Source organism: Paenibacillus sp. 23TSA30-6, from assembly GCF_014858585.1.
In the GTDB taxonomy this organism is placed as follows: domain Bacteria; phylum Bacillota; class Bacilli; order Paenibacillales; family Paenibacillaceae; genus Paenibacillus.
On sequence record NZ_SLTL01000009.1, the window covers coordinates 1 to 219,672 of the forward strand.

Annotated in this window: 206 protein-coding genes, 1 tRNA gene, 5 pseudogenes and 2 riboswitches; of the genes and pseudogenes, 46 read left to right on the forward strand and 166 right to left on the reverse strand. The window is 46.8% G+C overall.

Annotation, left to right across the window (positions count from 1 at the left end; all coding sequences use genetic code 11):
• On the reverse strand, window positions 1-934 hold a 934-nt coding region (locus tag E0698_RS10070; RefSeq protein WP_337916196.1), incomplete at its 3' end, for a transposase.
• 330 nt (window positions 935-1,264) lie between these two features.
• On the opposite strand from E0698_RS10070, the gene E0698_RS10075 reads away from it, so the two are divergent.
• On the forward strand, window positions 1,265-2,137 hold the full coding sequence (locus E0698_RS10075) for an arylamine N-acetyltransferase family protein (protein ID WP_134910531.1): 873 nt from the start codon (window positions 1,265-1,267) through the stop codon (window positions 2,135-2,137).
• A 106-nt stretch (window positions 2,138-2,243) separates the two neighbouring features.
• On the opposite strand, the gene E0698_RS10080 is transcribed toward E0698_RS10075, so the two are convergent.
• The gene (locus tag E0698_RS10080) at window positions 2,244-3,260 is read right to left on the reverse strand and encodes a globin-coupled sensor protein (protein ID WP_192511472.1); all 1,017 of its coding nucleotides are present in this window, start codon (window positions 3,258-3,260) and stop codon (window positions 2,244-2,246) included.
• A 242-nt stretch (window positions 3,261-3,502) separates the two neighbouring features.
• Window positions 3,503-5,398 (reverse strand): PrkA family serine protein kinase, encoded by a 1,896-nt coding sequence (locus E0698_RS10085; protein ID WP_134910533.1) that lies wholly within the window; start codon window positions 5,396-5,398, stop codon window positions 3,503-3,505.
• Between the two features lie 282 nt (window positions 5,399-5,680).
• Here E0698_RS10085 and E0698_RS10090 point away from each other — a divergent pair, with 282 nt between their 5' ends.
• Window positions 5,681-6,511 carry a DUF2161 domain-containing phosphodiesterase gene (locus tag E0698_RS10090; RefSeq protein ID WP_192511473.1) on the forward strand — a complete coding sequence of 277 codons (831 nt, stop codon included), beginning with the start codon at window positions 5,681-5,683 and terminating at the stop codon, window positions 6,509-6,511.
• A 72-nt stretch (window positions 6,512-6,583) separates the two neighbouring features.
• Here the strand turns inward: E0698_RS10090 and E0698_RS10095 are convergent, their stop codons facing one another.
• Window positions 6,584-7,837: an aminotransferase-like domain-containing protein gene (locus E0698_RS10095; RefSeq protein ID WP_134910535.1), complete on the reverse strand. Its 1,254-nt coding sequence runs from the start codon at window positions 7,835-7,837 to the stop codon at window positions 6,584-6,586.
• Between the two features lie 50 nt (window positions 7,838-7,887).
• Window positions 7,888-8,544, reverse strand: a complete 657-nt coding sequence (locus E0698_RS10100; RefSeq protein WP_134910536.1) for a response regulator transcription factor — start codon at window positions 8,542-8,544, stop codon at window positions 7,888-7,890.
• A 284-nt stretch (window positions 8,545-8,828) separates the two neighbouring features.
• On the opposite strand from E0698_RS10100, the gene E0698_RS10105 reads away from it, so the two are divergent.
• Both E0698_RS10105 and E0698_RS10110 read left to right on the forward strand, forming a co-directional pair.
• The gene (locus E0698_RS10105) at window positions 8,829-9,236 is read left to right on the forward strand and encodes a hypothetical protein (protein ID WP_044647467.1); all 408 of its coding nucleotides are present in this window, start codon (window positions 8,829-8,831) and stop codon (window positions 9,234-9,236) included.
• On the forward strand, window positions 9,233-10,300 hold the full coding sequence (locus E0698_RS10110; RefSeq protein WP_192511474.1) for a phosphodiester glycosidase family protein: 1,068 nt from the start codon (window positions 9,233-9,235) through the stop codon (window positions 10,298-10,300). The genes E0698_RS10105 and E0698_RS10110 overlap by 4 nt, the downstream gene beginning before the upstream one ends.
• A gap of 97 nt (window positions 10,301-10,397) precedes the next feature.
• Here E0698_RS10110 and E0698_RS10115 read toward each other — a convergent pair whose 3' ends face one another.
• The 12 genes from E0698_RS10115 to E0698_RS10170 all read right to left on the reverse strand — a co-directional run bounded on the left by E0698_RS10115 (window position 10,398) and on the right by E0698_RS10170 (window position 23,189).
• Window positions 10,398-10,643 carry an AbrB/MazE/SpoVT family DNA-binding domain-containing protein gene (locus tag E0698_RS10115; protein ID WP_014280616.1) on the reverse strand — a complete coding sequence of 82 codons (246 nt, stop codon included), beginning with the start codon at window positions 10,641-10,643 and terminating at the stop codon, window positions 10,398-10,400.
• Window positions 10,644-11,013: 370 nt separating this feature from the next.
• Window positions 11,014-11,478 (reverse strand): tRNA (uridine(34)/cytosine(34)/5-carboxymethylaminomethyluridine(34)-2'-O)-methyltransferase TrmL, encoded by a 465-nt coding sequence (gene trmL / locus E0698_RS10120; RefSeq protein WP_134914376.1) that lies wholly within the window; start codon window positions 11,476-11,478, stop codon window positions 11,014-11,016.
• Between the two features lie 202 nt (window positions 11,479-11,680).
• Window positions 11,681-12,772 (reverse strand): 3-phosphoserine/phosphohydroxythreonine transaminase, encoded by a 1,092-nt coding sequence (serC, locus tag E0698_RS10125; RefSeq protein WP_134910539.1) that lies wholly within the window; start codon window positions 12,770-12,772, stop codon window positions 11,681-11,683.
• Between the two features lie 327 nt (window positions 12,773-13,099).
• On the reverse strand, window positions 13,100-14,524 hold the full coding sequence (gene glnA / locus E0698_RS10130; RefSeq protein ID WP_134910540.1) for a type I glutamate--ammonia ligase: 1,425 nt from the start codon (window positions 14,522-14,524) through the stop codon (window positions 13,100-13,102).
• A 270-nt stretch (window positions 14,525-14,794) separates the two neighbouring features.
• On the reverse strand, window positions 14,795-15,832 hold the full coding sequence (aroF, locus tag E0698_RS10135; RefSeq protein ID WP_025682268.1) for a 3-deoxy-7-phosphoheptulonate synthase: 1,038 nt from the start codon (window positions 15,830-15,832) through the stop codon (window positions 14,795-14,797).
• Window positions 15,833-16,099: 267 nt separating this feature from the next.
• A complete protein-coding gene (locus tag E0698_RS10140; protein ID WP_149095306.1) occupies window positions 16,100-17,056 on the reverse strand; it encodes a 4-hydroxy-3-methylbut-2-enyl diphosphate reductase in 957 nt (318 codons plus the stop codon).
• A 111-nt stretch (window positions 17,057-17,167) separates the two neighbouring features.
• Complete coding sequence (locus E0698_RS10145) at window positions 17,168-18,646, reverse strand: sensor histidine kinase (protein WP_192511475.1); 1,479 nt, start codon at window positions 18,644-18,646, stop codon at window positions 17,168-17,170.
• 2 nt (window positions 18,647-18,648) lie between these two features.
• On the reverse strand, window positions 18,649-19,338 hold the full coding sequence (locus tag E0698_RS10150) for a response regulator transcription factor (protein ID WP_149095304.1): 690 nt from the start codon (window positions 19,336-19,338) through the stop codon (window positions 18,649-18,651).
• 147 nt (window positions 19,339-19,485) lie between these two features.
• On the reverse strand, window positions 19,486-21,081 hold the full coding sequence (locus E0698_RS10155) for a S1C family serine protease (RefSeq protein ID WP_192511476.1): 1,596 nt from the start codon (window positions 21,079-21,081) through the stop codon (window positions 19,486-19,488).
• Between the two features lie 196 nt (window positions 21,082-21,277).
• Window positions 21,278-21,586, reverse strand: a complete 309-nt coding sequence (locus E0698_RS10160) for a hypothetical protein (protein ID WP_192511477.1) — start codon at window positions 21,584-21,586, stop codon at window positions 21,278-21,280.
• Window positions 21,587-21,670: 84 nt separating this feature from the next.
• Window positions 21,671-22,246: a 3D domain-containing protein gene (locus E0698_RS10165; protein ID WP_192511478.1), complete on the reverse strand. Its 576-nt coding sequence runs from the start codon at window positions 22,244-22,246 to the stop codon at window positions 21,671-21,673.
• 61 nt (window positions 22,247-22,307) lie between these two features.
• Window positions 22,308-23,189, reverse strand: coding sequence for a putative sporulation protein YtxC (locus E0698_RS10170; protein ID WP_192511479.1), 882 nt, complete (start codon window positions 23,187-23,189; stop codon window positions 22,308-22,310).
• A gap of 239 nt (window positions 23,190-23,428) precedes the next feature.
• Between E0698_RS10170 and E0698_RS10175 the strand changes: the two genes are divergently transcribed.
• From E0698_RS10175 to E0698_RS10190, 4 genes are all read left to right on the forward strand, one after another.
• Window positions 23,429-23,824: a hypothetical protein gene (locus tag E0698_RS10175; protein WP_134910544.1), complete on the forward strand. Its 396-nt coding sequence runs from the start codon at window positions 23,429-23,431 to the stop codon at window positions 23,822-23,824.
• A 204-nt stretch (window positions 23,825-24,028) separates the two neighbouring features.
• Window positions 24,029-24,523, forward strand: coding sequence for a cation:proton antiporter regulatory subunit (locus tag E0698_RS10180; protein WP_134910545.1), 495 nt, complete (start codon window positions 24,029-24,031; stop codon window positions 24,521-24,523).
• Between the two features lie 4 nt (window positions 24,524-24,527).
• Window positions 24,528-25,754: a cation:proton antiporter gene (locus E0698_RS10185; RefSeq protein WP_192511480.1), complete on the forward strand. Its 1,227-nt coding sequence runs from the start codon at window positions 24,528-24,530 to the stop codon at window positions 25,752-25,754.
• A gap of 88 nt (window positions 25,755-25,842) precedes the next feature.
• Window positions 25,843-26,706 carry a YitT family protein gene (locus tag E0698_RS10190; protein WP_192511583.1) on the forward strand — a complete coding sequence of 288 codons (864 nt, stop codon included), beginning with the start codon at window positions 25,843-25,845 and terminating at the stop codon, window positions 26,704-26,706.
• 206 nt (window positions 26,707-26,912) lie between these two features.
• Here E0698_RS10190 and E0698_RS27635 read toward each other — a convergent pair whose 3' ends face one another.
• From E0698_RS27635 to metA, 6 genes are all read right to left on the reverse strand, one after another.
• Entirely contained in the window at window positions 26,913-27,002 is a 90-nt protein-coding gene (locus E0698_RS27635) for a putative holin-like toxin (RefSeq protein ID WP_007429455.1), read from the reverse strand.
• 164 nt (window positions 27,003-27,166) lie between these two features.
• Complete coding sequence (locus E0698_RS26740; RefSeq protein WP_192511590.1) at window positions 27,167-27,472, reverse strand: hypothetical protein; 306 nt, start codon at window positions 27,470-27,472, stop codon at window positions 27,167-27,169.
• A 182-nt stretch (window positions 27,473-27,654) separates the two neighbouring features.
• Entirely contained in the window at window positions 27,655-28,788 is a 1,134-nt protein-coding gene (gene mqnC / locus E0698_RS10200) for a cyclic dehypoxanthinyl futalosine synthase (RefSeq protein WP_149095298.1), read from the reverse strand.
• Window positions 28,789-29,223: 435 nt separating this feature from the next.
• Complete coding sequence (locus E0698_RS10205; protein ID WP_149095297.1) at window positions 29,224-30,402, reverse strand: trans-sulfuration enzyme family protein; 1,179 nt, start codon at window positions 30,400-30,402, stop codon at window positions 29,224-29,226.
• 2 nt (window positions 30,403-30,404) lie between these two features.
• Window positions 30,405-31,583 (reverse strand): PLP-dependent transferase, encoded by a 1,179-nt coding sequence (locus E0698_RS10210; RefSeq protein WP_192511481.1) that lies wholly within the window; start codon window positions 31,581-31,583, stop codon window positions 30,405-30,407.
• Window positions 31,584-31,707: 124 nt separating this feature from the next.
• Window positions 31,708-32,625: a homoserine O-acetyltransferase MetA gene (gene metA, locus E0698_RS10215; RefSeq protein ID WP_192511482.1), complete on the reverse strand. Its 918-nt coding sequence runs from the start codon at window positions 32,623-32,625 to the stop codon at window positions 31,708-31,710.
• 120 nt (window positions 32,626-32,745) lie between these two features.
• Window positions 32,746-32,871, reverse strand: a riboswitch (SAM riboswitch).
• 555 nt (window positions 32,872-33,426) lie between these two features.
• On the opposite strand from metA, the gene corA reads away from it, so the two are divergent.
• Window positions 33,427-34,362, forward strand: coding sequence for a magnesium/cobalt transporter CorA (corA, locus tag E0698_RS10220; RefSeq protein ID WP_134910551.1), 936 nt, complete (start codon window positions 33,427-33,429; stop codon window positions 34,360-34,362).
• An 85-nt stretch (window positions 34,363-34,447) separates the two neighbouring features.
• Here the strand turns inward: corA and E0698_RS10225 are convergent, their stop codons facing one another.
• The 12 genes from E0698_RS10225 to E0698_RS10280 form a co-directional block, all read right to left on the reverse strand.
• On the reverse strand, window positions 34,448-35,455 hold the full coding sequence (locus E0698_RS10225; RefSeq protein WP_134910552.1) for an HRDC domain-containing protein: 1,008 nt from the start codon (window positions 35,453-35,455) through the stop codon (window positions 34,448-34,450).
• Between the two features lie 164 nt (window positions 35,456-35,619).
• The gene (locus tag E0698_RS10230) at window positions 35,620-36,498 is read right to left on the reverse strand and encodes an ROK family protein (RefSeq protein WP_044647418.1); all 879 of its coding nucleotides are present in this window, start codon (window positions 36,496-36,498) and stop codon (window positions 35,620-35,622) included.
• Between the two features lie 229 nt (window positions 36,499-36,727).
• Complete coding sequence (locus tag E0698_RS10235; RefSeq protein WP_192511483.1) at window positions 36,728-37,624, reverse strand: 5'-3' exonuclease H3TH domain-containing protein; 897 nt, start codon at window positions 37,622-37,624, stop codon at window positions 36,728-36,730.
• Between the two features lie 72 nt (window positions 37,625-37,696).
• Complete coding sequence (locus E0698_RS10240) at window positions 37,697-38,062, reverse strand: arsenate reductase family protein (RefSeq protein WP_025682357.1); 366 nt, start codon at window positions 38,060-38,062, stop codon at window positions 37,697-37,699.
• A 45-nt stretch (window positions 38,063-38,107) separates the two neighbouring features.
• Window positions 38,108-39,064 carry an RluA family pseudouridine synthase gene (locus tag E0698_RS10245; protein WP_192511584.1) on the reverse strand — a complete coding sequence of 319 codons (957 nt, stop codon included), beginning with the start codon at window positions 39,062-39,064 and terminating at the stop codon, window positions 38,108-38,110.
• Between the two features lie 21 nt (window positions 39,065-39,085).
• Window positions 39,086-39,649 carry a cob(I)yrinic acid a,c-diamide adenosyltransferase gene (locus E0698_RS10250; protein ID WP_134910554.1) on the reverse strand — a complete coding sequence of 188 codons (564 nt, stop codon included), beginning with the start codon at window positions 39,647-39,649 and terminating at the stop codon, window positions 39,086-39,088.
• Window positions 39,650-39,667: 18 nt separating this feature from the next.
• Window positions 39,668-40,240 carry a hypothetical protein gene (locus E0698_RS10255; protein WP_192511484.1) on the reverse strand — a complete coding sequence of 191 codons (573 nt, stop codon included), beginning with the start codon at window positions 40,238-40,240 and terminating at the stop codon, window positions 39,668-39,670.
• A 102-nt stretch (window positions 40,241-40,342) separates the two neighbouring features.
• The gene (locus tag E0698_RS10260) at window positions 40,343-40,549 is read right to left on the reverse strand and encodes an aspartyl-phosphate phosphatase Spo0E family protein (protein ID WP_044646649.1); all 207 of its coding nucleotides are present in this window, start codon (window positions 40,547-40,549) and stop codon (window positions 40,343-40,345) included.
• Window positions 40,550-40,663: 114 nt separating this feature from the next.
• Complete coding sequence (locus E0698_RS10265; protein WP_134914380.1) at window positions 40,664-41,875, reverse strand: aminotransferase class I/II-fold pyridoxal phosphate-dependent enzyme; 1,212 nt, start codon at window positions 41,873-41,875, stop codon at window positions 40,664-40,666.
• A 12-nt stretch (window positions 41,876-41,887) separates the two neighbouring features.
• Window positions 41,888-42,388 carry an Lrp/AsnC family transcriptional regulator gene (locus tag E0698_RS10270; RefSeq protein ID WP_134910556.1) on the reverse strand — a complete coding sequence of 167 codons (501 nt, stop codon included), beginning with the start codon at window positions 42,386-42,388 and terminating at the stop codon, window positions 41,888-41,890.
• Between the two features lie 144 nt (window positions 42,389-42,532).
• On the reverse strand, window positions 42,533-42,919 hold the full coding sequence (locus tag E0698_RS10275; RefSeq protein ID WP_134910557.1) for a spore coat protein: 387 nt from the start codon (window positions 42,917-42,919) through the stop codon (window positions 42,533-42,535).
• Window positions 42,920-42,951: 32 nt separating this feature from the next.
• Window positions 42,952-43,188 (reverse strand): hypothetical protein, encoded by a 237-nt coding sequence (locus tag E0698_RS10280; RefSeq protein ID WP_025682365.1) that lies wholly within the window; start codon window positions 43,186-43,188, stop codon window positions 42,952-42,954.
• Window positions 43,189-43,428: 240 nt separating this feature from the next.
• Here E0698_RS10280 and E0698_RS10285 point away from each other — a divergent pair, with 240 nt between their 5' ends.
• Window positions 43,429-44,667, forward strand: coding sequence for an NAD(P)/FAD-dependent oxidoreductase (locus tag E0698_RS10285; protein WP_192511485.1), 1,239 nt, complete (start codon window positions 43,429-43,431; stop codon window positions 44,665-44,667).
• A 77-nt stretch (window positions 44,668-44,744) separates the two neighbouring features.
• Here the strand turns inward: E0698_RS10285 and E0698_RS10290 are convergent, their stop codons facing one another.
• From E0698_RS10290 to E0698_RS10305, 4 genes are all read right to left on the reverse strand, one after another.
• The gene (locus tag E0698_RS10290; RefSeq protein ID WP_192511486.1) at window positions 44,745-45,998 is read right to left on the reverse strand and encodes an MFS transporter; all 1,254 of its coding nucleotides are present in this window, start codon (window positions 45,996-45,998) and stop codon (window positions 44,745-44,747) included.
• A 114-nt stretch (window positions 45,999-46,112) separates the two neighbouring features.
• Entirely contained in the window at window positions 46,113-46,862 is a 750-nt protein-coding gene (locus tag E0698_RS10295) for a hypothetical protein (RefSeq protein WP_192511487.1), read from the reverse strand.
• A 54-nt stretch (window positions 46,863-46,916) separates the two neighbouring features.
• Window positions 46,917-47,330: a DUF350 domain-containing protein gene (locus tag E0698_RS10300; RefSeq protein ID WP_007429540.1), complete on the reverse strand. Its 414-nt coding sequence runs from the start codon at window positions 47,328-47,330 to the stop codon at window positions 46,917-46,919.
• Between the two features lie 61 nt (window positions 47,331-47,391).
• Window positions 47,392-49,761 (reverse strand): endonuclease MutS2, encoded by a 2,370-nt coding sequence (locus E0698_RS10305; protein WP_192511488.1) that lies wholly within the window; start codon window positions 49,759-49,761, stop codon window positions 47,392-47,394.
• 151 nt (window positions 49,762-49,912) lie between these two features.
• Between E0698_RS10305 and E0698_RS10310 the strand changes: the two genes are divergently transcribed.
• A complete protein-coding gene (locus E0698_RS10310) occupies window positions 49,913-50,272 on the forward strand; it encodes a phage holin family protein (protein WP_134910561.1) in 360 nt (119 codons plus the stop codon).
• A 152-nt stretch (window positions 50,273-50,424) separates the two neighbouring features.
• Here E0698_RS10310 and zapA read toward each other — a convergent pair whose 3' ends face one another.
• The 16 genes and pseudogenes from zapA to ilvB all read right to left on the reverse strand — a co-directional run bounded on the left by zapA (window position 50,425) and on the right by ilvB (window position 71,162).
• The gene (gene zapA / locus E0698_RS10315; protein ID WP_192511489.1) at window positions 50,425-52,449 is read right to left on the reverse strand and encodes a cell division protein ZapA; all 2,025 of its coding nucleotides are present in this window, start codon (window positions 52,447-52,449) and stop codon (window positions 50,425-50,427) included.
• Between the two features lie 208 nt (window positions 52,450-52,657).
• Window positions 52,658-55,105, reverse strand: a complete 2,448-nt coding sequence (pheT, locus tag E0698_RS10320; protein WP_192511490.1) for a phenylalanine--tRNA ligase subunit beta — start codon at window positions 55,103-55,105, stop codon at window positions 52,658-52,660.
• A 28-nt stretch (window positions 55,106-55,133) separates the two neighbouring features.
• On the reverse strand, window positions 55,134-56,165 hold the full coding sequence (gene pheS / locus E0698_RS10325) for a phenylalanine--tRNA ligase subunit alpha (protein ID WP_273041806.1): 1,032 nt from the start codon (window positions 56,163-56,165) through the stop codon (window positions 55,134-55,136).
• A 477-nt stretch (window positions 56,166-56,642) separates the two neighbouring features.
• Window positions 56,643-58,481, reverse strand: coding sequence for a ribosomal protection-like ABC-F family protein (gene abc-f, locus E0698_RS10330; protein WP_192511491.1), 1,839 nt, complete (start codon window positions 58,479-58,481; stop codon window positions 56,643-56,645).
• 193 nt (window positions 58,482-58,674) lie between these two features.
• A complete protein-coding gene (locus tag E0698_RS10335; protein WP_192511591.1) occupies window positions 58,675-58,872 on the reverse strand; it encodes a hypothetical protein in 198 nt (65 codons plus the stop codon).
• Window positions 58,862-59,026 (reverse strand): annotated as a pseudogene (locus E0698_RS10340) (pectate lyase family protein); the annotation flags it as partial. The gene E0698_RS10335 and the pseudogene E0698_RS10340, both read right to left, overlap by 11 nt.
• Before the next feature lie 185 nt (window positions 59,027-59,211).
• A tRNA-Gly gene (locus E0698_RS10345) sits at window positions 59,212-59,282 on the reverse strand.
• Between the two features lie 107 nt (window positions 59,283-59,389).
• Window positions 59,390-61,516, reverse strand: a complete 2,127-nt coding sequence (locus tag E0698_RS10350; RefSeq protein ID WP_192511492.1) for a putative bifunctional diguanylate cyclase/phosphodiesterase — start codon at window positions 61,514-61,516, stop codon at window positions 59,390-59,392.
• Between the two features lie 341 nt (window positions 61,517-61,857).
• Window positions 61,858-62,961 (reverse strand): ATP-binding protein, encoded by a 1,104-nt coding sequence (locus E0698_RS10355; protein ID WP_134910565.1) that lies wholly within the window; start codon window positions 62,959-62,961, stop codon window positions 61,858-61,860.
• Window positions 62,962-63,302: 341 nt separating this feature from the next.
• Window positions 63,303-63,719 (reverse strand): hypothetical protein, encoded by a 417-nt coding sequence (locus E0698_RS10360; RefSeq protein ID WP_007429530.1) that lies wholly within the window; start codon window positions 63,717-63,719, stop codon window positions 63,303-63,305.
• A 266-nt stretch (window positions 63,720-63,985) separates the two neighbouring features.
• Window positions 63,986-64,525 (reverse strand): peroxiredoxin, encoded by a 540-nt coding sequence (locus tag E0698_RS10365; RefSeq protein WP_014280569.1) that lies wholly within the window; start codon window positions 64,523-64,525, stop codon window positions 63,986-63,988.
• 301 nt (window positions 64,526-64,826) lie between these two features.
• Window positions 64,827-65,903: a 3-isopropylmalate dehydrogenase gene (gene leuB / locus E0698_RS10370; protein ID WP_044646662.1), complete on the reverse strand. Its 1,077-nt coding sequence runs from the start codon at window positions 65,901-65,903 to the stop codon at window positions 64,827-64,829.
• Window positions 65,904-66,107: 204 nt separating this feature from the next.
• Window positions 66,108-67,649, reverse strand: coding sequence for a 2-isopropylmalate synthase (locus tag E0698_RS10375; RefSeq protein ID WP_192511493.1), 1,542 nt, complete (start codon window positions 67,647-67,649; stop codon window positions 66,108-66,110).
• Window positions 67,650-67,773: 124 nt separating this feature from the next.
• On the reverse strand, window positions 67,774-68,766 hold the full coding sequence (gene ilvC / locus E0698_RS10380) for a ketol-acid reductoisomerase (protein ID WP_014280566.1): 993 nt from the start codon (window positions 68,764-68,766) through the stop codon (window positions 67,774-67,776).
• Window positions 68,767-68,929: 163 nt separating this feature from the next.
• Complete coding sequence (gene ilvN / locus E0698_RS10385; protein ID WP_134910568.1) at window positions 68,930-69,415, reverse strand: acetolactate synthase small subunit; 486 nt, start codon at window positions 69,413-69,415, stop codon at window positions 68,930-68,932.
• 1 nt (window position 69,416) lies between these two features.
• Window positions 69,417-71,162 carry a biosynthetic-type acetolactate synthase large subunit gene (gene ilvB / locus E0698_RS10390; protein WP_134910569.1) on the reverse strand — a complete coding sequence of 582 codons (1,746 nt, stop codon included), beginning with the start codon at window positions 71,160-71,162 and terminating at the stop codon, window positions 69,417-69,419.
• Window positions 71,163-71,780: 618 nt separating this feature from the next.
• Between ilvB and E0698_RS10395 the strand changes: the two genes are divergently transcribed.
• Window positions 71,781-72,221: a GNAT family N-acetyltransferase gene (locus E0698_RS10395; RefSeq protein WP_192511494.1), complete on the forward strand. Its 441-nt coding sequence runs from the start codon at window positions 71,781-71,783 to the stop codon at window positions 72,219-72,221.
• A 34-nt stretch (window positions 72,222-72,255) separates the two neighbouring features.
• Here the strand turns inward: E0698_RS10395 and E0698_RS10400 are convergent, their stop codons facing one another.
• From E0698_RS10400 to E0698_RS10445, 10 genes are all read right to left on the reverse strand, one after another.
• Window positions 72,256-72,606 carry a hypothetical protein gene (locus E0698_RS10400; protein WP_192511495.1) on the reverse strand — a complete coding sequence of 117 codons (351 nt, stop codon included), beginning with the start codon at window positions 72,604-72,606 and terminating at the stop codon, window positions 72,256-72,258.
• Between the two features lie 265 nt (window positions 72,607-72,871).
• Window positions 72,872-73,831 carry an ABC transporter permease gene (locus tag E0698_RS10405; protein ID WP_044646668.1) on the reverse strand — a complete coding sequence of 320 codons (960 nt, stop codon included), beginning with the start codon at window positions 73,829-73,831 and terminating at the stop codon, window positions 72,872-72,874.
• A 1-nt stretch (window position 73,832) separates the two neighbouring features.
• Entirely contained in the window at window positions 73,833-74,912 is a 1,080-nt protein-coding gene (locus tag E0698_RS10410) for an ABC transporter permease (protein ID WP_192511496.1), read from the reverse strand.
• On the reverse strand, window positions 74,905-76,443 hold the full coding sequence (locus E0698_RS10415; protein WP_192511497.1) for an ABC transporter ATP-binding protein: 1,539 nt from the start codon (window positions 76,441-76,443) through the stop codon (window positions 74,905-74,907). Before E0698_RS10415 ends, E0698_RS10410 begins: the two co-directional genes overlap by 8 nt.
• Window positions 76,444-76,584: 141 nt before the next feature.
• Entirely contained in the window at window positions 76,585-77,622 is a 1,038-nt protein-coding gene (locus E0698_RS10420) for a BMP family lipoprotein (protein ID WP_044646671.1), read from the reverse strand.
• Window positions 77,623-77,999: 377 nt separating this feature from the next.
• Complete coding sequence (gene rplT / locus E0698_RS10425) at window positions 78,000-78,359, reverse strand: 50S ribosomal protein L20 (RefSeq protein WP_044646672.1); 360 nt, start codon at window positions 78,357-78,359, stop codon at window positions 78,000-78,002.
• Window positions 78,360-78,411: 52 nt separating this feature from the next.
• Window positions 78,412-78,612, reverse strand: a complete 201-nt coding sequence (rpmI, locus tag E0698_RS10430; RefSeq protein WP_013309379.1) for a 50S ribosomal protein L35 — start codon at window positions 78,610-78,612, stop codon at window positions 78,412-78,414.
• A gap of 20 nt (window positions 78,613-78,632) precedes the next feature.
• Window positions 78,633-79,130, reverse strand: coding sequence for a translation initiation factor IF-3 (gene infC, locus E0698_RS10435; RefSeq protein WP_134910574.1), 498 nt, complete (start codon window positions 79,128-79,130; stop codon window positions 78,633-78,635).
• 319 nt (window positions 79,131-79,449) lie between these two features.
• Entirely contained in the window at window positions 79,450-80,688 is a 1,239-nt protein-coding gene (locus tag E0698_RS10440; protein WP_134910575.1) for a glycosyltransferase family 2 protein, read from the reverse strand.
• A gap of 47 nt (window positions 80,689-80,735) precedes the next feature.
• The gene (locus E0698_RS10445) at window positions 80,736-80,885 is read right to left on the reverse strand and encodes a hypothetical protein (RefSeq protein WP_187644901.1); all 150 of its coding nucleotides are present in this window, start codon (window positions 80,883-80,885) and stop codon (window positions 80,736-80,738) included.
• 404 nt (window positions 80,886-81,289) lie between these two features.
• On the opposite strand from E0698_RS10445, the gene E0698_RS10450 reads away from it, so the two are divergent.
• The gene (locus E0698_RS10450; RefSeq protein WP_044646674.1) at window positions 81,290-81,817 is read left to right on the forward strand and encodes a phosphatase PAP2 family protein; all 528 of its coding nucleotides are present in this window, start codon (window positions 81,290-81,292) and stop codon (window positions 81,815-81,817) included.
• 51 nt (window positions 81,818-81,868) lie between these two features.
• Window positions 81,869-83,002, forward strand: a complete 1,134-nt coding sequence (locus E0698_RS10455) for an MGDG synthase family glycosyltransferase (RefSeq protein WP_443146907.1) — start codon at window positions 81,869-81,871, stop codon at window positions 83,000-83,002.
• 27 nt (window positions 83,003-83,029) lie between these two features.
• Here the strand turns inward: E0698_RS10455 and trmB are convergent, their stop codons facing one another.
• Together trmB and E0698_RS10465 are read right to left on the reverse strand one after the other, a co-directional pair.
• The gene (gene trmB / locus E0698_RS10460; RefSeq protein WP_149095281.1) at window positions 83,030-83,743 is read right to left on the reverse strand and encodes a tRNA (guanosine(46)-N7)-methyltransferase TrmB; all 714 of its coding nucleotides are present in this window, start codon (window positions 83,741-83,743) and stop codon (window positions 83,030-83,032) included.
• Between the two features lie 104 nt (window positions 83,744-83,847).
• Window positions 83,848-84,045, reverse strand: a complete 198-nt coding sequence (locus tag E0698_RS10465) for a hypothetical protein (RefSeq protein ID WP_014280552.1) — start codon at window positions 84,043-84,045, stop codon at window positions 83,848-83,850.
• A 304-nt stretch (window positions 84,046-84,349) separates the two neighbouring features.
• On the opposite strand from E0698_RS10465, the gene E0698_RS10470 reads away from it, so the two are divergent.
• The 4 genes from E0698_RS10470 to E0698_RS10485 all read left to right on the forward strand — a co-directional run bounded on the left by E0698_RS10470 (window position 84,350) and on the right by E0698_RS10485 (window position 88,037).
• Complete coding sequence (locus E0698_RS10470; protein ID WP_149095280.1) at window positions 84,350-85,303, forward strand: TIGR01212 family radical SAM protein; 954 nt, start codon at window positions 84,350-84,352, stop codon at window positions 85,301-85,303.
• Window positions 85,304-85,885, forward strand: coding sequence for a class I SAM-dependent methyltransferase (locus tag E0698_RS10475; RefSeq protein ID WP_192511498.1), 582 nt, complete (start codon window positions 85,304-85,306; stop codon window positions 85,883-85,885).
• A 174-nt stretch (window positions 85,886-86,059) separates the two neighbouring features.
• Window positions 86,060-87,034: a type I phosphomannose isomerase catalytic subunit gene (locus E0698_RS10480; protein ID WP_134910580.1), complete on the forward strand. Its 975-nt coding sequence runs from the start codon at window positions 86,060-86,062 to the stop codon at window positions 87,032-87,034.
• Window positions 87,035-87,059: 25 nt separating this feature from the next.
• The gene (locus E0698_RS10485; RefSeq protein WP_192511499.1) at window positions 87,060-88,037 is read left to right on the forward strand and encodes an alpha/beta fold hydrolase; all 978 of its coding nucleotides are present in this window, start codon (window positions 87,060-87,062) and stop codon (window positions 88,035-88,037) included.
• A gap of 119 nt (window positions 88,038-88,156) precedes the next feature.
• Here E0698_RS10485 and E0698_RS10490 read toward each other — a convergent pair whose 3' ends face one another.
• The 3 genes from E0698_RS10490 to E0698_RS10500 all read right to left on the reverse strand — a co-directional run bounded on the left by E0698_RS10490 (window position 88,157) and on the right by E0698_RS10500 (window position 93,037).
• A complete protein-coding gene (locus E0698_RS10490) occupies window positions 88,157-88,687 on the reverse strand; it encodes a YfiT family bacillithiol transferase (protein WP_192511500.1) in 531 nt (176 codons plus the stop codon).
• A 139-nt stretch (window positions 88,688-88,826) separates the two neighbouring features.
• Window positions 88,827-90,140: a 2-oxoglutarate dehydrogenase complex dihydrolipoyllysine-residue succinyltransferase gene (gene odhB, locus E0698_RS10495; protein WP_134910583.1), complete on the reverse strand. Its 1,314-nt coding sequence runs from the start codon at window positions 90,138-90,140 to the stop codon at window positions 88,827-88,829.
• A 5-nt stretch (window positions 90,141-90,145) separates the two neighbouring features.
• Window positions 90,146-93,037, reverse strand: coding sequence for a 2-oxoglutarate dehydrogenase E1 component (locus tag E0698_RS10500; RefSeq protein WP_192511501.1), 2,892 nt, complete (start codon window positions 93,035-93,037; stop codon window positions 90,146-90,148).
• Between the two features lie 262 nt (window positions 93,038-93,299).
• Between E0698_RS10500 and E0698_RS10505 the strand changes: the two are divergent.
• Both E0698_RS10505 and E0698_RS10510 read left to right on the forward strand, forming a co-directional pair.
• A pseudogene (locus E0698_RS10505) lies at window positions 93,300-93,515 on the forward strand (family 1 glycosylhydrolase); the annotation flags it as partial.
• A 360-nt stretch (window positions 93,516-93,875) separates the two neighbouring features.
• Complete coding sequence (locus tag E0698_RS10510) at window positions 93,876-95,147, forward strand: MFS transporter (RefSeq protein ID WP_192511502.1); 1,272 nt, start codon at window positions 93,876-93,878, stop codon at window positions 95,145-95,147.
• On the opposite strand, the gene E0698_RS10515 is transcribed toward E0698_RS10510, so the two are convergent.
• Window positions 95,122-95,295, reverse strand: coding sequence for a hypothetical protein (locus E0698_RS10515; RefSeq protein ID WP_192511503.1), 174 nt, complete (start codon window positions 95,293-95,295; stop codon window positions 95,122-95,124). The two genes, E0698_RS10510 and E0698_RS10515, sit on opposite strands and share 26 nt — an antisense overlap.
• Window positions 95,296-95,420: 125 nt before the next feature.
• Between E0698_RS10515 and E0698_RS10520 the strand changes: the two genes are divergently transcribed.
• Window positions 95,421-95,726 carry a hypothetical protein gene (locus E0698_RS10520; RefSeq protein ID WP_192511504.1) on the forward strand — a complete coding sequence of 102 codons (306 nt, stop codon included), beginning with the start codon at window positions 95,421-95,423 and terminating at the stop codon, window positions 95,724-95,726.
• A 48-nt stretch (window positions 95,727-95,774) separates the two neighbouring features.
• Here E0698_RS10520 and E0698_RS10525 read toward each other — a convergent pair whose 3' ends face one another.
• A complete protein-coding gene (locus E0698_RS10525; protein WP_192511505.1) occupies window positions 95,775-96,179 on the reverse strand; it encodes a hypothetical protein in 405 nt (134 codons plus the stop codon).
• A gap of 283 nt (window positions 96,180-96,462) precedes the next feature.
• On the opposite strand from E0698_RS10525, the gene E0698_RS10530 reads away from it, so the two are divergent.
• On the forward strand, window positions 96,463-96,675 hold the full coding sequence (locus tag E0698_RS10530) for a helix-turn-helix domain-containing protein (protein WP_016820594.1): 213 nt from the start codon (window positions 96,463-96,465) through the stop codon (window positions 96,673-96,675).
• Between the two features lie 78 nt (window positions 96,676-96,753).
• A complete protein-coding gene (locus E0698_RS10535; RefSeq protein ID WP_337916203.1) occupies window positions 96,754-96,852 on the forward strand; it encodes a hypothetical protein in 99 nt (32 codons plus the stop codon).
• 68 nt (window positions 96,853-96,920) lie between these two features.
• On the opposite strand, the gene E0698_RS10540 is transcribed toward E0698_RS10535, so the two are convergent.
• The 7 genes from E0698_RS10540 to E0698_RS10565 all read right to left on the reverse strand — a co-directional run bounded on the left by E0698_RS10540 (window position 96,921) and on the right by E0698_RS10565 (window position 100,561).
• Window positions 96,921-97,478 (reverse strand): hypothetical protein, encoded by a 558-nt coding sequence (locus E0698_RS10540; RefSeq protein WP_192511506.1) that lies wholly within the window; start codon window positions 97,476-97,478, stop codon window positions 96,921-96,923.
• 457 nt (window positions 97,479-97,935) lie between these two features.
• A complete protein-coding gene (locus E0698_RS10545) occupies window positions 97,936-98,112 on the reverse strand; it encodes a hypothetical protein (protein ID WP_192511507.1) in 177 nt (58 codons plus the stop codon).
• Between the two features lie 143 nt (window positions 98,113-98,255).
• Complete coding sequence (locus E0698_RS26745) at window positions 98,256-98,426, reverse strand: hypothetical protein (RefSeq protein WP_238353941.1); 171 nt, start codon at window positions 98,424-98,426, stop codon at window positions 98,256-98,258.
• The gene (locus tag E0698_RS10550) at window positions 98,423-99,055 is read right to left on the reverse strand and encodes a barstar family protein (RefSeq protein WP_238353942.1); all 633 of its coding nucleotides are present in this window, start codon (window positions 99,053-99,055) and stop codon (window positions 98,423-98,425) included. The genes E0698_RS26745 and E0698_RS10550 overlap by 4 nt, the downstream gene beginning before the upstream one ends.
• A 55-nt stretch (window positions 99,056-99,110) precedes the next feature.
• The gene (locus E0698_RS10555) at window positions 99,111-99,416 is read right to left on the reverse strand and encodes a hypothetical protein (RefSeq protein ID WP_025683572.1); all 306 of its coding nucleotides are present in this window, start codon (window positions 99,414-99,416) and stop codon (window positions 99,111-99,113) included.
• A 102-nt stretch (window positions 99,417-99,518) separates the two neighbouring features.
• On the reverse strand, window positions 99,519-100,166 hold the full coding sequence (locus E0698_RS10560) for a hypothetical protein (RefSeq protein WP_192511508.1): 648 nt from the start codon (window positions 100,164-100,166) through the stop codon (window positions 99,519-99,521).
• A 116-nt stretch (window positions 100,167-100,282) separates the two neighbouring features.
• The gene (locus E0698_RS10565; RefSeq protein WP_192511509.1) at window positions 100,283-100,561 is read right to left on the reverse strand and encodes a hypothetical protein; all 279 of its coding nucleotides are present in this window, start codon (window positions 100,559-100,561) and stop codon (window positions 100,283-100,285) included.
• A 246-nt stretch (window positions 100,562-100,807) separates the two neighbouring features.
• Here E0698_RS10565 and E0698_RS10570 point away from each other — a divergent pair, with 246 nt between their 5' ends.
• Both E0698_RS10570 and E0698_RS10575 read left to right on the forward strand, forming a co-directional pair.
• Window positions 100,808-101,566: a DUF2087 domain-containing protein gene (locus E0698_RS10570; RefSeq protein ID WP_192511510.1), complete on the forward strand. Its 759-nt coding sequence runs from the start codon at window positions 100,808-100,810 to the stop codon at window positions 101,564-101,566.
• A 32-nt stretch (window positions 101,567-101,598) separates the two neighbouring features.
• Entirely contained in the window at window positions 101,599-101,940 is a 342-nt protein-coding gene (locus E0698_RS10575) for a GIY-YIG nuclease family protein (protein WP_134910597.1), read from the forward strand.
• A 2-nt stretch (window positions 101,941-101,942) separates the two neighbouring features.
• Here E0698_RS10575 and E0698_RS10580 read toward each other — a convergent pair whose 3' ends face one another.
• The 14 genes and pseudogenes from E0698_RS10580 to E0698_RS10645 all read right to left on the reverse strand — a co-directional run bounded on the left by E0698_RS10580 (window position 101,943) and on the right by E0698_RS10645 (window position 112,503).
• Complete coding sequence (locus E0698_RS10580) at window positions 101,943-102,503, reverse strand: GNAT family N-acetyltransferase (RefSeq protein WP_149094641.1); 561 nt, start codon at window positions 102,501-102,503, stop codon at window positions 101,943-101,945.
• A 30-nt stretch (window positions 102,504-102,533) separates the two neighbouring features.
• Window positions 102,534-103,091 (reverse strand): hypothetical protein, encoded by a 558-nt coding sequence (locus tag E0698_RS10585; protein WP_192511511.1) that lies wholly within the window; start codon window positions 103,089-103,091, stop codon window positions 102,534-102,536.
• A gap of 638 nt (window positions 103,092-103,729) precedes the next feature.
• Window positions 103,730-103,957: pseudogene (locus E0698_RS10590) on the reverse strand (TetR/AcrR family transcriptional regulator); the annotation flags it as partial.
• A gap of 26 nt (window positions 103,958-103,983) precedes the next feature.
• Window positions 103,984-104,400 carry an HD domain-containing protein gene (locus E0698_RS10595; RefSeq protein ID WP_192511513.1) on the reverse strand — a complete coding sequence of 139 codons (417 nt, stop codon included), beginning with the start codon at window positions 104,398-104,400 and terminating at the stop codon, window positions 103,984-103,986.
• Between the two features lie 62 nt (window positions 104,401-104,462).
• Window positions 104,463-105,407: a class I SAM-dependent methyltransferase gene (locus E0698_RS10600; protein ID WP_192511514.1), complete on the reverse strand. Its 945-nt coding sequence runs from the start codon at window positions 105,405-105,407 to the stop codon at window positions 104,463-104,465.
• A gap of 37 nt (window positions 105,408-105,444) precedes the next feature.
• Complete coding sequence (locus E0698_RS10605; protein WP_192511515.1) at window positions 105,445-106,377, reverse strand: ADP-ribosylglycohydrolase family protein; 933 nt, start codon at window positions 106,375-106,377, stop codon at window positions 105,445-105,447.
• Window positions 106,378-106,500: 123 nt separating this feature from the next.
• Window positions 106,501-107,706 (reverse strand): rhamnogalacturonan acetylesterase, encoded by a 1,206-nt coding sequence (locus E0698_RS10610; RefSeq protein ID WP_192511586.1) that lies wholly within the window; start codon window positions 107,704-107,706, stop codon window positions 106,501-106,503.
• 60 nt (window positions 107,707-107,766) lie between these two features.
• On the reverse strand, window positions 107,767-108,264 hold the full coding sequence (locus E0698_RS10615; RefSeq protein WP_192511516.1) for a ribosomal maturation YjgA family protein: 498 nt from the start codon (window positions 108,262-108,264) through the stop codon (window positions 107,767-107,769).
• Window position 108,265: 1 nt separating this feature from the next.
• Complete coding sequence (locus E0698_RS10620) at window positions 108,266-108,820, reverse strand: hypothetical protein (protein ID WP_192511592.1); 555 nt, start codon at window positions 108,818-108,820, stop codon at window positions 108,266-108,268.
• 36 nt (window positions 108,821-108,856) lie between these two features.
• Window positions 108,857-109,451 (reverse strand): annotated as a pseudogene (locus E0698_RS10625) (GNAT family N-acetyltransferase).
• 165 nt (window positions 109,452-109,616) lie between these two features.
• Window positions 109,617-110,162: an HAD family hydrolase gene (locus E0698_RS10630; protein ID WP_238353943.1), complete on the reverse strand. Its 546-nt coding sequence runs from the start codon at window positions 110,160-110,162 to the stop codon at window positions 109,617-109,619.
• Window positions 110,163-110,186: 24 nt separating this feature from the next.
• On the reverse strand, window positions 110,187-110,444 hold the full coding sequence (locus tag E0698_RS10635; protein ID WP_202894861.1) for a hypothetical protein: 258 nt from the start codon (window positions 110,442-110,444) through the stop codon (window positions 110,187-110,189).
• A 201-nt stretch (window positions 110,445-110,645) separates the two neighbouring features.
• Window positions 110,646-111,731, reverse strand: coding sequence for a saccharopine dehydrogenase family protein (locus E0698_RS10640; protein WP_192511517.1), 1,086 nt, complete (start codon window positions 111,729-111,731; stop codon window positions 110,646-110,648).
• Window positions 111,718-112,503 (reverse strand): class I SAM-dependent methyltransferase, encoded by a 786-nt coding sequence (locus E0698_RS10645; protein WP_189338263.1) that lies wholly within the window; start codon window positions 112,501-112,503, stop codon window positions 111,718-111,720. The genes E0698_RS10640 and E0698_RS10645 overlap by 14 nt, the downstream gene beginning before the upstream one ends.
• Window positions 112,504-112,811: 308 nt before the next feature.
• On the opposite strand from E0698_RS10645, the gene E0698_RS10650 reads away from it, so the two are divergent.
• Window positions 112,812-113,927, forward strand: a complete 1,116-nt coding sequence (locus E0698_RS10650; protein WP_192511518.1) for a LuxR C-terminal-related transcriptional regulator — start codon at window positions 112,812-112,814, stop codon at window positions 113,925-113,927.
• A 102-nt stretch (window positions 113,928-114,029) separates the two neighbouring features.
• Here the strand turns inward: E0698_RS10650 and E0698_RS10655 are convergent, their stop codons facing one another.
• From E0698_RS10655 to E0698_RS10680, 7 genes and pseudogenes are all read right to left on the reverse strand, one after another.
• Entirely contained in the window at window positions 114,030-114,209 is a 180-nt protein-coding gene (locus E0698_RS10655) for a hypothetical protein (protein WP_025682442.1), read from the reverse strand.
• Between the two features lie 78 nt (window positions 114,210-114,287).
• Window positions 114,288-115,340 (reverse strand): sugar kinase, encoded by a 1,053-nt coding sequence (locus E0698_RS10660; RefSeq protein WP_192511519.1) that lies wholly within the window; start codon window positions 115,338-115,340, stop codon window positions 114,288-114,290.
• Window positions 115,337-116,394: pseudogene (locus tag E0698_RS10665) on the reverse strand (SPFH domain-containing protein). Before E0698_RS10665 ends, E0698_RS10660 begins: the two are co-directional and overlap by 4 nt.
• Window positions 116,395-116,564: 170 nt before the next feature.
• Window positions 116,565-117,230 (reverse strand): HD domain-containing protein, encoded by a 666-nt coding sequence (locus E0698_RS10670; protein WP_192511521.1) that lies wholly within the window; start codon window positions 117,228-117,230, stop codon window positions 116,565-116,567.
• 51 nt (window positions 117,231-117,281) lie between these two features.
• A complete protein-coding gene (locus E0698_RS26750) occupies window positions 117,282-117,425 on the reverse strand; it encodes a LacI family transcriptional regulator (protein ID WP_238353944.1) in 144 nt (47 codons plus the stop codon).
• The gene (locus E0698_RS10675; RefSeq protein WP_238353945.1) at window positions 117,386-117,679 is read right to left on the reverse strand and encodes a hypothetical protein; all 294 of its coding nucleotides are present in this window, start codon (window positions 117,677-117,679) and stop codon (window positions 117,386-117,388) included. Before E0698_RS10675 ends, E0698_RS26750 begins: the two co-directional genes overlap by 40 nt.
• 221 nt (window positions 117,680-117,900) lie before the next feature.
• Window positions 117,901-118,935, reverse strand: a complete 1,035-nt coding sequence (locus E0698_RS10680; RefSeq protein ID WP_192511522.1) for an FAD-dependent oxidoreductase — start codon at window positions 118,933-118,935, stop codon at window positions 117,901-117,903.
• A 284-nt stretch (window positions 118,936-119,219) separates the two neighbouring features.
• Here E0698_RS10680 and E0698_RS10685 point away from each other — a divergent pair, with 284 nt between their 5' ends.
• A complete protein-coding gene (locus E0698_RS10685) occupies window positions 119,220-119,606 on the forward strand; it encodes a fascin domain-containing protein (RefSeq protein WP_192511523.1) in 387 nt (128 codons plus the stop codon).
• A gap of 83 nt (window positions 119,607-119,689) precedes the next feature.
• Here E0698_RS10685 and E0698_RS10690 read toward each other — a convergent pair whose 3' ends face one another.
• From E0698_RS10690 to E0698_RS10715, 6 genes are all read right to left on the reverse strand, one after another.
• Window positions 119,690-120,211 carry a GNAT family N-acetyltransferase gene (locus E0698_RS10690; protein ID WP_134910611.1) on the reverse strand — a complete coding sequence of 174 codons (522 nt, stop codon included), beginning with the start codon at window positions 120,209-120,211 and terminating at the stop codon, window positions 119,690-119,692.
• A 39-nt stretch (window positions 120,212-120,250) separates the two neighbouring features.
• Window positions 120,251-121,258, reverse strand: coding sequence for a phosphotransferase family protein (locus tag E0698_RS10695; protein ID WP_192511524.1), 1,008 nt, complete (start codon window positions 121,256-121,258; stop codon window positions 120,251-120,253).
• A gap of 2 nt (window positions 121,259-121,260) precedes the next feature.
• Entirely contained in the window at window positions 121,261-121,752 is a 492-nt protein-coding gene (locus E0698_RS10700; protein WP_192511525.1) for an 8-oxo-dGTP diphosphatase, read from the reverse strand.
• 633 nt (window positions 121,753-122,385) lie between these two features.
• Entirely contained in the window at window positions 122,386-123,345 is a 960-nt protein-coding gene (locus E0698_RS10705; RefSeq protein ID WP_149094604.1) for an aldo/keto reductase, read from the reverse strand.
• A gap of 140 nt (window positions 123,346-123,485) precedes the next feature.
• Window positions 123,486-124,304 (reverse strand): helix-turn-helix transcriptional regulator, encoded by an 819-nt coding sequence (locus tag E0698_RS10710; RefSeq protein WP_149094603.1) that lies wholly within the window; start codon window positions 124,302-124,304, stop codon window positions 123,486-123,488.
• A 180-nt stretch (window positions 124,305-124,484) separates the two neighbouring features.
• A complete protein-coding gene (locus E0698_RS10715; RefSeq protein ID WP_192511526.1) occupies window positions 124,485-124,910 on the reverse strand; it encodes a GNAT family N-acetyltransferase in 426 nt (141 codons plus the stop codon).
• Between the two features lie 619 nt (window positions 124,911-125,529).
• On the opposite strand from E0698_RS10715, the gene E0698_RS10720 reads away from it, so the two are divergent.
• Both E0698_RS10720 and E0698_RS10725 read left to right on the forward strand, forming a co-directional pair.
• Window positions 125,530-126,105, forward strand: a complete 576-nt coding sequence (locus E0698_RS10720; protein ID WP_149094601.1) for a class I SAM-dependent methyltransferase — start codon at window positions 125,530-125,532, stop codon at window positions 126,103-126,105.
• A 15-nt stretch (window positions 126,106-126,120) separates the two neighbouring features.
• Window positions 126,121-126,726 (forward strand): DedA family protein, encoded by a 606-nt coding sequence (locus E0698_RS10725; RefSeq protein WP_192511527.1) that lies wholly within the window; start codon window positions 126,121-126,123, stop codon window positions 126,724-126,726.
• Between the two features lie 777 nt (window positions 126,727-127,503).
• Here the strand turns inward: E0698_RS10725 and E0698_RS26755 are convergent.
• Entirely contained in the window at window positions 127,504-127,779 is a 276-nt protein-coding gene (locus tag E0698_RS26755; RefSeq protein WP_238353946.1) for a hypothetical protein, read from the reverse strand.
• A gap of 142 nt (window positions 127,780-127,921) precedes the next feature.
• Here E0698_RS26755 and E0698_RS10735 point away from each other — a divergent pair, with 142 nt between their 5' ends.
• Entirely contained in the window at window positions 127,922-128,200 is a 279-nt protein-coding gene (locus E0698_RS10735) for a hypothetical protein (RefSeq protein ID WP_192511528.1), read from the forward strand.
• Between the two features lie 255 nt (window positions 128,201-128,455).
• Complete coding sequence (locus tag E0698_RS27640) at window positions 128,456-128,545, forward strand: putative holin-like toxin (protein WP_007429455.1); 90 nt, start codon at window positions 128,456-128,458, stop codon at window positions 128,543-128,545.
• Between the two features lie 238 nt (window positions 128,546-128,783).
• On the opposite strand, the gene E0698_RS10740 is transcribed toward E0698_RS27640, so the two are convergent.
• Both E0698_RS10740 and recQ read right to left on the reverse strand, forming a co-directional pair.
• Entirely contained in the window at window positions 128,784-130,673 is a 1,890-nt protein-coding gene (locus tag E0698_RS10740; RefSeq protein WP_192511529.1) for a B12-binding domain-containing radical SAM protein, read from the reverse strand.
• Between the two features lie 50 nt (window positions 130,674-130,723).
• Complete coding sequence (gene recQ / locus E0698_RS10745; RefSeq protein ID WP_192511530.1) at window positions 130,724-132,622, reverse strand: DNA helicase RecQ; 1,899 nt, start codon at window positions 132,620-132,622, stop codon at window positions 130,724-130,726.
• A 245-nt stretch (window positions 132,623-132,867) separates the two neighbouring features.
• Between recQ and E0698_RS10750 the strand changes: the two genes are divergently transcribed.
• Window positions 132,868-133,914 (forward strand): RluA family pseudouridine synthase, encoded by a 1,047-nt coding sequence (locus E0698_RS10750; protein WP_192511531.1) that lies wholly within the window; start codon window positions 132,868-132,870, stop codon window positions 133,912-133,914.
• Window positions 133,915-134,001: 87 nt separating this feature from the next.
• On the opposite strand, the gene E0698_RS10755 is transcribed toward E0698_RS10750, so the two are convergent.
• Both E0698_RS10755 and E0698_RS27455 read right to left on the reverse strand, forming a co-directional pair.
• Window positions 134,002-134,850, reverse strand: a complete 849-nt coding sequence (locus tag E0698_RS10755; RefSeq protein WP_192511532.1) for a hypothetical protein — start codon at window positions 134,848-134,850, stop codon at window positions 134,002-134,004.
• Window positions 134,851-135,044: 194 nt separating this feature from the next.
• On the reverse strand, window positions 135,045-135,821 hold the full coding sequence (locus E0698_RS27455; RefSeq protein ID WP_149094594.1) for an AraC family transcriptional regulator: 777 nt from the start codon (window positions 135,819-135,821) through the stop codon (window positions 135,045-135,047).
• A 218-nt stretch (window positions 135,822-136,039) separates the two neighbouring features.
• Here E0698_RS27455 and E0698_RS10765 point away from each other — a divergent pair, with 218 nt between their 5' ends.
• From E0698_RS10765 to E0698_RS10775, 3 genes are all read left to right on the forward strand, one after another.
• A complete protein-coding gene (locus tag E0698_RS10765; RefSeq protein WP_192511533.1) occupies window positions 136,040-138,370 on the forward strand; it encodes an FAD-dependent oxidoreductase in 2,331 nt (776 codons plus the stop codon).
• Between the two features lie 70 nt (window positions 138,371-138,440).
• Window positions 138,441-139,247: an adenosylmethionine decarboxylase gene (gene speD, locus E0698_RS10770; protein WP_149094592.1), complete on the forward strand. Its 807-nt coding sequence runs from the start codon at window positions 138,441-138,443 to the stop codon at window positions 139,245-139,247.
• 271 nt (window positions 139,248-139,518) lie between these two features.
• Complete coding sequence (locus tag E0698_RS10775) at window positions 139,519-140,937, forward strand: NAD-dependent malic enzyme (RefSeq protein WP_134910625.1); 1,419 nt, start codon at window positions 139,519-139,521, stop codon at window positions 140,935-140,937.
• A gap of 108 nt (window positions 140,938-141,045) precedes the next feature.
• Here the strand turns inward: E0698_RS10775 and E0698_RS10780 are convergent, their stop codons facing one another.
• Window positions 141,046-141,726, reverse strand: coding sequence for a serine/threonine protein kinase (locus E0698_RS10780; protein WP_134910626.1), 681 nt, complete (start codon window positions 141,724-141,726; stop codon window positions 141,046-141,048).
• Window positions 141,727-141,818: 92 nt separating this feature from the next.
• Window positions 141,819-142,595 (reverse strand): HAD family hydrolase, encoded by a 777-nt coding sequence (locus tag E0698_RS10785; protein WP_149094591.1) that lies wholly within the window; start codon window positions 142,593-142,595, stop codon window positions 141,819-141,821.
• A 416-nt stretch (window positions 142,596-143,011) separates the two neighbouring features.
• Here E0698_RS10785 and E0698_RS10790 point away from each other — a divergent pair, with 416 nt between their 5' ends.
• The 3 genes from E0698_RS10790 (at window position 143,012) to E0698_RS10800 (ending at window position 145,192) form a co-directional block, all read left to right on the forward strand.
• A complete protein-coding gene (locus tag E0698_RS10790) occupies window positions 143,012-143,869 on the forward strand; it encodes a hypothetical protein (protein ID WP_192511534.1) in 858 nt (285 codons plus the stop codon).
• Window positions 143,870-143,981: 112 nt separating this feature from the next.
• Window positions 143,982-144,737, forward strand: coding sequence for a threonine/serine exporter family protein (locus tag E0698_RS10795; RefSeq protein ID WP_134910629.1), 756 nt, complete (start codon window positions 143,982-143,984; stop codon window positions 144,735-144,737).
• Between the two features lie 20 nt (window positions 144,738-144,757).
• Window positions 144,758-145,192, forward strand: a complete 435-nt coding sequence (locus tag E0698_RS10800) for a threonine/serine exporter family protein (RefSeq protein WP_134910630.1) — start codon at window positions 144,758-144,760, stop codon at window positions 145,190-145,192.
• A gap of 134 nt (window positions 145,193-145,326) precedes the next feature.
• On the opposite strand, the gene E0698_RS10805 is transcribed toward E0698_RS10800, so the two are convergent.
• Window positions 145,327-145,848, reverse strand: coding sequence for a GNAT family N-acetyltransferase (locus tag E0698_RS10805; RefSeq protein ID WP_192511535.1), 522 nt, complete (start codon window positions 145,846-145,848; stop codon window positions 145,327-145,329).
• Window positions 145,849-146,060: 212 nt separating this feature from the next.
• Between E0698_RS10805 and E0698_RS10810 the strand changes: the two genes are divergently transcribed.
• Both E0698_RS10810 and E0698_RS10815 read left to right on the forward strand, forming a co-directional pair.
• Window positions 146,061-146,789, forward strand: a complete 729-nt coding sequence (locus E0698_RS10810; RefSeq protein WP_192511536.1) for an MBL fold metallo-hydrolase — start codon at window positions 146,061-146,063, stop codon at window positions 146,787-146,789.
• A 72-nt stretch (window positions 146,790-146,861) separates the two neighbouring features.
• The gene (locus E0698_RS10815) at window positions 146,862-147,950 is read left to right on the forward strand and encodes a M24 family metallopeptidase (RefSeq protein ID WP_192511537.1); all 1,089 of its coding nucleotides are present in this window, start codon (window positions 146,862-146,864) and stop codon (window positions 147,948-147,950) included.
• Window positions 147,951-148,067: 117 nt separating this feature from the next.
• On the opposite strand, the gene E0698_RS10820 is transcribed toward E0698_RS10815, so the two are convergent.
• The 31 genes from E0698_RS10820 to E0698_RS10970 all read right to left on the reverse strand — a co-directional run bounded on the left by E0698_RS10820 (window position 148,068) and on the right by E0698_RS10970 (window position 188,912).
• Window positions 148,068-149,027: a sigma-70 family RNA polymerase sigma factor gene (locus E0698_RS10820; protein WP_337916201.1), complete on the reverse strand. Its 960-nt coding sequence runs from the start codon at window positions 149,025-149,027 to the stop codon at window positions 148,068-148,070.
• 88 nt (window positions 149,028-149,115) lie between these two features.
• Window positions 149,116-149,463 carry a hypothetical protein gene (locus E0698_RS10825; RefSeq protein WP_192511538.1) on the reverse strand — a complete coding sequence of 116 codons (348 nt, stop codon included), beginning with the start codon at window positions 149,461-149,463 and terminating at the stop codon, window positions 149,116-149,118.
• 17 nt (window positions 149,464-149,480) lie between these two features.
• Entirely contained in the window at window positions 149,481-149,798 is a 318-nt protein-coding gene (locus E0698_RS10830; RefSeq protein ID WP_134910635.1) for a hypothetical protein, read from the reverse strand.
• Window positions 149,799-149,830: 32 nt separating this feature from the next.
• Window positions 149,831-150,295 carry a hypothetical protein gene (locus tag E0698_RS10835; RefSeq protein WP_192511539.1) on the reverse strand — a complete coding sequence of 155 codons (465 nt, stop codon included), beginning with the start codon at window positions 150,293-150,295 and terminating at the stop codon, window positions 149,831-149,833.
• Window positions 150,296-150,462: 167 nt separating this feature from the next.
• Entirely contained in the window at window positions 150,463-150,999 is a 537-nt protein-coding gene (locus tag E0698_RS10840; protein ID WP_192511540.1) for a sigma-70 family RNA polymerase sigma factor, read from the reverse strand.
• A 468-nt stretch (window positions 151,000-151,467) separates the two neighbouring features.
• Window positions 151,468-151,608 carry a hypothetical protein gene (locus E0698_RS10845; protein ID WP_192511593.1) on the reverse strand — a complete coding sequence of 47 codons (141 nt, stop codon included), beginning with the start codon at window positions 151,606-151,608 and terminating at the stop codon, window positions 151,468-151,470.
• 232 nt (window positions 151,609-151,840) lie between these two features.
• Window positions 151,841-155,830 (reverse strand): DNRLRE domain-containing protein, encoded by a 3,990-nt coding sequence (locus E0698_RS10850; protein WP_192511541.1) that lies wholly within the window; start codon window positions 155,828-155,830, stop codon window positions 151,841-151,843.
• Window positions 155,831-155,866: 36 nt separating this feature from the next.
• Entirely contained in the window at window positions 155,867-158,650 is a 2,784-nt protein-coding gene (locus E0698_RS10855; RefSeq protein ID WP_192511542.1) for a filamentous hemagglutinin, read from the reverse strand.
• Complete coding sequence (locus tag E0698_RS10860) at window positions 158,635-159,252, reverse strand: hypothetical protein (protein WP_192511543.1); 618 nt, start codon at window positions 159,250-159,252, stop codon at window positions 158,635-158,637. Before E0698_RS10860 ends, E0698_RS10855 begins: the two co-directional genes overlap by 16 nt.
• A 36-nt stretch (window positions 159,253-159,288) precedes the next feature.
• Window positions 159,289-159,783, reverse strand: coding sequence for a hypothetical protein (locus E0698_RS10865; RefSeq protein WP_025682889.1), 495 nt, complete (start codon window positions 159,781-159,783; stop codon window positions 159,289-159,291).
• 270 nt (window positions 159,784-160,053) lie between these two features.
• The gene (locus E0698_RS10870) at window positions 160,054-161,274 is read right to left on the reverse strand and encodes a hypothetical protein (protein WP_192511544.1); all 1,221 of its coding nucleotides are present in this window, start codon (window positions 161,272-161,274) and stop codon (window positions 160,054-160,056) included.
• Between the two features lie 144 nt (window positions 161,275-161,418).
• Window positions 161,419-162,246, reverse strand: a complete 828-nt coding sequence (locus E0698_RS10875) for a hypothetical protein (protein ID WP_192511545.1) — start codon at window positions 162,244-162,246, stop codon at window positions 161,419-161,421.
• 14 nt (window positions 162,247-162,260) lie between these two features.
• Window positions 162,261-163,346, reverse strand: coding sequence for a cell adhesion protein (locus tag E0698_RS10880; protein ID WP_192511588.1), 1,086 nt, complete (start codon window positions 163,344-163,346; stop codon window positions 162,261-162,263).
• 14 nt (window positions 163,347-163,360) lie between these two features.
• Entirely contained in the window at window positions 163,361-166,867 is a 3,507-nt protein-coding gene (locus E0698_RS10885; RefSeq protein ID WP_192511546.1) for a hypothetical protein, read from the reverse strand.
• Between the two features lie 30 nt (window positions 166,868-166,897).
• Complete coding sequence (locus E0698_RS10890; protein WP_192511547.1) at window positions 166,898-168,733, reverse strand: hypothetical protein; 1,836 nt, start codon at window positions 168,731-168,733, stop codon at window positions 166,898-166,900.
• Window positions 168,734-168,770: 37 nt separating this feature from the next.
• Complete coding sequence (locus tag E0698_RS10895; RefSeq protein ID WP_192511548.1) at window positions 168,771-170,195, reverse strand: hypothetical protein; 1,425 nt, start codon at window positions 170,193-170,195, stop codon at window positions 168,771-168,773.
• Between the two features lie 40 nt (window positions 170,196-170,235).
• A complete protein-coding gene (locus E0698_RS10900) occupies window positions 170,236-172,554 on the reverse strand; it encodes a PKD domain-containing protein (protein WP_192511549.1) in 2,319 nt (772 codons plus the stop codon).
• Window positions 172,555-172,571: 17 nt separating this feature from the next.
• The gene (locus tag E0698_RS10905; protein ID WP_025682897.1) at window positions 172,572-172,958 is read right to left on the reverse strand and encodes a hypothetical protein; all 387 of its coding nucleotides are present in this window, start codon (window positions 172,956-172,958) and stop codon (window positions 172,572-172,574) included.
• 3 nt (window positions 172,959-172,961) lie between these two features.
• A complete protein-coding gene (locus E0698_RS10910; RefSeq protein WP_134910649.1) occupies window positions 172,962-173,381 on the reverse strand; it encodes a hypothetical protein in 420 nt (139 codons plus the stop codon).
• A gap of 107 nt (window positions 173,382-173,488) precedes the next feature.
• Complete coding sequence (locus E0698_RS10915; protein WP_238353947.1) at window positions 173,489-176,926, reverse strand: peptidoglycan DD-metalloendopeptidase family protein; 3,438 nt, start codon at window positions 176,924-176,926, stop codon at window positions 173,489-173,491.
• A 25-nt stretch (window positions 176,927-176,951) separates the two neighbouring features.
• On the reverse strand, window positions 176,952-178,001 hold the full coding sequence (locus E0698_RS10920) for an S-layer homology domain-containing protein (protein WP_192511551.1): 1,050 nt from the start codon (window positions 177,999-178,001) through the stop codon (window positions 176,952-176,954).
• 1 nt (window position 178,002) lies between these two features.
• A complete protein-coding gene (locus E0698_RS10925) occupies window positions 178,003-178,620 on the reverse strand; it encodes an S-layer homology domain-containing protein (RefSeq protein WP_192511552.1) in 618 nt (205 codons plus the stop codon).
• Between the two features lie 55 nt (window positions 178,621-178,675).
• Entirely contained in the window at window positions 178,676-179,356 is a 681-nt protein-coding gene (locus E0698_RS10930) for a hypothetical protein (RefSeq protein WP_192511553.1), read from the reverse strand.
• A gap of 65 nt (window positions 179,357-179,421) precedes the next feature.
• Window positions 179,422-179,748: a hypothetical protein gene (locus tag E0698_RS10935; protein ID WP_223264198.1), complete on the reverse strand. Its 327-nt coding sequence runs from the start codon at window positions 179,746-179,748 to the stop codon at window positions 179,422-179,424.
• A gap of 17 nt (window positions 179,749-179,765) precedes the next feature.
• Entirely contained in the window at window positions 179,766-180,200 is a 435-nt protein-coding gene (locus E0698_RS10940) for a DNA polymerase III subunit gamma/tau (RefSeq protein ID WP_192511554.1), read from the reverse strand.
• A gap of 22 nt (window positions 180,201-180,222) precedes the next feature.
• Window positions 180,223-181,275, reverse strand: coding sequence for a hypothetical protein (locus E0698_RS10945; protein ID WP_192511555.1), 1,053 nt, complete (start codon window positions 181,273-181,275; stop codon window positions 180,223-180,225).
• Between the two features lie 612 nt (window positions 181,276-181,887).
• Window positions 181,888-182,586, reverse strand: a complete 699-nt coding sequence (locus tag E0698_RS10950) for a queuosine precursor transporter (RefSeq protein ID WP_192511556.1) — start codon at window positions 182,584-182,586, stop codon at window positions 181,888-181,890.
• 238 nt (window positions 182,587-182,824) lie between these two features.
• Entirely contained in the window at window positions 182,825-184,222 is a 1,398-nt protein-coding gene (locus tag E0698_RS10955) for an L-cystine transporter (protein WP_192511557.1), read from the reverse strand.
• 234 nt (window positions 184,223-184,456) lie between these two features.
• The gene (locus E0698_RS10960) at window positions 184,457-186,355 is read right to left on the reverse strand and encodes a beta-glucoside-specific PTS transporter subunit IIABC (protein ID WP_192511558.1); all 1,899 of its coding nucleotides are present in this window, start codon (window positions 186,353-186,355) and stop codon (window positions 184,457-184,459) included.
• 165 nt (window positions 186,356-186,520) lie between these two features.
• Window positions 186,521-187,354: a BglG family transcription antiterminator LicT gene (gene licT, locus E0698_RS10965; RefSeq protein WP_192511559.1), complete on the reverse strand. Its 834-nt coding sequence runs from the start codon at window positions 187,352-187,354 to the stop codon at window positions 186,521-186,523.
• A gap of 322 nt (window positions 187,355-187,676) precedes the next feature.
• The gene (locus tag E0698_RS10970) at window positions 187,677-188,912 is read right to left on the reverse strand and encodes a PTS transporter subunit EIIC (protein WP_192511560.1); all 1,236 of its coding nucleotides are present in this window, start codon (window positions 188,910-188,912) and stop codon (window positions 187,677-187,679) included.
• A gap of 506 nt (window positions 188,913-189,418) precedes the next feature.
• Between E0698_RS10970 and E0698_RS10975 the strand changes: the two genes are divergently transcribed.
• Window positions 189,419-191,119 (forward strand): methyl-accepting chemotaxis protein, encoded by a 1,701-nt coding sequence (locus tag E0698_RS10975; protein ID WP_192511561.1) that lies wholly within the window; start codon window positions 189,419-189,421, stop codon window positions 191,117-191,119.
• A gap of 99 nt (window positions 191,120-191,218) precedes the next feature.
• On the opposite strand, the gene E0698_RS10980 is transcribed toward E0698_RS10975, so the two are convergent.
• From E0698_RS10980 to cobD, 10 genes are all read right to left on the reverse strand, one after another.
• A complete protein-coding gene (locus E0698_RS10980; RefSeq protein WP_192511562.1) occupies window positions 191,219-192,835 on the reverse strand; it encodes a cobyric acid synthase in 1,617 nt (538 codons plus the stop codon).
• A gap of 39 nt (window positions 192,836-192,874) precedes the next feature.
• Window positions 192,875-193,747, reverse strand: coding sequence for an adenosylcobinamide-GDP ribazoletransferase (cobS, locus tag E0698_RS10985; RefSeq protein ID WP_192511563.1), 873 nt, complete (start codon window positions 193,745-193,747; stop codon window positions 192,875-192,877).
• The gene (locus E0698_RS10990) at window positions 193,744-194,364 is read right to left on the reverse strand and encodes a bifunctional adenosylcobinamide kinase/adenosylcobinamide-phosphate guanylyltransferase (RefSeq protein ID WP_192511564.1); all 621 of its coding nucleotides are present in this window, start codon (window positions 194,362-194,364) and stop codon (window positions 193,744-193,746) included. The genes cobS and E0698_RS10990 overlap by 4 nt, the downstream gene beginning before the upstream one ends.
• Window positions 194,361-195,431 carry a nicotinate-nucleotide--dimethylbenzimidazole phosphoribosyltransferase gene (cobT, locus tag E0698_RS10995; protein ID WP_192511565.1) on the reverse strand — a complete coding sequence of 357 codons (1,071 nt, stop codon included), beginning with the start codon at window positions 195,429-195,431 and terminating at the stop codon, window positions 194,361-194,363. The genes E0698_RS10990 and cobT overlap by 4 nt, the downstream gene beginning before the upstream one ends.
• 75 nt (window positions 195,432-195,506) lie before the next feature.
• The gene (locus E0698_RS11000; RefSeq protein WP_192511566.1) at window positions 195,507-196,373 is read right to left on the reverse strand and encodes an ATP-binding cassette domain-containing protein; all 867 of its coding nucleotides are present in this window, start codon (window positions 196,371-196,373) and stop codon (window positions 195,507-195,509) included.
• A complete protein-coding gene (locus E0698_RS11005; RefSeq protein ID WP_192511567.1) occupies window positions 196,370-197,416 on the reverse strand; it encodes a FecCD family ABC transporter permease in 1,047 nt (348 codons plus the stop codon). Before E0698_RS11005 ends, E0698_RS11000 begins: the two co-directional genes overlap by 4 nt.
• Entirely contained in the window at window positions 197,413-198,417 is a 1,005-nt protein-coding gene (locus E0698_RS11010) for an ABC transporter substrate-binding protein (protein WP_192511568.1), read from the reverse strand. The genes E0698_RS11005 and E0698_RS11010 overlap by 4 nt, the downstream gene beginning before the upstream one ends.
• Before the next feature lie 207 nt (window positions 198,418-198,624).
• A riboswitch (cobalamin riboswitch) is annotated at window positions 198,625-198,818 on the reverse strand.
• 124 nt (window positions 198,819-198,942) lie between these two features.
• Window positions 198,943-199,713, reverse strand: a complete 771-nt coding sequence (locus tag E0698_RS11015) for a histidine phosphatase family protein (protein WP_192511589.1) — start codon at window positions 199,711-199,713, stop codon at window positions 198,943-198,945.
• Window positions 199,714-199,754: 41 nt separating this feature from the next.
• Complete coding sequence (gene cbiB / locus E0698_RS11020) at window positions 199,755-200,726, reverse strand: adenosylcobinamide-phosphate synthase CbiB (RefSeq protein WP_192511569.1); 972 nt, start codon at window positions 200,724-200,726, stop codon at window positions 199,755-199,757.
• On the reverse strand, window positions 200,716-201,819 hold the full coding sequence (cobD, locus tag E0698_RS11025) for a threonine-phosphate decarboxylase CobD (RefSeq protein ID WP_192511570.1): 1,104 nt from the start codon (window positions 201,817-201,819) through the stop codon (window positions 200,716-200,718). The genes cbiB and cobD overlap by 11 nt, the downstream gene beginning before the upstream one ends.
• A 164-nt stretch (window positions 201,820-201,983) precedes the next feature.
• Between cobD and E0698_RS11030 the strand changes: the two genes are divergently transcribed.
• Both E0698_RS11030 and E0698_RS11035 read left to right on the forward strand, forming a co-directional pair.
• Window positions 201,984-202,985, forward strand: coding sequence for a lipoate--protein ligase (locus tag E0698_RS11030; RefSeq protein ID WP_192511571.1), 1,002 nt, complete (start codon window positions 201,984-201,986; stop codon window positions 202,983-202,985).
• A gap of 163 nt (window positions 202,986-203,148) precedes the next feature.
• Entirely contained in the window at window positions 203,149-203,949 is an 801-nt protein-coding gene (locus tag E0698_RS11035; RefSeq protein ID WP_192511572.1) for a Cof-type HAD-IIB family hydrolase, read from the forward strand.
• A 116-nt stretch (window positions 203,950-204,065) separates the two neighbouring features.
• Here the strand turns inward: E0698_RS11035 and E0698_RS11040 are convergent, their stop codons facing one another.
• The gene (locus tag E0698_RS11040) at window positions 204,066-204,977 is read right to left on the reverse strand and encodes a DMT family transporter (protein ID WP_192511573.1); all 912 of its coding nucleotides are present in this window, start codon (window positions 204,975-204,977) and stop codon (window positions 204,066-204,068) included.
• A 133-nt stretch (window positions 204,978-205,110) separates the two neighbouring features.
• Here E0698_RS11040 and E0698_RS11045 point away from each other — a divergent pair, with 133 nt between their 5' ends.
• The gene (locus E0698_RS11045; protein ID WP_192511574.1) at window positions 205,111-206,604 is read left to right on the forward strand and encodes an aminotransferase class I/II-fold pyridoxal phosphate-dependent enzyme; all 1,494 of its coding nucleotides are present in this window, start codon (window positions 205,111-205,113) and stop codon (window positions 206,602-206,604) included.
• A gap of 9 nt (window positions 206,605-206,613) precedes the next feature.
• On the opposite strand, the gene E0698_RS11050 is transcribed toward E0698_RS11045, so the two are convergent.
• Together E0698_RS11050 and E0698_RS11055 are read right to left on the reverse strand one after the other, a co-directional pair.
• Window positions 206,614-207,384, reverse strand: coding sequence for an MBL fold metallo-hydrolase (locus E0698_RS11050; RefSeq protein ID WP_192511575.1), 771 nt, complete (start codon window positions 207,382-207,384; stop codon window positions 206,614-206,616).
• Between the two features lie 153 nt (window positions 207,385-207,537).
• Window positions 207,538-208,599 (reverse strand): sulfate/molybdate ABC transporter ATP-binding protein, encoded by a 1,062-nt coding sequence (locus E0698_RS11055; protein WP_192511576.1) that lies wholly within the window; start codon window positions 208,597-208,599, stop codon window positions 207,538-207,540.
• Between the two features lie 234 nt (window positions 208,600-208,833).
• On the opposite strand from E0698_RS11055, the gene E0698_RS11060 reads away from it, so the two are divergent.
• Window positions 208,834-209,235: a secondary thiamine-phosphate synthase enzyme YjbQ gene (locus E0698_RS11060; protein WP_192511577.1), complete on the forward strand. Its 402-nt coding sequence runs from the start codon at window positions 208,834-208,836 to the stop codon at window positions 209,233-209,235.
• A gap of 168 nt (window positions 209,236-209,403) precedes the next feature.
• Here E0698_RS11060 and E0698_RS11065 read toward each other — a convergent pair whose 3' ends face one another.
• From E0698_RS11065 to E0698_RS11075, 3 genes are all read right to left on the reverse strand, one after another.
• Complete coding sequence (locus E0698_RS11065) at window positions 209,404-209,985, reverse strand: TetR/AcrR family transcriptional regulator (RefSeq protein ID WP_192511578.1); 582 nt, start codon at window positions 209,983-209,985, stop codon at window positions 209,404-209,406.
• A gap of 5 nt (window positions 209,986-209,990) precedes the next feature.
• The gene (locus tag E0698_RS11070; RefSeq protein ID WP_014280426.1) at window positions 209,991-210,623 is read right to left on the reverse strand and encodes a YigZ family protein; all 633 of its coding nucleotides are present in this window, start codon (window positions 210,621-210,623) and stop codon (window positions 209,991-209,993) included.
• Between the two features lie 149 nt (window positions 210,624-210,772).
• Window positions 210,773-212,128 (reverse strand): glucose-6-phosphate isomerase, encoded by a 1,356-nt coding sequence (locus tag E0698_RS11075; protein WP_044644687.1) that lies wholly within the window; start codon window positions 212,126-212,128, stop codon window positions 210,773-210,775.
• A 253-nt stretch (window positions 212,129-212,381) separates the two neighbouring features.
• On the opposite strand from E0698_RS11075, the gene E0698_RS11080 reads away from it, so the two are divergent.
• Entirely contained in the window at window positions 212,382-213,281 is a 900-nt protein-coding gene (locus E0698_RS11080) for an NAD(P)-dependent oxidoreductase (RefSeq protein WP_149094547.1), read from the forward strand.
• A 108-nt stretch (window positions 213,282-213,389) separates the two neighbouring features.
• On the opposite strand, the gene ppnP is transcribed toward E0698_RS11080, so the two are convergent.
• From ppnP to E0698_RS11105, 5 genes are all read right to left on the reverse strand, one after another.
• The gene (gene ppnP, locus E0698_RS11085; RefSeq protein ID WP_134910676.1) at window positions 213,390-213,704 is read right to left on the reverse strand and encodes a pyrimidine/purine nucleoside phosphorylase; all 315 of its coding nucleotides are present in this window, start codon (window positions 213,702-213,704) and stop codon (window positions 213,390-213,392) included.
• A gap of 173 nt (window positions 213,705-213,877) precedes the next feature.
• Window positions 213,878-215,923: a transketolase gene (tkt, locus tag E0698_RS11090; protein ID WP_192511579.1), complete on the reverse strand. Its 2,046-nt coding sequence runs from the start codon at window positions 215,921-215,923 to the stop codon at window positions 213,878-213,880.
• Between the two features lie 359 nt (window positions 215,924-216,282).
• Entirely contained in the window at window positions 216,283-217,398 is a 1,116-nt protein-coding gene (locus E0698_RS11095) for an RNA-guided endonuclease TnpB family protein (protein WP_192511580.1), read from the reverse strand.
• A gap of 11 nt (window positions 217,399-217,409) precedes the next feature.
• Window positions 217,410-217,808, reverse strand: coding sequence for an IS200/IS605 family transposase (tnpA, locus tag E0698_RS11100; protein WP_134910679.1), 399 nt, complete (start codon window positions 217,806-217,808; stop codon window positions 217,410-217,412).
• Window positions 217,809-218,133: 325 nt separating this feature from the next.
• A partial coding sequence (locus tag E0698_RS11105) for an IS1182 family transposase (protein ID WP_192511581.1) occupies window positions 218,134-219,672 on the reverse strand: 1,539 nt, incomplete at its 5' end.

Genomic DNA, 219,672 nt, shown 5'->3' on the forward strand with positions numbered 1-219,672 from the left:
CTGAATAGGCTGCATCTCCAATCACCGTTTCCACTTTCATTCCTACCGCCTTACTTTTTTCAATCAAGGTTTGGAGTTGCTTGCCGTCGTGTTTTTCCCCGGTGGTAATTGTTGCCGCTGTTATGATTCGCTCTTCACTCATAGCGATGTGGGTTTTGTAACCAAAAAACGAGAAGTCCACACTTTTGTGACCCCTTTTGGCATCGGGATCCGCAGACGTTTGCAGATGCTCCACATCGTCGGTGACGGTTTCTTTCAATAAATTCAACGGTTCTGTAACCTTCGGCAGTCCGGTAAATCGCCCATCCTGTTCAATCACAGCGACCAGTTGCTGGCTATACTGGATTTCATCTTCTAGGACATCCGTGGCGGGTTTGGCGGGAAACTTACTTTTCATGGATTCATCCAGCGTGTAGATGGCCTTTCTGAGACGCTTGGAACGTTCCCGTAGCACGGCTTGCGGTGTTTTTTGAGTGTAGCGGGCTTGGGTATGAGTTGCGTCCACAATAATAGATTTACTGTGAATAACGCCTTTTTCGATGGCGATTTCCACCGTTTTGCCGATGAGCAAATCTAACAACTTCATACCTTTGAGTCGTAATTTGCGAAACTTGGTGAGTAGACTGGGATCAATGACAGCTTCTTCTGGAGCCATATGCAGAAAAAACTTGAATGACAAATCCGTTTTTGAGCGCTCAACCAGGTCGATGTCAGACAAGTCAAAGATGGACTTGAGTAGCAAATATTTAAACATCCGAACCGGATCTACAGCTGTACGTCCGTTGTCATGACAATAGTTGTCATGCAGTTCCTCATACACAAAGCTAAAGTCCACCAGTTCGTCCATTCTCCGCAACATATGATCTTTGGGGATGAGTACATCGTAAAGTTCTGTATACGGACTCAACAAAAAGCTCTGCTGTTTCGGGAGCACAGGGATCACCAACCTTGGATAAGATACTTCAATTATACCGAAAAAAAGAGACAGACTCCTCAAAAAAAATGAGGAACTGTCTCTTTTGGTGAGCTGGGGGACTTTTTCAGTGGCCTCCTAGCGAAACGGTCTGTTTTTTTTATGTTCTGACAACTATCTTTGGTAAATCTGCATGCCACTGAACCGAATCCACTGGCTGATTGTACCGGTACAATCAAAAGTTTATAGCATTGTAATCAATACGCCCCCCCTTCTACAATGATGCTATGACTCAAGGATCATTTATTCCGAAAAGAGAAATTGAGAAACTAACAATAGAGGTGACTGTATATGTACATCATGACAAAAGAAGAAATAAAGGCTTATCTAAACAGGATCGGAATTCAAGACATTCAGCCTCCTACCCAATCCTATTTATTTGAGCTGCATAAGGCCCATGTGAAACATCTTTCGTGGCAAACGGTGGACATTTTTGCAAGAAGGCCGGCAGCCATTGGTTTTCAAGAATCAGTTCAACTTATTTTACAGGGTAGAAGCGGTTATTGTTTTCATCTGAATGGTGCCTTCAGCGCACTACTACATTCACTGGGCTACAAGGTCAGCCTGCATCGTGCCGGGGTTCAGCCTTTAGGGGCAGAGCCACGCATCAATTCATTTCATCTTGGGTTAACCGTGAACTTGCTAAATGAGCAGCACGAAGATGAAGTATGGATTGTTGATGTCGGTTTAGGCGATATGCCATATGAGCCTGTTCCACTCCGTATGGGCACTTATGAACAAGCTCCTCTTCAATATAAGGTTACAGAGTCCGGGGTTGTTGCAAAAGGCTGGCGGTTAGAGCATGATTCGCTTGCTTCATTTGTCGGCGTTGATTATGACCCTACGGTTGTTCGGGATTTGGAAGAGTTTATGCCAAAACATCATTTCTATAGCCGCTCAGTGGATTCCCCATGGTTCAACCTGTTTCTGATTCGGCAAAGACAAGCATTAGAGACGAATGAACTAAGAGGCTGCATTTGGAAAAAACACGGGCTGAACGGATTGGAAAAAATAGAGCTGGATCATAAATCGCAGTGGCTGGAAGTGTTGGCAGATGTATTTGGTGAGCCGCTTGTTAACTATAGTCACCAGGAACGGGACGAGTTATGGAAAAGAGTATTTGCGGCTCATACTGAATGGAAGAAATCAATCATTTCCTTATAAGTATTACGCTCTTCCTCGGTTGCGTTGATTGGACCGCCACGGAGGGGGAGCGTTATTTTCCTCAAAAAGCTCTCCCCGGGATACAACTCATTCTATCCTCTCACACCTACATCATTTCGCTGGAATGCTGAAGCGTTTCCAATTCCTTTACCATATTTTCGATCAGCTTTGTAAAGGAAGCCAATTCCTCGGAACTGGAAGCCTGTTGTCGGGCGCTGGCTGTGGTAGCAGCCGTTTCGGATTGCACACTGTTCAGCATATGGGCAATATCCAGTACCTTGCGCTGAATTTGCTCCTGCGCCTGCTTGGAATTGGATGCCAGCTTGCGTACTTCCTGCGCCACAATCTGAAACCCGCGTCCTGCTTCCTGCGCATGTGCTGCTTCAATCGCCGCATTCAGCCCCAGCAAATGCGTCTGATCCGACAGCTCGCGAATCGTGCCGCTCATCTGCTCAATATGCTTGATCTCATCGCCCAACTGCTGTACCAATTCTTCCGTATGTTCCTGCGAAGAGGCCGTTGTACGTGCACTATCTGCAATGTTATCTGTATTTTCACGTAATTCAGCAATCATACCAGTCAAATTTTGAGCAATTCGGGACACAACGGTTAATACTTGTGTCTGCTCATCGGCCAGTTCGTTAATTTGCTCCTTTTCCTTCTTCTGATAGGCTTCCAGCACAAGCTGGGAGTCCAGATTGAACATTTTGGAAAGAGCGTGAACAATCGGATACCAATCGTCGATCCCCGAATGCTTCAAAATATCTACTGCAATGTCCAAGTAAGTTATGTATGTGCCCAAATAATAATCCGAGGACAAGCCAATGCGTGAATGCACCTGCCCTACAAAAAGACGGTGCTCAATAAACGGCTCATCTATTTTTCCATCTGCCAGAGAAAGCCAGTATTCTCGTTGTGTTTGCTTTAATCGTTCAATATTGGACCATTTGGAGATAATCGACATGAGATGCGGGACCTTTTCCACATGATCATAAAATCGATCCACCACCTCATCCACAATAGATTGGAACAAACCCTGATGGAGATGCAATAAAGCCAAATCATCATCCGTGATTCCAATATATTGAATCTGTTTTAATCTACTTTCAGCTACATCGATCATAAGGTTCCTCCAAATAAATAGTTTACATTCATTTAACATTACCATATTTTTCGGCGCATTTTTGGAAAATGTTATAAATTAGTGGATTCATTGTGACTTTTCACATATCAATGATGGACAAGCACCTGAAATAACTCCTTCATGATAAAAAAAGAATCCGATAGCAAGCACTTGAAACTTACTGTGCATGCTACCGGATTACTCCACCCTCTTGCTCTTGCTAACCTTAAGCTTACCGATTTTTACCGATTCAGCAGACTGCCTACATACCGAAGCAGGTCGTTGGCGCTGGCACCTGTATAGCCGTGTTCCTCAATCAACCGCTTAATCACCTCATTCATTCGTTTGAGCTGATTAGCATCGGGTGTTTTGGTCGAGGTCGTAATTTTCACAATATCCTTCAAATCAGCGAACAGCTTCTTCTCAATCGCCTCTCTCAGCCGATCATGATGATGATATTCGAACTTACGCCCCTTGCGTGAGTAAGCGGAAATTCGGATGAGAATTTCTTCGCGGAACGCCTTTTTCGCATTTTCCGATACCCCAATCTGCTCTTCGATCGAACGCATCAGCCGCTCATCCGGGTCGAGTTCCTCATCCGTAAGCGGGTCGCGGATTTTCACCCAATTGCAGAAGGCTTCGATGTTATCCAAATAGTTGTCGAACAGCGTCTTGGCTGATTCCTCGAACGAATACACAAAAGCTTTCTGGACTTCTTTTTTCGCCAGCTCGTCATACTCCTTACGGGCCACGGAAATGAAATTCAGATAGCGCTCCCTTTCTTCCTTCGTAATAGAAGCATGCTGATCCAGACCATCCTTGATAGCTCGTAAAATGTCCAGTGCATTGATGGATTCTACATTTTGCTTAATGAGCGCACTGGAAATGCGGTTGATGACGTACCTTGGATCTACCCCGGACATGCCTTCCTCCAGAAACTCACTTTGCATTTCCTTCAGATCGGCTGTCTTGTAGCCTTCCACCTCTTCGCCATCATACATGCGCATCTTTTTGACCAGATCCATGCCCTGCTTCTTCGTCTCCTTCAAGCGGGTAAGCACGGAGAAAATAGCAGCCGTCCGCAGCGCATGAGGGGCGATGTGAATATGCTTCATGTCGCTTTGTTCAATGAGCTTGGCGTAAATTTTTTCTTCTTCCGAGACTTTAAGGTTGTAAGGAATCGGCATCACGATCATCCGTGATTGCAGAGCCTCGTTCTTTTTGTTTGCGATAAAGCTTTTATACTCCGACTCATTGGTATGGGCAACGATCAATTCATCTGCACTGATTAACGCAAAACGTCCCGCTTTAAAATTACCCTCTTGGGTCAGTGACAGCAAATTCCACAAAAACTTCTCATCGCATTTCAGCATCTCCTGAAACTCCATCAGTCCACGGTTGGCTTTGTTCAGTTCTCCGTCAAAACGATACGCGCGTGGATCGGATTCCGACCCATACTCCGTAATCGTAGAAAAGTCGATGCTGCCCGTCAAATCGGCAATATCCTGTGACTTCGGATCCGAAGGACTGAACGTACCGATGCCGATCCGATTTTCTTCCGATATAAACACCCGCTCCACGCGGACCTTTTCAATATCTCCATCAAATTCTGTGCGTAATCTCATCTGGCAGGCTGGGCACAGATTGCCTTCAATCCGCACCCCCAGCTCTTTCTCAAAATCCGGACGCAGCTCATGAGGAATGAGATGAAGCGGATCTTCGTGCATGGGGCAGCCTTCAATGGCGTATACCGCTCCCTGATCCGTCCTCGAAAATTTCTCCAGACCGCGTTTGAGCAAGGTGACCAGCGTGGATTTACCTCCACTGACGGGTCCCATCAAAAGTAGAATACGTTTGCGCACATCGAGCCGACGGGCTGAGGAATGGAAGTATTCCTCCACCAACTTTTCAAGCGCACGGTCCAATCCAAAAATCTCCTGCTCGAAAAATTTATATCGCTTATGTCCCCCAGCCTCTTCTACACCAAAAGATTCAATCATCTTGTAAACCCGTGCATGAGCGGTCATCGCCGGCGTCGGGTCTTTCTTGAGTATCTCGATATACTCTCTAAAAGTGCCGCTCCAGGCCAGACGGTTGTTTTCCGCCCGGTACTCCGCAACGCGTTCAAAAATATTCATGCTAGGTTCCTCCTATGACTGCGTAATGACTATCCTCCACTCCGGATGGTTAATGGCTACACTCGTCCACGCCTTTCAGGATATGATGCAATCCTCTTAAAAAAAGTGTAATACATACCTATGCAGATTGATTTCAGAATTGACCTTTTTTTTGCGACAGGTTCCCTGCCTTTTCGAAAAACAGAGAGATACACTGTGCTAAAATATACAACAACGACGCGGACCTGCCGCATTATGGTACAATATAAGCTCGGAATAATGGGATAAAGGAGCGGGAGAAGCATGGCGGTTCGGCATGAGACGGAGCTGTACGCTCCGATCAAAGCCTTTTTTGAGAGCTCGGGATACGAAATCAAGGGAGAAGTGCGTAACTGCGATTTGGTGGGAATAAGGCCAGAACAGCAGGAGCCACTGATTGTGGAGATTAAAAAGACGTTCAATCTGGCGCTGGTGCTGCAAGGCATGCAGCGTCTGAAGCTAAGCAGCAATGTTTATGTGGCGGTGGAACGAAACCGTGCGAAAAAAGGGGCTGTCAATCAGCGCTGGAACGAGCTGGTCGGACTGTGCCGCCAGTTGGGGCTGGGCTTGCTCACCATCACCCATTACAAGACCAAGCCGCCGCTCGTAGAGGTACTTTGCAAGCCTGCGGGTACGAACGGTGGTGACCGCAAAGCGGCGGCAGCCCGCCCCGGCTCGCGCAAGGAAAAGCTGCTGCGGGAGTTTCACGCACGCAGCGGCGACCACAACACTGGCGGCAGTACCCGGCGCAAGCTGGTCACGGCCTACCGAGAAAAAGCGCTGCGCGTGGCCGCAGCCTTGCAGGGCCTGGGGGAAGCGGCCCCGGCGCAGCTCGCCCGCACAGCAGCCGTCAGCGGGGCCGCAGCCGTGCTCCAGCGCAACTACTACGGCTGGTTCGAGCGCGTAGCCCGGGGCCGCTACAGGCTAACCCCGTTTGGCGAAGCCGCCCTGAGCGAGTATGCGGCGGTGCTGCAAGAGCAGGGCGCCGAAACGGCCGCTGGCAAGGCCGTAGAGCCCAATGATCGCGGCGGACAACGCCTGATCGCGGAAGCACCAGCCGCGTACTCTGCCGCCGCGAATGCAGACGATCTCTGAAAATCCTGCCGCTTACTTCTGGCGCCACGACTGCCGGAAGTATGCCACAGCAAGTAGATCGTTCGGCCCCTGCTAGCTTCGCGCAGTGAATTCACTGATCGTCTCACCGATCAAGTTCATGCCCATGAGTAGCTGCTCGCGGCCCGGATGACTGAAGTTCAGGCGGATATGGGATGCGCCTTCGCTGCCAACCGCGCACAACTCCCCTGGCATAAAGGCTACACCTTTGGGTAGAGCCGCCTTTAGCAGCAGTGCGCTGTCCAGCCCATCGGGCAACCGAACCCACACATACATGCCGCCGGACGGAATGCGGTACGTCACGTCTTTCCAAAACGGGCGCTTGAGCAGCTCCAGAATTAATTGCAGACGTGTCGAGTACTCTTTGTTCAGCATGGCTAAATGCTCGTGCCATTGAAAACGCGAGCTGGTCAGCAACTGGAACAGGAGCCGCTGGTTCATCGTACTGGACTGCATATCGGCCAACTGCTTCAAAGCGTACATACCTTCGATCAACGGGGCGGGGCCTGCCGCCCATCCGGTTCTCAGCGCAGGCGCAACCGTTTTGTTGAATGAACCGATATATAGCACCTGGCCGCCCTGCCCCGCATGATCCAGCGCAAATAGCGAAGGATAGGCTTCTGCAAATTTCCGGCTTTGCCCATACGGGCTCTTGTCGCCGGATTCATTTTTTTGTTTAAAATGAAGTTCTCCATAAGAATCGTCCTCAACGATCAACACCTGATGACGCCTGCACAGGTCCAAAATCTCCTGACGTCTTGCCGCGCTCCATAAGGAACCGGTCGGGTTCGTAAACGTGGGCGTAGCAAAAAAAAGCTTGGGATGGTGATGAACGATTAAGGCTTCAAGCTGATCGGGAAGCACACCTTCTCCATCAGATTCTACGGGAACGATCTGCGCTCCCTGCATCGACAGCACTTGCAGACATCCGGGCGACGTCGGATTTTCGACCAACACCGGGTCGCGTTCATCCACCATCAGCCTTACAATCAGGTCAATGGCCTGCTGACTGCCTGTTGTCAGGAGGATTTGTCCTGGTGGTACTCTAACTCCTTTGCGCTGTTCCCACTCTCCTGCAAGCCACGCCCGCAAAGGAAAATAGCCCTCCGGTTCACCATACTGGAGGGCGTCAGGGCCGGAGCCAAACACATCATGAGCCGCTTCTTCCAGCAGCTTCACCGGAAAAAGCTCTTGTGCAGGCAATTCTTCAGCCAAAGATATAAAGGAGTGTCTTCTCGCATTTTCCCGGATATGACGCACTGGAGAAGCCAACATTGCAGCCGTTCGTGAAGCAAAGGAATATTGCATGAACATCCTCCTTCTGCTGAAAAATAGGTCAAGGCTTCCGGGCTGGCGCGTCAGGCATATAGCTGCTTGGTCTGACGCGCATACAAGGCATAACGTTCAATCGCCTGTGCTCGGCTGGACACGCCCAATTTCGCATAAATTTTACGTAAATAATTATCAATAGAGCGCCGACTGACTTCGATCTCAGTAGCAATTTTGTCATATGTAATTCCTTGTACAATACGTTCCATAATAAAAACTTCAGTTTTTGTCAATTCGTCAAAAGGCTCAGAAGCCATTAGCGGCATAAAAGGCCAGTTTCCACAACGAATCCAGTCCATCGGTAACGAAGCAAATCCTTCGCGCAAACCGTTGATCAGATGGATCAACTGGCTTGGTGACGCCTGTTTGGATAACATTCCATTCGCTCCCAGCGAAATCAGCTGTTGGAAGAGCGTAATATTATCCTCATCCGTCATAATAACAATATGGCTGTCTGGAGACAAGGCCCGTATTTGTGTTAGAAACGGTTCCGCCGTCCCCTCAGGCAATCTGTAATCCATTAAAATGATTTCCGGCCGAATGGAGCAAGCCAATTCCAGACCTTCCGTTCCGGAGGAGGACATCCCTCTGACAAGCAAATCCTGCTGGTCTTCCAAAATAAGCTTTGTACCCAGCATGCTTGTAGGATGGATGTCTATGATGACCACCTGCCATACTTTTCTCATGTCTAAACCTCCTGATTTCACAAAAAATACATAAAAATACATAGTTAGCGAAAATGAATCTATAATTTGGGGTTGCATATGTAGAAATTGCGCAAATATGAACGTATAAGAAGCGAAAATCGCTTAAGGAAATTGTATCCTAGGACTTCCTTCCGTTGCAATCTCTTTTTCCAAATAATTTTATGCATCTATTTCGCTTTTGCGAAATAAATAGGCCCATGATAGAATTGGAACTGCAAAATAAAGACTGGAAATTTGATTTTACACGGGAGTTGAAAAATCGCATGCAAGCTTCACCTGAACACCCTCCTGCCGAATCCCGGCGGGGCACTTCAAGAAAGGGGATGCCCGTAAAGGCTTTTCTGCTATTTTGGTTCCTGCTTATTATACTAGGTGCTCTCGCAACCTATCTGTACAGCAATCATTTGAAGCAGGAAATGTTGAACGAAATGCAAACCCATACGAACCAGCAGATTCAAGCTCTCAAAACCGACTATGAAAAACAGTTGGCTGCGCTTTCCAAGGAAGTTAACGGATTAGAGGGCAAAGTGCAGTCCTTCAATGAACTGCTGACCTTTACCAAGGATAATGCAAACAATAAAACCGACAACAGCAATAAGCTTTACACCCAATTGAACGAAGTTAAGCAGCAGCTCAATACACTTCAGAAAAAAATGGACCTGCTGAAATGAATATGGATACAAAACAGGTAAATCGTTTCTTCATGTTGGCCCTTGCTCCTTTTATCGGTTTGTTGGGGTGTGTTTTGTTAATTCATCCCACATTTAGTTTTTCGGGGTCTACTGTCCCGGGTCTGCAAAAAGCCGAGGTCGTTCTACAAACGCAATCCGTAGGCAAGCAGCTCGATGAAGCCAAACAAACGGCAACATACACCTTGTCTACTATTCGCCGAACATCGGAACTGTACAAGCAAACAACCCAAACGATGAACCAGCTTGTCCAAACCGCCTCCACTCAATCCAAGCGTCCCGAAAAAATCTATGATCGACGCATCACCGCCAAGCTCGGGGTTCCCTATGAGCGGGTAGACAGCAACCGGATTACTATTGAATTGTTTAAGGTGAACCCGGGGATTTATCATGGCTATGCCATGAAGGTCAAGCTTAAAGATCCTGCCGCTATGAAAATGTCTCTGGGGAGCGACAAACTGGGCGGCTCTGAAACGACCATGCGTGCTGTCCTGAGACACGGAGCTGTCGCTGGCATTAATGCAGGCGGCTTTGCGGATGGAGACGGCAAACGCTATCCATTAAGCACTACCGTCATGAACGGCCATTACCTGACCGGCTTTCAGTCCAGCTTTAAGGATTTGTCCTTCGTTGGAATGAATAACACCGGCAAGCTCATCGGCGGCAAGTTTTACAGTCAAGGCGCTCTGGACAGCCTAAAGCCTGTCTTTGGAGCTACCTTCGTTCCCGTTCTGCTGCAAAGAGGCCAAAAGATGCCTATTCCAGACAAGTGGAAGGTATCGCCTAAACGGGCCCCACGTACAGCCATCGGCAACTATAAAGATGACCAACTACTCATTATTGTCGTAGACGGCTACAATGAAAGCGGGGGTTCAGGCGCAACGTTGGAAGAACTACAAGGGAAAATGTACAATCTCGGCGTTCAGGATGCTTATAATCTGGACGGGGGCGGCTCCTCCTCACTCATCCTGAACGGTAGGGTCGTGAACAAGCCGTCGGATGGAAATCTCCGTCCGGTCCCTACTCATTTTTTGTTCTATAAATAGGTGCTTATCGTTTACAGCATGTAAACTACGCTTGCTTTCTCATACTCTATAAGAAAAAAAGCATCACGAACGAATGTCGTGATGCTTTTGCCCCATTTTAGGAGTACTGTGTCATTTCCGTCAAACATTGAGCACAAATATAACGGTCTTTAAAATTGTTCACTTGCTCAACTGATCCGCAGAATACACATTTCGGACGATAACGCTCCAAAATAATATGGTCGCCCTGAACCAAAATTTCGACAGGGTCTCCCTCATTCATTTGATATCTTTTGCGTAGTGACTTGGGCAAGACTATTCTCCCCAGCTGATCAACTTTACGCACCACACCGGCAGGTTTCATCGTGATCGTACACCTCTCCTATTCATTATACTTGCAATTTCTTCCCTGCGAAAAACTAGGTACAAAGACACTATTCTTTATGTAGTATTCGCTGTCTTTTTGTCGAATCCTGCTGATCACAGGAAATTTTATTACATTTTCTCATAAAATCATGAACCATATCAAAGTATGGTACAGAATGTCTGTAATATTTTTATCGACCGGAAAGTCCAATATCATTAGCTTTCTCTGAGGATTTTACAAATTAATGATTATAAACTTATTTTCAAACGTTACGTCAGGTTCATCTTAACAACAAAGGCGTGAGGCTTGATTAGCAACTAAGGTCCTGGTTCTTTATTCGTAGTTATGCTTGCTCACTTGATATTATTCATGATAAACCCGGAAAATCCATTTGCCGCAACGCTTCATATACGATAATCGCAGCGGAATTCGACAAATTCAGCGATCTTACTTTATCTGACATAGGCATCTTGATGCATGTATCCGGATTAGCCGCCAGAAGCTCAGTAGGCAGCCCTTTCGTTTCTTTGCCAAATACCAGAAAGTCTCCATCCTGAAATGCAATATCACTATAACGCTGATTTGCTTTCGTGGTGGCATAAAAAAAGCGACCTTCCTGGTACTTCTCCTGTACCTCAGCAAAAGATTCATGGTATTCAATGTGGACCGCATACCAGTAATCAAGTCCAGCCCGTTTTAACGTGGCATCGTCGGTACGGAAGCCCAGCGGCTTTACCAGATGCAGATGTGTTCCGGTAGCAGCACACGTTCTGGCAATATTCCCTGTGTTAGCCGGGATTTCCGGCTCAACAAGCACAATATGTAATGGCATCACGTTTCGTTCCCTTCATGTTTGAACTGAAAAAATTTACACATTCTATTATTTTAACAAAATCGGCGGGATATGAACATCAAATGAGAAAAATTATCGCTCCTCACCACTAAAAGCCTTCCCCTATACACATTCAGGGAAGGCTTTACTTTGGTTTTTTCGATTTCCAACATTCGTGTATCGAAATATATGTCCGTTACAATCAGCTATGACGCTGCTTAAAGCTATCCATAAACTCGGCCAACGCTTGACAGTTCTCCAGCGGAACGGCATTGTAGATCGAAGCGCGAAGCCCTCCTACACTGCGATGTCCCTTCAGACCGACGAAACCGGCCTGCTCGGATTCCTTAATAAATTGCTTTTCCAAGTCCTCATTTGCGAGGCGGAAGGTCACATTCATAATGGAACGGTCAGCGACGTCTACACAACCACGGTAGAAGCCTTCGCTGCCGTCAATACGGTCGTAGAGCAAAGCAGCTTTCTGCTGGTTGATGCGTTCAATACCTTCCAGGCCGCCTTCTTCCTGAATCCATTTCAGTACCTCGTTCACCATGTATATAGCAAAGGATGGAGGTGTATTGTAGAGAGAGTTATTTTTTTGATAAGTGCTATAACGCAGCATCGTAGGAACGTTGTCCGGTGAAGATGTTAACAGTTCTTCACGGGCGATCACGACCGTTACGCCGGAAGGACCCAGATTTTTTTGTGCTCCAGCATAGATCAGTCCGAATTGAGTAGCATCAAACGGCTTGCAAAAAATATCACTGGACATGTCCACAATCAATGGCACAGAACCGGTATCCGGGAATTGCTTGAACTGTGTACCTTCAATCGTCTCGTTGGACGTAATATGCACATAAGCAGTATTGTCAGGCAAGTCCAAAGAATCCACATTCGGAAGACGCATATACTTCTCATCAGCGGAAGATGCAGCAATATGAGCCTTGCCCACAAGCTTGGCTTCTTTATAAGCCTTGTCCGACCAGCTACCTGTCATGATATAGCTTCCTGTCTGTCCTTCGTCCAAGAAATTTAAGGGCAGCATAGCAAATTGCGTACTGGCGCCTCCTTGGAGAAATAACACCTTGTAGCCTTCTGGATTGCCTAGCAGAGATAACAGACGTTCCTGCGCTTCATTGTGAACAGATTCATACACAGCTCCACGGTGAGACATTTCCATAATGGACATACCTGTTCCCTGAAAATCTACGAATTCAGCTTGTACACGTTCCAGCACTTTGAGCGGCAATGCCGCTGGTCCTGCATTAAAATTATAGGCTCTCTTACTCAACAAATTCCCATCCCTTCTCTACTCTGGTGCGGATATTATCGCTATGATAGCAGTATTCATATGAGCGTTCAAGACTTGTTAAAAAATGTTTCCGATTTCATTTATGATGTGACAAAGATGTGAATGTAAGTATATTCAACATCTTAATTTTGTGGTATTTAATTTAATATTAAAAGGTCCCCGGCTTAAAAACCGGAGACCTATCTTGAACATTAACCGTTACCATAGGCTAATGGCTAATGGTTAATGTTCAAGGCAGCTATGCTGCTTGTTTTGTTAGCTAATGTTTGTTATTCAAGGTAACCATGCTGCTCATTTTATTAACTGCTATTAGCAGTCAAAATACAGGCTGTATTCGTGCGGATGAACACGGATGTTAACCGATTTAGCTTCAGAACGCTTGAGCTCTACATAGTTATCAATAAAGTCCTTCGTAAATACGTCGCCTTCTGTCAAGAACTCGTAGTCGGCTTCCAGAGCGTCCAGAGCCTCATCTAGCGAAGCAGGAACACTACGGATTTTACCTATTTCAGCATCGGACAGCTCATAGATGTTCGTATCAAGTGGACCATATCCCAATTCGATCGGGTTCAGTTTGCGCTTGATGCCATCCAGACCCGCCATCAGCATTGCAGAGAAGGCCAGGTAAGGGTTAGCTGTGGAGTCCGGTGTACGGAACTCGATCCGACAGCCTTTAGGCGTAACAGCCGCTACTGGAATACGGACAGCCGCAGAACGGTTACCTTTGGAGAATACCAGGTTAACTGGAGCTTCATAGCCTGGAACGAGACGCTTGAACGAGTTCGTACTTGGGTTCGTCAAAGCGATCAGCGCTGGTGCATGGTACAGGATACCGCCAATGTAATGAAGGGCCAGTTCGCTCAGGTTAGCGTAAGCACCTTTTTCGTAGAACAAAGGAGTGTCTCCATCGAAAATGGATTGGTGAACGTGCATACCGCTTCCGTTGTCTCCAAAGAGTGGTTTTGGCATAAATGTGGCCACTTTACCGTATTGACGAGCTGTGTTGTGTACAATGTATTTATAAACAAGCAGATTATCAGCTGTTTTCTTGAGTGTATCAAAACGGAAGTTAATTTCCGCCTGACCTGCCGTAGCAACCTCATGGTGATGGCGCTCAATTCTCAGACCTGCTTCTTCAAGCAAACGGCACATTTCACTACGGATGTCTTGTTGGGTGTCTACTGGCGCTACAGGCACATATCCGCCCTTCACTCCCACTTTAAAGCCCAGATTTCCGCCCTCTTCCTTGCGATTGGTGTTCCAAGCAGCTTCTTCGGAATCCACGAAAAAGGAGGAGCTGTTCATACTGGTCTCATAGCGCACCTCGTCAAAGATGAAAAATTCAGATTCAGGTGCAAAGTTAACTTTCGTACCTACACCAGCAGTTTTCAGGAATTCTTCTGCTTTTCTTGCAATGCCGCGAGGATCGCGGTCGTATTTTTCGCCGTCTGGCGTAGCAATATCACACAGAATATTCAGTGTAGGATGCTGAGTGAAAGGGTCGATGAAAACCGCTTCCGGATCGGGCAGCATAACCATGTCGGATTCCTCGATGCCACGATAGCCGGGAATGGAAGAACCGTCGAAAGCAACACCGTTAACAAATGTTTCTTCATCTACTTCGGAAGCTGGCAACGAAATATGGTGAGCACGGCCGGACAAATCTACAAAGCGAAAATCTACCCACTCAATATTATTTTCCTGAATTGTTTTCAATACATTCTCAACGGACATGTCTTCTTCCTCCCAATTTTCCGAACATTAAGTCTTATACAACCCTGAAATGTTCATGATCGAATGTTTTTTCTGTCGTCATTATAAATCTCAAACATGACACGGGTCAATAGCTATGTAAGGTATTTTTTAAACTAATGTTAGCTATGCTTACGCTCTTGATAACATTTGAATAGCACAAAAAGCCCGAAACACCGGGCTTTTGGGGCAATTTTAATCGAATTACTGCGTTGCGGCAAAACTTTTATGCATTAATGTTAAGTATTGGTTTTAAGAAATGGTACTAGGCGTATGAAATGTTTTTCCTACAGCTGGAGCCAGTAGTTCCAAATCTTTCAGCAAATCTGAAAATTGATCTGGGAACAAGGATTGTACACCATCGCCCGTCATCGAATTGTCGGGATCTGTGTGCATTTCAATAATCAGTCCATCTGCTCCTGCAGCTACCGAAGCCTTCGTCATAGGAACAACCAGCTCACGACGCCCTGTGCCATGACTCGGGTCCGAAATAACCGGCAAATGGCTCAGTTGTTGCAGAACAGGAATAGCTGACAAGTCGAGCGTATTTCTGGTGTAAGTTTCAAATGTACGGATTCCGCGCTCACACAGCATAACATTCGGGTTACCGCCCGCTAAAATATACTCGGCAGCATTTAAGAACTCATCGTAAGTCGAACTGAAACCACGCTTGAGCAGCACTGGCTTGCCGCAGGTTCCCAGCTTGCGCAATAGATCAAAGTTTTGCATGTTACGTGTACCTACTTGTAAAATATCCGCATATTCTGCACAGATATCCACGTATTCGGGTGTCATAACCTCTGTAATGGTCAGGAGGTCATGCTTTTTGCCCGCCTCGGCCATCATGATCAAACCTTCTACACCCGTTCCCTGGAAGCTGTAAGGACCCGTACGCGGCTTAAAAGCACCTCCACGGAGAACTTGCGCGCCCGCAGCTTTAACCAATGCAGCAATTTCGTCGATCTGCGCAGCAGACTCAACAGCACATGGTCCACCCATAATCACAAGCTCGCCTCCGCCGATATTCACACCTTTGATAGAGATAACGGTATTTTCGGGATGAAAATCACGGCTCGCCAATTTGTAGGACTTCGATATTTTGACTACATTCTCTACGCCCTTCATTTGGCGCAGGTGTTCAGCCAGCTTGGGCTCTACACTGCCGATCAGCCCGATAATCGTACGATCCGATCCATGGGAAACGTGAGCCTGCAAACCTTCCTTTTCAATAACTGCAACAATAGCCTGGATATGTTCTTCAGGTGTTTGGACACCAGCAATAACGATCATATTTTTCTTCCTCTCTATAAAACATATTTTATGGATCAATTAAAGATGATATTATGACACTTAAACGCTTGTTCGCTTTTAAGCTTTTATTCGTTAAAGTAAATATACCTGTTTTGCCTGTACTCGTCAAGACTTAATTATCCTGAATATTGGTCTGCATTTTCGCTCCTTATGATGCTGATTTAATCCGGCGGGCTACCTTCCAATCAGTAAAAAAAGCCGCCATTCGGGATTTCCTCCCGAACAGCAGCCATCATCTGTTACATGTTATTTCGTCGTTTTTGACTTTTCACGCACAGGGGGCAGCAGCTTCTTCATATCAACCGTCCGCTGAATCTCCCATGTATCCGGGTTAGCCGGATCATACTGCTCCAGGTACAAAATAACCTCTTTCGTAATCAGCGTAGGCGTGGAAGCTCCTGAAGTCACTGCTACCTTGTGAACGCCCTCCAGCCATTCCCGCTTCAGCTCCGTCACATCGGAAATACGGTAAGCTGTTGTACCCGCAATTTCCTCGGACACCTGAGCCAATCGGTTTGAATTGTTGCTGCGCGGATCACCAACGACAATTACCAGATCTGCATTTCCTGCCTGTTCGGCTACCGCTTCCTGACGCACTTGCGTGGCCAGACAGATTTCATTGTGTATCTCGGCACCCGGGAACTTCTCCAGCAGCTTTTTCATAATGTGCTTGATGTCCCACTGACTCATAGTCGTCTGATTCGTGATCAGAATTTTGTCCGCAGACAACGTAAGGCTGTCGATTTCCTCTTCCTTCTCGATCAGATGGACATGATCAGGAGCAATACCGATGGCTCCCTCCGGCTCAGGATGATTCTTTTTGCCGATATAAATAATCTGATATCCCTCGGCAGACTTCTCCCGAATCAGATCATGGGTCTTCGTCACATCCGGGCAGGTTGCATCAACCGTAGTCAGCCCCTTATCGCGAGCCAGCTTGCGAACCTCAGGGGATACACCATGGGCGGTGAAAATAACGGTACCACTCTCCACCTGGCTTAAAATCTCCATGCGGTTAGGGCCGTCCAGTGTAATAATTCCTTCATCCTCGAAGGAATTTGTGACATGACTATTATGCACAATCATGCCTAGTATATAAATAGGCCGAGGTAAGTCCAAGTTTCTGGCCGCCTGACGAGCCAATACCATGGCATCGACTACGCCGTAGCAATAACCCCGGGGCGAAATTCTGAGCACTTCCAAAAATAGCACCCGCTTTCTTCGACACAGTAGACAGCTCCCAAAAACTGGGTAGCTGCGGCATCCAAGCCTTTACCGGCCAATTCTATGATGTAGTTGCCTTCCTATTATAGCCTATTCCAAAGGCGCGGAAAAGCTGACCGGAAGCCAGATGATAAATGTCGTCCCTTCACCTTGGCGTGTAACCACTTCCACAGACCCGTGATGTTCATCTATTATCCACTTGGCAATGGACAAACCCAAGCCAATTCCCTCTGTCACCCCGCGTGACTCATCCGCCCGATAGAAGCGATCAAAAATAAAGGGAACCTCACTCTTGTCCATCCCGATGCCTGTATCACTAATTCGCAGACCTACCTGTCCCTGATAGACAATAGCATCAAACCGGACCGTACCTTCGGGTGTATATTTGAACGCATTGTCTATGAAAATAAACAGCATTTGCTGCAAATAATCCTTGCTGCCATCCATATAAACGCCATTCAGTATCGAGAAGTCGCCCACATTCCATTCGGAGGTTCGCTCCAAAAATTGAGCACGCCGGGCAACCTCACTTACGAGTGGCTCCAGCGCCACCGGGGCCTTCTCGAATGTTTTCCCTGTATCTGCTCTGGCAAGCGATAGCATATCACCAACCAGACGGCTCATCCGTTTGCCTTCATCCGCCATATCACTTAGGGCCTCCATGGAGAGTTCACGAATCATCGCTTCATCCATATTGGGGCGGTCTCCCGGCTCTGTAGTCCACATTTTAAGCAAAAAATCAACGTTACCCCTGATTGTCGTAAGCGGCGTACGCAATTCATGAGAAGCATCGGCTACAAAGCGACGCTGGGCTCCATAAGCATCCTCCAGCTCCTTATAAAAAACCTCCGTACGCCCCAGCATCTTGTTAACCGTCGCGATCAGTTGCCCAATTTCATCTGGCGGTCCATCATATTCAATGCGGACACTCAAATCATTACTGGACTGAATCTGGTTAGCCCCTTCAATCACCTTCACTAGCGGCTTCATGGATTTACGAGCCAAAAAGAGACCCGAGGTTGCGGCAGCGAGCAATGCAAATAACGAACCGTATACAAGCACACTTTGCAGCCTGTTCATCAGCCGATCCTGAGAGCCTGTAAATTGACCCACCTGTAACAGTCCAACCACTAATCCCAGTTCCTCAGATTTGATCGGTTGCTGATAAATCATAAAAGAATCCCCATCCACACTCACACGTCGAATTCCCTCATTTTGGACCGCTCCAGCCGCTGTGGATGGAACCGGAAAGGTAATATCGAGATTTTTCATATTTTGCGTCGTCTTGGTGACGCCGGATGTATAATTATAAATTTGTACATATAGCTGTGATTCATCAATTCCACGACCCTGAATCAAGCCCAAATCCAGATTGGGGACCTCAAACAGTCCTCCTTTGATGGTAAGCAGTAACTGCTTGTTAATACGTGGCGTCTGGTTCGTAAGCTGACTTTTCACTTCATTATATGTGTAATAATATACCAGTCCGTAAATAGCCAGTCCAAACATAACAAGCACTATAGCCAAGATGCTGGAATACCAAGCTGTCAGTCGCCAACGAATGGACATAATTACACATCACCTCTTAAAATATAACCCGCTCCCCGAATCGTACGAATGAGCCGTTTGCCGCCATCCTGCTCTGTTTTTTGTCGGAGCATGGCAATATACACCTCCAGCACGTTCGACTCTCCGCTGTAGTCATAGCCCCAAATTTTGTCCATAATCAGATCACGCGACAGCACACGCTTCGGGTTTTGCATAAACAGGTGGAGCAGTTCGAATTCTTTTGCCGTCAGCTCTAGTCGCTTGCCCCCACGTATCACTTCACGCGATTCGTTATCCAACTGTAAATCCTCGAAGGTCAGTCGATGTCCGTTATTGTCCTGCTGCTCGGTTTTACGACGCAGAAGCGCCCGCACACGAGCCAGTAGCTCCTCAAGAGCAAACGGCTTGACGAGATAATCGTCGGCACCCAGATCCAATCCCTTGACCCGGTTCTCCACCTCATCCTTGGCTGTAAGCATCAGAACGGGGACCGTACTTCCTCCCTCTCGCATGCGACGGCATACCTCGAAACCATCCAGTTGCGGCATCATCACATCCAGCACGACAACATCAGGCTCTGTTGTAAGCATTTTATTCAATCCCTCTGCGCCGTTGGCAGCCGTCAGCACTTCGTAGCCTTCGAAGGCCAGCCCTCTGCGCAGCATGGACACAATTTTTTCATCGTCATCAATAATCAAAATGGTAGAACGCATACACCATCGAGCTCCTTTATTATCTTCTTTTCACTCTATTGTAGCAGGAGTAGACGCGTGTAGCATCTTGCCGCCGCATACAGCAAGAAACGGAAGGCAACTTCCTTCCGTTTCTTTTCACATTTTCACTTTTACAGAATGATTCGATTACTGTTGGAGAGTCGAGCTAAAGTCGTTTTTGTTACCCACTTTTAACTGAATATCCTTTTTCTGTCCAGCCCGTTCAATGTTAAGCGTCAGTGCTGTACCTACTTTTTGCTTTTGAATGAAATCGATCAGCTCCTGTGATGTGCTGTAAGGAGTACCATTAGCACCGATAATCACATCATAAGGACGCAGATCGGCCTGATAAGCTGGCGATTTGTAGATAATATCCCGCACAACCGAGCCTTCGGTCAGGGTTGTACCCAATTCCTTGGCTACTTCGGGGCTCAGGTTCAACAGACTTGCGCCAATGAAAGGAACGGGTTCTTTTGGAATAGGCTGATTAGTCTTCAGCTTATCCACAACTTCCAAAATCGTATTGGACGGAATCGCAAACCCGATTCCCTGTGCATCAGCGCTGACAGCAACGTTCATGCCGATAACCTGTCCTTGCAGGTTCAGCAAGGGGCCACCAGAGTTCCCCGGGTTAATGGATGCATCGGTCTGAATTAAATGTTTATATTGAGTCGGTTTTCCCGTCGATTCACTGTTAATCGTAATCGTACGTTCCTTTGCGCTCAGCACTCCGGCTGTTACCGAATGCTCAAAGCCTTCAGGGTTACCGATGGCTACCATCCACTCACCGACTTTAGCATTGTCGGAGTTGCCTAGTGTTACCGTCGGGAAGTTATCCTTGCCTTCAATTTTCAGCACAGCCAAATCCAGGTCTGCATTTTTGCCCAGCACTTTGGCTTCATACGGCTTGTTGGTTCCCTCTACCGTAACCTGAACCACATTCGCGCCTTCGACAACGTGATTGTTCGTCAGGATGTAGCCCGTTTTATCGAAAATAAAGCCGGAACCAATACCAAGCGGTGTCAATTGTCCGCTATTGTTGCCTTCATTGTCATTGTTGCTACCGTTGTTTCCGCTATTACCACTGTCTCCATACTGATTACCGAAAAAGTATTGATACAGCGGGTCATTGTAGTAAGGGCTGCTTTGTCTGCCGCTGCTGCTGGATTGCTTGGCCAGCGTTTCAATTTTAACGACTGCCGGACCGGCCTTGGCCACAACAGATTGAACGTCTGCGGTACCGGAAGGCATCACAGCCGGAACTGCGTTAGGAGACTGACCTGTCGTTCCCGAACTAGTCGTTACTCCGCTTTCAGCTGCCGCCGATGTTAACGCCGTCTCGGGTGTAAACATATTGGTGCGGTCGGCTGTATACATCAAAACCGTTATAACCAGCATCCCGGCCAAAAAAGATAGGAAAATCGTCTTTACTTGGGACTTGGGCTTATTCTGTTTAAAATGCCAGTTACCGCTGTTCCGACCCGAGCCGTCTTGTTGTTGCTCAGCCCCGGCACGATGGTATGAAGAAGGAAGTGGCCTTACCGCCTGCGGTGGCGTAATCTCAACATCCTTCTCTACAAGCTTCCCATCCTTGCGTTGTCCATCTGATTGAACTGAAGAAAAGGGACCATACGAATAGTAATATGAGGAACCATTTGAATCATTCTGCCGGGTTGTATTATCGGATCCAACTTGATCGTTGTCATCCCGGCGTCCAGAATTATTATTTTTAAATTCGTCCATTGTATATCTCCTCCCAAACCCTATGCTTCAAGGTGGTGTTGTTTAGCTGACTTTATTTTGCACTTTAAACCTTAATTCCACCTTAAAAACAATTAAAAAGGAGATAAAACCTTAGACCTATTTGTACCTAACCACTTTTACTCAAAACGAAATGCCCCGGATATAATCCGGAGCATTGTCGGTTGTATATTCTTTTTTATTTCGTGTTGAAGTTTTCGTCGAACTTTTCGTTCGGTGTTTGAGCATTGTTTTGAATTTTGTTGCGACTGGAGTTTTGAACTTTTTGCGCTACTGCACCTGTACCGCCTTGATCTGTTGCAAATTCTTCATCATACTTCTCATTTGGTGTCTGGAAGTTGTCTTGAATTTTATTTTGCTCAGACTGCTTTACCTTTTGTGAAACGACACCTACTGTATTGTCTTGTGCAAATTCCGCTTTGAACTGATTTCCTGTGCTTGCCTTGAAGCCTTTGTTCGTGAAAGAACTTCCGCCTTGATTTTCCATAATTCCCAACCTCCCAGTATGTTTTGCGGGATAAGCTTATCCCGCAACATAGTATGTGAAGCCGGGAAGGACAATATACACGAATTATATGGAATCATCCAGCGTAGCGGCCGGAATGGATTTGTTCGTCTCAATCACCTTTTGGAGCGAATTCAGCATCTTCTCCGTACATTTTCCGCTTCCTTTTCTAATAATTTGCACATCCACTTCTTTCTTGCCCCACTCGGAATACACTTGCTGGGTTGTTTTGAAGTACAGGTCAATTTTATTGCCCTTGATGGCTGAACCCGTATCTGCCACAATACCGTAGCCATAACCTGGAATGTACAAAATGCTGCCCAAAGGAAATGTTTTGGGATCGGCCGCAATCGTGGACAGTGTGTTTTTGTCACGACGTACTTTAACACCGGAATACGTGATACCGTAACCGGGATGACTTGGCCGCTTGCCAGTGGATTCATAGCCTGCTGTATATCCTGTTGCCGTGACTGTCATGGTCGTAATCTCCTGCTCCTCACGTGGAGCCAAAACAGGCGTTGATTGCCCTTTCTTATGCTGGACCGGCTCTTTGTGACCGTAAGCCTCATTGCCGGGCAATACCAGACAAGTGGTGGTTAATACGGTTCCCAAAATCCGTTTCCATACCAACATGGATCTCATAAAAAACCTCCCCTTGAGGCAAAGGTTTTCCAGAAATTCGTTGGTTTATACGAGCACTTAATTATTTTTGAACATCCTGCCCGGGATAGAGCCTGCTGAGCTTCATTTTATCTTCAAAAATATGCAGGAGCGTCCGTACAATGGGGGTGTGCTCGTCGTCTGTGTGTAATATAATGGAAGCAGGAGAAATCGAAATAAGTGTGCTTACGATTCTGTCCTCGACCTCCATTTCCAGTTCAATCCCCGGCATCTCCACAATAATGTCATCTCCATCAGGTGTCGGTATCGGCACCATGGAGCTATCGAGGATAGTAAAATCATGCCCACCCTGATGAAGCACATGTACCAGTGGAACTTTACTTTCCTGAAAAAACACAAAGTACTTGAGCAATCCCATAAATTCTTCATACTGCCGATCCGCCCAAAATTCTTCCATGGCATAGTCGACGATTTCCTCAAGCTCTTTTTTGTATGCGTTCAATCTGAATTGTATAAGTCCTTCCAGATTTATCACGCGCAGCTCCATAAAATCCTTTTCCAGTAAAGCAGACAGTTTGCCGTGACGCTTCATACGCCCTCTTGGGCCATCATCCTTTAACAAAGAATGCACCATGCTGCGAATCTGCTCCGTATCCTCTTTCTCCAGCAGCGAGCAGGCGTTGGCGAGGATCAGATCAAGCATTCCCCATTCCTTGACTTCGATAATATAATCCGCTATTGCGGAAGCCATGATGCTGTATACACAGGGGAGAAAGCTTTCAAACGCCGGATTGCTCTCTGTCCCCTTGCAGGTCCATGCCACTTTGTTTTCGAGTTGTCTGAAAGTGAATCGAAATCCGCGCCGTGACATATGTAGTCCTTTGTTTCTGCTCTTGACCACCTGATAAAAACGGTCGCTTTCCTGATTTCCGTCTGTATGGGTCCACACTGTAAACAGTTCCATTGGCTCACTCCTTTCGATCACTGATTACAGTATATGGCGGGCTCGAAAGGGTTATACGAAGTGAACGACTGGAAACAGGATACAGCATAAAATGAGAATAAACGGGTTTCAAAGAGAAGGTTTCGGTGTTATAAAGAATGGCTGCAACTCAGGACAAAACCAGAAGACGTTTGAATATTTAGGGTAGGGTATGTTAAGGTTATAGTAATATGAATTTTTCACAAGAGGGAAGGGATTAGATGTCAACGATGCTGAACATGCTGCGTACACTCATGATTGTCATATTGAGCCTCGTTCAGATTTTGTCCCTTCCTGTGACGTTTCATGCGGAAGATACTACTCAATCCCTCCAGTTTACTGCGGGATCTTCTCTCATGCCGATTGTTGAAACTTCTTCGTTGGAAACGGACTCCCATGGGCTGGAGCATCACTCTAAACCAGCCATCCGTAAATCCTCTCCGGTCCTTCATCTGGTGATTGCTACGGCCAAATCACTTCCCTTTGTCATTTTGGTGGCGTTGGTGCTACTAATGAGTATTCCAAAACTGCGCTTGCCTTTCATTCCTGTCATCTACAAGCTGAAAAAGCAACTCTACTTGTTCCCCATTAAATTCACCTCCAGTTATGTGGCTTAACTCCTTTTACATGTACATCATATTTGCATGTCTTTTTGTAAACTTTTCCTAATAGGTTTAAGAAGTAAGTCTGTTCTCTGTCCGTTTTTTTGACAATTAATGTAATTTTATAATGTGAAGAAAAAGCTCCATGTCACACCTAATGTATGTGATTTATTTCCCATACCAATTTTAAACAAATGTACAATACAGGAGGTATTACAAATGGATATTCGAGAGTCTATTTTGCCAGGAATCGGGATTAAATATCGAATAGATGCGGAAAATGGCGATCGCCTTGTCATTATCATTCATGATGACGGCAGACGTGAGTTGTATCATTTTGATTATGAGGATTTGGAACAAAGTATTTCTATGACGACCCTAAGTGACCAGGAAGCGCGATTGGTAGCCTCCATTATTGGTGGCATGACGTATAAGCCCAAGCAGCTTGAAAGCGTAGAGATGACGTTCGACGATTTTATTATTGAATGGTACAGAGTGGAACCTCACTATGCTAGTGTTGGCAAGTCCATCGGTGAGCTGGATGTACGCCAAAATTCAGGAGCTACGGTCATTGCCATTGTTGAGAAAAAAGGGAACAAGTATGTAAATCCCGGCCCGGAAGTGATTATTAGCGAAGATGCTACTGTGGTCGTGGTCGGGGAACGTGATCAGCAAAAACGCTTTAAACAAATTCTTATGAACGGAAGCGGGTGATTGGATGGATCATCTGGTATTTGAGGTTGGATTAGCTATTGCTCTGATCGCCGCAGCCGGACTTATTTCCACCAAACTGCGCTTATCGGTCATCCCTTTTTATATCCTGATTGGAATGGCCGTCGGACCGCATGCGATGGAGCTGTGGCATTTTGATTTCCGATTTATCGAAAGCGCGCCTTTTATTGATTTTATGGGAAGAATCGGGGTGCTATTTCTTCTCTTCTACCTGGGACTGGAGTTCTCGGTAGGCCGTTTGATTAAGTCAGGCCGTTCCATCGCGGTGGGCGGCACCATATATATCGGCATTAATTTTACGTTGGGACTGGCGCTCGGCTTTCTAACTGGTTTTCCCATTGCAGAGACACTGGTCATTGCCGGGATCACGACGATTTCCTCCAGCGCCATTGCTGCCAAGGTGTTGGTCGATCTGAAGCGAACCGCCAATGCTGAAACTGAAATGATTTTAGGCATTATTATGTTTGAGGATGTCTTCCTCGCCGTCTACATTTCTATCCTCTCCGGATTGGTTCTCAGCGATTCATCCTCGCTCGGGGGTGTGCTGTTATCGGCGCTAATCGCGCTTGGCTTTATGCTCGCAGTTATTATTATCGGTCGGAAGGCCGTCCCTCTGTTAAATCGAATTCTTCGTATTCGCTCCAATGAGGTATTCGGACTTGTTATTTTTGGCTCCCTGTTTCTTGTGGCAGGTTTTTCAGAAACGATTCATGTGGCGGAAGCCATCGGAGCCTTACTAATCGGACTCGTGCTGGCCGAAACAGAACATGCCAAACGGATTGAGCATTTAATTGTTCCTTTCCGCGATTTCTTTGGCGCTTTGTTCTTCTTCAGCTTCGGACTATCTATTGATCCACTGTCTCTGGGCGGAAACGCGATCTGGCTTGCGCTGGCAGCAGTCATTCTTACGTTAATCGGCAACATTTGGGCCGGGATGCTGGCTGGACGCACTGTCTCTCTGTCACCCAAGGCGTCGGCAAATATCGGTTTGACGATTGTGGCCCGCGGTGAGTTCTCGATCATTATGGCTAATTTGGGCAAAGAGGGCGGTTTGCTGGATATTGTTCAGCCCTTTGCAGCTATCTATGTACTTATATTGGCGATTATGGCTCCGTTACTGGCAAAGCAGTCAAAACCTATTTTTAATATGCTGAATAAGGTTTTCAAATTCAAGGACCCTCGCCTTCGAAAGGAAGAAAGAAATTCAGTATAACTGACTGTAAAAGCTGGATACGACAATCCATAGGAGGGAAGGCTATGCCGCACGCTGTAAAACATGCCGAAACTCTATGAGGCGGCTTGTGAAGCCCGCTTCGGGAGATGCGAGCAGGTTCCCTGTCTTTTATACGGTGATTGGTGGAATTACGGCATCCTTCGGTCTGGAATTGTTTTTGCATCCGCACGATATGATCGCTGGTGGCGTCACAGGCATCTCCAGACTCATGTCGCTTTACACACAAGAGCATTTTGGATTACTGCTATTCATTTTGAACTTGCCGCTCATGCTACTGTATTCTCTGTCGACCCACAAGCCCATGCTACTTCGGGCGCTTCCAGGTCTGTTTGCCTTTTCAGGCTCAGCCATTATTCTGTCCCCTTTCCCGGCAGTGAGTGGCCACCCGGTAGTATGCGCTCTCGGCGGGGGGATCTGCATCGGACTTGGCGCAGGGCTGGCAGCCCGGCATGGAGGTTTGCTCGATTCTCTGGGGCTGAACGAATCTGACGATGGCCGACCGTCCAGTCTGTTGCTGACGCATCGGAAGATTCCGTTGATACAAATTGTGATGCTTTGTAATGGTTTGCTGCTAATTACGGCTGGCTTCGTGCTAGGCTGGGAGCCAGCTCTGTATTCAGCCTTATCCTGCCTTGCCGCCTATGAAACGACCCGATTAATGTTTACCGGTCTGAACCGTATGGTATGTGTCGTCAGCAAGGATCAGCAAACCATCGAAGAAGCCTTATACCGCAGGCTCCGTATTCACAGTACGCCTGTGGGAAATCCTGCACAGATAGAGGGCGAAAATAGAGGTGAACTGGCAGAGGAAAAAGATGAACTGGTCATCGTCTACAGCGTTCATCTGTTGGATTTGCAGCGCTTTAAGGCGGTCATCCAAATGGCAGACCCGCAGGCTGAGATTATGTATGTGAAGCGATGGGAAGTGTAACAAGGCCAAGTATATTTACCATAATGCGCTTTTACTCCATTGTCATGCTGGTTGGCAATATGATAAAATATAGCTAAGATGTATACACTAAAAAAGAGTAAGGATGTTGTAGCATCCTTACTCTTTAGCAACAGCCGCTTATAAGGGCGGTGGCTGTTCAAAGATTTGTCGATCGAAATAGACCGTTTACCTTTGGAGAGGGCGGTCTATTTCTTTTTGTTGAAGGAAATAATCAAGATCACTAACGTTGCAAATTGAATCATCAACATCAGCGTATCTTTAACCTCCACAGGCATCACCTCCTTTGCAGGAGACTAGCCGACCGCCCATCTAAGCCATTCTGTTGTTAAGGGATATTATACCATATAGATATTATTTAGAGGAAGAAAAACGCCTGTTCTAAGTCTAAATTTGAGATTAGTACCCTGATACATAGTTTTGTGACTCATCTTCTGCCCTTTCAATAGCTTGTGCCCCCTACCGCCCTCCATTCCCAGTAGTTATGTACATCAATCGTCTCCAGAAAATAAACTGACAAGGCTTCGATTGGATTAACTGCATACAATTTTATAAAATCCTCGTTGGAAAGTTGATCATACTTAAGATAATCTTTCTTCATTTTATAGAGCAAAATGGATATATCTTGAGCATTAACATTTACAATTCGATTTAAGAATGCATTGCGCCGTTCGACATTATTCAGTATGATTTGTAAAGCATTGCGAATATCACGAGTATCTGGGCCAACGTTGAGCATCAGAGACATTAATTCCGATAGTGCTCCATTTGCGGTTTAGGGAATCTGTAATTATATTAATGCGATTTGAGGAAAAAGAATAATCTATAATTATAAACACATAAAAAACGCTTACCTACACTAATCCCTCTACACGGATTAATGATAGATAAGCGTTTTGCAGTGATTACGCTATATTAACGAAAGTATTCCTAATTTTGCATGATAAAATCATGTTCGATACTGCTGGCACCGTCAAAGGTACGAATAATATCATAGCGGGTATTGCGTTGTGCCGGAACATGACCCGTTTCGCGGATCAGCTGTAAAATGGATTCGATGTTGACTTTGTACGTTGCGCCTGCGGCGGAAACGACGTTTTCCTCAATCATTGTACTACCGAAGTCATCGCAACCGTAGTATAGTGATTTTTTGCCGATTTCTGGTCCCATCGTTACCCAGGAAGACTGAATATGCTTGATGTTATCCAGTACAAGGCGGCTGATTGCAACAGTCTTCAAATATTCCTCCGGCGTCTGGCGTTCCTTTTTCAGGTTTGTGTTATCCGGTTGGAAGGTCCATGGAATAAAGGCCAGGAAGCCTTCGGAATCATATTTATTTTCAATGCATTCGTCCTGGGCATCACGAACACGCAGTAAATGCAGCGCACGCTCCTCCATCAACTCGCCAAAGCCGATAACCATCGTGGCCGTCGTGTTCATACCCACCTTGTGAGCGGTCTGCATCACGTCCATCCAGTCCCGCCAAGAGCCTTTGAGACGGCTGATTTTGCGGCGTGTGCGGTCATCCAAAATTTCTCCGCCCCCACCTGGCAGGGAATCCAATCCTGCTTCATGAATGGCTCGAATCGTATCTTCCATGGACAAGCCGGATTTTTCCTTCATCTTATGAATTTCAGCCGGCGAGAAGGAATGCATCGTAATATCGGGAAAACGCTCCTTGATCGCTTTCAGCAAATCCGTATAATAACTGAACGGCAGATTCGGATTTACACCGCCTTGCATCAAAATTTCAGTGCCTCCTACTTCCTGCGTTTCCTTGATCTTCTGGAAAATTACTTCATCGGGCAGGACATAACCTTCATCTGAACCCGGTCTACGGTAAAAAGCGCAAAAACGGCAATATACGTCGCACACGTTCGTATAGTTAATATTTCGTCCGATAACGAAGGTTTTAATCGGATCAGGATGCATACGGTTCATCACTTTATTCGCCGCGTGGCCGATTTTTTCTACCTCGTCTGACTCGAACAAAGCAACGGTGTCCTCTAAATTTAGGCGTTCGCCGCGCAGAGCTTTATCTAAAATATGGTCGATTACACTCATGGTGTATCCTCCTTCGCTTTCACAGGGGGACGAAATGAAAGACAGGACTTATGAACGAGAATGATTTCACAAACCTGCGTTCGAACCCTGTCGTATTATATGTGTTCATGACTGGCTTTGTATTTGTCTGTGCTATATAGCATAGTAAAACCTAATGATAATACTAACATATCTTTAGGTAAGGAACCATACTTATTCCCGTTTCTTTCTGCTCTCTACCCAGGCGATGATGCGACGAACAAGCTATAACTCCCATGATAAACGTAACCAATAATTGAGAATAGGTGATTGTAAAGCGTAACCCATTCGCCTTGCCCTCCAAGTCATACATACGTAAAACAGCAAGTCTCCTATTGAGCTGGAGCTTGCTGTTTTTCTAATACATCTTTGATTCCTGTGTGAAAAACGGGAAATTCTCTCCCCATATGCTAATTCTTAACGAAGAGCCTCATTTAGATCACTGATCAGATCGTCAATATCCTCCAGACCTACGGAGAAACGTAGCAGACCGTCCGTGATCCCCCGCTCCAGACGTACGCTATGTGGCATTGCCGCATGTGACATCATCGCCGGATACGACAAGATACTTTCCACAGCTCCCAGACTTACCGCCACAATCGGAATTTGTATGCGATTAAGAACCTCTTTTGCACGCTCACCGGAGCCTACATCAAACGAGATAACCGCACCGTATCCACTGGATTGGCTTTCATGTACGGCACGCCCCGGATGATTTTCCAGGCCCGGATAGTATACCGCCTCAATGTCACTACGCTCGTTCAGCCAATTGGCCAGCTTCGCTGCACTCTTTTCGCTGTGAGCCATACGTGCTTCCAGTGTCTTCATCCCGCGCATAAGCAACCACGACTCCTGTGGGGCCAATACGGTTCCAAGTCCATTTTGAAGCTGCTTGATTTGTCTGCCCAACGACTCCGTACGTGCTACCGCAAGACCTGCCAATACATCGCTGTGGCCGCCGAGAAATTTGGTTGCACTGTGCAACACGATATCAACACCTTGCTCAATTGGACGTTGATAATAAGGTGTCATGAATGTGTTATCCAGCAGCGTCAGAAGCCCTTTCTCCTGGGCCCAAGCCGTTATCCCTGCCACATCGGTGATTTTGAGGGTTGGGTTGGAAGGCGTCTCCATATATACAGCCTTCGTATTTTCCTGCAACGCTTCTTTCACAAGGTTGATGTCCGTCATATCGACGAAGGTGGTTTCGATATTCATCCGTTTTAAAATAGAAGTCAGCAGGCGGTAGGTCCCTCCATATACATCTTCCGAAACAATGACATGGTCCCCAGCGGACAACAGCATAAACGTACTGGATATAGCCGCCATGCCCGATGCAAAGGCAAAACCTCTCGCTCCACCTTCCAGTAAGGCGATGTAGTCCTCCAAAGCTTGCCGTGTCGGATTGCCAGAACGGCTGTAGTCATGCAGCGGAGGATTGAAAATATCATGATGGTGAAAGGTGGACGCCTGATAAATCGGTACACTCGACGCACCCGTAACACTATCAATTTCAGAGCCAAAATGTAGCAGCTTGGTAGCGAACTTCCGTTCTTTTTCCGTTTCCCGCCCGATTTTCCGCACGTCCTCAATCATTGCTATTCCCCTCCTTCGATTTCTTGACGTGCCGCTTCCAACGCTGAACGCAAATCTTCAATTAAATCATCCGTATGTTCAATACCGACGGAGAGACGCAGCAAACGATCATCCACCCCGACCGCATCCCGAATCTCAGCCGGTATATCGGCATGTGTCTGTACAGCAGGATAAGTCATTAATGATTCCACACCGCCCAAACTTTCGGCAAAAGCAATGAGCTTAATATTTCGAAGCAAGGGCTCCACATAACGGGCATCTTTTACTTTAAACGAGAAAATACCTGTGTTGCCGCTGGATTGTTTGTTTTGAATCTCACGCCCTGGGTGACCCTCAAGCCCTGGATAAAACACCTCAGCCACCGCTGGATGCGTCAGCAGATAATTGGCCAGCACTGTCGCATTATGCTCATGCCGATCCATACGCAGCGCCAATGTTTTCATGCCCTTCATCAACTGATAGCTATCGCTCGGAGAAAGTACAGCCCCAATGGAATTATGCAGGAAGGAAATTTCGGCTGACAGCTCTTTACCCTTGGTTACGATCAAGCCTGCCAGCACATCATTGTGTCCGCCCAGATACTTGGTTGCGCTATGTACCACAATATCGGCACCCAGCTCCAAAGGGCGCTGGAAATACGGTGTTAACAGCGTATTATCTACAATAGTAAACAACTGACGTTGTGACGCCCATTCGGCTACAGCCCGAATATCCGTAATCATCATTAATGGATTCGTAGGCGTTTCAATGAATACCGCTTTGGTATTCGGTCGACATGACTGCTCGATGGCTTCGAGATCATTCGTATCCACATAGCTCGCCGTCACGCCGAATCTGGATAAAATACGTTCCAGCAGACGATACGTGCCTCCATACAGATCCAGCGATACAATCAGATGATCTCCTTGTCCAAACAGGGCAAATACCGTTTGCAGCGCCGCCATACCTGAACTGCATGCAAAGCCTGCATCACCGGATTCCAGTGCAGCGGACGCCTCTTCCAGTACTTTACGTGTCGGATTGATCGTCCGAATGTAATCAAAACCTGTGCTTTGACCCAGACGGGGATGGCGAAACGCTGTAGACTGATAAATCGGAAAATTCACTGCTCCGGTTACCGGCTCTTCGATTGAACCAATCTGTGCTAACCTGCTTTCGATTTTCCACTGTTTCTCACTCATATGAATCCTCCTGTTCACTTCCATAATAGGTGCTGTAACATATGCTGCAAAATTGGATTATCATATCTATACTGCTGCGCTGCTGCAAGGTGGTACTGCGTAGATATAAACGTTAAGCCCCTTTTTAAATCTGGGGCCCGATATCGAAAGGGGTTTCTTGATATACATAATAGTTGAGCCAATTTGAAAATAATAAATTGGCATGCGCACGCCAGGTTGAGGGCGGTGTACGCTCAGGGTCATTGTTGGGAAAATAATTTTTTGGTACTTCAATATCCATCCCTTTGGCGACATCACGATCATATTCCCATTTCAGGGAAAGTGGATCGTATTCGGAATGCCCAGTCACAAAGATTTGTTTGCCATCACGCGTAGCTACCAGATACACTCCGGCTTCCTCGGATTCGGATAAAAGCTCCAGTTCGGCAATATGCTCAATATCTTCGCGCCGAACCTCTGTATGCCGGGAATGAGGTGCATAAAACAATTCATCAAAACCGCGTAGCAATTTCACTTTAGGTTTAATAACGCAATGCGGAAAAACGCCAAAGCATTTGTAATCAAGTCCATATTTGGGAACGCCGAAATGATGAAACAGACCCGCCTGTGAGGCCCAACAGATATGCATGGTCGAAGTTACATTCGTTTTCGTCCATTCAAAAATTTGCCGGATTTCCTCCCAGTAGTTCACATCTTCAAACTCAAGCTGTTCAACGGGGGCTCCCGTAATCACCATGCCGTCAAAACGGCTGTTTCTGATCTCCTCAAACGTTTTATAAAACATGTTCAAATATTCCTGCGATGTATTTTTAGATACATGCGACTTCATGTGTACCAGCGTAACGTCCACTTGAAGCGGGGTATTGCCGACCAGACGCAACAGTTGAGTTTCCGTTGTTTCTTTGGTAGGCATCAAATTCAAAATGGCGATGCGCAACGGACGAATATCCTGATGATAGGCCAGGCTTTCATCCATTACAAAAATATTTTCGCCCTCCAGCACTTCCTTGGCAGGTAGTGTATCCGGAATTTTAATCGGCATGTAAACTCACTCCTTGTTCGGTGAAGTTTTTGCGAAAATCGTCATGTTGAGATGCCGGGCATATAATAAAAAGACCTTCCTCGGTTACGAGAAAGGTCATATTTGTATCCATATGCGCCTCTCTCATCTGTCAGGGCATCGCTCTTTGTAAAAAGCGCGCGTCCTGCAAGAATTAGCACCGTGCGATTAAAATCGCCGGTTGCCGGGTATCATCGGGCTAGTCCCTCCACCTGCTCTTGATAAGATTTCGCTATATTCATTTTGGGTTCATAAAAAGTTCTTGTTGTTCACTTTAATGCATCCGCTGGGCTTCGTCAAGATGAGACTTGTAAGTTTGTGCCCTGCATTCACACTTCGTCTTATATTTCCATATGTTAAATCATACATTACCCTGTCGTCGAAGCTCTTGTCACTACTGTTGATTTAGCCCATGATTTTGCGCTTGAAAGGCTGTAGGCCGAGCGTTATACTATACAAGTGCTATAGGCCGAAAATATAAAGCAGTCGTGCAGATTTAGAGTGCTTTCTGCGATACTGTGGCAACCTAAAAAAGAACATTTGTGAGGTGAATCCGGAATGGAAGGCGACCCGAGTCCGAATAGGCGGCGATCCCTGAACAACAGCATAGGAATGACTTCAGCTTGCCGAAAGACGGGACGCCAGGCTCTGCATGCTCCAAAAGCCTCTGGCTTTTGATGGGGATGCCGCTTACCCGATCCGGCTAACTGGCTAACTGAGTCCATTCCTTATGCTTGAGGTACACGTATTTTCCGTTACGACGGAGCATAAGGAGTGACATATATGAAAATCCGTTTGGTAAACAACGGGGTTTTTACCCCTGTCGAAGAAATTGAAATGGCGCTTACTCCGCCAGCAGAAGGTTTTTATTGGATTGATGCCGATGTTGATGATCTGGCAGTGCTCCAGCCTCTATTCTCCATGCATGATCTCGCAGTAGAGGACTGTTTGAGCGAAGAAGAGCAGCGCCCGAAGATTGAAATTTACGAGAGCCATTATTTTATCGTTGTAAACAGCATTCGTTTTGATGATGAAGAAATATTTTTACGTGCTTTGAACATTTTTCTCGGCCGCCATTTCATCATTACGGTGACTAAGCAGAAAATCAATGAGCTACGCACCCTCAAGCCTATGTTATGGGAGCAGGAGGTCAGCCAGCCTGACCGTTTTATGTATCTGTTGGTCGACTTGATCGTTGACAACTATTTTCTGGTTGGTGACCGGATTGAGGTTCGCATTGAGAAGCTGGAAGAAGACATTCTGATGCATACAAAAAAATCGCATTTGAATGAAATTATCGGCTTACGCAGTGAGATTCTGTGGCTGAAAAAAGTGCTTGGTCCGCAAAAAGAAGTCATCAATACGTTGAACAAACGGGATTTACGGCTGATCGACGATCAATTGCAAAAATATTTTAGCGATATTTATGAAAATGCCGTGAAAATTTCGGAGACTTTCGAAACTTACCGCGATCTAATGGGTAACCTTCGAGAAGCTTATCAATCCAGTATCGCTAACCGTGCGAATGAAATCATGCGCGTGTTTACAGCGATTACAACCGTGTTTATGCCGTTGACGGTGATTACCGGAATTTATGGTATGAACTTTGATAATATGCCTGAGCTTCATACGCGTTATGGTTATTTTATCGTCATTGGTATTATGGTGGCGCTGGGGGTTAGCATGTTCTGTATTTTCCGCAAGAAGGATTGGGTTTGAAAAGAAAAGGTTGAAGCAGTAGCCGTATCCTCACAGGATATAGCTACTGCTTTTTTTTGTGTGATTATTTTATATTTGCGCGATGTTATCCCGCATGTCGATCTGATGCCACCTGATGGCGAAAACGGATACGAATCAGACGCAGCCGCTCATAAACTTGATCCAGCCCCGTTTCCGCAGCCTGTTCCTCACCATATACCCGCAGCATGACGGGCTTGAGCAGCGTATCCCCCAGTTCTTCATACGCAGACCAGATCGCCGTCTGCTCTTCCTCAGATACGTTCACCAGTTCCTGACGGATCAGCTTTTCCATATCGATTCCATCTCGATCCAAATGCTCCACTGCTTCAATCATTTCTCTACGATGTAACCCCGCCTTCAGTCCAATATGCTCCAACGTAAGACCGTCTGAAATACCTTCAATAATGGTTTTTGTCAGACTGAATTTATTCAGTTCCTGCTTATATTGGTTCTCTTTTTGCTTGTACAGCCATGATAAGAAAACTTCCTCATCCAGCGTCTCTGTTACCCAATTTAGCGGAAATGGGGTAGTCCGGTCATTTTGTGTCGTAATAGCCAGCAGCTCTTGACCATATTGAGATATTTTACCTTGCCCCACCCCTGGTAGCTCCAGCAACTCCTCCTCGGTATGGGGAAGATAGACGCTAATCAACCGGAGCAGACGATTGGTAGCGATAAAATAGGGTGCTTTTCGCTCGGCAGCCGCCTTTTGTCGTCTCCACATCGTCAATTGCTCATACACATCATCACGCGGAAACAAATCACTATAACAATACAGCTTTTGTAATGTTTGCCCACGTCCTGCTGCCCCTTCCTGCTCATGAAAAACACCATGGATTAAGGGTCTGTAGCCCTCTGCCATCTTAAGCGCCAGCTCGTGACGGTACACATGCAGCAACTCCTGCCACAAGCTGCCCTCATACCACAGATCATCTGTGCTTTCATCCAAGCTGTGTTGTGTGCTCCACCCTGCACTCCATACCCCATCATGTTGTCCAATCCATACCTGGGCAAATTGCTCATGACCCTGTTCATTCCGTTTGGACAAGCGATTTAAAAATAAAATTTCCATGCTTTTTCCTCCATGCTTATAATTGGGTTACAGTCCGGTACAACGCCAAACGCAAAAAAGCACCTATCTCGCGTATTTGCAAGAAAGGTGCTTCCCTTTTTGAGCCGTACTATGCTGTTGCCTATATGATAACCGTACCTCGGATTGTCGTCAACCCGTAATTCTTATTTGTTCAGCTTTTCCTTTGCCAAGGCAAGAGCGCCGCACAATCCGGCATTGTCTCCCAAGCCTGGGGCCACGATATACTGATCAATTTCTGTAGTCAGACTCGGATGCTGTACGTATCCGTTTAACAGTTTTTGAAGCTCGGCGCGAACGAGTGGGAACAGTTGCTCCTGCTTCATCACTCCGCCGCCCATAATAATTTTTTGCGGTGAAAGAATCAATACATAGCTCATCAAAGCCTGTGCCAAATAATAAGCTTCCATCTCCCATGCCGGGTGATCCACAGAAAGCTCATGGCCTTTGACCTTCCATCTTTTTTCAAGTGCAGGACCCGCAGCCAGCCCTTCCAGACAATCTCCGTGATAAGGACATGTCCCTTCATAGGTATCTTCCGGATGACGACGCACCAGGATATGGCCCATTTCAGGATGGGACAATCCATGAATCAGCTTTCCACCGACCAGAGCACCCGCTCCGATACCTGTACCTATCGTAATATAAAGACAGCTATCCAGTCCCTTAGCCGCCCCCCAGATGGATTCGCCCAATGCTGCACCGTTCACATCCGTGTCAAATCCCATAGGTACGTCAAAATGCTCTTTCAGTTTGCCGATCAGGTTATAATTGCCCCAATGCGGCTTTGGCGTTGTTGTAATATAGCCATATGTATCACTGCCTTCGATAGGATCAATCGGCCCGAACGACCCTACGCCCAGCGCTTCAATGCCCTTCCCTTCAAAAAATGCAACGACATTCGCCATCGTTTCTGCTGGCGTGGCTGTCGGAAAGCTCGCGCGTTCCAGCACCTCTCCCTGTTCGTTGCCAATTCCACATACAAATTTGGTACCGCCTGCCTCAATTGCTCCCAATACTGTCATAGCTGCTGTTGTCCCCTCTCAGTCATGATCCGGTTCTCTCTATCCTATATTCACCTGAAACATGTCCAAGGTCAATCCCCTTATCCCAATTGTATATAATCCTTCACAACAATATATATCTCCCTTGACATAACTGTGTATAAAAAAGGACACTAACGCACCAAGCGCCAGCATCCTCATATGTGTAATACGAGCTCCGAGTTGTACCTGTGAAGCCAAACTGGCTTCGTTATGATCCAGTTGCCACACCCATTAACGTACACAAGCTTTTCATTTCAAGCTCCTCAAACTTATCTACAATTTGCACATGATCCAGCGTCAACAGACAACTGTCCAGTGCGCATGCTACAGGTACACCACAGTGAATTTCTGCCAGCTTACGTGACAAATGCAGCATATCTAGATCACTCTCGATCTTTTTGCGCACTGCTGGCGTCAATTGATCCAGATTCTCCAGAATACCTTCAATGGAGTCATATTCCTGTACCAGCTTGAGTGCCGTCTTTTCACCAATGCCTCGTACTCCCGGGTAATTGTCGCTTGCATCCCCCATCAGGCCCTTGAGGTCCACAACTTGGCGGGGTTTGAGCCCTTTTTCAGACAGTAACGTTTCCGGGGTGTACACCATATAATTGCCGTGACCTTTTTTCATAATAATAACCCGTGTCCGCTCATCCACCAATTGGAGTAAATCATGATCTCCAGAGAGAATCATTACATCCATGTCCTCATTCTGCGTATAGTGGCGTGCCAGCGTACCGATGCAATCATCCGCTTCAAAGCCTGCGGCTCCAATATTAGGAATGCCGAGGCTATCCGTCACATCACGGATCAATGTAAATTGAGGAATCAAATCATCTGGCGCGTCAGCGCGATTCCCCTTGTACGCAGCAAAATGCTCCCCGCGGAACGTCATTCCTCCCATATCCCAGCAGCATACGACATGCGTCGGATTATAGGTTTGTACCGCATCCCAAAAATATCGAATAAAACCATATATGGCGTTCGTTGGCACTCCGGCCTTTGTACGCCTTATATAACCGTTTGCAGCAGTTGCATAATAAGCGCGAAATAACAGAGCCATGCCGTCAACCAGCATTATGGATTGTTCATTACGTTGTGTCACAGATTGTATTGCTCCCATTCATCATATTATTTAACTCCAACAGTATAACACATCGCGGAGCCAAATTGGACGTTATTGAGCGCTCCATGCTTCCTCAAATGTTTCCTCTTTGAAGCCTACCGTTACTTTGTTCCCGTCTGTTACAATCGGGCGCTTGATCAATCTTCCATTCGAGGATAAAAGCGAGATTTGCTCTTCACGGCTCATGTCTGCCAGCTTGTCCTTCAGCTTTAGCTCCTTATATACCTCACCGCTCGTATTGAAAAACTTTTTCAGCTCCAGTCCACTTTTGCTGATTAAATCAGCTAATTCCTCCGGGCCGGGCGGTTGTTCAAAAATAGGAATCAATTCCGTTTCATGTCCCTTGCTTTGCAGCCATTTCACTGCATTGCGACAAGTGCTGCATTTGGAGTACTGGTATACTTTCAACTGGCTCATCTTTATGTTAACCCTCCGTATTTCATTCGCTTTGTATATATTTTATTACGGACGACATTTCGCTCTTAACAGCTCCTGCAACTGGGCCATATCGTCCGGCAATGGGGCGCAAAACGTCAACTGCTCTCTGGTCACAGGATGCACCAAGGACAGCTCTGAGGCATGCAGTGCCTGTCGGGGCATCTGGGCATCCAACTGACCATAACGCCTACGTTGCGCAGCGTCAGCAGGCGTATTTCGGTACATTTTATCTCCGATCAACGGACATCCGATAGAAGTCATGTGTACCCGGATTTGGTGTGTACGTCCGGATTCCAGCTTGATCCCGATGCGGCTCCCCTCATTCCAGGCTTCCTCCAGCTTATAGAGTGTAAGGGCCGGATAACCATCAGGGGTCACCATGCGCAAATGCGGATCATCCGGATTACGGTCAATCGGCCCATCCACCCTTCCTTCCTGTGGATCAGGGCAACCGTGCACCAGGGCCGTGTAGCGCTTATCCACCGTCCCCGAAATCATTTGCTCGGAAATATGCTGGTGTACATATGGATTTTTAGCCACCACAAGGACACCCGTCGTCTCCTGATCGAGACGATGAACGGGACGGAACCTGAACAGCTCACCTTTGGCCTGCCAATAATGCACAACCCCGTTAGCCAGCGTTCCCGTGTAATGACCATGAGTCGGATGGACAATCATACCCGCCGCCTTGTTGACAACCAATAAATGCTCATCTTCAAATAAAATGTCAAAAGGAATCGGTTCAGGCAAAATATCATCGGAACGCTCGCGTTCCATACGAATTTCCACCCGATCCCCGGACTGTACCTTTACGCTGATATACACTCGTGTTCCGTTCAGCATAATGCCTTGTTCCGTCAGCTTGAGTTTGGAAATCAGCTTGCGTGAAACATTCATACGTTTTTGCAAAATGGTCTTCAACAGCATTCCCTCCTCCTCAGGAGGGATCGTATACACGATAGGTTCATAGTACAAGCTCATCACAAATTCCCGGTTGCCTCCTTATTTGCGGAACACTTTTTTGCTGCGCACATATTCGACATCCGGTACCCCTTGACGTACATTCGCGGTGCGGGCCACGACGAAGAAATAATCGGACAGACGGTTCAAATACCGACGTACCGCAGGATTGATTTCCGTATGCTTACCCAGTGTGACAGCACGACGTTCCGCACGGCGGCAAACCGTACGGCAAACATGAAGTGCTGAGGACAACGTACTCCCCCCCGGAATAATAAAACGCTCCACCTTCGGATTTTCCTCCTGACATGCGTCAATCCAGCCTTCAAGTCGCTCTGCCAGCTCATCCTTCACCTTGTATTTACTTTCGTTAATTTTGACAAACGCCAAATCCGAGCCGCAATCGAACAATTCCTGCTGTACTTCCTCCAATTGAGTCCGAATATCCGCAAACTTTTCACCTTCGGCAAAGCTGATCGCTTGTCCTACAAAGCTGTTCAATTCGTCAATCGTGCCGTATGCCTCCACACGGTCATCATCCTTGGACACTCGACCGCCGATCACCGAGGTTTGTCCCTCATCGCCTGTTCTTGTATAAATCCCCATGGTATCTCATCCCCTCTATCATTCCGTCAGTGCTTTTAATACCTTAATGGCTTCTTCCTTATTACTCGTACGCGGTGGCACGGTAGCAAATAATGTTTTGGAGTTATATTTTACATCCTTGAACATCTTCATCTGCTCCACCGGAATCCCGAACAAATGAGTTTCCTTGATCATATCTGTTCCTTTTTCCCCCTGCTCCTTCTCCTTAAATACGCCGCCCTCGAACACACCCCGAGCATACGTTTTCTTGTCAAAAGCATCATCTAAAGGCAAATTCGAACCATTCTGTCCATACAACTTCATATCCTCTTCCGGCAAAATAAACAGGTCGTGTTCCCCGGCTGCATATTCAACGACCAGTTTCTGCTGGTTATACAATGGGCTAACTGCAATCTCGATGGTTGGAGCCTGTTCGCCCAGTTTATCCTTAAGCTTTTGCGCCAGCTCATCACGAATAATTGAAGCATCCCCTTGCTTATCCATGATAAAAATGGTGAAACTGTCCTTGTCTCGCCCCCCGCATCCCGCCAACAGCACGAGTGCCAGCATTCCGATGATCCATGGCGACAGCCTTTTCAGCCCTGCTCTCATATGTACGCCCCCTCTTCCATGCCACTAATATATCATAAGTTGTGAACGCAAAAAAAGAAGGCCCTGCGGCCTTCTCTATACGTACGGCTTGGCTTCACACGGTTATACCTTGCATTCCGTACCGTACAGCTTCATGTATTCGTTAATTTTCAAATCGAGCTTGCAACTGATCTCAATGACAAGATCAGAGGTGAAGGACTTCTCTTCCTGAAACGTCCGCATCATCTCATTGCGCAGGAACAAAATTTCATCTTCCAGGGAAATGTCGTATCCTATTGAACCCGATGAATTATATCCAACATATGACATGAGCATTCCTCCTGCAATTGAAAAATTAAACTTCCTGCTTTCGATTTCAAATTATAGCATATAAATTTAGAAATAAAATACTATTTTCTATGATTTACCCATAAAAAAATAATTTTAACCTTCTTTTTTTACTTTTTCTACAAAATGACCAATACGATCCAATGCTTCCGTCAGTTGAGCCACAGAGGTCGCATACGAGCATCTAAGATATCCCTCGCCCCCCAAACCGAACACGTTCCCCGGCACAGCCGCAACCTTGGCCTCTGCCAAAAGACGTTGCGCAAATTCATCCGAGCTTAGTCCTGTGCTTTGAATACTTGGGAAAACATAAAAAGCCCCTCTCGGCTCGTGGCATTCCAGACCAATGTCCCGAAATCCTTCAACCATCAGACGGCGACGCTGATTGTAAGCTTCCACCATGCGATCCTTCTCGCCCAAACCATTGCGCAGCCCCTCAAGAGCCGCTACCTGACCCATCGAAGGCGCACACATCACGGTATACTGGTGGATTTTAAGCATAGCGGCAATTAAATCAGGATGCCCACATGTATACCCAATACGCCAGCCCGTCATAGCGAAGGCTTTGGAAAAACCACTGACGAGAATGGTACGATCCATCATGCCCGGCACAGCCGCGAAGCTGACATGCTTCTCGCCATAATTCAGTTCTGCATAAATTTCATCAGAAATGACGATCAAATCATGTTTTTCTACAACTTTCGCAATCGGAAGCCAATCCTCATAGGTCATGGTCGCCCCGGTTGGATTGCTCGGATAGCACAAAATCAGCACCTTGGATTTAGGTGTGATTTTAGCCTCCAGCGCCTCTGCTGTCAGCTTGAATTCATCCTTGGCGAAGGTTTCGATTCCTACGGGAATACCGCCGCCAATGGAAGTGATTGGAGAATACGAGATGTAGCATGGCTCTGGAACGAGAATTTCGTCGCCGGGTACAATTAACGCACGCAAAGCCAGGTCAATCGCTTCGCTACCGCCCACCGTCACGATAATTTCACTTTTTGGATCATAGCGGACTGCAAATTGCTCATCCAGATATTCACTAATTGCCTCACGCAGTTCAGGCATACCCGCGTTGGAAGTATAGCTGGTAAACCCCCGTTCCAATGAATAAACACAGGCTTCCCGCATATGCCAAGGGGTTGTAAAATCCGGTTCGCCTACCCCCAGAGTAATAATATCCTTGTTGCCGCCCACCAGATCAAAAAACTTACGGATGCCCGAGGATGGAATCTCGCGCACCAATGGAGACAAATATGAGCTCATGGCTTTGCTACTGTCAGTCAATGCTTCAGGTTTGATATTCATCATGATCTTCCTTTACGGCGAAATCATCAGACGATTATCTTCCTGATGATCTTCGAAGATAATTCCGTCCTGTTTGTATTTTTTGAGCGTAAAATTGGTCTTGGTGGACAGGACCGAATCAATAGGCGACAGCTTTTCCGACACAAAATTCGCTACCTCGCGAAGATTGCGTCCTTCTACTTCCACTAGCAAGTCGTATGCACCGGACATGAGATATACTGATTTAACTTGTGGATACAAATAAATCCGTTCGGCGATGCCTTCAAATCCTCTTCCCCGCTCTGGTGTAATCTGCACCTCAATCAAAGCAGTAACCTTTTCGTCGTCGACTTTATCCCAATTGACCACAGCGGCGTATTTGACGATCACATGTTGGTCTTCAAGCTCTTTAATCGCGGCACGTACATCCTGTTCGCCAACTCCCAGCAAGGTAGCAAGCAGAGTCGGCGTCCTTCTTGCATCTTCTTTTAACAATTCCAGCACTTTTAATTTCAAATCATTCAGTTCTGTCATTCTACATAAGGCCTCCATCAAAAGAGATTACTATACATCATACAATACGTGCTTTAAACCTGCAAAGAAAAACCGCCCGCCCCGGTGAACCCGGCAGACGGACGGCTTGTTGTGAGAAAAGGCTTCAAAAGCGGAGTGTCCCGTTTACATATAGTAAGGGTTGTTTTGGTGAGACGGCTGGCCCTGTTGATGCATCGGTTGACCGTATACTCCCGCTGAGGACGATTTTTGCTGAATGAACTGCTGGCACTCCTGTTGGGTCTTGCGAGCTTCTTGAATCTGTTTGTCCAAATCGATGCGCAGTGCTTTAGATGGAGTGGAGTACATATTGTTCTGACTCATCAGACGATACAAATCACCTTGCAGACGTAACGTGTCGTTCGTAAGGTCAGTGAACATCTGACGCACAGACGGACAATTGGATTCTGTTGTCGCCGTTGTGTACTCGCGCACTGTACGTTTCATATCAGCAAGAATGGTATAGAGCAAATCTTCTTCGGGCATAAATGACATATTGTTCTGTGAATACATCCTGTCATACCTCCTTTATGGTTAATGCATGATTACTGCTGCGGTTGCATAGGAGCAAGCTGTTGGTGCTGTTGGAGAGCATTTGAAAGCAAGTTCAGGTGGTGCTCATGAGTTCTAGCGAGTTGCAAACAGGCTTGTTGAATAGCAGGCTGCTGGACGGATGCCGCTGTCGCCGCACATTGCTTGAGTAGCAATTTTTCATTGGAAATGGAGTCTGCGATGTACTCCAGTTCTTTGCCAGTTAAGGGTTGCATGTTCGTAGATTGCATGGTCTGTGCCTCCTTAAATGTTTTGTTGCAAGCTGGTTAGCTTGTCCGTTTGGCGGGATTATATGTATATGCTAGGAGGAGCGGAGTTTATCGAAATTTGATAATTTTGTGAGGGGCGGTTTCTTTTGCTGAGGACGCTACGCGATCCATTTGATCTTACGATCGCTGTTGCCACGGGACTCAAAATAACTACACACATTAAATATTGCATATTGCATTGCTTATAGGGAGTGTTTTGTTATGGAATTGATTAGTGGAAATACGTATTGGCCTAGTATTCTGGAGCAGAAACTGGATTTTCCTCCTTTAACAGAAGATTTGACTTGTGATGTGCTTATCGTCGGCGGTGGGATGGGTGGAGCGCTCTGTGCCCGGCTGCTAGGGGAGCGAAAGGTAGATACGGTCGTGATTGATAAGCGCAAACTGGCGCATGGAAGTTCTTCGGCCAATACCGGATTGCTGAAATATAGCAACGATAAGACGCTGACCTCTTTTATCAACACCTTTGGTGAGGCTAATGGGGTACTGTTTTATCGGATGTGCAAGGATGCGCTGGATCAGTTGGAAAAGCTGGCTAGCACAGTGGACCTGGATCCGTGCTTTATCCGGCGCAGCAGCCTGTATTATGCGAGTACACCCGAGGATGTGTCGGTGCTCCAAAAAGAGTTCGAACAGCTAACCCGCTTTGGATTCCCGGTGGAATATTGGGATGAGCAACAGGTGGCTGCTCGTTTTCCTTTTCGAAAACCGGCTGCGCTGTATACACATGAGGATGGAGAGGTAAATCCGTTTCTTTTTGCACAGGGACTCCTGCAATCTGCCAGTCGTCTTGGTGTACACTTATATGAGCATACCGAAGCGAAGCATTTTGAATTTGGCGACAATGAGGTTGTTTGTCATACCAGCGGTGGAACCATTCGGGCGAAGAAGGTTATTTTTGCGGCAGGCTATGAGTCCCAGGAAATTAAAAAGGATCGTGGAGCCATACTGGAAAGCTCTTATGCGATTGCCACCAATCCAGTTGGAGATTCAGCCATGTGGCATGAGCAATGTCTGATCTGGGAAACCGCCCGTCCTTATCTGTATATACGCTCCACCACGGAAGGACGCGTGATTATCGGAGGGCTGGATGAACCTGTACTCGACCCGGACCAACGTGAAGTCAGACTGTTGCACCAACAGAAAAAGCTGCTGCAAGCATTACAGGAGCATTTTCCGGATATACCCTTCAAGATTGATTATGCATGGGCAGCCGTCTTTGGCTCCTCCCATGATGGCTTACCGTATATTGGCCCGCACCCGCGGTTTCCGAACTGCTACTTTTTGGAGGGCTATGGGGGAAACGGTACAGTTACCAGCATGATGGCTGCACAGCTATTGACTGATGAACTGACGGGCACACACCGACCTGAGATGGAGCTTTTTTCACTAACACGTACCACCAAGCCTTCACCCGAAATCACGGAGCCGCTGGCTTAATAAATACGAAATACGAAAGAGCCTCCAATTCCCATTTTCGTGGGTTTGGAGGCTCTTTTTTGAATATATATTTCAAGCTACTCGGTTTGCCTGTGCCAGCGTCGTGCCTTGGAATGAGACTTGCTCTGTTTCGTTGTTTGCTCCTTCTTTAGCACATTGCGCATAAATACCCATCCCGCCACGGGCATTAATGCAAGTCCAATCAACAGCCAGATCATGGCTATAGGTGCCTTGCTCATACTCAACACACCCAGAAAGATAAGCATTCCTGTCAATCGACCTACCATCAGACACAACTCGCGTAGTACGACCAGTTCCACCCTCTGATTAGCATCCTTTTCGCTCACTCCCATCAGGTCAAAGCTAGCGGAAATCATCGGGATTAAATATAACGGCAAAAACAAGGCGGTCCCGATGCCCATAATCAGCAGCGTGCTATACTCCATACGCCACAGTAACGGCAAAAGCGCAATCACCAGCAGCACGGCACCCAACAGCATGCCAACCGAGCGATAATGTGGCTTGAGCCATTTGCCAACAGCCCAAAAGCTGAAAAATGAAACTGCGGATGTAATAAGCGAAAACTGCGCCAGCTTCCACTCCTGCTGAGTAGCGACGTACACAAGCAGCGTAATCAGGAAGGCAAAAACCCCTTCACGAATGCCCTGTGTAACAAGCGACAACGACAATGGCCGCCACATACTTCCTTTTTTCGACAAACGCTGCTTGGGCTCCAGCCAATTGTAACTTCCTGTCGTCTTACGCTTGCGAAGAAAGAAACTCAGCACTACCCCCACCACATAAAGTGCCAAAGAGATGCTAAATATCACGCGGTATCCCGCATCATCCTCCATACGGGCGATAATCCAGCCGGACAGCCAAGGACCGACAATGCCCGAAAACGAGCCCAGCAGGCCCACCCATCCGTTAAAATGATCCCGGCTTACCCGATCTGTGACCTCAAAAAAAATCACATTAAAAGCTAGCCAAAACAAACCCAACGCTGCACCCAATAGCATCCCTAACGGCCATATGTAGTTTACAGCCTGCGATCCCGTATATAAAACCACCAGATAAAATAATCCGGACAACGCGGTCCCTACGCGCAGAGCATTCATTTTGTTATGCTCCTTGACCCATTTTCCAGCCAGCCAGACCATGATTCCCAGCGCAATTTGCTGGCTAACATTAAACCAGCCAATCATCGCGTAATCCTGCCTGCTTTTCCACAGATATACGTTAAGAAAAGTACCTGACAAAGCTGCCGCAAACACAAACAATCCATTCAGGCTTAGCAGCAGAATGGATTGTCCGTTCAGGTTTGATTTCAATGAATTTCCCCCTAACCGAAAATCACCATTCAGCTCCTTTTAACTCAGCTTGCTTCGGAGCTTCTTCGGCTTAAGATGCCCGAATTCAACTTGGGCTTATCCGGGGGAATATAATTAATTGTTGGAAATACCACTCAGCTTCTCTAACAAACGCAATCGGTCATCCTCTGACAACGTCTGCTGAACATGGAAGCAGCTTGGACATACATATACATTTAAGACAAACGGCAAATCCAGAACAGGTCTGCCGAGCGCAGGAGACATCGACGGTACAAAGCCTTCTCCGGTCACGGTTTGCGAACCTGCATGCAGCATGTATTCACCGCATTGGGAACATTCAAGAACCTCATCTTGTCTGTCGAGTATTTGTTCAGCGCCTTGTTCATAAGCCATTAGATCCGCACCGCTTTCTTCAAATTTTTGCAGGGTATGCAGCACAGGCAGCTTATGAAGCTCGTTGTCCTGCAACAATGGAGCGTCAGCCGGCTTTTCAACTACGACTTCATCCTCTGCTTCATATAAAATATCCTGCTCATCATCATCCCCAAGCTGAATGCTCAACGTACGATAGCGCTTTAGGTCTTCCTTCCCAGGGGAAGGCGCTGCTTGACCCACAGAAGTCGCATCATCATGGCTGTGTTCGTGGTCATGTGCATGAGTATGCATGTGTTCACTTTCTTCATGTCGGTGCTCATCCGTATGCCCATGAACATGTGCAGAATCAGACTCCGTTTCATCTTCATCATCGGTGATATCCGAATACCCTTTCAGGTCATTATGGCAATAAGGGCACTCTTCTTCAGGTCCCAATTCTTCATCCCAAATAATTTCCATGTTACACCATGGACAAATAGTCATTTCCAAGCTTCATCATCCTTCCGTTCCATGCGTATACCAAGCTCTAGTATACAGGATGTGTCAAGTTACACTGGCACCGATCACATAAGATAACGATATCGAGATAATCATGGAGAACAAGCCGACAGCGCGGTTGTCCTCCTTAATTTCCTGATCGATTGAAAATACCGGTGTCAGAAACTCAAACAGAAAGTACGCCGCAAGCAGCAGTAAAAAGCCGACGAACGACCAAATCATCGTATCGTACACGCTGGATTTGGCTTCCATCGCAAAGCGGAGCACGTTGCAAATACCGAACATTTTCCCGCCCGTAGCCATCGCTACTGAAATATTGCCGCGTTTGATCTCTTCCCAGCATTTATAGCGGGTTACCAGCTCAAAGCAAGACAAAAATACAATCAGCTCCAGCACCGCCACCGAGAAATAGCCCAGCATCATTCCTAACGGATGTGACAGCAATTCATCAATCGCCATCTTCACTTTGTCCCTCCCGTTCTACAAAGCGTTCCCGACCGAATGGCCGGTAACCCGTAGCTCATTCCAATTCAGCAACCGTCACGCCTGTGCCGCCTTCATTGTAATTTCCGATACGGTAGCTTTTCACATGCTTATGCTTGCGAAGGTACTCCTGAATACCGGTCCGAAGAACCCCTGTACCCTTGCCATGAATAATGTGTACCTGCCCCAGATTGGCCAGAAATGCTTCATCCATGAAGCGATCTACCTCCATCAGCGCTTCCTCCACGTTCGCACCGCGCAGATCAAGCTCGTTTCGCACATTATCATCCCGTGTTCGCTTAATGCCAGTTACCGGCTTCTGGACTCTCGGTGCCGTTGTTTGGGCGGGTTGCAGTAGCTCCAGATCGTCCAGACTGACCTTCATTTTCATGATTCCCAGTTGCACCACGGCCTCCTTGCTACCGGACAGTTCCACCACATGGCCTTTTTTATTCAGACTCTGAACGGATACCTCATCGCCAGCTACGATAGAACGAGTACGTGCAGCGGCCGGGCGCTTGACTGCGCTTTTCTTACGCTGTTTCGGTTCCGCTTCATCCAGCTCTCTGCGGGCTGCAATCAGCCTGTGCTCCTTAACAGAGGCTCCTTCTTCCTGAGCCAACTTACGCAGATCGGCAATGATTTTCTCGGCCTCGCTGCGAGCTTTGTCCACGAGACCTCTCGCTTCGTCCGCCGCTTTCTCCAGCATACGGTCCCGCTGTGCTTCCAGCTTATCCAGCTCATTTTGGTGACGGGTGCGCAGTTCTTCCATCTCCCCACGCAATTGTTCCGCCTTTTCCCGCTCTTGCTCGGCTGTCAGACGATTCTGTTCCAGTGACGCAATCATATGTTCTACGCGCTGGTCTTCTTCTGTCACCTCACCACGGGCATAATCCAAAATACGACTCGGCAATCCCAGGCGCTCAGCAATGGCAAAAGCGTTACTTCGACCAGGTACACCCACGAGCAGGCGGTATGTCGGACTTAATGTAGCAACATCGAACTCCATACTCGCATTAATGATTCCTTTGCGCTCATAGGCATAGGCCTTCAATTCACTGTAGTGAGTCGTCGCAACCATACGGCAACCCAAAGCATGCATATGCTCGAGAATGGATACAGCCAAAGCCGAGCCTTCCGCAGGATCGGTTCCTGCACCTACCTCGTCAAGCAGCACAAGGCTTTTAGGCGTCATATTTTTTAGGATGCTGATAATGTTGGTCATATGACTGGAAAAGGTACTCAGGTTTTGCTCAATGCTTTGCTCGTCACCAATATCTGCATAGATCGCATCAAATACGCATAGCTGGCTCTCGTCCTCTACAGGCACAAAAAGTCCCGACATCGCCATCAGACTAAGCAAGCCGATGGTTTTCAGCGTAACGGTTTTTCCCCCTGTATTCGGTCCGGTTACGATAATGGAGGTATACGAATTGCCCAGCTCCACATCAATCGGAACGACCTGCTCCAACGGAATAAGAGGGTGTCTGCCTTTTTTCAGCTTCAAGTAACCCCGATCATTCATCAAAGGCAAGGTTGCCTTCATCTCACGAGCGAGACGAGCTTTGGCGAAAATAAAATCAAGCGTCCCCAAAACATCTACATCATATAGCAGCATATCCGCTTGTTCTGCGACAAGTGCGGTCAGCTTTTGTAAAATCACTTCAATTTCGCGTTCTTCTCTCAACCGTGTTTCCCGCAGCTTGTTGTTCATGGCCACGATGGATTCAGGCTCGATAAACAGCGTTGCACCGGAACCGGATTGATCATGCACAATTCCGCCAAAATAAGAACGATACTCGGCTTTAACCGGGATTACAAAACGGTCTCCACGGATCGTAATCAACTGATCCTGAAGCATTTTGGATACGGTGGAGGAACGAATCATGGAATCGAGCTTTTCCCGAATACGCACTTCACCCGAGCGCAGCTCTCTGCGGATTTGTGAAAGCTCTGTACTGGCAGAATCCAGTACCTCTGCATTTTCGTCGATACAGCCTTTAATCGAGTTTTCCAGACCTCTCTGTTCTGAAAGCTGCTCACTCCAATACAGCAGTGTTTCAACTGGATTTTCCTCATGCAAACTTGCCACGTACACCTGTACACGGCGTGCAGCCTGAACTGTTGTCCGAATGCCAAGCAGCTCCTGTGGACTCAATGTTCCGCCGATACGGGCGCGCTTGACCGCCGGAGTAATATCCACGACTCCGTTAAACGAGGGTACTCCTTTAAGTCGATCGGCAGCATAGGCCTCATCCGTGCCTTTTAGCAATTTCTTGATATGCTCCAAATCATCGCTGGGCTGTAGCCGCTGGGCTGTCTGCTGACCAATCGCGGTTTGAGCATAGTGACTTAGTTTATTTAAAATTTTTTGATATTCTAGGGTTTTGAATATTTTAGAGTCCAACTTCACTACTCCTTTCACTTATATCTATATTATAACGAAAGCCGCGCACTTACGCTATTTGCCAACTCTGTTTTACACATAAGAAAGCCGTTTATGCCACACAATACCTTTGTATAACCCTGTACATTCAAAAAACAAAGGAGGTTATTCCGTGAGCATTCTCGGGCACATTGTGCGTTTCATCGTTGCCGCTTTGGTTCTGATGGTCGTAAGCTGGATCGTTCCCGGCTTTAGTGTAGGCGGCTTTTGGAGCGCGCTGATCCTTGCCATTGTCATTGCCTTGATCGGTTACATCATTGAGGCTATGTTTGGCCGACGCGTTTCACCATTCGGACGCGGTATCGTAGGCTTTCTGGTGAGCGCTCTGGTTATCTGGATGGCTCAATATGTCGTGACCCATGTCAGTGTTTCCGTTCTGGGCGCATTGCTCGCTGCATTGGTTATCGGGATTATCGACCTCTTCATTCCGGTATCGACACCGTTTGAAGCCGGCCGCAAGAGCGAGAAATAATTTGGGTTCACATTTCCGACAAGGTTGTTCCACAGCAGATTTCTTCTGCCGATGGACAGCCTTTTGTCATCTACAGAACCGAACAGAATACAGCATACAAATAATCCCCGGCGATAAGCAGCCGGGGATTGCATTGCATGTATAATCCGTATCTACTGATCCTGTTCGATTAATTCAATCCACTCATTGTACTCGGATTGAAGCTTGGTATACTCTTCTTGCAATTGACGTAATTCCGTCGATATCTTCTCCGTATTTTCCCGATCCACATCCTGCTGAACCTGTAAAAGACGAAGCTGATGAGCCGCCAGCTCATACTTCTGACCGACTTCCTCCAGCTCGGACTGTAAAGCCATCCGTTCCTGATCTACAGATTGCCGTTCAGCCTTCGCCGCCTCGGCAGCTTCAACGGCCAGACGAATTTCCTCTTGAAGCTGTTCCTTTTGTTCAACTGTTACGGCTATTTCCCGTTCCCACGAAGCAAATTCTTTCTTGCGGGCAGCATCTTCGGCTTCCAAACGTTCCGCTTCGGCCTTCAACTGCTCATATTTAAGCTGCCATTCCAGTGATTCCTCTTCAGCACGCTCCAGTTCCTTCCGCCGTTCACTATCTTCACGCTGGAGCTGCTTGATATTCTGTCCCAGTTGCTCTGCCCGGCTCTTCATGCTTCCATACTGCTCCTGAAGCGTTTTGTAAGCCTTTGTTCCCTCTTGCTCACGCAGGATTGCCTTCTCCAGCTCGTCCTGAACGCGAATCAGCTCAGGTGAAAGCTCCTTGATTCTCGCTTCCAACTGCAACAGACGTTGCTGCTGTGCAGCAAACTTATGATTTACAGCTTCAACCTCAGTCACGGCATGCTGTAATTGCTCCTGTACAGTCTCCTTCTGTTCACGTACTTCCAGTATCGAAAGCTCCAGTTCATCTACTGCGAGCTTGCGCTCCTCTGCAAGCTTCTGCCAAGACTTCTCGCTTTCGGCCAGTGTAGCCAGCTCACTTTGCAGTTTGCGGGAGGACACATGCGCCTGCTCCAGCAACTTCTGCATTCGGCGCTGTTCTTCCTCCAGCTTGGCCGCTTGCTGCTGCGTTGCCTTGGCTTCCGCCGCCAATTCATCGTAACGGCTTTGCAGCTCTTCACGCGCAAGTGTATCCGTCTGCTCGCGCTCTGTCGCAGCCTGTCGCTGTGTTTCCAGCATAGACTCCAGTTCGGACTGCTGTTGCTTCAATGCTGCAACCTGCTCTTGCGCCTCTCCCAGACGGGAAGACAGCTCTGTACTGCCTGCTTGAGCCTGCTCCAATTGCTCTTGAAGCTCCTCGACCCGAATCTCCTGCTCCAGTGCAGCTTCCTCGGCTCGTTTCTCCGCTTCCTGATGCTGGAGCTTTTCCTCATTCAGCACCAGTTCCGCCTGTTTGCGCTCCTGCTCCAGCTGCTCATTCAGCCCAGACCACTTGTCCTGCCATTCAGTGACCTTCCGGCTATGCTCCTGCTGCAAAGCAGAACGCAGCTTGTCCAGCTCTGTACGCTGACGCTCCTGTTGAGCCTTCTCCGCAGCCGACAGCTTGGCTTCTGCCTGTTTGGCCGCTTCGGCCAGCTCCTTCTTGGTTTGCTCCTCCATCTGGCGGATACGGGCATTTGCCGCCTCCTGCTGCTCTTTCAGCTTACGGGAAGCTTCCTGACGGGACTCCTCCAATTGACGTTCAGCCTGCTTTTGTCCATTTTCGAGTTCTGCCGCTTTTTTCTCCTGCTGTTCCAGCTTCGCCTTTAATTCGGCAATTTCCCTGGCTGATGCGGATTCGGTCTCCGTCCATTTTTTCATAACCGTTTCCTTCTCTTCCTTCAATTGGGCAAAAGACTGCTGCATATCCGTATTTTTTTGCTGCTGTTCTCCAAGAGCCGTCTGAAGTTGAGCCAGTTCGCCCCGAAGCTCCGCCCGCTCCCCGGCCAACCGGTTCATATGACTCTGAATTTCCTGAATTTGTACAGCTTCTTCTGCCATATGAACCGCAGCCAGCACGGCAATTCGGGGCATATCAAGACGCGAATGAGCCTGAGAAATGCTATGCATGCGTTCATCCACGTAATTGGCAACCTGCTTCATATAATCGGTATTACTGCCGACGAGTTTATAAGAAGTACCGTAGATCTCTACAGTGACGCGAGTACGATCTGGTGTAGTCACAATTATGCCCTCCTTCAATACTACTGTATGTTGATTCTAAGTTGTGTCCGGTACTATGGTAACCCGCCCTTCGTGAAGCGTTCAACCCCATTAGTCCGGTTTCCCCGCAGCGGGTGAATATCAGAGTAGAGAGCTTCAATGATGATAGGCCAAAAAGCCGTATCGAACCTCTGTCACTAAGATTCGATACGGCTCCCCGCATTTCCTGCTACTTTCTCAATTCCGCTCCAAAAGTTTGTTCCAGAGACGTCACGACAGGAATATGCGCCGCATTAATCTCTTCATCCGTCAGCGTATGCTCCCAATGACGGTAGGTCAGGGAGATAGCTACGCTCTTCTTGTCTTCGCCAAGCTTGCTACCTGTAAATACATCAAACACCCGTGCATCCTGTAATAGCTCTCCGCCCGCCGCATGAATCACACGCAGCAGTTCGCCTGCTTCTACGTCCTTATCCACCACGAGGGCAATGTCGCGTTCCACGGACGGGAAGCGAGCCAGCTCTCTGAACTGAATGTGACTGTTGGCGTGTTCGATCACCTGTTGCAACGCAATTTCCGCTACATACGTATCATTCAGCCCATAAGACTGTTGCAGCTCCGGATGGATCTGCCCGATGGTGCCGATTCGTTGGGAGGTCCCATTCACATCCAGCCATACGGAGGCAGAACGTCCCGGATGATAGCTTTGCGGCTGGTCAGCCACATAACGGATGCTTGCACCCAATCCAAAATAGTCAAATACCGTTTCCAGCGCGCCTTTAATATCAAAGAAATCGACCTTCTCAGCACCGATATTCCATTGTTTTTCACGGCGTACGCCAGTCAGCAGCAGACTGAGCACTTGAATTTCCTGAGGCTGGCGAGTCAGCGTTTGTTCCGCGGTATAAAATACAGTTCCTATTTCGAAAATCGCCAGATTTTCCTGCTTCCGGTTCATGTTATACACTGCTGTATCCAGCATTTGCGGAATAATGCTCGTACGCAGCACACTGCGGTCTTCGCTCATAGGCATCGCCAAACGTACAGGATGGCTTCCCTCTGTCAGCGCATTAAACAAACCTGCACTTTCCGGATGCACAAACGAGTAACTAATCGTCTCTTGCCAACCGCCATGGGCCAGCAATTTCCGCAGCGAACGGCGCAGTGATTGCGATGCCGTCAAAGCACCCGGCGTCGTCGGTCCTTCAATCGGCGTCGTCGGAATGTTGTCGTAACCATACAGGCGGGCCACCTCTTCAATCAAATCCACATCTATGGTAATATCCCCGCGACGTGTAGGCACTTCCACTTCCAACACACCTTGCTCCACGTCACCGCATCCGAAATGAAGTTTACCGAAAATCGTTTTCACCTCAAGCAGCGACAACTCTGTTCCCAAATATCGGTTCACTTTATCCAGCGACAGCTTGATAATCCGGTTCTCGGCCTTCGCAGAAGCAGATTCTACGATACCCTGGTGTACAGTGCCTCCTGCATAACGCTGAATCAGCGCTGCCGCACGGTTCACCGCAGGTACAACAGCACCCGGATCAACCTCTTTTTCAAAACGCAGGCTTGCTTCGGAACGAAGTCCAAGCTGACGGGACGTTTTGCGAACCGTACCGCCGTCAAACTTTGCAGATTCCAGCGCAATGCTGACCGTCGCATCTGTAACTTCAGAATTGGCTCCGCCCATCACCCCTGCCAGCGCAATCGGCTTCACGCCGTCTGTAATCAGCAGCATATGTGGCTCCAGCTTGCGCTCCTGATCGTCCAGCGTAACCAATGTTTCGCCTGCACGAGCGAGACGTACTTCGATGTTGCCATTTTCCAGCTTATCCGCATCAAAAGCATGCAACGGCTGACCGTATTCCAGCATGACATAGTTCGTAATATCCACGATGTTGTTGATTGGACGAACACCCGCCGCCATCAGGCGGTTTTGAATCCACAGCGGAGAAGCCCCCACTTTTACACCCGTGATATATCGAGCCGCATAGTGCGTGCACAGTTCAGGTGTATCCACCTTTACCGACAGATGATCTGCCGCCGCATCGCTGATTTCCACCAAATCCTTAGCCGGTTCAGCCAGCGAAATGTCACGCCCCAGAATCGCGCTCACTTCATAAGCCGCACCATGCATACTCAAGCAATCCGAACGGTTTGGTGTCAGATCAAAATCCAGCACCTGATCATCCAGCGCGAGCAGCTTCGTAATCGGCGTACCAATTTCAGCATCCTCAGGCAGTACGAGAATACCTTCTTGCAGCTCTTTGGGCAGCAGCTTGTCATTCATGCCCAGTTCCTTCGCCGAACAGATCATACCCATGGATACAACACCACGCAGCTTGGCCTTTTTAATCTGAAAATCTCCCGGCAGCTTCGCGCCCACGATGGCAACAGGAACCTTTTGCCCTGCATCCACATTTTTGGCGCCGCACACGATTTGCAAATCTTCCTCTTGTCCCGCATCGACGATACACACATTCAGCTTATCCGCATCAGGGTGTTTTTCCTTGCTTTTGACATAACCAACCACGACGCCTGTAATCCCTTTGTTGCGATGTTCGACCTCATCAATTTCAATGCCCGAACGGGTGATTTTCTCAGCCAGATCCTCCGCGCTCACCTGATCCAGCGATACGTACTCGGATAGCCAATCGAATGATACTTTCATATGGGTTCACTTCCCTCGATATAGTTGTTTATTGACGCGCAAACTGCTTCAAGAATGACAGGTCGCTGTTATAAAAATGACGAATATCGTCAATTCCGTATTTCAAAATGGCAATCCGCTCTACACCCATACCGAATGCAAAACCGCTATATACCTCGGGATCAAAACCGCCCATTTCCAGTACTTTCGGATGCACCATGCCACAGCCCAAAATTTCGATCCATACGCGCTCGCCATTTTTCTTTACAAAAGTCACGTCTACCTCAGCACTCGGCTCTGTGAACGGAAAGAAGCTTGGACGCAGACGGATTTCGGTCGATTCCCCGAACATTTCGCGTGCGAATTGCAGCAAGGTTCCTTTCAGATCACTCATGCGAATGTCTTTTCCAATCACAAGCCCTTCAATTTGGTGGAATTGGAAAGAATGCGTAGCATCGTCATCATCACGTCGGAAAACCGTACCCGGACAAATGACCTTAATCGGCGTTTCGCCCTTCATCGCCTCCATTGCGCGAATTTGAACAGGTGACGTATGGGTACGCATCAACAGATCCTCGGTCAGATAAAACGAATCCTGCATATCCCGCGCCGGGTGATTCTTAGGGAGGTTCAACGCTTCAAAGTTATAATAATCTGTCTCTGCCTGTGGACCCTCCGCAACCCGGTAACCCATACCAGTAAAAATGTCCTCAATCTGCTCAATTACTTTATTAAGCGGGTGCAGCCCACCTTGCGGCAATGTGCGTCCAGGCAGCGTAACGTCGATCTTTTCCGCTTGCAGACGCTCATTCGTCTCCGCTTTCGTGAACTCATCCTGCTTACGGTTGACGACTTCTTCAATCGCCTCGCGAACTTCATTAGCTACCTGTCCGACAACTGGACGCTCTTCCGCGCTCAGCTTGCCCATACCGCGCAAAATTTCAGTCAGCGCACCCTTTTTACCCGAATATTTAACCCGCAGATCGGCCAGCTCTTTGGGCGTTGCCACCTTCTCCAATACTTCCAGTGCTTCTTCCTTCAAGGCCAGCAAATGTTCCTTCATTTGGATGGTTTCGCTCATCGCCTGTTCAGTCCCCTTTCTTCATATCCAGCTTTTCAGACAACAAAAAAAGGTCCTCTCTCCCGGTAAAGGGACGAAAAGACCGTGGTACCACCCTCGTTAGACAATCCTGCTCAGCTCATCCCGCGCTTTGTCTTTCGACAATTTCTGCCATTCGACAGTACAGGTTTATGCATGCTTTGCATGATCATCTCGCTCTGCACGTTGTAACGGTCGTGAACCGGTATCCCCTACTTGCCCGCTTGCCATCTACAAATGGCATACGAGGTTCAAGGAACTGCTCCGGAGCGAACTTCAACAGCCTTGTTTTGCAGAAACGCTCTCAATCCTACGGCGCTTCCTCCCTGTTCAATCAGACACTGCCTACTCTTCTCCATCAAGACATTTTCAAATTTCGAACTATTGCTCATTATTATATGCAAACCCTAGCGCTTTGGCAAGCCGGGCATACGGTTTTACCCATTCTGACGCAGCCGTTTAATCCGACTGATCCAGTTTGGCACGAATACGCCTGATTTCCGACAACAGTTCCTCATTTTCATCGTCCAGCCCGACCGTACCCATCAGTTCCGTAAGACGCAACTGCAATTGCAGACGCTCCTCGCGCTGCTCCTGATCCTCTGGTTCCTGTTGAAGGTTCTGCTGATCTTCCTTCTTTTCGTCGGCGGTCCCTTCGTAGATTTCATAAACGCCTCCAGGCTGCATATCAAGCAAACGGGTTGCCGTCCGGCGCACCAGCTCCCGGTCATGCGAGACAAGCACCAGCGCCCCGCCGTAACTGCGCAAGGACTCCTCTACAATCTCACGGGTTTCAATGTCAAAATAATTGGTCGGCTCATCCAGCACCAGCAGGCTGGCTCCGCTAAAATACAAGCGTAGAAAGGCCACCCTGCATCTCTCACCCATACTAAGCGTCCCGATCCTCTTGAACACATCTTCTCTGGCAAAAAGAAAGCATCCCAGCACCGTTCTCGCTTCCGTCTGCGTCATGGTGGGGAGCGCAAGCAAACTATCCAGCAATGTCTGATCCTCTGGAAGCTGCTCCAGTTCCTGTGAAAAATATCCGATTTTCAGCTGTGGATTCGCTGTGATCTTACCCTTATACGGCTCCAGCTGACCCGTCAACAGCCGTAGGAGCGTTGTTTTGCCAATCCCATTCGGCCCCCGAACAGCCAGGCGATCGCCACGTGCAATGTTCAGGTTGAGATCCTGTACAATGGTATGGTCGTCGTAGCTAAAATAGACATGCTCGGCGCGCAGCAGATATTTGGCCTGAAACCCGCTGTCACTTAATTTCATATGCAAAGATGCTACTTCGCGCGGCTGCTCAACCCGGTTGGCCTCCAGCCGTTCCAGCTCCTTCTCCTTCGCATGATAACGGGAAATATTTTTATTAGCCTTGGCCTTATAAAAGCTTTGCGTAACGGCCATTTCCACATTGGAAGCTGCCCGGTGCGCCTGATGGAACCATTCCCGGTAATTTCGGATCGTCTCCTCCAACGCCTGCCGTGCCAGTTCCTGCTTCCGATAGTTGGCTTCCTGCTCCCGCAGCTCCCGTTCCTTATGCGACTTATATTCAGTATAGCCACCCTTATAGCGGCGAATGCCCGTTGACGTCAGCTCACATATACCTGTAGCTACCCGATCCAAAAAGGCTCTGTCATGCGATACAAACAACAGTGTCCCTTGATATGTGGACAGCCACTGCTCCAGCCAAACCAGACTTTCGGCATCCAAATGGTTGGTCGGTTCATCCAGCACCAGCAGCTTCGGCTGTCTGACCATCAGTCCGGCCAACCGCACTCTCGTCTTCTGCCCTCCGCTCAGGTCACCATAGGCAATAGGCCACGTCTTAGCAGGCATGCCCATCCGGGTCAGCGCCTTTTCCACTTCGGACTCCCACGCAAAACCTTGCAGCCGCTCGTACTCATCCATCAGCTCGCCATATTGCTCTAGATGACGCTCTGCTTCCTCACCCTTATGGGCAATTTCGGCCTCCAGTTGCTTCAGCGTCATCCTGACTCGCCAATGCTCAGGACTGGCCTGCTGTGCCGCCTCAAGTGCAGTTCGGGCGAATTGAATGGTGTCCTGCTGCTTCAGCCAGCCCCGCTCCTCCAGCGGTAATTCATGCTCTACCTTACCTGAAGTCGGCGCCTCGTCGCCTAACAGTATCCGCAATAGCGTCGTTTTGCCGGCTCCATTTCTTCCGAACAGGGCGAGTCGTTCCCCCTCCGTCACATCCATCGATACATTCTCAAACAAAGACGTTCCGTTCCAATCCTTTATCACATTGCGGATACGCAAAATGGTTTTCATATGGTAATCATCCTTTCCCTGTCCGGTTCCAATACCGAAAGCAATAAAAAAAGCCGCAGAAGGCTGCGGCTTGCATACAAGGAATATAGAATGACTGCTATGAATCGTTTCAGAACATACGTTTGTGAGAAAGAGAACCGTAAACGGAGAAAAGCATAATCCCGTTACGGAGCAAACGTATACGTCCCAAACCTCATTTCAGACACACTTCTCCCGTTGCAGCATACAGCCGCCTGCCAGTAACTGTGCAGTTTATGGGGAAAATCAGTGTGCTTACTTCATCGGACGTATAGTTACCTTCCTTTTCACGGAATACTTGCTTGCAGCCAGTATAGCAGATCAGAACGTATTTGCAAATCCATTGTGCATCAAAATTATTTGTTTTTAACATGGAAATATCCATATCTCATAAGCCCGGGCCCGCGAACTTGCAAATTTTCAAAATAATTATTGGCGATAGTGATATGAGGTAAGCCATCGTAGCTTTTATTGCCATCATCAGGATAACCCAGAATGAGGCCATACTTATGATTAGCAAATTTGGATGCCCCCGGTTAATAGTGTAAAAATAGTTCGTAAGAACGCAAACAAGCCTGGACACCCGATTTGCATCCCGGCTAATCTATATGTAATCCAATTGCCCCATTTAAAAAGGAGTCTGTCATACGTCGAGCTATGGGCAAAAATAAAAACCCCTGCGCCGCAAGGGTTTCGAGCATTTTTACGGCAAAGCGGGTGATGGGAATCGAACCCACGCTATCAGCTTGGAAGGCTGAAGTTCTACCATTGAACTACACCCGCACTTTAGAAAATCTCAATTCTTATATATGACACAATCAAACTGTTGTCAACCAGCAGAATCAGGATGTTATCTAGTATAACTTACCTGCCTGTAAATTGCAAGCAAACTACATACCATCCTGCACCAGCCAATTCATAGGTTTGCGCAAAAACAAGTTTTCAAAGGATTCCGCCGGAATGGGCCGACTGAAATAATAGCCTTGTCCCTCATGGCAATCCTGAGCCTGTAAAAATTGGAGCTGACCCTCATTTTCCACTCCTTCAGCCGTAACCTTCAGCTTCAAATGGTGGGCCATGGAGGCAATGGTCGACACAATAGCCGCATTTTTGCTGTCGACCAGCACCTCATTGACAAAGGAACGGTCAATTTTAAGACGGTCAATCGGAAGATTTTTCAAATAATGCAACGAGCTATAGCCTGTTCCAAAATCGTCGATGCTGATTGCGACACCAATAGCTTTTATTTTTTTCAGTTGCTCAAAGGCTCGATCCTTATCAAAAGTCATACTCTCTGTAATCTCCAGCTCCAGATAACACGGTTCCAGTTCCGTATAGGTCAAAATGCCACGAATCACATCCACCAGCTTTTTTTGCTGAAATTGGCGCATGGATAGATTCACCGATATCGGAATCGGCTGGTATCCGGCCTTCTGCCAGCGCTTGTTTTGCAGGCACGCTTCCCGTAGCACCCATTCCCCCAAAGGCACGATCAGGCCGCTTTCTTCGGCCACCGGAATAAAATCTCCCGGCATCACCATTCCGCGATGAGGATGATTCCAACGCACCAGTGCCTCCAAGCTCGTCAGTTCACCGCTTTGCAAATGAACACGCGGTTGATACACCAGTGAAAATTCCTCATTTTCGAGCGCGCGCCGCAAATCATTTTCCAATTGGAGCCTTTCCTGCGCCCGCATCTGCATGCCACTGGTATACCGCTGAAAATTCACTCCCTGCTCCTTGGCATTATGAACAGCGGTATCCGCGTGCTGAATGAGCTGCTCACCCTGAGTGGCATCCAGTGGGTACAAAGCTATTCCCATACTCACCATAACATGATAATATTCACCATTAATATCAAAAGGCTGCTCAAATAACTTTACCATATCATCAATACGATTTTTCATGGCATCTATATCCTTGTAGCCCGTGAGAAGAAACGCAAACTCATCTCCGCCCATGCTGAAAACATCCTCGCCTTCACGGCAAAAATGCTCCAAGCGTTCGCCTACAACATAGAGCAAATAATTCCCTGCCGTATGCCCCAGCGAATCGTTAATGGTTTTGAATCGGTCAATATTCAGTATTAAAAGAGTTGCGGTTTCATCGGGTTTTAATGAATTGCGCAGAGATTGCTCGAGACGTTGTGAAAGACGCCGACGATTCGGCAGCCCTGTGATATCGTCATAATAGGCTATGTAATTAAATTCAGATTCTGCCGCCTTCTTTTCCTGGTATGGAACAAGGACCATTAGCCGAACCAATCCGCTCAGCAGATCATAGAATGCAATAGCACTCATCAAAAGTCCCATAAGGTGATTTATATCACTCATTTGCCGGGAGGACAAATAAAACAACTGGCTCACGATACACAGCCCAATCCCGCGAAGCATAAGCAACATACCAAATTCCGCTGGGAGATGTCGGGAATATTTTCGTGCACCTAAAATAAAATTGGATACAAGCAGAAACAGGATAACCCAGTTCAAGATCCTCTCGTGACTTATACGCAGATCCGGTAAGTGCGACTCGTATATCTGAATGGTCCCGAGGATCAGCAAAGTAAAACATATCCCTATCCATAAAGCGGTTTTCTTGTATCCTGATTCGGCTTTTCTAAAAGGGAGGGAGCAAATGACTATAAGCATAATAGAGGTGAAGACACGGTTCACATAAAGAAGCCACAGCGAAATATCCGGAGACAAAACAAAGTCCGTCAGGCTAACAAAACTAAACGAGACGATATGAACAAGGTAAAGCAGACCAGCCACCAGAAATGTGGGCGCGATGAGAAGTCTCTGCCAGGATAACTGCTCCAGCAAAACCGACCAGGATTGATAAAAAATAGAGAAACAGATCGCCGCACAGACGAATCCTGCAATGGGGTATAGCAAGAAAAAAACATTATGGGAGTATAGCTTATTCAAAGTTACATGAAATAACTGAACCAAAACAAACAGAACTAGCGCAGCAATACCGATGCCTATCGTTTTCTTTACTTCCAGCCGTGTACTCATTCAGCCTCTTCAGCCCCCTGCATATCGGAAATTCCGATCATCTAAGACGTTTGACAGCTTTGGAAGCCGTTTTTTAAGTCTTTAGTATCAAAAATAAATACGGATTATGGTACATAATAACATTTAATCTGTGAAAGGTGAATCATTTTTTAGTCTTATATTCATTATTTCATTTTCGTATTTACGCAAATAAATAAGCTTACAGAACCAAAAAAGCGCATCATCTCTTCAGATCATGCGCTCTATCCGGTCTTTTTCAAATGAGTGATACCTATGCCCCAGTTCTGTACAACACAAAAGAATCAGTACCTACTACATCCCTTTGTGAAAGTCCCAGAACACTAAACTACAGGAAGCGTGATTTTAAACTGTGTCCCCTTTCCATGTGTACTGTCTACATGAATAAAGCCCCCGTGATTTTTGATGATCCGATAGCTCACTGCCAGTCCCAAGCCGGTACCACTTTCTTTCGTTGTAAAAAATGGATCAAATAAACGTGATAATGTATTGTGATCCATTCCCAAACCGTTATCTTCAATGCAAATATGAACATACGAACCTTCCAGCACCGTATGGATATCAATGCATCCCTCACGGTCTTCTCCGATACCTTCGATGGCATCCATTGCATTTTTGATCATATTGAGAATGACCTGCTTAATTTGCTTTACATCAATGGAAACCTTCATGAGCGTACTATTTTCATCCAGCGCGATCTGGCAACCCTTCATCAGCGCCTCGCTTTCGGTCAGCATCACAACCTCTTTCAGCAGACCCATCACAGGTACAGCGGTTTTTTGCGGAGCTGAAGGCTTGGACGAATTCAGAAACTCATAAATAATGTCATTCGCGCGATCTATCTCTGTCAAAATAATACGAGCATACTCATCTCTTCCCAGTTCCACCAGATGCGGCCGCAGTAATTGAATAAAGCCCCGGATGGCGGTAAGCGGGTTACGGATTTCATGAGCAATCGAGGCGGAAATGCGTCCTAACATCGCGAGCTTGTCATTTTGATACGCCGTCTGCTCAATTTGCTTATAATCCGACACATCCTTGACACTGAACAAAAAATCGCCATCCATCTGATCCCCGTAGGTCACCGTAATCAACCAATGCCGGCCATACTCATCAATCAATTCATGATAGCGCTTTCTATGAAAGATGGTCTCTTTGTATATTCGCATAATTTTCTTCTTCTTAAATCGGCTTAACTCGGGATGATGCAAAATTTGCATCAAGTTGCGACCTGCCAGCGAACTACGCGGCAGTTCCAGCAGTTTGGCCATTTGCACGTTAATAAAGGTCAGTACCCCGTCACTGTCAAACAGCATGATACCACTATCCAGGTTCTCCAGCACATTTTCATACTTGTTATTGGCGATCTGTGTGGAAGGACAAGCTCCCACGGTATCAAGCAAGGCCTCTTGGAATTCACTGATCATGCCAGGCTTCCCCCTTGTTTCGGAATGATAAACTGGCCGTATCGGACGCTTAACATTATTGAAGAAGAGAAAGACATCATCTATCGACTACCCTTCAACGGTTAGAAAACAGATTCATAAAATTCCGACCATCTCTGTCCAATTGAGAGTCTAATTTTATGATAGACAAGACTTAGGATTCCAGTCAACCGGAAAAAGTGTCGAATTCACATTTTTATCCTGTTTTCTTTCGTCATAATATCTGCGCAACATTACCAAAAACGAAATAATAAGTTAGGAATAAGCGCCCTACACACCAAAAAAGCTCTCCAGGTGTGAGAGCTTCTTTGGTGTGTAGGATGTCAACTGCCGCTCTTATTATGCTGAAGCCGAGAGCGTCTCTGGCTCATAACAGCCAGTCTTCTCTTGAGCTCTCCCTGCCATTTTTCATCGTTCATCTGTTTAGCTACCATCAATAAATCCAGGGACATGTCAATTTGGCGCTTCACAATTTCAAACGCATCTTCACTCTCCCGATTCACACAATTCTCAAATATTGTATCATCATCTTCCATGACGTAGTCCTGAAAATCAATCTCGCTTGCCCCGTCTCCATGTGCATACTCAGCCAAAATTTCATACTCATTCTCGACTTTATAATGGACCTCAATGCGACGACATACCGGGCAAAACAGCAAAGGAACATTATGGACTTGGGTGCGGTAATGCTTCAGCGTTCCCTTGGTTCCTACCATGCTTGCTCCACAGCAATAACTCATCCGGGCTCAGCCTCCTCTGAACAAAACCTGTTCTGCCTTGTTTATCCTCTATGTTACCTTATTCGCTTTCACCAGTTGAAATTCCTCCAAAACACAGTAACATTTCCACAATTATTTCTTATTTCACCCTGCACTGTTCACTTCAAACACACATAATCATAGACTCTTTTCCTGCATAGCATAGGCAAGCAAGCCCCCAATGTCGGTAAAAAAACCGCTTGTTGGGGGCTTGCAAGTTTAATGTTCAACTTCTTCTAAAGCTTATATTACAGGTTTTTGTCGCCTGGTTTCCAGTTCATTGCGCACAAGCCGCCGGATTGCAAAGCTTGTAGTACACGCAATGTTTCTTCTACACTACGACCTACGTCGTTGTGGTTAACCACTTGATATTTCAATTCGCCTTCAGGATCAATGATGAACAAGCCGCGCAATGCAACTCCTTCTTCTTCGATCAGAACGCCATAATCGCTTGCTGTTTTTTTAGTGATATCAGAAGCCAACGGGAAGTTCAGTTTGCCCAATCCGTTGTTTTCTTTAGCTGTGTTGATCCATGCTTTGTGGCTGTGCACGGAGTCTACACTGATACCCAGAATTTCAGTATCCAGCTCTTTAAATTGGTCAGCAGCATCGCTCAATGCTGTGATTTCTGTTGGGCACACAAAAGTGAAATCCAGTGGATAGAAGAAGAATACGAGCCATTTGCCACGGTAATCGGAAAGCTTCACCGAACCAAATTCTTGACCGTCTCCAGTCACTGTTTCCAATGCAAAATCAGGTGCGGGTCTTCCTACCAATCTTTCTGCCATAATATGAAATCCTCCTTTTAAAATATGTAAGAAAAACATCAAATGTGTTTTCCTCAATCATCTGTATTGTATTAAAACAACCTACTTGATAAATGTTATCATTCGCAGAAATCAAAGTCAATATTGTAACCATTACTTTTTTAGAATTACTTTAAACTAGCTTTTAAAAATTCACAATTTATACACATTCATCAGGTTGTACACTTCCGGATATAACAGCAGCCCCTGATGGCTCAGGAGCTGCTGTATCATGCACTTGCTGTATAATCAGCTACCTTATTTCAAGGAAGCTGCTAAGCTTTTATCGAATAGCCGCTGCGATCAAATCACCCATTTGTGTTGTCGAGATGGCCTTGGATTTATCCACCGCGATATCGGCTGTGCGATGTCCGGCATCCAGTACCTCTGCTACCGCCTTCTCAATGGCGTCAGCAGCTTTCTCATATCCGAAAGTCATACGGAACATTAAAGCAACGGAAAGGATCGTAGCAATCGGATTAGCAAGTCCTTGACCCGCAATGTCCGGTGCTGAGCCGTGAACCGGCTCGTACAGACCGAAGCTGCCTTCTCCGAGAGAAGCAGAGGACAGCATACCGATGGAACCAGTCAGCATAGCCGCTTCGTCACTAAGGATATCGCCGAACATATTTTCCGTCACGATGACGTCAAAGCTGGACGGGCGACGCAGCAATTGCATTGCGCAGTTATCAACCAGTACATGCTCCAGCTCAACATCCGGATAGTCCACGGCGACCCGGTTAACCACTTCGCGCCACAAACGGGAAGTTTCCAGCACATTGGCCTTGTCGACTGATGCAAGCTTTTTGCGACGCTTCTGTGCAATTTCGAAAGATTGGCGAACAATACGCTCCACTTCCGTTACATTATATGCGCATGTATCGACAGCTTCCTCACCCTGCGGGCTTTCACGTCTGAACTTCTCACCGAAGTAGATGCCACCTGTCAGCTCGCGCACAACGATCAGATCCGTACCTTCCAGCACTTCAGGTTTCAGTGTCGATGCGTCCTTGAGACAATCGAAGACGACAGCCGGACGAAGATTGGAGAACAGGCCCAGCTCTTTGCGTATACCCAGCAGCCCTGTTTCAGGGCGAAGCTCCTTCGGATTGTTATCCCACTTGGGACCACCTACGGCTCCCAACAGTACGGCATCTGCAGATTGGCAGACAGCCAGCGTTTCTTGCGGCAATGGTGTACCCTTCTCATCAATGGCAATTCCACCGAACAGTGCATGCTCCGTTTCAAATGAATGACCAAACACTTCCTCCGTACGCTTCAAAATTTTCTCTGCCTCAGCGACCACTTCCGGGCCGATTCCGTCCCCAGCTATTACCGCAATCTTTTTCACGTCTGCCATCACGTACACTCCTCTTGTTTTACAGCCTTACGGGCGTATTATTTATACCTTCTTTGTAACATACATGACAGGGCTTTGACCAAGATATAGAATCTATCAATTTAATAGGCTTAGCCTATAAGCTAAAAATCTGTAGTAAGACAAAACAAAACAGGACCGGAAATACCCGATCCTGTAAACTCCAAATTGCTTGATTTGCAATCCTTAGAACTTGTAATCTACACGATTGCTATAGGTTTTACGCTTGTCGATCAAGCCATTCAATGCATCCACATAAGCGCGGGCACTTGCTTCCAGAATGTCAGTGCTTACCCCACGTCCCTGTACAGACAGATCGTTTTGGGTCAACACGACATGCACTTCACCCAGAGCATCCTTACCTTGGGTAACAGACTTGATCGAGTAATCCGAAAGAACGACTGCCTCTCTGCTGGCTTGGTCAATCGCATTGTAAATCGCATCGACCGAACCGTTCCCTTCAGCTTCCGTCTCAATAACCTGACCTTCGTCGGTAACCAGACGTACCTTGGCGGAAGGTGTAGCCTCGTTGCCATAGGTTACGAAAATCGTTTCCAGCTTGAAGACTTCCGGTGAATCGGCCAGTTTTTCTTCCAGCAACGCCAGAATATCATCATCCGATACTTCTTTCTTCCTGTCAGCCAAATCCTTGAACTGTCCGAAAGAGCGGTTCAACTCCTCTTCGCTCAATTCGTAGCCCAGTTCGATCAAACGTTCGCGGAAAGCATGGCGACCGGAATGCTTGCCCAGTACCAGCTTGCTTTCCTTCAGACCAATACTTTCCGGCGTCATGATTTCGTAGGTCGTTTTTTCCTTCAACATGCCATCCTGGTGAATACCCGATTCATGCGCAAAAGCATTCGCTCCAACAATCGCCTTGTTGCCTGGCACGACCATACCCGTCAGACGGCTGACCAACCGGCTCGTACGTGCAATCTCGGACAGTTGCAGAGACGTTTTGGCCTGGAAAAATTCCTGTCTCGTCTCCAGCGCCATTGCAATTTCCTCAATAGCGGTATTTCCGGCACGTTCACCGATACCGTTAATGGTACCCTCAATCTGATCCGCCCCGTTCAGGATCGCAGCCAGTGTATTCGCCGTAGCCATTCCCAGGTCGTTGTGGCAATGTGCGCTCAATTGAATCTTTTCCACACCAACCACATTTTCCTTAATATGCTTGAAAATGTTGCCGTATTCATAAGGGGTCAAGTAACCCACGGTATCTGGAATATTGACGACAGACGCGCCTTCCTGTACAGCCATGGTGACCATTTCCACTACAAAATCAAGCTCTGTACGACCTGCATCCTCCAGGGAAAACTCTACCTTGGGCAAATATTTTAACCCGTAACGAATGGCTGAACGGGCAGTCTCCAATACCTGTGCCTTCTCCATCCGCAGCTTATGCTGACGGTGAATCGGAGAAGTTGCCAAAAAGATATGGATACATGGGTCCTGAGCTCCCTTAAGTGCCTCGCGGACCGCATCAATATCCTGTTCCCTCGCACGCGAAAGACCAATAACCGTCGAATTTTTGACAGCCTTGGCGACTGCATTGACAGCAGCCAGGTCACCCGGAGAAGCAGCCGGAAAGCCAGCTTCCATACGGTCGATACCCAGCTTTTCCAACTGGTAGGCGATCTCTACTTTCTCGCGGGTATTCAAGTTCACACCAGGTGACTGTTCTCCGTCTCTCAACGTTGTGTCAAATATATATATTTTGCGCAACGCAACGCACCTCCCTTAGGATAGAAGCATTAAATTACAATGCGGCTCACGCAATAAGCAGGGCCGCATTGTAAGATTACCTTATAAATGAATCATGTTTTCGAACTCGTTTTACAAAAAGATCTTATTTTTTGATCCAGTGCATCATTTCGCGCAATTGTCCGCCCACCACTTCAATCGGATGGTTAGCTTCATTACGGCGAGTAGCCGTCAGGAATGCACGTCCGGATTGATTTTCAAGGATAAAGTCACGAGCAAATTTACCTTGTTGAATGTCAGTCAATACGTCTTTCATTGCTTTCTTCGTATCTTCTGTTACGATACGTGGTCCAGTTACATAGTCGCCATATTCCGCTGTGTTACTGATGGAATCGCGCATTGTTGCCAATCCGCCTTCATACATCAGGTCAACGATCAGCTTAAGCTCATGCAAACATTCGAAGTAAGCCATTTCAGGAGCATATCCTGCTTCAGTCAACGTTTCAAAACCTGCTTTAACGAGTGCGCTCACGCCGCCACACAATACCGCTTGCTCACCGAACAGATCCGTTTCCGTTTCTTCACGGAAGGAGGTTTCGATCACGCCTGCACGTGTACAGCCAATACCCTTGGCATAAGCAAGACCGATTTCTTTCGCTTGACCTGTTGCATCCTGCTCGATTGCGATCAGACCCGGTACGCCAAAGCCTTCTACATAGGTACGACGTACCATATGTCCTGGGGATTTTGGAGCAACCAGCAATACATCGCTATCTTTAGGAGCAACGATTTGTCCGAAATGAACGTTGAAACCATGGGAGAATAAAAGAGCTGCGCCTTTTTTCAGGTTAGGTTCAATTTCATTTTTGTACACAGAAGCTTGTGTTTCATCCGGCAACAAAATTTGAACCACATCTGCACGGCTCGTTGCATCAGCCACGTTCAGAACTTCAAAACCGTCGTTTCTTGCAACATCTGCTGATTTACCTTCACGCAAACCGATAACAACATTCAGACCACTGTCACGCAAGTTTTGTGCTTGAGCATGTCCTTGGCTACCGTAACCGATAACGGCAACCGTTTTTCCTTTCAATACGCTGAGCTCTGCATCTTTTTCGTAGTACGTTGTAACTGCCATGGTTAATTTCCTCCTTTTAATTGGACCCTTCATAATGAGCGGGTACTCCAAGAGACTCTGCCTCGTTACCAAAACTTGAAAATCTCTTCGAGCCCCCGCTCTTATGAGGGCGGTTCTTTATTGATGTAATGCGCTATAAGCGGTAATTCGTTAAAGCTCCGTATTAAGCATTGCCACGTATCATGGCTGTAACCCCGGTTCGGGTCAGCTCACGAATACCGTAAGGCTTCAATAACTCGATCATGGCATCAATTTTTTCGGTATCACCAATGACCTGAACAATCAAGCTCGTCGTTCCAACATCAACTACGGCTGCTCTGAACGTTTCCACGACGCCCATAATTTCTGGCCGCTGAGGTGGTTCTGCCTTCACCTTAATCATCGCCAACTCCCGCGCAACCATCGGCTTGGAGCTAAGATCAATAACCTTGATTACATCAACCAGCTTGTAAAGCTGCTTCTCGATCTGCTCGAGATTGTTCTTATCTCCTATGGTCACAATGACCATACGGGATAATCCAGCTTCCTCCGATTGACCCACGGTAATGCTCTCAATGTTAAAACCACGGCGACCAAACAGGCCGGACACACGCTGCAAAACGCCGGGATGATCATTTACCAGTACAGCAATGGTATTTTTAATCGTCATTTTACTCGTCCCCCATCAGCATTTGATCAATCGTCGAACCTTGCATCACCATCGGATATACATTCTCTTCCTTGCTGACCACAAACTCGACAACGACCGGTCCGGGTGTATCAAGCGCCTCCTGCCAAGCCCGACGTGCCTCTTCCTTATTCGTAGCACGCAGTCCTTTTACGCCGTATGCTTCAGCCAGTTTCACAAAATCCGGGCTTCCGGCCAGATCAATATGGCTATAGCGATTGTCATAGATCAATTCCTGCCATTGTCGAACCATCCCCAGCACCTGATTGTTGATGATTACGATTTTGACCGGGATGTTATTGATTGCACAAATGGCCAACTCCTGCGAACACATCTGCATACCGCCGTCTCCGTTAATGGAAATAACCAGTCTGTCGGGATTCGCCATCTGAGCGCCGATCGCGGAAGGGAAACCAAATCCCATCGTACCTAGTCCACCGGATGTTACCCATGAGCGCGGCTGATTGAATTTATAATACTGCGCCGCCCACATTTGATGCTGACCCACGTCCGTCGTTACGATTGCGCCGCCTTTGGTCGTTTCATCCAGCAACTCGACAACCCATTGTGGCTTAAGCACTGTATCCGAATCCTTATAAGAATAAGGCTTCTCATTTTTCCATTGTTGAATTTGCGCTCTCCATGCATCCGCTCGATTCGCGCGTTTCACATCCTGATTCAGCAATTCCAGTACCGCTTTCACATCGCCTACAATCGGAATGTCTGTCGGTACGTTTTTACCGATTTCAGCAGGATCGATATCAATATGGACGATTTTGGCGTGAGGAGCAAAGCCGTCCAGCTTGCCTGTCACCCGGTCATCAAAGCGGGCACCGATACAGATTAGCAAATCCGACTGTTGAATCGCCAGATTGGAGGTGTACGTTCCGTGCATCCCCGGCATTCCCGTCCACAGTTCATGACCACTTGGGAAACCGCCCAATCCCAGCAATGTTGTCGTAATCGGAATTTCCGTTTTGCGAACAAACTCGTAAAGTGCCTCATGTCCGCCGGAGTATACAACCCCGCCACCTGCCAGAATAAATGGGCGTTCCGCTTCAGCAATAGCCTGAGTCAGCTTGTCTAGCTGAATTTTGTTTGGTAATACTTTCGGGTTATAACCTCGCATGGTCACAGGTCCCGTTTGCGGAACAAAAAGCGTTTGGGCTGCCGATATATCCTTCGGAATATCAATCAGTACCGGACCCTTGCGGCCCGTGTTGGCAATATGGAACGCCTCATGAATGATTCGCGGCAGATCCTCTACATCTCTTACCAGATAGCTGTGCTTCGTAATCGGCATCGTGATTCCCGTGATATCGGCTTCCTGGAAAGCGTCCGTGCCGATCAGGGAAGATACAACGTTACCCGTGATGACCACTAACGGCACCGAATCCATAAAAGCCGTCGCAATGCCGGTTACCAGGTTGGTTGCTCCAGGTCCGGAAGTCGCGATACAGACGCCGACTTTACCGCTGGCACGTGCGTAACCATCTGCCGCATGAATGGCTCCCTGCTCGTGACGGGTGAGGACATGCTTGAAATCCTCAAAGCCGTACATGGCATCATAAATGTAAAGCACTGCACCACCAGGGTATCCGAAGACACAATCTACTCCCTCCAGCAACAGGCTACGGAGCAAAATTTCCGAACCTGTAATCACTTCAGGTTTCATCCACTTTTCACGTAATTCATCGGTTGACCGAACTTCAGGAATTTGTGCACTCATTGGTCATCCTCCTTCACAAAATTTACATACATCTGACATTTGTAAAAACAAAAAAACCTTCCATCCCTAGAACAGACTTGCTGTTACTGAGGGACGAAAGGCTGTAGCTTCCGTGGTACCACCCGTATTTGCCCGATATTTCGCAATATCGAACCTTGGCAGGTACAGAAATCACAAAGGATCTCCATATCTGGCGTCTGTAACGTAGACCGTACGATTTTCCCTAATAGGTGATTCAGCGCACCGCTAAATATCATCGAGCGGGCCCAAATACTTTTCAGGAAAACAGCTCCAAGGTGAGCTCGTTAAAAAGGGATTTTGGTGAAGCTTGCAGCTAATGCCTCACTCTCTGAACAAAAGAGCCCTAATCACTTCGTCCTTTTCATTGCCGTTGAGTTCATGTCATTCTTTCAAATGTTTAGACACATTATATGTCCCCCATCTGGGATAGTCAATACCCAGATTTCATAAAAATTTATGTTTTTTCTCCGGGGTACCTCTGAGTCGCACGCTTCCATGAGGTATCCGCATATTATAAAAAAGACCACACGGCGAGACTGTGCGCACCTCCAAAGCTGCGTCTTGCCTTGCTAAAAGGGTGGAAAAGGAGGCCCGCTTATGATCCGCAAACGCAGCGCTCAGGATGACCGCATGATCCTTCGACTGATCGAGCAAGAGCTTGTTCCCCTATCGCATTTAAGCGCACAAGAAATGGATCAAATTCGTAAAGAATTACCCCGGCGCTTAAACCGGGGCATCACTTTTGTCGCTTGCAGGCCGGATAATGCGCAGCCTGTCGGCTTCATTCATGTCATGCTGCATGGAGAGCTGCTGTATATTGATTTGATTGCAATCTCTTCGTCTCATCAAGGCCAGCGCTACGGAAAAAAATTGCTGGAGCATGCCGAGCAATACGGATGTCTACGACGCTGCAAGCGGGCAAAAGTCATGGTAGACGAAGACAATATCCGTGGAATCCGCTTTTATCTGCGTAACCATTATCAAATGCTACGATACGTCTCCCTAAGCAGATGCCATGAACTTGAAAAGGCATTGTGAAAGAGTGCCTCCTACAGCTCATCATTCCAATATCCTAGAACAAATTGGGGTAAAACGGATAACCTTCTCCGGGGTATCCTCCATCTGTATATGGGCCGTACTGAGGTCCACCGTATCCCGGCCCCACATAACCTGGTCCGTAGCCGCCATAACCACCACCATAACCACCAACGTAAGGAGCTGTGCCGATGGCAAGCAAATCGAACAGCACCAAGGGAATAATTGCCTTTGTCTTTACTTTTTTCTTGCGATTGGGCTGAAGAATCAGTCGGTTACCCGAAATGCGAATCAGCTTGCCGCTGACCTGGGAACCATCCTTGCGAGTAGCCAGAATGACTTTGCCGACAAGCTTCTCCACCTGCTTTCTGGTTACTGCCTGTTTCATCGTATTTCCTCCTTCTTTCTCAACGGATGGACAGATTGAACGGCTCCTTGATAGCTCACCGCCACCACAAAACGACTGGAGCTGATAGGGGCCGAGCGTTCGTCCAATCTGCATAGCACAGTCTATTCCATCCATGCCAGAAGCGTATGTTTGAATGCCTGCACAACCTAAAAAAATCCGGCACCTGCGAATGCAGATACCGGATTTGCGAACAAATGCAATTTTCAGATTTCAAGACAAACAGCTTTTAACTGTTCCTGTAAAATTAGCGCTTGCTTGGATCATAGAGCTGACCCAAAGCAGCGGGAGCACGCGAGCGCCCTACAGCCACTACCAGCACAATAATCGTCAGGAGATACGGCAGCATAAAAATAATTTCCTGGGGAATACTTTGCGACCATGCGAACAACTGCACATAGTTGCGAATAGCCTGAGAAAAGCCAAAAAACACAGCTGCGCCAAAAGCGCCGAGCGGGTTCCATTTTCCGAAAATCATAGCGGCAATGGCAATATATCCTTGACCAGATACCGTATTATGCGAAAACATATTTGTCGTCGTCAAGGTGATCGTAGCTCCGCCAATACCAGCCAACGCGCCGCTGATCATGACCCCGATATAACGCAGGCGATTTACCTTGATACCAACGGTATCCGCAGCGCCCGGATGCTCTCCCACAGAACGCAAACGCAAGCCGAACGGCGTTTTATACAATGTAAAATATCCAATAATGACTAATAATATGGCCAAATAGGTCGTTGGATAGGCTTGGAAAAAGGCTTTTCCTAAAATCGGAATATCTACTAGATAGGGAATGGATATTTCGCTAAACCCCTGAATTCGCCCAGTATCGCCATCACCCTCAAATAAAAGCTTAACCATGTACAGCGTACTGCCTGCCGCCAAAAAGTTGATAACAATCCCGCTAATGACCTGATCGGCTTTAAACGTAATCGAGGCTACAGCATGAATCAGCGAAACCAGAATGCCGAATACCGCCGCCGACAGCACACCTACCCAAGCGGCAGAGGTTCCCCCCAGCCCTGCTTGTTCCGCATAAAATCCGCCTACACCCGCCGCAAACGCCCCGAACACCATAAGACCTTCCAGCCCGAGGTTCGTCACACCGGATTTTTCCGAAAAAACTCCGCCGAGAGACGCAAATATAATCGCCGTCGCAAAAACGAGCGTTGTATGGATTAATTCACCAAGTGTTAACCAACTCATTTTACAACACCTTCTCTTTCTTCCGCTTGGAGTAGAGCGGCTTCACAACCCAACGTACAATTCCCTGGGCTGCAATAAAGAAAATAATCGAGCCGATGACAATCCGAATAATTTCGGGCGGCACATCCGCGCTAAAGCTCATCCCCGCAGAACCATACGTAAGCGTTCCGAACAAAACAGAGCCAAGCAGCACACCGAACGGATTATTCATCCCAATGAGCGCCACCGCGATACCATCAAAGCCGGTTCCCGGCGATCCTGCCATGACGGATTGATAATGGAATACCCCCAGCACTTCAAAGGCACCCGCCAGTCCGGCAAAAACACCACTAATGAACATCGCTTTTACGATGTTGCGATTCACATTCATACCTGCATAGCGGGATGCGTCCTGATTAAATCCGACAGCACGCAACTCGTAGCCCTGCTTGGTTTTCCACATGAAAATATAGAAAAATACCGCCGCTAGCACAGCAATGACCGTCCCCCAATGAACCCGGGCATTTCCCATCATCTGTGACAGCCATTCAATCGAAATCGAAGCGGAAGGCTGAATATCCACGGAACGATTTTCACCCTGCAGGAGTGCAAAATGGTTAATCACCAGGTTAGCCAAATACAGACCAATCCAGTTCATCATAATACAGGTGATAACCTCATTAACGCCACGCTTGGCCTTCAAATAGCCAGCAATTGCAGCCCATAGACCACCGAATACCGCCCCAGCAATGATCGCCAGCGGCGCATGTATAATAGCAGGCAGTCCATGCAGCTTGATGCCCACAATCGAAGCAGCCGTCATACCCACCAGAAATTGACCTTCACCGCCGATGTTAAACAATCCGGCACGAGCCGCAAAAGCAAATGCCAATCCCGTCAAAATCAGTGGAGTCATTTCACGGATAGCCTCACCAAAGTTGTATGAGTCTCCGTACACACGGCTAAATAGTGCAGAATACGCCACAATGGGATCGTAGCCGCCAATCAGCATCACGACAGCACCCAGAAGAAGACCCAAAATAATAGAGACCAGCGCCAGAACAAAGGAGTCTTTTGTAAATATTTTCAATAGGTTAGCCATTCTCTGCTCCTTTCTTCACTGCACTTCCGGCCATCATCAGTCCCAATTCCTGATCATTCGTTTCTTCCGGCAGCACTTCCCCAACAATCTTGCCTTCATAAATGACAGCAATTCGGTCGGATACATTCATAATTTCATCCAGCTCAAAGGAAATGAGCAATACTGCTTTACCTTGATCCCGCTGGGCAATCAGTTGTTTCTGGACAAACTCAATCGCTCCAACATCCAACCCACGTGTAGGCTGGGCCGCAATGAGCAGGTCTGGGTTTTTATCGATTTCACGCGCAATGATTGCCTTTTGCTGATTACCGCCGGATAACGCTCTTGCCTTGGTATAAATATCCGGTGTTCTCACATCAAATTTCTCAATGAGACTTTTCGCCTGCTTATCAATAGCCTCTTTGTTCAAAAAGCCGTTTTTACTGTAAGGAGCCTGATAGTACGTCTCCAGAACCATGTTTTCGCTCATGGAAAAATCGAGTACCAACCCGTGCTTATGCCGGTCCTCCGGGATATGCGAAACGCCTGCCTCTGAAATTTTACGTGGCGACTGATTCGTCATTTCTTGTCCGAGCAATCGGATGTGCCCGCCATCAACCTTACGTAAACCAGTCAAAGCTTCAATCAGCTCACTCTGTCCATTGCCATCTACTCCGGCGATTCCTAAAATCTCACCTGCCTTGACTTGCAGGTTCAGCTCATTCAGAACACTAATACCATCCTTGTTTTTAGAGACCACATGGCTCATTTCCAGGACGGTTTGTCCCGGCTTCGCAGGCTGCTTGTCCACTTTAAAGGACACACGGCGGCCTACCATTTTCTCCGCCAGATCATTTGGAGTCGTTTCCGATGTCTTGACCGTATCAATGACCTGACCCCGGCGAATAATCGTAACTGTATCTGCAATTTGCATGATTTCTTTAAGTTTATGAGTGATAAGAATAATGGACTTGCCTTCAGCTACCAGACGCTTCATAATGTCCAGCAGCTCAATGATTTCCTGTGGAGTCAACACCGCTGTTGGCTCGTCGAAAATCAGGATATCTGCGCCACGGTAGAGCGTTTTGATAATTTCCACACGCTGCTGCATGCCGACAGATATATCTTCAATTTTAGCATTCGGATTCACCTGAAGGCCGTACTGCTCAGACAACCGCTGTACTTCGGCAGCAGCCTTTTTATAATTGATTTTCAGACCTTTGCGTGGCTCCGAGCCCAGGACAATATTTTCGGTGACAGTAAACGGCTGCACAAGCTTAAAATGCTGATGCACCATGCCAATACCCAGATCAATCGCCCTATTTGGGCTATCAATCTGTACTGGTTTCCCACCGATTTCTATCGATCCTTCATCCGGCTGATACAGTCCGAAAAGAATATTCATAAGCGTAGATTTACCCGCACCATTCTCACCCAAAAGGGCATGAATTTCTCCCTTTTGCAGCTTGATGCTGATGGAGTCGTTGGCAACGATGCCGGGGAATCGTTTTGTAATTTGCTTTAACTCAACGACGGGGGTCGCTGCATCCATGAGATCACCCTTATACACTTTATAGTATGTGCTCCAATGAGCTGATTGACCGTTATGATCTGTATAACTCCAGACGTAAGAACAAGGCTAGTCTTGTGAACCAGCCTTGTCGCCACCTTTATTTATCTTGCAAGCCAAATCTTATTTCGAAGGAACTGTAATTTCGCCCTTAATAATTTTTTGCTTGTATTGTTCTACGAGATCAAGCACGTCTTTAGGAACGTTTTTACTGGATGTATCCGCCAAGCCGATTCCGTTGTCTTTTAGAGCCAGCGTTTCGATACCGCCCTTAAATTTACCGTCGATGACTTCCTGGGATACGCGTTTTACGGCTTCATCCACACGTTTGACCATTGAAGTCAACGTTACGTCGTCACCAAACTCAAGCGATTGGTCTTTGTCTACACCAATAACCCATACTTGCTGACCTTGTTGCTTCCGTGCGAGCGCTTCGTTAAATACGCCTGTACCTGATCCGCCAGCTGCGTGGAAAATAATGTCCGCACCGCTGTTGTAGATCGTTGCAGCCGCCGCTTTACCCAGATCCGGCTTATCAAACGCACCTGTGTAGTTTACTTCCAATTTTGCATTTGGATTTACTGCTTTAATACCCGCTTCGAAGCCTTTTTCAAAACGTTTGATCAGCGGGCTATCTTGTCCACCCACAAAACCGATTTTGTTTGTTTTGGTGAGTTTACCAGCTACAACTCCCACCAGGAAGGAACCTTCATTTTCAGCAAAAACAACCGATTTTACATTAGGCGCATCTACGACACTATCGATGATCGCCAGATTTTTGTCCGGGTTGTCTTTCGCTACTTGTCCAATCGCATTCGCCAGATTAAAACCAATACCCCAAGTCAGGTTAAAACCGCCCTTAACAAATTGGTTCAGGTTAGGAATATAATCTTGATCCGATTTACTTTGCAGGTATTTAGCCTTGGTACCTGTTTCTTTTTCAATGGCTTGCAATGCTTCCCATGCAGATTGGTTAAACGATTTGTCATTTACTCCACCCACATCTGTAACCATGCCGATTTGGACATTCGATGTTTTGGCAGAACCACCTGTATCTCCGCCACTTGCGTTGGACGCGCCTTGATTTTTGTTACCGCAGCCTGCGAGAATGACTGAGATCGCTAGCAGCATAACCAAAGACATACTGAACATTTTCTTCATGCTGATACTGTTCCCCCTTAGTGTTAGATCCCTGGACTGTCTCTTTTCTCTGAAAATGGACACGTCATACATGCCATTTACTGTCGAGACAGATCGTACAGAAGACTTACTTTAGAGATTATACAATTATGATCGACTAAAATCTAGATGATTAATAACCTTGGGTCAATTTTTTTTGAAATCCTATCAATGTAAGCGCTACACCTATTGCAAAATCCATACATTCTGTCATCATACGTCATGTTTATTCGTATTTTGAATAATTTGGACTTTTTTCATTTCGTTAAGTATGTACAAAAAAAGGCATCCCTACACAGCATACTGCTCGGGATACCTTTTCAACCACTTTCGCGGTTTCCACGCCTTCATTTCAATAATTAAGCGTTGATTTTGCCTTTAGCAACAATTGCCAAAGAGTTGAACGCATTGATATCGTTGACTGCAAGATCAGCCAAGATTTTGCGGTTAATGTCCACACCAGCCAATTTCAGGCCGTGCATCAATTTGCTGTAAGACAAACCGTTCAAACGAGCTGCTGCGTTGATACGCACGATCCACAGTCTGCGGAAGTTACGTTTCGTCTGACGACGGTCACGGTATGCGTAAACAAGCGATTTCATTACCTGCTCGTTAGCTGTTTTAAAAATGCGGTGTTTGGAACCAAAATAACCTTTAGCAAGCTTCAATACTTTTTTATGACGACGACGAACGACGAATCCGCCCTTTACTCTTGCCATATCAAAAGACCTCCCAAATAATGTTTATGCTTAATTCATTGCCGTGCTTGTGCTATTTCAGGTTAGCAAGGCCTTGTTTCAGACGCTTAACGTCCCCAGGTGCCATCTCAGGGTTAGTACCCAGAACGCGTTTTGCACGTTTGGATTTGTGGGAAAGCAAGTGGTTTTTGTAAGCTTTGTAACGCATTACTTTACCAGTACCAGTAATCTTGAAGCGGCCTTTAAGGCTGCTATGTGTTTTCATTTTAGGCATTGAACTTCCTCCTTAATTTGTCATTGACTCTTTGGAGCCAATATCATAATCATGCTGCGTCCTTCGAGCTTGGGTTGGCGCTCCACGGTACAAAGATCAGCAACTTCCAATTTCACACGTTCGAGAATTTTTTGACCCACATTAGCATGGGTAATTTCACGACCGCGGAAACGAACGGAGCATTTCACCTTGTCCCCTTCATTCAGGAACTTCACCACATTGCGAAACTTGGTTTGGTAGTCATTCTCCTCGATGTTGGAACGGAACCATACCTCTTTGATGTCAACGATCTTCTGGTTTTTACGGGCTTCCTTTTCTTTCTTCTGTTGCTCATAGCGGAATTTACCGTAATCCATAATCCGACACACGGGCGGCTTCGCTTGAGGCGCCACGTTCACGAGATCCAAGTTTGCGTCAATCGCCATTTGCAAAGCTTCACGCGTCGGTGTAATCCCGATTTGTTCCCCGTTCGCACCAACTAGACGTACTTCTCTCACCCGAATCTCATCATTGATCATATGTTCCTTACTAATAACCCTCCACCTCCAGAACCTGTTATTGTTGTATTGTGTTAAAGCACAAAAAAAGGGATGACGACTATACAGCCGACATCCCTGTCTGATACTCAATTCATCATGAAAGTTCAATTCACAAATCATTGGATCAAGACCAGCCGGCAATACCGGACAGGTGAGAAGTCGGACCTTCTACTTGTTAATCCATACTTTTCATTTAACATACTTGAACATCATATCACGCAACTCTCCAGAGTGTCAACACATTTATTCAAAACGGTCGACACTTGGGGTCTGCGATACACTAAATTCCTAATCCGTATTAGCCCTGCTTGCTTTGAACTTCTTCCAGCCGAACGACACGCGTATGCTGGGTGTGGCTCCATTGCTTGTTGTTTTGCGTAAAGAACGCATAGAACGTAATCGGATACCACGAAATCAGATAGACAGGGAACAGCAGCAAATAAAGATATACTTTTTTGAACGTGACCTTCTCCAGAATCATCGCGATCACAAAGGTTGAAATATTCAACCCAACTGCTATAACACCGGTCCAGGCCGGAAATTGCACATAGATATTTTCGATATTAGGTCCCCCGAAGAACGCAATATCCACCCACATCGCTACTGTCATCAAGAAGGTAAGCAGTACGATATACACATTCAGACCATAGAGAGCCATATCGAATTTAATCAGACTTCTATGCTTGATGCTCTGCCACAGCAGTGGGAAGAAATAACGGCGAGCGACTGTAAAGTGACCCTGCATCCACCGCAGACGTTGTCTGGAGGAAGCTTTAAAAGTCAACGGCTTCTCGTCATATACCTTGGCATCATAATTAAATCTTGGATATACGTTGCGTTGTGTGCAGCGCATGGTGAACTCCAAATCCTCTACCAGACTCGTCGCACCCCAACCCATTTCCTTGAGCAGATTCGTTTCAAAGCACATGCCTGTACCACCAAGGAAGTTAGCCATGTTCAGGTTGTGACGTGACAACTGCCACAAACGGTTGATGTACCAGTAAGATACCCCGTATGCAGCAGTAATCCATGAATCCTCAGGATTCTTCGTATCAATGTATCCCTGAATAACACGGGCACCTGTGCACAAATCGTTGTTCATTTCACTCAAGAAATTCGTATGTGCCAAATTGTCAGCATCAAACATGACAATCGCATCATATTGACGTGGCATAGCCCACAACTCCTTGAGCATCCACTCAATGGCATAGCCTTTACCACGCAAATTCGGATTCGTACGTTCACAAGCATTCATGCCGTGAGCGCGAACGATGTCCGCCGTCTTGTCCGTGCAGTTATCACAAATAACGAATACATCGTACAGTTCCTTTGGATAATCAAGTTGCTTCAAGTTCTCCATCAATGCTCCAACAACCTGTTCCTCGTTGTGGGCAGCGACCAAAATGGCAAATGATTTTTCCGGAGCTGCATGCTCTTTTCTTTTTTTGCGAACCAGACCGAACAAGGAGAATGCGAACTGATAGGCCGCGATCAGCGCCAGTATAATCTGGAACGTCACGAAAATGGCGTCTAACATAATCTCTTGTTACCCCCTTTTTTTATACCCCTTTAAAAATCTTGCGTTTATTTGTTTTCTATCTGTGTAGCGCAAGTTGCGGCGCTTTGCGCGCCTTTTTTGTAGTTTTTGACCCGACCCTTGCTTTTTTCATTAGCTGTGCGCAGCCCCCTTTTGGCTGACACAGGAATGCCATTACGATTTTCGTTGGTTTTCAATCTTTTGTCAAAGCCTTTAAACTGGTCTCAGCAGCAAAAAAACACGACTAACTCCCGTTTAAACCAGGAATGCGACGCTGAGCCTTTCATTCATGACGGTAGGTCTTATTTTCATCTATTTGCTAACTTTTTATTTCTTTAGTCCCTCCTTTTTGTGGGCCATTTAACAGCCACTTCTAAATACTCTATCGTATTAGACGGATGAACGCAAAGAAAGTTATACAATTTAACTTATATTCCATTAACATTTTTGTGTAGAATTGAACCAGACAAGTGGTGATTCTTGAAATGAGCAGCGTTTAAAAATATGATGAGAGCAAGAGAATAATTACTTATCGCCTGATTCTGTCCAAGTGATTCAAAATATTTGCCGACCAACCCGGCCGGCAACCGGAGGAAACCAAATGCAACGTCTAGTCGTAAAGCTTGTAAATCTGGAGAAGCAGTTGTTCAAATGGATCAACGGGCGCTTACACAATCGTTTTTTGAACTTCTGGCTTTATTATCTTACACATCTGGGTGGGGCGACCTTTACAATCACCTCCACACTGCTTGTATGGCTGCTCGCTCCGCTTCCATGGAAGGAATCCGGTATGAAGGGGGCTATCGCGCTCGGAGTCAGCCACATCCCTGTAGCCATCGCCAAGAAGCTGTACCCGCGGATTCGTCCGTACCTGGCACTGCCAGATACGAATACGTTCCGTAATCCCCTGTCGGATCATTCTTTTCCTTCAGGGCATACAACCGCAATTTTTTCAGTGACCGTTCCTTTTATGTTACAGTCGCCCATACTAACACTTCTTTTGCTGCCTGTCGCGCTGATTGTGGGATTTTCAAGAATTTACTTGGGGCTCCACTATCCTACGGACGTACTCGCAGGAGCGGTCATCGGCACATCTGCGGCAATAGGGACGGTTGCATTCTGGCCTTAAAGCCGATATGGTATGATTGAGAACATCCCAGCAGGAACAGGTGAAATGAGAGTGGCTAAAAAACGAGTGTTATTATTATCGGAAGGTTTCGGTGCCGGACATACTCAAGCTGCGTACGCGCTCTCAAGCAGTTTGCGCAAGCTTTCTCCGAATGTGCAGACCAGAGTGCTGGAATTGGGGAGCTTTTTGAATCCGAGAATGGCTCCGCTCATTATTACAGCGTACAAGAAGACTATCATATCGCAGCCTCGCCTGATCGGAATGGTTTACCGTCATCAGTATAAAAAATCATTAAACCGTCTTACAACGCTCGCTTTACATCGTCTGTTCTACACACAGACCCGTAACATTCTCCGGCAGCTTCGTCCTGATTTGGTGGTATGCACTCATCCCATCCCAAGTGCGGTGATTTCACGTTTGAAGCGCTTGGGCGTTCATGTCCCGCTTTGTACCGTCATTACAGATTACGATGCGCATGGAACATGGATCAGTCCCGAGGTTGACCGGTACTTTGTATCTACGCCTGAGGTCATGCGCAAATTGCGCGTACGTGGAGTGCCTATGTCGAAAATTCAAGTCACGGGTATTCCGGTTCATCCAAATTTCTGGGAGCATCCGGGGCACGACGAAATACGGGACCAATTCGGTCTTAAGCCGATACCCACCGTGCTCGTTATGGGCGGCGGCTGGGGTCTGATGAACGATGAAGTCATTCATCGCTCGCTTACCCATTGGAGAGAAAACATTCAATTTATTTTTTGTCTAGGTCATAATGATAAAATTCGTCGTAAAATGCAGCTGGACCCCCGCTTCGATCATTCGAATATTCATATTTTCGGGTTTACGCGGGAAATCGACAAATTAATGGAGGTATCGAATCTGCTTATTACCAAGCCCGGCGGAATGACATGCACCGAGGGGCTGGCAAAAGGGATTCCGATGTTGTTTCACAAACCTCTCCCCGGACAGGAAGAAGAAAATTGCCAATACTTTACGGCTCAAGGCTTCGGAGAACCGATTACTTCGCTGGATGTTGTCGTGAAATGGATGAACCGGCTGTTACACGAATTTCCGGAAATCGTTCGCAAGCGACAGGATCACGTTCATAATGTAGCGCGATATTATCCTCTTCAGAGTGCACAGAGTATTTTGGATATACTGGAACCAAACAGGGTGCTTTCCTAAAAAAAGGAAGCACCCTGTTTTATTTTATTATTTTCCATACTTCTCAAGACGTATTTTCTCATACTGTTCCAAAGCATCTTTGCCGATCAGCACCTCGACACGATGGATGTTCATACCTTTGCCCATAAATTTATTTTCATATTCGGTCATGACATGCTCTTCATTGATACCATCACGATGAAGGTTCAACGATATATTCGTCATTTGCAGACCACTATCAGCAAACGAATTCAGTGAGAACTCAAACAGCGTCTCCGAATCGGTTTTGAAATGAATTTGCCCCTTGCTGTTCAAAAGCTGACGGTACTTGTCCAAAAAGCGCGGATGCGTCAAACGACGACGCGCGTGTTTGGCTTTAGGCCACGGATCGCTAAAATTCAAATAAATGCGTTCAATTTCCCCAGGTTCAAAAACATTTTCAATCTGTTCAATGTTCGCCAGCGCCAATTTGATATTAGGCGGCGTATCCACCTCTGTATCACTCCAGGCCAGACGTGACTTTTCTGCTGCACGACGCACCAGCTCGTCGTACATATCAAAGCCAATATAGTTGATTTCCGGATTCCGATAGCTCATTTGGCTGATAAACCGACCTTTGCCCATGCCGAACTCCACATGAATCGGACGATCATTGCCAAAAAGCTGCTGCCACTTTCCTTTATACTGTCCCGGCTCCAAGATGACCAGATCCTGCTGTTCTTCCAGACTTTCCCGTATTCCTTTTCTTCCGCGTAAACGCATGTTACTCCTCCATATGCTCTGTTATCAAGGAAAAAGGAATTTCACCCCCGCTTGAAGATACGGAAATGAAATTCCTTTTTCAATATATTTGGATTGGGGTCCAACTAATTTAATTGTTCATAGTCTACCCCATCAGCAGGTGAAAAATCAATCGTCTTTTGGCAAGCGGCTCTGATTTTTTGACGTGCGGCCGTTCCAATCTGGCGGTCCTGCCCAAAACGGACACCGGTTAGCGCCAATGCCTCATCAAAGGTTAACTCAACAGTAACTTTATCCATACGCGTTTTATCCTGCGTACTCATAAAAGATCACCTCACGGGTTATTAGTGATGGAACCGACGTGCATTTACCCTAAAGCAGGCGATAGAAGCAGCACAGCTGCCCTGAAAAATAATCATTAGCCGATGGTTAACTTTTATTTTCAGGATCGAAAACATTCCTTTTATAGTATGTCTGGTACCGCTTACAATATAACACATGGTGTAACCTTTTTCAATCCTGAATCCAATAAAATCCGCACTTTCTCCTGCCTTTCGCTATCAAGTGATTCCCAATTCCGACTGATTTTTGTTACAATAGGGTGATCGCAAAAAAAGGAGTACACCCATGAAAACAGATCTGTTGCCTGCTCCTCTCCTATGGGGAGATAAACGGTTCCATACGTGGAATCACGAAATGCGCGAGCAATTTCAAAATAAAGTGTTTAAAGTCATGCTGGATGCGGGTTTTACCTGTCCGAATCGGGATGGTTCAATTGCCAAAGGAGGCTGCACCTTTTGCAGCGCACGGGGATCTGGTGATTTTGCAGGACGCCGCCGGGACGATCTGGTCACCCAATTCAATACGATTCGGGACCGACAGCATCTAAAATGGCCAAATGCCAAATATATCGGCTATTTTCAAGCCTATACGAATACGTATGCCCCGGTTGAGGAGCTGCGCGAATACTTCGAGGTGATTCTGGAGCAGCCCGGCGTTGTCGGCCTGTCCATTGCTACACGTCCCGATTGCCTGCCTGACGATGTAGTGGATTACCTTGCCGAGCTGAACGAGCGCACATACCTGTGGATCGAAATGGGCCTGCAAACTGTCCATGAATCCACCTCGGAGCTGATTAACCGCGCGCATGACACTCAATGCTACCTGGATGCGGTGGAAAAGCTGCGCAAGCGCAATATCCGCGTGTGCGCGCACATTATTTACGGACTGCCGCAGGAAACGCATGAAATGATGCTGGACACAGGTCGCGCAGTGGCGGCTATGGATGTGCAGGGCATCAAAATCCACCTGCTGCATCTCATGCGCAAAACGCCGATGGTCAAGCAGTATGAAGCCGGATTGCTACGTTTTCTGGAAAAAGATGAATACGTCAAGCTGATCGTCGATACACTGGAATTCTTGCCGCCTGAAATGATCGTTCATCGGTTGACCGGGGATGCACCCCGCGATTTGCTAATGGGGCCGATGTGGTCGCTCAAAAAATGGGAAGTGCTTAACGCCATTGACGATGAGCTAAAATCACGTGAAACGTGGCAAGGCAAGTATTGGAGGCAGCCTTAAATGGGCTTCCTGTCTGTTTTGAGTTACGCACATCAATTGGTAGCTGCGCGAGCCCAGCCGGGCGATACCGCTATAGATGCCACAGTTGGCACTGGAGCGGATACGCTTTTCCTGGCTAAGGCTGCCGGAAGACGGGGACGTGTCTACGGCTTCGATATCCAGCAGGAGGCGTTGCAGCTCGCTCGTCGTCGGCTCGACGAAGACGAATCCCCCTCACTGGCGGAGGTATCGCTATTGCTGCAAGGTCATGAGCAGATGCGGGAGGCCATTCCCGACAAGCTGCATGGCAAAGTCGCTGCGGTCATGTTTAACCTCGGCTACTTGCCTTCCGAATGCGCTGACCCGTCTGTTATCACGCATACGGACAGCACACTCACCGCTCTTGATGCAGCAATATATCTGCTACGCCCTCGCGGTATTCTGACCGCCGTACTGTATCCGGGGCACGCCGGGGGTGGCGAGGAAGCGGAAGCTGTCCTTCAATGGGCTTCCGCCCTCCCGGTATCCAGCGGTCAAAGTATTATTTATCGCCAACTACAGCGAGCCGCTTCGCCCTACATAGTAGCGGTTGAAAAAAAATAATATCTGCTTTTTTATTGCATATTCAGGTTATGAGCGGCTTTTTTAGTCGCCTTACATATATCTTTTTTGATCGTCGTACGGGCTATTCATCCCAGTTTTATTGCCCCAACGGCACGTTTCTGTTTCCCTATTCTGTTAGGTCGCACTCATTACTCATTATGGAGGAGAGAAATTATGCTAAAGCCATACCCGCTGCAATTTCAACCTGAGTTCAAAGAGAGAGTTTGGGGAGGACGAGCCTTGGAACAATTCGGTTTGACCCCGCCGGAAGGGCATATTGGTGAAGGATGGATGATTGCCGATCATCCAAATGGAACCACAACGGTCATCAATGGCGAGCTGGCTGGCAAAGGACTGGATGAAATTCGCGAAACCTACGGGCAGGACTGGCTCGGGGCCAAGGGCGTATCGGAAAAAGGCGGACGTTTTCCGCTTCTAATCAAGCTGCTGGATTGCAATGACGATCTGTCCGTTCAAGTGCATCCGACAGATGATTATGCAGGACTTCCAGCCGGAGAGCTGGGAAAAACCGAAATGTGGTACGTGCTTGATGCCAAGCCGGATGCTAAAATTATTTACGGTCTGACCGAGGGCGTGACCCGGGACAGCCTGCGTACCGCTCTTGAAAGCGGAGACATCCTGGGCAGCTTGCGTCAGGTTCCTGTCGAGGCTGGCGACACATTCTTCATCCCTGCCGGAACCGTACATGCGCTGTGTGCAGGCGTTGTTGTTGCTGAAATTCAGCAAAATTCAGATACCACCTATCGGTTATATGACTACAACCGTCCTGGTCTGGATGGTAAGCCCCGTGAGCTGCATATCGAGGACTCCCTCAATGTGACCTCTTACGAGGGGGCTGGTGCAACAACGATGAAGACAGGTGATTTGCAGCCGGGTGAATGGCTTCAACTCGCAGCCTGTGAGTATTTTGTCGTGGAAAAGGGTATCGTAGAGGGAAGCTGGGCGCTTTCTACAACTGATGACAGCTTTACCATTCTCGTGATTTGCGAAGGTAGCGGTACATTAACGTGGGACAATCATTCGGCCTCTCTCTCCTGCAAAGCCGGAGATTGCTTTCTGTTACCCGCCAATCTGGGCGGGTACACGCTGAATGACGGAATGACTGTCCTTAGATCTTATCTTCCTTAAAGCTTAAAGGGTGTGTTGTCTAATCATGCGGGAATATACCTTCACCATCGCTGAAAATGACGGAACGGAGCTTTTTGCCTACCGCTGGCTACCGGATGAGCATACACCCGTGCGGGGAATCGTTCAGATTTCGCACGGGATGTGCGAGACGTCCCACCGCTATATTCGCTTGGCCGAGAAGCTTACAGCTTCCGGCTACGGTGTATATGCCAACGATCATATCGGCCACGGACGTACGGCTGGTGATCCTGATAAGCTCGGTATGCCGGGAGCCAATGCGTTCAATCGAATGGCAAGCGGTATGCTGGAGCTGGGCGAAATTGCGGCCAAGGAGTTCCCTGATCAGCCTCGTTTTTTGCTCGGTCACAGTATGGGGTCCTTTTTAACCCAGAAAATCATGTATGATGACAGGCAACAGTATCACGGGTTTATTTTATCGGGAACGAACGGGCGGCGCGGTCTGCTGAAACTTGGAGAGCAAGTTGCCCTGCTGCAAGCCAAACTGCAAGGAATGGATCACCGCAGCATACTGCTCAACGCTATGGTCTTCGGCGGATTTAATCGGGCCTTTCGTCCGGTGCGGACGGCGTTCGACTGGCTATCCCGCGATCCCGAGGAAGTAGATCAATTCGTGCATGATCCGTTATGCGGAGCCATCTGTACGACAGGCTTTTTTCTAGATTTTTTCCGGCTTTTACAGGAAATCCATGGGCCCTCCTCTCTCGAAAAAATCAATTCCAAACTGCCAGTCTATATTTTTGCCGGGGACCGTGATCCGGTGGGGTTGTTCGGTAAAGGCGTTCTATCGCTGGTGGATATGTATAGAAGTCTGAAGCTTCAGGATGTAGAATATCGTCTCTATCCTGACGGCCGACATGAGATGCTGCATGAAACGAACCGCAACGAGGTCATGAACGATATCGTGGATTGGCTGGATCGTCATGTCAACACAGCAGCGACCTCCGTTTCTGTTTTGTCTGGAGGCTCTGAGACATCCGGTTGATCCGCTTTGTCCAAAAATCATCCTCGCTGGAATAAAAAGGAACCTTCAAAACCACGATTACAGTGGACTTGAAGGTTTCTTTTTTGTGTTTACTTTTTACTTTGAGGTTATGTTCAAAATTACCATGCATTCCGTTCTCTTAAGGAAGTAATATGAGCTATATGATGTTTGCCATGCCAGGCATAGATGCCGATGTTTCGTTCCAGTCGAATCGTCTGACCCGATTCCGGATGGATAAACGTTCGGTGTAATTGATCATCCCCCATCGAACGCAACACAACCACCCACCGTTCATGCAACCCTTCCAGCAATTGCAGAGAAGGCTCCAGCGGAAGCTCCCTTGCATCCGGTATTTCGGCCCAACGTCCCTCATCATATGGCTTAATCGTGGGTGTATCCTCTGTTAGCGCCAGCTTGAAGCGAACATAACTGTTCATATGGCTGTCTGCCAGATGATGAACAACCTGCCGAACCGTCCAGCCGCCTTCGCGATAAGGCGTGTTCAACTGTTGTTCATCCAGCCCTTCCACCGCCTGACGAAGCTGAGAAGGCAGTTCAGCAATATCTTGAGTCCATGCCACAAGCTGTTCTTCTGTAATCGTATCTGGAATGACAAATGGCCCAATCGGGTAGCGCAAATCATGATCCAAAACAGTCCCCCACCCTTCTTTCGCATCTGAGTATCCTGTTACCTGTAATCTTATGTTTTAACTATGCAGGAAAAAAAGCAGACCCGCAAGAGCCTGCTTTTTCATAGACGTAAAAATTAAATACAACTGTTGATGTATTTTATCCTTCCAGCAACAGCGATTCCGGATCTTCCAGCAATTCTTTGACCGTTACCAGGAAGCGAACCGCTTCGCTGCCATCAATAATCCGGTGATCATAGGACAACGCGATATACATCATCGGACGATTTTCCATACGTTCCTCGTCAATGGCAATGGGGCGAAGCTGGATTTTATGCATACCCAAAATACCCACTTGCGGTGTGTTCAGGATTGGCGTAGACAGCAGGGAACCGAAAATACCTCCGTTGGTAATGGTAAAGGTTCCACCTTGCAGATCCGCCAGAGAAAGCGAATTGGAACGTGCTTTGCCAGCCAGCTCTGCAATGCTCTTCTCAATTTCGGCAAAGCCGAGACGATCAGCATCCCGTACAACGGGTACAACCAGCCCTTCCTTCGCAGATACGGCAATCCCGATATCATAGTATTTTTTCAGTACGATATCATCGCCGTTAATTTCCGCATTCACAGTAGGGAACCGCTTGAGCGCGCCGACCACTGCCTTTGTAAAGAAGGACATAAAGCCCAGCCCTACATCGTGCTTCTCCTTGAACTTATCTTTGCGGCGTTTGCGAACATCAAGGATGGCGGTCATATCCACTTCATTAAAGGTCGTGAGCATAGCGGCCGTTTGCTGTGCCTCAACGAGACGCTTGGCAATGGTTGCTCTGCGGCGGGACATGCGCTGACGTTCCACCGGCTTGCTGTACTCTGTCTGAGACGAGGACGCCGCCGCAGGCTTATTCGCAGCAGGAGTCGCAGGTGCAGGTGATGCAGCTCGCGAGACATCAGCGCTATTTGCATGCGTTTTAACGTCCTCTTGGAACACGCGCCCAAGCGGGTCCTTCCCCTGTACCTGCTCCAGATCAATTCCACGCTCACGTGCCAGCTTCCGGGCAGAGGGAGATGCCGTCTGACCGTTCCCGTCACCGTTGGATGCAATAGGCTGTGCGGCCTGCTCAACTGCTGATGTGCCGCCGCCTGCTGTGGAAGCTGGCAAAGTGGCTACAGACGGTGCTTCCGGCGCTTGGGTCGCTGCTGCTTCTCCAGCACCGGATTGTTCTGCGTTACCGCTCCCACTGCCGCTTCCAATCAAGCCAACTGCTTCACCGATAACTACCGTTTCCCCTTCCTGTCGAAGGATTTTCTGGACTACGCCCGCTTCTTCTGCGCTAATTTCCAGGTTGACCTTATCGGTTTCCAGTTCCAGTAGAACATCTCCCTGTCCTACGGAATCCCCTTCCTTCACAAGCCATTTGGAGATTGTTCCTTCCGTGATGGATTCTCCCATTGCTGGCACTAAAATATCGCTCACAGCCGCTACCTCCCCAGTGTAATATTGTTTTTGGAATCCTGCTTCAACGCTGATTGAATAATTCGCTGCTGCTCTAGGCTGTGTACTTGCTGATAACCACTCGCCGGGCTGGAACGATCCGGTCTGCCTGCGTAGCGAATTTCCGCTCCTTGTGGCACTACATTCCGCAGACGAGGCTCGATGTAACTCCAGGCACCCATGTTTTTCGGTTCTTCCTGTGCCCATACGAATTCCTTAACATGTTGAAAGCGGCTGAAAATATTCCGAATTTCCTCTTCCGGGAAAGGATACAACTGCTCGACGCGAATGATGTGCAGACGGTCCTCCGCTTCAGCCTTGTCCTTCTCCAACGCCTCTTCCAGATCAATAGCAATCTTGCCACTGCACAGTACAATCCGCTCGACACGATCCGGGCGCGCACCCAATCCGGGCTGCTCCAGCACGGGACGGAATGTTCCTTCGCTGAACTCGGAAGCAGGCGAAGCGACACGGTTGTTACGAATGAGGCTTTTCGGCGACATCATCACAAGCGGACGAGCTTCCTCACTTTCGCTTAATGCAGCCTGACGGCGCAGCAGATGGAAATACTGCGAGGCACTGCTCAAGTTAGCGACAGTCCAGTTATTTTGTGCAGACAGTTGGAGGAAACGCTCCAGACGTGCGCTTGTATGCTCCGGTCCTTGTCCTTCACTACCATGAGGCAACAGCATCACCAGACTGGATTTCTGTCTCCATTTGGCACGACCAGCGGAAATGAACTGGTCGAAAATAACCTGCGCACAGTTGGCAAAATCACCGAATTGCGCTTCCCAAATCACTAACGTTTCAGGAGAGTACACGTTATAGCCATATTCAAAGCCAAGAACAGACGCCTCGGACAACGGGCTGTTATGAATACTGAACGAAGCACGTGCTTCCGGCAAAGTGTGCAGAGGGCAATGCGTATTGCCCGTTTCAGGCTCATGCAGCACGAGGTTACGGTGAGCAAAGGTTGCCCGCTCTGCATCCTGACCTGTCATACGAATCGGTTTTCCATCGGCCAGAATTGTAGCCAAAGCCAGTGTTTCCGCCAAGCTCCAATCTACCTTTTCGCCATCGTTCAGAGCCGTTTTTCTGCGCTGTAGAATACGATCCAGCTTCGGATATACCTGAAAGTCTTTCGGCCATTTCAGCAGGTTTTCATTGATCTGGCGCAGCTTTTTCAGCTCTATTGCTGTACGAACCACAGAATCCGGACCCCGTTTTGCCTTGGCAGGAGCAATTTTCGGCTCCTCTTCCGGGTTATTCTTCACATGCTCGTGTGCTTCCTTCAGTCGATTTTGTACCTTATCGATAAGCCCAGCATTGTACACTTCATCCACAATTCCTTGCTTAATCAGGATTTGAGCGTACAATTTGCTAACCGTTGGATGGTTTTTCACCTTGCTGTATACCAGCGGCTGCGTTGTTTCCGGATCATCGGATTCATTATGACCGTAACGGCGGTAGCCAATCAGATCAATCAGGAAATCCTTCTTGAAACGGTTGCGGTATTCACCAGCCATTCGAGCTGCTGCAATACACGCCTCGGGATTGTCCGCGTTCACGTGTACGATCGGAATTTCATAGCCTTTGGCCAGATCGCTTGCATAACGGGTCGAACGTGAGTCCACGCTTTCCGTTGTAAAGCCCAAACGATTGTTAACAATAATATGAACCGAGCCGCCATTACGGAAACCGCGCAAATTCGTGAAATTGAGTGATTCGGCCACGATGCCTTCACCTGGAAAAGCCGCATCGCCATGCATGATAATGGTTGCCGCCTTGCTGACATCCAGCTTCGGATAGCCTGCTTCCCTGCGATCCTCCTGCGCTGCGCGGGAAAAGCCCTGCACGACCGGATTCACGTATTCCAGATGACTCGGGTTATTCGCCAATGTCAGACGGGCCTGTACCGCTTCCCCATCCTTTACAAAACGATCGGCACCCAGATGGTATTTTACATCTCCGGTCCAGCCGTAATTAATTCCTGTTGAGCCTTCAGACGGAATCAGATCCTTATTCGGAGAATGATGAAATTCAGAGAAAATCTTGCTGTAAGGCTTGCCCAGCACGTGGGCCAGTACATTCAGACGACCACGATGCGCCATCCCCATCAAGACGTGGCTTGCACCTGCATTCGTCGTAAGACGGATAATCTCGTCGAGTACCGGTACAAGGACATCATTACCCTCGATGGAAAAACGTTTCTGTCCGACAAACGTTTTATGCAAAAACTCTTCGAATTGCTCCACCTCTACCAGTCTGCCTAGCAATGCCTTGCGTTCCTGTGTGGTGAGTGGTTTGGAGGACCAGCCGGATTCAGCATAGCTGTTCAGCCAGCGGCGTTCCTCCTCATTATGAATGTGACTAAATTCATAGGCAATCGGGCCTGTGTATGCCACACGCAGACGTTGAATGGCTTCCCAGCCGTTAAGTGTTCCAGCAGGAGCGTTATCCCATATTAAAGAGGCCGGAAAAGCCTTTAGGTCCTGTTCAGTTAAACCGTAGGATGCTGGATCAAGCAAGCGAGTATCCTGCTCCGCATCCAGTCCCAGCGGGTCTATTTGTGCAGCCAAATGTCCGTATTCACGGATGTTCCACACCATTTTCCCGGCTGTAACCGCTTTCTGTAATGTGTTCGAATCAAGATGTCCCTGAGCGCTTGCCGGGGGGCCTTGCAATTTGTAGTCTATCATGGAAGCAGCCGAGTATTCGGATTGCGGCGGCTCACCCCATTGATCAAACAGCTCGCGGTAAGCCGGATCAACTGTTCCGGGGTCCGCTACATACTTTTCATACTGGTCCTGCACATAACCTAGATTAGGTCCGTAATACGCCTGCCAAGGTACCTGTCTGCTGCTCTCTTCCATTGTCATCTCGTTCCCTCCGTCAAATTTTGAAATTCATAGCTGGACGGAAATCATTTTCATTTCAGTTTTTGCAAAATTCTCATTTTAAGTTGTTCACAATATGCTCACATTATATGAAATCCTTCATCAAAAGTCGAATTTCACAGTTCCTATCCTTCTTCCATTGTATAAAGTTTTCTAGCAATGAGCATTTCCTTTTTCTCAACATATCCATGCGTAAATGAGATGAATCGGGCTATTCTGTAATTCTTACACCCCCATTATAGGCGATTACCGTATTGATTATTTCAGACAACATATCGGACAATTAAAAGAAGCCATTCTAGATGGCGTTGAAGTGATGGGCTACACCAGTTGGGGAGCGATTGATATCATCAGTGCATCCACTTCAGAAATGTCCAAACGCTACGGATTTATTTATGTGGATCAGGATGACGAAGGTCACGGAACCCTTAACCGCAAAAAGAAGAAAAGCTTTGGCTAGTATAAAAAGGTAATTGCTACAAATGGCGCGGATTTAGCTTATTTAGATTGGAGACTGACACTCATTTGTGAGTCAGGAATCAAACACCTGGCAACTTAAATAACCAGCCGTCGGATATCAACCGACGGCTGGTTGTTTAAGTTTAGTTGCTCCTCATACTACGCCAAACGAGTTTAAAAACAACTTCCCAGTCCACCCCACTATGATTATCGTTAACAGCAGAATTTAAAAGGCAGAGGGTCCGATACGATTCAAACTTAAAGTGACATTAAAGTCACTTTTCTGTACAATATTCCTACTTTTCACTATTATTTTAATTAGGCATCTAAAAACCGCTTTGAAAGCGAAAGGGATGGAACTGTGACTGGATTAAAACAAGTACTCAGAAACAAGAATTATGTCAGGTTTTTTCTGGCAACGTTCGCCTCACAAATGGGAGGAATTATTGGGGTTACTGCATTCATGTTTTATTTGTTGAAACGGTTTACGAATCAGCCATACTATGCAACGCTTGCCGAGTTAATGTATTCGCTCCCGATGCTGGTAGTATTTCTCGTGGTTGGAGTGCTGGCAGATCGGATGGACAGACAAAAAATTGCTGTTAATTGTGACTGGATCAGCGCTTTTTTATCCTTATGTTTGCTTATTTTTATTTGGGTCGATTCGATTCCCTTGATATTTGCCCTCCTCTTCATCCGTAGTGCTGCCTCCAAATTTTTCTTCCCAGCCGAAAGTGCCATTATACAGGGGATATTAAGCGAAGATGATTACACCATTGCCGCAGGGCTCAATCAAATGATGGGGAGTCTTTTCATGTTATTTGGAGGAACTCTGGGGGCCGTCGTTTACTGGCACTTTGGAATTACTGGAGCCATCCTAATTGATGCTGTTTCTTTTATTGTGTCTGCACTGCTTATTCGTTCCTGCAAAATTCCAAAGGAAGTACGCCTTCCGAACGGGGCACATCAATTTAAACAATTAAAATTCAAACTTGTCATGCATGACTTTAAACAAGGGTTTCTTTACATATTACGCAACAGACTATTGATTTGGTTGGTTTCAGGCTTTTTTATGTTCGGTATTTTAAATGGTGGTTTTAGCGTTTTACCGATGTTTATTCTTAAATATAAGCTAGCTCCAGACAACTATGAGCAGTATATGGTATGGACAGGTATTATTTTTGGAGCTGGTGTGTTGCTTGGTACCCTAATCGCTTCTCTCATCTCCGCCAAGCTAAAGCTACACCAAATGATTGCAGCGGGAGTTCTGGTAGCCGGAATTGGTATGTGCACACTTGGATTTGTTAACCACCTCTATGCTTTTCTGATTATCAACTTTGTCATTGCACTGATACTTCCGTTCATTAACATTGGCATAGGAGGATGGCTTCCTCGTATTGTAGATCCTCAAATGATGGGACGTGTGCAAGGTTTAATTAATCCGTTAATGATGCTGTCCCAGTCTCTTACATTAGGTTTCATTGCTGTAAGCTTTCCTTCATTTATTTCAATTGAAGTCTTGTTTTTATTAGTTGGGGTCTGTACCGTTATTGTAGGAATATACTACACTATTGTGCTTCCCCGTTATGCTGATTACAGCACTTCTTCTAAGACCCTTCAGGAATCTTTATAGGCAAATTAAAAAAGTCATAAATGGTGGCATTGAAGTGATTGCGATAATACGGTCCGTATTTTTTTATGGTCGCCAGTAGATGAACAATGCCCCGTGTTGTTGGACCCGCAAACCATTCCGCCAGCGATTGCGATTGTTGATTTGCCACTTCTGCCTCCGAATCCAGTGCAGAGGTGGCAAATCATATCTCCCCTCAAATGTTCCACAAGTACATACAATTATGGTAGATACAAAAGTTAAGAGGTCAAAAAACAGAGATCATAGGAGCTAACCATGCAAAGCAAAAAAGTGCTTATACCAGTTGCATTACTTCTTTTAATACAGTTAAGTGTTCCTATCTGCTGTACCTTTGCACAGGATAACCTTGTCATAGATCATAAAACGAAAGAGAGAATCAAAGAACAATATGGCTTGGAAGAACCTCAGTCACCTATATTAGAGCAGCAGCAAAACATTTTATTCGGAGGTGATTGGGGCTTTAGTCCTTCTGCTGGTGCTGTGATGCTGGAATTGACCATATTGATTCGGAATCCGCTCATTTTCATCAGTCAACAACTGATATATTCGGTGAAATCATAAGCTTTTTTTCTATTCGGTAAGTTCCATGATATAGAGCATAAGGATCATTTATTTCGTAGCAAGTTGTCTGCCACTCGGGGTCACTTCATCCTTCTTATTGAAAAGGTTTAATTCAATGGGGCCCCTACCATGTAGCCACAGCAGTTCATCGAATAAAAATGTCAGTCCATCCTTGGCGCGTAAGCGTTCGATGATCTCCGTGACAACTTGCATAACCTCCCCTTGTATTCCCTCTGCCAGTTGCAGACCTCCGCTCTCTCCATCCAGATAAAGATGCGTATGATATGATTGCTCCACCTTCTTCACATGGCGCAGACACAGTATGCCATTTTCGAGGTAAAAGAAGTATTGATGGTCATAAAGAACCCCTTCGCATATCTCATACATATGAGGTGAATCATACGGCCCCTGAACCATGGATACCCGTTCCAATCCCATTACCCATTCTGTCATACATCCTCGCTCCATTCTTTGTTCAAAGTTTCTTATTTGCCAATATACTTTCTTCTACAGGTAGTTTTTCAAACTAGGTGGTTGAACGATAATTAATTGCTAATTGTAAAACGTTTTGGTACGATAAGCATATTACTACGACGTTCACAAATAACATTTCAATAAACCTAATGCACATTACAGTGTTATTTTTGTTGTTTTTAGAATACATACAATAGTGTTTATTGTCAATACTTTGATGTTTCTTTTTAACACTATAGAATGCATTTAGCTGGAGGAAAATATGATAAAGATTCATCTTTCCCGTATTATGGGCGAAAAACGAATAAATATTGCCGAGCTTTCCCGCATGACTGGATTACATAGAAACGGAATCACCAAACTTTACAACGAAGAAACAGACGGTGTGAAATTTGATACGCTAGATAAAATTTGTAAAGCTCTAGACTGCCATGTTCAAGATGTTATCGAGTATGTAGAGGATGATACAAATTAGTAAAATGGTACTTCTCTTGTTATGAGAAACTGTTTCAATTAGGTTTTCTAAAAGCTGCCCTCCAACGCAAACGCCCGGATTGACTTTCCAACCTTGAATACACTTTGTAGAACCCTTGGCGTACTCCCTGGTGCACTGATCGAATACTTGCCAGAAGACGACGAAGAGAGCCGTTAACATGCTTACGGCTCTCTGTTTCTTATAAATTAGATTCGAACATCGTAATCCCTTCCTATAAGGTGACCTTAAATATATTTCTCCCACGTATGATAAATGTCGAATAAAGCATTTGGATTACGCTCACCGTCTAAAACCAGATACATTTTATTCGTTACGATCATGATCACATCCATATCTGTTTCCTTAGTCAAACCAGTGATAACAGGACGATTTACGCTAATATAAGACTTTGGTTTAAAAATAAGACCCCAGTCCAACCCACTATGATTACTTTTTACAACTTCCCCCAGATAAATTCCGATGTCCAGTGTAAATGCTTGGGATTGGGTACTAACCTTTTTGTCATTAATATATTCTTTCATCCATTTAGAAGTTCTTGAATACTCCTCTTCTAATTCTGACGTACTTTTGTTTTGAATCTGTACATTTCTTAGATACCATTCCCAAATATCTATAAGTGAGCGATGACTATAATCCAGATGTATCTGTGAAAATGCGCCAAGTTGCTCTAAACGCGAAGGTATTTGCTGTTTAAACCAATTAAAATGTTCTTTAGCTTCATGCTTGTTCATTTCAGAGTATTCTTTCATTTCAAACGGTGGTTGTATTAATTTATATTCCATTTAGAGTATTTCTTCCTTTCTTTTAGTCCTTATTTCTCCTGCCCAAACTTATTCAGTCGATCCAGTAGTCCAACTCCCCCTAAAACTATAGAAGAGGAAAGAACCACACAGTTCAACTTTGCTTTGTAGTTTGAATACACGCCCTAATCGGTTCCATTTGTCGTAGGTTTGGATTTGTTCATTAAGCTCACCATCACGCTGAGTGACTTGACAAAGATCATCAGTTGTAACTTTCCTATTGAGATCTAAAGAAACCACATGCAAGGGCTTCACATGTGGTTAATATTTAGAACCCTTCAAGCTTTCTTATAACCTCTACTACAACTCCAAATACGATCCGCCACTTAGCAGATTCATCGTTTGCTCGTATAGCCTCACCAGTAAATTTCCTTTCGCTTCCTCATCTGTAATATAGTTCTCAAATATCATATTCACTCTCGTAAAAAAGAAAAATAAATCAAAAGCTAGATTCTTTTGAAATAACTTCTTGATCTTTTGAAAGCTTAGTTAACTGCTCCATACAATCCAACAGCTCATTGAACTCTTTTTGTAAAATAACTCCTTTTGCTTTCATCTGAGGAAGTACAATCACCATCAATTTTTTTATTCGATCTTCTAATTCAATTTGATTCATCGTCAATCCCTACCTATTCAGTGGTTTTAGATGTATTCTCTCCACGTATGATAAATATCGAACAGGGCGTTAGAATTACGTTGTCCCTTTACAACTGAGAACATTTTATTCGTTACAATCATGTAGCTTCATGCTTTGCTATCTTAATTCGAAGCTAAATTCACTGTAACACCACCTGATACCAAGATCGTTAAAAGATCCATAAAATATTGCTGTGGTGAAAATCTATAGCACGTCTCTTTTTGATCCCACTCTTCCTCGTATCTTTCCAAAAAGTAATGCGCGTTTTTCCAATGGATCGTGAACGGTCTCATACTCCAAACCCTCCACAGAGACAGTCTGATATACTGTCCAAACTAAATCCGTAGTACCCTCCGGGTCCATTAATCGCTTCTCCCAGTGCTATAAAAAATGTTGTAAAATCCAATATGTATTCCCCGTCTAAAGTGTAGACTTCTCCTCGTTTATCCAACCTGTGAGAATGATTAGACGCAGAATGTATTCTAGTCACGTTTAGCCACCCGGCCTGTTCTTCTTTAGAGAAGCCTTGCCATATATTATTTTCAAGCGGCTGAGTTCCCTTTAAATACTTCCATAATCTTAATTCCCCAGGGGAAGGCTTAGTTTCAAGTATACCCGTTAACTCCAGATTGAAGTTTCCTTTATTGTAATTTAGTTTATGGATCATGTAGGATTCAGGTAGGTGATAATAATAGCTTCCAATCACTTTTTCTTCATCATTTAAAATAGCAATATACAAGCTGTATACAGATTGTTTTGTCTTTGTTATGCTTCCTATGAAATCCTCATTAAATACAAATTGTTCAAAAATCACCTTTTCGTACGTTTCAACGATGAGTTCACCCGTTAAGCCAACCACATCTCTAGAATAGCCAACTGTGAGTCCACTTTCAGCGTCAATGACAGCAAATCTATATTTCATATCACACCTCTTTTTGTATAAATTCCCTTAAAATAAAGTGGATTATACCTTGGAGTTAATCCATAAACAATTCCCCTAAAACAGCCATTATTCGCATATATAACTGTGGTAATAAATCACCCGGTTCTTCACCTTCTTTTACGTAGACTAGTTCTGTTTCCACAGTGGTATACAAACGAAATAGTTTATATGCGAGACTCTTAGAGATGACCTGCTTGCCTTTTAAAATCTCACTCAACTGATCAAGGCAATTTAATATTTTATTAAATTCATGATGTAATATTATATTTTTCACTTTCAAAGCAGGAATTACTGTCAATATAAGATTAGATACTTTATTTTCCAATTCATCTTCTATCATGAGTAAACCTCACAATCGTAAATTCAAATATAATACACAAAACAACGAAAAGAGCACATAAAAGTGCCTGCGATTCTCTTGTCGTTTCTATAAACATGATAATCAATTAATTTGAAGCCAATAAGGATAAAAGTCCTCTACACTTTTTATTTTTTTTAGATCTTCTGCAGGTATTGCAAAATGAATTTTTCCCTTCTCGGACTTAAATGTTAACGAAGCATCGTACCTTTTTTTAATAATCCACCTTTTTATTTCCAACATCTCTTGAAGATACTGAGTCGTTGAGAAGTCACATTTAATATAAATTGAAGCTTCTGAGGAGAGTTTCTGACTAACCATAGAATAGCTTGGAACCTCGTCATGGTATGTTTTACTATCCTCCCTCATAAGATTAACATTTACGATGACTTCGGCATCTGAACCTGTAACTTCCTTTGTTTTTTGTGTTACAGTTTTTTTCAACTCATCCCTCCACACAGAAGAGGCATAGTTATCCATCATTTGCCCATAATAGTCTTCATCCACCAAAAAAGAAATCCCTGAGCCAGAGATCACATTAGCTATAAATTTATCATTCTTAAAATCATAATCTACTGAGTCAATTTTCCAGTCCATAGTGTACATTTTATGTAGGTAGTCAGTAACGTTACTCCGAAATTGGACTCTTTCTATCGGACTTCCTGTTGTAATTGATATAACTGCATGTGCAATTACAATAATCAGTATTAACCAAAACCCTTTTTTCAGCACTCTATTAACCCCTCCTGTTAAAAATACATTGTTGGCAATCTGAGTAGAAGCAATGATTCTACTCAGATTGCCAATTTATTTAGTAATATATTTCTTACTTATGTTGAGAACACTGTTTAAAGATCAATGGCCCCTGGTAAATCTGTTCTTCCTAACAATATATTAATTCGATACATATTAAATTGAGCAAAGTTTATTTTACTATTTAACCAACCCATGCGTGAGTATGAATCATAGGAATCATGCAATTGTTTATTATAATCACTTATTGTAAAAGCATCGTTATAAAAAGTACTTTTAAATTCTTTGGCAGCATTATTTGGAATTTGGTCTCCAGTTGTCTCATCACTCCAAATACCATCAAAAAATCTGGATGCACTAGTTCCATTGTACACTTACCTAATGAAAGTATTTGTACTGTCATATCAAGACAACTTGAGCCTATAAATGCATAATCTTTGTTCTTACCCCCAGGTAAATGAGCGTCGGCCAAATCCATAGCTTTCTTTGAACTTTCATTAAAAAATATCGATTTGAATGACCAGTATAATTAATCCCTTCACTTCACTCATTGATTTTAAATAAACAAAATGTTATATTGTCTATAAAATAATCAACATTTAATCGAGGTGTTTGTAAAAATGGATCATTCCGAGCTATTTTGGAATGCTGGAATTGAGGAGCTGAAGCGTGGGTATATCCGTCAGGAAGAACAGGTGGTTTGTCTGCTGGACGGACAGCGCTACGAACAGGGAATCGTATATCAGGATCAAGGGGTATTTTATGACGCGGAGCGGTATATGCGTCTTCATATTGAGCGGACGTACGGTTCGGTCTTTGACTATTTGATCGGCCTGGACAAAAAGCTGACCGGACTGACGGATCATCAGAATCGATTGCTCCTATTATTTTATCAAGGCCTGGGCGATGCGGATATTCAAAAGGAAACCGGAATCGGCAGTGCATCCACCATCCGCAATCATCGCTTTGGCCTCAAAGAAAAGGAACGTCAGGCCAAGGTATTTCTCTCCTTGATGGAGCTGTTAAAGGAAAAAGACCGCCACGCTCCCGCTATCGTCGAAGTGCCGGTACGGGCACGGATGGTGGATGAACGCTACAACATTACCGAAGACGAAAAGCAAAAGGTTTTGGCAAAGTATTTTCCAGATGGTACACAGGGTCGCCTGAAAACCTTCAAAATGCAGGAAAAGCATAAGTTGATCGTACTACGTGAAATTGTGGGACGTTTTGAGGAAGGACGGACGTATCATGAGAAGGATATTAATGCCATTTTGCAGGAAGTGTATGACGATTATGTCACGGTACGAAGATATATGATTGAATATAGTCTACTGGATCGCAAACCGGATGGCAGTGAATATTGGTTGAAGGAATCTTGAAGCACGATATTTGTAAATTAGGAGGACTCAAAATGAATCGAAGAAAAGAACTGGTGCAGCAGTATATGGAGATCAAGACAGAAGCCGGAATCTACTGTATTCGCAATACACACAACGGAAAAATTTTTGTCGCTGGCACACCAAATTTAAAATCACTGAACGGTCGTCGGTTTGAGTTGCAAATGGGAGCTTGTAAGAACAAGCAATTGCAACAGGACTGGAATGAGTATGGTGAAGATGCGTTTGAGTTTGAGGTGCTGGAACTTTTGAAGAAAAAAGATTCGGAATTCTTCGATGTCAAAGATGCGCTGGCCAAGCTGGAGCAGATCTGGCTTGATCGGCTCCAGCCTTACGGAGAAAAGGGATATTTGTAAAATTACCGATCCGCACAATATTCTTCTCGAAGGATGGCAAAAATAACAGCGTCGACAAACTGGCCTTTTTCATAAAAATAGTCTCTCAAGTGGCCCTCTTCGGTAAAACCACTTTTGAGCAGCAATCGTCTGGAGCCTTCGTTATCCGGATCAATGAAGGCTTCGATACGGTGAACCTGCGGCAGATGAAATCCATAATGAATCACTGCCTTCATCGCTTCTGCCATCAGGCCCTGTCGCCAGTATTCGGGTGCCAGTTCATAGCCAATTTCAATACGGGAATGCTTCTTGTGCCAGTTATGAAATCCAATAGTACCAACTACACGTTCAGGAGCTTCTCTTAACGTAATCCCCCAACGTAAGCCCTCTTGCTTTTCATATTTGGATCGCATGGAACGAATAAAATGTTCTGCTTGCTTTACCTCCGTAAAGCTTTCCAGATCATAATATTTTGTAACCTCATCTTTGGAGAAATAGGCAAACACATCCTTCGCGTCCCCCAACGTAAGCTGTCTTAAATGCAAGCGGCTGCTTTCCAGCACCGGAAATATTTCCTTTGTCATCATCTATCTCCTTCCTCATATATGAAGATACTAATTCATCAGCCACCAGCCGATCCCCACCAACACCCCATTGATTAAAAATAATAAAATACATGCCTTCCACTTGTTTATACCACTTGTTTGGAAAAATCCAGTCACTGTACTACGGCACATAAACACCGTAAACAGCAAATTCCAAACAATACGCATGCCATACTTTACATAGTATAGGTCAGGACTTAGATGTACGCCCCCCAACATTGGAGGTACATTCGGAATAAACAGGATCGCACACGTATAGCGCATCGTTTCATATGTAAAATAAAATACAGCCAGCCACCAGGCCCATTTCTTGCCAAATAACATCCCGACACCCGCAGTTGCCCCCGACAAACCGAGCAAAGCGATGAACCCTTGAAACATCCCCCTGCAAATCCCCACCAGCGTAGAAGCCTCATTCAACGCATTAAGCGTCAACAACTGTGTCACCAGCAGAAGAGCTCCATTAAAAATCAATAAAATAGCTGCAATACTTACACCTAAAGGACGCTCAAAAACTACATTCGTTACATAGTCTTCTACTTCTTTTTTCGTATACAAATCCGACACTTCTTCTACTCTCCTAACCCAATCATATACATCCATTTTCGGACGGGTACAATAACAGTGTGTTTTCGCCTCATTCAGATATATCGGCTTTTAGGAAAATATGGTTTAGATCGTTAACAGAATCCCAAATAGAGTAATATCTAACCTTATACTACCATTCCAAGATAAGCTCTGACAAATAAAAGGATTAAAGTCCTACCTTCCTCCTTGGTCATTCTCCAAGCGATCATAGCTGAGTTGCCAAACATTTGGGTATGCCCAAATCTAAAATCTGAGCAAGCAGCTAAAGCCGGGACAATGGGAATGGTGGTATACGGATGGTCATTTTACGAATGGATTATTTTTCGTAGCCAGTTTTCATATAGATGTGGACGCACAAGGAGTGAATAAGCCATTGAAATCTTTGTAGACCCTGAATCCAATCATGGCTTTGGGGTACATCTTACATTGGAAAAACGGGTCCCTTCCTATCGTCCGGGAACGGGTTACTAGGAAGCGGATGGGGCATTCTTCGCCTGGTTCTGTGCAGTACCGAGCGGTAAATTCGCAGGTACGATGACGGTGGAAGGTCATACTCAGGAAGTCGAAGGCAGTGGCTACCATGATCATAATTGGGGGAATGTGCTCGTCCTCAGTGATCAAATGATAAAGGCATGGACCCTAAGTGCGTATTTCTCCAAGGGGTCAATCTCTTTGCTCAGTACGTTATTCAGCAATTCGCGTATATTTCCGATTAAGCCCTTATATAGATGAAGCAAAATATCTTCTTTTTTCTTAAAATAATAGTACAGATGGCCTCGTCCAATCTGCGCCGCTTCTGCAATTTGCCGAATGGTGGTGATGCTGTAGCCTTGGGACATGAATAATTCAGTTGCTTTTCTTTAGAATGGGTTCAATCCAAAAGCTCTTGCAGCGCCTGTTTATACTTTGCTATTCGTGCTGTATCCTTCTCCGTGGGATGAGGGATGCGTTCCAGATTCATATTTTCCTGAATATCCGCTATTTTCACCGCTCTGGACAATGGATTGTTTTTGGCTCGCCGTATAAAATCGCTGTATTCCTCTCCCTCGTTCCGAGTGAGCCCTTCCACCGCTTCAATGATGTGGTTGCCAAAGCCCGCTTCTTTCAGTCGATCCGCTGTGACCTCTGTATCCTCCAGCACATCATGCAGCACGGCAACTAGTTTTTCATCCATCCCCTCTACACGGTTCATGACCTGAAGCGGGTGGAAAATATAAGGCTGACCGCCCTTGTCCGTCTGTCCCTGGTGAGCCTGTGCGGCAATTGCAATCGCTGTTTCGATGTTCATTGTGCGCCCCTCCATACTCTGCTTTTACCTTGAATCACCCTTTAGCTATTAAGAATTAGCACTTACGAACGTAATCGTGTTATTTTCGTGGCTTCATAACCTTTAGATGACTGGATATGTTCTACTTGATAACCGGTTCGGATATCCAAAAGCTTTTCCATAAAAGGAAGGCACGGACTGTAAATAAAGCTTCCTCCAGGTCGGATTGCCCTTAGCAATTCCATATATTTGTGGGCGTATTCGTGAATATTGCCGTCCACTTTCAGATGATGATGTATAAAATGATTGGAGAACGCCATATGAGAGATAATCGTTCCCCACGCGTCTTCCTCGAAGGTTGTCTCCAGCCAATCGCCCTGAGTCACACCTGTTGCCTTTTCAGCCAACCGATCTGTCCCATAAGCCTCAATGCCAAGAGAACGCAAATAGCCTACCAGCCCTGCCTCTGATCCGCAGCCCACATCAAGAACAGGCTCCTGCAAGCAGGCAATGTCCAATCCTAGCAGCTTTGCCTGCAATTCAGGCGTATATTCCTCACAAGGTATCCAAAAGGTATACTCACTCTCTGCATACTTGGCAAACATCGTCCGTCCGTTGGTACGAATTAGAAAATCTCTTAAATGCCCGTAGTGCTGCTGTAGCAGTATGCTTAGTATACTCTCATCCATAGTTTGCTTTTGGAACAGCTTTTGAATCCGGGTGAAAAGTCGATCATACAATTGCGTAAGCTCATCAAGATGGTCGGAGTGAAAATGAATATACTGATTGACACTCACAAACTGGTGCAGTGTTTTTGCCGCTACGCCAGTGACAAAAGCGGTATATTCATGCTGCCGTTTCAAGCTTTGGAGCATAAGGAGCAGTTCCGGGCTTCTCTGTGTCAGCCAATACGTCATTTCCGGTGAAGGTCCCATCAGGGCGTTCCCGTCATGCATATAAAACAAACTCCGATGCTGATTATAGAGGATTTGACCATCAATGAGTCTGTTCAACTGGGCAACCGTCATTAGCGTTTCCTCCCGTGGCTCAAGTTAAATGAAGCTCTTATTTTGCCAATGAATGCTCAAACTGTTTGCACAGCCTGACGATATCCTCTACTCTCGCCAAGGAGGTAAGCCAATGCTGCGGAATCTCCCCAAGCCCATAATAAATCCCTGCCAAGCCTCCCGTAACGGCCCCCGTTGTATCTGTATCTTCGCCCAAATGAATAGCACTCAATACGGCATCCGCATATCCGTCTGTCGTCAGCAAGCTCCACAAGCTCGCCTCCAACGTATGAACGACATATCCGTTGGAGTATATTTCACGCTCAGCTAATTGAGGAATCTTCCCTGATAAAATCCGTTCAAAATGCCGTAGCTCAGGATCACCCTGAAATTGTGATTGTACATAAGGGATTGTTTCCCGGTAGCTCTCGTCCAGAGCCTTGCCACGAATCAGAAGCATCGCCATATGCACATAAAATACGCAAGCGATGATAGAAATGGGATGTCTATGTGTAATGGAGGACACTTGAGTCACAGCCTGGATCAGATCCACACGATCATGGGCTGACCCATACCAGGCGAGCGGCAAAATTCTCATCAGCGAACCGTTGCCGTTACTATATTCATCATCGCCACCTGCCAGCTCCGGCTTGACCCCATCCCGGCTGATTCGATCCAGTGCTTTACGGGTCGCGATGCCGATATCAAACACTTTACCATGCGGCGTCCAACATTCTGCATGATACCACTGCACAAATCGACGGGCGATATCCTCTGTGTCGATGCCCCTGCATGCAGTAAGGCTATCCAACAGACACAGCGTGAGCGAGGCATCATCTGACCAGGTACCCGGTGGCTGATGATGTGTGCCGTAGCCCATCATATCCGTCAAGGGTTGCTCCCGCCGCGCCTCTCTGCTGCTGAATTCCACAGGCACGCCAAGCGCGTCCCCGATGCACAGCCCCACAATACCGTCCTTTATGTTACTCATGCCTGTCCTCTCCTTCTTCCGCTCAGAACGTAAAAGCCCTACCCAAGCCGGAACAGAGCCATCTTTGAGTAGGGCCAGCTTATTTTCTAAGTATACCATGCGTATGGAAATAGCGTTTTATGGTCAATGATTCGTCCGTACATAGGAGGATAAAGGGATATTCAGCTCACGGACACCCTGTGCTACCAGACGGGCTATTTGCTCCGCACCATACTCCTGAAAATGCGTATCGTCCTTCACCCCATCAGGGAACGCAGGATACACTCCCGGCTCCAGATGTAAAAATAACGGAAGTGTCCCTTCCGGACCAACTGTATTATAGTACGCCACACTTAACCGGCTTAGATCGACCAGCGCAACACCTGTCTCGGATGCCGTTTCCTTCATGGCCTGCACGTATTCCGGAAAACTGATCCGATAGGAAGCACTTGCGGCATCATAATCCCTGCGGCTAACAGGGGTTATCAGCACAGGTGTAGCCCCGCGCTGTGTCGCTCCTTGAATGTAGGTTTTCAAATAGACTTTATAATCCGCTGGAGAAACATAACGCTCTTGGTTGTTGATTGCCGCATCATTATGACCAAACTGGATGAGCAAATAATCACCCGGTCGGATGGTCCGCAAAATATCGTCCAGTCTTCCTTGTACGAGGAAAGTCTTCGTGCTTCGTCCACCAATAGAACGGTTCACAAAAGTCGTCTCGTCTGTGAAGAACGGCGCAATCATCTGTCCCCAACCAGCCTGAGGCTTCATAGAGGATTTATAGGTTTGGACCGTGGAATCCCCAGCAAGATATACGGAAGGATGCTCACTCTGCGCTCGAGTCTCTTTTGGCGTAATAACCAGCGCGTTAATCTTCGGATCATTTCCCGAGAAATACAATTCCAGCTGACCGTCGATGAGTGCAAGCTCAAATGTGGCCTCGACAAATTGTCCTGCTGCTTTGGCGGTAGGCTCCACCTTGACGATGGACTCGGCCTTTACCGTAATGTCTGTGCTTCCGGCTGTATCCCCGGCGATCAGGGAAAGCGTATAATCCGCAGGCGGCAAATTGACGACAAAGGATGATCCCTGAACACGAACGAAATCCGAACGAATAGCGTCATTTCCACCACGATCCTCTTCTTTCACCTTGGAAAGATCGGTAAATCCATAACCTCGTTCAGGCGTGTATGCATCCTTGGCGGTGACCTGAGTGTAGCCCTCAGCTATGCTTCCCGGGCCAAAGTCAAAACGAAGAGGCCCCGCGAGCTGTTTATCGGCCAATGCCTGCCCCGGAACAATTATGGTCGCAAACAACAAGCTGAACCCTGCGCATAATCCGATCATTTTACCGAACAACCTGTGACGCTTTCCCTTTTGTCTCAAGCGCAACCCTCACTTTTCAGGTTATTTAAATGACTCGTCATCGTCTATACGTGTAGTGCGTGTTGTGATGTCCGCCAGCCTTTGGCAGCCTTCGTCCAACGCCCAGGATACCGCAATACCCACCGTGTACCGGATCAGATCGGCGGTCAAGAACCCTTTTCCCAACACCAGCCCGCCCAATGTCGTCGCCCGGATACTGTTAATCCAGGGAGCCTGATACATCTGACTGAACTCAATGGCGAAACAAAACAGCAAACTGCCCCACAGCGCTACAGACAACCGACGTTCCACCCACAACATCCTCAGCCCAAAGTAAATCATGCACGCCCACAAGGCATCCCCAAAATGATTGGCAACGAATTCAGGCAACCGGGAGGAAAAGGCCCGGCTTCCCAAGCCCAACAGGATAGCGACCAGCACAGCAGCCAGATACATAGCTCGGGCCTTCCAGCGAAATTTCGCACCCGCTTTCCGATTCGTATTCCTGTTGGCGTCGACGTTTTTACGAGTTCTTCCCATGCTAAATCACCTGACCTAACGTTGGAAAATCTTCGCGAAGCTGCTGGAATCTCGTCGAGTAACCCCTTAGGTTAGCGCTTGCAAGGGTGCTGATATTCCTGCTGATGTCATATTGTATGCACACCGGCTTGTCTGTATTTTTCGTGATCCAATTAATCATAACGAGCCTCCGCAATATCGTACAAACGTAGCTTGTAAAGCCATTTAAATCATACTGGTCTGGACCATAATAGCTACATCTGGCGCCAACCAACAGCAATTGATCCTCCCCTAACGGCTGCACAAAATGATAATTAAACTTCTGTCCAGAAAGCAGCAGTTCCTCCATATGATCGCCATCGAGCGTTAACACTTTGTATGTATGCCCATCCGTTGTTCGGGAAGGAACAAACATCCCCTGCTCCCTTTCCGGCGCACGGTCAATCCGTAAAATATACAGGCTGTCGTCAAAGCCAATGGAGGAGGAAACGACTTCAAAATCATCTGTGTATGCACGAATATCGGCATAAAGCTGAAGTTTGTGCTTGATTGTTGTCTGCTTGCTTTTTCGGTTCATATATTTTATCCTCACTCCACTTCTGATGCTAAAATGCTAAAATTCAATACCGCGTACCTTGGCAAAAATCATTTGGCTGGCCAGTGTTCCCTCTTCATCATACTCGACATTCCGCAAAATACCCTCCAGCGTAAAACCTGCCCGTTCTGCTACCTTGGCGCTGCGTGTATTTCTGGAATCACAACGAATCTCGAGTCGATTCGCCTCCAAATGCTGTATGGCAAAATCCGTGATACCGTGTACAGCCTCTGTTATCATGCCTTTCCCTGTGCAAGATGGTTCTAAGCCAGTACCCGATTTCAAACCTGCGTGCAGCCCAGTCGATACGGTGCAAGCCACTGCTGGCTACAAAAGCTCCCGATGCCGTCTCAAATACGTACAACATCATGTCAGACCGGTCCAGAAATTGAAGTCTGGCTTGGCGTGAGCGGATTTCAGATTCCTCCGGCGTAGGAAGATTTCTTGCAAAAGGCAACCAAGGACGCAATTCCTCCACACTCTCCCGCATCGCTTCATTGACCATTGCCCCATCACCCCACTGTGGAGCGCGAATCGTAAACCGTTCTGTCTGGAATTGCTCCAGAAACGATAATAAGATGGGGCTAGTCTGATCCGTCTGTACCTTACTCATGATGCTCCCTCCTCTATATTGCCGGAATAGCTGACATCCTCCAGCCAACCAATGATTTCGCGCAAACTGCCAATCCTGTAATCCGGTACAATACCCGTTTCCTGCCACGGCATAAAGCCCTCCAGCCAGATCGTATGCAAACCCGCGCTTTGGGCACCGCGAATATCATTTGTCGGATGATGCGCCTACATACCAGACGTTGCCTGGGTCTGTTATCCCAAGCTCATTTAACGCCAACTCGAATATGCGAGGATTAGGCTTCTCGACGTGGACGCCTCCCGAGACGATAATGGAATCAAAATAATCCTTCAGCATCACACGGTTGATCTTTGCTTGTTGCGTGCGGAGTGAGCCACTGGTGATAATGCCAAGCTTCAAGCCCCGCGACCGCAGTTCGGACAGCACTTCCTTGGCCCCGTCCATCAGTACCGTAAACTTATGAAATTCACCATACCAAAAGCCCAGCATTTCCTGTACCGTTGTGTCTGGATTTTTCAGTTCCAAATCTGCATGCAGCTCCGTATACAGCTCCCTTTTGTCCCGGTATCCATCCTGATCCGCCAAGCGTATGTGTTCGGTGACAGCTGCCTGGCTCGCCGGGTCTTCCGCCACAATGAATCGTTCCACAAAACGCTCCGTATATACCGCAAACGCCTGTTTGCGATGAATCAGCGTATTATCCAGATCAAAAATAATCGCTTCTATGGACATCACGAGCTCCCTTCTTCCGGTTCGTTATACCGATGAATTCGAAACAAATTGAACAACTCCGATTACCAAAAGCAAGAAAAAAATAGACAAGAAAATGATAAGCATGGTTTTCAGTATTCTTCCGGAAGTCGACCCTCGTTCCAGCTTCGCCTCAATCTGGGTCAATCTATCTTTGATTTCTTCCAAATCCTGTTCCACCTTCACGCCATTTCTCCCCTTCCTTCGTTTTGACTTACTGCTTTCGACCTCAGCAATCTCCTGCGTGGATAGACTCGAGGTCATGTTAGCTCACCTCCATTTACTGGCAGGGCTGTCTGTATCATCGTGTTCCATCTAAAACTACCAACATGACTCAATTCTTTTCAAAAGTATGTACTTCGTACTAGTGTAATCCAATAGGAAAAGAAATCCAAGACCCATCCGCATGAGTTGCCGAATAAGCTTGGATGACATAAGTCCCTCTTGGGTCAGAAAATATGACTTCTATACATGCTGTCCATTCACCTGAATATCTACGGCTACCTGCTGCCCCAGCCATTCCCGCATGCGATTCCACGAAAAACACTGCTCCATGTGAAATACACCATGAGGAAGCTCAGAACGGTATAGCGCCAGCGCTGCAAAGACAGCTGCCTTGGCGGTTAAATCAGACTGATGATGTCCCCTTAGTTGGCATTCGACTTTCGTTTCCTTGCCATGGAGGGTTCCTCGCGCGTCTACCTTGACCGCCACCGCATTCCCTCCCAGATGCAGCTTGCTAAAGCTGCGAACTACTGCATTACGCACGGACGGCCGTCGGAGCAGACCCGATATTCCTGTGGTCCGAAGCCCTGCCAGAAGGCGGGTAGTCAACCGCGAATCGAAACACAGACGAGTGCTGACCGTAGGAATCCCGAGCGTATGTGGAAGTGTCTGCTGATCGGAAAAAGGAAAACGATATGCGCGATGGCGTCCCACACCTGCGCCGAAATCTGCCACTCGCCCGTCGCTAAAGCTTTTTCGAATCACCGGGCGCCCCTGTTCCATAACCTCCAAATCCGTATGAATCTGATCCACTGTCCATTCAATGGCAGCCTGACCGTGCTTGTCTCCCAAGCCCAGCATCAGAGATATGTTCAACTCATCTGTCTGATCCATAAGCTGCGTCGCTTGCAGCGCCAACAGATTCGTCAGTCCGGGGGCCAACCCCACACTTAGCAGGGCAGTAGCCTGATAAGCCCGTGCTTCCTGATGATACCGCTCGACCTGACTCAAGAAGGCTGCATTCGCAGTAATATCCATATAATGCACCCCATGCTGAAGGCAGGCACGTACCAAGCCTGTATTTTCCTGATCCAGACACATGATAACGATCTTGGCCTGCTTTAAAATCGACGGGGCTATCGGCTCATGAATATTAAGCTGTAAAGGCAGCACCTTACCACCCGATTGCTTGCTGAATTCAGTGGCACGTTCCATACTGCGTCCTGCGGCAAACACCTTGCCTGGAAACATTTCACTTAGTTCTGTGCATAAAATTTTTCCGACATGACCGTATCCGCCAATGATGATGATATTATCCTTTGTCATGAGTAGATTCTCCTCCTTTAACCGCAAACCAGGCATTCACTAAAAAAGCACCAAAATACCGGGTGATATGGGTAAAGCCTGCATCCACCAGCATTTCCTGTATTGCCGTATTGGACACCGGGTCGGACTCACGTCCAATGGAAGCAGCGAATCGCTCCCAATCCTCCAGAGGAATGCCCTGATCCAGCATATGGCTTTTCCACGCCTGCATTTGAATGGCAAAAGCAGGCTCCTGTGGATTTCCATTGATGGAGGCCAGGCAAAAAGGCGCGCCCGGTTTGAGACGAGCGGATATCTGCTGTAGCAGTGCCCGTTTGCTCTCCAAGCTGTGAAGAAAATGAAGCACCAGCAGGCAGGTGGCCGCATCATAATTCAGCTCCGCGTGTACTTCCTCGGTCTGTTTTCCAGACTGCTCAATGGGCTGTTCTTGGAGTAGTTCTCCGTTAAGCTCTCCCAACGTACCTGTGACAAAAGATATTTTTGACCTTATACCCGCTTGCGCCACACGCTGACGTGCCAAATCCAGCATGCGTTCGGATGGATCAACTGCCGTAAAAGACCATGCCGAATGTTGTCCTCCGAGCGTGATCAGCTCCTGACCACCGCCAGCCCCGATGATTAGTACATTCGGATCTGCGGCCTGCGTGCGGGCCTGAGCCTCAAGCTGTGCGGTTATCAAGCGGTCAGTCATCTCATACAAATGAGCATATCCTGGTATTTTTAAAGCAATCGTGTCCGGGTACTTGCGTACATTCGGATCGTTCCAGCTCATAGACTGGTTAGGAATCGTATGTTCAGCGCTTGTATGATGACTGTTGCCTGTGTGATGAGCGTCCATAGGATCGTTTGGCTTACTGCTGCTATATTCCATATATCGTTCCTCCAAAATTCGAATAGCTGGAAAAGATGCGACTGGCCTTACATTTAGCCTTGATCTTCCCCTAGCATTCGTATATTGTTGATTTAATTAAGAATTATTCTCAATTATAACAACCACACGTATATCCACCATCCCACAGATGTGGGATTTACTTCGATACACTTTGGCGAAACTCCAGCTTTTTACGATAGGAGCAATCTATGAACGCACAATACACACCATTGGCACAGCTAAAGGATGCTCGACAGCAAATCATTCGACTGGGAGAAAAAGCTCCTTCATCCCAGGCGTACAAACATACGCTCATCGACCGTTTGCGTACTCAGGTTTCATTCGATGCGGCATGCTGTACCTCGGTAGATCCGCATACGCTGCTTTCCACAGGTGCATTTACCGAATCTGGCGTGGGTGATATTCATTACAAGCTATTAGAATACGAATATCTGCACAATGATGTAATGAAATACGACCAGTTAGTACGGGAGGGGCAGTCCATAGCGTCTCTCAACGGAGCCACGGAAGGTGAACCGGGTCGGAGCGCACGGTACAGGGATGTTTTGCAGCCTGCCGGATTCGGGGATGAGCTACGTATTCCTTTAATGTACAAAGGAAGCTGCTGGGGATTCCTTACGTTATTTCGCCATCATACAAAGCCGGTATTTAGTGAAGAGGACCAGCAGCTTCTTGAAGCCTTAGCGCCGTCCATAGCCTACCATTTGCGTCAGGCTAGTGTGGGCTTATCTCCAGACCCCGGTATAATTATGGAAAATGATATGGAGCCAGGGGTTCTGGTGCTTTCCGGCAAGCTGGAGCCGATTTCCACCAATCCAACGGCAGACCAGTGGTTAAATTTGCTTCGGCAGCAGGAAGGTATCGACGAAAGTAGCCTCCCCGCGCCCGTTCGGGCGGTATGCTTTCGGGCACTATCCACAGCCCTTCCGGGAGCTTTCACTACTTCCGCATCACCAGCCAAACTATGTATTCCCGCCGCAGATGCAGGAACACCGTGGGTAACACTCAGAGCCACTCTCCTCCAAGGCGGGCAGGGAAGTAATGGTGAGCATCAACTTGCTGTATGGTTTGAACCTGCTAAAGCCTCTGAAATGCTTCCGCTTATGGCCGAGATGTATGCATGGTCCGAGCGGGAAAGACAAATTGTCCGGCTCATTGTTCAAGGCTTATCGACCCGAGAGCTGGCAAGCGCACTTCATATTTCAGCCTACACGGTGCAAGATCATCTGAAAGCGATTTTCTTGAAAACCGATGTAAGCAGCCGCCGTGAACTGGTATGGAAGGTATATTCCAGATTCAACTAATTTCAATTCTCCTATGCCACAATAAATGCATGCCAAAAAGACAGATGACCCGATTAAGGATCATCTGTCTTTGCATGTCTGCTCTCTTTGTTCGCAAGAGCCTTATTGGTTCGAAGAGGATTTCGTATCATCGTAGGACACAGGTGAAGGCTTCGCAATCCATTCGTCAGCCTCCGGCTCGATATCTACGCCGTTTTCCAGCTTATTTTTCTCCATCAAGGAATCTCCGTCCTCGTTCTTCTTGTTGCGGATTTTCGCTTCGTCTTGAGTGTGGTCGCTCATATTGATTCCTCCTTTTTAACTTCATCTGATTGATGTGTACCTTACTCATAATTCCCCATTGCCGCCCTGTGCAAACCTCTACACGACCAGATGTCCTTTTTTCTCTGCCGGACCAATGGTCGCCTCAATCCCGGCATTAAACTCCAGAAAGTCGCTTTCCACTCCATCGCTGAAAATCACTCCATGTTCCGGCATCTGCGAAGCAATCCGCAGCGGCTTTCCGGCTGCCACCTGGCCAAACACAAGATCCGTAGCGGTCGTCCGGCTCGGGAATGGTTCTCTCACCGTAAAATATAGTGATGGCGAACTCCATGTTGCGCGGTTGTCATGATTATAGTCATTGTCACTGCTATGGTCGCGCCCGTTGCTTCCCCGGCTCCGTTTTCGTCCTTCTGCCGCTGCTTCTGAACGGAAGGCTGCGCCCGACACCAGATGATCTGGAGTCAGCGAAATCGGACGCTGCGTAGCGCTACCGACAATTCCCGCTGCCCCGGCAAGCACGCTGGTCAGCCAGCCTGTCGCGCCCAGCCCCGTCGACACGATGATGCCGCTGGATGACTGCTGCTCTACCTGATCCTCCAGCCTCAGCTCATATCTTGCAGAAACATGAGTTTTGCGTCCGATGAACAAATCGTTCACAGCATACAACGACTGACCATCATTGAGTTGGGCCTTAGCCAGCGTAACCTCCTTGATCGGACGTCTGCGCACGAACACATCTGGCACAACCCAGCGCAAATCCGATACCGTAAACGGCAGCAGTACCCCGTCCCAACGCAATGGATCTGGATTCACACCGATCAACGGCTGCTCGGTCAAGTATTTTAACGTGTTAGCCACCAGCCCGTCCTGACCCAGCACCACCACTGTATCCTGCTCACCAAAAATAAAGTTGGGCACATGCTCCCGCTCCACAATCTGAACCCGCCCCAAGGCTGTCAGCTCCGAAGTTGCCGTTGCTACCGCTCTGCGGTAATTTTCATCCTCCAGCACATAATCACTGAAATCCGCGCCCAGCCGTTCTATAAAAAACCGGGCCTGCTGCACCGTGTTATACCGGACAATCAGTTCCTCCAGACGTGTTTTACGCTTCACCAAAATGATCTTGTGCTCTGTCATCCGACTGCTCATCGCACTCTTCCTCCCGATCCTCTTGTTCCTTCCGCGCCTATTCCCGACCCGACATCAGACCTTGCAACAAATCCGGTGTAATATTTAACTGACCGATTTTCCCTGCATTTTCTGCAAGCTCCTGGAATGCAATGGCAATCAGCTTATCCGGACTCATATCCATGTTCGCCATAGCCTGAAGCACGTTCGGCTCGACATCCTGCAACGATTTCATGACTGCTGTCAGCTCATAGGCTTTGGCATCGGCTTCCGCCTTTTTATTCGTCACGGTCAGCTCAATCAGCTCACGTTTTTTCTCCTCCAAAGCCGTGTCAAAACGCAGTTGCTCCTCCTTCATCTCGCTTTGCTTCTGCTTTACTGAACGTTCGGCATCGAGCTGGGTTTCGCGGATTTGCTTCTTTTTCGTCTCTACTGCAATTTCGGTATTCAGCTCGTTCTCCTTCACACGCCGCTCTTGCTCAATGGAAGCATTCCGACGCTCATACAGGGCGTGATCCGCATTGCGAAGAATTTCCTCCCTCGCCTGTGCCTCCAATGCTCTCATCGTTTCTTTATTCGGCAAAATCGCCAAAATCGACAGGCCCATAACCTCAATGCCGAGCTTTTCGATTTCCGCATGCTGAGCGATATCCTTCGTCATGCTTTGGGCCAAACGTTCACTGGATTGAACAGCCTCTTTGAGCGGGATACGCTCCAGATATTTTTTGGTGAGCACCTTGGCAATGTTAATCACCCGTTGGGCCAGCTTGCCCGGATCATCCGAAATGTAGCGTTTGGTCTTCAAATCATACGTATAATTCAAAATCTGCGTCGTTCTCCGGTAATCCACAATCCGATAGGTTAGTTGCCCCTGCACAGTCACCGCCTGAAAATCATGGGTCATTTCCTCAAATATGAACGGCACATCAATAGAAGATACAGGAGCGACGACGACCGAGGTTGTTGGAGCGTAATAATAAAAGGATAATCCCACCCCTTCCCGAACTACTTTCCCGTTTCTCACCTTCATCACATACTCACTGGGCTGAAATTTTACAAAATTAAATCCGAACATGGCAGATGCCTCGCCTTCGTTATAGTTTTTATTATTTTGTTATTATCAATTTGTTATTAACACTAAAATAGCATACATTTTCAATAATATCAATATGACATTTATAAAAAAAGAAAGGCCGCTTCCCCTCCGATACACTCGGTTAGAGGAAACAGCCTTATTGAAATACCTTATTTATCATCCACATTCCACTCTCTGTAAAACTGCTCCAAATACATCTCCATCCATTGATGCCGGACAGCCGCCAACTCCTTGGCATACGCGGTATTCATTAAATCCTTGAGCTTTAACAGCTTTTCATAAAAATGATATATAGCACTTTTCCCCGTAGCACGATAAGCATGCTGTGAAAAATCCTTTTCCGGGTGATGCATCATACTGCCTTTTGAGCCTGCATACATAAAAGTCCTCGCAATGCCAATCGCTCCAAGTGCATCCAACCGATCTGCATCCTGCACAACCTGACCTTCCAGCGTATTCATAGGCGGATTTTGCCCACCGTTGTAGGACATTGTAGCGATAATGGTCATCACATGCGTAATCACGCCCGAATCGCTTACATGCAGACGCAGCCAGTGCTCCACTTTATCCAGCCCCGCTTGTTTGGAGTCGTTTAATTTTTCATCCGCTACATCATGCAGTAGCGCTGCCAGTTCACAAACAAACGAATCTGCGCCCTCTTTAGCTGCAATTACGAGAGACAGCTTTCTCACCCGGTCAATATGCCACCAATCGTGACCACTATGGTCATGCTCCAACTGCTGCTGTACAAAGGGTTCTGCCTTTTGAATAATATCTGCTAAAATAGCTTCCTGTTGCTCTGTTCGATTCTCCATAAGTCACCTTCCGCTCCCGCCCTTGTATTCCATGACAGGCTATTTTAATTTCTAATCCTTGTTCTTTTGCTTATTCATTTGCTTGCTACGGATCATCGAAAGCGCCTTGCGGGCTGCCAGCTTCCCATTCGGCATTCCGTGCTCCACCACTTCTTTTAATCGATCGGTTGCTGGCTCATACCCGTGATGTCCCAAAAGGGTACATCTCGTTCCTGTACATACATATCCTCATCATCCAAATAGGGAATCAACGAATCCAATTCGCTGACAATTGGTTTAAGCACCTCGAACTGCGCCACCCACTCCATGACCCCGACAAGCTCTTGTCCACTCAAGAGTCGAAACTGAAACTCCCGTATACTCTGCTCCTTGTTATGTACATGCAAAGCTTCCAATGTATCATCAGGCAGACGAATAGCTAACCGTTCAAGTTCCTCTCGTATACTCATTTTTTCACGCTCCTTATTTCTCTATTCAAAATACTATAATAAGGCCGAAATGGACAGGCCATCTTTATTTTATTCTATATCATTGATGGCATCCAACCTCTGGATGAAAAGTCAGTGGGCATGCAAAAAAAGAACTTCCAAAACCACTCTAATAGTAGTCACAGAAGTTCTTTTGCATTTTGCCTACCCTATCCCTATCCTATTAAACTTATTTTCGCATCTTACTCCACGACACCAAGCTCGCGGTTTTTCTCCTTGAAACGGCTGTTGTGGGAAGATACATAGGCCACTTTATCTGCTGCGGGATCAATGTACAGCTTGGCGCTATTCAGTGCAAGAGCAGCATCCGTGAATGTACCTGCAATCAGATACAGCTTGCTTCCGTACTCCACAAAATCGCCTGCGGCAAAAATTCCCGGCAGATTCGTTTCCAGCTTCTCACTCACTCTGGCGTGCCACTCACCCATATCCAGTCCCCAATCCCGAAGCGGGCCGAAGTCGGATTTCAGACCATGATTCACAATGATTGCATCGACGTTCAATATCTGTGTTTCACCCGTCTCTATATGGCTGATCGTCACCTGTTCAATCGTCTCGCCATTGTTACTATGTAGCTGGCTCACCGCGTAAGGTGTCAGGACTTGGACAGAAGACGCTTTCATGCGAACTATATTTTTCTCATGTCCGCCAAAATGCTCTCGACGATGGACTACCGTCACACTCGCGGCAATAGGCTCCAGCTCATTCGCCCAATCCACAGCCGAGTCGCCTCCGCCAGAAATCAGGACATGCTTGCCTCGGAACGGCTCCAATTCTTGCACAGTATAATGCAAGTTCGTAACCTCATAGCGGTCAGCGCCTTCAATCTCCAGCTTGGCCATTTTGAGAATGCCATAGCCTACTGCCAGAACTATCGTACGTGTCCAATGCTGTTCCCCTGTCGCAGAGGTCAGCAGGAACGTTCCATCCTCTTGCCGATCCAAACCTGTGATCTGCTGTCCCAGCACAATCGTAGGCTCGAATGTCCGCGCCTGCTGCTCTAGCTGATCGATCAGCTTTTCACATAATATCGGCGTGACACCTCCAACATCCCAAATCATCTTCTCCGGGTAAATGCGCATCCGTCCGCCCAACTCATGCTTGGCTTCGATCAGCTTGGTCTTCATATCCCTCATTCCACTGTAAAATGCGGTATACATACCGGCAGGACCACCGCCGATTATCGTTACATCATATAATTCCAAGGACTCTGTCACTCTGCAACTCTCCCTATCTTATCGTGATATGTCTGCTTCTATTATAAGTGATAATAATTATCAATATCAATTAAGAATTAAAAACATATCCGCTTCGAAGGCTTTTGCGACCTTGGAACTACATTTTTATACGGTTTATATGGATGTTACTTTTTCTCATTCTCCTGAGGTATTCAGGGATTGCTGCACTATAACACGCAACGCTTTTTCAGCTATCCTCCATCCCTTGCTTATATGTGATCGTCGGATCTATGAGTTTGGCTGCGTTTCTACGCACATGCACCATGATATGGTTGATAATACCACCCATACTGTTCGTTTCCGCCTCACCAACGTGCCATAGCATCCGTTTTAAAACGGATGATCAAAGTAATATTAAAAAGCCGGAAACCTTTACGCTGGAGTATATAGGCAACAAGCTGTACACCTTTAAGTCCGAAAGAACAGGCTCCTACGTATCCGTAGGCGATGATCAGCTACTTACCGCCGGAAGTGCAACAGCAGGAAATGCAGAGAAATTTATCGTTTCCCAAGCGGCTAACGGATTAATTACATTGCAATCGCAAACAAATCATCTTTTTGTGAGCGTTACGAGCGATAACCAACTGCGTGCCAGTGCATCAGCCAGCAATACAGATAACGAACGGTTTATTGTATTGCATCAAAAATAAACCTCTCCATCGTAATCTGCGAAAAGGCGAGTCCACATTGCTATCAAGCAAAACGGGCTCGCCTTTTTTATGCCATAATCTGCTTACAGTTCTATCCAAAATCGGTTCATACGCTTCCCGTCTTCCTCTACGTAATCCCAGTCCGGCATGCCCCCGTTTCGGAGGATTGTCTTTTTGGAGGCAATATTATCGGAGTCGCATACGACCAAAGCTCTGGAAATCCCCAGCTCTTTTGCTTTTTCCAGTGCCAACGCAAGCATAGTAACCGCGTAGCTATTCCCCCGTGCGGAAGGACGGATACCATAGCCGATGTGCCCTCCGGCATTCAACAGCTTTTCATTAAGATTATGCCTGATGTTCACCGCTCCGACGACCTGCTCAGTGGCAGTCACCAGCCAGTATGTTGAGGTTTTGACCCAGCCCTCAGACAGACCAATTCCATTTTCCTGATTACTCAAAAACGTCAGCATACCTTCAAAATCATACGGTTCTGTAGAAATCACCCACGGTACCATAAGCTCCTGACTCTTTTTCCAATCCTCATAAAAAGAAAGATAGGCCTCTTTCCTTACGTTTTCCGGCTTTACCAATCTGACTGTTTGCACGTCAATCACTTCCTCATATTAAAATCTCAATTCTTCTGCTTAGTGTTCATAACCCTCAATATCCGTGAATTTCCGAGCCCAATCTGCAAAAGATAGCTTGTCATCCCAAGTGACCTGCTTCATCGCTTTGGCACAGCCCCAATTTAAAATCTGCTGATACAGCATATGCACCCGGAAGCGCTCTACAAATCCTTTTTTGTCTTCCATCCCTTTCAAGTAAGCTGTAAGAAAACGTCTGGCCAGCTCTTCCTCTCCATTCTCCAGATACATTATGGTTATTTTCGGAAGGTCTGCAACCCCGTCCCCAAAATAGGCTGTTGTAAAATCAAAAAGCCCGCTGACTTTCCAACCACCATCGCCGTTTTTAACAAGGAAATTTTGCGGTTTAAAATCTCCCATTACAAATGTGTTGGTATTCAGTTGATCGAATGCTTGGCGTGAGCCTTCCAATATGCCCTCTACCCATGCTATGTCCTGCACGGAAATGTCTGAGTATTTTCGGGCATCCTCTAGCCAGTAACGGATACGTCCATATAACCACACCCGATAAGAGACATCAAAAGGACGAATGGCTAGGCTGGATGTATCCAGCTCACCACTATCCTCAACCTTCCAGCTATGAAGCTCCAGTAGCACAATAGCCAGCATTTCAGCCATCTGTTGTTGATCAGGCGGTGTCAGTCTCGCTTGAAGCTCGGGCGTATGTATATGCTGACCGTCTAAACAAGGCATAATAGAATAGCTCCAGCCAAAAATATCCTCGGTTTCATCCACAAGATACGGTGCAGGCACAGGAATTTGAGTCCTTGTATGTAGTTGCTCCACTATAAACTGCTCTTCCGCCCATTGCCCTTGAAAAAGCGGGTTGCCCTTCAACACAAATTGTCCAGCCGTTGAAGAAATATAGAGAGTTTGTCCCATGACACCTTCTGCCGTTTTTCCCGAAGATATCAGGCGACCCAAATCAAAACGATCCAGCATCCTCTGCAATTGGTCATCTGCTACCTCCCCCAACCGGTTAGAAGAAAAATAAATGGTCGTCGTCATTTCTACACCCCATAGTTTTTGACCGTTGCTTCCAAAGTTTCATTCGTGTCCTGTATCCACACCTGGCTCACCTCAAAGGTCCCGGGAGTGAAAAACAACGGGAATCTCTGCTTAAACCAATCCTGCATCGGCAGATCGAGCGCTTCCTTCATATCTACCCATAGCAGTTCTCCCTCAGGAGGATTTTCCAGTAATTCTCCTTCAGATGCCGTAGCTAAATAGTTAAAGACCATATATCTTAATCCTTGGCTCGGGTCGCAATATTCGTCAATTCCTTTAAATACAATCTCCGTAACCGTTAGTCCGGTTTCTTCCTTCACTTCACGAATGGCTCCATTGACAATGCTCTCTGGAAACTCTACTTTCCCTCCTGGCGCAATGTAACCCGGAAAGCCTTTTTTATCCGGTCTGTTGATGAGCAATACCTTGGTTCCGTCCTGAATCATGCACATCGTATATATTTTGTGTGTCACTTCTGTGGTCAATCCGATCATACCTTTCTTTATAACTATTCTTTAGTAGTATAACTTCTATCTTTCCAGCCGGTACCGCGTGGTTAAATATGGTATTCTCCAACTTTAACGCGTTATTTTATATCGCGCAATAACTCAAACCATAGACTGGATCAAAGAATTCATGCCTTAAAATGTATTGGACGTTCAAAATAAATTGAAATTCAGCCTACCTATACGGCGGGAATTTCTGGACATGAGCTACGAAGCTTTCTCAGCCACAAGCAACCAATCAAACCAGCGACTTTATCGTCACCGTTTCGAACATTGGCGCCTTGGTTGTTGCTCCCGTGCTTGGCATGATCACCGATGCAACAGGCAGTGCGACAGCAGCCATCATCGTTATCGGAGTTGTGACTTTGGCCAGTATAATAGCTGCTTATTTCTCCAAAATTTAAAAACCGAACCAGAATTTTTGTGTCGGTGCATCATCGAAAAAAAAGACCGTTTTTCCGTAAAGCCGTTGGTACTACCCAGCGACTTCAGAAAGAAACGGTCTCATAAAAAGCTCTACTGTAATGCCAATATCTACTTCATATTGCCAGTGGTGCCATTGCACAGTACCAAAGCAAAGAGTCTTGTAGCACTGCGTTTGTTATAGCCCCATTCAGGTTCTTAGACATGACCACCGGGATAGCGGAAACCTGCGGCAAAGCCTTTTGGCGAGATGCGTTCGATCTCCGCAAATTCGGCTTCCGACAGGGAAACCTGTAGAGCGCCAAGATTTTCCTGCACTCTTTCCAGTCTCTTCGTTCCCGGAATCGGGACGATATGATCCCCCTGTGCCAGTAGCCATGCCAATCCCAACTGAGCGGCAGTGCAGTCTTTTTGGGCTGCGAACTTTTCGATCAGGGTGACGACCTCCAGGTTTTTGGCGAAATTCTCGCCCTGGAATCGCGGAAAGTGACGGCGATAATCATCCTCTGGCAGATCGTCGAACTTCTTGATCTGGCCCGTGAGGAAGCCTCGACCTAGTGGACTATACGGCACAAAGCCGATTCCCAGTTCCTTCAGAAGCGGCAGAACTTCGTCTTCCACTTCTCTGCTCCACAAAGAGTATTCGGTTTCCACCGCGGTAATCGGATGCACCGCATGGGCGCGACGGATCTGCTCGGCAGTCGCTTCCGACAGGCCAATATAACGGATTTTTCCTTCCTTGACCAGATCGGCCATCGTTCCAACGGTCTCTTCGATTGGGGTATTGGGATCGATCCGATGCTGATAATACAGGTCAATATAATCAATCCCGAGATGAAATAGGCTGGCATCTACGGACTTTTTAATATAAGCCGGATCTCCCTTGGGACCCTGAGTGTGCGTTATCCCGAATTTAGTCGCAATCACAACCTCATCCCGTCGACCCTTGAGTGCCCGTCCAACCAGCTTCTCATTACCTCCAAACTGTTGCTGTGCGTACTCCTCACCGTAAATATCTGCTGTATCGAACAATGTCACACCCAGATCCAGCGCTCCCTGAAGCGTACGTACCGACTCCTCGTTGTTCGGCATCATCATCGTGCCCAGACCCAGAGCCGACACCTCCAGCCCTTCGCGTCCCAGTTTTCTTTTCTGCATATTATGGCTCCCTCTTTTCTTTGGGGTAATGGATGAATTGAACAATACTCATTCTAATCCACCTGTAAGGAGGCAACCACAGTATGTTTATGCTAGTAACAAGATTACCAGGCACAAGGTCAGCATCAGGTTATTTTTGTTTATTTGAATGAAGCTTTCCCTTCCAAAATCGGCGTGTAGATACACATATGCATATCCGGATGGTCTGCAATACTCGCCAGAGAATTAATATCATATGAAACTACATCCACAGCACCAGGGATTTGAAAAGAAACGCGATTCACTTTTTTGAGCTGGATATTGTGCAGCTTCCACATCGTGTCAAACTCCGTACTCTCCACACGCAACTGCTCAACCGTTTCCTCAAACCAAGGATCTCCCCGATACTTGTCATAATAGGTTCTATAGACAGCGACCGAATACGACGCAAACTCTTCCCAGTTAATCATACGACGACGTAACCCCGGATCAACGAACAACAATCGGATCATGACGCGTTCAGAAACTGGCATGGAAGAAAAATCGATAATGACCTCATTCGCTGCGCTATTCCAAGCGAGCACCTCCGCCCTGTCATTGCTGATGAAGGAAGGATAGGACAATTGCTCGATAATATTCTGCCATTGCGGGTTCAGCGTTGTTTGGATGGACGAAATGGCAACCGTCTCATTGGGATTCCACAATTGAATCAGATGTGCGCTCTCATCATCGGTTAACTGTAGTGCTTTTCCTATACTCTCGATAATCTCCTTGGAAGCTGTTACTTCTCTCCCTTGTTCCAGCCATGTATAATAAGTTGCACTGACACCAGCCAGCATAGCGACTTCTTCCCGTCGGAGTCCCGGCGTTCTTCGCTGCCCCTGTGAACGTCTAATTCCTGCCTGTTCCGGCTGAAGTCGATTTCTGCGTGATTTCAGAAAAGCACCCATCGTTTTCGATTTACTATTTTCACTAGACATGTGCCACCTCTTCTCGGATCAATCACTATGTATACCATTTTACCTCAGCCGAACCTGTACATAAACATAACTAAAAGCGCGCCTAATAGCCGAACACTTTTTCCTCACCGTCACTACGAATCATTATTTTATGATGTTTTTCGATTTCCTTGATTTGAACGCGCATATATAGAGTCCTCACTAGATATTTTTCTTATAATAATAGTGCTTAAAGCCTCGGGGGGCATCATCAATGACGCCGATCACTTCATACCCATGCTTTTCATAAAAATCGGGGGCTTGAAAAGTAAACGTGTTGAGTTGTATAAAGGTACACTTTTTATCTTTGGCGATTTGTTCGATCTCACCAAGCAACTGTGAACCATAGCCCTTCCCTCTGTAGTTCTGATCTACCCACAAAATATCAACCTCCACCCAGTTCCAGCACAGCACACTTAACAGACCGCCGATCACCTGACCATCGTCGTTTTTGAGGGTAAGATTAATCTCCTCATACCGGGTTCGGATATCCTCAGGTATGTGTTTCGCATTAAATTCAATCAATTTATTTCTGACAAATCGCGCTTCATCCTTACTGCTTCGACTCACTTGATTTTCCAATGTCATGGCATAGTTCCTCCAAATTAAAAATTTATCATTGCTTGAAATAGATATTCACGTTAAAGCTTCACCCTTGTTACTACCCTGCATTAAATTGCAAGGTTATATTAACTTATACCGTCTCCGTGGGTTCATACCGCATTTTATATTCTATTGAAGATCATATCCTTAAGATCTATGTCATCAAAATAGGACCTCGTGGAGATGTGTATAAGTAAATTTCTACCCTTTTATCGTTGTGACTGTTTTATATTGTATAAATATTTCCATGTAAAGTCACCTTTTCATTTCTCAAGGGTTATATTTAGATACAGTAACAAGATAGAAACTGGTTATCTTTTGTAAAATTAAATACAAAAAGGTAGTTGCGGATTTGTTAGACCTGCAACTACCTTTTTATAGATTCAACTACCAACTCTATCGAAACTGAATGCAACCTGAAGATACGCTGAATGATAACTGAATAATTTCCCCACTGCTCCCTGGACTATAGTCGAGGAAAATCCCCGCCGTAGGACGGGGATATGAACCCTACTCCAGACAGGAGCAAGCAAAGGTATAATTTGTTACTCTTAGCAGAGAATAAACGAACGTATTCAGAAAATCGAAAGTAGGGGAACGGTTCATGATCCGTATTAGTCATTTGATTCACGAGAGATTTCTGTTCTTATTTAAATTTTTGCATTCGCCAGCCTATGTGGGTAGTGTAACACCAAGCTCCAGATTTCTAGCTAAAAAAATGATCGAATCCATTCCATGGAGTGAAATTCATAGTGTTGCCGAGCTTGGTGCTGGTACTGGCGCAATTACCCAGTATATCCCGTCTGCTGCAAGGGAACAAACCAAGGTGCTGCTTTTTGAGAAGGATCAGACGATGAGACGAGATTTAAAAAAGAGATTTCCGAATTATCTTTGTTATTCCGACTCCCGTGAGCTTCAACTTGCTATGCAAAATGCCGAAATTGAACAGCTTGACTGCATTATAAGCGGGCTGCCATTTTTTAATTTTCCACAAACGATGCGGGATCAAATTGTAGATCAGATTCACCTGTCGCTCAAGGATCAGGGAATGTTTATTGCCTTTCAATATTCCAAGCAAATGAAGCAGCAGTTAGGGGAATGGTTTGATATTGAGGAAATCAAGTTTGTGCCCATGAACATTCCACCTGCTTTCGTCTATGTATGCCGAAAGAAAGCATGAATAGGGGGAGTCGTTATGGACGTTGAATACTTAATTTCCATCATCGAACAGTATGGCTATGCGGCACTATTTTTTTCCCTATGGCTCGGGATCGTGGGACTACCCATTCCAGACGAAGTGATTGTGATGACTGGCGGGGCTGTAACCAGCATGGGAATACTTCAACCGTTACTCGCCTTTTTCATCGTATATCTAGGGGTTATATCGGGCTTGTCCTTAGGTTATGTATTGGGAAGATTCTTGGGTACAACCGTTCTGGATCGTTTACGACGAAAAAAGAAAATGGACAAGTACATTACACTTTCGGAAAATTTGGTACATAAGTATGGCAATTTCACCATTTGCATCAGTTATTTCCTGCCGATTGTCCGTCACATCATCCCTTATATTGTCGGGATCAATAAAATGAGCTTCAGGCGTTATGCTTTGTTCTCTTACTCAACAGGCTTGATCTGGACGCTAATCTTCTTTTTGCTCGGACATTTCTTCGGCGATCATGTACAAACAGCAGGAGAACTTATACATCGTTATGGCTTACAGATCGCATTGCTTCTCATGGTACTGGCAATACTATTTTTTATAATGAAATACGTTTGGGGGAAGAGAACAACAGAGGAGTAAAGGTGACTCATGTTGGGCATGTTCATTCTGGCGTTACTTACCTACATGAATTAAAAGTTACCTAGTGCGCCACTGCGCAGTCGGATAGTGCTTCCCATAGCCACCGCCCCCGGATTTCTGAAATAAAGTCTTTTATAGGTAGAAATCCGGGGAGGTGATGCTTCTGAAGCGAGCTTTCCTACGGAAAGCTTTGAAAGCGACCGTTTCGCTTGTACAGCACCATTCCGCCTACTTCGTTTCTATGTACATTCTCTAATTCAACTTATATATATCCTTTAGGATAAAAACGACAGATGCCATTGCGACAAAACGAACATGTAGAAACTATCGCGCCCTCTAAATCCGATTCCTAGTTATAAAATATTCTGTATTGATTAACAGTTCTGCAACTTCATCAAGTTTTTCAATGCTAGCTAGTCTAACAACCGATTGCAGGGATGTTTCTAACCCCCCATGAGCACTCACCAAATAAATTGAAGCTCATATCTATGTACAAGGCGTATCAGTGCTCCCCGGTTATCCATAACTTCGTATTTCCATACCCATTTTCTTCAAAATCCAGATTCTGCTCTACATATTCAAAAAATCATACGGCATCCAATTCAATTCTAACCCGGTAAGTAACCAAATTATATTCGTTTGAATATTGTTTATGGATTCAAAAAACAGTCTTAAATCCGTATAAAAGGAGGTTTGAGCCGAGTTTATTAGTATGGAGTTCATGACTGCACTCCCTTAGGCATTATTTAATCTATTACAAAGCAAAGCAATCCTGAATTACTCTTGTTTAGCGGAGTCAGAATTATTATCTTCAACTATTTCATTATCCAGTCTTTCATTTTCCAGCTCTTCATTTTTTTTATCTTCTAACTCTTTAGCTTTTTCCTCTTCAAGCTCTTTAGCTTTTTTATTCTCAAATTCTTCAATATGTTGTTCAATTAAATATTCAATCTGTTTTGCGATTGACCGCTTATCGTGCTCAGCTATAATTTTGATTTTCTCAAAATTTTCTGGATTTAATCGTAGTGTGAACGCTTTTTTATTTGTTGTCATCGTTTAAACTCCTCACCATAGTGATTTCATTATTATAGCACTGTGAAATAACCATTTAACTCTACCTATTGACATCATAGTGATGTCACTTTAAAATGAAATTATGATTTCACTTTGATGTCACCTTAACGGAGGAAGATAAATGAATGCTATACAAGATGGCCTTAACCAGTTCATTTCTATTCGCATGGAGCATGTTGCAAGTTCCATGTTGGCTACATCCCCAGAATACGAAGATTTAATAAAAAACTGTAATCAACTCTTTTCTATTCTACATGATTGCTTGCCAAAGGAATACATACAAGCACTTTACGACTATGAAACCAATACAACCTTACTCCAAGGCATGGCTGAATCTATTATGTATGAACAAGGCTTAAAAGATGGCGTATGCCTAAACCAAATGTTGCTTGGTGAATAATTTTCTCTTTTCTCTTGTTAGAAGGATAAAGTTACCCTTAATAGCTTATCCAAAAACCACACTCTGATTTCACGAAATGATAGGTTAAACTTTTCTGTCCATCCTGCACAATCGTTGGTGAACAAGTTAACCTAGAATCTAGAAACAGGCGTTTTCATTTTTGTCCTTTTTAGCAAGACTATCCATATGATATACTATAAACTAACAACAGAATGGCTTAGATGGGCGGTCGGCTAGTCTCCTGCAAAGGAGGTGATGCCTGTGGAGGTTAAAGATACGCTGATGTTGATGATTCAGTTTGCAACGTTGGTGATCTTGATTATTTCCTTCAACAAAAAGAAGTAGACCGCCCTCAGCAAAGGTAAACGGTCTACTTCAAGCGCCTTTGTTAACACAGCCACCGCCCTTATAAGCGGCTGTTGTCAAAGAGTGAGGATGTTGGAAGCATCCTTACTCTTTTTTAGTATATACCTATTGGCTATAGTTTATCACAGGAAAAACCATATTGCCAATATGGAAAATCTTTTATTCAGGCACCCAAATGTAAGATTTCCCACCTAACATTCTCTATTCATAATTCCACTTAAATCGCTGCAATTTCCTTGCCAATCGGCATGGTGTAGTACAGTGGCTTTTGCTGTTCGTTTTGCTGGTAAACTACGAGTAGCAACGTTCGGCCTTCAGCGGTCAAAGGGCTGCCGCCACTCAGAATATGATCCAGCCGGAACGGCAGAACATCCAGCACAGCGTGCTTTTGCAGTTCCTTTTCACCCAGCTTCAAGGAAGCGAAAGACGGAATCACCTCGCGGTATGGCTGCGGCTGCGGACTGTCCGAAACGGAATGGCCATTTGTAGCATGAGAAGCAGGTGCAGCAGTTTGCGTCGCATCTGCCACAAAGTCTGCAACCACAGGTGACAACAGCGCATCCGGGTGCTGGAGAGCCATTTTCATATAGCTGGACCAATCGTCCTTCTCCAAGGCGTGTTCCCACCAGATTTTACGAGGCTTGTATTTATGGTTCAGGAAATAGTCGAGCTTCATCAGCCCAAGCACCATATCCATTCGCTTCGTTCCGCGTGATTCAAGAAAGGACTGGAGACGCGTGAACAGGTCTTCGAGCTGGTGGCCGATTTTTTGCCAGCCTTGTCCCTCCCAATAGTCTCCGAACTCCTGAAAGAAATCAAAGGCGGACGCAAATTCGCGCTCGATCAGATAGTTCACCGTATGATCCATACGATGGGAGTTCCAGTATTTCTCCAGCACATCTTCCAAACGTTTGAGCCGAACGATATCGGCAAAGGAAAGGACGTCATTGCTCAGCATTTCATAAGGCGCAACATCCATGTACGTATAGTTGTACTTGTCTGCGTCGATGCGCAGCCCCGTGCCACGCAGCATTTTGAGGAAGCCGAGCTGAAGCTCTTCCGGGCCGAGCGCAAAAACGTCATTAAACGTTTTACGGAACGTGTTGTAATCCTCCAAAGGCAGGCCGGCGATTAAATCGAGATGCTGGTCGATCTTGCCGCTTTGCTTGACCTTCGTAACGGTACGGGAAAGCTTGGCAAAGTTCTGGCGACGCTTGACCAGCTCATTGGTCGGATCATTCGTCGACTGGACGCCGATTTCAAAGCGGAATACGCCCGGCGGCGCGTTTTCCGCCAAATAATCCAACACCTCGGGACGCATAATATCTGCCGTAATCTCAAACTGGAAGACACATCCGCGATGGTTTTCAATGAGAAACTTGAACATTTCCAGCGCATAATCGCGTTTAATGTTAAAGGTCCGATCCACGAACTTGATCAGGTTGGCTCCGTTGTCGATCAGATACAGAATATCCGACTTCGTGCGCTCAATATCGTAATAACGTACCCCTACCTCAATACTGGACAGACAGAACTGGCAACTGAACGGGCACCCCCGACTGGTTTCAAAATAAACAACCCGTTTGCCTAATTCCGGTATATCCTCTGCAAAGCGGTACGGTGACGGCAGCTCGTTCAAGTCCGCCTTTGGACGGCCCGGCATCTGAATGACCTCTTCTCCCTTGCGGTAGGCCAGTCCATAGACAAAATGGAACTTGCGGCTCCCTTCCAGCTCCTGAAGCAACTGATGAAAGGTTTCCTCCCCCTCACCGACGACGATAAAATCTACATTCGGCAGGCGTTTCATCCAATGGTCGGTATCGTAAGAGACTTCCGGGCCACCGAGAATGATTTTGACCTCCGGCATAATCTTTTTCAACACATCAATGACTTTAATCGTCTCTTCAATGTTCCAGATATAGCAGGAAAAGCCGATGACATCCGCTCCCCGCTGAAACAGGTCGGATACGATGTTCATCACAGGGTCCTTGATCGTATACTCCGCCAGCTCGATGTCAAAGTCCTTTTCACTGTAGGCTTTGAGACACCGGATCGCCAGCGAGGTATGAATATATTTTGCGTTTAACGTTGATAAAATGACTTTCATAGGTCACAACCTTTTATAGTTTGCATGACGCCTCATATCTTTTAGTATAGCTATTCAAAATCCTCGTACACATCGTCCGCATAAATCTCATCTTCACTCACCGTTCCTCCGGCGTTCCCCTGATTTTGAAAAAAATCAAGGAACAGCTTGCCGTACTTGCGGAACTTCACTTCGCCGACACCCTTGATTCGTAGCATATCCGCCTCAGATTGCGGGTTCGCTACACTCATCTCACGCAGCGTAGCATCATTAAAAATGATATAGGACGGCACATGCTCCTGCGCGGCCAAATCGCGGCGAATCAGGCGCAGTTGCTCGAACACCGTTTCATTGACTGCCGCTGGGTACGCATCGCGTCCCTGTCGTCCACGTGAGCCTGCCCCACCTGCAAAAGCTGTGGCATGTCGTACCACACGCTGCATGACTTCGCGCTGACCTTTCAGCACTTCAGCCGCAGGCTGCTGCAAACGGACAACCGGATATTGTCCCTCAGACAGCAGCAGATAACCTTCCGATACAAGGACGTTAATAATTTCAGAAATTTCTTTTTCCGTCCGATTGCCCATTACACCATAGGTTGGCAGGCTGTCAAAGCCATACTGTAGCACTTTTTTGTTACGCGAGCCTTTCAATACCGAGGCTACCATCGAAACACCAAAACGTTCCCGCATGCGATGGATGCAGGAAAAAATCTTTTGCGCATCAATGGTCATGTCCACCAGTTCCCGTTCATCCGTACATGAGCTGCATGTGCCGCAAGCTTCATGCTCCTCTGCCTCGCCAAAATACTCAAGCTGTGCCGTACGCAAGCAGCGAGTCGTGTAGCAATAATCAACCATCTGCTGGAGCTTACGGTAGTCGTTGCGCTTGCGGTCCTCATCCTGCGGATTTTGCTCGATCAGGAATTTCTGGGTCACAATATCCTGCGGTCCGAACAGCAAAATACATTGACTCGGATCGCCGTCACGTCCTGCGCGTCCCGCCTCTTGCACGTAAGCCTCCATATTTTTAGGCATATTGTAGTGAATGACGTAGCGCACGTTCGATTTGTCGATCCCCATGCCGAAGGCGTTAGTCGCTACAATGACACGAATATCGTCGTACAGGAACCCCTCCTGGCTGTCTGCCCGTTCCTGATCGGTCATCCCGGCATGATAACGCCCAGCCGCCATTCCCGCATCCCGCAGCCGTTGGTACAGATCGTCCACGTCCTTGCGTGTTGCTGCATAAATAATGCCCGATTCGCCGTCATGCTCACGCGCATAATTCAGCAGAAAGCTGCGCTTGTCCTCCCCACGCAGCACACTGAACGCCAAATTTGGCCGTCCCAGGCCCGTGACGAATGTCTCCGGCTCACGCAGGCGAAGCAGCCGCACGATGTCGTCCATGACCTGCGGTGTCGCCGTTGCTGTAAATGCCGCTACAATCGGGCGCTCGTACAGCCCATCCACGAACGGAGCCACCGCCAGATAACTGGTGCGGAAATCATGTCCCCACTGGGATACACAGTGCGCCTCATCGACCGCAACGCAGGAAATCGGCAACTGCGCCATCTCATCGCGAAACCAGTCCAGCTCCAGCCGCTCCGGTGCAACATATAGCAGCTTCAAATCTCCATTCCGTGCAGCACGTATGCGGTCGTTCACTTCTCGGCCACTCAGCGTACTATTAATATAGGCAGCCGCAATCCCCATCGTGGTCAGCGCATCCACCTGATCCTTCATCAGCGAGATCAGCGGTGATACAACAATCGTCAGCCCATCATGCAGTAGCGCAGGAATCTGGTAGCATATGGATTTCCCGCCGCCTGTCGGCATAATGCCCAGCGTATCGTTGCCCTCCAGCATACTGGCGACAATTTTCTTCTGGCCTTCCCGGAAATCGGGATAGCCATAAAATTTTTGCAGTAGATCCTGCGCCCGTTCCAATGTTGGTGCTTGTACACTCATAGTTTCAAAACTCCTCATATTTCTGGCGTCCTCGACGCATATCGGCTTATCTTTCGTTACCTTTAGTTTACCGGGGTTCAGGGCAATGTTCAACCGCTGGAAGTCCATAGGCATAATGTATAACGAAATTCTTATCGAACCCTTCTACCATGGCGTTTGCTGTTTTCTCATGATATAGTGGACACGGTGCCGCAAGTTTGTCCATTACTATGATGAGACACGGTACCAAGAAGGAGAAAGAACCCATGAACAATCGTAAACCCAATCGAAAAAATCATACAAAATCCACGCCAAACACAGGCAACGCCAAGCACAGCCACAAACCCGCCGGAAAATCCGGCTCACATAGACCCGAAGCACGGGGCAAAACGGGGGTTTTTGATAAAAATGCTGCCCGAGAGCACGGTAAACCGGAAAAAAACATTGCAAAAACATATATTGTACAGGAGCCTGCCGAGCTGTTGAATTTTTTGGTAGAGCATGTGTCTGGCATGGGCCGCAATTCCATTAAATCAGCGCTGGCCCGTGGACAGGTGTCCGTGAACGGCATTCCTCGTACCGTGTACAATTTTCCGCTGGAGCAAGGTCAGACCGTGGCCCTCTCCAAGGAAAAGATCACTCCCGTGGTGCCGCTGACCGGGCTGCGTATTTTGCATGAGGATGAGGCCATTATTGTCATTCACAAGGATGCCGGGCTGCTGTCCGTCGCCTCTGCGCAGGAACAGGAAGTAACGGCATACCGTCAGCTTACGGCACATGTGCGACGTGAACATCCATACAATCGTATTTTTGTGCTGCATCGTCTGGATCGTGATACATCTGGAGTCATGATGTTTGCAAAAAGCGAAGCCATACAGCAGGAAATGCAACAAGCGTGGAAGGAAGTTGTGTATGAACGAACGTACATCGCTCTCGTAGAAGGACAGGTTAAAAAAGCTGCGGGCACCATCACCTCATGGCTAAAGGAAAGCAAGACGCTGAAAATGTACTCCAGCCCATATCCGAATGACGGACAGCACGCCGTTACTCATTACAAGCTGCTACAGGCCAATCGGCATTTTTCCTTGCTGGAAGTACGTTTGGAAACCGGACGCAAGAATCAGATTCGCGTTCATATGGAGGATATCGGCCATCCGATTGTCGGAGATAAAAAATACGGCTCTAAAGCCAAATCTATCGGCCGCCTCGGCCTACATGCTCGGGTACTGTCGTTTATTCATCCCGTCACTGGAGTATTGCTGCGGTTTGAATCTGACATTCCTAAAACCTTTTTAAATCCGTTTCGAGAGTAGACTTACGTAAAACAGGCAGGAATAATTGGAGTGGAAGAAATCTACGGGGAATCAGGGGGCTGTAGATACAGCTCCCTTTTTTATTCATTAAGCGGTATGCTTTCGGACACCATTGGCCGTTTTCATCAGCTCGTCCCAAATGGAAATGGGTGCATTGCAAACAGGACAATTCAGCCAACCGTTTAAGTAGGGTAAATGCGCTAAAAGGTTGTTTTCCTCAATTTTTTGGGCATATTGGTATAGCCACTGTAGATTCGAGCCTTTATGGTCCAATGAGCCGGATTGGATCGAATAGGGAACCAGACTGTTTGAATTTACCGGATCTTTATCGTAAGCCACCAGAACATCACTCTGTTCAACAGGCCAAATATAGAGCGGGGTTCCGCAATGCGGACAATCCAGCGTATATTCATCCCCAGTATCAAAGCTTTGAAGCATAAAAGCTACGCAACGATAACCCTGAAAGGCAGCAGCCGCAGCCAAAACATATCGTTTGCCGACATTTCCTTCGTGATCCTTGGCATACAACACCATTTCCTCGGTCAATTCGGTAAGCCGGACAATGGCTTGCTGGTATTGTTCATATATATACTCAGCCAGACCTGCATCCAGTTCTACCTGATCCCTTGCAAATTCCAACGGAACTTTTGAATGTAAGGGATTAACATTTTTCGCTTCGAATATTCCGCAAATGTTATAAATATCTGCTCGAATACTTATATCAGAACTGCTTAACGCAATATCTACGAGGTACGGTACAGCCGCAAAGGTACATGTATATAACGTATTTTGGTGATATAGTTCCTCCCAATACAAGGTGTCAGCTATTTCGCCGTCATATCCGGCTTGGAGCTGCTTCAACATTTCCGGGACGTATTGAGAGGAACCATAGGGGCCTTGGAGCAAAGCCCAGGCCGGATCGGACAAAGCCAGCATCTTGAAACTCCTTTCACCGTTTTACTTTCAGTGTAACATGGCATGGTATTGTGAAATCCTTTTTGCTATCAAATTCATTTTAACTTCATAATTCTCAGCTTCTTACGTTTATTTTATTATACGCTTGGTTTTAGCTGAAGTTTCTTTTTTCATATTACGCAATGCCCAAAGTCACTATCCTTACAAGTCTATAATCATATTCGGTTAAGTTTACGGTATTGTGAAGGTGATATGTGTCTTCTGGCGGAAAAAACCCGACTAAAATAAAATCCGTTCAGGTATCCGCATTTTTCCGCAATATCATCCAGCGTATATTCTGTCTCCAGCAATAAAGTCTGGGCCTTCTCCAGACGCAGTGAGGTCACATACCGGATGGGTGTCAAGCCCACCGCCGCTTGAAAGCGCCTCGTGAATTGCACCGAACTTAACCCCAAACAAGCAGCCGTTTCTTTGATGGACAATGGCTCACATGCATGCTCCTGAAAATAGTGAAGCGCACGTTGGATCAACGGGTCATTCACCCGATTCGTACGTTCCTCCGTGCCCCCTCTGCTGGCTCTGCTCCAAAACAGAAAAAGCAAATCCTCCAGCAGATGATTTTTCCATGTTCGGACATGGCTGCTATCATCCAGCGCGTTCGCACATAAATAACGGCAATTCGATAGAAAGCGATCCTCATCTTCTTTATCCAAAACAGCATGGATTGATGCGCCAATGCTACTGGCTTCAGGGAGTGAAAAACGAAAAAAGTGGAAGCTCAGCGGCGTTAGGATTTTACGGTGGAATACCTCTTCGGGCGGACAAAGAATCAAGGACCCGGCTTTCGCCTCCCCACGGTGTTCCTTGATAGTATAAGCAAACTTTCCTTCTTCAATTACATAGGCAATCCAATACGCGTCAGTATCAAACGCCAACTGAAAAAATTCTTTCCGCTTCCAATATACATGCTGATGAATGTGTACCCCAAACACGGGCGTTCACCACCTTCATTTTCCATGTCCTGCTGACTATGAGCCAAATATCCACAAAGCGTGCTATTCATGATCCGCCTAGTCACATTATAAATCCTGTTACTAAAGATTAGCTGAACATGAAATTAAGTATATGTGCATGATGTTTCCGTGCATGTCAAAACGAAGCTCACTCGGGTAACATGATCTCAATCGATCATAAAGGAGCGTGAGACTGCATGAGACAGGAAACCTTTAGCGCCGATATTACCGTAGCAGGCGGGGGATTGGCCGGTGTCTGTACGGCTGTTGCGGCGGCTCGTCTGGGCCATATGGTGGCGCTGGTACAAAATCGTCCGGTGCTGGGAGGAAACTCCAGCAGCGAGGTGCGGGTATGGGTATGCGGAGCCACGAAGCACGGGGTAAACCGATACGCCCGCGAAAGCGGCATTATGGGCGAGCTATTCACGGAGAATCAGTATCACAACCCTGACGGGAATCCTTATCTGTGGGATGCGGTTGTCCTTGATCTTGTTCTTGCTGAACCGAACATTACCTTGTTCCTCAACACGGATATTTATGATGTAGAATCGGAGGGACTTGTATTCGCAACCAACGAATCTAAGGGAAGCGAGTCTAAGGAAAAAGGACAGCAGCGTATGATTCGGGCAGTGACCGGATGGATGACAGGCTCGGAACGGCGTATCCGCTTTGAGAGCAGCATGTTCCTTGATTGTACGGGAGACGGGCTGGTCGGATTCCTGGCAGGTGCCAAATATCGGCTGGGACGCGAGTCACAGCAAGAATTCGGAGAATCACTCGCCCCTGAAACGGCAGATACGACGTTGCTCGGCAGTACAATTTTATTTTATACACGTGATACCGGGCATTCCGTCAAATACGTACCTCCTTCCTTTGCCAAGGACATCCGCCAAACACCGATTCCCAAAAGCCGAATCCTTCGCAGCGGAGATTCCGGCTGCCACTACTGGTGGATTGAATGGGGCGGTGAACTGGACACGGTACATGATAATGAACGGATACGTGACGAGCTGTGGTCGGTTATCTACGGGATCTGGGATTATATTAAAAATTCAGGGGAGTTCGATGCAGATACAATGACACTGGAATGGGTCGGGACGATTCCGGGCAAAAGGGAATATCGACGGTTTATCGGTGATTACACGGTTCATCAGCGCGATATCGAGGAGCAGACCCTGTTCCCGGACCGGGTTGGCTTTGGTGGCTGGTCCATCGATTTGCATCCCCCGCAGGGCATGTATGATCCGGGAAGCGGGGCAAACCATTTGCAGCCTGACGGCGTGTACCACATCCCGTTTCGCTCCCTGTATTCCGCGAATCTGAGTAATTTATTATTTGCAGGCAGAAATATTAGCGCCACGCATGTCGCCTTCGGTACGCTGCGCGTTATGGCAACCTGCGCGGTGATAGGCGAAGCGGCCGGAACAGGCGCTGCGCTATGCGTAGCACGCGAAATGACTCCCCGCGAGCTTTGCGAGCAGCATTTGTCGCTGCTGCAACAGACATTGCTGCGGCAGGATGCTTCCCTGCTCGGCGTGACGAATCAGGACACGCGGGATATTGCCCGAAGCGCTACGGTAACAGGGTCCAGCAGCCTTAAAGCATTGCGTGTGGACTCGCCCGATGAACGCGTGCCGTTACGACAAGCCGCAGGGCTGCTGTTCCCTGTTCACAGCAGGGTGGAAACTGTGTCCCTGCTGGTGGATGTGAAGCAGGATACGCTCATCCGGTTTGAACTGTGGGACACGGGCAAACCGCAAAACTATGTACCTGCTTCGCTCCAAGCCTCCTGTGAAACTGCGGTTTCCGCAGGTGATCGGCAGTGGGTTGAGGCCCGTCTGCCTTGGGCACCTGACCAGGCAGCGAATGCCTTCTTGATCGTGAGAGCGAATGAACATGTATCGCTATACATGTCCCATCAACCGCTCAGCGGCGTGCTTTCTTTTATACAGGATCAGGCTGTCTGCTCCAGCTCGGGACTGCACGGATATGTGCGAGCCAGCGCGGTGCTGGAATGGACCATGCGATCCGGTGCCACGTCTATGGTGCGCAAATGCTTTTGCTTTCGCATTATAGAGGAAACGAATAGTTACGCTCCCGCTAATATTATAAACGGGCATGTACGACCATATGGTGGACCAAACATGTGGGTATCCGATCCGTTGCTTGCCGGACAGGAAGCATGGATTGAGCTGCGGCTGCCGCAAAAAACGATTGTTCGGGAGATTCATTGTACCTTTAATGATGATGTTAACGAGGATTTGATCAATCTTCACCATCATCGGACCCCTTTTGAAGTCATGCCCGAATTGATACGTCATTATCGAATCGAGGCATTTATAGATGGAAGCTGGGTAACCCTCCACACGGAACGAAATAATCGAAAGCGAAAAAGGATTCATGAAATCAGGAACCCCGTTGCTACAGATCAGCTTCGTCTGGTTGTGGAGGCCACTCACGGTTGCCCACGGGCTGAAATCGTAGAAATTCGTCTATATGAGCAGAACTTGAGTGTACATGAACGTTGATTCATTGTATATGAAAAGACGTGATGGGAACATTATGTATGAATACTGCGACTATAAGGGGAAATAGCCCATGACCATGACACCGGAACAGCGAATTACCCTGCACGGGTTTAACAATCTGACCAAATCGTTAAGTTTCAACATGTACGATATTTGTTATACCAAAACAAGGGAAGAACGCGAGGCCTATATCGAATATATTGACGAACAATACAACGCGGATCGCCTGACTGCCATTTTAAAAAATGTGTCCGACATCATTGAAGCTCATGTGCTCAACGTAGCCCAGCAGGACTATGTTCCTCAAGGAGCCAGTGTGACCATGCTTATATCGGAAGGTCCTATCGTGGAGGTGCCTACAGAGTCTTACGATGAATCACCCGGTCCTCTGCCCGATTCTGTCGTTATGCAGTTGGATAAAAGCCATATCACTGTCCACACCTACCCGGAATATCATCCCGACGAGGGAATCAGTACGTTCCGAGCCGATATTGACGTCTCTACCTGTGGAGAAATCTCTCCACTCAAGGCACTCCGTTATTTGATCCATTCCTTTGACACGGATATTATGACGATTGATTATCGGGTACGCGGCTTTACTCGTGATACGAATGGGCACAAGCTGTTTATTGACCATGACATCGCCTCCATTCAAAATTATATTCCTGACGAAGTGCGCAGCCAGTATGACATGATAGACGTGAACGTATATCAGGAAAACATTTTCCACACCAAATGCAAGCTGAAACAATTCGATCTGGACAATTATCTATTCGGCTATACGAAGGAAAGTCTGGGCGAGAACGAGCAGCAAAACATAACCGCCCGGCTTAAGATAGAAATGGACGAAATCTATTACGGCAAAAATATGACATAGCGGGATGAAGGCAGTAGAATGGACTACAGGTTATCTATAAGAAAAGGACCATAGCTTTGGAGCTGACATGGAGCCGGGCTTTTGTCCTTTTTTTGATGCAAAATGGGAGATTGATTCAGCTTTATCTGTACAAGTGAGAGATTGTTCACTATGATAGGGAAAGAATCCACTAGTTGAAATATTAAATTGCACCTCTTAGGCACGCTTTCGATTGTAAGCGCAATCAATTGATCCCACTTATTTTCTTATGGAACACAAAGGAGGAATTTGCATGCAAGGCGGTATTGGCGGTAAAAACATCATTTTACGACTGGAAATTTCCACCGAGCACATCCAATTTGGTCAATTGATTACGCTGGTCAACGAACATGGTGGGGATGTTATTGCGATTGACGTCATTCGCACCTCTGAAAAGGTCACCGTGCGGGATATTACAGTGACCATTGCCGACCCGGCCGAAATCGACCGAATGATTGCCCGGATTAAAAAAGCTCAAGGCGTGAAGGTGCTGTCCATTTCTGACCGGACCTTTCTGCTGCATCTCGGGGGTAAAATTGAAATGCAGCCCAAGGTTCCGATACAGAATCGCGACGACTTGTCCCGGGTGTACACTCCAGATGTAGCACGCGTGTGCATGGCGATTCATGAAGAGCCGGACAAAGCCTTCCGTTTGACAATCAAACGGAACACCGTTGCTGTCGTCTCGGACGGGAGCGCTGTCCTGGGCTTGGGCAATATCGGCCCCTATGCAGCTATGCCAGTCATGGAAGGTAAAGCCATGCTGTTCAAGCAGCTCGGGTCCGTTGATGCTTTTCCGATTTGTCTGGACACGCAGGACACCGAGGAAATTATCAAGGCGATCAAGCAAATCGCTCCAGCTTTCGGCGGTATTAATCTGGAGGATATTTCATCACCTCGCTGCTTTGAGATTGAGCAACGGCTGCGTCAGGAGCTGGATATTCCTGTTTTTCATGATGATCAGCATGGCACCGCTGTTGTCTTGTACGCAGGGCTGATCAATGCACTCAAGGTCGTCGGCAAAGCGCTGTCTGATGTCAAAATCGTCGTCTGCGGTATCGGAGCTGCGGGTGTAGCCTGCACTAAAATTTTGCTGTCTGCGGGTGCAGTTAACATCATTGGTGTAGATCGCCACGGGGCCATCACAGCCGATGAAACGTACGATCATCCGGTGTGGAACTGGTATGCACAGCATACCAATCCCGAGCGGCTGTCAGGCACGCTGTCCGAGGTTCTGAAAGGCGCTGACGTGTTTATCGGTCTATCGGCTGGCGGGCTGCTTCAACGGGAAGACGTAAAACACATGAACGAGGCTCCGGTGGTGTTCACCATGGCTAACCCGGTTCCCGAAATTGCCCCCGAGGATATCGAAGACATTGCAGGCGTCATTGCCACCGGACGTTCAGACTATCCTAACCAGATCAACAACGTGCTTTGCTTTCCCGGCATATTCCGCGCGGCACTCGACTGTCGCGCCCGTGAAATTAACGAAGAGATGAAGCTGGCGGCAGCAGAAGCCATTGCGAGCACCATCCGTCCCGAAGAATTAAATAAGCTGTATATTATCCCCGGCGTATTTAACGAGAATGCCGTTCAGCGGGTGCGTGAAAAAGTTATTCGGGCTGCGATTGAGAGCGGAACCGCCAGAAGAGTACCTCGCGATTTCAGGTAAAAGAGAATCTGCTTATTCCGTAAGACATGTCTGGTAACGTGCCAAAAAGGATTGCTCCCCTAATACGGGTGCAATCCTTTTTTATAAGAAGATGAAGATTTTCTGCGGCTATGACTTCCATTTGGAAAATAACTGGCTGGCGCGTTGGGCGAACTCCTCCAGATTAAAGCTGGAGTTGTCCAGCTTGTAGTACCATTTTTTAATCGTCTCCAGAATCCATGACGGAACTTTAACCTCCGAGATACTTGAGTAAAACGTATGATACGCCCACACCAGATGCTCCCAGCGCTTGTCATCGCCCTCCTTCACGTACTCGGATACGTCCAATACCTTGGCGCGTCCATCTTGCATCAGTACGTTCTTGAGGTGAATATCACGGGGATTCAGCCCCTTGGAACGGACAAACTCCCTCGCCTCTTCCACGTCCTGGATCACTTGCTCCGGCACCGGAATGCCTTGCAGCAGACAATCCAGCAGCGTAATACCTGATTCATAGCTAATGACGATATACTTATCGCCTTTCCCGTAATAATGAGGAAAAAAATCGGATCCCCGCAAACGCTCGTATACGTCGGCCTCCGCATCCTTCTTCTCGATCGCCATGTCTGAGTATACCTTGAACGCGTAGCCGGGCAACGTATCGAGCGTAAATACGGCCGCATCCGTCCCGATGCCAATACAACGGACGTCTTGGGAGACTGTTTTAATCGTAACCGGATCATTATCCTCGGTACTGTAAACAGTCACTTGACTTATGATTTCGTCTGCCTGCCTCCATTGTTCAACCATGTGCGATCCCTTCCTTCTCTGTTCTGAACCATTTGAATGAAGTTAGACATATGTCGGATAAGTTGTATTACGAGCCTTCTTCAGGAATGGATTCAGGATGGTGTATGACCCACCTGGGCAGATATGGTATGTGCCGTGCTTGATGCGTCTGGCAGCAGTAATTTTTTCAACTCTGAATAGCTTGCCACTGTTTCATAGGCTCCCGCTACCTCAGACTCCGGGGCAGCCTTCCTGTGATTGAACCAAATGACCCGCCAGTTGGCCCCTACAGCTCCCGCCACGTCATTGCGCCAGGAATCCCCGATATAGCAGCAATGCTCTGCCAGAGTCCCTGTCCGTTCGTTCACCACTTCGAAAATACGTGGATCAGGCTTGGCATAGCCAACCGTTCCGGATACAAAAATATGCTCTGCTGCAATATGATTTTCCAGAGCCATGGCCCTGATTTTGCTCATCTGGTGATCTTCGAGGCCATTCGTAATCAAGCCGACCAGATATCCTGCCGAGCTCAATTCATCCATTAACGATGTAGCTCCCTCGAAAGGCTCAATCCGGTACTGACGATCCAGGTACTCTTTTTGGATATCCACTGCCTGCTCACGGGTAATATTCACCCCAAATTCCTGTAAAGCCAGGACAAAACGGCCTTCCCTCATATCCTCCAGCTCATCCGGCCCAGCCTTCCCCTCCAATAGTCCTCCTTTTGCCGACAATACATCACTGTAATAACGAATACGATGATAAGCCTCTTCATAAGGAAAACGTTCACTCAATCCTAATACTGTACGCAATGCATCGCGAGTAGGGTGCAAATGATCGTACATTGTATCATCTACATCAAAAAAAACGGCCTTCTTGTGCAAGTTCATATACCCACTTCTTTCTGTAAAAATCATTGGATGTCGTCCATCTTCACCTTGTCCTGATATTATACCCGCTGACACGATGCGTTGCACATTACATCTTACCCCTTCGCCATCCATAGCTCGTATCTATAGTTGATCTGCTATTTGTATCTGTTGTTATAACCACTCCCGCATTCACACTTCACCGTGACAGTCATAAAATGAAAAGACCATCCTTTTCGCAAACTCACTTTACTTCTGTACTTATCTAAAATAGGTATCTCGTCCTGTTTTGCCCGAAAGCGGCTTGTTTCATAGCACACAGGTAAAAGGTCACATTTTTGAAAAGATTCAGCATACAGGTTTACATTTCGTGTAAAATCACGTACCTTTTAGGGATGAACGCTTTACGGATGTACTTGGATAAGGAGGCATACACGATGAATTCCGGTTCTAACCCTGCCTACGGATCAGCTACACCTTTGATTGAGGCACTTATAGAATTTGAACAGGAGCTTGAAGCGAACCGGCATTCTCTGAGTTTTGATTTGGGATTGATTATGGAGCATGGCCGCGCGCCACGATATATGGCTACACCGCCGGATGTGATTCCCTTTGCCCACGCGGGCGTGGACGGAATACATTACGGATTTTTAACAGATTTTGGACTTGAAAAGGATCTTTCGCAGGCCCCCATTGTGTGCATATCCCCTGTTGACTGGACGGGTGTATGGGTGGTTGCCCGCCACTTGCAGGATTTTTTAAGTGTTGTTTATACAGAGAACAGTTCATTAAAGCGATACTACGCCAGTGGACAGGATTATACAGGACATGCAGGACATCGGCCTCCTCAGGCCGTCGATGAGCGCACTGCGTTAGTGCGGGAGTGCTTTCGGGAACGCTTCGGTGTCCAACCGATTCAGGATATGGCTGCCTACATCGACAATTTGCGAATCGAGCGCAAGCAAAACGAAGCTGCCCCTACACTGAACGGCTTGGGCATTCCGACCTTTCCTTCTTCCGCAAAACAGCGTTCGTCTATTAAGAGTGCTCTTTTAAGCGTGGCAGAGCCCTTTCATTGGGATAAACAAGGTGAAACGGTTCGTGATTTGTTCCGCAACGGTTCGCGTGAAGCGAGATTGGCCTTTATCCGGGATGCTCAAACACGCCATCTGTTCACCCATTCTGCCCTTCGTGTTTTTGTAGCAGGACAGCTTAGATCCATGGGCTTGTCTGAGGCGGCAACACATTTGGAAGAGTCCTACTATACAGTTATTCCCGATACGATAGAATCTTGACGGATTACTCCTTATTTCCCCACACAACCGCCTCTGAAAAGGCGGCTTGTTGTGCTACAATATATACAAATAATACGGCCTAACGGCCCGGTACGAATGAGAGAGAGCGAGCATGAATAATCATTCCCATCCTACTCCTGAGATCATCGAGGTTTGTCTGCTGGCTGGCAAGCTCATGATGCAAAATGGAGCCGAAACCTATCGCGTCGAAGACACGATGTCCCGCATTGCCTCGGCCTACGGCATACCCCAGTCCCATAGCTATGTGACACCGACCGGGATTTTTTTTGCCATTAACGACGCGGAGCCTGCCAAGCTGATCCGGATTGTGGAGCGGACCACGGATCTGCATAAGGTTGTAGAGGTTAACGCGATTTCACGTAAAATAAGTCTGGGTGGCTTGTCACCCCGCGCAGCGGTTACGGAGCTGACCAAGATTGAACGTGGTCCGCACCGCTATTCCAACGGCGTACAACTGGCAGCCGCGGCATTGGCGAGTGGCTGCTTTATGATTATGTTTGGCGGGGTATGGCGGGATTTCCCCGCAGCCGTTCTCTGCGGCGGGGCTGGCTTCGCAGCCGTGCAATATTTTCACAGGCTCGTTAAGGTTAAGTTTTTCTCAGAATTTTCGGCATCTTTTCTAATTGGCTTGCTGGCGGCTTTACTGACAGTTGCAGGCTGGGGCCAGATGATGGACAAAATCATTATTGGCTCCGTTATGCCATTGGTGCCAGGCTTATTAATTACAAATGCCATTCGGGATTTAATGGCCGGACACCTCGTTTCGGGCATATCCAAGGGGGCTGACGCTTGCTTGACGTCATTTGGTATTGGAGCCGGCGTTGCAGTTATCATTTCGTATATGTGATTTGGAGGAGATCCAAGTTTATGGTTGCACAATTATTAACAAGCTTTATTGCTACCGCTGCTTTCGGCATTCTTTTTCACGCTCCCCGACGTTCACTGCTGCAATGCGGCTTCGTCGGGATGCTGGGCTGGCTCGTCTATTATTGGACGACAGACAGCATGGGACCCGTGAGTGCCAGCCTCTTGGCAACGGTTCTGATCGGGATCATCAGCCAGAGCTTGGCCAGACTGTACAAAATGCCCGTTATTATTTTCAGCGTGGCAGGCATGATTCCGCTGGTTCCGGGAGGAATGGCCTACAATGCGATGCGACAGTTTGTACAGCATAATTATCCTCAGGCGCTGGAGCTGGCTATGAGCACACTCATGATCGCAGGTGCCATTGCTGTCGGCTTGGTGCTGTCCGAGGTGCTCAATCAGATTTTTCACAACATACGTTTGAAACCGCAGTGTTAAACGATGGGGATAAGCAACATCATTTTTTCACAACATTAAAGGCTGCTTCCAAAAACACGCACGATTGTAGTGCACAGAAGATTTTGGATGCAGCTTTTTTTTCATGTTCCACTTTATAAACGATGTTTGTTCGTCTATTTATCCTCAACATCCACTCGTTTACCCAGAATAGCCAAATCCCGCTCTATGCTGTCCAACACCGCAACACGCGGATAATAACCCCATTGCTCAAAACCGAACTTGCGCAGCAAGGCGATACTCGGCTCATTGTGACCAAATACAAACCCCAACAGCGTCGTAATTCCAAGCCTAGGGCATTCATTCAGTACGTGCTGCACCAGACGACTTCCTGCTCCAGTTCCACGAGAATCTTCATGGACATAAATACTGATTTCCGCCGTACCGTTATAAGCTGGACGTCCGTAAAAAGACTGGAGACTGGCCCACCCTGCAATCGCCTCTTTATGTCTCAGAACCCACAAAGGTCGATGGTCTTCTTGATGAGCCTCAAACCATGGGATACGGCTCTCCACTGTCACGGGCTCCAGATCTGCCGTTACTATTCGTCCTGCAATGGTGGAATTATAAATGCCCACAATATCCGGAAGATTCTCCCTGCGCGCAAATTCAATGGAAAAAGATTGGTCCCTATTCATCGTTCGTATCCGCCTCCTGTTCAGTTGATTTATTTCATTGTACAAGACAAGCTCCCAAACAGCCATATCGAGTTGTTTTTTGCGGTTCGGATGCAAAGGGTTCTATAATAGAGCTTGAAGAAAATCAAAAGCTTCAAAGCTTGGCCACCCCATTAAACAACATGAGACGAGGAGGTGTGCTTCGGAGTTCACGGGATTCTGAAGCAGCTTATATGAATATTGGAACTCAAATTTTGATTTTGGAAATACCTATGGAATCTTTCTTTGGAAAAACAACGATTTATCCTGTGCTGCTCAAGGATGAGGACGGGCTTACGCTCATTGACACGGGGATGCTAGGCCAGTTGGAAGCGTTGCGCAAGGCTATTGCAGATGTGGGAGAGGATATCAGCCACCTGAAGCGAATTATTTTAACGCATCAGGACATTGATCATATCGGTAATGTTCATGCACTACTGGACTTGCTACCGAATACCGCTCTATTGGCTCATAAGGATGATATTCCTTATATGACAGGGGATCGGCCGTTTGTGAAGCTGACACCGGAACGAATCAATCAGTTGGATAATACACTCAAACAGCAAGCAGAGGATATGATCCGCCGCTTGCCGGACTTGCGCTTTGCCCATGTCCTCGAAGACGGTGAGCATCTTCCTTATGGTGGAGGAATACAGATTATTCATACACCTGGTCACACACCGGGACATATCAGCTTGTATGTGCCCGCACAAAAGCTGCTTTTGGCGGCGGACGAGCTCCGTGTAGTTGAAGGCGAACTGGTCGGCCCTGCTGAGTCGGCTACACCGGATATGCCACTGGCCTTGGAAAGCCTCGATAAACTGACCGTATTGGATGTCGAGAAGGTGCTGTGCTACCATGGGGGTTTTTATGATCAGAATGTACAGGCACGTCTACAGACATTAAGTCAGGAACGAGACTAAAGTAGTCAGATCTATAAACAAATATGTAATAAGCGTTATAATGAATTCATGAATAGAAAGGGATGAATCTGCATGAATGATAAAATAACCCGGCTATATGATGAATTGAAGTCACAGTCATGGGACGGATTGCTCGTCACCGATCCCAAGCATATCTACTACCTGACTGGCTTTGCCAGTGAGCCGCATGAGCGATTCCTCGGCCTGGTGCTGCTACGGGACGAGGAGCCTGAACTGATCGTGCCTGCACTGGATGCGGAGGCGGCCCACGCTGCTTCTTCCGTGACTCGCATCTCTACCCACACAGATACAGATAATCCATATGATCTGCTGCGCCAGCGCACAGGCACTGGAGTGAAGGTGTTCGCCTTGGAAAAAGAACATGTCTCCGTACTCCGCTACGAACAGCTACATACTGCCATTGGTGCGGCTCAATATGTGGATCTCGGTCCCGTGCTTCAGGCTATGCGCGTAAGAAAAACACCTGAGGAAGTACGGCGTCTGAAGCATGCCGCACAGTTGGTGGAGGACGCACTTCGCCACGGCTTGACCCATGTGCGTGAAGGCGTAACAGAAGTCGAGCTGGTAGCCGAAATCGAATACCAGATGAAGAAAATCGGCGCAGATGGCCCGTCCTTTGACACTACGGTGCTATCTGGACCCAAAACAGCGCTGCCTCATGGTGTTCCGGGTACCCGCAAGCTGCAACACGGCGATCTGCTCATGTTTGATATGGGCGTATATTCAGATGGTTACGCCTCAGACATTACGCGCACTTTTGCTTTTGGCAAGCTGTCAGCTGAACTGGAGACGATTTACCAGACGGTACTCCGTTCGAACGAGGCTGGTATTGCCGCCATTCGTCCGGGTGCATCCTGCGCGTCCGTAGACCAGGCAGCACGTGCAGTTGTAGAAGCTGCCGGGTATGGCCCTGCCTTTAACCATCGGGTTGGACACGGCCTTGGCATGAGCGTTCACGAATATCCGTCTGTGCATGGCGGTAATGAAGACCTGCTTCATGAGGGCTTCGTGTTCACCATAGAGCCCGGCATATACGTGCCAGGCCTCGGCGGTGTGCGGATTGAAGATGACGTTCTGGTCACCTCTGACGGCGTAGAAGTACTGACCTCTTTTCCGAAAGAGCTAACGGTACTGGGATAAGTTCGATATTTTTTTTCGCTTTAAAGCTCATGCTGAAAACTGCATGGGCTTTTTTTACCCTCTTGATTCTAATATCGATCGAGAGCAGTTGTGATTTGCGATTAACTTTGCTATACTTTATATAGCTAATTTTGCTTTTTTGCGGATATAGTAAAGAACACGTTTTGAATACTTTGAAATATCATAGCCGGATATTTTAAGTACATCTGTAATGTCTGTAACATTCAAGACTTGTTTATGTTCTTTACTCATCTCTACAATTAAGTTAATTTCTTCTCTGTATTTTGATTGAGCTTCAATTTGGATATTCTCAGTATCCTGTTTGTGTTTGTCTATTTTTTTCCTGATGCGTGCTAACGTCCTGGTGATTGTCATGGGGTATACGTGGAGTATTTCAGATATCTGGGAGTTATTAGCTCCCTTCATAATTAAGTGCATCACGGTTTTTTCATGTTCTGTAAACAGAGAACTACATAACAGTTGTTGAACATAAACCTTATTAATCACATGTTCATCCATGTTATTTTGTGAGTTGTCTATAGCTTCGAAGTTATCTATTGAATCAAAATGTTCCATTGCATCACTGAATTGGGCAACTTCCCTGTAACGTTCTATAGGAACTTGAAGCAACTTTGCCATTCTTTGCTCACTCGGCCTGTAGCCCAGTGTATCTTCTATTTCTACCATTCTTCGGATCATATCAATAGCTCCCCGACTAAGTCTTACCTCTTGAGAGTTGCTATATAATAACTGATTAACCTCCCATAAAATTGGCCTTACTACATACGTAGTAAATTTAATTCCTCGATGAATATCGAAATCCTTGAGTGCCATTAGTAATCCTATACATGCTTGTTGGTATAAGTCATCTTCAGTAACCTTGAATTTCATTTTTAGCTCTTCTATACTTCCCTTATATCGCATAATAATCGAAAACATAAATTTCCGATTCTCTTGAAGAAATTCCCCAAGAAGGTCTTTGTCCTCTTTACACGCACAGATCAGCTTTATATTATGCATATCCTTCACAGCAGGCTTTCTTAATTGTACATACGTATCACTGAGCAATCCGTTCACCCCGTATTTTCTGGAAATACCAGCATAATGAATTTCCTTCTACATTGATCACGCTCACACTCCAGTAGTCGGTCTACCTTTTTAGAATTTATTTATCTGAATAGTTAATGAGATACGTATGGCCGGAATCATCCAAGAATAAAAAATTCTTTGAACGCGTTTGGTTAGTTTGCATCGAATCCAACACATACTCGTGCTGGGTAAGGAACTGCTGCTCCATTTCCTGAACCAAAGACGTATATTCATTCATTTGCAATTCGAGCAATTGATTACGGGCCGCAAGTTGTCTATTTTGGGAAATCAGATGATGATTTTTCCTTTTAAGCTCCTTATTCTCTTTGACAACTCTCTGAATTTTGCTAATAATTTGTATAAATTCTACTGAATCAGAATCTTCCCCATCTTGCTGATACCTGTTGTTGTTCGTATGGTTCATAGCCTTGCCTCCAGAGTTTATTTATAGCGATAGTCTGTAAAATCCTTGAGATGTATTTCAACCCGATTCAGGTTACAGTCAGGTTCTGCTGCCAACGTTTGTTCCAGCTTTTCAAACATAAGCAGTATGCCTTTGCTCACAGGTGGCTTAAATGCGTCTTCGCCTGCGTCGTATCTCGCCCACCACTTCCTCAAGGATTCCATCGTTATGGTCTGATTGATATAATCCCCACAGTGCTTACACCAAAGAACAAGGGATTGATCGCATTCCATCTCTTCAGGAACAAAAGAAGATTCCGCCCCACAATGGGGGCATTTATTCATATAACCGATCATGTTCTATAACCTCCCTCCCTAGGTGCTGTTCCTTAAACCCGGTCAGGTAGAGAAATAGGATCATAGCTTTGGTTCGTTATACCGTTTAGACGAAGGGTAACCTTCGGGTCTGTCAAAAAATAATAGGATACTTCTATTCTTTTGCGGTCAGCACTCTCCGTGTAAAATTCAAAACGAAATTCCCGCCCGCCCATTACAGGATGAGCTACCTGAAAATAGAGACCTTCACTATAATCTTTGCAATATACATGGTTAACAATTACATTTTCATCAACCACTAAGGACCAATAATCAGCAGGGGTAATAACATCCGCCTTTATTGAAATAGCGAAAAACTCCAGATCATTAGATATCTTAAAGGTGTCTGTTACCTTCCTTTTACCTTCTAAAGCTCTTAAACCATCTATATCAACCCTGCGGCTTGCAATGCAGGGCCTTGTTTTGGTAGGATAGAAAGGTGGATCTAATCTTCCACCAACTATATAGCGACTCAACATGTAAACTACCTTCCTTTTTAACAATTTTCATTAAATTTTCAGAATCATTCACTTGCAATGCCTCAGCCAGATATGTATACTAAAAATGTATAGTAAGGGGCAGTGCGTAGTGCCTTTCTATTTCCTTTTGGATTTGATTTTATTCTGATAGTGGTATATCAGAATGTTTATTTGTCAATCTCAGTTTTATAGAGATCTCTTAGTTTTTTCACGGCTCGACAAGCATGGGATTTATGAATATCAAGATAATGGGCGATTTCTGCAGGTTTCATATCCATTCCTTCTTCAGTGAATAACATGAAATTTATGATTCGTTGCTCCTGTTTTGTGAATCTGTTACGGTTGCTTAAGTAGTCTACTTTCACGTCTACTAATTTAAACCCATAATCATTCACTTGAACCGAGTAATAATTGGCCATTGAGCCTTCTTCATCTGTGCCATCGCAAAAGTTAACGGTTGTACTGAACTGTGTAATTTTACGTTTTTTTTTACGATAATAGTCAACCACAGAACGTTTAATGACCGTATGTGAAAAAGTAGATATATCCTTTTTTATATTCCCTTTGTGGATCGCTGTCAGAATTTGAACGATTGAATCCTGTTTCACATCTTCTCGGTCCTCCTCGTTAACACCACGAAGTATAAAGTTAAAAATATGATTTAACGTTTCTGGGTCAAATGAGCTGACATTTGTCGTTATCATTGCGGTTCTCCTATTTTATAATAGTTTATTTTAAATCAATAGCTTCCAGTTCACTCTGTTCCCTCCTTAAAACTTGTATCACAACTCCTTTCCGAATTTCGACATTCGACAATTAGTTTCCACTTTTTTCTTTATCTTACCCTACTCTTTTTTTTAATACGTAATACATTTGAATCAGTTCCATTTACCTAATTGAATATATAATTTTTAGGATTCTACTCTAATAGTCGTCATATCTATCAGAAGAGTTGCAATTTATCTATTACTTTTTTTGAAAAAAATGCGAACTTATGTTCTCATTCTAATAGGTATATATAACCTTGTCAATTCCTAACATTGATTGATGTTATTTTCATCTGGTTATATTGTTCTATTTTTTTGTGTATACATCTTTCAAACAAGCCTTTTGAATCAATTCGAACATGTTCCATAAGACCTATTTCAAGTATCAACCTAAAAATCTATTTCCTATCCACCTTCAAGTCTGGCTACCAATGCCTCTACCTTCGCATTCAAGGATCTGTTTTCTGCGAGCAAACTTAAATTTTCAGCTTGAAGTACAGCTACCTCTTCACTTAAGTGATGGATTTCCTCCTTATGACTTGACAATGCATCCATTAGGGTGACCCGGAAAGCCTGCTCATCTTTTGACAATAGCTCTCGATCCGTAACCTTATTATTACTACGACCGCTGGCGTAGCCGATGACTCCAATAACCGCGGTTATTACATTTATGTCCAGCCCATATCACCTGCCTTTTGTCTATTTTCTTCCCCAACAGGTTCAATATAAGTAAAAATCAGTAAAACTTAACCCCTGCTACGAATAGCAGGGGTTAAGTTTACATGATAAAGCAGTATCCGTATTCTGTAGCCACATCTATACTGGAAACCATATCATCATACACCTGAACCTGTATAGCCCCAGGTAGTAATGATTTCTGCCACACGGAAATATGGCCTTTTAATATAGATCTTTTCCAAATGTCCATGGAACCATGAAGATCATTTTGTCGATACTGTGTGACCACCACTGAGCCAGTGACAATGGATTTCTCCCACACACTCATATCACTTTGTAAGCTTATTTGTGCTGTCCTTCTCACAGTTAGATAGCCTGTGATGTGACTATGTTCCCGAATCTCCAAATCTGATGAAAGCTCTGTTTGCTCTGAATGTCGAACGGTAACGCGACCATATTTATCATACGCTGCGTCCCGCCTAATCCCCACTTCAGCATTCAGATCATGGTGTTCCATAACACGAACCGATAGTTCGGTATCCCAATCCTGCTGATCGGAAAGACGCACCGAGATTCGAGACCATCTATCAGATTCACGGCTTTTCCGTGCACTGATCCTGCCTTTAAGTTCAGATTTCTCCCAGGTTTTTACGTAAAGCTCACTCGAGATAGAGTCCAAATGACTACGTCTGATTCGCAGATGAGAAGACTGATCCGTATAGCTGTCCACTCGAACCTTTATGTTAGAGCCTAGATTGCCGGATCTTACTCCTACTGCAATTTCCAAATCTGAAATGAGCTTAACTCGCACTGTAATTCGTGACTGCATATCCATTCTTTTATGGTACGGAATGGATATGGAGGCCCATAAATTTCCTGAAAGCACGGTAAGGCTTGAAGGCACATCTTTTTTCGGCCAGATCGCTATACTTGATCTCAAAGAAGTATAATGCGGTATTGTGACCGTTGAAGGTAGCCCGAAATGCGCTCTTGTTCTTACAGACAAATCGGATATGAGCAGATTACTAAACACAATTTGAAGCCTGCCGTAAAAATCAGGATTGTGGATATTCATATCTGCAGGCATATCTTGTCTATAAAGTATACGTCCTTCCACCATCAGATCCGCTTCACGAGATCTACGGACTGAAATAGTGCTTTTCTTTACTGCTCCCTGGAAAACGGTTATGCTCCCTAATATATTAGGGATACTCAGTTCCATACCGGAAGAGATATCCTGATGCTCTGTCCTTCTTACACGGATCGACCCAAGCGTTTCCTTACGATTAACAAGAATCGTTGCCGGAAGTTCGGGAAACGGAACTGCCCAGCGGGCAACGCTCAGTTCGGAAGCAAGGTTCTCCCTGTAAAAGACATACATATTCGAAGGTACTATTTTCCTATTCACCCATAGGGTGCTGTCCAATGAATTCTCACGTGCAACAGTAATAACAAGCTGAGCTTCCAAAGAATGATTATCCTTGCGCCGTATGGACACCTTACCGTTTAAGTTAGGTACCGTCACTGTGATATCGGCCAGGATCTCCCTTTGGTTATGGACAAACAGGCTTCCCTTCCAAACTGTTGCTCCATAGGACTGTTTAATGCGTAACGAGCCTTTAAGCTGCGACCCCTTGCTTACACGAGAGGTAAGGCCGCCCTCTATACTGTTCCTGCCCAAACTATAGATACGAGTATCATAGTAGGTAATATCTAATATAGGACGGTACGATTTTTGCTCCTTGGTAAAAAAACGAATACTTCCATTTTCAAATTCATCCAGAGCTTTAAAGATATATCCAAAATTCGACCTTTTTCCTTCATACCATGCACGAATGGAATCAGTCACATCAAAAGAAATGTACCCTGAATCTCCACCTACATCTTGAACGATGTTTATACCGTCATAGGTTGAATCGGGGCTGCTAAAGCCAAACGGAAACGGTTGATTTTGCCATGTAACTCCGTATTCTGTCCATTCCCTGGATGCTTCAATGAGCTGTATCCCCTTCTGGGATACGTTGCGACCATCGAAATACACTTTGAGCTTGGCCGATTTAATCGTTGTATTTTTCTTGGGAATAGAAGCCGTATCCAAATCAAAACCAACATAAGATCTGTATCTCTCCTGAGCCAAGGCAGAATATCCGACATACATCTGCTCCTCAACACCATAGTTTAATCTGGGCTGAGACTCCCGCACAAAAGCATCTTTATTAGAATACATAATCGTCGTGTACGTTGGAGGTTCGATAACATCATATCTGCCTTTCATCCATGTATAGGGTGCAACTCCTATGGATGAAGCCATATCCGAAACTTCCCGAACCGTCATTGCAGACGGAAGATCATCATAACTCCGAGAAGTTATCCGGTATCTGCCGGTAGACTGGGTACAGGATGTAATAGACAAGAATGAAGGTAGATTCTCCGTTTTCTTAATTTCCAGACTAGCATATATATCTATAACATGACTTTTATGAATATGGTAGTGCCCTATTATTCGGGTATGGCTGCCTACCTGAATGCTACCGTGTAGTTCAGATATACTTGGTACCGTTAGAAAGGAGGTTAAGTCTCCGGCCCCAAAAGACTCTATACTATATTTCACGGCTAGGTGAGTATGGGTACGTACAGACAATGATGAATATATTTGATGAGTAGACTTAATTTGCAGGCTGGAGCTGAGATTAGCAGGCTCAATTCCCCGCACCTGATATCTTCCGTTGCTGATTGCCTGAGTGTTTACCTTTAAGCTGCTGACGATATCATTAGGCTTTTTGATCTCTATTGCAGCTTTTAGGTTTTGCTCCTGAGCAGCATGAATATCGTATTTGGCGGCTAAGGTAGTACTTGCTTGAACCGATATACGGGAAGGTAATCCCTGTTGCACAACATTCAGGCTGGAAAGCAAATCATTTGGCATGAGCCGCTTCACATCGTATGCGGCTACTGCTATAGCTGATGAGCTAACACTCAGCACAGCAGTGAGATGATCGGATACCTTAACTGCCAACCTACCTTGGACATCACTATTATCCGCAGGCAGGATACCGTAGCGAGCCTTTACTGCTGCTTTACCTGATGTATTAACACCCAGCACGGCTGCAAGATTATCCGCTACCTTAACTTCAATAGCACTCTGTACATCATCATAATCCGCAGGGTGGGCCGCATAGTGCGCTTTTACAGAAACATGAGTATTAATATGCATATTGCTGACTACATCCATAGGCTTTTTAACCGTTATATGTGAAAACATGTCAGCCATGTCCGTAGGAATAATAGTCTGCTTCCCTTGAACTCCCCCGCTAATTCCTACTTGCAAGGATGCTATGAGATTCTGCCTTTCCGGTACTCTCGCATGAATCTGCATGTCCGAATGACTTATCCCCAAAAGGTAACCAGCCATATAGTTTTCAACGATTTCATCCATCGTTAACGCAACATTGTACATCCGTACAACAGGGATATATCCACGAAACCATTGGCTAGCCTCTGTATTGTGTTTACCAATAAAAAGTCCATCTGGCTGCTTGATATGTTCAGTGACTTCGGCTTGCACATTTCCTTGAGGAGCGCCATTCAGAAAGGTAGATAGGTTGCCTGTAATTTCGTCATATGCGCCAACAATATGATACCATTTGTTTCTGGGTAATTTCCCTAAGTTGGCATATGCTTTTCTCGTACGGGTCGCAACCTGAAGCTCCAATTCCCCTGCAGGGTTAAACATGACCCAAATGCCCTGGGTATCGTTCAACTCTCCCCCAGAAGACAAAACAACGTTACCCCCGATATAATATATCCACACTTCAAAGGTAACACTGGCGACAGGCTTAGAGGTATCCGCACCTGTACATTGGATATAATGGCTCGTCCCATTAAAAAACAGGGCATAGGGATCGGCGAGGGTGTTTCTGCCCCCCCAACCATCATCTTTCGTAAAATGGAAGCCATTCAGTATGCCGTGATTTCCTTTACCACTCAAATCATGCCATTGCGAAGTGGGTTTTGAGTTGGAGCCAACCTCCAAACCTTGATCGGCAAGGGAAGCGTGAAGGGAAAGGATTAATCCTCTCTTACTAAACATGAACATCACGCCCTATTCCATTGTATTGGAACATCATTACATGGGGCTTGCTTTCGCCCTTAGATCAAACGTTCCACCCGTCTTCACTGCAATATCCGACTTGATTCTTACATAGAGCTTTTCCGCGCTGCCCCTGGCCAATGTGCCGTTAAAAGCTAATTCCTGAGCAGGCAAAAATGGAGTATCCGACATACTTAAATCAATTTCCATCCCTTTAGCTACTGTCGCACTATCCACCCATGTTTTGAGTTGATTCACTGGGAAATCAGCATTATTTTGCAACCATACTGGTTTTGGAGAAGAGGTTTGGCTTGCGATTAATGTACCGAACTCCAGGTAACGTAGCCGCTCTCCTGCATTGTCCGTATAGTATTTACCAAATTCATTACGGAAGCCGAGCAACGGCAGATCAAGAGGTAGGAGCTTCCTTAATGCGGGATAACCGTCATTGTATTTAGGGTCCATAATCCATATGTCGTCAAAATTCCAGGCCGTATTGGAGTAGGTTCCTCTGAACTTCATTTCACGGGTGGTCAGGCCTGATCCTCCTGTGCTGGAAACATTCTTATACAACTCCTTATCAAAGTAATTATCTGAAAAGACTCCACTACCTGTATAAATAAATCCACTCCAAACGGATGAAGCAAATGCCTTGCCTAACGCGAGGCACCGTCTTATAGTGAGGGTAGCCGTATTTCCACCAAATCCACCCACCGTTTTTCCATTTAACTCCGCAACCGTGCAGCAATCCTCCACTATAGAAGAACTAATACCGTAACCTAGAAATCCCCCCAAGTAATCTCCTGTACTCTCGCCTTTACCAGAAGCATAACATCGGCGTATGATTCCATTACCAGTCACGTATCCTGCGAACACTCCAGTGTAGTTTACTCCTACAACAGTTACATTTACACTACAGTCCTCTACGATTCCATCCGTAGTTACTTGTCCTACCAAACCGGCTCCATGACTTCCTGTACTTGTAACTTTGCAATATGAAAAGGTATCGACATGGCAATTGCTAATGGTAGATTTGGAAACCTGGCCTGCTAGTGCCACTGTATAACTGTTACCTGTAACATTACAATCAATGATATCCAGATTCTTGATCCACCCGCCCATCATGTAGCCAAACAGACTTACAAATGAATCATTGGGACGATAGATGAATAAGTTAGCAACACAGCGCCCTCCACCATCAACATATCCTTTGAAATACGATTCTTTACCCACAAGATTAAAACCAATGGGGTAAAATCCGTCCTCCGCCTGGAATTCTGTCATTTTGATATCATCTTCGAATTTAAAGTAAGATTCATTGCGGAACCAACGCATTTGAGATAGATCAAACTCTGTCAGGATAATGAAAGGGTCTTCCTTTGTGCCTATCCCACTTTGGTATCGAATAAACTGGCGATGCTCAGGATATCCTCCATTGTAATCCTGGCTCATATACCAATAAATAGCGAAATCCCAATTCACAAATGTGGATGCAGTCTTTAATTCCGATGTGGATTTGCCAACACCCGCTGCACTGGTTTGAACTCCAGAGGTTTCTATATCCCAGTAACAATTTGTGATTGCAGCAGCAATATTGCTGCTGCCTATAAACCCTCCAATATTGCTTCTTTCCCGAGCTAATGTGATATCCTCAACCGTACCCGTAGAGTAACAATATGCTATGGAAAGTCCACCAGATAGGCGGGTTACATCTCCAATGAACCCTCCTGCAATATTGCCAGCTGATCGAACGTTACACTTATAATTATATGAATAATTAATAATTGAGCTGCCTGAGTAACTACCGTTATCTTGATAAAAATATCCTATTAAGCCACCAACATATCCATTCTGACCTTCTACTACACCCGAAATAACATTACAATTATATATTAAAGTATTATATGCACAACCTATTAAAGCTCCTGTATACCCCTTTTTGTTAGTGATGCTAGGATCAATCAATCTTACATTACGTATTGTGGCTAATCTGGTATATCCAAATAAACCAACATAATTTCTGTCCTGATTCATGTACAAGCTTTTTATAGAGTAACCATTTCCATCATACACACCTGTGAACACAAGAGAGGCACTACTATTACCTATCGGTGTAAACCCCTCTCCACTCTGTAAGCTCCCCATGACAATATCCCTATCCTGCATATACCAGGCTCCAGGCTTCTTCCGAACATCATCCAAATCCTGTTCGGTAGAAACAATATAAGGATCTGCCTGCGTTCCGCCACCACCAGAGAAATGATCCACATAAATATAGGTCTGACCCTCTATCTTTTCATAATAGGGTCTTACGCCGTCCGTCTCTTCCTTCGTCTTCACATAGGTCAGCTCAGCAACACCGTCTTCATCCGCATCACTGATTACGTATACATCCGAATAATCATCATAGGGTAAAATAATCGTTCCGCTAAGATTGGAGGCTCCATGCACATAAGCAAATTCACGTCCAAACGGAATCTGTTCGCGGGTTTCCGCATCCAATACATGCTTCACCCGATCTCTGCCTACGATGTCAATTCCCGTCGGATCGACGGTATCTAAAATAATCGTGGATGCTATTTTATTTTCGTAAAAGGAATCAGCCAATTGCTTATATTCCTGATACATCTGCTCTTCATCAGATGTTAATGTATCATTGACATCCAGCTTTTTTTCCTGCAGCTCTTCAAATTCTTCTTTAATACTTTCCCAACCATTTGGAGTGAGAGCTTCTACAGGATATGGGTATATACTGAAAACTGACTTTTTATTGATTTTATCCACTTCAATCGTATAATTACGAATTACTGAACCAGCCAATTCAATTCACCTCCGATATCGGGTTTTAATGGAGCACTGAATTCCTGTGTAACCAGGCCGTTTACCTTGACCTGTAATTTACCATTCAGTTCCGTATTGGATACTAGTCTCAATGCCATATGAACGGGTGCGTTGAATGGAATCTTACAGATCGCTTTGACATGAAATTCAACATGGTCAATCAGAAGTGCCGACTTATATCCAAAATTAAATTGGGTAATCGTACTGCTCATTACGCCTTTTTCTCCAGCCGCAGCAGGGCTATAATTGGGTAATCCAGATGCCTCCGCATCCTTATATGAAATAATGTCTCTGTAGGATTGAAACACATTACCCGTCAGGTTATAGTCTTTGTCCGGCGTTGAATATACCAGCTCCACCATCCTGCCAGCTAATTTGAAAATACCGTCACTTTCAAAGAAAAAGCTTTGACCATGCCCTACCATGCCAAAGCGAATCAATTTATCTCTTTGAATAGCATAAAAGCTGTTTTCTGCCTGAGTGACAAAATCATACTCAGAAAGGTGAGTACCATCCGTATACTCACCTAGCCAAATAAAATCCTGTGACACAGGAGAATATCCATTACATTGTGCAAACATAGATATTCTTCCTCCCATTGTATTGGATATCAGTTGTTAGACGTATTGATAGGCCACACGTGTCAGAAAATTTACATTACCTGCCGTGGCGGTAGCCGGAACGCTTGCTTGTAGTGTCACTTGTGTGTAATTGCCTTTGGAGTTCCCTACGGAGCCATCGTTGATAACGCCCAGAATTTCCTTGTTTCCCGGCGAAAAGGTTCCCTTGGAATTGACCGTATTCCCGCCAGCCTGAATGACTTTCGTCGCTGTCCCGCCAATTGACGTAAAGCTGGATTCTGCCATACTATCCACACGTACCTGAATCCATGTATTCAGGACCAGCTCACCACTATCCCCACCTGAGCTATCCTTGGTCGTAATAGTGCAATTGGTCATCGTAGAGAAGTCAGTGTTTACATTTCCCCGGTTGTTCCAAATAAGTACACCCAGGGATGGAGAAGAAGATCCTGCGTCTATCGTCCCGATCTCCCATTTTGACAATGTTGTTACGTTGTCTGTTTTAAGCCATGATACTGCTGGTGCTGGCATGTTTTTTCCTCCTTCATTTTAGAAAAGATAAAATAAAACTCTTCGCCACGTTCTTCATGGCATACTCAATATAAGCAACTAGAATCGAAAACTAACATTCTGCGGAAATAAAACCTACAAAACTCTTTAGAGGTAGACATAAATACACCCCTTAGCTGCTACGAATGAGCATACACTCATTCAATGCTTCTAAGGGGTACTACTATAACTCAGGCTGATGGATATAAAGAGTTACCTGTTTAAGAAAATAGGATTAAGCCTGCTTATTACTTATTCAGCCTTTTTATACTGAATGAACAAGACATCCGGTACATCTTCGACAACCTTCAACGTATCCGGCGTAAAGTTAAAGCCTGTAATCAATCCGCCGGCATCCTTGATATAAGTAAAGTTAATACCTGGTGTTTGGAGTTGCCCGTTGATGGCCAGACGTACCGTTTTGTCTTTAGCTTTTCCCTTTTTTAGAGTGTATTCCGTCTCGCCCCCAACTGCTTCAAATACCTCTTCTTCATCCGCAGCTTCGATCGTGCCCACTTTCACACGTAATGCTTTGAACGCAGCATCTGCCGCCTTCTCCAAATCAAGAATACGACCTTCCGCATTACCAAAAGCACCTGCTTTGAAGTAACCATTTGAAGAATCTGCATCCCGGTCATTAATTCCATTCATCAAATCCTCAGAAGATTTCAAGCGCTGCGCCAAATGGCTGAGAGCCAACTGTAAAGTCACTCCGCTATAGTTCGGATCTGTCGCAACCCCGATCAGTTGTGCGCCTGTAGCAGACGCCAATTGATCCCGAATCGCCTGATCCGCATCTTGGCGATCTTGTACCTCCTGACTAATCTGATCTTGAATAGAAACTATCAGATTCGAATTACCGTCATTGTCCAGCGTACCCGTTGAACCATATACATCCTTCATCAACTGAATCAGGTTCATATAGGCCTTGGCATCGGTGGCCCCTTCCACGAATCCGCTACCGCCTTGAATGATCGCATCCGAAGGAATGACAGACAAATTCGTGCGAATCACGAAACGATAATCAATCTTGCCCGCATTTGCATCAAATGTATAAGGCTGCTCTTTGCCCCCTTCTACACTATAAAATTTCAGAAAGTAGCTGCCTTTACTTTCTTCAAGACGACCGTATACCACGTCAGAATCGCTGTCTCCGATCGGACTGTCTGTACCGGCGGAGCGAAGCTGCACCTTCTCAGTCAGCACGACACCTTCCATTTTGTCTCCGGTCGAGACGGTTCTTGTACCGATATCGCCCGATACATCCAGTTGTGTGCTGCCGGCAACCGCTTTTTTATTAACCTGTACAAATACATCAATCTTGGTGTCTTCCAAAATTTCACGATGATTATGAAACTTGAGGTCAATGTACTTCTCTGCAATCTTGTTCGCTTCATCAAAATGTTGATTCCGCAACAGTTTGTTATTCAACTGCTCACCACGGAATCTCGCAATACCTCTTGTTTCGGCCATAACTCATCTCTCCTTGTCGGGATTTCACAAAATCCCATTTTATGTTTTGTTACGAATGCAATATAAGTTTGCTTTATGCTTTCTTATCCGATATTGTAGTCATATTTTATTATAAATAATTAATTTTTTACCTTATTTTAAACCTTATATAGTAACGACAATTTCTAGTGTCAAGCCTCTTAAGTCTTCGCCTGCCACATGAGTGTAAATACGAAAATGATCATTCTTGTGAATCATAGGATCGGAAAGAATATAGGGTAAATGACTCGTATTGCTGGATTTTTCACCTGCATGAATGGTCAGGTTACGGGTGAAAATATTAGTCCAGTTCGGCAACGTTTCATAGTCGAACTGTGAGCATTTTTCAATGGAAAACTCACTTTTACTTGTCCCGTACACTCCGCAAGAAGCATATATTTCCCTGATCTTACCTTCAAAGGGGAATCTCATTTCATATTTACAGGGACCCAGCGGAATCCGATCCAACACAAATACCATCGTTTTGACCTCTGCCCGCTCTTGAATATAATCCAGCCTGTCATCCAGACGGTGAAACTGAACATCACGCTCCGTATATTTACGGGCCGAAACAACCTCTTCCTCCAGCCTTTTGAACCTGAGATCATCAATACCGCCCCCTTGACGATACTCAGGCTTCCAGGTACGGATGTATATTTCATCATCAATCACAAGAGGAATGTGCTGTCCTGCCAAGGGATGCTCCAGCGGATAAGTACCCAAATCGAGACGAATCGTGTTTTCGTCCACTTCCTCATATCCACCCTGAACCAGCAAATGCTGCCCATTCAGATATACGTCCAGCATCTTTGTACCCAATATATAAGGATGTGTCAGACGGATGTACAAGTCTTCATGCTTGTCCAGGTAGGCCTGATCCACAATAATCTCCTGCTCGTTCCAATAGATTAGTTCATTCCCATATCTGCGCAACGTCATCTTCGTACCAGCCAAAATCCAACACCTCCTTATATATGAGTAATATCCAAAATAAAATGAAGAGGCTTGATGCCAAAGTGCTCATTTTTGCGCTCTATCTTCATCCAGAATTTCATCTTGCCGTCAGGTGGCAGAGTTCCCATAGGGAGTCGCTGCATATAATCCCCTTGCGGATGATCCGTTCCATCATCATGACTCAAGTCCGCCCATTCATAACCAAATTCCTCAAGATATTTCAGGATACCCATCGAGATCTGCTCGGCCTTCTTATTTTTCGAGGGATTATATAGCTCCATTTGCACCTGAATGGTATTGTCATACATCGTGCCCAGGTAGGTTTCCCCGCTTAAACTAAGCTCTTTATCCTTCCACAGCACACGAAGATCGGTACCATACAGATACAGATCACCACCGTACATATCCATTGCACCAAGGCTCGATAAAAGAACACCATTTTCATCATAGACCCTCAGTATGCCGCTAAAGGGCATTGTCGGAAGCTCCAAATGAACCCCTGTCCACGTGGGCTCTACCTTGGAAGAAGCAATAGCATATCCATCAGGATTGCATAAAAACACGGAATACCCCTCCGGCAAATTTCCCATCGTTATTTTGTTGCTTTTACATAACACGAGCCTGTCTAAGCCAAGCTTTTCATATTCATCACGTTGTGGATTTTTTAAGAGGACACCTATTTTTTCAGCCTCCAGATCAGCCGAGTCAAATAGCTCCCACCCCAATCCGCGATCAGCATAAAAGGTCCATCGGTTGCCCTTTTTCTCTGCCCGCCATCGGCTATACTCCCGGGTCGTCGTATCCTTACTCTCCAGAAATTCCAGCCGATGGTAGCCATCCTGCCAGATGACAATGCCCCCTTCATCACCGTATGCAATAGGAACATAGTCGGCAGTAACTTCTAACAGCAGGGTAGGCTCATCCTTTGATGCATCAAACAAAAGCATGGTTTCCGGTTCTGTGTGGGACATGATTAACTGCTGCAAACCTGTATCCAGGGTACAAGCCGTTGTCGGAGATAATTGGTAGCGGGAATGGATTTCTCCACTTTGGAACGCATCATCAAAAATCAATCCACTCCATTTCTTGTAAATCCCCATGAGATTTCTATCACCTACCTTGTCTTCTTCCAGTTCCAGATGTTCCAAGAAGCGATCTTGCCCATAATCATCCATATTTTACGTTTAGGCATGCCCGGTATCGATTGATTCGTAGCTTCGGATGGAGTCTCAATCACCGTCTTCAGGGTTTTATGCCGCTTGGCTGACTCTGGAGCTTCGATACGAACAGTAGCTGTTTTTTTCAAACGTGTACCCTCTTCTGCATCTGTAATCTGTGTTTTTATTACCTTTTTCTTTCTGCTAGCTTGTTGGTGTTCATCCTCAATATTGGTAGACATGACCTTCTTCTTGCGAGTTCCTTCAGATATAGCATGTAGGTCGGTTTCTTCTATTTTTAAAATAGGCTCTGCATTTGTATGAGCAGGCACCACTGCTTCCAACGTTTGTTCGTTGGCTTGGCCTTGTTCCAGCTCCTGAATATCCACCATTTTGCTGATATCTCCTAGCGTGGCAGTTTCAAGACCGTCTCTGACACTGGTGTAGGTCTGCTTCTCACCGTTGGAACCTTCCTCATGAACCCATATGGCTTCAAGCACATTTTCAACGTTGTTACCTTGTCCATGCACCTGCTCGATCACAGCCTCATTCGTTCTCATGATGCTGTTCTCCTGATCGATCTCATCTGTAATCGTCTCGCGAACCGATTCCATAGAGGCTGCTTGCTCTCCGTCAACGAGGACAGCATCGGAGACCTGATTATATTCCTGACTGTCAGCACAAGTGCCGTTAGTGATAACACTTGCTTGAATATCCGGATAGACAAAAGCGTGCTCCGATGAAGCAACGTCAGCTTCCCTCGTCTGTTCCAAAAGCTCGCCAGCTTTAACCTCATGCCGATCGGCTTCCAAACTCACGATGCTTACACGTTCCGATGGAACAAGCGTGGCTTCCTCCGCTTCCAGGCTCTCTATACTTATCCGCTCCGACGGAACCAGCGTGACTCTCTCCGCTTCCAAGCTCTCAATGCTTGTTCGCTCTGCTGGAACCAGTGCAACTTTTTCCGCTTCCATTTCGCCAATATACTGTGCGCCTTCCAGTAGTCCTGACTCCGTTGCATCAAAGTTTCCAGTGCTCGTGGCTGCCCTCTCCAAATGACTGTATTCACCATCCGTAAACGATTGGAGAACGCCCTGTTCCATGGAATCCGTGACACCTGTAGTGCTGGAGAAGGTTCTGCCTGTTTCCGTGTCCTGTATCATGACATTCGCACAATCCGAGCTAATAAGTGCCTTGCCCAACGCTTGGATATCGGTTTCCGTAGATATGAGTCTTTCAGCATGTTCCATCGCATGATACGTACCCTCCTTGGAAGAATAGGAGTTACCGGATTCGAAATTTGTAAGCTGTCCCTCTTCAGCGGAAGACTTACTTCCTTGTTCAGCGTTTGTTTGTAACGTTCCTTCGGTATGCTCAATATTGGCTTGATCCGAACGAATCTGGATAGCTTCCAGCGAACCACCACCCAATGATGTTTCCAAATGATGAATGACGCTATCTGTAATTAGATTAACCGAAGCCTGAGTTGTCCCTTCCTTCACAGCCTCTGCCACAATATTTTCAATGCCTGCTTCAATCAGCTCCATCGCTTGCTCACCATACATAATCCGGAGCATTCGAGCCATCTTGCTGATTTCAGGAGACTCTGCAATCATTTCTCTCAGAACATCAGCTGCAAGCAACTCTCCATGCTGCCCATCCAACTCCAAGTCATTAAAACGGGCAGAACCAAGATCGTCCAACTCTCCTTCTTGACTGACGAATACCCGCTCTCCACGCTGAGATTCGTCTAACGTCGCGTGATGCTCAAGGATACCCGAACTCAAATGTTCATTGTCGGCATCTGTGGAGGCATGAATATAAGCTGTACTGCTCTGCTCCACTGGCAGAACTTTAGAGTCGTCGTATGGAGAAGCTACTCTATACTGATCTAGACTGGTAGGATAGACTTGTTCATTTTTATAGACGGATACGCTTGTAGGCTCGATCAGGCTGTCACGGCCTGAGGAAGCGAAACCACTTGTAACCGTTTCTGTCTGCACACCTATCGTGCCGCCACCGAATTCCATACTTCCTACCATCGAGTGACCTTGAACTCCCTCCAGCGAATCGCTGTTTGAAGCCTCCTCCATTCGCTGAATTACACTTTCAATCGAGCTTGGTATAGCGGGTACGTCAACTTGCTGCAAACCCTCTGGCAGGTCACTTCCCATTCCCGCTTCGACCAGTTCCATCGCTTGTTCGCCATATATAGAGCGGATTTCTTTTGCCAGTTTGCCTTGAGATTCCGTAGCCTCTTGAAGATATATACTTTTACCTGTGGCGGACTTTTGAATCATCATGAACTTGTCTTGGTTCAACTCCGTTGCGCTCATTCGTTCATGTTCAGTACCAGTGCCAGAACGCATAGAAGCAGCAGTGCTATGCTCATCGGTGGAATCTATAAACTGACGCTGTCTGGCAGGCATCTGCCGATTCATGATAGTATCCTCGCTTTTGTCAGACTTCGCCATACGAGCTTCTACTGGGGCATCATCATCCTTTGCTCTAGCATCTGCCCCCAGTAGATCATCGGGAATAGTCCCGACTACCTGTTCAAGCTTCCCGGCTTTTGTTAAATCGTTGATTTCGTCCGAATCCAAAATCTGTTCCTTCACACTGGACTCTGATGTCTCAATCAGGGCATCCCGAATATCGGTTCGATAGCGCAACGCCTCACTTGCTGGCTGGAAGAGAGTTTCCATCGCAAGGCTTTCTGCCGCGTTTTGCTGTTCTACCACTACTTCTCGATCCTGAAATATCTGGTGAATAACCGTCTGTTGTTCAACGTTGTCTCCCTGCTTCACCGTTTCTCCGTGAATTGCAGATTCTGAAGAAGGCGATCCGTTACCCTGACGCTGCTCAGATCCAGAGCCTGCATCAAAAAGTCCCTCATAAATAGAGAAAGCCTTCCCGGATTCATAAGCATCACTTGAAGCCTCTACCTGCTGCCTCATTTCAGAAACAGCGTCTTCTTCCTGCACCGCATTAAAAGTAGAATCAGCCTGAATGGACTCCTGCCTATATCCCTGCTGTACAGAATCTGCATGTTCCATGGAATGGATCTTGCTACCGATTTTCCAACGCGTATCTGACGCTGTGGAATGTGAAGGCTGCTGCGCTTTCTGTCTGATTTCTCCTCTAAAATGCCTGTGAATATCTGATAGGTAAGATACAATGGTCGAGTGAACAGCTTCCACGGTTTGACCCTCGAATTCACCAGCAATGGCTGCCTCTCTCCAATCTCTCCCGAATAAACTTGTAGCGGAATATGGAGCTTTGGATGCATTCTTTAACGTATCCTGTCTCAGCGTTCGGTACGTACTATTCACAGGAGCAGACAGATGGTAACGCGTATCCCGCTGTGTATCCAAGATCATGTCTGTACCAAATGCCAGTTCATAGCCCTTTTTAGAAAAAAGGGCGGTGATACTGATCAGGTAAGATTTTTTACCGTCCAGCATGTCACCGCCGACCTCCTTTAACCCTGTAGGTTAACTGTTCTTAACAAGCGTTTCCTTCAGAATACCCAAGCCGATCGGAGCGAATGGACTAATAGTAGCCAACGTGAACGGGCTCACAGGTGTATCCGCCAAGGTATAACGGTAAATCTGTTTATACTCATAGGTGGCCAGAACCTCTTCATCCGCTTTCGGTCCTTTACCGTCCAGGAACGTGATTTGCTTGGTTTCCAGATCCAATGTGTAATCCGTGCCGAATTTGGCCTCGACACAATTAACTTTGATCACCAGATTGAATGGTGTACCATCATCTTTTAATGAAGGCTGATGAGATAAATGGAATACCTTATTTTTCCCGTCACCTGTGCCCAGAATTTCATGATCTGTCGTTTCTACGACCTCCAGCTCGTCGAGCTGAGAGATATTTTTCGGATGAACAGCGTAGCACTCATCCAGCTTACCGACAAAACCGTCATTTGGATGAACCACATACATAGGAGAAATATGGTATTTTCCGCTGTATACCGAAGGATTGAATCGGGACTCACCCGCATCCACCTGTTTGTCATGTGTAATGAAGGCAAGATAATGCTGTTGGTAATAAGTTCCGCCAATGGACTGTTGAAGCTGTACCGAGCTGTTACCGTTCGAGGTATTCAGTCCATAATCTACGTATGTGGCACCTAGCTTCATATCCTTTTTCCATTTCACTTCGTCCTTTTCCCGGCATCCGGAGATCAGCACGTGATTTTTCCTTGGCGATTTGCCAAGCGTGGTCATTTTGCCAATGTAAAGTGGTGCAAAGTATGTGTTTTCAGGACCCGAGGTAGGATCGGGACGCAGAAACATAACAATACGGTCTTTGTTGAAGTTCCCCCAATAATAGATGCTGGAATCACGCTGCCAGCCGCGAGTATAATTATCCAGTGAAGTAAAGGACAACGCTGTAGGCAACGAAGGATAAATATAGTATATGCAGGAGTACACAGCGTCCATTAAGCTTGCTCCGGAATCCGGGTCAAAATTCCGGGTAGTTACATCCCCGAAATTAATCATGTCTGTTCCTGTACCCGCCAAAACCCTGATATAAGAAGCGTGAAGCTCACTACCGGCGTCCGGCGCCTTAACCGTGGTTGGGATTTTAATCGTATTGGTATCGTAGTCAACCGTAAAATCGGCAGGAGAAACCTCTACCTGATTAATATATAACCGGACGCTTCCTGCCTTGATGGTCGTGTCAGCAGGTATTTTAAATTCTCGACGAGTTCCATCTCCGTCAGGAAGAAGGGATTCAGGATCGCCTACCCTTACTCCGTTATTTACAGCTTCCACAATTTTTTCCGAGCGTACATCATCGAAGGTAAAGAAAAATAAACGTTTGGGTAGACTTGGAGCATTAGCAGCAGGTGCATAGGATACGGTAAATTGATCGCTTGCTAGTGCAGCTTTATTCAGCTTAAACACGCCACTGTAGGGCTCAAAGGTATATTCTGTCTTCTGAACGAATACGCCATTCTTATATAACATCTCCGAGTCCGCCTCTACAGGCCGTACGACAACCTGCAATTGCGTGTCACTACCTTGTACCCGTTGTGCTTCTCCAAGCATGGAGTTCTGTGAGATGAAGTCCATCTCTCCGGGCTGTTTGACCGTTCCACCGTAACCAAAAGCCATGCCGAAATTACGTATCTGACCGTCACTGCCTGTGGATCTGAACAATCGGACGTCAGCGAATTTGGTCGCTGTATTTCTAGGGTTCCCGGTTACTGCCCGGTATTTAATAAACGTGTTCCAGCCATGAGCATTGAATTGTTTCTCCAATTCCTGCGGAAACAGTTGAAAAGTAGCATCTCCATCAAACCACGACACAATCAATCACCTCTAATATTAGATTAGCCAAGCTACACTACAGGGTAGTTGGTTTTATTTCATTTCCTTCATCATCTACTGTGTTCACATACAAGCCAATGCCCGCAGATCTGAATTGAGTACCTGGTTTTTTGGTCAATGGGGAAATTCCCTCTATCAGGAAGTAACGGTATACATCAAATTCATCTGGACAGTGAGCCCGCTTGACTCTTAATTTGTTGGCATTAAACGAAAAGGCAGCCAAAGAGATCGTATCTTTTAATGTACCGCGCACACCCTCCTCGGGGTGAATAACGTATACTTTGGAAGTATGCACCTTCCCACTGTAACGAGAAGGATTGAAAGTGTATTTATACAAAGGATTTTCAGCATTATTCCAGGCGCGCGGGTAATCTTTCTTGCCGTCAACAGAAGTTCTGGCTGGCGGCATGAGATTGGGTGGTGAATTCCAGGAAAGATAATGGGCTTGATATCTTGCACCCAGCTTGGCCCGATTAACCATGATATTATCCATACCATTAGCCGGAAAGTTAGGATATGATTTTAATAAAGGCATAATATGGGGTTGTCTGGTGGTGGTATCGTCAAAGTCATACGTAGCGACTCCATTCACCGTATCTCTGATCGGAACCGTTCCTGCGAATAAGGCATAGACGTTATCGCCTTCCTCAACCGGGTCCAGCTTGCCAAAGTAGAGCGGAATGATCGGAACCAGATTGTTTTCTGGAGCCGGTACATTATCACACTGAATAGTGAAAAAGAAATTCGTGTCTGAAAGAGTCCCTTTCACGGAAATTTCAGAATCACTCCACCAGTTTGTGTTTTGGACAGGGTAGTTAAAAGAGTTGTTGTAGTAAGACTCCATCAACTTGTAGCGCAGACCTGCTTGCATGATCGGTGACTGCATACGTGCTCCTTCTGCTTTAGTCACCGTAAACATAGGACCGCTAACCGTTGTTTTCCAGGCAGATTCCTCTACTTCGATATCTAGCGCTGCTCGAAGCTGTCCTGCTTCAGAATTATCATTCCAGGCCAGTACAACATCTGCACCGTCCGGTTTCAATCCTTTCAAATCCTCCAGCATGTACACATATAAAGTATGGGACAGCCGGTATTTGCGGAATTCATTCGTTGCCCATTCCCCAAACTGCTTGTAGGAATCTTTATCCGGACGCTTCACATAATCAACTAATCGAGGGTACCATGTTCCGGCGATGGCGATACCAAAGCTTTGATTATCCTTATTGGAATATATAAAATGCTCGGCAACTGTAATCCGGAAATTTTGATAATTCCTCACTGCATCTGAGGGATGGGTAATATTGGCGTCGAAAATGACCCTTTTATAATTGGCTGCGACTTTCCAGCCTGCGGTAGCCAGCAACTCTCCCAAACGGGGCTGTAAGTCCGCTTCCGTTACTTTTGGAGTAAATGCTGCTGCTGTCGTATCAATGAATGACATTTGTTTCTCCCCTTTCTTTGAATTACGATTGTGTTCTTTGCTACTTCACTACGGTAATGTCCGCTGTCGCCGTTCCTGTCTGTCCCAGCTCATTCGTTAAGGTAAAGGTTACGGTATACTTCCCCTCTTTATGAAAAGTAAAGCGTGCGTTATTCACCGTATGGCCTTCTGGATTCGCACCCCCTGAAGCAAACCAGTTGGAGATCAATACCGGAGAATGCTTGTTATAGGAAGACATCAATTCCACTCCCTCCCCAGCATGGACAGAAATATGGGACGTAGTCAGGGATACAACGAGCGGAGGCGGCGAAATAGGTAACCGTTTTTCTGGCCTTCGAAGATTTCCAGCCTTCAGAATACCGATACCCGCTGGTCGATAAGGTGTCGCTGCCCGCTTGGTCAATGGTGATATGCCCTCTGTCAGATAATAAGAATACGTCTGATGCTTAGGACCCTCTCCATCGGTGCAGTGTTCATCAACGGCCTCCAACTCATCCCCGTTCATTATAGTTAGGGGCGACAGTAAAATAACATTTCGTAGTGTTCCGTGCGTACCATCTTCCGGATGTATTAATAAAGCTCTTGAAGAATGTACCTGCTCCGTGTAGCGGGATGGATTGAACTGATAATGATAGGCATTGCTCATATCGCTGTTGTTCCAGGCTCGGACGTGCTTGGCTCCAGTCGTGTCCTCCCGCAAGGGAGGCATACTGTTTGACGGAACAGTCCAGGCAAAATAGTACGATTGATAACGCGCACCATACTTTGTTCTCTTGACCATGACAGAATCAATACCGTTACTCGGATGAACAGGATATTCTTTTAACATCGGCATAAGCGTATCCTGATGACGTTTTGGATCTGCATCATCATAGTCAAACCGGGCCGATTGACTGAGCGCACTCTCTAAACTTACGCCGTCTTTTGCAAATGCAGTTCCTGCGAATAGAGCGGCTGTTGCCCCCGCGTTTTCTGTATAGATTTGAAGATCCACCCAGACTCTTGCGGAAACAGGACTAAAGCCATCAACTCCGGAAGAAGAGAACACTTCCAAGTCAAATGAATTTTTACCATCAACCCCGTAAACAGAGAACTCTCCAAGGTACTCTGCCTGATCTCTGGAATGAACGGGTTCACGGGCTTCCGTGGTTCGTAGCTTTACAAGCTCCTGACCTGCAACACGTAGAGAAATATAGTTTGATTCCGCAGCCACATCTCCCGATAACCACACTTTCATCGTCGATCCGGTATTAACCATAGGACTATCCGAGGAAAAGGTTGCTTTGCGAGATTCCTCACCGCCATTCAGTTCAAAAACGCAACTCACGTTCATTATCGAATTCCCATTGCTCTCCACATCAAAATCGCCCATATAGATCGGGATTGAAGGTACTGCATTATGCTCCCAGGCAGGTGCTGTATCTGCCAGCAAAACCAGCATGACAGTCTTTGCATCCACGTAACCTCTAAGCTGGACCTTGCTGTCCTGCCACCAGTTCGTGAATTTCACATTCATGGAGGCTACCTGTTCATAGCGATCCAATTGCGGAATCCGCGTCCGCGAAGCAACGTAAGGAGATTGGTAGAATTGAGGGAATTGATGCGTGATCATCAATTGAAGCGCTTGGGTCTCATCGTGCAGCCCCCACATAGAGGATTGAATCTCTACATCCAAAGCGAGTCTTTTAAAATCAGCAGGTTGTTCCCAGCCTACAATCATTCTGCTCGTATTCACGAACTTTTCCAATTGATAAAAATACATCGTATGACGCTCAAACAGGTTGCCCTCTTCGATCTTCTGAACAGCCCAAGAGAAAATCCCGTCAGATTGTGGCTCAAGCTGCGTTCCCCAGCCGGCATGGTTCCTGAGAACAGCAAACGGGATTTTTGAACCTGTATTGTGCAGCTTTTCCTTCACACTACCCAGCATGGCCATGCCAAAAAGGTGTCCCGATACATTCCGCAAAATATAGTGCTTGGCTACAACAAATTCAAATTCCTCCGAGCCGTTCAGATCACTGTAATAAACAGCCGCCTCTCCTGAAACCCCCGACGCGAAGCTAATACGTTGTCCGCCATCCTTTTTCTCTTCTGCTGAATAAGAGGAAGATGGCATAAGCTCGCCATCCAAATACACAAAGTAGTCACCCTTATGCGCAAGCTTGGGAATATCTACATAGGAATTGACGAGTGGAAGAGAGAAGCGCTGAATCGTGGGTTTGGACAGTCGGCTCGAATAGACGACCTTATGAAATTCATCCACAATATCCCATCCGTTTTGAGAGCACAGGGTAACGATTTGGCTTAATAGCTGATCTTCGTTAACGAGCATTTCCAGCCAAGGACTATCCTCTGGCATTATGTTTCACCTCCTTTCTATTGGAGCATTTGATAGTTCACCCATATATCCTTGTTCCTGCCGCCTTCATTAAAAAACTCAAAACGAAATTCCGTCCCTGTCGGACAAGGAATAACGGCTGTAAAATACATCCCTTCAGGCAGATCCTTCGTGAAGATACGTTGGCATACCAGCTTATCCCCTACATACAGATTCCAATAATCACTGGACTCATAAAAGGACGCTCCCACAGCTACCGCAAGCAGCTCACAATCATGGCTGACTTGCATTGTGCTTTCTACCTTGCCAATTCCTCTGGATTCTATCCGATTGCCCACAATGTACGGTTGGGTCTTCGTTGGCATAAAAGGCGGGTCCAAACGCCCTCCTACCATATAGCTTGCAAAATTAGCACCACTGGACAACGACTACACCGCCCTTACATAATCAAGAGTCAGATTTTTGAACAAACCATTTTCACGAATAATGCTTCCCCGTATAGCGTTTAACGATGGAATATCAGCCTCTTCTTCCATTTCTGCATTCAGGGTTGTGGAGGCTTCAAATTCAATGAAAAATCCGGTCACCTGCAACAGATCGTCCCGATACAGCGTTAGCCGTTCCAGCAAGCCATTATCATAGGTGTATAGCACTGACGTTACCAATGCAGGATATTGAAGCATTTCACGGGCTACATCGATGGTAATGACATTGGGCTCCTCCTCAGCCTTTTTTTCCAACAAGTCGTCCGTCTGACCCGCATGTATCCTTTCCTTACGTACTTCACGTCGAATCAGATCAATAATCGGAAATACCTCGTTGGAGTTCGTAAAATTCTGGTTCTCCAAAGTTTACACCTCACCTTCCCCTTCAATATAAGAAAAAGGAAACGACAATTAACGCAGGCTGCGTAATGCCATTTCCTTGGATTGTATTATGGATTATAGCGTCAAAATCAGGATGTTGCAGGAAGAGCGGACCAGGTTAGCTCCAAATAGTTAATCATGCCGTATTCATTACCGACCAGCCTGTTGCCCTTGATCAGATAATATCCCGCATTACAGGTATGGTTGTCATACACATAACATCCATCCAAAAGCTCTATGAGCGGGTTGCCGCGAATGACAATGTTTTTGGTACGGGCTTGTCTTTTCATATCAAAAAATACTTTATTCGCTATCTGCTGCTTAAGATCACGCATGGATGCACCATCCTGCTCTTCAATCCACGGTAGCTGTAATCCGGCGGTTCTCATATTCCCTTTGGTGGCGACCATCAGGCTTTTATCCAGAAAATGTTCCGTTAACCCCTCAGAACCAGAAATCATCAGATGGTTGCGAACACGCGAGTAGTCGGTAGAAGACGTCATTTCAAGCAAATGATCATCTGTAAATTCCCACTTGGAACGCGCTATCTGATCCCAATCCGGAGTATCCAGAAAATTCATTCGTTTCAATCTAAACGTTCCGTAACGATCGCATCTGACATCATAGGGCAAATCCTGTATGAGCGATTGTATAGCATCTGATGCCCTTGTTCCCGCCTTGAAGGAAACCGTTGCTACGAAAGGATTTTCCCAGCCTTCTGCTGTTTTCATACGATCTTGATCTTGGGGAATCGTCTGAAGCTCTCCTGACTTGGGATCAAATCTCATGTAGGAGTGATTGCCCTTCTTCACATCACCATACACCGTTTCGTCTATATCCAAATCGGGATATAGGCAATCTTCACTGTGCGCACGCCATGAATCAAGACCGGCTGCAACCACAATATCCTTTACGATACTGGATTTCATCCAGGCAAAGGCGCCGCCGTCCCCAGCATACGCTTCCTCTGGAGGGTAGATCATATGCTTATAAAATATAAATTCTTCCAGCATGTCATAACGGTCTACACAGTGAAACGTAAGCGTTCTTCTTTCGGCATCCTCCTCAATTTCACCCTTGATCATGCCTGTAAATACACGTACCAGCTCATCGCCGTAGCCTGCATAAATACGGATGGGAGTCCCTTCACTAATCAGGTGACGTCGCTCTCCCTCCTCCCAATAGGTAAATTCGTTAGGCGGCTGCTTCCTTCCATCCGGACATGCAGGGTACCTTTCCACGGATGGGGAGTAAATCCCTTTGGCATTATTTAAAGTTACGGTGGCTGAGGTAGAAGACATGTCCATGTGAGAATGAACCTCCCAGTTCATTACATCCCGTTCCAGTGAAGCGGTATCCTCATACTGAAACCCGCCAACGTCATACCATTTCTCCTTATACGTATCTGCGATATGGGTGGCAAACTGCTCAATTGAGTAATCATGAAAAGCATATTTAACCTCTGCAATATACAGACCACCGCTGGATACAGAAAATCGAAGTCTGTTCGTCGTATCATCTTCAGATACGCCGCGTACCCGGGTATTTTCCCATTGTTCGATACCGCCTGGCAGTATGCTTTTTATATATACATCCATATCCGTTTCGTTATGGCAGGTTACAACATAGTCGGTGTACTCGCTCACATGGTTATGGCTATAAGAGCCGACATTCGTAGAAATCCCCTGATCTGTAACCTTGACCACAAAGGCTTTGGAGCCGTTAGACATCATGATTTTCCCTTGTGTTCCCTGATCGGCCTTAATTCGGAACTGCATCGTAAATGGAAATTTGTTTATCTTCCCTGTCCGTTCAATACCAGCCTCTTCCCGTGCTGTGGATATCTTCTGCTGATCCCCCAGATCCGTCACCACTACCTGCTGATCGGGAGTCCAATCATTCGTTGTTCTCATGGAATCTTCGAACGTCCAGACTGTTTTGGCTGAGACGGATTCCACATCAAATTCTCTGGCTTTCAGAAAAGTAAGTCCAAAATTACCTCTCGACGCCTTGGATGGATTTGACATGGAAAATTCGATCTTATGGTGTCCACCAGGCACCGGAATAGAGGGAGGATAAGCGAGTCCGTTTTTGGCATTTACCCCTTCAATGGTCGCAACTACCTGGTCGTCCACCTTCACCTCTACTCTGTCCTCGATATCCATATCCGACACATAGGCCCAGCTTAAACAACCCGGCTTGAACCAGTCATGCACAAACGTGAATTTCTTCACCTGACCTGCCCCGTCTGTTCGTTGAAAACCTAAAACATTACGGACCTGATTAGGCGTTTCATTGGTGAAAAATTGTGTGACACCCACGATATCCACATATTTCAAAGGGTCCAGACTTGTTTTTTGGGCCGTAAAATCCTTGCTGTATGACACCTTCTCCGTGGCACGGTTGATCTGGTAGGATGGAATGGATTGAACTACTTCTGAGTTTGCACTGCGAGTTCTTCCGTCCCCCCACTGCTTGATTTTCACAATGACAGGTTTTCGGCCAAATTCGAGGCATTGCTCCGCATTTTCCATTAAAATCTCAATACGCTTGCCCTTCGTAGAGCCAGCCGTATCATCAGCCACATATTCGCCCCAATTGTTCCCGTCTACCAACAGTTCAACCTTACTTCCCAACGGAATGACAGAGGGATCGACAGCGATAATTTTGTAATCCTTCCACTGCCGTACATCTGTTCCGCCTCTTGTAATGCCTTCAGAGTTTGCAGCATTTACATAATAAGCCCACGCTTCCATACTATATTCCGTGTAGGAGTCGACAGCGCTAGCTTCCAACGATGGAGCGAATGTGCTTTTATTCTGAACAGCGGTATCCAGTGTTCGAATGGGCAATTGTATGGATTTTTCCCCGCGCAGGAAAGCTTCGGGATTCAAATCCTCGCCATCCTTGCGAACCTCAAAATGAAGATGTGCTCCATCCCCATCTCCACTACTATTCTTGTGACCCGAGTTCCATCCTATAGCAATAGGATCTCCAGCCTTCACATGATCTCCAACCTTGACCATCATCGCATTGGGTTTCAAATGAGCATACCGGGTCGTCCAGCCGTTGCCGTGATGGATATATACAGCGTGACCGTAACCCTTTACAGCACCAGCCGCAGTAATTCTCCCATCCCCTACGGCATGAATGGTATCCCCCTTGTCACAATCCAGGTCCACTCCCTTGTGAAGAGGACGCTTGGGATTCACTGAACGGTGACGGCTGGTAATCAGCATGCCCTGAATATGATTCGAATCGGTAACATGCCCACGCATTTTCGAACTAGAAAGAATAGGCATGGACATGGGCAAATTGGAGAGGCGGGCTATCTCGCTAGCCTTTGTTTCTTTCTTTTCACTTGTTAGTTGTGTCACACCATCAATGGACAAAAAATCTTTAACGACCATATCTTTTACATATTGAACGACGTCTTGGTTTGGCCGCAAACTGCGGACATAGGACATTTTGTCCAGCTCTATAATTACGCGTGGCTGATGACCCCGAGCCTGTCCGTGCTTATTCATGGATTCAAAATTCATTTTTCATCACCTATCTGAATTTTTCTAGGGCCCATTCTATGAATCGGTTTAAAAATACGACAGCTTCCGCACGTGTAATACATTTTTCCGGCTCCAGCATATTGTTTTCATAGAGCGGAAATACGTAGCTTCCGTCCAGAAACTGCTCGCTCACCAAGTCCATAACAGCTTGCTCATACCATTGGCCTGAGAAAGAGCTTCGGTCCAGCAGGGTTCTCGGTGGATACGTATTGCTCTCCAATCCACGGTCGGTATATCTGTTATAGATATCCACCCGCATCTGTTGAAGAAGAACAAGAAACTGTGCTCTTTTCATACGAACATTCGGAAAGAAACGGTCATGATAACGAGCGTGCGCAGTGCTTACAACGACCGTCTCCTGTTTAAATTGCACACTCCCTGCTTCACGATAGTTATATCCGACAGTCGCGGGAAATCCGTTATAGTTGAAGGGGAGATACACAATTCCTTGATGAATCACAAATGCATCCTGTCTGAAGCCGAATGCTTTCTTAATCACTTCCTTTGGATCTTCTTCCAATTGGATTTTCACAGGCAACCGCTTGAGCTTGGTTCCCAGAACCGTGACCGTCTCCGGCTGATATTTCGTTTGGCTCTGATCATCAGCCGCCATGGACAAGGTCGCAGAAGGCAGGGTAATCAGACTTTCGTCCGTATCCATATAAGGTTTTTGAACACAGCCATCCCCCTGATAAGCGGGTCTGCCATAAGCGATACATACCACCTCAAGTCCGCCGGATAAAGGATGGGGCATCGTTATTTTTTCGTTTTCCATTCTTTCAGGCTGTACCTGAACTCCAGCGACGAAAATAAAAACTGGATTTTCAATATGCATCTGATAGCCGGGAATGGCAAATTCCTGCTGACCATCAAACGTTACAAAGCGCTTGACAATGCGTTCATGTCCTTGTTCAAAAGTGTTGTAGGGCATCCCCTCGATAAAGCTGTGCTCGTTGCGGCCATCCAGACCTAAACGTGCCATATCTAACATATCTCTATAAAACCAATCCAGTGGATCTACATCAATCCAACGTTTCATCTCAATACCCCCTTAGAATCCGGTCCACATACCTGTAGGACCTCATCAAAAAGGTGATTCCCTCTGCCCGGGTACAGCTCTCGTCCGGTCTGAAATAAGGGCTGACCTCGCCTTCATCCGCTGTGACGGGCACCATACCACGCTGCTCCATTTCCTCAATATAGCTGGATGCCCAATGGCCCTTGAGGTCCATGAATTGACTTTTGCAGCGGTATTCATCACCTTGCTTGCGAATAAGCGACATTTGGACTTGGATGATATATTTAGTCTCTATCTCTGCCGTTTGAATATCTGGTTTACCTGTGACAACCCCCGTATAAATCGTGCCTTTTTCATCATAATATTTGTGCGCTGAGCCTATAAAGGATAGCCAGTCCGCGTATTCCTTTTTACTGTAAAATAGCAGCGTTAGGCTAGCTGTATAATGTGAGGTTCCACGATTGACCAAGCCTGCTGAGTAGGAAAACGTTTCATTAACATAGGATTTCAGATTCGGAGCCGGTGGCTTGTACTCGCTGATTAGCTTGGCTTTAACCTCGACAAAGCGAATTCCATTATCATAAAATAATTGCTTTTTGTAGATCGTATCTTCTGATTTATTGGGACTTTGCTGAGTCAAAATGTATACCTCCTGTCGTTAAAAAGATGTTTGCTCCGGTACGATGGAGTATGGATTAATATGACGTACTGCTACGATAAGCAGTGGTCGGATTCATAAGAAGCTGATCCCGTAAGCTTCCGGCTCTGCCATTTTGAAGACCTCTTCCCAGTCCGTTCCCGATCGCTTCCAGTTGGGTCGGACTTACGTTATTCGTGACCTTAGGCAATGTCATATGGACGATGACGTCACCGGAGTTGATCGTGTACGATGGGCGCATGTTTGCACGTGTCAGATATTCATTTCTGGTTAGCTCCGTTACGCCTTCTGGCATATGAAATGTACGTTGAAAACTGAGTACACTTTGCAAGTCCTGAGCTTGGTGCTTACGCATACCGATATACTCTATAGAGCCTGTTCGCACATCTGCTATTTCAACATTTAGCGTCTTCCTGCTTTGATCCCTATCACTCTGTACCTTGCTCACGTATTCATTCATGGGGAGGGTCAACGGCTTCGTTTTACCATTCATATCATCTTGCATACTCTGACTCGGATCTGTTGGTGGCTGATCTGGTTTTTGCTGGTTTACTTCTGGCCTTATCCTACAATCTAATAAGGTACTTAACGTGCGCTTGTGTTCCTCCAAACGCCCGAAGCGTAAAACTAGCCCCTGCTTCTCTTCATTAGAAGAATGCTTTAGTGTCTGAATAAATGCCTGTAGCTCCACAAGCACATCAGTCTCTATATTGCCCATACATTCACCGCCTTTTATAAAATGAAACTCCCGCTCCTCCATACGGAGCAGAGCAGGAGTGTCTCTCAACCAAGCATATTAGCCAAAAATGCCATATCTTCTTCGTCCGCTATTTTATAGTCGCCCATATAAGAGCCGTCTTCTCTGACTTGTTTACGGCCTGTACGGCGGATATCCGGACGATCCGTTCCACCAGTCCCGCTCCATAATCCACCGGCAGACATAGAAGAAACTTTAATGGTAAATTCGATATGGTCATGACACTGCTCCAGATAGTAGCCCAACTGAGGGAGCGTAAGGTCCCAAACCTGATGCTTATCCAGGTGACAATAATGGGCCAGCTTAAAAAAGAGATTCGCCCAGTCAATAGGAGCTTGCCGGTCATACTCCAACTCCTCATCCTCAGTGGCTACATGGACTTTTTTATTCCATTCAGACCGATCATGGCATCCATAATTTGCTTGGCCGTTTCAAGGTCAACATACTCTTCCAGATACTCAGGAGTCATCCAGCTATAGTAAGGCTTGAAGCCCATCATCAGCACATCCAACAGCTCATGATAACGATCTGTACCTTCCGGATCATCTGGAATCAGATTTGCAATAATAATGCCGGAATCAATAGCATTCAGCTTTGTAATCAGTTTACGCGCATCCTTTAACCCAAGCGGGGGCAAATAATACGTTTTACCGTCACGTAAACGTACCTTTTCATCTTCTTCAAAGAATGCTTTTTCTTTGATCTGCGCTTCCTCTTCTGTCAAAACCTTCTTTGCACTTTCTACCACCGCATCTGACTTGGAAGGCTCATTCTTGGATGGAACGGTGAACTCTCTTTCATTCATTTCGAAAACACATCCTTACATATCAGTTGTTAGCAGATGTTGTTGCAATCTCATAACGCTTGATCGTGCCGAGCTTGTTATCAAAGCGTTCCGGGTCAATGACCGTCAAGGTTACACTATGCGTAGACGCCTGCTGGCGCTGAGCATCAATCGTGAAATTGGATTTCACACGACATTGATACAATTCCGTTTGGTATCCTTGCACAGAACCGTCCTTTTGCTCAAAACGGCCATCATGAACCAGGTGAACCGTCAACGGTAAATCCCTGCTCGAAATATCCAGAACATCCACCACTTCATTGCGTTTATAGTTTACATAAATGGCTACATCCTTTAACGCCGCATTGAAAGTCAGCTTTCCCCCTTCAACAAGGTATTGCTCCTCGGTAGGGGTTCCGGTGAGCGAGCGTTTGAGAAGCTTGTTTCCATTTAGCGTACGCACTGAAATTTCAGGCGTGGTATGCAGCGAGGTACCAAAGACAAGCTCTGCCTCACACTTCCCGTTCACTTCCTGAATAACGTGCTTCTCTTCCAGCTCCCACACAAATCCATCATCATCCTGCTGAATTCCACTCAAAGCGACAGGATAGACAATCACTACTTTTTTCCCAGCCAACGATGCATCGAATACTGCCTTATTACCTGTCACGGTAACTTCCGTGGTTACATCTGTGCCTGTAATCACATCCTCGTAGGCCTTCATAGCAGGGCTTGTCGCTGCGTCTTCTGTGAGCAGCACCCGGTATGGTGATTCCCCCGGAACCATCACAGTTTCCGTTGTCAATCGGTAAGACGCTCCGCTAACACCTTCACGAAGCTTGGAACCGAGAACGAGACGGACCAGATTTAAGTCAAATTTGGCATCTTGAGCTGTAATATCAATCGTTTTTTTACGAAGCAATGCATCCAAGGGCACACTGGAATCTCCACCCTCGATATCCTGCATATCCAGTTGGATGTCCAAAAGCATGTTGTTCAGTGTTCCAATCGTGATGAGTTCATCACTATTCGGAATTTTAGCCATAAACTTGCCCGCACCTTTAATCAACATTTTTTTGTTTTTCGTCATTCCCATCTTCAAAAACCTCCAGTTTATTATTCCATTCTAATGGTATCCCGATTGGAATGGAGTATTTATATGTGTTCTCAAGGCCCGCGTCATGATCTGAACCCGTGACAACTTGACCCTTGAACAAACCACCTTCCTGACGATATCAATATAAGTGAAGCATTGGATGTTTTAACTGTAGCGACGTACTTGATCTCTTCATCGTCCTCGTTTCTTCATACAGGGTCTACACCCCTCAATGGACGACCTCGGAATATGCTGCTGCCGATTAGATTGTTCAACCTCATGAGGATAAACAAGTTTACCGAACTGATCCATTATTTTACCTGTAAGCTCGCCGATACAATGCAGGCATAGCAAGGGTTCTCCTGCCATTTTCTCTGCCATAAAATTTTCTCTAGCCCTTTGTGTCACATAACGAAATTTACACCGGATACATGGGGTAAACTGCATCATTCCTGTAGCCTCCTTCATAGTACAAGGTTTGGGTTTTTCCTTACATAGTCTCCAATCTTACAATTCATCTGACGATCTCTATACTTCAATATAAGTAACTGTAAGCTTCATTGAACGATTTCATTGGTTATACAAAAAAAGGAGGAGCAACCCCAAGCCAAATTACGGCTTGAGCGTCTGCCCCTCCTCTTCTGCAAAGCGGAAGTTGCGTGCGATGTACAATATCGGTGTACCCGCCGCGGTTAGTACAAATTTTAAGATATAGGTGGTGAACAGTAGCTCCAGCCATATTCCCCATTCATAGCCGTAAAAGGCGATGCTGCAAAAAATGAGCGTATCCATAAACGAGCTAATCATCGTACTGCCATTGCCGCGAATCCAGAGCTGGTGACGTTCCGGGAAAAACTTGCGAATCCACGAGTATAGACGAACGTCCAGCAATTGGCTAACCGCATAGGCCATCAGGCTGGCAAGCGCAAGTCTGGGTAATAGTCCGAATAATTGCTGCATCGGCGCCTGGGCAAAATCGGTTGCATTAGGCTGAAACACCAGCGCCATCTGCATCGTTAGCGTCGTCATAATTAAGGTGAAAAAACCGAACCACACAGCTTTACGCGCCTCTTTAGGCCCATATTTCTCATTCAGCAAATCGCTGGCCATGTACATAGAGACATACATTGTATTTCCCAATGTCGTCGTAATACCGAGCAGATCGATGGTTTTGGTTACCTGAATATTGGCAAGCACGGTAGCCACACCAATCCAGGCGTACAACCCTTTTTTACCGAATAAACGATAACATAACAAAAAGAACATAAAATTGACGAGGACAAAAGCTGCCCCCCATAGCAAATTAAACATGAAAGCCTCCTAGTTTTGATAGCGCGGGATGGTTGCGAACCGCGGTTCTTCCGAAGCAAGCCAGAAAAACATTATTTTAATGTATCACAGATTACGATTCGTGAACAGTAATAACTTAAATCAATAAAACAACACAAAGAGCCGACCTTATGGCCGACTCTGAGTATTAATATGCACGCAGATACTTCTCCCTCTAAAACCAGCCCCTAGACTACATGGAGAGTTTCTATCATCCCAATCAGGAGCGTGTCGCCGCATCCAAATCCATGCCGTGGTCGTTGAACATGTCCTGATCATTCTCCTTGAGCACCTTGCCTGAAATGAGTCCTGCTGTAATGGAATCATTGACATTCAGCGCTGTGCGTCCCATATCAATCAGCGGCTCAACCGAAATGAGCAATCCTGCCAAAGCTACGGGCAAGTTCATGGTCGACAGCACGATCAGAGAAGCGAAGGTAGCACCGCCACCTACACCTGCTACGCCGAAGGAGCTGACCGTAACGACCAGAATAAGCGTGAGGATAAAATCCCAGCTCGTCGGATCTATGCCCACGGTTGGCGCAATCATGACCGCCAGCATGGCCGGATAAATGCCTGCACAGCCGTTTTGTCCAATGGTCGCTCCCAAGGTGGCAGACAAATTCGCGATACCGTCCGACACACCAAGCTTTTTCGTTTGCGTTTCAACATTCAACGGAATCGTTGCAGCACTGGAACGGGATGTAAAGGCAAAAACCAGCGTAGGCAATACTTTTTTCACATACGTTACCGGGTTATAGCCGAACAGAGCCAGCAAAATAAGATGAATGACGAACATGACCAACAAAGCCACATAAGAAGCGAGCACAAACTTGATCAGCTTCAAGATTTCATCCGGATTCGTCGTGGCTACAACTTTAGTAATCAGCGCCAAAATGCCGTAAGGCGTCAACCTCAGTACCAGCGTCACAATCCGCATCACTACAGCGTACACAGCATCAATTACCTTACGGAAGGTTTGCGCCTGCTCTGGCTTTTTACGATCCAGTCCAAGCACGGCCACCCCGATAAAAGCCGAGAAAATCACTACTGCCAGCGTCGAAGTACGACGAGCTCCCGTCATATCCTCAAAAGGATTGGATGGAATAAATTCCAGCACCTGCTGTGGAATCGTCATATCCTGAACTGTTCCAAGACGCTCCTCCATCTTCAAGCCCTGTGCTTGTTCTTTTTCCCCACTTTGAATCTCAATCGCTTTAAGATCGAACGACAAGCTGGTCATAATACTAACCGAAGCGGCAATAGCGGTTGTAATCAGCAGTACAGCAATGATGGACACACTTATTTTGCCAAGATTCTGTCGTCCCTTCAAATTCATAATGGCTGAAATAATCGACACCATGATGAGCGGAATAACTACCATTTGCAGCAAACGAACATAACCATTACCTGCCAGGTTGAACCAGTCAACCGATTTCGTAATGACCTCCGAGCCCGAGCCATAGGCGTACTGGAGAATAGCCCCGTAGATTAGACCGAAGCCCAGTCCGGCAAACACCCTTTTCGTAAAAGAAATATGCTTCTTCTGCATCCAGACTAACACGCCGAGCAGCAAAAGCAGCACTACTACGTTCAAAATGATAAAGAAGGTATCCATATATCATTTCCTCCAAACTTGTTATATTTTATAAAGTGACCCTTCAATCCGTTGATTACTATATCACAATGCCAACTATTTTTGTAGGTTTTGTTTTAATAAATGGGTTGAAGCCAGTATAGCTTTGGGGAATTACATTGAAAACGCAAAAAGGCAAGTCTTCCTGTTTCGAAGACTTGCCTTTTGTTAATCCAACGATTGATGTTAGATTATACGTAAATTCTTTTGTTGTCGTTAGACGATTACTGTATAAAAAAGCTCCTGTTCCTTAACCACTTTATGCTCATTTCCAGCAGGCTCCAGCTCACTAAACTGAGCTACGTTCGTAACAATAACAGGTGTAATTGTTTCGTAACCAGCCTTGCGAATTTCCGCCAGATCAAACTCCAGCATGAGATCGCCTACCTTCACTCGATCCCCTGCTTTCACATGAGGAGTAAAATGAAGGCCTTTCAGCTTAACCGTATCCATCCCAACGTGTATGAGCATTTCAAGCCCGGAATCACTCACCAAACCTACGGCATGTCCACTTTTGGCAATGGAGAATACGGTACCTTCAACTGGAGAAACAACGCGACCTTCAGATGGCTCAATAGCCCATCCTCTACCCATGATTTCCTGAGAAAAAGCAGGGTCATTGACTTCACTGAGCGGCTTAACCTCACCCATAATCGGGCTGTATACCGGGATTTTCTCACCTTTTGGCAGTGAGGCCACAGGAGATGGTGCTACTTCCTCAGTAGAGATGTCTCCAGCAGCACCTGTTGATGAAGCTTCTTCTTCCTTCACATCTTCAAAACCGATCAAATAGGTTGCCACTGTAGCAGCCGCAAATGCGATAATGATACCAAGAATTGCGTACAAGAAAGTTGGTCCGATAAACATTGCCAAGCCAGGCAAGCCAGCCAGTCCACCCATAACATAAGCTTTTGTGCCAAACAAGCCCATGAATCCTCCGCCAACGGCACCTCCGATCAACGCTGCGATAAATGGTTTTTTAAACCGCATGTTTACCCCATACATTGCAGGCTCGGTTACACCCATAATAGCTGTCAAGCTTGTGGAGAAAGCCAACGTTTTGATTTTGGCATTTTTGGATTTCAAGAATACACCCATTGTAGCGCCAGCCTGAGCCAAGTTAGCTGCTGCCATAATCGGAATCATGTAGTCATAGCCCAGCGTGGCGATAGAACCAATCATGATAGGAATCAACGCATAGTGCATACCTGTCATGATGATCAGGGAGAAGGTACCACCGAGTACCAGACCTGCAAGCGGACCTGTATTTTCAAACAACCAAGAAATACCACCCGACAGGCCATTACCAATAATGGCGCCCAGCGGACCTACTGCAATCAACGTTGCAGGCACAACAATCAACAAAGTCAGTGTTGGAACGACAATCAGCTTCAATGATGCATGTGTATACTTATCAATGAATTTTTCAACATGGGCCGCCAGCCAGATGGCGATGACGATGGGAATAACAGTCGATGCATAGGTTGCCGCCGTCACCGGAAGACCGATAAAGCTAACCTTCACATTGGATGCCAGCAATGCCGTAATCGTCGGATGCAAAATAGAGGCACCTATCGCAGCCGCGATAAACATGTTACTTCCCAGTTTTCTAGCAGCACTCACAGCCAGAATAATCGGCAGGAAATAGAATGCTCCGTCTCCTATTGCCGCTAAAATCGTATAGGATTGGCTCTTATCGGACATCCAGTTCATTGCCACCAATAGAGCAATGATCCCTTTGATCATACCTGCACCGGTGATCGCCGGCAAAATAGGTGTAAACATACCCGCGATAAAATCAAACAGACTGCTGATCGGGTTTTGTTTTTTCTTGGATGCATTGCTTGCGCCTGTCTCACTTTGCGGCGCCTTGGACATGTTGCTAACCAACGATTTGTACACGTTAGCTACATCATCACCGATAATAACCTGAAACTGGCCGCCACTCTCCATCACTCCCATGACGCCATCCGTTTTTTTCAACTGCTCTTTCTCAGCTTTCTTATTATCATGAAGATTGAAGCGCAAGCGGGTCATGCAGTGAACTACCTGCTCAACGTTTTCTTCACCACCAACCAGTTTAAGTATCTCTTTGGATAATTGATTTCGATCCATGAGGGTTTCCTCTTTTCTTTTAAGATATAAAATGTGTAAATTGACAATAAAAAAACCTGAATACAGAAAGCAGACAGCTTTATAAAAAGCCAATCTTCTTTCAGCATTCAGGTTTTGCCTTCTGGTTTAGAAGTAGCAATCCTAAATCCCTGATCATCCATGAAATCATTGATTTTTAATGATACGCTCGATATGAATGGTGAGATATAGCATCTCATCCTGGGATAAGCTCCGACCATAGATTTTAGTCGTATAATCTCTTATTTTTTCAGCACAGGCGTAGGCATTCTTGTACTGCACCTTAACCATATCATGAAGGGAATTATCTGCATTTTGTACAGGGGTCCCATTCATTACCCGTTGAGCAAAAAATTTGAGATGTGTAATAAAGCGGTAGTAGCTTAACGACTCTTCATCCAGCTCCATTACGAAAAAGCGACTCACAATGTTCATGATATCCTTGACGATGTTAGTCAGGGTTATCGTTTCGCGCATTTCGCTGTTGAGCTGAGCATTCACCAGATGCAGGGCGATGAAGGCTCCTTCATCATCCGGAAGCGTAACTCCCAGCTTGTCCTGAATCATATGCAGTGCTTTGGTCCCAATCGAAAATTCCTTGCGGTACATTCGTTTGATTTCCCAGAAAAGGGCGTTTTTTATATCCATCCCCAAACGATAACGCTCTATGGCAAAATGGATATGATCCGTCAGCGAAATGTAGATGCTGTCATGCAATTCCACACCGAGTATCGTTTTGGCATATTGAATGATCTCATCAGAAATTTCAACATATTCAATAGGGATATCAGACATCAGGGTCATCAGTTTGCGGGAAACCTCGGTGCTTTCAAGCTTAAAGATTTTCTCAATATGCCCTTCATCAATCTCATCGCCTGTGCTTTTTTTAAAAGCAATGCCTCTTCCCATAATGACTAATTCTTTCTGCTGCTCATCAATGACCGTTACGACATTATTATTCAGCACCTTTGCTATCTTCATTCCATCACCTTAGGCCGCTTGGAGTAGTAAAAAAAGGCAATACCAAAACTGACACTTAGTGCCTGCTTATGGTTTTGCCTGATATGATCAGTAACAATCCGAATGTGCAGTTTTGAATAACTGTCATCATAGTATCATATTAGCACTGAGCTGACAAGATTTTTTTGTAAACACTTTCATAAGGTACCTGGGCGAGCGGCAACACCAAATCACTGACGTTAATCAGCATGATGGTGCTGCCGCGTGTCCGATTTTGAAGTTAGAAAACATGTTCGCCCAATGTGTGGAATGACACGTCCTGCGACGGTTTATTCGAAGTCACCTAGCTGTTTGCACTCTTTTCCACAACCAAGTCCGAAGCTGTGCTGATGCCAGATGCAGTTGCTCCTTTGGAGTGTTCCTCTTGTTCATCCGCAAAGCCCATGAAATACGTAATTATACCAGCCGTAACAAACGAAATGACCATCCCAAAAACGGCGTACACAAGCGTGGAGTCACTAAACAGCGGTAAAGTCATTAATCCGAATAAGCTCACGAGAGAAGTAATTGCCGTTTCAAACAGGCATACAAATGCCCCACCTATGGCCCCGCCGATCAGCGCAGCAAGAAACGGTTTTTTGAAACGTAAATTAACACCATACATGGCCGGTTCAATGATTCCCAGCATGGCTAACAAGCCTGTGGTTGCGGCCAGCGCCTTGACTTTGGAATTTTTGGATTTAATACATACGCCGAACGCCGCTCCCGCTTGAGCCATAACCGCCGACACCATGACAGGAGCAATATAATCATAGCCCGTCGCAGCAACGGATTCCAGCATATCGTTCACCAGCATATATTGCATGCCCGAAAAATGAAGCAAAGGTATAGTGCCTCCATACAGCAGACCCGCTAATACTTCCGAATTGAAGAAGAACAATGAAGAAAATTCTTCTGACAATGTATGAGTCAGGGCAGTCCACAGAGGACCAAAAACAAACAGCAATAAAGGCATGATAATGATGAGTGTCAACGTTGGGGCAACCAGTAGCTGAATGGAATAGCGATTTAATTTGCCCAATCCTTGCTCAATCTTCGCTGCAAGCCAAACGGCAATAAGGATCAGTATAAAGGAAGAAATATACTGGGGCTCCGCCACTGGTAAACTGGTCGAGCTGATCTCTTTAGCGGACTTCAGCACTTCCGTAAGGCTGGGAAAAAACGAGCATCCCCCGATGACTGCTGCAATAAATATGTTGCTGCCAAGCTTTTTGGCTGCGCTTACTGCCACCATAAAGGGTAAAAGATAAAATACTATTCCGCTAATGTACACTATAATTGTAAAAATTTTAAAATTAGAATCAATATCCAGATACAACAAGACAGAAGCTATCACCTGAATGATTCCCGCCCCGATCAGTGCCGGCAGGATTGAAGTAAATACGCCCGAAATAAAATCAAACAGTCGACTTATCGGATTTCCCTTTGTGACCGTTTTATCGCTACCGGAAGTGGGCTCCTGTTTGTCTTCTCCTCCAGTCTGCGAACTCATTTCTTTGGAAAGTAAATCCTGATTCATAAAAGCCTTTTCCCCTTTTTTATGTATATTGAAGGCCACATTCGTACTTATATATAACTGCTTACAGGAAGTACATGGAAGGTGACATTCCTTATACTACTTTCATTACTTCTTTTTTACAATAGTTTTAAAAGAAGGGATGAGATATTTATTTTCGTGCTCCATATAATCACTCCACCTAAACACCCAAGACCATAGATATATATTTTTTGTTTGTTTTTGGGCAAATATGACTATTCAACCGCCTGTTAATTATGTAAAATAGGTCTAACCTACTTTTTAGTAATTCATGGATTACTTCCCTTTCTTGTTCTTGCCCCTTGAATACAGCTGAAATATACATAGAATCCGAACATTTTCAGTTTTTTCTTCAAGCAGAAAAGGAAAATAAGTAGATCATGACTTGTCTAATGTCAAATTGGACAAGCGACCTACTTCAAGCAGGGAAATCTGTATATTTTCTTTTTAATACCAACTTGTCATCATCATGTGGGAGGAGATTTTTCATGCAGCGTTTTAACCGTTCCATTGGCGCAAGATTACGGATTATGATTTTATTGATTCTACTCTTCGCGTCCCTTCTGTTCAGTGTCAGTTTTTATGCAGTATCCATGAGTATCATTAATAACAGTGTCATTCCTCAGGTGGATCAAATGCTGGAAACCGGGGCCAAGAGTGTGTATCAGGATCTTAATATTTCTTTGGCAGTTCAGGCACAGCAAGGAAATGGTTCGGATTCCGGGTCTGGTATGCAGATGGAATCTTATCTTCAGGATAAGGTTAACACTCTTAAGCTTGAATCAGCATATATCGCAGTGGTGAAAGATGGTAAGGCCGAGGTTATCGCACGAAATGAAAAATCGTTATATAAGGTCAAGGATGCACTGGTTCCTGTGGAGGATATCAAAAAAGCAAAACAAGGCGAGATGAATGTTAGCGATATTTACAGCGATTCATACGGAGTACACAAAACCGCCTTCTTTGCCATATCGGGCAGTAACCTGGTCCTGGGTGTGAACGAGGACGTTGGCTTTGTGCAGGACAAATTCCAACAAATTTTATGGATTTGCATAGGTATTACAATTGCAACGCTCCTGCTGGGTGGAATTATTTCTACCATTGTCGTGCGCAAGGTTGTAGAGCCCATTGCAGAACTGGTTCGTCATAGTGAAAAAATTGCTCAAGGTGACCTGTCACAAGAACCGAAGGTTATCGGTAACAACGAAATTGCACAACTTGCCCGCAGCTTCCAATCCATGTCCCATAATCTGAAAGAAATGATCGGCCATGTGCTTTCCACATCCGGTGCAGTTGTAAAAGGCTCGGACGAGCTGCTTCGCCGGACTGAAGCGATGGGGGGAAAAGTACAGGACTCTACTGTTGCCGCAGAGGAAGTGGCAAAGGGCAGTACCAGCATAGCTTCTGCTGCTGCTGAAAATGCACAGGCTATGGAGGAAATCGCACAAGGCGTCCAGCATATTGCCTCCTCTGCCAATGATGTATCCGATCAGATCAGTGAAGCAACCGAAGAAACAGTGAATGGTAATACGCTCGCTCAAAATGCCGTAGCCCAAATGTCGCAGGTAGGACAGGCTGCCGATGAGTCGCTTCGATACATCCATAGTATGAATGAGCGCTCCGAGGCCATCGGAAGCATCGTTTCGGCTATTTTTGACATTACAAAACAGATTCAAATGTTGTCCCTGAATGCCTCCATTGAGGCTGCTCGTGCAGGTGAACATGGACGCGGCTTCGCCGTTGTAGCCGGAGAGGTTCGCAAGCTAGCCGAGCAGTCAAAAGAAGCGACACAGCAAATTTCCGATTATCTGGTAACCATTCAGGAAGTATCGCAACAGTCCGTTGACTCTGTGACCCGGGTCAGCCGTGAAATTCATTCGGGAACGGAAATGGTGCAGCAAGCGAGTACAGCCTTTAATCAGCTAAGCCAGCTCATGCAAACGATCAATGCAACGATTCAGACGGTATCCGCAGCAACAGAGCAGGTATCCGCCAGCTCAGAGCAGGTATCGGCATCCGTGGAGGAGACAGCTCTCATCGCTGCCAATGCCCAGCATATGATTCAGGAAATCGGTTTTAATGCCGATGAGCAACTGAATGAAATGGAAGGCCACAGCGAGGTCGTACGGCAATTAAGCAAGCAAGCGACCGAACTGCAAAAAGCCGTACAAAAATTCAAAATCAACTAAGATGAACTACAAGGAAAGAGGTATCTCTCGGCCACGATCACGGCTGTGGAGATACCTCTTTATTTTTAAAAGCGTATTTTATACGATCATCTATAAAGGTTAAGAGTCCATCCCCATAATGCGGTAGATTCGGTCCATGTCCAAATGGGCCCGTACCACCTCTGCAACACGGTCAAACTCACGTTCCTTGGCTTCACGTACGGTAAAGGTGCTGTCCGTCGCTGCCAAACCCTTGGCTTGTCTCAATCCATCCAACCAGGAACGACGAAAACGATCATTATCAAACACCCCATGCAAATAGGTACCCCATACTTTACCATCCGCTGTTCCCCAACCCTCCTCAAAGGTGGTTCCCTCGCCGCGACGAATATGGAATAATGTGTGCATTGGGTTCATTTCCTCGGCACTATCTGTAGGCGCGTGTGGTTCCGTAACACATTCCGTAACGCCCATATGTATCTCATAGCCTTCAATCATCGTCGCGGGAGCAGAATCCGAATCGGGCGCAATTAGCAACAATGGGCAGTGATTAGACAAGGTTCCCTGTACGCGTACCGTTTGCTTTTCCTTTAAAAAGGTCGTGGATAGAGCCAGCCAACCTAACCCTTCTGCCTGCTGCGACAACCCAGATTCGACCGCTTCGGGATCAAACAAGGCTGTGCCGAGCATCTGATAACCTCCACAAATGCCAACTAACTGCGTGCGTCCCGTAGTCATAGCCTCCCGAATGTCCTGCTCCAGACCTCTTGTTCGCAATTCAAGCAGATCGCCAATCGTGTCCTTCGTCCCCGGTAAAATAATAGCGTCAGGTACACCTAGTTCTCCGGCCTCCGTGACATAACGTACACTCACATCCGGCTCTGCGGCCAAAGCATCCGTGTCTGTAAAATTGGAAATACGCGGATAGCGAATGACCGCAATGTCCAGCGCTTTATCCTTTGCAGACAGCTTAGGCTTCTTGTCCAGCACCACAGAATCCTCTGCCTCAATGCGGATATCCGGTAGATAGGGCAGCACGCCGAGTACAGGAATACCGGTTCGTTCCTCCAGCCAGTCCAGTCCCGGCTGAAGCAGGGACAGATCCCCTCTGAACTTGTTAATGACAAATCCACGGATACGCTGCACCTCATGCGGCTCCAGCAGCTCAATCGTTCCTACCAGAGAAGCGAAAACACCGCCCCGGTCGATATCCGAAATAAGCAGCACTGGAGCGTCCGCCCAGCCCGCAAGATTCATATTTACAATATCGCGGTCCTTTAAATTAATCTCTGCCGGGCTGCCTGCCCCTTCCATAAGCACAATGTCATAGGTATCACGCAGCCGATTCAGCGCGTCCATGACCGTCTGCTTGGCTTGCGGCAAAAATTCCTTTCGGTAATCGGAAGCACTCATATATGCATAAGGTACACCGTGAACAACAATTTGTGAATGCATATCCTTGACCGGCTTGATCAAAATTGGGTTCATGTCGGTCGTTGCTTCAATACCGCAGGCTTCTGCCTGCACACCCTGAGCGCGTCCAATTTCTTTGCCGTCCTCGGTGACATAAGAATTTAGCGCCATATTTTGTGACTTGAACGGTGCGGGACGATAGCCATCCTGCGTGAATATACGGCACAGTGCAGTGGTCACCACGCTTTTGCCCACATCCGATGCTGTGCCCTGAAGCATAAGCACTGCTGCGGGATTCCTGCGGGACGGTTCGAAAGTTGACAATTGCCTCTTCCCCTTTTACCAATTCATTTAAAAATCTGCTTACAGTCCGCACAAAATCACAATAAACAGCAATAGAACAGTCTCCAACAATTCGTTCAGGGCTCCGTAAATATCCCCTGTCAGTCCACCCAAACGGCGGTTAATACGGCTTGCTGTGAAGCTTCCAACACCATTGGCCAGCAGCGGCAGCAGCAAAAAGCCTGTCCAAATGGCTAATTCGCCCGGATGGGAAAAGATTGACTGCCCATACGCTGTAAAAGATGTATTGTCCATGTCCATGCCGCCTGTTCCTGTGAACCATCCGGCAATGATACATTGCCCTGCTGCGGCACCCAACGTGATGAGTACAGCCCAAAACACAGCCAATCCGGCACGTCTGCTACTCATATCAGCAAAACGCGCCGCCAGTCCATCATCATTACGAGCTTTCGGCCAGCGCTTCATCGCGCTTACCATAAACCAGCGGCTCCAAACCATCGGAAGCAGCAATAAACCGGACAGATCCCGTTCAGCCAGCACCGTATACAGCAAAGAAGCCTTAAGCATAAGCAACAACACACAAGCAATGACGCCCATCGCTCCTACACGGCTATCCTTCATAATCTCCAGCATCCGTTCACGGGAACGGTAGCTGAACAAAGCATCAGCCGCATCCATCCAGCCGTCCAGGTGCAGCCCGCCCGTGAGCCACACCCAAACGGCAAGAGTAAGAACTGCACATGGCAACGGTGGCAATACCAGAGAGGCAAGCGCTGCAAAGCACCATACGATGAGGCCGATGACCATCCCTACCAACGGATAATAGCTTGCACTACGTTTCAGCAACTCTGGCGAAAAATCCAGCTCTGCCTTAACTGGAAGACGGGACAAAAATTGAAAAGCAGCCGCAATCGCCTGACGTTCGCCGCTCATAGCTTGTATTCCAACTGTTTTAGTTCTACGGGAATGCCAGCCGTCACCAGAAATACCTCATCACAAAGGCGGGCGATCCGCTGATTCATCATCCCGCTTAAATCCCGATACAGCCGTCCAAGCGGATACTCGGGTACAATGCCGTCACCGACCTCATTGGTCACGATGACGAGCGGCCCCGGATACTGCTCCACGGCTGTCGCCAGATCATCCATGGCGGCTCGGGCCGCAGCTTCGCCGTCCTCATCTGCGGCCAACAGCACGTTCGACAGCCAGAGGGTCAGGCAATCGACCAGCACCATGGGTGCAGGCGATGGCTGCGGTACCTGGCTGACATGCAGGTCGGCAGGATTGCTGCCTTGCGCAGCCAGCCGTGGCTCTACGCCGCTGCCCAGGCGTCGCAGCAGCTCCGGCAGCGCCTGCGCTTCCTCCAGCGTCTGCCAGTCATACCCGGCAGACTCGCGCTGGAGCCGATGAAGGGCGATACGCTCCTTCATCTCTACGTCATAGGCTTGCGCCGTTGCAATGTAGCAGGCGCGCGGGGCGCGCGACATGCACAATCGCTCGGCAAAGCCGCTTTTACCGCTGCGTGCACCGCCGGTCACGAGCGCCTTCATCGCTGCGCGGCTCCCTGACCGTCCGATACGCCTGCATCGGCAAAGGTCGCCATTTCGCGCATAATGCGGCACGCCGCATCAATCAGGTGCAGGCTAAGCGCACCACCTGTGCCCTCCCCGAGCCGCATGTCCAGATGAAGCATCGGCTCCAGCTTAAGCTCGCGGAGCACCGCCGCGTGCCCGCGCTCGTCCGAGGCGTGCGAAGCGAGCATGTACGCTGCGCTTGCAGGCGCAAGTGTACGCGCAGCGAGCGCAGCTGCGCCGGAGATAAAGCCGTCCAGCACGACTGGACAGCGATGAGCGGCTGCGCCGAGGATGACGCCTGCTAATGCGGCAATCTCCAGGCCGCCGACCTTGGTCAGTACGTCAAGGGCGTCGTTTCCGTCAGGCTGGTTCACGTCCAATGCGCGGCAGACGACCGCTATTTTACGGGTCAGCCCAGCCGAATCCACACCCGTGCCCCGGCCGACGATCATTTCTGGCTCCAGCCCGGTAAGAGCACATACGACCGCAGCGCTGGCCGTCGTATTTCCAATGCCCAGCTCTCCGGTTACGAATAATCGTGTGCCGTCTTTGACTGCTTCCGCCACTGCTTCAGCTCCAGCCAAAATCGCTTGCTCGGCTTCCGTACGCAGCATCGCCGGCCCCTTCGCCATGTTCGCGGTCCCCATACGCACCTTACGGTTCACCAAATCCGCGTGAGCGACATCTGCATTCACACCCACGTCTACCACCTTGACATCTGCACCTGCATGACGTGCAAGCACATTAATGGCCGCGCCGCCGGACAGCATGTTATACAGCATTTGCTGTGTAACCTCTGCCGGGAAGGCGCTGACCCCCTCTTCACATACACCATGATCCGCTGCCATGACTATAACCGTTTTGCGGTTAAACTCAGGCTTGTCCACCCCCGTAATGCCTGCCAACTGTATAGCCAGACTTTCCAGCTTTCCAAGACTCCCCGGTGGCTTCGTTAATTGGTCCAAATGCTCCGAGGCCGCCAAGGCTGCCGCCCCGTCCGGCTGTGCAATGCTGGCGATCAACTGCTGTAATTTTCCGTTCATGCCCTCCACTCCCTGCTCCCTATATGTGTTTAGCGATCTCATCATAAATTCTGTTTCTTCAATACTTTACTCAAATTACTCCAGTCGTTCGCCCCGACCAGTTGCATCCCGTGCACTTCTTCGCAGTAAAAGCTGCGGCACACCACTATCCGGATGAGGCAACATTACAGGCTCAACACCATATACATGGCGAATCCGCTCCTCTGTTAACAGCTCTGATGAAGCTCCTAACCCCTCAACCATTCCGTCCTTGAGCACAAGCAAGTCATCACAAAACTGGGCAGTCAAATTGAGATCATGCAGGACAGAGATAATCGTCACGCCCGTTTCCCGCCGCCATTCCGCCAGCAGCTCCATAAATTCAAGCTGATAGCGCAGATCCAGATAGGTTGTAGGCTCATCCAGCAGCAAAATCTGTGGCTCCTGCACCATCACCTTCGCCAAAGCCACGCGCTGCCGCTGTCCCCCGCTCAAACGGTCTAACGACCTGTCCGCCAAGTTGGTAAGATCCAGCCTCTCCAGCACACGATCCGTAATGATTCCCGGGTCAATCCCTTTTTCCTTATCCACCTTTTCTCTACCAAACCAGTCCTGATGGGGAAAGCGTCCCATTTCCACGACTTCCCTTACCGTGTAACCCACCGGGGGGAGCCCCTCCTGTTGGAGCACAGCTACAAGACGGGAAAGCTCTTTTCTGCCATAGCTACTGACCTTTTTACCATATACAAGAACGTTTCCCGAAGTCGCGTGATCCACACCGGAAAGCAGATGCAGCAACGTCGACTTTCCACTCCCGTTCGGGCCGATGATGCCCCACCAATCTCCTTCATCCACGCTCCAGCTTATATTTTTTAACGCATGGAATTCCCCAAAATCACGAGTCAGACTGGCAATCTCCAACGCTCGGACTCGCGATGCCTGTGGTCCACTTGGTTCCTTCACAGCAATCCCCCCCTGCGCAGCTTCTTGTTCCGGTACAGGAGATATGCGAAGAACGGTGCACCGACAAAGGCGGTCATAACACCAAGTGGAATTTCGGTCGGAGCCAGTAGCGTACGTGCCGCAGTATCGGCCCAAGCCATGAAAATAGCCCCGCCCAGCGCGGATAACGGAACGATCATCCGATAGTCGGGGCCCGTCACCAAACGGATGATATGCGGTACAACGAGTCCCACAAAGCCAATCACTCCGCATACCGAGACAGCCGCAGCCGTCAGCAGCGTGGATATGATCAGAACGGATAGCTTCGTTGCATCTACATTAACCCCCATATGAGCTGCCTGACGTTCACCCAAAGCCAGAATGTTCAGCACTCGTGCCCGGTTCCACAGAAACACCAGCCCAATGACCACATAAGGCAAAAGGATGCCTGTATACGACCAGCCGCGCAGACTAAGGCTCCCCATTGTCCAGTACAATATTTCGTTGACCGTCTCCTTCGACATGGCTGTCAGAAAAGAAACAACCGCACCCAGAAAAGATTGCATCACCACGCCCGATAAAATAAGGCTTTGCGTCGGAATTTTTCCCCCTTCCCGCGCCAACGTCAGCACCATCCACAACGTCAGCATTCCGGTCGTAAATGCCACCAGCGGCAGTGTCCATACGCCTACAAACGAAAATTGAAGCCCCCAATAAATCAGCACTGCTGCCCCTACCGAAGCACCCGAGGATACCCCCAGCGTGTACGGATCAGCCAGCGGATTGCGCAGCACACCTTGAAATCCGGCTCCCGCCAGCGCAAGCGCTGCGCCTACCAGCATTCCCAGTAAGACACGCGGCAGTCTGATCTTCAAAATAATCTGCTCTGTGGATGGATTCCAATCCGGTGTAAACGTCTCACCTAACCACGGCAGATGGTTGACCAGAATACCCGTGATCTGGCTGACGGGAAGCTTGGCCGAGCCGATGCCGAGACAGAGCAACAGCGTCAGCAGCAATAAGGCAAGACCTGCCCCTCCAAAGCCGATCAGTCTACGACTCATTTGAAAATTTCAGGATACACGCCCTTGGCCACTTCCTTGAGACCTTCCGTTACACGCGGACCCGGACGACTGATCAGATTATCATCCACGGCAAACACCCGGTTTTGACGAACAGCCGATATTTGATCCCATCCACTACGGGCTTTGATAATATCGCCGAGCGTCTGGCCTGTTTTGTCGTCCTTGACATTTTTGCTGTATAATATTACGTCCGGATTCGCCGCTATAATATTTTCCTCACTGATCTGGTACCAGCCCTTTTGGGTTGCAGCGACATTTTCCCCGCCCGCCAAAGAAATCAGCTCATCCATAAACTCTCCCTTGCCAACCGTCCAGCCGGGTGAAAATTCGACGTATACTCTCAGCTTCTGCCCTTTGCCGATATTTTTAACACCGTCTTTCACTTCCGCAACATCTGCTCTCATCTTGTCGGTTACCGCTCTCGCTTCTTTCTGATGATCGGTAATTTTCCCATATAGTTCGATGTTAGCCATGACATCTTCAACCGTTTTCGGCTCCGTTTTAAAAATCATAATTCCCATGTCACGCAGCTTGGTTGTCGCCTGCTCACTGAGTGATATCCCTGCAAAAACGACTTCCGGATTCGCAGCAATGATCGCCTCTTCATTCGGCTTCATAATACCGCCCACTTTGGGCTTCTTTTTAGCCGCTTCCGGGTAATCCGAATAGTCGGATACGCCGACAATTTCCTTATCCAGTCCGATGGCGAACAGCGCCTCGGTTTCAGCCGGGGAGACGGAAACGATTTTGTCCGGCGCTTTTTTGAACGTAAATTCCTGTCCGGTCGCATCCTTAATGGTCAGCGGGTAGACCGTTTTGCCCGGAGGCTCCTGAGCGGTTGCCGTCTGTCCCGGTTGCTGTGAGGCTTGATCCCCTTTATTTTCAGCGTTCTTTCCGTTAGCTCCACATGCACTCAGCACAACCGCCAAGACCAGAGCCAATAAGCCTGTAGTCCAGACCTTTATTCTATTCCCTGCCATGATTTACACCCCTCCATATAAATTCTTTTAAGAGCGTCACTTGAACATCATCCGATATCTGCTAAATCCAGCCTTCTTTTCCTTTCAAAAAACCCCTGCATCCTCAGATAAGGACACAGGGGTCACGTTAGCGCAGATCGTACGCAGGCGGCAGTTTCTTCCGCATGGACAGTCACTGCGAACACGTCATCCTTTCCTCGAAGGACTATGGTGACAGGCGGACGGGCAGGTATCCTGACTTACAGAAACATGCGACAGCCTACTGCTGCTTTATATGCTTTGTGGCACATAAAGCAGAGCGGGCTGGCATTTTTCCATTTACAGTGGCGGGACCGCGCCGGATTCACACCGGCTTCCCTTTTAACAGCGCACCGGAAAGAACCCGAGGGTTTCATCCCGCTGCACCGACCTCGTCTGCTGGATATTTGATGTAGTGTTGGTCAAGCCGTTCTTTTACTTGATGATTATAGGTTAAAAAAGACTGGCTTACAACCCAAACCGCCTGTTCACCTGCCCCTATCTGACCTAAAAAGAAAACACCTCTCCTATCCACTGGTGTCGTTCTCCCAGCCTCAACCGAATCGTAATTGCCGCTCCTGGCTTCGGATTCAGACTCCAAAAATCATGACCCGGTACCAGCATACAAGCCAACTGACGAATCACTCCACCATGCGTGACGACCAGAACAGAAGGTGGGGCATCAGGCATGCCTGTTTTCTGAACATCCATCATTTTACGCCACTCATACAAAGAGTCTAGGAATTCATCGAGGCGGTTCACAAAGTCTGCCCAAGGCTCTCCCCCCGGCGGCGTAATTCGCTGCGGCTCATCAATCCACGCTCGATACAACGCCACATCCTTGAGCATATCATACGTTTTTCCATCCCATTCCCCAAAATGAAGCTCTCTCAGACGTGGTTCCATGATGGCAGACCTAGCGGAACTATTAGATAGGAAACGTTCAGACTCCCATTTGGATGTCAGCTCCAACCGTGATTCCGGTTTCAATTCGAAGGGGGTTCCCTCTCCAAGCTCTGGTCCCAGTTCCGATTTCGGCAAAATGATCTGCAAGGTCTGACGACAACGTATCAAGTCACTGCAATAGATTCGGGCAAAGGAATGCCTCTGTAATTTTTCCCGCAAAGGCTCTAATTCTTGCTCTGCTCCCGGTAGCAATCCCAGATCGGAGTGCCCCAGGTATCGACGTTCCCTGTTCCATAAGGTTGTGCCGTGCCGCACCAGCACAAGTTCCAAGTCCCACTGCTGATGTTCTGTAAAATAATGCTTCAAGGTCATATCGCTTCCTGCTCTATTGGCAGCATTCGGTGTGTCACGCTTCACTGTATCCACCCCAGTGCATAGCATCCGGCGGACACGAACAGACACAATCCCGCAAACATGCTGGACACGGCAAACATCAGCCGGATCGTATGCCGGATATCATCCGGCTCCATCGGTCGCACCAGCTCTCCCATATATGCGCGAAAGGAGCGCACGCTATGATATACATTATAGCCTCCGAGGCGAATCCCCAGTGCACCCGCAACTGCTGATTCCGGAAAGCCGCTGTTTGGACTGGGATGCAGCCGCGCATCTCGCCTTACCATACGCCAGCTACGTCCAGCATCATGCCCATAAACCCACGCTGTTACTACCAGCATACCCGCTGTCAGGCGTGCCGGAATGTAATTAGCGACATCATCCAGACGTGCCGAGGCCCAGCCCAAATGCAGATACTTTTCATTTTTGTAGCCAACCATGGAATCGAGGGTATTCACGGCACGATAAGCCAGCGCTAATGGTGCTCCCCCAATCAGAGCATAAAAAAGCGGGGAAATAATCGCGTCCACGATGTTTTCAGCCACCGTTTCGACGGTACCGCGCACAATCTCAGACTCATCGAGCTGCTGCGTATCCCGCCCGACGATCATTCCCAGCTCCCGGCGTGCCGCAGGCAGATCACCCGCCTTTAATTCGCGATACACTGCCAGTCCGGCGTCCTTTAGTCCTTTGGAAGCAATCGTGGTGGCGATCAGCACTATTTCCGCGCCGACAGACAGCCACGGATGAATCCAGGCAAGCAAGCGCAGTAACGTCCAGCCAAGCGCGAAGGAGCTGCCCACCACAATCAGTGGCAGCAGCAAGCCAGCGCGTTTCAAACCACGGTCACTGTGAACCCGGCGGCGAATCGCCTTTTCCAAGGCAGAAATGGCATGTCCCATGCCGATGACCGGATGTGGCAACCACCTCGGATCGCCGATCAGCCTGTCCAGAAGATATGCAGCCATCATGATCAAGCTAACTGTCACGCCGCCGTTCCTCCTCCAGCACTTCACCCAATACAGACAGTAGCATGCCGTTGGCTTCCGTGTCCTTGACTGCAATTCGAAAATGGCTCGTCGTTAGCCCCGGGTACATGGCACAACTACGTATAAGAATCCCGCGCTGTCCAAGCGCCTGTTGAATGGCCGATGCGCTCCACGTCCCCGGCGCCCGTGCCAGCACGTAATTCGCTTCACCGGGGATGACACCGCAACCCCATTCCGCCAAAGCGGTCAGCAGACGGCTACGCTCCGTAGCAATCAGCTCCTGCGTGCGGCGCTCGTACGCCTCACCGCTCCGCAAACACGCCTCTCCGGCCAGCAACGCCAGTCCGTTCACGCTCCAGGTCACCTGCTTGGCCGTCATTCGCCGGATGTAGTCCGGATGAGCAATCGCATAGCCCAAGCGCAAGCCCGGAATCGCATAAAATTTCGTCATCGACCGGATCAAAATCACATGGGGATACCGATCCAGCACAGGCAATAGTGAAATTTGCCGCTCCTGCGGGATAAAATCAATAAACGCTTCATCCACCACCAGCACGGTGTCCGTTTTCCCCGCCGTCTCTGCCAGCTCGCGCAGCTCCTGATCGCCGTATTGCACACCGTTCGGATTATTCGGCTGACCGAGAAACAGAACATCCACCTGCTCCATGAGCTGGATTATGTCTTTCACGTCCGCCTTCCATTGAAGCGAGGCCTTGCCGTACACCCTGCTTACCTCGGCTCCAAATTTGCCTGCCAGCTCGGCATATTCCGAAAAGCACGGCTCCACCGTGCCCACACGCTTGGGAGCCAGTCCCAGTAACAGCAACGCCATGCTCTCAGCCGCACCGTTTCCGATACTCAGCGACTCTGGTGGAACATGAAGTCGCCGCGCCAGCATATTTTTAAAATTCCGGTGTCCGGGGTCTGGATAGCGAACCACAGTGTCCAACGCGCTTTGCAGCACCTCAAGCACCTCCGGTGGCGGACCCAGCGGATTAATGTTCGCGCTAAAATCCACAAAATCCGCAGCCGCCCCGCCGAATGTCGCCGCAGCCGTCTCCCTGTCCCCGCCGTGACCGTAAACCTCTATCATTGCTTATCATCCTTTCCGGCCGTTCCGAATCATTTAGCTCCATTATGGGGCTGCTTTTCGCGTCCCGTCAATGCAAATGAGCTTTTGTGTACATCGCTCACTTGGGTTACAATAGAAGGAGGTACACATAAAACTACACAGTTTATATATACGGAGGAATGGACATGCTGTTCATCGACAACCAGGGCATACACGATCCAGCCATTAATCTTGCCATTGAGGAGTACGCGCTCAAGCATCTTCCGCTGGACGACAGCTATCTGCTGTTTTACATTAATCAGCCTTCTATTATTATAGGCAAGCATCAAAATACCATTGAAGAAATCAACGCCGAGTTTGTCAGAGATAACAACATTCAAGTCGTTCGTCGCCTGTCTGGCGGCGGGGCTGTATATCATGACCTCGGTAATTTAAATTTCAGCTTCATTACCAAGGATAACGGGGAGTCCTTTCATAATTTCCTCAAATTCACACAGCCTGTCATTGACGCCCTGCGCCAAATGGGTGTGGAAGCCGAAATGACCGGACGCAACGATCTTCAGGTTGGTGAGCGCAAAATTTCAGGGAACGCCCAATTTGCCACGCGCGGACGCATGTTCAGCCACGGTACATTGATGTTTAACCTGAACCTGGACAATGTGGCCGCATCACTGCATGCCAATCCCGAAAAGTTTAAATCCAAAAGTACTAAATCTGTCCGTAGCCGCGTCGCTAACATCAGCGAGCTGATGGACCGTGAGATGACCATTGAGCAATTCCGCGAGGAGCTGCTGCGTTACATATTCGATGCAGAGCTGGATCAGGTACCCCAATATAAGCTAACCGATGCCGACTGGGACAAAATCCATGAAATTTCTGCTGAACGCTACCAATCGTGGGACTGGAACTACGGTCAATCCCCTGAAAGCAATATCAAGCACACACGTAAATTTCCGGTCGGCATTATTGATATCCGCATGGATCTCAAGGAAGGCCACATCCGTGATATTAAAATCTACGGCGATTTCTTCGGTGTGGGTGACGTCGCTGATATTGAAAATATTCTGCGCGGCAAACGCTACGATGAAAATGAGGTTCGTCAAGCCTTGTCCTCTCTTGATTTGAAGCATTATTTCGGAAATATTGAGCTGGACGATTTTGTAGGACTCGTATTTTTGGAAGACTAACAGCCACTTTTCCCCATTGATTCAATCTAATTCTTCAGTGGTTATAAGGGGACAGGCTCTTAAGGGAGTCGTCCCCTTTTCATTGTGATATTGTCATTTTGAATATTATAAGATACAATTTGAACATTGCCCCATGATAGAGATAAAAGGAGAGAATACCGATATGTATAAATTAATTGCCATTGATATTGATGATACACTCATTAACGACCAGAAAGAAGTTACTCCTGCAACGCAACTGGCGCTTGAAGCCGCTGTAGCCAAAGGTGTCGTGGTTACACTTGCAACTGGACGTGCTTATGCATCTGCCAAACAACTCGCCCGCCAAACTGGCTTGAACGTACCGATTATTACGTACCAAGGTGCCTTGATTAAAAACCTGCTGGACGAAAACGTGTTGTATGAGCGTTATGTTCCACTTGTGGCCGCACGTCGCCTGTATGAATTCTGCGCGGAACGCAATCTGCATCTGCAAACGTATATAGATGATAAATTGTACACACGTGAAGATAATCAGAAAATCAAAGATTACACCGCGCTAAACAATACGGAATATTTTGTAGAGCCTGTATTCAGCAAATTGGTAGAACTTCCTACGCCTAAAATGCTGATTATTGACGAGCCGGAAGTGCTGGACAAATTGATTCCAGAACTGCGCGAGCTGCTTGGTGATGAAGTGCATATTACCAAATCCAAGCCTCATTTTCTGGAAATCATGCATCATGAAGGCACCAAGGGTCACGCTCTTACGTTCCTTGCTAACCATTACGGCTGTGATCTGTCCGAAACGATTGCAATCGGCGACTCCTGGAATGATCACGAAATGCTCGAATGCGCGGGTCTCGGCATAGCGATGGAGAATGCCATTCCTGATTTGAAAAAGCTGGCTGATTACATCACTAGCAGCAATAACGAAGACGGCGTTAAGCACGCCATCGACAAATTCGTGCTGAATGCTGAATAATTTGTGCTAATGAAATAGCAACACAACAAAACCTCCAAACGTCGCATGTTCAGTAACACGCGATAGCTTGGAGGTTTTTTCTGTCATATCATATGATGCCTAACAAATTCAAAATATCAGGCAGCAGAACGCACCTTTCGCCTGTTCACCAGACGGATAATTCCATTGTTCATAAGCATTAATCCGGTCACAATGAGCAGCACCCCCGCCAGCATCCACCAGCTTACATGCTCTCCGTACACCAAGGCTCCCAATCCCACCGCAATCGGCGGTGAAATATACAACCACGTCGTCGGGAAAAGAGGATTTGTACGCTCCATGAGCCAGTAAAACAGTGTATGTGCAATCATCGAACCAAACAGAATCAGATACAATAAAGAGCCCATGGCAGGAAGGTACTGCCACCCCTCAGAACTCCACGGCTCCGTGATCGCAGACAGTAACAGCAGCATCCATCCCCCATGGAGCATTTGCGCCGCATTCAGGGCAATCGGGTTCGTTTCCCGAAATACATCCATCACCCGCTTGGAATAAAGAGCGCCCCCGGAATAACACAGCTCCCCCAGCAAAATGACAAGACATCCTGCCAGCCACAGGCCGCTGATCTGAACCGCCAATCCGGGCAGCACCACCAGCACCACGCCAAGAAAGCTGATCATGCAGCCAATGACCGTAATCCGTGACGTTTTTTGCCGCAGCAGCACCGATTGCAAAATAACGATCATCATCGGTCCCGTGGCTGATAAAATGGCTCCGATGCCCGAACTGACATATTGCTCTGCCCAATATAAGGCCGAAAACGTACCGAAGGTCGTTCCAGCTCCAATGAGTACCATTTCCTTCCGCCATAATAACGACCAGCGAACTTTTCCCATCAGCTTCATGGCGATAAACAATATAGCCCCTGCTGCGAAAAAACGTACGCCTGCCGACAAAAACGGCGGAAGTCCTGCTTCTACTCCCACTTTTATAGCCAAAAACGTTGTACCAAAAATAAGACACATTACCGTAAACGCGATACCAATCATGATACGTCCCTCTCCCTTCAGTTGCTTTCAAGCATACAGGGAGATAGACAGAACAGATGTGTAACCACAGAACAGTTGTATACGGTTTTGAAATGTTTTATAGTAAAATACACACAAAAGGAGCGTGGACAGCGTGGGCAAGAACAACAGCGAATTACTCTTTCCAGCCGATCATGCCTTAAAGCTGTATGAGCAGGTCATCCATTATGTGACTGTGCGGATTGATCGCGGGGATTGGCAAGCAGACAAGAAGCTGCCGTCCGTACGAAGCTTGGCTCAGGAGCTGGGTGTACATCGGCTAACCGTTTTCCGGGCATATCAGGAGTTGAAGCAACGGGGAATGGTCTATGTAAAGGACAAATCAGGATATTACGTTCTTGCTTCCCAAGCGACCCAGCATGCGAAATATGCTGGCTACTCGGGGCATTCGTCCATTGATCTCACGTTTCACTCCGAATCCGCCCATGCGGCAGATGATCCGTCTGTTTCAGCCTGGAGGGGAATGGATGGACTTAGCCGCGTTCAATCGGTGAATGCGAATTTCCAGTTTTCCAAAGCGCTGATTGACCCGTCTCTCCTGCCCAACCGGTATTGGAGAGAGCTGATGATGCAGGTATTTGAAAAGCACCCGAAAGTAGCGGCCACCTATTCCTCTGTACAGGGCGATGCCGAGCTTCGGGATGCAATGGCGCAGCATTTTAGCGTCGATAAGCATTTTGCATTGTCACCGGACGAGGTGCTGATTACCTCCGGCGCACAGCAGGCCATCGACCTGATTTCCCGTTCTCTGATCCGGACAGGAGACCGCGTGTTGACCGAACGTCCCGCCTATGGCCCTGCTATGGAAATATTCCGCAGACAAGGCGCGCGTCTGACGATGACCGATATCCGACCGGAAGGCTATGATATGGAACAGATTGAATGGTGCATGAAAACAGAAAAGCCGCGTGTGTTCTATATCAATCCAACGTTTCATAATCCGACCGGCTTCACAGTGCCCGAGGAACAGCGCAAACGTCTGCCCGAGCTGGCCGAGCGCTATGGTTGCCTTATTGTCGAAGACGACAGCACCTATGACATCAGCTTTGGGCAAAAGCCGCCGTCACCTATTTTTGCCTATGATATTTCGGGAAGCGTCGTCTACATTCGCAGCTATAGCAAATATGTCGCGCCAGGTCTGCGAATCGCAGCCGTGACCTGCCGACCCCAGCTCATGAACAGCCTGCTGAACGTCAAAGCGCTGGTAGATAACGGTTCGCCACTGCTGAATCAGAAGCTGTTCCTGCAATACTTTCAGTCTCCACGCATGCAGCAGCATATAAAAAAGCTATGTATCGCGCTCCAAATCCGCAAGGAAACGATGGAAGACAGCCTCCGCGATTCCGGCTGGACCTGGACCAGCCCGGCAGGCGGCCTCAGTCTGTGGCTCCAGTTGCCTTCTACGTTGAAACCTAATGAACTGCTCGCCAAATGTGTGCAGGAGTCGGTCACCTTCGTACCAGGTAATGTATTCGATCCGATTGGCGAGGAAGGCAAAACGCATGTGAGATTATCCTATTCGTATGCCAACGAGCTGCAAATCAAAGAAGGCATCGCGACCCTTCTCCGTATCAGCCGGACAATGTAAGGGGCAGCATTATTCCAATGGCAGGCTCATGCCGGTCTGTGCCAGGCTGATCCCTTCCAGAAGCCCGTAGTTGCGTGTGACATCCACATCATGGGACATATGTGTAAATACCGTGCGGTTGGGTTGGAGTCTCCCTATAAGCTCCTGAGCCTCCAGCATGTCATATACCGAGCGGGTTGCATATTCGGCCTTCTCATGATAAAAGCTCGTTCCCAGCACGAGCAAATCCAGATTGTGCAGGGGCAGGATTTCCGCATCATTTAGCCCAATCGAATCCGAGCAGTAGGCCCACGAGAAGCCGTCTTTTTCCAGTCGATAAGCGTAAGCATAACCGTTCTTCCCGTGATTCACACGCCACCCCCGGATATTCCACCCTCCAAGCAAGGCCCCCTGATCGACAGGGATAAGGTCAATATGCCCCGGAAGCCAGGAAAATTGACGCAGGATCGTGTCGATCACCTCCTGTGGAGCGTACAAACGACCTCTGTTCCCGGTCCAGCGACAGGCATCTGCCCATTCCGGCAGTCCTCCAATATGGTCAAAATGTGCGTGCGTCACGAGGATCGTACCGATGAAGCGAAGCCCGCGTATTTCCATCTGCTTGCGCCAGTCCGGGCCGCAATCAATCATAAAGTCCTCCGTCTCGCTTTCGATCAGCACAGACGACCTCAGCCTCACATTTGCCCCTGTCGTGCGGGCCTCCGTACATACGAGACAATCACAATACACACGCGGAACGCCCATCGCATCCCCCGTGCCAAGAAAAATAAGCCGATTCATGGTTTAACTCCTATCTATCTGGGTGTTTTTACTACTATTATAACGAACACATCAAGTCTGCGTAAATCCTTCCAGCGCCCAACGCCAAAAGGAGCATGCCCAAACCCCTGAACTCAGGCCGGACATCCCCTTAAGTATGATCGCGTTATAACTTTAAATCATAATAGGCATTGGATCTTTCTTGAGGCGGTTTTCCACCATCCAACTGGACTGATCGTTATACAGATAAGCCCGATGCACCAGCACGTGCACCTGCTGACCAGGCTCCAGTGTGGACTTCTCCAGCGAACGGTATGTCATGAGACGATGGTTCCCGACCTGTACTTCAATCATCCATTCACTCCCACGGAAATGCAAATGCTTCACAATGCCTTCCTCGGTCGCCGACAGAAGCGCAAACTCCTCGCTTGGCCCGACATCAATATACTCCGGACGGATCAAGGCACGTGCTCCCGTTCCGGCAGCTTCCTCGAAGCCTTTGAGACTGCCCGCCTGTTCGATCACCGTGGATTCCCCAATAAAGGAAGCTACGAACGGGGTCCCCGGTTTTTTATAAATATCCCAAGGTGTTCCCTTCTGCTCCAGCCGTCCCTGATTAATCACCATAATTTCGTCAGCTACTTCAATCGCCTCATCTTGATCATGGGTGACGAAAATTGAAGTGATCCCCACTCGCTCAATCAACTCCCGCAGCCAGGTACGCAGCTCCTGACGGATCTTGGCGTCAATGGCTGCAAAAGGCTCATCCAGCAGCAGTAATTGAGGCTCCGGTGCCAAGGCGCGCGCAAAAGCAACCCGCTGCCGCTGTCCACCAGACAACTGATGCGGATAACGATGCTCGAAGCCTTTGAGCCCTGTCAGCTCGACCAGCTCTGTGACGCGTTCCTTGATGCGGGCTTTGGAGCTTTTTTTCACTTTTAGACCAAAGGCAATATTGTCGTACACGCTCATGTGCTTGAACAAAGCATAGTTTTGAAATACAAATCCGATTCCGCGTTCCTGCGGGGCCAGCTCGTTTACCCTTTTCCCGTGAAAATGAATTTCGCCCGCATCCGGTTGTTCCAGACCTGCCAAAATCCGAAGAATGGACGTTTTACCGCCACCACTCGGACCGAGTAAACCAATCAGATGACCCGCTTGAATATCAAAGGATACGTCCTTAACCGCATGAAAATTACCGAAATGCTTGTTTAGACCCCTTACTTCCACATGCATAACCGTACACTTCCTTTCCGCTTCTGAACCTGTGCAGGAACAGCAGCAGCCTTGCTTACCGCAAAGCGCGTACCTCATTTGAAATCATTTTATTATTCCAATGTATATACTATGTTTTCCTTATGTGATACTTTATCAAAGGAAAGCTTTCGTCGTCAACTCTATATATTACGTCAGGTGTTCATTGGGTAAAGTAAAATGGGTAAAATAATAAGAAGAAGGGAGAGGGTGATAATGTTGCATACTTTAGAATTATCCACTAGCGGACGAGATGAGATGCGTGATATTACACGTGAGGTCGCTTCATTAATACAACAAAGCGGAGTTCAGGAAGGCACCGCACTGATCTATTGTCCACACACAACAGCCGGAATAGCCATTAATGAAAATGCCGACCCTGACGTCAAACATGATGTGATTTTAAGGCTGGACGAGGTTTATCCGTGGGAGCATCCCCAATATCGCCATATGGAAGGAAATACGGCATCCCACCTTAAATCTATCACCACGGGACCCTCTCAGACTGTCATTATTCATGACGGAAAATTGTTGCTCGGACGGTGGCAGGGAATTTATTTTTGCGAATTCGACGGACCACGCAGACGCCAGTATCATGTGAAAATCATAAAAGGCTGATCTTGCAAAAAAACAGACCATGATGTTCTCCTGCTGGATGCATCATCGTCTGTTACAATCTCAGTCGCTTTCGCAAAGTACCGTAATGATAAGGCACCGTCATGAAGTGAATATACCCGGAAAAGCGCCCTACAGATTCATAGCCGAGGCGTGTGATTGCAGGTACGCTCATAGGTTTTTGCACAGCAGCTTTACATGTGCCAAAGCAGCGGGCCTGATTTCTTCAAATGTTAAACCATCCTGAATGTAAAAGGACACAAAGCCGTGCATAGACAAAAACAGACTTTGCGGTACTCGTGAACAATCTTCCTCTGAATGTCCCTGACCACTTAATTCCTGACGGATCATGGACGCGAATAATTCCACACAACGGTTTTGCTCCGTGCGACAGTAAGCGAACAGTTCTTCATCGTGCATCATGAACATAATTTCGTATTGATAAGGATTTTCCAAGCCAAAACGGATAAACTCCAGCATCAAGTACTCCAGTCTGTTCAGACCATCCTCTGGGGTGCCTGTTGCTCCTTGTAGTAGAATTCCGCGTAACGTATTAAAATCCTCAATTACAATGGCGTAGAACAGTTCAGCCTTCTCTTTAAAATGATAGTATAACGAACCATGACTGTAACCCAGATGCTGGCCAATGCTGCGCATTGAAATAGCACGGTAGCCCTTGGTAATAAACAAGTGCCTGGCCGCTTCCAGAATCCGCCCTCTTGACAACTCCTGTTCTACTGCTCTTCTAGCCATATTTTTTATTCCCCTTCAATAAAGTAAAGCTGCTCTCCCTCCGACACAAGCGATTGCCCCTGTGTCAAGTCTGTTATCCAGTTGCTGAAGGATTCCGCATCACCAGCCAGCGGCAGACAGGTTAAGGTAACTTTATCCGTAAACATGGTTTCTCCAGTACGGATGCTGCGATTTCGCAATTCATTTTCCACTTTGCCCAACCAGGTGTAATCCAATTCCACGAAAATTTCACGATGCAGCACACGCGTAATCGCATCCCCTGCCTCAATTGCTGCAACAGCACCGTCTGAATATGCACGAATCAGACCGCCTGCTCCCAGCAAAATCCCCCCAAAGTAACGGGTAACGACAATCGCCACATTTTTCAGCTTCTGGTTACGAATAACCTCCAAAATGGGCTTGCCCGCCGTACCGCTCGGTTCTCCGTCATCCGATTGCTTCTGGATTTCGTCTCGTTCCCCGATCATGTAAGCAGAACAATTATGGGTTGCGTTCCAATGCTCTTTTTTAATGCGCTCGATAAAAGCCGCCGCTTCTTCCTCGGTCTGAACAGGCTGGATGTGACCGATAAAACGGGATTTCCGGATCACAATTTCCTTGCTGCCGGAGCCGCGTACAGTTCGGTATTGTTCCAACATATCACAAATAACCTTCCTTACTTCATTTTACAAGAAAGCAGTCCCCCGCTTCTGGCAGCCGGTGAACTGCTTTCCTGTACTTTATTTGGTGCTATACACTATAACGCTCCTATCTGAAATCCTGTTTCAGTCAGGAGTTTACAGCTTCCTTATTCGGACAATCTCGCTTCAAGCTCAGCTTTTTGCTCTTCGAAGCCTGGTTTACCCAGCAGAGCAAACATGTTTTTCTTGTAAGCTTCTACGCCCGGTTGATCGAACGGATTCACACCCAACAGGTAGCCGCTGATGCCGCAAGCTTTTTCGAAGAAATAAGCCAGGTACCCGAAGGAGTAAGGGCTTAAGTCAGGAATGTTCACGATCAGATTCGGTACTTGTCCGTCTGTGTGAGCCAGCAATGTACCCTGGAATGCTTTTTTATTTACAAAGTCCACCGTTTTGCCTGCCAGGAAGTTCAGTCCATCCAGATCATCCTCATCTGCTTCGATGGTGATGTGGCTAGGTACATTTTCCACTTGGATAACCGTTTCGAAAATGTTACGGCTACCTTCCTGAATGAATTGTCCCATGGAGTGCAGGTCTGTCGAGAAGTCAACGGAAGCAGGGTAGATACCTTTGTAATCCTTGCCTTCGCTTTCGCCGTACAGTTGTTTCCACCACTCAGAAACGAAATGCAGGGACGGCTCATAGTTCACGAGAATTTCAATAGCTTTACCTTTGCGGTACAACGCGTTACGAACGGCTGCATATTGGTAAGCCTCGTTCTCAGCTACATTCGGATTGCTGTATTCCTTGGAAGCGTCTGCCGCCCCTTGGAGCATTTCCTCAATGTTAATGCCAGCTGTAGCAATCGGCAGCAAGCCTACTGCTGTCAGCACGGAGTAACGGCCACCTACATCATCAGGAATAATGAAGGATTCGTAGCCTTCCTCGTTAGCCAGTTTTTTCAGAGCGCCGCGTTCTTTATCTGTTGTTGCATAAATGCGTTTGCGCGCTTCTTCTTTACCGTATTTTTTCTCCAGAGCCGCACGGAATACGCGGAAAGCGATAGCTGGCTCTGTTGTTGTACCTGATTTGGAAATGACATTCACGGAGAAGTCTTTTCCTTCAATCAGTTCCAACAGATGATTCACATATGTAGAGCTGATGTTGTTGCCTGCAAAATAAACAGCAGGGCCTTTGCGCTTGTCTTTAGGCAGTGCATTATGGAAGGAATGCGACAGCATTTCAATCGCAGCGCGTGCGCCAAGGTAAGAACCGCCGATGCCGATTACGATCAACACTTCGGAATCACTTTGGATTTTAGCAGCAGCTTTTTGGATGCGTGCAAACTCTTCTTTATCATAATTGGTAGGCAAGTCAATCCAACCCAGGAAATCGGAACCCACACCGGTTTGGTTATGAAGCTGTTCATGAGCCAGCTTGATCGGTTCTGCAAAATAATCAATTTCGTGCTGCCCTATAAAGGAGAGCGCTTTGGTGTAATCGAAAATAACTTTTTTAGACATGTTTGGAACCTCCTGTTTTGTATTGCTAAGACCATGAATACGAACATAAGGACTTAGGAATAGGATACTTTAATTTGCAGGGCCTGACAAGCTTGCGTTACCTGTGCGTCCGGTGCCTTGCCAGACCCTAGTGTAGATAGGGTGGGATACCCATGCTACAATAAATAGAGATCAACCTATATTTAAGCAGTCAATTCAAGCCGAACTCGCATCTGCATCGGACGGCAACCTCCAACAAGAAAGGTGATTAGCTATGAAAAACATCGGATTTATCGGACTGGGCACCATGGGCGCCCCGATGGCATCCAATCTGTTGAAGCAGGGATATGGAGTCACGGTCTACAATCGCACTGCCTCACGCTGTGAGCCACTTGTAGAGCAAGGCGCGCGTACGGCTTCAACGCCCCGTGAAGCGGCTGAAGGTCAGCAACTGGTCATTACCATGGTCAGCGATGATCACTCGATCCGTGATATCTACTACGGCGAGCACGGCGTGTTTGCCGGTCTTACGTCTGGTGTAACCGTGATGGACAACAGCACCATTTCACCTGAGCTGGTCAAACAACTAGCCGCCGAAGCGGACAAACTGGGCTGTTCCTTCATTGATGCTCCGGTAACGGGCAGTAAGCCTGCTGCTGTGGACGGTACGCTCGTGTTCATGGTCGGCGGTGACGCGGAGGCCATTGCCGCACAGTCGGACGTTTTTGATACGCTGGGCAAAAAAGTGCTCCACATGGGACCGAATGGCAGCGGGGCCGTAGCCAAGCTCGCACATAACACGATGGTCGGTATTAACAATCTCGCTCTGGCTGAGGGCTTTGCCATCGCCGCCAAATCCGGTATTCCGGCGGACAGCTTCCTGGAGCTGGTACAGCTCGGATCGGCAGGCAGCAAGGCTGCTGACCTGAAAGGACGCAAAATCATCGAGCATGATTTCAGCAACCAGTTCTCACTTGCCTTGATGCTCAAAGACTTGAAGCTCGCTGCCTCGCTGACGGATAGCCTGTCCATTCCGACGCCTATGCTCTCCATTGCCAAGAGCCTGTTTCAAGCCGGGCAAACGCAAGGCTACGGCGACGAGGACTTGTCCGCTGTGGTGAAGACCTATGAAACGTGGATCGGCCGCACTATTGGCGGCAAGCCACTCGAATAGGCCGCATCCTTCTTTTTAAACCACGTTGCTGTGCTTTTGCATATATCGCATAGCTTAGGGTAAGCCCACTTGACTTAAAGTCGAGTGGTGCTTGCCCTTTTTCGCTACTTATTCCGGGTAAGAACAGCAGTAATCCGTTACGCTTCGTACTTCCAACTTGAATGATGATTGTGCAGGCACGTGAAATGTTGCTGTTCCCTGAATTTCCAGCCATTCCTCAGCACCTGGAAGCAGCACTTTCAAATCCCCTGCCAAAATCTCCATGATCTCACGGGAATCCGTGCCGAATTCATACGTTCCCGGCAGCATAATTCCCAATGTTACCTTACTGCCGTCACCCAAAATGACCGTACGGCTTGTAACCTGACCGTCGTAATATATATTTGCTTTTTTAACTACGCTGACTCCATCAAACTGTGTCATTCGTTATCCCCTCATCTGCTCATCAATGGTTGAATGAAATTTATGCATCATCATAACATAGTTTTAATCCAAGCCTCAGTATAAAAATACACAAGGCTACAAAATTCCTCAATGTATTAAACAAACAGCCGTAAGCCTTACTCAGGTTACGACTGTCTGTTTAATAGGTTGTTTTATTTCAACAAAGCTTTTACACGATTAACAACGTTCTCTACCGTAAAGCCATATTCCTTAATGACGCGGTCGCCAGGTGCGGATGCGCCAAATGTGCTGATACCGAGAATGTCGCCTTGGTCGCCGACATATTTTTCCCAGCCCAGTGGATAAGCCATTTCTACAGCCAAACGAGCTTTTACTTCAGGCAGCAGAACGGAATCTTTATATGCTTTGTCTTGTTTTTCGAACAGATCCCAGCTTGGGAAGCTGATAACACGTACTTGGATACCTTGTTCCGCAAGTGCTTCCTGAGCTTTAACAGCCAGTTGTACTTCGGAACCCGTAGCCAGAATTTGAGCAACCGGCTTGCCGTCTGTCGCATCTGCAACGACATAAGCACCGCGTTTGATACCTTCGCGTGCATGTTCAGCAGTAGCAGCCAGGATTGGCAGGTTTTGACGAGTCAATACCAGAGCAACCGGGTTTTTCTTGTTTTCCAGCGTGTAAGCCCAAGCAGCGGAAGTTTCATTACCATCCGCCGGACGAATAACCGTCAGGTTCGGGATAATACGCAGGGAAGCCAATTGTTCGATCGGCTCATGAGTCGGGCCATCTTCACCAACAGCAATACTGTCGTGAGTCAGAACGTAAGTTACAGGCAATCCCATCAGAGCTGCCAGACGAACGGCCGGACGCAGGTAATCCGTAAACACGAAGAATGTACCGCCGAATACTTTTACCCCTTGGTGCAATGTCATACCATTCATCGCAGCAGCCATACCGAACTCGCGGATACCGAAATAGATGTTACGGCCGGCATAGTCTTCTGGCGTAAAGTTCGTCAGGTTGTTCAAGTGTGTCATCGTGGAGCTTTCCAGATCGGCAGATCCGCCAGTCAGGAACGGTACGTTTGGAGCCAATCCGTTCAGTGCATTACCAGAAGCCACGCGAGTCGAAACTGCTTTGTCTTCAGTTGTGTACTTCGGAAGGTCACGGTCCCATCCTTCTGGAAGGTCGCCGTTTACGGCTGTTTCGAACTGAGCTGCCAGGTCAGGGTGAGCCGCTTTGTATTTCGCGAACTGCTCATCCCATGCTTTGTTCGCTGCGATGCCGCGCTCTTTTACTTTCGCAAAATGCTCGCGAACCTCTTGCGGTACGTGGAAGTCCTCTTCGTATACCCATTTGTAAAATTCTTTAGTCAGCTTGGCTTCGTCTGCACCCAGTGGGGAACCGTGAGTACCGCCATGTCCGCCTTTACCTTGTTTGTTCGGGCTTCCGTAGCCGATGACTGTTTTCACTTCAATCAACGTAGGACGTGTGGAGTCCCCTTGTGCTTCCTCAATCGCTTTTTGGATCGCTGGAAGATCGTTACCATTCTCTACGCGCAGTACTTGCCAGTTGTAAGCTTCAAAGCGTTTTGCAACACTTTCGGAAGAAGACAGGTTCAGCTTGCCGTCCAGTGTAATATCGTTGGAATCAAACAATACGATCAGCTTGCCCAATTGCAGACGCCCAGCCAGCGAAGCCGCTTCGTGAGACAGGCCTTCCATCAGATCGCCGTCGCCGCAGATTGCATATGTGAAGTGATCCACAACTTTGAATTGATCTTTATTATAGGTTGCGCCCAGTTGAGCTTCAGCCATTGCCATACCTACGGCCATAGCTACGCCTTGTCCCAGAGGTCCGGTTGTAGCGTCTACACCAGCAGTGTGTCCAAACTCAGGATGACCTGGTGTAAGGCTGCCCCATTGACGGAATTGTTTCAGTTCTTCCATAGGCAGATCATAGCCGCTCAGGTGAAGCAGGCTGTACAGCAGCATGGAGCCGTGTCCTGCGGACAGTACAAAACGGTCACGGTTAATCCATGTAGGGTGATTCGGGTTATGATTCATCGTTTTAGCAAAAAGTTGGTAGCCCATCGGCGCGGAACCCATCGGCATGCCGGGATGTCCCGAGTTTGCTTTCTCGATAGCATCGATTGCCAACGTACGGATTGTCGTAATGGACAAATTGTCGAGCGTGGAGTTTTCATCCTTTTGAATCGCTTGATTCTGGTCAGTCATAGTTAGCCTCCTCATATTGTAAAAAGTATGCCAATTGCATTTGGTCATGCTCTTCAATACCGCCGTCCGATATAGTAACGACGCCCATTGAAGTGAGTGAATCTGCTTGAATGTTTCAATATGACTTATACATCCTTAAATATTGTACCATTTGCCGTGCAGGTTTGCCAGATCGTTTATAAAGATGGTTGTCGAAATGTCGTACCGAGTCCTCATATAAATATACCCGTAAAGTATTAACCTCATGTGAACTACCCTCCACTTACGCTAAGGCTTAGAGGTGAGGGCTTCTAAGGTAATCGTACCTAACGGTACGAAATTTACTTAGCTATCAAGCCTGAACCATGCTCTATTGTGGGCTACAATTGTTCTAACAGCCGCAATCCTTCGTTTCTGATATTAATAGAAGCGTTCCCATCCCTATCTGACACAAAACCACATTCACAGTGGAATATACGTTCAGAAAGGGATAGAGATTCCTTTACTTTACCGCAACACGAGCAAGTCTTAGACGATGGAAACCACTTGTCTAATTTTATCAGTTTTTTTCCTTGCTCCTCTAACTTGTATTGGAGTAATGTCGTGAACATTCCCCAAGCATTGTCAGCAACGCTTTTGCCAAAATTCAGGGCTTGCGACATTCCTTTCATATTGAGGTCTTCAATGACCACGCCATCATACCGTTTGGCCAATTTGTGTGATTCCTTATGTAGAAAGTCTTTTCGTTGGTTGGTGATTTTTTCATGAATCTTTGCTACTACCATCCTTTGCTTGTTCCAGCGAGAAGAACCTTTCACACGTCTGGATAAGGTACGTTGTGCTTTCACTAAACGATCTAACATTTGACGGTAGAAACGAGGATAATTGGCTTTCTCATCCTCACTACCGACATATAGTTCAGCCATTGTAAAGTCTAACCCAACAACGGTTTCGACTTGTTTTTGAATACGTTCCGTCTCATATTCAGTGAGAATAGACACGTAGTATTTCCCAGTGGATGTCATCGAGACCGTACATGACTTCATGATATGTTCAGCAGGGATTTCTCTATGTTGTTTTACTTTCACCCGTTTGAGCTTTGGTAATTTGATATAGCCATTCATAAGCATAATGTTTCCGTTCACAACATGGGTTGTGTATGATTTTCTTGCCTTCTTACTCTTGAATGCAGGGAAATTAGTCGTTCCACTATAGAAATTTCTGTAAGCAGTCTGCAAGTTTAATTGGGCATTAGCCAATGCCAAAGAATCGACTTCTTTCAGCCACACAAACTCATCTTTATACTTAGCAGGGGTAGGGAACTTTCGCTTTTTCAAGGCTTCTTTATCGTCCTTGAATTGTTCGTATACTTCCTTGCGTTCAGCTAACATTTTGTTATACACAAAACGAACACAACCAAAAGTTTTACGCATAAGGTGGGCTTGTTCCTCTGTTGGATACAAACGGAACTTATATGCTTTATTATATTTAGCCATATATTCTCACCTCACTTTTGACCTTGATTTTCTATATACTTCTTTATTACCTCAACAGGCGAGCCACCTGTTGTAAGTAAGCAAAAACTTCTTGACCAAAACATTTCTTTCCAAAGCTTTTTTCTGACTTGCGGAAAATCTCTTTTGATGAGTCGAGAACTTGCACTCTTATACGCATTTATGAACTTTGTCATTTCAGTGTTCGGATGTGCTTTGAACAGAACGTGAACATGGTTATTGTCATGATTCCATTCTATTAGAGTTATGTTGTAACCCTCCGCAAGTCGCACAAACATGTCTTTTGCATAATCGGATATTTCATCATCAAATACATTTCTTCTATATTTCACGACAAGTACGAGATGATAATACAATAAGAATACTGAATGATTATTACTATCTAATTTCATTGATATACCAATCCTTATACTCGATACGACTGATTATAAACCTATCCAAATAATAAGCAAACCTTTTTGGCTACGCCAAACTGAAACTCATCTCCACCTTACCGTTGGAACTAATGTTCCTTAACACGCTTGAAGATGGAGACTTAATTTAGAAAATCGTTTAAAAATCATAAAATCGCGAAAAATAATGCATTTTGTCCGGTTTTGACACCCGCAGTCTGTAGAAAAAAGCAAAAGGGGCTGTCCCAAAAGTAGATTTCGACGTTAGAGACAACCCTTCTCATTCTAAAAAACCACAAAAGTCAGCAAAGCAGCGATTCTCCCGTTATTGGAGAATCGCTGCTTTGCGTTTTTGGTCCACTGCGGCTTGCTTCAGCACATTATGGGCAAGTGAAAGCCAGCCGACCTCAAGCGTCACCTTCTCCATGCCGCGAAGCAGAAACCGCCGGAAACCCCGGTTGTTTTTCAGTTGTCCAAATACGCTTTCCGGTTCCGTCATTCGGCGCACGGCCAAGGTGTACCCTTCTTCACTTCGAAGGATTTCCCGAGCTTGGTTCTGGTATCTTAGCCGTTCCACACTGACGACTACTTCCCGATTTCCTTCCGCCTTCGTACAACGGTCCTTCAGGAGGCAGCCGTCACAAGAGTTGCTTCGGTAATGACGTTTGCGAATCTCGTATCCACTCTTTAAGGTTTCCTTTCTTTCTCTGCGGAAATGCAGTGTTTGTCCAGCCTTGCAGGTCCATGTATCCTCTGCCTCGTTGTATGTCCAGTTCTCTATCTTTCCGATATCCGCTTTCCACGCCTTGCTCTTCTCTTTATGGTAGCTGCCGTATTTAACGACAGCCTGGATCTTTTCCTTTTCCAGGTAGGCGTAGTTTTCTTCACTGCCGTAACCTGCGTCTGCAATGACGGTCTGTGGAAATCCCCCCAGTAGTTTCTGAGCTTTTTCCATATGCGGCTGCAAACAGCGAGTATCCGTCGGTCGTTGGTGAACACTGTAGGCTAAAATGAACTGGTTTTCGGTTCCGACCTGCACATTATATCCGGGTTTCAGTTGACCGTTTCGCATGTGGTCTTCCTTCATCCGCATGAAGGTCGCGTCCGGGTCGGTCTTGCTGAAGCTGTTTCGGTCCCCAAGCAGGGTTTTGTATTGCTCATACTTCAGCAGCCTTGGCAGCAAATCCTTGCGAAGCTTCCGAACGGCTTTCTTCAGCGTTTTGTCCTTGGGCTTGTCCAGAAGTTGCGACTCCAGCGCTTGGGTCATGTGTTCGAGTTTCTCACTACTCATCTCTAACGATTCGCCGAGTTCGACAAGATCTTTACCTTGGTGCTCGCACTCTTCCTGGTGCTCTGCGGCTTCGATGCTGGCAAACAGCACGTGTACATTCTCTTGCAACTTGGCCTTGTGTTTAGTCACGGCCTTGCCCCAAACAAATGTGTAGCGATTGGCATTGGCCTCGATCTTGGTACCATCTACGAAGTAATGCTCCAGGGAGACGTATTCTTCTTCCGCCAGAAATTGAAGCACGGCGGTGAATACCGTTTCAAGAACGTCCTTCATCCGCTGAGAACGGAAACGATTAAGGGTACGGAAGTCCGGGCGTTGCCGTCCGGCCAACCACATGAAGGGGATATTCTCCCGAAGCGCTTTAGCGATTTGCCGGGAGGAGTAAATGCGCTGTGTATAAGCGTAGATGATGACTTTTGTCAGCATTTTAGGATGGTAGCTGTTGCGGCCACCGCCGGGATAGGCGGCGTCAAAGATGGTGTCGTCCAGTCGATTCACGGCTGCATTAACGACACGAACGAGGTGATTAGGAGGAATATCTTCTTCTAAATCCATTGGCAAGCAAAGTTGGTC

What these genes read in the sequence shown, in the direction of transcription:
- E0698_RS10165 (WP_192511478.1), bottom strand. Translation starts at nt 22,246, where the DNA reads ATGAGATCCATGTTGGTATGGAAACGGATTTTGGGAACCGTATTAACC.
- E0698_RS10900 (WP_192511549.1), bottom strand. Translation starts at nt 172,554, where the DNA reads ATGCCAGAGGATAGTCCTTGGCTGGAAATGCTCGTTAACGAAGATCAG.
- pheT (WP_192511490.1), bottom strand. Translation starts at nt 55,105, where the DNA reads ATGAAAGTATCATTCGATTGGCTATCCGAGTACGTATCGCTGGATCAG.
- rplT (WP_044646672.1), bottom strand. Translation starts at nt 78,359, where the DNA reads ATGGCAAGAGTAAAGGGCGGATTCGTCGTTCGTCGTCGTCATAAAAAA.
- E0698_RS10530 (WP_016820594.1), top strand. Translation starts at nt 96,463, where the DNA reads ATGATAAAGATTCATCTTTCCCGTATTATGGGCGAAAAACGAATAAAT.
- ppnP (WP_134910676.1), bottom strand. Translation starts at nt 213,704, where the DNA reads ATGACACAGTTTGATGGAGTCAGCGTAGTTAAAAAAGCAAATATATAT.
- E0698_RS10775 (WP_134910625.1), top strand. Translation starts at nt 139,519, where the DNA reads ATGCAAGGCGGTATTGGCGGTAAAAACATCATTTTACGACTGGAAATT.
- E0698_RS10810 (WP_192511536.1), top strand. Translation starts at nt 146,061, where the DNA reads ATGAATATTGGAACTCAAATTTTGATTTTGGAAATACCTATGGAATCT.
- E0698_RS10765 (WP_192511533.1), top strand. Translation starts at nt 136,040, where the DNA reads ATGAGACAGGAAACCTTTAGCGCCGATATTACCGTAGCAGGCGGGGGA.
- E0698_RS10475 (WP_192511498.1), top strand. Translation starts at nt 85,304, where the DNA reads ATGGGCTTCCTGTCTGTTTTGAGTTACGCACATCAATTGGTAGCTGCG.
- E0698_RS11060 (WP_192511577.1), top strand. Translation starts at nt 208,834, where the DNA reads ATGTTGCATACTTTAGAATTATCCACTAGCGGACGAGATGAGATGCGT.
- E0698_RS10400 (WP_192511495.1), bottom strand. Translation starts at nt 72,606, where the DNA reads ATGAAACAGGCAGTAACCAGAAAGCAGGTGGAGAAGCTTGTCGGCAAA.
- rpmI (WP_013309379.1), bottom strand. Translation starts at nt 78,612, where the DNA reads ATGCCTAAAATGAAAACACATAGCAGCCTTAAAGGCCGCTTCAAGATT.
- E0698_RS10280 (WP_025682365.1), bottom strand. Translation starts at nt 43,188, where the DNA reads ATGCAATCTACGAACATGCAACCCTTAACTGGCAAAGAACTGGAGTAC.
- E0698_RS10420 (WP_044646671.1), bottom strand. Translation starts at nt 77,622, where the DNA reads ATGAAGAAAATGTTCAGTATGTCTTTGGTTATGCTGCTAGCGATCTCA.
- E0698_RS10790 (WP_192511534.1), top strand. Translation starts at nt 143,012, where the DNA reads ATGAATTCCGGTTCTAACCCTGCCTACGGATCAGCTACACCTTTGATT.
- E0698_RS10085 (WP_134910533.1), bottom strand. Translation starts at nt 5,398, where the DNA reads ATGAATATTTTTGAACGCGTTGCGGAGTACCGGGCGGAAAACAACCGT.
- E0698_RS10245 (WP_192511584.1), bottom strand. Translation starts at nt 39,064, where the DNA reads ATGAGCTTGTACTATGAACCTATCGTGTATACGATCCCTCCTGAGGAG.
- E0698_RS10500 (WP_192511501.1), bottom strand. Translation starts at nt 93,037, where the DNA reads ATGACAATGGAAGAGAGCAGCAGACAGGTACCTTGGCAGGCGTATTAC.
- E0698_RS10160 (WP_192511477.1), bottom strand. Translation starts at nt 21,586, where the DNA reads ATGGAAAATCAAGGCGGAAGTTCTTTCACGAACAAAGGCTTCAAGGCA.
- E0698_RS10655 (WP_025682442.1), bottom strand. Translation starts at nt 114,209, where the DNA reads ATGAGCGACCACACTCAAGACGAAGCGAAAATCCGCAACAAGAAGAAC.
- E0698_RS10640 (WP_192511517.1), bottom strand. Translation starts at nt 111,731, where the DNA reads ATGACAAAGGATAATATCATCATCATTGGCGGATACGGTCATGTCGGA.
- E0698_RS10735 (WP_192511528.1), top strand. Translation starts at nt 127,922, where the DNA reads ATGAATGCTATACAAGATGGCCTTAACCAGTTCATTTCTATTCGCATG.
- E0698_RS10440 (WP_134910575.1), bottom strand. Translation starts at nt 80,688, where the DNA reads ATGTTAGACGCCATTTTCGTGACGTTCCAGATTATACTGGCGCTGATC.
- E0698_RS10335 (WP_192511591.1), bottom strand. Translation starts at nt 58,872, where the DNA reads ATGTTAAAAACAAATAATTTTGATGCACAATGGATTTGCAAATACGTT.
- E0698_RS10650 (WP_192511518.1), top strand. Translation starts at nt 112,812, where the DNA reads ATGAACGCACAATACACACCATTGGCACAGCTAAAGGATGCTCGACAG.
- E0698_RS10575 (WP_134910597.1), top strand. Translation starts at nt 101,599, where the DNA reads ATGAATCGAAGAAAAGAACTGGTGCAGCAGTATATGGAGATCAAGACA.
- E0698_RS10480 (WP_134910580.1), top strand. Translation starts at nt 86,060, where the DNA reads ATGCTAAAGCCATACCCGCTGCAATTTCAACCTGAGTTCAAAGAGAGA.
- E0698_RS10860 (WP_192511543.1), bottom strand. Translation starts at nt 159,252, where the DNA reads ATGTTTGCACAATGTAATGGATATTCTCCTGTGTCACAGGATTTTATT.
- E0698_RS10395 (WP_192511494.1), top strand. Translation starts at nt 71,781, where the DNA reads ATGATCCGCAAACGCAGCGCTCAGGATGACCGCATGATCCTTCGACTG.
- E0698_RS10605 (WP_192511515.1), bottom strand. Translation starts at nt 106,377, where the DNA reads ATGAGTAACATAAAGGACGGTATTGTGGGGCTGTGCATCGGGGACGCG.
- E0698_RS10550 (WP_238353942.1), bottom strand. Translation starts at nt 99,055, where the DNA reads ATGAAATATAGATTTGCTGTCATTGACGCTGAAAGTGGACTCACAGTT.
- E0698_RS11050 (WP_192511575.1), bottom strand. Translation starts at nt 207,384, where the DNA reads ATGAATCGGCTTATTTTTCTTGGCACGGGGGATGCGATGGGCGTTCCG.
- E0698_RS10355 (WP_134910565.1), bottom strand. Translation starts at nt 62,961, where the DNA reads ATGATCAGTGAATTCCAAGAGGCCTTGCTTGATACCGTGGGAGCTTGT.
- E0698_RS11030 (WP_192511571.1), top strand. Translation starts at nt 201,984, where the DNA reads ATGCTGTTCATCGACAACCAGGGCATACACGATCCAGCCATTAATCTT.
- E0698_RS10940 (WP_192511554.1), bottom strand. Translation starts at nt 180,200, where the DNA reads ATGAATGAAAGAGAGTTCACCGTTCCATCCAAGAATGAGCCTTCCAAG.
- E0698_RS10830 (WP_134910635.1), bottom strand. Translation starts at nt 149,798, where the DNA reads ATGATCGGTTATATGAATAAATGCCCCCATTGTGGGGCGGAATCTTCT.
- E0698_RS11095 (WP_192511580.1), bottom strand. Translation starts at nt 217,398, where the DNA reads ATGGCTAAATATAATAAAGCATATAAGTTCCGTTTGTATCCAACAGAG.
- mqnC (WP_149095298.1), bottom strand. Translation starts at nt 28,788, where the DNA reads ATGAGTGTAATCGACCATATTTTAGATAAAGCTCTGCGCGGCGAACGC.
- E0698_RS10960 (WP_192511558.1), bottom strand. Translation starts at nt 186,355, where the DNA reads ATGGATCGAAATCAATTATCCAAAGAGATACTTAAACTGGTTGGTGGT.
- aroF (WP_025682268.1), bottom strand. Translation starts at nt 15,832, where the DNA reads ATGATCGTTATTGCTGGTGTCCAAACACCTGAAGAACATATCCAGGCT.
- E0698_RS11040 (WP_192511573.1), bottom strand. Translation starts at nt 204,977, where the DNA reads ATGATTGGTATCGCGTTTACGGTAATGTGTCTTATTTTTGGTACAACG.
- E0698_RS10185 (WP_192511480.1), top strand. Translation starts at nt 24,528, where the DNA reads ATGGATCATCTGGTATTTGAGGTTGGATTAGCTATTGCTCTGATCGCC.
- E0698_RS10450 (WP_044646674.1), top strand. Translation starts at nt 81,290, where the DNA reads ATGCAACGTCTAGTCGTAAAGCTTGTAAATCTGGAGAAGCAGTTGTTC.
- E0698_RS26755 (WP_238353946.1), bottom strand. Translation starts at nt 127,779, where the DNA reads ATGACAACAAATAAAAAAGCGTTCACACTACGATTAAATCCAGAAAAT.
- E0698_RS10915 (WP_238353947.1), bottom strand. Translation starts at nt 176,926, where the DNA reads ATGAATAAGCACGGACAGGCTCGGGGTCATCAGCCACGCGTAATTATA.
- E0698_RS10595 (WP_192511513.1), bottom strand. Translation starts at nt 104,400, where the DNA reads ATGAACATCGAAACAGCGATTGCAATTGCCGCACAGGCTCACCAGGGA.
- E0698_RS10805 (WP_192511535.1), bottom strand. Translation starts at nt 145,848, where the DNA reads ATGAATAGGGACCAATCTTTTTCCATTGAATTTGCGCGCAGGGAGAAT.
- E0698_RS26740 (WP_192511590.1), bottom strand. Translation starts at nt 27,472, where the DNA reads ATGTCTCTGATGCTCAACGTTGGCCCAGATACTCGTGATATTCGCAAT.
- E0698_RS10720 (WP_149094601.1), top strand. Translation starts at nt 125,530, where the DNA reads ATGATCCGTATTAGTCATTTGATTCACGAGAGATTTCTGTTCTTATTT.
- E0698_RS10115 (WP_014280616.1), bottom strand. Translation starts at nt 10,643, where the DNA reads ATGAAACCTGCCGGTGTGGTGCGTAAAGTTGATCAGCTGGGGAGAATA.
- E0698_RS10700 (WP_192511525.1), bottom strand. Translation starts at nt 121,752, where the DNA reads ATGATCGGATTGACCACAGAAGTGACACACAAAATATATACGATGTGC.
- E0698_RS10920 (WP_192511551.1), bottom strand. Translation starts at nt 178,001, where the DNA reads ATGAAACGTTGGATTGATGTAGATCCACTGGATTGGTTTTATAGAGAT.
- trmB (WP_149095281.1), bottom strand. Translation starts at nt 83,743, where the DNA reads ATGCGTTTACGCGGAAGAAAAGGAATACGGGAAAGTCTGGAAGAACAG.
- cobT (WP_192511565.1), bottom strand. Translation starts at nt 195,431, where the DNA reads ATGAACGGAAAATTACAGCAGTTGATCGCCAGCATTGCACAGCCGGAC.
- E0698_RS10150 (WP_149095304.1), bottom strand. Translation starts at nt 19,338, where the DNA reads ATGCGTTCTACCATTTTGATTATTGATGACGATGAAAAAATTGTGTCC.
- E0698_RS11080 (WP_149094547.1), top strand. Translation starts at nt 212,382, where the DNA reads ATGAAAAACATCGGATTTATCGGACTGGGCACCATGGGCGCCCCGATG.
- E0698_RS10405 (WP_044646668.1), bottom strand. Translation starts at nt 73,831, where the DNA reads ATGAGTTGGTTAACACTTGGTGAATTAATCCATACAACGCTCGTTTTT.
- metA (WP_192511482.1), bottom strand. Translation starts at nt 32,625, where the DNA reads ATGCCGATTAAAATTCCGGATACACTACCTGCCAAGGAAGTGCTGGAG.
- E0698_RS10350 (WP_192511492.1), bottom strand. Translation starts at nt 61,516, where the DNA reads ATGAGTACACGGCTGGAAGTAAAGAAAACGATAGGCATCGGTATTGCT.
- E0698_RS10685 (WP_192511523.1), top strand. Translation starts at nt 119,220, where the DNA reads ATGATATGGTTGATAATACCACCCATACTGTTCGTTTCCGCCTCACCA.
- trmL (WP_134914376.1), bottom strand. Translation starts at nt 11,478, where the DNA reads ATGCCATTACATATTGTGCTTGTTGAGCCGGAAATCCCGGCTAACACA.
- E0698_RS10635 (WP_202894861.1), bottom strand. Translation starts at nt 110,444, where the DNA reads ATGACCTCGAGTCTATCCACGCAGGAGATTGCTGAGGTCGAAAGCAGT.
- E0698_RS10145 (WP_192511475.1), bottom strand. Translation starts at nt 18,646, where the DNA reads ATGTCCATTCGTTGGCGACTGACAGCTTGGTATTCCAGCATCTTGGCT.
- E0698_RS10105 (WP_044647467.1), top strand. Translation starts at nt 8,829, where the DNA reads ATGCAAGCTTCACCTGAACACCCTCCTGCCGAATCCCGGCGGGGCACT.
- E0698_RS10570 (WP_192511510.1), top strand. Translation starts at nt 100,808, where the DNA reads ATGGATCATTCCGAGCTATTTTGGAATGCTGGAATTGAGGAGCTGAAG.
- E0698_RS10610 (WP_192511586.1), bottom strand. Translation starts at nt 107,706, where the DNA reads ATGATCGGATTATGCGCAGGGTTCAGCTTGTTGTTTGCGACCATAATT.
- E0698_RS10230 (WP_044647418.1), bottom strand. Translation starts at nt 36,498, where the DNA reads ATGACAGTATTGGGAGCAATTGAGGCAGGCGGTACCAAATTTGTATGT.
- cobD (WP_192511570.1), bottom strand. Translation starts at nt 201,819, where the DNA reads ATGATAGAGGTTTACGGTCACGGCGGGGACAGGGAGACGGCTGCGGCG.
- abc-f (WP_192511491.1), bottom strand. Translation starts at nt 58,481, where the DNA reads ATGAAAACCATTTTGCGTATCCGCAATGTGATAAAGGATTGGAACGGA.
- infC (WP_134910574.1), bottom strand. Translation starts at nt 79,130, where the DNA reads ATGATCAATGATGAGATTCGGGTGAGAGAAGTACGTCTAGTTGGTGCG.
- E0698_RS10360 (WP_007429530.1), bottom strand. Translation starts at nt 63,719, where the DNA reads ATGAGTTATTGCTGTGGAGCAAGCATGGTAGGAACCAAGGGAACGCTG.
- E0698_RS10520 (WP_192511504.1), top strand. Translation starts at nt 95,421, where the DNA reads ATGCAAAGCAAAAAAGTGCTTATACCAGTTGCATTACTTCTTTTAATA.
- recQ (WP_192511530.1), bottom strand. Translation starts at nt 132,622, where the DNA reads ATGAGTGTACAAGCACCAACATTGGAACGGGCGCAGGATCTACTGCAA.
- E0698_RS10095 (WP_134910535.1), bottom strand. Translation starts at nt 7,837, where the DNA reads ATGCAATATTCCTTTGCTTCACGAACGGCTGCAATGTTGGCTTCTCCA.
- E0698_RS10555 (WP_025683572.1), bottom strand. Translation starts at nt 99,416, where the DNA reads ATGATAGAAGATGAATTGGAAAATAAAGTATCTAATCTTATATTGACA.
- E0698_RS11035 (WP_192511572.1), top strand. Translation starts at nt 203,149, where the DNA reads ATGTATAAATTAATTGCCATTGATATTGATGATACACTCATTAACGAC.
- E0698_RS10660 (WP_192511519.1), bottom strand. Translation starts at nt 115,340, where the DNA reads ATGAGCAGTCGGATGACAGAGCACAAGATCATTTTGGTGAAGCGTAAA.
- E0698_RS10540 (WP_192511506.1), bottom strand. Translation starts at nt 97,478, where the DNA reads ATGGAATATAAATTAATACAACCACCGTTTGAAATGAAAGAATACTCT.
- E0698_RS10100 (WP_134910536.1), bottom strand. Translation starts at nt 8,544, where the DNA reads ATGAGAAAAGTATGGCAGGTGGTCATCATAGACATCCATCCTACAAGC.
- ilvB (WP_134910569.1), bottom strand. Translation starts at nt 71,162, where the DNA reads ATGAGTGCACAAATTCCTGAAGTTCGGTCAACCGATGAATTACGTGAA.
- E0698_RS10670 (WP_192511521.1), bottom strand. Translation starts at nt 117,230, where the DNA reads ATGGAGAATCGAACAGAGCAACAGGAAGCTATTTTAGCAGATATTATT.
- E0698_RS10240 (WP_025682357.1), bottom strand. Translation starts at nt 38,062, where the DNA reads ATGAGCCAGTTGAAAGTATACCAGTACTCCAAATGCAGCACTTGTCGC.
- E0698_RS10090 (WP_192511473.1), top strand. Translation starts at nt 5,681, where the DNA reads ATGGCGGTTCGGCATGAGACGGAGCTGTACGCTCCGATCAAAGCCTTT.
- E0698_RS10545 (WP_192511507.1), bottom strand. Translation starts at nt 98,112, where the DNA reads ATGAATCAAATTGAATTAGAAGATCGAATAAAAAAATTGATGGTGATT.
- E0698_RS10255 (WP_192511484.1), bottom strand. Translation starts at nt 40,240, where the DNA reads ATGAGAGCAGGGCTGAAAAGGCTGTCGCCATGGATCATCGGAATGCTG.
- E0698_RS10415 (WP_192511497.1), bottom strand. Translation starts at nt 76,443, where the DNA reads ATGGATGCAGCGACCCCCGTCGTTGAGTTAAAGCAAATTACAAAACGA.
- E0698_RS10800 (WP_134910630.1), top strand. Translation starts at nt 144,758, where the DNA reads ATGGTTGCACAATTATTAACAAGCTTTATTGCTACCGCTGCTTTCGGC.
- E0698_RS10205 (WP_149095297.1), bottom strand. Translation starts at nt 30,402, where the DNA reads ATGATTGAGGACGTGCGGAAAATCGGGCGGGAAACGGAAAAAGAACGG.
- E0698_RS10110 (WP_192511474.1), top strand. Translation starts at nt 9,233, where the DNA reads ATGAATATGGATACAAAACAGGTAAATCGTTTCTTCATGTTGGCCCTT.
- E0698_RS10260 (WP_044646649.1), bottom strand. Translation starts at nt 40,549, where the DNA reads ATGTCATATGTTGGATATAATTCATCGGGTTCAATAGGATACGACATT.
- E0698_RS10795 (WP_134910629.1), top strand. Translation starts at nt 143,982, where the DNA reads ATGAATAATCATTCCCATCCTACTCCTGAGATCATCGAGGTTTGTCTG.
- E0698_RS10170 (WP_192511479.1), bottom strand. Translation starts at nt 23,189, where the DNA reads ATGGAACTGTTTACAGTGTGGACCCATACAGACGGAAATCAGGAAAGC.
- glnA (WP_134910540.1), bottom strand. Translation starts at nt 14,524, where the DNA reads ATGTCCGTTGAGAATGTATTGAAAACAATTCAGGAAAATAATATTGAG.
- E0698_RS10645 (WP_189338263.1), bottom strand. Translation starts at nt 112,503, where the DNA reads ATGAGCTGGAACGATCCGAATGTACGCAAGTACCCGGACACGATTGCT.
- licT (WP_192511559.1), bottom strand. Translation starts at nt 187,354, where the DNA reads ATGAAGATAGCAAAGGTGCTGAATAATAATGTCGTAACGGTCATTGAT.
- E0698_RS10895 (WP_192511548.1), bottom strand. Translation starts at nt 170,195, where the DNA reads ATGTCATTCATTGATACGACAGCAGCAGCATTTACTCCAAAAGTAACG.
- E0698_RS11075 (WP_044644687.1), bottom strand. Translation starts at nt 212,128, where the DNA reads ATGTCTAAAAAAGTTATTTTCGATTACACCAAAGCGCTCTCCTTTATA.
- E0698_RS10955 (WP_192511557.1), bottom strand. Translation starts at nt 184,222, where the DNA reads ATGGATACCTTCTTTATCATTTTGAACGTAGTAGTGCTGCTTTTGCTG.
- E0698_RS10695 (WP_192511524.1), bottom strand. Translation starts at nt 121,258, where the DNA reads ATGACGACGACCATTTATTTTTCTTCTAACCGGTTGGGGGAGGTAGCA.
- E0698_RS10620 (WP_192511592.1), bottom strand. Translation starts at nt 108,820, where the DNA reads ATGAACCGAAAAAGCAAGCAGACAACAATCAAGCACAAACTTCAGCTT.
- E0698_RS10835 (WP_192511539.1), bottom strand. Translation starts at nt 150,295, where the DNA reads ATGTTGAGTCGCTATATAGTTGGTGGAAGATTAGATCCACCTTTCTAT.
- E0698_RS10710 (WP_149094603.1), bottom strand. Translation starts at nt 124,304, where the DNA reads ATGTCTAGTGAAAATAGTAAATCGAAAACGATGGGTGCTTTTCTGAAA.
- E0698_RS10970 (WP_192511560.1), bottom strand. Translation starts at nt 188,912, where the DNA reads ATGAATCAGGATTTACTTTCCAAAGAAATGAGTTCGCAGACTGGAGGA.
- E0698_RS10705 (WP_149094604.1), bottom strand. Translation starts at nt 123,345, where the DNA reads ATGCAGAAAAGAAAACTGGGACGCGAAGGGCTGGAGGTGTCGGCTCTG.
- corA (WP_134910551.1), top strand. Translation starts at nt 33,427, where the DNA reads ATGAAAATCCGTTTGGTAAACAACGGGGTTTTTACCCCTGTCGAAGAA.
- E0698_RS27640 (WP_007429455.1), top strand. Translation starts at nt 128,456, where the DNA reads ATGCCTGTGGAGGTTAAAGATACGCTGATGTTGATGATTCAGTTTGCA.
- E0698_RS11070 (WP_014280426.1), bottom strand. Translation starts at nt 210,623, where the DNA reads ATGTTGGAACAATACCGAACTGTACGCGGCTCCGGCAGCAAGGAAATT.
- E0698_RS10780 (WP_134910626.1), bottom strand. Translation starts at nt 141,726, where the DNA reads ATGGTTGAACAATGGAGGCAGGCAGACGAAATCATAAGTCAAGTGACT.
- E0698_RS10675 (WP_238353945.1), bottom strand. Translation starts at nt 117,679, where the DNA reads ATGAGTATACGAGAGGAACTTGAACGGTTAGCTATTCGTCTGCCTGAT.
- E0698_RS10285 (WP_192511485.1), top strand. Translation starts at nt 43,429, where the DNA reads ATGGAATTGATTAGTGGAAATACGTATTGGCCTAGTATTCTGGAGCAG.
- E0698_RS10615 (WP_192511516.1), bottom strand. Translation starts at nt 108,264, where the DNA reads ATGGGAAGAACTCGTAAAAACGTCGACGCCAACAGGAATACGAATCGG.
- E0698_RS10880 (WP_192511588.1), bottom strand. Translation starts at nt 163,346, where the DNA reads ATGGGGATTTACAAGAAATGGAGTGGATTGATTTTTGATGATGCGTTC.
- E0698_RS10785 (WP_149094591.1), bottom strand. Translation starts at nt 142,595, where the DNA reads ATGAACTTGCACAAGAAGGCCGTTTTTTTTGATGTAGATGATACAATG.
- E0698_RS10725 (WP_192511527.1), top strand. Translation starts at nt 126,121, where the DNA reads ATGGACGTTGAATACTTAATTTCCATCATCGAACAGTATGGCTATGCG.
- E0698_RS10850 (WP_192511541.1), bottom strand. Translation starts at nt 155,830, where the DNA reads ATGTTTAGTAAGAGAGGATTAATCCTTTCCCTTCACGCTTCCCTTGCC.
- E0698_RS10465 (WP_014280552.1), bottom strand. Translation starts at nt 84,045, where the DNA reads ATGAGTACGCAGGATAAAACGCGTATGGATAAAGTTACTGTTGAGTTA.
- E0698_RS10865 (WP_025682889.1), bottom strand. Translation starts at nt 159,783, where the DNA reads ATGCCAGCACCAGCAGTATCATGGCTTAAAACAGACAACGTAACAACA.
- E0698_RS10825 (WP_192511538.1), bottom strand. Translation starts at nt 149,463, where the DNA reads ATGAACCATACGAACAACAACAGGTATCAGCAAGATGGGGAAGATTCT.
- E0698_RS10470 (WP_149095280.1), top strand. Translation starts at nt 84,350, where the DNA reads ATGAAAACAGATCTGTTGCCTGCTCCTCTCCTATGGGGAGATAAACGG.
- E0698_RS11015 (WP_192511589.1), bottom strand. Translation starts at nt 199,713, where the DNA reads ATGACCTTGAAGCATTATTTTACAGAACATCAGCAGTGGGACTTGGAA.
- E0698_RS11055 (WP_192511576.1), bottom strand. Translation starts at nt 208,599, where the DNA reads ATGCATGTGGAAGTAAGGGGTCTAAACAAGCATTTCGGTAATTTTCAT.
- E0698_RS10740 (WP_192511529.1), bottom strand. Translation starts at nt 130,673, where the DNA reads ATGAAAGTCATTTTATCAACGTTAAACGCAAAATATATTCATACCTCG.
- E0698_RS10630 (WP_238353943.1), bottom strand. Translation starts at nt 110,162, where the DNA reads ATGTCCATAGAAGCGATTATTTTTGATCTGGATAATACGCTGATTCAT.
- E0698_RS10950 (WP_192511556.1), bottom strand. Translation starts at nt 182,586, where the DNA reads ATGTTTAATTTGCTATGGGGGGCAGCTTTTGTCCTCGTCAATTTTATG.
- E0698_RS10175 (WP_134910544.1), top strand. Translation starts at nt 23,429, where the DNA reads ATGTCAACGATGCTGAACATGCTGCGTACACTCATGATTGTCATATTG.
- E0698_RS10750 (WP_192511531.1), top strand. Translation starts at nt 132,868, where the DNA reads ATGAACAATCGTAAACCCAATCGAAAAAATCATACAAAATCCACGCCA.
- E0698_RS10265 (WP_134914380.1), bottom strand. Translation starts at nt 41,875, where the DNA reads ATGAATATCAAACCTGAAGCATTGACTGACAGTAGCAAAGCCATGAGC.
- E0698_RS10180 (WP_134910545.1), top strand. Translation starts at nt 24,029, where the DNA reads ATGGATATTCGAGAGTCTATTTTGCCAGGAATCGGGATTAAATATCGA.
- E0698_RS10225 (WP_134910552.1), bottom strand. Translation starts at nt 35,455, where the DNA reads ATGGAAATTTTATTTTTAAATCGCTTGTCCAAACGGAATGAACAGGGT.
- E0698_RS10715 (WP_192511526.1), bottom strand. Translation starts at nt 124,910, where the DNA reads ATGACATTGGAAAATCAAGTGAGTCGAAGCAGTAAGGATGAAGCGCGA.
- tkt (WP_192511579.1), bottom strand. Translation starts at nt 215,923, where the DNA reads ATGACTGACCAGAATCAAGCGATTCAAAAGGATGAAAACTCCACGCTC.
- E0698_RS10365 (WP_014280569.1), bottom strand. Translation starts at nt 64,525, where the DNA reads ATGGCAGAAAGATTGGTAGGAAGACCCGCACCTGATTTTGCATTGGAA.
- E0698_RS10525 (WP_192511505.1), bottom strand. Translation starts at nt 96,179, where the DNA reads ATGACAGAATGGGTAATGGGATTGGAACGGGTATCCATGGTTCAGGGG.
- E0698_RS10815 (WP_192511537.1), top strand. Translation starts at nt 146,862, where the DNA reads ATGAATGATAAAATAACCCGGCTATATGATGAATTGAAGTCACAGTCA.
- E0698_RS10975 (WP_192511561.1), top strand. Translation starts at nt 189,419, where the DNA reads ATGCAGCGTTTTAACCGTTCCATTGGCGCAAGATTACGGATTATGATT.
- E0698_RS10250 (WP_134910554.1), bottom strand. Translation starts at nt 39,649, where the DNA reads ATGGGGATTTATACAAGAACAGGCGATGAGGGACAAACCTCGGTGATC.
- E0698_RS11010 (WP_192511568.1), bottom strand. Translation starts at nt 198,417, where the DNA reads ATGGCAGGGAATAGAATAAAGGTCTGGACTACAGGCTTATTGGCTCTG.
- pheS (WP_273041806.1), bottom strand. Translation starts at nt 56,165, where the DNA reads ATGAGCGAAACCATCCAAATGAAGGAACATTTGCTGGCCTTGAAGGAA.
- E0698_RS10410 (WP_192511496.1), bottom strand. Translation starts at nt 74,912, where the DNA reads ATGGCTAACCTATTGAAAATATTTACAAAAGACTCCTTTGTTCTGGCG.
- E0698_RS10580 (WP_149094641.1), bottom strand. Translation starts at nt 102,503, where the DNA reads ATGACAAAGGAAATATTTCCGGTGCTGGAAAGCAGCCGCTTGCATTTA.
- E0698_RS10930 (WP_192511553.1), bottom strand. Translation starts at nt 179,356, where the DNA reads ATGGGCAATATAGAGACTGATGTGCTTGTGGAGCTACAGGCATTTATT.
- E0698_RS10600 (WP_192511514.1), bottom strand. Translation starts at nt 105,407, where the DNA reads ATGACGGTTGCCCAGTTGAACAGACTCATTGATGGTCAAATCCTCTAT.
- E0698_RS27635 (WP_007429455.1), bottom strand. Translation starts at nt 27,002, where the DNA reads ATGCCTGTGGAGGTTAAAGATACGCTGATGTTGATGATTCAATTTGCA.
- E0698_RS10155 (WP_192511476.1), bottom strand. Translation starts at nt 21,081, where the DNA reads ATGGACGAATTTAAAAATAATAATTCTGGACGCCGGGATGACAACGAT.
- speD (WP_149094592.1), top strand. Translation starts at nt 138,441, where the DNA reads ATGACCATGACACCGGAACAGCGAATTACCCTGCACGGGTTTAACAAT.
- E0698_RS10485 (WP_192511499.1), top strand. Translation starts at nt 87,060, where the DNA reads ATGCGGGAATATACCTTCACCATCGCTGAAAATGACGGAACGGAGCTT.
- E0698_RS10275 (WP_134910557.1), bottom strand. Translation starts at nt 42,919, where the DNA reads ATGTATTCACAGAACAATATGTCATTTATGCCCGAAGAAGATTTGCTC.
- E0698_RS10945 (WP_192511555.1), bottom strand. Translation starts at nt 181,275, where the DNA reads ATGGGAATGACGAAAAACAAAAAAATGTTGATTAAAGGTGCGGGCAAG.
- E0698_RS11065 (WP_192511578.1), bottom strand. Translation starts at nt 209,985, where the DNA reads ATGGCTAGAAGAGCAGTAGAACAGGAGTTGTCAAGAGGGCGGATTCTG.
- ilvN (WP_134910568.1), bottom strand. Translation starts at nt 69,415, where the DNA reads ATGACGATTAAAAATACCATTGCTGTACTGGTAAATGATCATCCCGGC.
- ilvC (WP_014280566.1), bottom strand. Translation starts at nt 68,766, where the DNA reads ATGGCAGTTACAACGTACTACGAAAAAGATGCAGAGCTCAGCGTATTG.
- tnpA (WP_134910679.1), bottom strand. Translation starts at nt 217,808, where the DNA reads ATGAAATTAGATAGTAATAATCATTCAGTATTCTTATTGTATTATCAT.
- E0698_RS10075 (WP_134910531.1), top strand. Translation starts at nt 1,265, where the DNA reads ATGTACATCATGACAAAAGAAGAAATAAAGGCTTATCTAAACAGGATC.
- E0698_RS10270 (WP_134910556.1), bottom strand. Translation starts at nt 42,388, where the DNA reads ATGACAGAACTGAATGATTTGAAATTAAAAGTGCTGGAATTGTTAAAA.
- E0698_RS10080 (WP_192511472.1), bottom strand. Translation starts at nt 3,260, where the DNA reads ATGATCGATGTAGCTGAAAGTAGATTAAAACAGATTCAATATATTGGA.
- E0698_RS10840 (WP_192511540.1), bottom strand. Translation starts at nt 150,999, where the DNA reads ATGATAACGACAAATGTCAGCTCATTTGACCCAGAAACGTTAAATCAT.
- E0698_RS10210 (WP_192511481.1), bottom strand. Translation starts at nt 31,583, where the DNA reads ATGAGTGAGAAACAGTGGAAAATCGAAAGCAGGTTAGCACAGATTGGT.
- E0698_RS10300 (WP_007429540.1), bottom strand. Translation starts at nt 47,330, where the DNA reads ATGGCGATTGATGAATTGCTGTCACATCCGTTAGGAATGATGCTGGGC.
- cobS (WP_192511563.1), bottom strand. Translation starts at nt 193,747, where the DNA reads ATGAGCGGCGAACGTCAGGCGATTGCGGCTGCTTTTCAATTTTTGTCC.
- E0698_RS10870 (WP_192511544.1), bottom strand. Translation starts at nt 161,274, where the DNA reads ATGGCCGAAACAAGAGGTATTGCGAGATTCCGTGGTGAGCAGTTGAAT.
- E0698_RS10885 (WP_192511546.1), bottom strand. Translation starts at nt 166,867, where the DNA reads ATGCTGGACGGTAAAAAATCTTACCTGATCAGTATCACCGCCCTTTTT.
- E0698_RS11005 (WP_192511567.1), bottom strand. Translation starts at nt 197,416, where the DNA reads ATGAGTCGTAGACTGATCGGCTTTGGAGGGGCAGGTCTTGCCTTATTG.
- E0698_RS10990 (WP_192511564.1), bottom strand. Translation starts at nt 194,364, where the DNA reads ATGAAGGCGCTCGTGACCGGCGGTGCACGCAGCGGTAAAAGCGGCTTT.
- E0698_RS26745 (WP_238353941.1), bottom strand. Translation starts at nt 98,426, where the DNA reads ATGAGACCGTTCACGATCCATTGGAAAAACGCGCATTACTTTTTGGAA.
- E0698_RS10755 (WP_192511532.1), bottom strand. Translation starts at nt 134,850, where the DNA reads ATGCTGGCTTTGTCCGATCCGGCCTGGGCTTTGCTCCAAGGCCCCTAT.
- leuB (WP_044646662.1), bottom strand. Translation starts at nt 65,903, where the DNA reads ATGGCAGACGTGAAAAAGATTGCGGTAATAGCTGGGGACGGAATCGGC.